This is a genomic window from Amycolatopsis stemonae (assembly GCF_054781455.1).
In genome coordinates, this window is the sequence record NZ_BAAGUJ010000013.1 from 1 (window position 1) to 228,065 (window position 228,065).

Sequence of the window (228,065 nt, forward strand, 5' to 3'; positions counted from 1 at the left end):
GGAGTTGACCAGCTCGATGGCGTCACGACGGAACTGCTCCGGATACTTCGACCTGCGAGACACCAGGACATCCTCCCTCCAGACCACTGTCTGGAATCAAGGTGTCCGGCCCCAGGGGGCAACTCCACGCGTGATTGGAGAGGCATCACGCGTGATTGGAGGGACGACACGGGTGATGCCCTTCGGGGCACGGGGATTAGCGGCGGAGGGGGACCAGGTCGTCGGCGTGGACTACTTCGCGGCGTTGTTCCGGGGGGAGTTCGTGCGTTGAGCGGCCGATCAGGTCCGGGAGCTCCGGTGCGTCGAACGCCACTACGCCGCGGGCTACCGCGCGGTCCTTCGCGTCGACCAGGTCGACCACGTCGCCGGCCTGGAACTCGCCCTCGACGCCCGTGATGCCTGCCGCCAGGAGGGAGCGGCGGCGGCGGACCACCGCCGTCACCGCGCCGTCGTCGAGGCGGAGCTTGCCCGTCGAGTCCGCCGCGTAGCCCAGCCAGAAGCGGCGGGCCGACAGGCGGGTGTCCGCCGGGGCGAATGCCGTGCCCGGCGACGCCGTGGTCAGCGCGGCGGAGGCTTCCGACGCTGCGGCCAGCAGGACCGGGATGCCCGCGCCCGCCGCCGTGCGGGCGGCCGCCAGCTTCGAGACCATGCCGCCCGTGCCGAGGCCGGAGCTCGACATGCCGACCGAGATCCCGTCCACATCGGACTCCGAGAGGACCTCGGTCAGCTTGCGGGTCGCGCCGTCGCGGGGGTCGCCGTCGTAGAGACCGTCCACATCGGACAGCAGCACCAGTGCGTCGGCACCGATCAGGTGGGCCACCAGCGCCGCCAGGCGGTCGTTGTCGCCAAAGCGGATTTCCTCCGTGGCCACCGTGTCGTTCTCGTTGACCACCGGGACCGCGCCGAGCGCCAGCAGCCGCGAGAACGTCCGCTGCGCGTTCCGGTAGTGCGAACGGCGGACGACGTCGTCGGACGTCATGAGCACCTGGCCGACCGTCAGCGAGTACCGCCCGAACGACTCGGCGTACGCGTGCGCGAGCGCCAGCTGGCCGACGCTCGCCGCCGCCTGCTGGGTCGCGAGGTCGCGCGGGCGCTTGCCCAGCGAGAGCGGCGCGAGACCCGCGCCGATCGCCCCGGACGAGACCAGCACGATCTGCGTTTCCCGCGTGACGCGGTCCGCGATCGCGTCGACCAGCGCGTCCAGGCGCGCCGCGTCGAGCCCGCTGCCCGCCGTCGTCAGGGCCGATGAGCCGACCTTGACCACCAGTCGACGCGCGGAAGCGATGGCTTCCCGGGTGCCGCTCACGCGTCCAGGTCCAGGTCGTCGTCCTCGTCCGTCCCGTCGCGCCGGATCCGCCGGGCTTCCTTGCGCTCGGCCGCGCCGACGCGCTCGGTGCGCTCCAGCCGGACGTCCGTACCGCGCCCGGACAGGTGCACCGCCACCGAAGGCGTCGACGGCTCCCACTCGAACTGGACGTCGCCGATCGTGACCGGGCTGCCCGGCGTCGCGCCGAGCTTCGCCAGCTGGTCCTCCACGCCCAGGCGGTTCAGCCGGTCGGCCAGGTAGCCGACGGCCTCGTCGTTGCCGAAGTTCGTCTGGCGGATCCACCGCTCGGGGCGGGCGCCGCGCACGATGAACGCGCCCTCCTCCTCGGGGTCGACCTCGACCGTGAACCCGCTGTCGTCGACCGCGAGCGGCCGCAGCACGATCTTCTCCGGCTCCAGCACCGGCTGCGCCTCGCGGTACTCCTCGACGACCGCCGCGAGCGCGTACGTGAGCTCCCGCAGGCCCTTGCGGGACGCCGTCGAGACCTCGAACACGCGCAGGCCACGGGCTTCCAGCTCGGGCCGGACGAACTCGGCGAGCTCGGCCGCCTCCGGGATGTCGATCTTGTTGAGCACGACCACGCGCGGCCGTTCCTCGAGCTTGCCGCCGAGACCCGGCGTGTACTTGGAAAGTTCCTCTTCGAGTGCGTCCACATCGGACAGCGGGTCGCGGCCCGGCTCCAGCGTGGCGCAGTCGACGACGTGGACCAGCACCGCGCACCGCTCGATGTGGCGCAGGAAGTCCAGGCCCAGGCCCTTGCCCTCGGACGCGCCGGGGATCAGGCCGGGCACGTCGGCCATCGTGAACACCGTCTCGCCGCCGGTGATGACGCCGAGGTTCGGCACCAGCGTGGTGAACGGGTAGTCGGCGATCTTCGGCTTGGCCGCGGACAGCACCGAGATCAGCGACGACTTGCCGGCCGACGGGAAGCCGAGCAGGCCGACGTCGGCGACCGAGCGCAGCTCCAGCGTCAGGTCGCGGCTCTCCCCCGGCTCGCCGAGCAGCGCGAACCCGGGCGCCTTGCGGGCCTTCGACGCCAGCGCGGCGTTGCCGAGGCCGCCGCGGCCGCCCTGCGCCGCGACGAACGTGGTGCCGGGGCCGATCAGGTCGGCGACCAGCTCGCCGTCCTCGGTGAAAACGACGGTGCCCGACGGCACCTTCATCACCAGGGTCTCCCCCGCCGCGCCCGCGCGGTTGCCGCCCTGGCCCATCTTGCCGCTGCCGGCCTTGGCGTGCGGGCGGAAGTGGAAGTCGAGCAGGGTGTGCACGTTCGGGTCGACGACCAGCAGGACGTCGCCGCCGTTGCCGCCGTTGCCGCCGTCCGGGCCGCCGAGCGGCTTGAACTTCTCGCGGTGCACCGAGGCGCAGCCGTTGCCACCGTCACCGGCCGTCAGGTGGATCACCGCGCGGTCCACGAACCGGGACGCCATGACTTGCCTCTTTCACTCGCGAGAAGGGGATATACAAAACAAACGAGGGGTGGCACCGGATATTCCGGTCCCACCCCTCGTCAGAGGTCTAACGACGACCGAAGGCTCAGGCCTCGGCCGGCACGATGTTGACCGTCTTGCGGCCACGCTTCTCGCCGAACTGGACCGCACCGGCGGCCAGGGCGAACAGCGTGTCGTCGCCGCCACGGCCGACGTTCACGCCGGGGTGGAACTTGGTGCCGCGCTGACGGATCAGGATCTCGCCGGCGTTGACTTCCTGGCCGCCGAAGCGCTTGACGCCGAGGCGCTGCGCGTTCGAGTCACGACCGTTGCGGGAGCTGGACGCACCCTTCTTGTGAGCCATAGCTCAGTCCTCTTTCAGTCTTCGAAGATCCGGAGAAAGTTCTTACTTGGAGATGGCGGTGACCTCGACGCGGGTCAGCTTCTGCCGGTGACCCTGGCGCTTGTGGTAGCCCGTCTTGTTCTTGAACTTGTGGATCCGGATCTTCGGACCCTTGGTCTGCTCGACGACCTTGCCGGTGACCGAGACCTTCGCCAACGCGTCGGCGTCCGTGGTGACCTCGCCACCGTCCACGAACAGCACGGCGGGGAGGATGTGCTCGGTGCCCGGCTCGCCCTCGAGCTTCTCGACCTCGACGACGTCGCCGACGGCCACCTTGTACTGCTTGCCGCCGGTCTTGACGATCGCGTACGCCGACACGGAAGTCTCCTGCATTACTCGACAATGGGTGGGGGCCCGCGCGATCGGCCCGCCTCCGGGAAGGCGGTCCTGTTCTCGCGCAGCGACCTACTCTGGTGGCAGGCCGTACTACAGGTTACGTGGGGTGCCCCGGTGCGTTACCACCGGGGTCCCCAAGTCGTTCAGTTGCTCTGGTCCGAGGCGTGCACCGGCGGGCCCGCCGGGCGCGACGCGGCCCGGCGCGGACGGCGCCGGGTGGAGCGCACGGCCGGTTCGGGCACGCTGACCTCGGGTTCCTCGACCGGCTGAGCCGGTTCCGGCGCCTCGGTCACGGACGCTTCCGCCTCCGGGGCCGCCGACTGCTCGACGGCGGGCTCCTCCTGCGGCACCGGGGCCTCGTCCGCCTCGGTCGTCACCGGGACACCGGCGACCTCCTGGGCGGGCTCGGCGGGCGGCTCGGCCGCCACCGGCGTCTCGTCGGCCTCGGTGGTCGCCGGGACGTCCGCGACCTCCTTGCCCGGCTCCGGGGCGGGCCCGTTGCCGTTCAGGGCGCCGTGGTCGTGCTCCTTGGCGGCCTTCGAGGCGTTCGCCATCGCCGCCACCGCGGACGCGATCGACTCGCGCTGCTCCGGCGTCGGGACGGCGTGGACCTCGGCCTTGGCGGCTTCGGGCTCCTTGGCGGGCTCCTCGCCCTTGCCGCGGCCCCGCGACCGGCGGGAGCTCTTCTCCCCGCCGCCGCCGTTGTTGCCGCCGCCGTTGCCGTTCCCGCCGTGGGTGTGCCCACCGCCGCCACCCGAGCGCTGCGGCTCGGTCGAGACGATCACGCCCCGGCCCTTGCAGTGCTCGCACGGCGTCGAGAACGCCTCCAGCAGGCCGGTGCCGATCTTCTTGCGCGTCATCTGCACCAGGCCCAGCGACGTGACCTCGGCGACCTGGTGGCGCGTGCGGTCGCGGCCGAGGCACTCGGTGAGGCGGCGCAGCACCAGCTCGCGGTTGGACTCGAGCACCATGTCGATGAAGTCGATCACGATGATGCCGCCGATGTCCCGCAGCCGGAGCTGGCGGACGATCTCCTCCGCCGACTCCAGGTTGTTGCGGGTCACCGTCTCCTCGAGGTTGCCGCCCGATCCGGTGAACTTGCCGGTGTTGACGTCGATGACCGTCATCGCCTCGGTGCGGTCGATGACCAGGTACCCGCCGCTGGGCAGCCAGACCTTGCGGTCGAGGGCCTTGGTGATCTGCTCGTCGATCCGGTGGTCGGCGAACGCGTCGCCGGTGCCGGTGTAGCGCTTGAGCCGCTCGGTCAGCTCCGGCGCGACGTGCCGGACGTAGTCGTTGATGGTCTCCCAGGACCGGTTGCCCTGGATCTCCAGCTTGCTGAAGTCCTCGGTGAAGAGGTCACGCACGACCTTGACCAGCAGGTCCGGCTCTTCGTAGAGCATGGTCGGCGCGCCGCCCTTCTTGCCGGAACCGGCGGCGGCCTTCTCCTTGATGACGTCCCACTGCGCCTTCAGGCGGTCGACGTCGCGGCCCAGCTCCTCCTCGCCGATGCCCTCGGAGGCGGTGCGGATGATGACGCCCGCGTCCTCCGGGACGATCCGCTTGAGGATGTCCTTGAGCCGGCGGCGCTCGTTCTCCGGCAGCTTGCGGGAGATGCCGGTGGCGCCGCCCGCGGGCACGTAGACGAGGAAGCGGCCGGGCAGCGAGATCTGCGTGGTCAGCCGGGCGCCCTTGTGCCCGACCGGGTCCTTGGTGACCTGGACCAGCACGGAGTCGCCGGTGGACAGCGCTTGCTCGATCTTGCGGGCCTTGCCTTCCAGGCCGGCGGCGTCCCAGTCGACCTCGCCGGCGTAGAGCACGGCGTTGCGGCCGCGGCCGATGTCGATGAACGCGGCCTCCATGGAGGGCAGCACGTTCTGGACGCGGCCGAGGTAGACGTTGCCGACGATCGAGCCGGAGCCCGACTGCGTCACGAAGTGCTCGACCAGCACGCCGTCCTCGAGCACCGCGATCTGCGTGGAGTCGCCGTGCTCGGCGACGACCATCGTGCGCTCGACCGACTCGCGGCGGGCGAGGAACTCGGCCTCGGACAGGATCGGGGCGCGGCGGCGGCCCGCCTCGCGGCCGTCGCGGCGGCGCTGGCGCTTGGCCTCCAGGCGCGTCGAGCCGCGGACGCTGCGGACCTCGTCACGCGCCGGGCGCTCGGCCTGCTCGGCCTTGGCCTGGCGGACGTGCGTGACGGTGTTGGGCGGGTCGTCGGTGCCTTCGGCGTCGTCGCCGTCCGAGCCCTTGCGGCGACGGCGGCGGCGACGGCGCTTGCTGCCGCCTTCGCCCTCGTCGGAGTCGTTTTCGGACTCCGACGACGCACTGGCCTCTTCGGCCTCTTCGGCGTCCGCTTCGGGCTTTTCGTCCCCGTTGGTGCGGGACCTGCGGCGCGGCTCTTCGGCCTGGCCGTCCTCGTTCTCCGTGGACTCGTCGGCGCCGTCGGCGCCCTTGCCCCGGCCCCGGCCGCGACGGCCGCGGCGGCGCCGGCGGCGGCTGCCGCCGTCCTCGCCGTCGTCATCGCCGGTATCGGCGGCCGCGGTGGTGTCCTCGGCCTCCTCTTCGGCCTCGGGCTCCGGGCGGGCCTTCGTCTCCGGGCGGGGCTCCGGCTCCGCGAACGGGTCGACCGGCTTGCGGGCCGGGCGCGCCGCGGGTTCGGCCGGCTCCGGCGGCAGGAAGACCGGCGACGGCGCGGCGAACACCGGCAGGTGCGCGCGGGTCTTCTGCCGCGGACGCGGCTTCTCGGCCGGAGCCTCGGCGGCCGGCTGCGCGGCCTCGGCGGGGGCAGCCTGAGCGGCGGCTTCCCGGCCGGACGCCTGAGCAGCCGCTACCTGGCCGGAAGGCTGAGCAGAAGCTGTCTGGTCAGTAGCCTGAGCAGCCGCTCCACCTTCGGACGGCACCTCAGCTCCACCTTCGGACGGCACCTCAGCGCCACCCTTGGACAGCACCTCGGCGACCTTCAGCGCCACTTCCCTGGTCACGCTCGACTGCGCGCTGCGCACGCTTTCGCCCAGCTCTTCGAGCTTCGCGAGGACGTCCCGGCTGTGCGACTCGAGCAGCTTGGCCAGCGCGTGCACCCGGATCCGGGCGGGCAGGTCGGCCAGCGGGCCGCTCGTGGGTGTGGCGGGGTTCCCGCCGCTGTGCTCGGCGGGTGTTTCCGCGTTCGACATGTGTCTCCTCCGCCCCCGGGCGCGTCTGCCGGTTCGCACCGGCAGGGACGCGGCCGCGCAGGGGCCCCTTTCTGTTCGTTCCGCCGTGGTGGTCACCAGCGACGGGAATCCTTGCCCGACGACCGGGCGCCGCACCCCCGGTTCCCGGAAGCGCGCAACCCCGTCAAAGGTCTGCTCGGCGACGTGCGTGACGCACTCGCGGCCCCCGGGCCGCCCGCCACGTCGTCCAGCCGCCCGGTTTCCTGGGCGGCGACGCGCGTCGCGGGAGTTCATGCACTTCGCCGGGCCGCAACACCGCAGGCAGCACCTCTCACGTGCGCCCCGCGACCCAGCGGCCACCCCGAGTATCCCACACCGGGTGACCGCACACGCGTACTCGGTACCTCCGCCCACGCCGCCGGGCGCGCCGGGCCACCCTCCGGGGCCCACCGGCCGGGCGAACTTGGCCGTACCGCTTGTCCGCCGGGCACGGGGTGGCTACCGTGCGGCTCGGGGTGACCGGGTTCTCGCGCGCCGGCACCCGCGGTTCCTGCATCCGGTGGGAGGTCCGGTGTCCCTGCTGGCGCGGCCCCTGCGGGCGGCCGTGTGCACCGTCCTGGTGCTTTCGGGATGCGTCACCGCCGGTCCTGCGGCGGCCGACGCGCCCGCCTGCGGCCACGCCCGGAACCTGCGTTACGTCGTCACCTTCGACCGGGGTACCCCCGACGCGGCGGCCCGTGCCCAGATCACCGGGGCGTGCGGCGCCACCACTGTCTACTACCCGCAGATCGCCGTCGCGGTCGCCACCTCCGCCGACCCGGACTTCGGCGGGCGGATGGGGCTCGACCGGGCGTTCAGCGCGCAGGCCGAGCGGCTGGCCGCCCAGCGCGTCACCGAACCGGTGAAACCGCAGCCCGCACGGGCGACGCTGCCCGCGACCGACCCGGCGCGCGTTCCCACGGCGGACCTGACCGACCGGCAGTGGGACATGAAGATGATCAACGCGGGCGGGGCGCGCGGCGGCCAGGAAGGCAGCCGTGACGTCGTCGTCGGCGTGCTCGACTCCGGGATCGACCCCGACCACCCCGACCTCGGCGCCGCCCTCGACCGCGACGACTCCGCCGGCTGCCTGTCCGGCGCGCCGGACCAGTCCGAAGCGGCCTGGAAGCCGACCACGTCGGTGCACGGCACGCACGTGGCGGGGATCATCGCGGCGGCCGACGACGGGCGGGGCGTGACGGGTGTGGCGCCCGGGGTGCGCGTGGCGTCGGTGAAGGTGATCGACGACCGCGGCTACGCCGACCCGGAGGCCGCGGTGTGCGGGCTGATGTGGGCCGCGTCACGGCACATGCGGCTGACGAACAGCAGCTACTTCGTGAACCCGTGGACGCTTTCGTGCATCCGCGGCAACGACCGCGGCGTGGTGCACGAGGCGCTGGCGCGCGCGGTGGAATACAGCACGTCGGCGGGCACGCTGAACGTCGCGGCGGCGACGAACGAGGCCGTCGACCTGACACCGTCGGCGCGGTCGGGTTCGCCCGCGGCGGGGTCCGGCTGCGAAGCCCTCCCGGCGGCGCTGCGGGACGTCGTCGCGGTGTCGGCCGTGGGCCCGGACCGGGTGAAGGCGGGCTACAGCTCGTACGGCCTGGGCGTGATCGACGTCACGGCGCCGGGCGGCGAGACCGGCGAGTGCGTGCTCTCGACCGTGCCCGGCGGGTACGCGCCGCTGTGCGGGACGTCGATGGCTGCGCCGCACGCGACCGGCGTGCTGGCCCTGCTGGCGTCCGCGAACCGCTCGGCCGGGCCGCGGCAGCTGCGGCGGACTCTCGACGCCGAGGCGACGCCGATGGCCTGCCCGGCCGACTACGACCTCACCGGCGACGGCACCCAGGACGCCTACTGCGCCGGGTACGAGGGCTACAACGGGTTCTACGGCCACGGGATGGTGGACGCGCTGGCCGCCGTCGCGCCGACGGGACGGCCCGACCCGGCCCGGTGACCGCTCACGTCAGCAGGAGCTTGGCGATCCTCCTCGTCGACGCCCAGAGGCCGACGCCGCCCAGCACCAGCAGGTAGGCCAGGTTGACCAGCATGCTGCCCGACAGGACGCCCGTCGCGAGGCCGCGCATCAGCTCGATCGCGTGGTAGAGCGGGAGGCAGCGGACCACCCACTGCAGCGGCTCCGAGTACACCGACAGCGGGAAGAACGTCGTCGCGAACAGGAACATCGGGGTCAGCACGAGCTGGATGTAGTCGAACTGGGCGGTCGAGCGCAGGAACGTCACCAGCGCCATGCTGATCGCCGAAAACGCCAGCCCGACCAGGAGCGCCGCCGGGACCATCAGCAGCGCCCACCACGACGCCAGCAGGCCCATCGCCGCCGCGATCGCCAGGAACGCCACCGCGTAGACCCCGCCGCGCGTGATCGCCCAGCCGATTTCGCCCAGAGCCACGTCCAGCGGGCCGATGGGTGTCGCCAGCATCGCGTCGTACAGCTTCGCGTAGCGCAGCTTGAAGAACAGGTTGTACGTGGATTCGAACACCGCGCCGTTCATCGCCGACGTGGCCAGCAGGGCCGGCGCCACGAACGCGACGTAGCTCATCGGCCGGCCGTCGGGCCCGGTCACCTCGGTGACCAGCTTGCCGAAGCCCAGCTGGAACGCCAGCAGGTAGAGGAACGGCTCGACCGCGCCGGAGAGGAAGATCAGCCAGCTGTTCCGGTACACCATGGCCGCGCGCTCGACGAGCATGCGCGCGCGGCCCGCGTACAGCCCGGGCGGGAGGATCCGCAGCAGCAGCCCGCGCCGCCGCGGCGGGGCCTGGACGCTCACCATCAGACCACCAGCCTCCGGTAGAAGGCCCGGTGCGCCACGGCCCACCCGGCCGCGAACAACGCCGCGAGCACGGCGAAGTGACCGAGCACCGCCCAGCCGCCGACCCCGCCGATGCTGACGCCGCGGGCCAGCTGCGTGCCGTGCCACAGCGGGGAAAGCCAGGCCAGCCAGCGGATCGCGCCAGGCAGCTGCGAGATCGGGAAGAACGTGCCGGAGAACAACGTCATCGGGATCACGACGAACCGGAAGATGACGCCGAACCGCTGCCCTTCGTCGAAGGTGTGCGCCGCCAGCGCGGCGACCGGTGTGGTGCAGGCGAGCCCGGTGACCGTGCCGGCGAGGATGACCAGCAGCACCCCGGGCCCGGTCCAGGCGCCGAAGAACAGCGCGACGAAGGCGTAGATCGCGCCGGCGAGGGTCAGGCGCAGGGCCGACCAGATCAGGTGGCCGCCGAAGACCTGGCCCGGGGAGACGGGCGTGGCCGTGACCGCCAGGTAGTCCTTCTGCCACTTGAAGCCGGAAAGCACGGGGTAGCTGGACTCGCCGACGGCCTGCTGCGCGGCCCCGGCGGCGAGCAGCGCGGGCGCGATGTACTGCAGGTAGGAGAGCCCGCCGGTGACGGCGCCGGGCCGCACCTGCGAGCCGAAACCGAGCCCCATGGCGGCGAGGAAGAGCACCGGCTGCAGCCCGGTGGAGTACAAAGTGGACAGCCAGTGGCGGCGGTACCAGGTCCAGTACCCCTCGACGCGCAGCCAGGCGCCGTGCCACTTGCCGACCACCCGGCCGGTGGGCTCGATGGTGGTCATGGCCGCCTCCGCTCGCGGTGGGTGGCTGCCGGTGGGAAACCGCCGCGGACGGCCGGGCAGGCGGCCGCGGACGGCCACGAGAGGTGGCCCAGGGCAGCCCGGCCGGTGGCCGCGGGCGGGAAACCGCCGCAGGTGGCCGCAGACGACCCCAAAAGGCCACCCAACGCAGCCCGGCCAGTACCCGCGGCCAGGAAACCGCCGCAGGTGGCCGCAGACGACCCCAAAAGGCCACCCAACGCAGCCCGGCCGATACCCGCGGCCAGGAAACCGCCACAGGCAACCGCAGACGACCCCGAAAGGCCACTCAGGGCAGCCCGGCCGGTATCCGCGGCCGGGCGAGCAGGTGGGCGCGGGCTGTTGTCTGGGCCAGCCGCCGCGAACCGGGGCCGCGGGCAAGCCAGACCGCCCGTCGCAGGCGGAGGCGGAGAGGTGCGGAGACCGGCGGCGAAGCGAATACCCATCAGTCCACCAGCGTCCGGCCGGTCAGCCTCAAGAACACGTCCTCCAGGGAACTCCGGCGCACCAGACTCGACAGGGGGCGCACTCCGCGCTGGTGCGCGTGCTCCAGCGTCGTCTCGCCGTCGTCGCTGTAGAGCAGCACCCGGTCCGGGAGCACCTCGACGCGCTCGGCCAGCCCTTCCACCTGCTGGGCCGCCGCGACCTGCTGTCCCGTCGGGAAGCGCAGCTCGACCACCTCGCGCGTCGAGTACTTCCTGATCAGCTCCGACGGCGAGCCCTCGGCCGCGATCCGGCCGTGGTCCATCACCACCAGGCGGTCACACAGCTGCTCCGCCTCGTCCATGTAGTGCGTCGTGACGATCAGCGTCGTTCCCTGCTCCTTGAGCCGGAACAGGCGGTCCCACAGCAGGTGGCGGGCCTGCGGGTCGAGGCCCGTCGTCGGCTCGTCGAGCAGGAGCAGCTCCGGGTCGTTGACCAGGGACCGCGCGATCGTCAGCCGGCGTTTCATGCCGCCCGAGAGCGGGTCGACCTTGTCGTCGGCCCGGTCGCCCAGCTGCGCGAACTCCAGCAGCTCCCCCGCCTTGCGCCGGGCCGCCGCCCGGGACAGGCCGAAGTAGCGGCCGTAGATCAGCAGGTTCTCCCGGACCGTCAGCTCGACGTCCAGGTTGTCCAGCTGCGGCACCACGCCGAGGCGCGCGCGGATCCGCGGCCCGGCGAGCTCCGGGTCCAGCCCGAGCACGCGAAGATCGCCGTCGGTGCGCGGCGACACGCACGCGATCATGCGCATCGTCGACGACTTGCCCGCGCCGTTCGGGCCGAGGAAGCCGAACGCCTCCCCGCGCCGCACCTCGACGTCGATCCCGCGCACGGCCTCGAACTCGCCGAAGCGCTTCACCAGTGCCTTGGCCTGCACCAGGGCCGGTTCCCGGTCCTCCACATCGTCCACACCCCGACCATACGAGCGGGCACCGACAAAACCGAACGGTTTAGCCGCGCACGGTCACGACCAGCGACTGCGTCACCCCGTTGACCGTGACCGACACCCGCGCGACACCCGGCCGCAGCGCCGTCAGGACCCCGGACGCGGGGTCGAACGCGACGACGCCGCCCCAGGAGGTCGTCCAGTCCGCGCTCACCGGGTACGTCACCGGCACGTCCCGGGTGCCCTGCCGGACCGTGGCCCGGACGACCGCGCGTTCGCCGCGCGCCAGGGAGGACGGCCCGGCCAGGGAAAGCGAGTCGACGTTCGGCCGCGTCTCGAACCGCACCGGCTGGGCGCGGTCGGCCGGGTCGGCGCGCAGCAGCGTCCAGCCGACGAACCCGCCGTCGCCGGGTGCGGCCGCGGGTGCCTTGCCGGAGTTGCCGTTGACCAGGTAGGGCACACCGTCCACCCGGGACAGCGAGAACACCCCGGCGTGCGAAGCCACCGAAGCGGCCGGTTTGCCGGACGCCTGCTCGAACCCGGTGAGCCACCGGGTCAGGAGCGTGGCTTCCTTCCGGTCCCCCAGCTGGGAGTTCCCGGTCGGGCTCGGGTCCTTCACCGGGTGGTGCATCGCGACGACGACCCCGCGGATCGACCGGTCGGCGGCCGCGGAATCCAGTGCCCCGCGCAGCATCCGGATCTGGTCGAACCCGCCCGCCCGCAGCGATCCGCGCGAGGAGTCCATCAGCACCAGCCGGATGCCGTGCACGTCGACGACCTGGTGCGTGACGCCGAAGGCGGCCTGGAAGTTTGCGAGCCCGTTGCCGCCCTCGGCCTCGTGGTTGCCCGGCACGTAGTACCAGGGCACCTTGCCGTCCAGCTCTTCGGTGATGACCTGGCGAGCGAGCACGAAGTCGGGTGCCGTGCCGCGGTCGACGAAGTCGCCGTTGATCAGCACCAGGTCCGGTTTCGCCGCGACGGCTTCGCGGAGGGCCCGCCGGGCCTGCGCCACGAGCGGTCCGGCCGGGTCGTCCGCGGTGAACTGCGCGTCGCTGACGACCGCGACGCGCAGGCCGCCGGTGAGCGTGCCGTCGGTGACCAGCGCCGGGTCGTGCGGCTGCGGGTCGGCGGGCACGGTCGCGGTCGGCGCCACCTCGAACGTCAGGTCGTCGAACACCAGCCGGCCTTCGTACTGCTGGTCCGGCACGTTCTCGACGGCGTAGAAGCGCGCCAGGCGCTGGCCGTCGGGCAGCCCGGCCGGGACCGCGGCGGTGACGTACCGCCAGCCGGTCCAGTCGACGCTCAGCGAAAGGTCCACAATGGACGCGACGTTCGCGGCGTCGCGGAGTTCCGCCCGCAGCCACGTGCCCTTCCCGTCGCCGTTCACCCACAGCCCGATCCTCTGGGTGCCGGACGGCACGGGCAGCGGCGAGGACGGCGTCACGTAGGCGGCGCGCGTCGCGGTCGTGCCGGTCAGCCGGTAGTCGAGCGCGAGGCCCTGGCCGCCGTCCCGCCCGGGGGCCGCGGACAGCGCCGCGCCCACGACCGCCGGGTACACCGTCGCCGTCCAGCCGGCCGGACCGTCCAACGGGGACGCGACCTGCGGCACCGTGCCCACGGACGCGGCCAGGTGGGTGGTCAGCCCGGCGGCCGACGCGGTGATCGCGGAAGCGCCGGACGCCGTCAGCGCAGTCACCCGGTAGCCGTCACCGGACGGCTCGACCCGCACGACGGCGTGGTCGTAGTCCAGCTTGACGTCGTCGGGCTCCAGCCAGGTGCCGTAGCCGTCCGCGTCGTAGCCGTAAACCTTGAACGTGCTCGTGGCGCCCGCGCCGGACAGCGCGACCTGCTCGGTGCTCGTGCCGAGCCGGACCGGCTTGCCCAGCACCGAAAGCGTCGTCTTCCCCGTCGCGCGGCCCGAGCGCGCGAGGACGTCGACGTCTCCCGCGCCGTGCCCGGTGACGACCCCGCGGGTCGCGGTGGCCCGCCGGAGGTCGGACGTCGTCCAGCGCGGGTCTGCGGCGACCGCGGCGCCGGTCTCGTCATGGCCGTCGGCGACCAGGTGGCGGGTCAGGCCGGTCAGCACGCGCTTCGCGTCGTCGGTCGCCACGGCGGGCGCCGGCGCGAAGCCGGTGAGCTTGCCGCTGCCCGGCACGGTCGCGAAGCCGATCCCGTTGGGCACCAGGCGTTCCCCGCCGTCGGACGGTGAGTTCCGGACGCTCGGCGCCGCTTCGCCCTCATTGCGCGCGAGCAGCGTCGAGGAACCACCGCCGTCGAGGTTGATCGCGTCGTCGGCGCCCAGGCTCTTCATGTGCCGGGCCAGCTCCAGCTCGGTCATCCCGCGGCTGTCGGCCTGGCGGCCGTCCACGGTGGCCAACCACATCTTCCGGCCGTCGGCGGAGAAGCCGACCGCGGTCCGCGGGTGCATGGCCACGTTGTCGACGGGCTGCACGACGCCGTCGTGGAGCAGGACTTCGTTGCCGCCCACGGCGACCGCGATCTTGCCCGCGTCCGTGCGCGGCGCGTACGTGACACCCACCGGGTCGCCGGGCTTCAGCGCGGCGAGCGTGTCCGCCCCGGCTTCGCGAGCCAGCAGCAGCGTCGTGCCGGCCGCGATCGGACCGGCCGCGGGCTGGTCGCGCACCGCGGTCACGGCGCCGTCGCGGAGCTCGACTTCGCGCACCCGCGACGCGCCGGCCACCGAGGTCGCGCGACCCGAAGCACCCCACAACGGCGTGTAGACGCCGATCGCGTTCGCGTCGAGGACCGGGCTGTTGAAGTTCGTCGCCTCCACCGCGCCACCGGGGAGCGTCACGGTGGCTTCGAGGAAGATCGACGCGAGCCGCGCCTTGCCTTCGTCGGTGATCGCGGCCGTGTAGTTGTGCCCGGCGGCGGGCGCGGTCTGCAGCTGCCCGCCGTCGATGCCGACGCCGATCGGCGCGCCGGTGGCGTTGATGTCGAAGAAGTCGCCGTTCACGCCGGCGACCGCGCCCGTGCGCGCGACCTGCTGCGAAAGCGGCGTGCGCGCGGAAACCGTGCCGGGGCTGAGGTAGGTCGGCTTCAGGACCTTGCTGCCGAGGTCGACGGCGAGGGTGTCGCCGCGGATCCAGCCGGCCGGGTCGAAGCGGTCGAACTGGGTGAGGTCCAGGCCGGGCGCGACCTCGGTGGTCGCACTGCCGGTGACGAGCCCGTCGTCGGGGTCCGCGGCGGCGAAGGCGGACGGGCCCTCGTGGGCGGACGACGCGGCGGGCGCGGCCTCGACCGGCGGGGTGCCGAGCGGCGCCGCGAGCGGGTCGGCGTGGGCCGGAACGACGAACACCGTCGCGAACAAAGCGGCAAGCGGCAGCGCTGCGCGTGACTTCTTCACCAGATACCCCAGAAGCTAGTGAGAGTGAGCCGGACCAGCACAGCGCAGTGGCACGGCCGGGGGAAGACTTCCCGGTGAACGCCGCCTGAACGGTCTAGAACACCCTCAGGGCGTCAGCGGCGATCGGAGCAACGCGGCCGCGGCGGCGCCTTCGGCGCGCGGGGCCGGGCCGGTGCGCTTCCACAGCCGCAGCAGCAGATCGCGGGCCGGCGCTTCGACGGTCGCGCCGTCGGCGGCCGGGCCGAGCGCGGGCGGCTCGCCGGGGTGGACCGTCCAGACGTCGCCGGTGTCGGTGGCCCGCAGGGAAACCGGCCCGGGCAGTTCGGGGACGGCGTGCCAGCGCGTCACGCGCGGCAGGAGGGTGCCGAGGACCTCGTCGACGCCGTCGGCGGCCACGGCCGCGTCGAGCACGTGGCCGCTGCCCGAATCGGCGAGGTGGACGGCCGTTTCGTGGACCTGGCGGCGGAACCAGAACGCCTTGGTCTTCTCGGTGCCGCCGAAGTGCCAGCACCGGTCTTCGGGGGTGGCCGCTTCGAGCGCGTCGATCAGCAGCCCGGCGCTTTCGGCGTACCAGGACGCCAGGTCGGCGCCGGGACCCTGCGCGAAGTCCTGCTTCTGGACTTCGCCGGTGGCGACGACCGCGGCGGCCCAGCGGTGGACGTTCCCGAGGTGCGTGCCGAGGTCGGCCAGGGTCCAGTCGCCGCAGTCGGGGACCTTCGCGGCCGGGTCGGCCGTCCGCAGCTGCCGGGCGAAGGCACCGGTCAGCTCACGCAGGACCGGCAGGTATTCGCGGGCCGGGAACGGCATCGTCGTCACGGGTGCTCCTGGGGAGAACCGGGGCCACGCGCGGGCGCGGCCCCGGCGCCGGTCACAGGTCGGGGAACCAGAGCTTCAGCTCGCGCTCGGCCGAATCCGGCGAGTCCGAGCCGTGGACCAGGTTGTACTGGGTCTCCAGCGCGAAGTCGCCGCGGATGGTGCCAGGGGTGGCCTTCTCGACCGGGTCGGTGCCGCCGGCGAGCTGGCGGAACGCGGCGATGGCGCGCGGTCCCTCGACGGCGAGCGCGACCAGCGGGCCCGACGTGATGAACTCCAGCAGGTCGCCGAAGAACGAACGCTCCTTGTGCTCGGCGTAGTGCTCCTCGGCCAGCGCCTGCGGAACGGTCCGCAGCTCGAGGGCGGCGAGCTTCAGGCCCTTGCGCTCGATGCGCGAGACGACCTCGCCGACGAGGCCGCGCGCGACGCCATCGGGCTTGACGAGGACCAGCGTGCGTTCAGTCACGACGGTGTTTCTCCTTGGTGCGGTTCGGGGTCGGTGCGCGTGAGCGTAGCCGACCGTGTTCAGCGGGCGTGCGGGTGCAGGTTCTTCGACCACAGGGACGTCCCCGCGGGGCGTGCACGAACACCGCCTTCGGGCCGGCGAGTCCACCGTCACGCGGCAGTGGTACTCGGTGCCGGACGGGAGACGGGCGACGCCCACCTGGCCGGTCCCCCGGTGGCCGGGCCGGCGAGCGGGCCCGGAACGACGGGTCGGCGGGAGTGGGGGGCGGTTCGGTCATGTCCGGTTCCTCTCCCGCCGCGGCCAACGCCGGAGTGCGCGAGACGGACGAATCCCCGGGTTTTCCCCCATGCCCGCGCGCCGTCGCCATCGGTAGCGTGGCGATCACGACCAGGGGGTCAGATGAGACGATTCACGAAGTCACTCGCCGTCTTCACGGCGGCGCTCTCGATCACCACGCTGGGGCCCGGCATCGCGGAAGCCGGCGACTCGAAGGCCGTGCTCCGGTACACCGAACACGGCGTCCCGCACATCGTCGCGAAGGACTTCGCCGGGCTCGGCTACGGGTACGGCTACGCCGCGGCGACCGACAACATCTGCGAGCTCGCGAACATCTACCTCACGGTGAGCGCGCAGCGGGCGGAGTACCTCGGCCCGGACGGCGGCGGCTACCCGTCGCTTTCGGAGGCCGGGAGCAACCTCCACAGCGACCTGTTCTTCCAGCGGATCAACGACTCGGGCGTCGTCGACCGGCTCGCCGCGCAGCCCGCGCCGCAGGGCCCGCGGGCCGAGGTCCGGCAGATCGTTTCGGGCTACGTCAAGGGGTTCAACGCCTACCTGGCCCGCACCGGCCGGTCCGGGATCTCCGACCCGGCCTGCCGCGGCGCCGCCTGGGTCCGGCCGATCACCGAGCAGGACTTCTACCGCCACTTCTACGCCATCGCGATCACCGGCGGCCAGGGCTTGGTGGCCGAAAGCCTGTTCGCCGCGCCGCCGTCCGGCGCGACGCCGGCGCCCGGGACGGCCGGGCAGCTCTCCGGCAAGGTCCGGCAGGCCCTCGGCGGGAGCGGGCTGGGCAGCAACGGCCTCGCGATCGGCGCCGACGGGACCGCGGCGGGTCAGGGCAGCGTGCTGCTCGGCAACCCGCACTACCCGTGGCAGGCCGGGCGCCGGTTCTGGCAGAGCCAGCTGACCATCCCCGGCCGGTTCGACGTCGCGGGCGCGAGCCTGCTCGGGATGCCGTTCGTCCAGATCGGGCACACCGCCGACGCCGCCTGGACGCACACGGTGTCCACACCGGTCACCTTCGGCCTCTTCGAGGTGCCGCTGAAGCCCGGCGACCCGACGACCTACCTGGTCGACGGCAAGCCCGAGAAGATGACCCGGGCCGACGTCACGGTCCGGGTGCGCCAGGCCGACGGCTCGCTGAAGCCGGTCCGCCAGACGTTCTGGTCGACGCGGTACGGCTCGGTGCTCGGCGACTTCCAGGGCATTCCGCTGCCGTGGACGGCGAAATCGGCGTACGCGGTGCGGGACGCCAACGCGACGAACCTGCGCGGGCTGAACACGTGGTTCGAGCTGGACCAGGCGCACAGCACGGGTGACGTCGTCCGCGCGCTGAGCCGCACCCAGGGCGTGCCGTGGGTCAACACGATCGCGACCGACCGCGCCGGCAACGCGCTCTACGCCGACATCCAGGTCGTCCCGAACGTCACCGACGAGCACGCGAAGGCCTGCAGCACTCCCTTGGGACAGCAGACGTTCGCCGTGGTCGGACTGGCCATTTTGGACGGATCGAAGTCGTCGTGCCAGTGGGGTTCCGACCCGGGCGCGCTCGAGCCCGGCATCTTCGCGCCGTCGCGGCTGCCGCGGCAGCAACGCCGGGACTACGAGCTGAACACCAACGACAGCGCCTGGCTGGCGAACGCGAAGGCGCCGATCACGGGGTACCCGCACATCGTCGGCGACCTCGGCACCGAACGCTCGCCGCGCACGCGGGAAGCGTTGCTCACGGCCGAAAAGGGCGGGTTCACCCCGGACTCGATGAAGAAGATGCTGTTCGCCGACCACAGCCTGTTCGCCGATCTGACGGCGGCGGACCTGGCGAAGCTGTGCGCGTCGTTCCCGGGCGGGCAGGCGCCGTCGTCGTCCGGGCCGGTGCCGGTCGGGGCCGCGTGCGCCGCGCTCGCGAGCTGGGACCACACGTACTCCCTCGACACGCGGGGATCGCTGTTGTTCCAGCGGTTCGCCGCGCGGCTGGGCACCGTCGACCGCTTCACGGTGCCGTTCGACCCGAAGGCGCCGCTGACCACGCCGAACACGCTCAACGTGGCGAACCCGGACGTCCGGAAGGCGTTCGGGGACGCGCTGGCCGAACTGCGGACGGCCGGGCTGCCGCCGGACGCTCGCCTGCGGGACGGCCAAGCCGTCACGCGCAACGGCGAGCGCATTCCCCTCCACGGCGGGCAGGGCTTCCTCGGCGTGCTCGACGTGGTGACGCCGGAGTGGGACCCGGCGCGCGGGAACGTCGAGGTCGTGCACGGGTCCAGCTACGTCCAGGTGGTCGGGTTCCGCGGCAGCGCCTGCCCGGACGTCTCGACGGTGCTGACCTACTCGCAGTCGGCGAACCCGGAGTCGCCGTACTTCAGCGACCAGACGAAGCTCTACAGCCGCGGTGAATGGGTGCAGGGCCGCTTCTGCGAAGCCGACATCCTGCGCTCCCCCGCGCTGCGGATCGTCGTGCTGCGCTGAGGTTCCCGGCGGAGGCGGGCGCTCAGCCGCCCGTCTCCGCCGACAGCCCGCGCAGGTCGGCGAAGGCTTCGTCGAGGTGCTCGTCCAGGCTGCGCGCGGACTCCTCGATCCACGCTCCGGCGGCGTGGTGGAAGGTGAGCCAGCCGATGTGGGCGGCCAGCGCGGCGAGCCGGCCCGGGACCCCGCGCTCGCGCAGCGCCGCTGCCAGGGCGTCGGCCATCGCGGCGGCCTTGGCCAGGTCGCGTTCCCGCAGCGCCGGGGTCGCGGCGATGACCGCCAGCCGCGGCTCGGCGAACGACCGGTTGCCTTCGAGGATCCGCCCGGACTTCCGGAAGGCGCCGAGCAGGACCGCGAGCGGCGGCTCGCCGGCGGGCGCGCCGGCCACCGACTTCACCAGCTCCGCGCGCAGGGTGGCTTCGCCGTCGAAGAGCACTTCGCGCTTGTCCGGGAAGTGCCGGAAGAAGGTGCGCTCGGTGACGCCGGCCCGCGCGGCGATCTCGGCCGTGGTGGTCCGGTCGAAGCCACGTTCCTGGTACAGCTCCAAGGCCGCCTGCTGGAGGCGGCGGCGGGCTTCTTCTCCGCTGCGGGGCACCCGGTCAGCCTACCCGTAGCGTCAGTGACTGACACTACGAGGTACAGTTCGTAGCGTCAGTCACTGTCACTACCCTGAAGAGAGACCCATGCACGTCTTCGTCACCGGCGGTTCCGGCCTGACCGGCCCCGCCGTCGTCACCGAGCTGATCGCGGGCGGCCACACCGTCACCGGCCTGGCCCGCTCGGACGCCTCCGCGGCCAAGCTCGAGTCCTTGGGCGCCACGCCGCACCGCGGCTCCCTGGCCGACCTCGACAGCCTGCGCCGCGGCGCCGAAGCCGCCGACGGCGTCCTGCACATGGCCTTCGGGGGCGACTTCGCCGACCCCGACGACATGATGCGGCGCGACACGGCCGCGATCGAGGCGCTCGGGCGGGCCCTGGAAAACACCGGGAAGCCGTTCGTCAGCACGTCGGGCACGCTGGTCATGCCCGCCGGCCGGGAAAGCACCGAGCAGGACGAACCCGACACCGCCGGGTTGGCCCCGTTCCGGATCGCCGGGGAACGCGCCTGCCTGGGGTTCGCCGGCCGCGGTGTGCGCGCGAGTGTCGTCCGGCTCGCCCCGACCGTCCACGGCCCGGGCGACTACGGCTTCATCGCGATGCTCGTCGACACCGCGCGCAAGACCGGGCAGTCGGCCTACGTCGGCGACGGCGGCAACCGCTGGCCCGCGGTGCACCGGCTCGACGCGGCCGTCCTGTTCCGGCTGGCCCTGGAGAAGGCGCCCGCGGGCACCGTGGTCCACGGCGCCGCGGAAAACGTCGTCTTCCGGGACATCGCCGAGACGATCGCCCGCGGCCTCGGCCTGCCCGCGGTCTCCCTGACGCCGGAGGAGGCCGCCGGGCACTACGCCAGCCCGTTCTTCGCGACGGCCTACGGCTTCGACGCGCCCGTCTCCAGCGCCTTCACGCGGGAGCTGCTCGGCTGGTCACCGCTGCACCCGGGCCTGCTCGAGGACGTCGCCGAGGGCGACTACCTCTGAAGTTCAGGGCTGCGGCTGCTGGCTCGCGAGGGTGCCGGCCGCCATCCGGCGGGCGACGTCCTTGCGCAGCCACAGCAGCCACAGCCACAGGGCCAGGAACAGCACCCCCAGGACGGCCATCGCGGGCAGCCAGAACACCATCGCGATCAGCACCACCTGGAGGCCCAGGATCAGCGGCACCGCCCACGGCCGCTTGACGAACCCGCAGGTCACGAGCAGGACGGCGGCGATCCCGATGCACGTCCAGCCGGTGACCGTGCTGATCCCGCCGCCCAGCTTGTTCACGACCGGAAGCGCGAGCGCGACCGTGATCGCCTCCATGATCAGCGTTCCCGACATCACGCCGCGGAAACCCTTCATCGGGTCCTTGGGCTTGGGCTTCTCCGGGGTCTCGCTCACGCCGGCTCCTTCCCGAACAGCGTGCGCGCCTCGCCCGCGGTGACGACCGAGCCGGTGACGAGCACGCCACCGCCGGACAGCGGCTCCTCCGGGTCGTCGCTGGTCTCGACCAGCGCGATCGCCGTCTCGATCGCCGTCTCCAGGTCCGTCTCCGCGACCACGCGTTCCTCGCCGAACACCGAGATGGCCAGCTGGTTCAGCTCGTCGAGCGGCATCGAGCGCGGCGACGAGTTCCGCGTGACGACGACGTCCGAAACCACCGGCTCGAGCGCCTCGAGGATGCCGAGCGCGTCCTTTTCGGCCATCACGCCGACCACCGCGACCAGGCGGCGGAAGGCGAACTCCTCGGCCACGGTCGCCGCGAGCGCGCGGGCGCCGTGCGGGTTGTGGGCCGCGTCGAGCATGACCGCCGGTGCCGCGCGGACCCGCTCCAGGCGGCCGGGCGTCTCGACCTCGGCGAACGCCTCGCGCACGGCCTCGACCACCAGCTGCTTGTCCTTGCCCGCGCCGAAGAACGCCTCCACCGCGGCCAGCGCGAGCGCGGCGTTCGCGGCCTGGTGGGCACCGTGCAGCGGCAGGAAGATGTCGTCGTAGACGCCGCCGAGGCCCTGCAGCTTGAGCAGCTGCCCGCCGACGGCGACCTCCTTCTCGAGCACGCCGAACTCGCTGCCCGCGCGCGCGACCGCGGCGTCGACCTCGACGGCGCGTTCCAGCAGGACCTTCAGCACCTCGGGGTCCTGCTCGCCGATGACCGCGACCGAGCCGGGCTTGATGATGCCCGCCTTTTCGCGCGCCGCGCCGAGGATGTCCGGGCCGAGGTACTCGACGTGGTCGAGGCCGATCGGGGTGATGACCGCGACGTCGGCGTCCGCGACGTTCGTCGCGTCCCAGGCACCGCCCAGGCCCGCTTCGAGCACGGCGGCTTCGACCGGCGCGTCCGCGAACGCGGCGAACGCCATCCCGGTGAGGATCTCGAACTTGCTCATCGCGACGCCGTCCGCGGCGGCACCGTCCACCATGGACACGTACGGCGCGATGTCGTGCCACAGCTCGGCGTAGCGGGCGGCGGAGATCGGGTGACCGTCGAGCGCGATCCGCTCGGTCACCAGCTGCAGGTGCGGGCTGGTGTAGCGGCCGACGCGCAGGCCCATCCGGGTCAGCAGCGCGTCGATCATCCGGGCCGTGGAGCCCTTGCCGTTCGTGCCGGCGACGTGCAGCACCGGGTAGCCCTTGTTCGGCTCGCCCAGCAGCTGCGTCAGCGCCGAAATGCGGGTCAGCGACGGCTCGATCTTCGTCTCCGGCCAGCGCTGGTTCAGCTCGGCCTCGACGGCCATCAGCTCGTGGCGCGCTTCCGGGCCGTCCGGGTCGCCGAACTCCGCCTGCGGGCCCTGGTCGTCGAGCTCGTGCAGCTCGGCGTCCTCGGCGGTGACCAGGTCGGGCACCGGGCCGGTGGCGAGGTTGTCGCCCAGCTGCCCGACACCCCCGATCCCGCCGCGGCTGCCGCCGCCCGCCTCGAACGCCGTGTCGCGGACGTCCAGCTCCGGGTCGTGGTCGTCGGACTCCTCGTAGCCCGACGTCCCCAGTTCGTCGACGCCCGCGAAGCTGTCCAGATCCGACAGGTCCGGCTCGCGACCTGTCTCATCCTGCGGCACTGACTCTCCTCCGGCCTGGGGTTTCGCACTTGCCTTCCGAGTCTACGTGCGTGATGAGTGGCACTCTCGACGCATGCCGTTCAACCACAACGACCATTACCACCCGCTGGTGCTGGACCTGCTCCCGCCGGGGCCGGGGATCGCGCTGGACGTCGGCTGCGGCACCGGCCGGTTCGCGCGCCGGCTGGCCGCGACCGGCATGACGGTGGAGGCGGTCGACGTCTCGGCGGCGATGATCGAGGCGGCGTCGGGGCTCGGTTCGCCGGGGCCGGGCAAGATCGTCTACCGGCAGGCCGACGTCGTCACCGACCCCCTGCCCGAGGCGCACTACGACTTCATCTCGTGCCTGGCGTCCCTGCACCACATGCCGTTCGAGACGGTCACCAAGCTGCGCCGCGCGCTGGTGCCGGGCGGGGTGCTCGCGGTGCTCGGGCCGGCCCGGCCGAGCACCCCCGGGGACTGGGCGCGGGCGGTCGCGGCGGTGCCGGTCAACGCGTTCGCGCGGCTGGTCGTCTACGCCGGCGAGCGGCTGAACGGCGGCCCGGAGGACGGCCCGAAGGCACCGGTCTTCGACGACTACCCGACGCTGGCGGAGATCCGCCGCGAGTCGGCGCGGCTGCTGCCCGGCAGCACGGTCCGGCCGTTGCTGTTCTGGCGCACTCTGATCACTTACCGTGAGCACGACGACGGTGACCCGACTGGCGGGTGAAGTCCGTCCCCTCGGTGTCCGGGGCTCGCTAGATGCGGAAGGAGCGTTTCCGGAAACCAGAACGGGGTCTTCATGCGCATCGCCCGGCTGCTCATCGCCGTCGTCTCGGCAGCCACTCTGCTCACCACCACCGCGGCCGCCGCTTCGGCGACGACCATCGGCAGCTACGTCGCCCTCGGCGACTCCTACACCTCCGGGCCGTTCATCCCGGTCCAGCGGCTCGACCCGCTGGGCTGCGGGCGGTCCACCGCGAACTACCCGTCGGTGCTGGCGGCGGCCTTGCACACCGGCCGGTTCACCGACGTCAGCTGCGCGGGCGCCGACACGGGGTCGATGACGCGGCCGCAGAGCGTGCCCTTCAACGGCACGAACGCCCCGCAGCTGGGCGCCCTGCGGATCGACACCGACCTGGTGACGCTCGGCATCGGCGGCAACGACTACGACGTGTTCGGCAGCCTGACCTCGACGTGCCCGGGCCTGCGCGCGAGCGACCCGACGGGCAACCCGTGCGAGGAGCACTTCGGCGGTTCCGTGCTGTCGGTGATCGACAACATCGGCCCCCGGGTCGAGACGGTGCTCGCGGCGATCCACGAACGGTCACCGAGCGCGCGAGTGCTGGTGGTCGGCTACCCGCGGATCGCCCCGGCATCCGGCTACTGCCCGGACGTCCTCCCCTTCGCCGACGGCGACTACGCGTGGCTGAACAGCGTCGAGGAGGCGCTGAACAAGACCCTGGCCGACGCGGCGGACGCGGACGGCAAAGCGGAGTACGTCGACACGTACGGCCCCTCCCGCGGCCACGACGCTTGCGCCCGCGGCGGCGCGGCGTGGATCAACGGCAAGGACCAGAACGTCTTCGAGGCCGCCGCCTACCACCCGCTGAAGACCGGGATGGCGGGCATCGCGGCGGTGGTGTTGAAGGCACTGCGCTGACCACGTTCGCGCCGGAGGCCGTCCGCGGCCTCCGGCGCGGGCGAGTAACAGCCGGGCCGTTCCGGGCGACCCTTGCCGCGTGCCGGAAACCTTTGAGATGGACCGCGTGGACCGCATCGCCGACATCCTGTACGGCGTCGCGACCGGAGGCGGCGTGATCGAGTACGTTCCGCTCGGCAGGCGCGTCGGTGTGCAGCCGAATCACCTGGGGCGTTTCCTCGAGCAGGTGTCCGCTCGCGCGGCCGACCGCGACGAGCCGCTGTGGAGTGCGCTCGTCGTGTCGAAGGACAGCGGTCTGCCGAGCAGCGGCTTCTACGTTCTCGCGCGTCGGCTGCGCGACGAATATGCGGGGCTCGGCGATCAGGACCTGTGGAAGCAGGAGCGGCAGCGCTGCTACGACGCCGCTCGCTCCTCCTGATTCAAGACGAAGCCCGGCACCTCCGCTTGGAGGTGCCGGGCTTCGCCGTCAAGCCTCAGGAAGCGGGCAACGCAGCCAAGCGGGCCGTGATGCGGTCGATGTCCGCCACCGCGGTTTCCTTGCGCACCTTGATCTTCTCGACCACGTGCTCCGGGGCCTTCGCGATGAACGCCTCGTTGCCCAGCTTGGCTTCGGTCTGGGACAGCTCCTTCTCGGCCGCCGTCAGGTCCTTCTGCAGGCGCTTGCGCTCGGCCGCCACGTCGACCGTGCCCGAGAGGTCCAGCTCCACCGTCACCACGCCGTCGGCCAGGGCCACCTCGAGGGACGCGCTGGCGGCGAAGTCTTCGGCCGCGGGGGTCAGGCGGACCAGGGAACGGATCGCCTCCTCGTGGCCGCCCGCGTAGCCCGCGAGCCGGGCCGCCACCTTCTGGCCCGGCTTCAGGCCCTGGTCGGCGCGGAAGCGGCGGATCTCCGTCACCAGCTTCTGGACGTCCGCGATCCGGGCGTCCGCGACCGGGTCGGCGTACGACGTGGAAGCCGCCGGCCAGGCCGCGATCACCAGCGACTCGCCGCCGGTCAGGGCCGTCCAGAGCTTCTCCGTGATGAACGGGATGAACGGGTGCAGCAGCCGCAGCACCGTGTCCAGCACGTGGCCCAGGACCGCGCGCGTGGCGGCAACCCGCGCGGTGTCTCCTTGGTACAGCTGGACCTTCGCCAGCTCCAGGTACCAGTCGCACAGCTCGTTCCAGGTGAACTGGTAGAGCGCGCCCGCCACCTTCGCGAACTGGAAGTCCTCGAACAGGCCGTCCACTTCGGACACCAGCGCGCCGAGACGGCCGAGGATCCAGCGGTCGGATTCCGTCAAGTCAGCGGCAGCGGGCAACGGCGAAGCGACCGAGGCGCCGTTCATCATCGCGAACTTCGTCGCGTTCCACAGCTTCGTGCAGAAGTTGCGGGAGCCGGCCGCCCACTCGTCGGCCAGGGCCATGTCCGCGCCCGGGTTCGCGCCGCGGGCCAGGGTGAAGCGGGTGGCGTCCGCGCCGTAGGCGTCCATCCACTCCAGCGGGTCGATCACGTTGCCGCGCGACTTCGACATCTTCTTGCCCTGGGCGTCGCGGATCAGGCCGTGCAGGTACACGTGGTCGAACGGCTGCTTGCCGTCCATCTGGTGCACGCCGAACATCATCATCCGGACGACCCAGAAGAACAGGATGTCGTAGCCGGTCGACAGCACGCTGGTCGGGTAGAACTTCGCCAGGTCCTCGGAGCCGGACGGCCAGCCCAGCGTCGACATCGGCCACAGGCCCGACGAGAACCACGTGTCCAGCACGTCCGGGTCCTGCGTCCAGCCCTCACCCGACGGCGGCTGCTCGTCCGGGCCGACGCACACGACTTCGCCGTCCGGGCCGTAGTAGACCGGGATGCGGTGGCCCCACCACAGCTGGCGCGAGATCGTCCAGTCGTGCATGTTGTCGACCCAGTCGAAGTACCGCTTGCCCAGCTCCGCGGGGTGGATCTTGGTGCGGCCGTCGCGGACCGCGTCGCCGGCCAGCTTGGCCAGCTCCTCGACCTTGACCCACCACTGCAGCGACAGCCGCGGCTCGACGACCGTGTCGCAGCGCGAGCAGTGCCCGACCGCGTGCACGTACGGCCGCTTCTCGGCCACGATCCGGCCGGCCTCGCGCAGCGCCGCGACGACCGCCGGACGAGCCTCGAAGCGGTCGAGGCCCTCGAACGGCCCCGGCGCGGTGATCTCGGCGCGCTCGTTCATGATCGTCAGCATCGGCAGGTCGTGCCGGCGGCCGATCTCGAAGTCGTTCGGGTCGTGCGCCGGGGTCACCTTGACCGCGCCGGTGCCGAACTCGGGGTCGACGTGCTTGTCGGCCACGATCGGGATGCGGCGGCCGGTCAGCGGCAGCTCGACCTCGGTGCCGACCAAGTGCGCGTACCGCTCGTCGTCCGGGTGGACGGCGACCGCGGTGTCGCCCAGCATCGTCTCCGCGCGGGTGGTGGCCACGACGATCGCGTTGGCACCGTCGCCGTAGCGGATCGAGACGAGCTCGCCGTCGTCGTCGTTGTGGTCGACCTCGATGTCCGACAGCGCCGTCTGGCAGCGCGGGCACCAGTTGATGATCCGCTCGGCGCGGTAGATCAGGCCCTGGTCGTAGAAGTTCTTGAACACCGTCTGGACGGCCTTGGACAGGTTCTCGTCCATGGTGAAGCGTTCCCGCGACCAGTCGACGCCGTCGCCGAGGCGCTTCATCTGGCCGAGGATCCGGCCGCCGTACTCGGCCTTCCACTCCCAGACCCGCTCGACGAACTTCTCGCGGCCCAGGTCGTGGCGCGAAAGCCCTTCGCCGGCCAGCTGGCGCTCGACGACGTTCTGCGTCGCGATGCCCGCGTGGTCCATGCCCGGCAACCACAGCACCTCGTAGCCCTGCATGCGACGGCGGCGGCTCATCGCGTCCATCAGGGTGTGGTTGAGCGCGTGGCCCATGTGCAGTGAACCGGTGACGTTCGGCGGCGGCAGTACGATCGAGAACGGCGGCTTCCCCGACGAGGCGTCGGCCGTGAAGTACCCGGCCGCTACCCAGCGGTCGTACATCGGTGCTTCCTCGGCGGCCGGGTCCCAGGCACCCGGAAGGTCGGTGGTCTGCTGCGGAGCGTTCTCGGTCACAATGGACAAGTCTACGAACCCGTCACGGCGGGTCACCCAGGGGGAAGGCACTCGGGATGGCACAGCCTCAGCAGCCACAGGATCCGGACGACCGGCGCCTGGAGACGCACCCGGACCTGATGAACCCCGACTGGCAGAAGTACGCCGAGCGGGACGCCTGGCTGGGTGCCAAGAAGGACCTCAAGAAGCGCCGCAAGCGCGAGCGCCGCGCGGGCGGGGTGCAGCGGCCCGGGCAGAGCCGCTGGCCCGGCGTTCTGGCGCTGCTGCTGGTCGCCGCCCTGGTCGCCGCGGCGATCATCGTGCACCAGGTCCAGGGCGTCGGCGTCAACGAGGCCTCGCTCCTGTTCTTCGGTCAGTAACGCTCGTCCGCCCCTGTCGATGATCTGTCGTCGACCTTGGGGGAAAGCACGTGGACGAGGACAACCTGCTCGAATCGCACCCGGACCTGGCGGACCCGGAGTGGCGCAAGCACGCGCGGACGGACGCCTGGCTGGGTTCGAAGAAGGACCGCAAGCAGTTCCGCAAGCAGCAGCGACGCGCCTCGCGGGGCCCGCGGCGCCGCTGGTGGATCTTCGCCGTGCTCGTGGCGATCCTCGCCGTGACGACGGCCGCGATCGTGTACGTCGGCCGCCGGCCCGCGCCGGCGGCCGGGCCGCCGAACCCGACGTCGGTGCCGGAGGTCGCCCCGGTCGACCTGGCCCGGCCGTACGCGCGCACCCCCGCCGACGTCTGGCCGAAGGGCATCGGCGGCATCGCTTCGCCCGCCGCCGCCCCGGTGGGCAAGTTCACGGCCGAAGCGGTCGCGGACGCCTACGCGAAGTCCCGGCAGGCCATCACCGCCGCCCACCTCGACCCGGCGGTGCTGTCCGCGCACGACCCGAAGGCCTACCTCGCGCTCTTCGCCCCGGACCAGCGCGAGCAGATGACGCCGTGGCTGACCGCGAAACCGGCGAAGGACAAGCCCGGCCTCGACTCCTACCTGACCGAGATCGCCGACGGCTACCACCTCCTCGACGCGGGACCGCGCACGTTCGGCACGCTCACCGCGCGGGCCGGCGACAAGCCCGGCGAACTGGCCGTGGACGCCAAGTACGTCGTCGCGTACGCCTTCGACAACGTCCACCCGGAGACGCTGACCAGCCCGAACGAGATCGTCAGCTTCCTGCGCGTCGACGAGACCTACGTCGTCGCCACGAGCGCCGGCCTGGCGAAGAACAGCCGGGGGCTGTGGCTCGACGGCGGGCGGAGCGCGGTCTCGTCGGTCGGCTGCGCGGCGGCGCGGGAGGGCTTCCTGGCCCCCGGCTACGCGAACCCGCCGGCGGCCGCACCGCCCACGGGTGACCGGGAGGCGCCCGGCTACTACGACCCGAAGTACCCCGTGCCGACCCTCGACGACTGCGACGGCTAGGAGTTCGTCACATCGAGATGCACAGGCTGAACTGTACAGTTAACCTGTGTGCATGGGCGAAGTACCAGCGCACGTCGCCGAGAGCGCCGGGTGGATCCGGGCCGTCGTGGGGCAGCTGCACCGCAGGCTGCGCCAGGTCGACAACGCCGGGATCCTGACGCCGTCGCAGTCCGCCGTGCTCAACCGGCTCCACCGCGAAGGCCCCGCCACGCAGGGCGAGCTGGCCGCCGCCGAGCACGTCCGGCAGCAGTCGATGGCCGCCACCCTCGGCGTGCTCGACGAGCTCGGCTACCTCGCCCGCACCCCCGACCCGGCCGACCGGCGCCGCGTGGTGATCAGCCTGTCCGAGGCCGGCACCGACACCGTGCGCGGCATCCAGCAGCACCGCGACGAGTGGCTGGCCCAGGCGCTGGCGGACGAGCTGTCCCCCGCCGAGCTCGACGGCGTCACCCTTGCCCTGCCGCTGCTGCAGCGCGTCGCGCAACACTGACCCCCGTCGGCCTGTAAGAGAAACGGAGTTCTCACGAGCACCGTCACCGCTCCCGCGAAGTTCGGCGCGCGCCTGGTCACCCCGCTGGTGGCCGGCGCCGTGCTCAACCCGATCAACTCCACGCTCATCGCCGTCGCGCTCGTGCCGATCGGGCAGAGCTTCGGTGCCGGACCCGGCCAGACGGCCTGGCTGATCTCCGCGCTCTACCTGGCCACCGCGGTCGGGCAGCCGGTGGTCGGCCTGCTGGTCGACCGCTACGGCGCGCGGCGCGTCCTGCTCGGCGGCGCCACCCTCGTGATCATCGCCGGGGTCGCCGGCATGATCCCGCTCTCGGTCGGCTGGCTGACCGGCGTGCGGGTCGTGCTCGGCCTCGGCACGTGCGCCGGCTTCCCGGCCGCGATGGCCGTGCTGCGCCACCACGCCGAGGCCACCGGCCAGGGCGTGCCCGCCCGTGTGCTGTCCGTGCTGTCGATGTCCGCGCAGACCGTCATGGTGATCGGCCCGACGCTCGGCGGTGTCCTGATCGGCCTCTTCGGCTGGCCGGCGATCTTCGCCGTGAACATCCCGCTCGCCGGCCTGTCGCTGGTGCTGGCGCTGCTGTGGGTGCCGAAGGACGACCGCGGCGCCCGCACCGCCACCCCGATCGACGTCGTGGGCATCGCGTTGTTCTCGGCGACCCTGCTCGCGCTGCTGTTCTTCCTGATGGACCCGGGTGCCGGCGCCTGGCTGCTCGCCGTCGTCGCCGCCCTCGGTGCCGCGTTCACGCTGGTCGAGCTGCGCCGCGCGCACCCGTTCCTCGACCTGCGGATGCTCGCGGCCAACCGCGCGATCCTGCGCACCTACCTGCGGCAGGCGCTGAGCTTCATGGCCATCTACGCGATCATGTTCGGCTACGTCCAGTGGCTGGAGACGACGCGGCAGCTGTCCGAAGAGGCCGCCGGGCTGATGCTGCTGCCGATGTCGGGCACGGCGGTGTGTGCCGCGGCGTTTTCGGGGCGCGCGTCGGGCATCAAGGCGCGGCTGGTCACCGTCGCGGTGGCGCTGCTCGGCGGTTCGGCGCTGCTGCTGCTCGTCCACGACGGCACGTGGGCCGGCGCGCTGCTCGCGCTGGCCGCGTTGTTCGGCCTGGCGCAGGGCCTGACGAGCGTCGCGAACCAGACGACGCTCTACCGCGAGGCCCCGGCCGAGCAGATGGGCACGGCGAGCGGCCTGTTCCGCACCGCCCAGTACCTCGGCGCGATCGTGGCCTCGACGCTCATTGCGCTTTGTTATGGCCCGCACGCGGATTCGGCGGGCCTGCACCGGCTCGCGATCGCGTTGCTGGTGATCAGCGGGGTGCTGCTCGTCGTCACCGTCGTGGACCGGGGGCTGCGCACCGCGGAGGTGTGACGCACCCCCTGTTCGCGCGGACGATCACCAGGGCGCACGATGAACGCATGACCCGTGAAGCGCCGGCGCAGGACGTTGACGAGAGCCGCCTCGAGGTGGGCAAGCCGAAGGGCTGGGCCGCCGGGATACCCGGCGTGGCCGTGTCGCTGATGCGCAGCGTCGAGCAGATGGGCACCGGGCGGACGGTCAAGGCGCTGCGGTTGCTGAACCAGCGCGCGGGGTTCGACTGCCCCGGCTGCGCGTGGCCGGAGCCCCGCGAGGTCGACGGCGAGAAGCGCAAGCTGGCCGAGTTCTGCGAAAACGGCGCCAAGGCCGTCGCCGAGGAAGCCACCAAGCGCCGGATGGACCGGGAGTTCTTCGCGAAGCACCCGATCGAGGACCTCCGCACCAAGACCGACTACTGGCTCGGCCAGCAGGGGCGGATCACCGAGCCGTTCGTGCTGCGCGAGGGCGCGACGCACTACGAGCCGATCACCTGGGACGACGCGTTCGAGCTCGTCGCGGGCGAGCTCAAGGCGCTGACCGACCCGAACGAGGCGATCTTCTACACCTCCGGCCGCACCAGCAACGAGGCCGCGTTCCTCTACCAGCTGCTCGTGCGTTCCTTCGGCACCAACAACCTGCCGGACTGCTCCAACATGTGCCACGAGTCCTCCGGCGCGGCCCTGCAGGCGACCACCGGCATCGGCAAGGGCTCGGTGAGCCTGGCCGACATCCACCAGGCCGACCTGATCGTCGTCGTCGGGCAGAACCCGGGCACCAACCACCCGCGGATGCTTTCGGCGCTCGAGGAGGCCAAGAGCCACGGCGCGAAGGTCATCGCCGTGAACCCGCTGCCCGAGGCCGGGCTGATGCGGTTCAAGAACCCGCAGAACGTCCGCGGCGTCGTCGGCAAGGGCACGCCGCTGGCCGACGAGTTCGCCCAGATCCGCCTCGGCGGCGACCTCGCGCTGTTCCAGGCCGTCGGGCACCTGCTGCTGGCCTGGGACGAGGAGGCGCCCGGCGCGATCGTCGACCGCGAGTTCGTCGAGGCGGCCACCGAAGGCTTCGAGGACTACGCGAAGCACCTGCGGGAGATCGACTGGCCGGAGGTCGAGCTCGCGACCGGCCTGCCCCGCGAGCAGATCGAGCGCGTCGCGCGGATGATCGCGTCGTCGGACCGCACGATCTACTGCTGGGCGATGGGCCTGACGCAGCACAAGCACGCCGTCCCGACGATCTCCGAGATCGCGAACCTCGCCCTGATGCGCGGGATGATCGGCAAGCCGGGCGCGGGCCTGTGCCCGGTGCGCGGGCACTCGAACGTCCAGGGCGACCGGACCATGGGCATCTGGGAGAAGATGCCGGAGTCCTTCATGGACGCGCTCGACGCCGAGTTCGGCATCGAGGTCCCGCGCGAGCACGGCCTGGACACCGTCGACGCGATCCGGGCGATGCGCGACGGCCGCGGCAAGGTCTTCTTCGCCGTCGGCGGCAACTTCGCGTCGGCGACGCCGGACACGGAGCTGACCGAGAAGGCGCTGCGCTCGTGCGCCCTGACCGTGCACGTCTCGACGAAGCTCAACCGGTCGCACGTCGTGCACGGCCGCACCGCCCTGATCCTGCCGACGCTCGGCCGCACCGAGCGCGACGTCCAGGCGAGCGGCGAGCAGTTCGTCACGGTCGAGGACTCGATGTCGCAGGTGCACCCGTCCCGCGGCCGCCTGAAGCCGGCGAGCGAGCACCTGCTGTCCGAGGTCGCGATCGTCTGCCGGCTGGCCGAAGCGCTGTTCGGCGCGGCGCACGCCGTGCCGTGGCGGACGTTCGAGGCCGACTACGACCTGGTCCGCGACCGCATCTCCCGCGTCGTGCCGGGCTGCCAGGACTACAACCGCCGTGTCCGCGAGCCGGACGGGTTCGTGCTGCCGCACGCGCCGCGCGACTCCCGCCAGTTCAGCGGCACCACGAACGGCAAGGGCAACTTCACGGTGTCGGGCCTGGAGTACCCGAAGGCGCCCGAAGGCCGGCTGCTGCTGCAGACGATGCGCAGCCACGACCAGTACAACACCACGATCTACGGGCTGTCCGACCGCTACCGCGGGATCGAGAACGCCCGCCGGGTCGTGCTGGTCAACCCGGCCGACCTCGCGGAGCTGGGCCTGGCCGACGGGGCGATGGTGGACCTCGTCTCGGAGTGGCGGGACGGCGACCGCCGGGCTCCGTCGTTCCGTGTGGTCGCCTACCCGACGGCCCGCGGCTGCGCGGCGGCGTACTTCCCGGAGGCCAACGCGCTGGTGCCGCTGGACTCGGTCGCGGAGAAGTCGAACACGCCGGTGTCGAAGGCGATCGTGGTGCGGCTCGAGGCGCTCGATCAGCCCTTGTAGTCGCGCTGCAGGGTGTTCGTCATGTCGGTGACCACGGCCTGGACGCTGTCGAGGGTCGCCGGCGGGATCAGCGCGGCCTCCGTGCCCCCGTCGGCGATCGCCAGGCCGAGCACGACGTTCCCGCTGCGGACCGCGGCCCACTGCTCGGAAAAGCCGGCCTCGTCGCCGATTCCGGTGGCGAGGCGGACGCCCGAGTGGTCGGCGAGCGCGTCGGTGAGCAACTGGCTCGCTTTGCCCGCGCCCTGTTCGGCGTCGGAGTCGGTGAACCGCACGACGGCGATCGTCACCACCCGGTAGTCCTGCATGTTGGGCTTCCCGCCGCCGAGGTCGCGGGCGAACAGGCGCTTGCAGGTGGTGAGGTCGTTGCCCTCGGCGGAGCGGTCCTGGGGCACGACCGGGGTGTCGGCCGTCTTCACCGCGCCGGAAGGCACTTCGACGGTCCCGGGAGCGAGCTTGTCACGCGTGTTCGCGCCGGGCAGCTTGCAGGCGTCGATCGACTCGGAGTAGTGCGCCGCGGCGGACGAAGATTGGCAGGCCGTGCAGAGAACGGCCGAAGCGAGCACCGGAAGGAGCCACCCTCCGCGGGCAACGCTGCTACGCATAGGTTCCGGACTTTCCGTATTTCTCGAAATTGTTTTTCCGGCTCCCCACCGGTCCGGTGATCTTTTCCGGTCCGCCGCGCGGACTACCGCCCGACGGTTCCCGCACACTGCCTCACCAGGGAGGCAGCGTCAAGACCAGTCACCCGCGTGGTCCGCCGTGGTCCGGTCGGCGGAAACGTTCTTGCGGGACTTTGCGGAAATTACTGGCGCAATTCTGTGGAAACCGGCGAAAAAGCGCTTCGCCACGGCCGGTCAGTTCACGCAGGCGACCCCGCCGGAGGTGATCGGCTCGTCGCCGGCCGCCGGGGCGCCCCCGCCGCCGTTCGCGCCCGGGCCGGAGTACACCGTGCCGAGCACGACCTCGATGTGGCCGGCCGGCACGGCCGGGGACTCCTGCGTCGTCAGCCCGCCGAGCAGCTTCGCGACCTCGGCGCCGCGCTCGGCGAGGCCGGGCCCGAAGCGCACCAGGGACGTCCGGCGCGCGTCGGTGTTCCCGCTCGTGCTCTCGGGGAAGCCGTGCTCGCCGAGGAACCCCGCCACGCGCGCGGCGAGGCCGCTCTTCGGGCTCGCGTTGGAGACGTCGACGGTGACCGGCGCGGCATCCCGCGACGCCGGCGTCGCCGGCGCGGCCGCGCCGACCAGGCCGGCCGCGAACTTCTTCACGGCGGCCGGGTCGACCTGCACGGCCGTGGCACGCGGGTTGGCCGGGTCGTACCGGTAGTCGCGGTTGACGACCGGGATCGTTTCGAACTGGATCCCGCCGCCGGTGACGCCGCGCATCTGCGCCACGAAGTCGAGCAGGTTCCACGAGCTGTCGAGCACGACCGAGTGCTTGACGGCGTCGATCAGGTCGCCCAGTTTCCCGGGGTCGGCCAGCGTCCCGGCCGAGAGCACCTGCCGCGCGAGACTGGCGAGGAACACCTGCTGGCGCCGCACCCGGTCGAAGTCGCCGCCGACGAGGTTGTCGCGCTGACGGACGAAGGCCAGCGCGTCCGCGCCGGAGATCCGCTGCGGGCCGGCCGGGAAGTCCGCGCCGGAGTTGCGGTCCTGGGTGGCCTGCTTGAGGCAGACGTCGACGCCGCCGATGGCTTGGCTGATCTCGTAGAAACTCAGCAGGTTGACCTCGGCGAAGTGGTCGATCTTGACGCCGGTGAGGTCTTCGACGGCCTGCCGCGTCGCGCGCCGCCCTGCGGTGAGGGCGGCTTGGTCGATCTTCGCCTTGTCGGTCTCCCCGGAGTCGCGGCGCCGCTTGGCTTCGGCGGCCTTGGCGCGGCCGAACGCGGCGTTGATCTTGCCCTTCCCGCCGGGCATCGACACGTAGCTGTCGCGCGGGATGGAAAACGCTTTCACCGCCTTCGTGCCGTTCGGGATCCGCAGCACGATGAGGGTGTCGGTGAGGTCGTCGCCGTTGGCGCCGGCGCGCAGCTCGCGCAGGACGTCGGCGGAAAGCGGGTTCCCCTGGTCGTCGGTGCGCGAGTCCCGGCCGACGAACAGGATGTCGAGCGAGCCGTCGGCCGGCTGCTCCCCCGGCGGGGTGCCACCGTCCGCGTCGATCACGCTGTCGCGCGTCACCTCGTCGAGCGACCGGAGGTTCGAGTAGCCGTAGGCGGTCCCGCACAGGACGACGAAGGCGAGCCCGGCGACGGCGATCTTCCCCAGTAGGTGCACGTCCTACCGACGCCGCCGGGCCCGCCTCCGCTGCACGGGTGACTCAGGTCACAGCGCTATCCGAAGAGCTGCACCAGCTTCAGGAACAGCTGGTACACGCCGTAGGCGAAGGGCAGCACGACCCACGCCCAGGCCAGCACGATCAGCGGGACCCGGTTCGTCGTCCCGGCTTCCCGGGGTTGCTCGCTCATCACGCCTCACTCCTCGCCGCCGCGGCGACCGGCTCGTGGAACTTCTCCTTCACCGGCCGCACCAGCTCGTTGGCCACGAAGCCGACCACCAGCAGGCCGATCATGATGTAGAAGGACAGCTGGTAGAGCGCCGGCCCGGACTTGCCCGCCGCCTTCTCGCTGTCCGCGATCCGGTTGACGATCAGCGGGCCGAGCACGCCGGCCACCGACCACGCGGTGAGCAGCCGGCCGTGGATCGCGCCGACCTGGTAGGTGCCGAACAGGTCCTTCAGGTACGCCGGGACCGTCGCGAACCCGCCGCCGTAGAACGACAGGATCACCATCGCGCACAGGATGAACACGAGCTTCGACGAGTTCTGCGTCAGCGCGATCACCAGGTACAGCACGGCTCCGACACCGAGGTAGGTGCGGTAGATGTTCTTGCGCCCCACCAGGTCCGAAGTGGACGACCAGACGAACCGGCCGAGCATGTTGCACAGCGACAGCAGCGCCACGAACCCGGCCGCCGCGGCGGTGCCGACCGGGGTCGAGGTGTTCTTGAAGAAGTCCACGATCATCGGGGAGGCCTTCTCCAGGATCCCGATGCCCGCTGTGACGTTGAAGCACAGCACGACCCACAGGCACCAGAACTGCGGCGTCTTGATGGCGTTGGCCGCCGAGACGTTCGCCGTCGTGATCATCGCGGCGCCGTGGTCGGTCTTGGGCTCCCAGCCGGCCGGCTTCCAGTCGTCGGCGGGCACCCGGACCAGCAGCCAGCCCATGGACATGAACACCGCGTAGACGATGCCGTGCACGAGGAACGCCGTCGCGATCGTGCCGGCGGTCGGCGCGGTGCCGAGCATCGACGACGACCACGGCGAGGCGATCAGCGCGCCGCCACCGAAGCCCATGATCGCGATCCCGGTGGCCATGCCCGGCCGGTCCGGGAACCACTTGATGAGCGTCGACACCGGCGAGATGTAGCCGATGCCGAGCCCGACGCCGCCGATCCCGCCGTAGCCGAGCACGACCAGCCAGAACTGCCCGGTCGCCACGCCCAGCGCGGAAACGAGGAATCCGCTGGCGAAACAGCACATCGACACGAACATCGCCCAGCGCGGGCCGTTGCGCTCGACCAGCGTGCCGCCGAACGCGGCGGACAGGCCGAGCATCACGATGCCGAGCTGGAACGGCAGCGAACTCTGCGTGCCGTTGAGGTCCATCGTCTTCTCGAGCGGGGTCTTGAAGACGCTCCACGCGTACGCCTGCCCGATGGACAGGTGTACCGAAAGGGCCGCCGGCGGCACCAGCCAGCGCGTCCAGCCGGGCGGTGCCACGATCCGGGAACGGTCCAGGAAGCCGAGAGCCATCCGGTTCCCTCCGTACTCTGGGGGATGATGGAGGGAATGTATTACTAAATACCCGGTGTTGCACCATGCGGGTGTCAAACTTACCGGTGCGGCCAAAAGGAGGCCGGTCCCTCGAGCGGCGGGCGACCGTTGCCGGGGAGTCGTCCGGCCGTGACTGTGGCCGCATCGGTGACGACCAGCACAGCCGGGCAGCGAAAGGTGTGGAGGATGGGCAGGGTGACCGTGCGCAGGCCGGTGCGGAAGATCTCCGCGGCCGGTGACCGGCGCCGGCCGGACGCGCTGGCCGCCGAAGAGCCGCTCGAGCTGCGGGTCGGCGGCAAGGCGCTGGCGGTCACCATGCGCACGCCCGGGCACGACGTCGAGCTGGCCCACGGCTTCCTGCTGTCCGAAGGCGTGATCGGCGGCCGCGAGGACGTCGCGGTCGCCCGCTACTGCGACGGCATCGACGACCAGGGCCGCAACACCTACAACGTCCTGGACGTCGCCCTGGCCGACGGCGTCCCGCCCCCCGACACCGGCGTCGAGCGCAACTTCTACACGACGTCGTCCTGCGGTGTCTGCGGCAAGGCCGCGCTCGACGCGGTCAAGCTCCGCACCCGGTTTTCGCCGGCCGGCGCGGCGTTCGCGGTGAAGAGCCGGACGCTCGCCACGCTGCCGGACGCGTTGCGCGAGCGGCAGAAGGTGTTCTCCAGCACGGGCGGCCTGCACGCGGCGGCCCTGTTCACACCCGATGGCGGGCTGGCCGTCGTCCGCGAAGACGTCGGCCGGCACAACGCGGTCGACAAGGTGCTGGGCTGGGCCGTCCTCGAGAACCGGATCCCGGCGCCCGGCCACGGCCTGCTGGTGTCCGGGCGCGCGTCGTTCGAACTGGTCCAGAAGGCGGCGATGGCCGGGATCGGCCTGCTGGCCGCGGTGTCGGCCCCGTCGTCGCTGGCGGTGGAGCTGGCGGAAGAGAACGGGATGACCCTGATCGGCTTCCTGCGCGGCGACTCGATGAACCTCTACACCGGCGACCACCGGGTGCTCACCTAGGCCGACTCGACCCAGTTGCCGTGGAAGCCGTGGGGGACGCGGTCGGGCAGGTGGATCGCCGCGACCGTCTCCAGCGTGCCCGCGTCCAGCAGGGTCAGGTCGCTGCGCCGGGTCGACGGGTCGAAGACGAAGCCCATCAGCACGCCGTCGTCCTCCGCCGCGTCCTCGTGGCACGGCACGAAGACGAACTCGCCCGGCTGCCGCCCGCCGCCGAACGCGCGCTCCTCCCGTGAGCCGGTGTGGAGGTCGTGCTTGAACAGCGAACCGCCCGGTTCCGCGCCGCCCTCGGCCGACATCGCGTAGCCGTAGCGGTGCCTGCGGCCGACCAGGCGCTCGTCGACGCGCGGGAACTCCTGGGCGCGGTCGTCCAGCCGCTCCTCCAGGACCTTGCCCGCGGTGAGGTCGACCGTCCAGCGGTCCAGCGTCGGGCCGCCCTCGTCCGGGCCGTGCAGCTCGCGGTCGAACATCTTCGGGTGGCGCACGACGTCCAGCACGATGCTGTCGCCGTCGTCGTAGGCGTTGAGCGGGTGGAAGACGTAGCACGGCTCGACCTCGAACCACCGGACGTCGCCGTTGCCGCCCTCGCGCGGCATGACGCCGATGCGCGCCGGGTACTTCTCGTCCCAGCGGTAGGGCAGGCCGCCGTTCGCGCCGATCTTGCGCGCCATCATCGCGGTGACCGGGTCCGGCACGCGGACCTTGCCGACCATCGCCGACAGGACCAGCTTCGCGGGCGTCCGCAGCGCGCCCGGCACGGTGGCCGCCACCGCCATCTCGGCGTTGAACGTCACCGGCAGGTCGTAGAACACGACGTGCCGTTCGGTCAGCGAGAAGTCGTGCATCATCGGCGACCCGGTCACCTCGACGTCCACCGTGCGGCGCGCGCGGCCCGCCGCGTCGATCACCGAGTACTGGACCTTGTTGCCGTTGCCGAAGAAGTACGAAACGGCGTGCAGTTCGCCGGTGCGCGGGTCGCGCTTGGGGTGGGCGGTGTAGCCGCCGGGCAGGGTGCCGTCGAAGTCGCACCGGCCGACGGTGTCGAGCTCGTCGGTCAGCTCGTAGATCGGCGCGCCCGCCTCGACCAGGGCGAAGGTCCGGCCGGCGTGGCCGATGACGTTGGTGTTGGCGCCCAGCGCGTCCAGCCCGCAGAAGGGGCTCGCGTCCTCGCCGTTCAAGGTCGCCGTGACGGCCGGGTTGCGCACCCAGCGGTTGCGGTACCACTCGGCCTTCCCGTCGCGCAGGCGCACGCCGTGCACCATGCCGTCGCCCATGAACCAGTGGTAGGCCGCCGGGTCCACTTCGGACAGGGGGTTCGGCCCGTTGCGCAGGTAGCGGCCATCGAGGAAGTCGGGGATCCGCCCCGTGACGGCCAGCTCGGTGATCGTGTGCTCCCGGCTCACCGGGGCGAAGTTGCCTTCGAGGAACTTGTTGCCCATGCCCGACCCCTCTCATCGTGTCATAACGTGGTTATGACACCTTTTATAACAGGGTTATGAGACACTGGCAAGCATGAGCCCGAAGCCCCGCGCGAACGACGTCAAGGACCGGCTCGTCGAGGCCGCCATCCGGCTGCTCGACGACGGCGGACCGGAATCGCTGCAAGCCCGCAAGCTGGCCGCGGAGGTCGGCGTCTCGACGATGGCCGTGTACACCCACTTCGGGGGCATGGCCGCGCTGGTCGACGAGGTGGCGCGGGCCGGGTTCCGCAAGCTCAGCGCGTGGCTGGCCGGGGTCGGCGAGACCGGCGACCCGGTGGCGGACATCTTCAGCATGGCCCGCACCTACCGGCAGGCCGTCGCCGAGCAGCCGCAGCTGTTCGCGGTGACCTTCGGCCAGTCGGCCCCCGGCGGCAAGCGCGCGACGCTGTCGGACCTGACCACCGAGGAGGGCCGCGAGGCCGCGCAGGAGGGCCTGGAGGCCTTCGAGCACATCGTCCGGGCGACCGAGCGGGCCATCGAGTCCGGCCGGTTCCGGCCCGCGGACAAGTACCAGGCCGCCGCGCAGCTGTGGAGCGCCCTGCACGGCTTCGTCACCCTGGAGGCGTCCGGCCACTTCGGGCCCGACGAACAGGGCATCGACCACATTTTGATACCCCTGGGGATCACCCTCGCGGTGGGTCTCGGGGACACTGTGGACAGGGCGGAACGCTCGACGGAGGCCGCGAAGGCCACTTGGCGAGCGAGAACCCGAAACGCCGGGCAGGGTGGGAACGACTAACCCGGCGGAGAGGGACGTGAGGGGAACGCGGAGCGGGTGCGCGGCGTCCTTTGAGAGTGGCAGGCGGGGGACGGAGACAGGTGAACGAGCAAGACGGGGACCGCGAGGAGGTCCGGCCACCGGGGCCGGGCGAGCCCTTGATCCCGGAGACGGTCGGGGCGGCCAAGGTCCGGGACGCGCGGCGCTGGCTGTCGCGCCGGTCCGTGCTGGTCGCGGGCGCCTCCGGGCTGGCCGTGACCGGCCTGGCCGTCGGCACGGCCACCGGCAAGCTGCCCTTCAGCCAGGCCCTGCAGCGCACGCTGGGCGTGACGTCGTCGAACCCGACGACGCAGCTCGGCAGCACCCGCGTCGAACGCGTGTACTCCCAGGCCCGCGGCCGGATGGTCGACCTGGTGTTCATCCTGCCGTCGAAGACCCCGCCCAAGGGGCTCCCGATGTCGCTGATGCTGCACGGCCTGCACGGCAACGCCCGCAACGCGGCCCCGACCGGCACGCTCAAGCAGCTCGCCAGCGACGTCGCCCGCAAGGCGGTCCCGGCGTACGGCCTGGTGGCCGTCGACGGCGGTGACAACTACTGGCACGAGGTCCACCGGGGCGACGACCCGATGGCGATGCTGCTGGAAGAGGTCCCCCAGTGGCTGAAGGCCCGCGGGTTCGCCGGCGACACCGGGCAGCCGTTCGCCTGCACGGGCGTGTCGATGGGCGGGTTCGGGGCGCTGGTGTACACCCGCCGCCGGGTGGAGCGCCGCCAGCCGCCGGCCGCGGTCGCGACCCTGGCCCCGGCGCTGATCCTGTCCTGGCAGGAGATGGCCAAGCGGCACATCTTCACCGGCCTGAACGACTGGACGGCGCTGGACCCGCTGCGCCACATCGACGAGACGAAGAGCGTGGCCAACGCGATCTACTGCGGTACGGAGGACCCGTTCATCACGGGCGTCCGCCGCTACATCGACGCCGCGCACCCGGCGGTCGCCCACACCGCGCACGGCAAGCACGGCGACCCGTTCAACCGGACGGTGGTGCCGAGCCTGGTCAGCTTCCTGGGCAAGCACGTGCCCCGCAAGGACTGACGAGGTCCGGCGCGGGAGCGGCTCAGCAGCTGAAGTGGACCCGGGTCGTGGTGCGGCCCGGGACCCAGTACGTGCGGACCAGGTCCGCCAGCCGGTTCACCAGCAGCAGCCCGCGGCCGCCCAGGGTGGCCGCCGACGGCGGGATCCGGCCGGCCAGCGGCTCCGAGATCGTGCCCGCGTCCGTCACCTCGCCGACCACCTGCCGGTCGTCGGCCCACAGCCGGAGCACACCGGTGCCGCCGCCGTAGAGCACGCTGTTCGTCGTCAGCTCGGCGATCGCCAGCGCGAAGTCGTCACGCCGGGGGCGGCGCAGGCCGTGGCGGGCGGCCCAGATCTCCGCGAACCCGCGCAGCGACGCCAGCTGCGCGATGTCGAACCCCCGCTCGACCGCGGCCGGTGGCGGCACCAGCGGCCGCGTGACGTCCGCGCGGGCGCCTTCCGGGTCGAAGCGGGGGCTGACGAACGGCCCGGCCGGGCCCCACACCTCGGGATGGGTGCGCTCGGCGTCGGCCAGCACGTCCGGGGCGAGCACCGCGACGTCGTAGGGGCAGAGCACCGTCAGGTCGCGGCCCGCGAAAGCGGCGTTGACGAGGGCCTCGTGCAGCACGCACGCCGGGTACTCGGCCTCACTGCGGCCCGCCCAGACCGGCTGGACCACGACCCGCACCGGGCCCTCGTGCTCGCCGGCGAACGCGAACACCGCCGACGGCAGGATCGCTCCGGGGTTGCGGCCCACGCGGGCCATGTCGAACAGCCGGACTTCGCCGGCCCGGTCTTCCAGGGCCTTCTCGACGAGCCGCAGGTCCCGCCCGGGGACGCCGACCGCCACGGGCTGGCCCAGGTCGAGGCCGGCCAGGATGAACGGAATGACACCGTCGAGATACTCGGAGTCACCACTGTAGAACAACGCGGGATGCCGGAACGGACCGAGGGCATTCACCACGGGGTTCTCTTACCCAGGGGCGTCCACGCGCAAACAGGCCGAACGGCGGGTGCTACTCCACCCAGCGCCCGACGACGGAGATCAGCCAGAAGCCGACCATCGTCGCGATGGCGAACAGCAGCACCCAGTTGAACAGCGACCGCCGCTCGGAGACACCGCGGGCCCGCCACAAGGAGTAGCCCGCGAGGAGGAACAGGGGCACCGGGAGCAGCGGCAACGGCGACAACCGGGCCACGACGGCCACGACGCACGTCCCGGTGCACACCGCCAGCACGCCCATCAGCACCCGGTTCAGCCACGGGTACCGGTCGAACACGGACGCGATGACGCGTTCGCTCAGCTCGCGGAACCCGAGGACCGGGCCGACCTGCACCAGCGCCGGTTCCGGTGGCGGCGGAGCCTGCACGCCACCGGCGGGGGCGGCGCCCCCGGAACCCGGGATAGAGTCAGCAGTCATTCAGCTTTCCTGTCGGGTCTCCGGGCCCGGGGTGGCCCGGAGACGACCCGGATCAGGCCGACTTCTCGCCGCGCTCGCTGCGCGTGCGCCGCGTCGGCTGCCGGGCGACGATCGTCGGGTTCACGTTCTCCCGGACCGTCTGCTCGGTGATGACGACCTTCGCCACGTCGTCGCGGCTCGGGATGTCGTACATCACCGGCTGGAGCACTTCTTCCATGATGGCGCGCAGCCCGCGGGCGCCGGTGCCGCGCAGGACCGCCTGGTCCGCGATGGCCTCGAGCGCGGTCTTGGTGAACTCGAGCTCGACGTTGTCCATCTCGAAGAGCTTCTTGTACTGCTTCACCAGGGCGTTGCGGGGCTGGGTCAGGATGTTGACCAGCGAGTCCTTGTCCAGGTGGTTCACCGTCGCCACGACCGGGAGCCGGCCGATGAACTCCGGGATCAGCCCGAACTTGATCAGGTCCTCGGGCATGGTGTCGGAGAAGACGTCGCTCTCCTCGATCTCGGACTTCGTGCGGATCTCCGCGCCGAAGCCGAGGCCGCGCTTGCCGACCCGCTCGTTGATGATCTTCTCCAGCCCGGCGAACGCGCCGGCCACGATGAACAGCACGTTCGTCGTGTCGATCTGGATGAACTCCTGGTGCGGGTGCTTGCGGCCGCCCTGCGGCGGGACCGAAGCGGTGGTGCCCTCGAGGATCTTCAGCAGCGCCTGCTGCACGCCCTCACCCGACACGTCGCGGGTGATCGACGGGTTCTCACTCTTCCGGGCGATCTTGTCGACCTCGTCGATGTAGATGATCCCGGTCTCGGCCCGCTTGACGTCGTAGTCCGCCGCCTGGATGAGCTTGAGCAGGATGTTCTCGACGTCTTCGCCGACGTACCCGGCCTCGGTCAGCGCCGTGGCGTCCGCGATCGCGAAGGGGACGTTCAGCAGCTTCGCCAGCGTCTGCGCGAGGTAGGTCTTGCCGCACCCGGTGGGGCCGAGCATCAGGATGTTCGACTTGGCGAGCTCGACCGACTCCTCCTTGGAGTCCTTCGGCCCGGCCTTGTCGTCCGCCTGGATCCGCTTGTAGTGGTTGTAGACCGCTACCGCGAGGGTCCGCTTGGCGTCGTCCTGGCCGATGATGTACTGCTCGAGGAACTCGTGGATGTCGGCGGGCTTGGGCAGCTCGTCGAGCTTGACGTCGCCGGCCTCGGCCAGCTCCTCCTCGATGATCTCATTGCAGAGGTCGATGCACTCATCGCAGATGTAGACCCCGGGGCCGGCAATGAGCTTCTTCACCTGCTTCTGGCTCTTCCCGCAGAAAGAACACTTCAGCAGGTCTCCGCCGTCACCGATCCGTGCCATGGCCGTTGACCTCGTCCCCTCCGGCGCGGGTTTTCCGCGCCTGACGTGTGTTGCGACGGTGCGACCCCCGGCCGCGGACGGCCGAGCGGAGCCTCACACATTGCCACTGACGGTACCCGTCCGATGCCGTGGGCGGGAACACCCACAGGCGCCGGGAGCACGTCAGAGGACGACCCTAAACCAGAGTGCCGGTGTATGTCGTCTCCTCGACACACACCGGCCTGGCGGATCTAAAGAGCCGATGCCTTCCGGTAGGGCAGCACCTCGTCGATGATGCCGTACGCCTTGGCCTCCTCGGCGGTCAGGATCTTGTCCCGCTCGATGTCGGCCCGGATCTGGTCGGGGTCCTTGTTCGTGTGCTTGGCCAGGATGACCTCCATCTGGCGCCGCACCCGCTGGATCTCGTTGGCCTGGATCTCCAGGTCGGAGACCTGGCCGTAGGTGCCCTCGGTGGCGGGCTGGTGGATCAGCACGCGCGAGTTGGGCAGCGCGTAGCGCTTGCCCGGCGTGCCGGCCGACAGCAGCACCGCGGCGGCCGAGGCGGCCTGGCCGAGGCAGTACGTCTGGATGTCCGGGCGGACGAACTGCATGGTGTCGTAGATCGCCATCAGCGAGGTGAACGAGCCGCCCGGCGAGTTGATGTAGACCAGGATGTCGCGGTCCGGGTCCTCGTGCTCGAGGTGCAGCAGCTGGGCCATCACGTCGTTGGCCGACGCGTCGTCCACCTGCACGCCGAGGAAGATGACCCGCTCTTCGTACAGCTTGTTGTACGGGTTCGACTCCTTGACGCCGTAGCTGGTCCGCTCCACGTACGACGGCAGGATGTACCGCGACTGGGGGGTGCTCGGGGCCTGGAAGTCACCCGGGAGCCTGAAGTTGCTCATGATCGAGTCTCCTGTGTGCTTCGCGCTCAGTTCGAGCCCGGACGGGCGATGTCGGCGGTGAGGACGTGGTCGACGAACCCGTAGTCCTTCGCTTCCTGAGCGGTGAACCAGCGGTCGCGGTCGCCGTCCTTGATGATCTGCTCGACCGTCTGGCCGGTCTGGTCCGCGGTGATCCGGGCCAGCTCCTGCTTCCACTTGTTGAACAGGTCCGCCTGGATCGCGATGTCCGACGCCGTGCCGCCGACACCGGCCGACGGCTGGTGCATCAGGATGCGCGCGTGCGGCAGCGCGTAGCGCTTGCCCGGCGTGCCCGAGGAGAGCAGGAACTGCCCCATCGAGGCCGCCATGCCCATCGCATAGGTCGCGACGTCCGGGCGGATCAGCTGCATGGTGTCGTAGATCGCGAACCCGGCGGTGACCGAGCCACCCGGCGAGTTGATGTAGAAGCGGATGTCGGACTCGGCGTCGTCCGCGTCGAGCAGCAACAGCTGCGCGGTGATCCGGTTGGCGACCTCGTCGTTGACCTCGGAACCGAGGACGACGATGCGCTCCTGGAGCAACCGCTCGAACACCGAGTCGGTGAGGTTGAGCCCTGCGGTGCCGGTCCGCGCCTCGGGCGTGTGCTGCGTCACGTCTGCCTGCCTTTTCGCCGGCGGCGACCCGGTGCTGACGGCCGCCGCTGTCGTTTCAGATGCTTGAGATCTTGTATCCGACCCTAACGAACTCGGGCGGTGCGGAATGCCCGACACCGCCCAAGTTCGCTCACAGCTTCACTCCGCCGGAGTCTTCGCCGTCTCGTCGGTGACCTGCGTCTCCTGGGTTGCGTCGTCGCCGGCCGGCTCGTCGCCGCCGAAGAGCTCGGAGAGGTCGACCTCGGCACCCGAGCCGTCGGTGACGGTGGCCTTGCGGACCACGGAGGCGAGCGCCTTGCCGCGGCGCACGTCGGCGTAGATCGCGGTCAGCTGGCCGGACTGCTGGGCGCGCTGGACGTACTCGTCCGGGCTGATCCCGAAGCGCTGGGCCTGGTAGATGATCCGCTCGGTCAGCTCGCCGTCGTTGACCGACACCTCTTCCTTGTCGGCGATGGTGTCCAGCAGCAGCTGCGTGCGGACGGCCTTCTCCGACTCGGTGCGGGTCTCGGCGTCGAACTCCTCGACCGTGCGGCCTTCGGCCTCGAGGGCCTGCGCGAACTGGGCCTCGTCGTGGTCGAACGGGTGGATCGCGTCGTGCTTGCGGTTCTCGATCTCGGCGTCGAGGACCTTCTCCGGGATCGGCACCTCGGTGCGCTCCAGGAGCTCGTCGAGCACCTTGTCGCGGGCCTGGACACCCTGCTGCATCTTCTTGACGCGGCCGAGGCGCTCGCGAAGGTCGCCCTTCAGCTCTTCGATCGTGTCGAACTCGCTCGCCATCTGGGCGAACTCGTCGTCCGCCTCGGGCAGCTCGCGCTGCTTGACCGACTGGACGGTCACCGTCACCTCGGCGTCCTTGCCGGCGTGCTCACCGGCGACGAGCTGGGTGGTGAACGTCTTGGTCTCGCCCGCGTTCGCGCCGACGATCGCCTCGTCGATGCCGTCGACGAGCTGGCCGGAGCCGATCTCGTAGGACAGCCCGGTGGTGCTCGCCTCCTCGACGGCCTCGCCGTCGACGGTGGCCGAGAGGTCGATCGAGACGAAGTCGCCGGTCTCGGCCGGGCGCTCGACGCCGGTCAGCGTGCCGAACCGGGCGCGCAGCTCGTCGAGCTGCTCGTCGACCTCGGCGTCGGTCAGCTCGACGTCGTCGACCGTGACCGTGAAGCCGTCCAGGTCGGGCAGCTCGATCTCCGGGCGCACGTCCACCTCGGCGGTGAACTCGAGGACGTCGCGGTCTTCGAGCTTCGTGACGTCGAACTCCGGGTTGCCGAGGGTGCGGACCTCGTTCTCGCGGACCGCCTCGATGTACTTGGCCGGGATGGCCTCGTTGACGACCTCGTCGAGCACCGGGCCGCGGCCGATGCGGCTTTCCAGGACGCGAGCGGGCGCCTTGCCGGGCCGGAAGCCCGGGATGCGCACCTGCTGGGCGATCTTGCGGTAGGCGCGGTCGAAGTTCGGCTTGAGCTCGTCGAACGGCACCTCGACATTGATCTTGACTCGCGTCGGGCTCAGCTGCTCGACGGTGCTCTTCAAGGTCTTCTCCTCGAGCGGTAACGATTGTGTAGGACAATCCTGCGGAAATTACCCCTGGTCACCTGCAGACCGGGACGTCCGAGTCTAGGCCAGTGGCCTCCGCCGCCGGGGCGGGGGCCACCTGCGGCGTCACGACCCGAGCATCCGGCCGATCACCCAGCGCATCTGCCCGCTCGCGTGCTCGGCCGAGCCGCTGGGCTGCACCAGGTGCGAGAGCAGCAGGCGCACCCACGCCTCGACCGCCACGGCCCACTCCGACGGGGTCAGCGGGACGGCGGGGTAGCTGCGCGCGAACACCGCCGCGACGGCCTCGACGGCCCGGCCGAGCACGGCTTCGGGCTGCGAGGTCAGCAGCGGGAGGAAGTCCTCGCGGCCGCCCTGCGCACCGCCGAGCGCGAGCTCCACCAGCGGGTTGGCGTGCGCGGCTTCGAGGGTGTGCCGGAACGCGGCGGTGACGCCGTCGACCGGGCTGCCGGGGTGCGCCGCGACGTCCGCGCTCACCCGCTCGACGAAGCGGTCGGTCTCGCGCAGCATCAGGGCCTTGGCCAGCGCGGCCTTGGAGCCCAGTTCGTTGTAGACGGTCTGCCTGCTCACGCCGACCTGCGCGGCCAGCTTGCCCATCGTCACGGCGGCCCAGCCGTCCGCCTGGATGACGTCGGCCGCCGCGGCCAGCAGCTTCTCCCGGGTCCGCGCCGGGACCGGGTGGGTGACGGCCTTCACACCGCGAGCTTACCCGCGGGTTCTGTTCCGCTGGCCGACACCTTTTTTCGAAGCCTGCCGTAACGTTTACAAACCCCGCTGAGTTGTCTACGGTGACTCCCGCTTGGCCAGGAGCTTCTCGACCGAGGAGACCGCTCGATGCCCGTCGTCGATACCCCGCCGCGCGGCTCCGGGAACGCCCCGACGCCCGCGACCGGCGTGCCGACCTCCCGTCCGGTGCCCTCGCCCCGCATCCCGCTCCCCCGCGCGTCGGTGCCGACGCTGCTGCTGTTCACGGGCGGCGTCGCGGTGTGGGGCACCGCGACCTGGCTGCTGCTGGCCGGGATCGCGTCGCCGGTGTTCACCGTGCCGCTGCACGCGCTCGTCACGTTCACGATGTTCACGGTCGTGCACGAGTCGGTGCACCACGCCGCCGGGAAGCTCACCTGGGTCAACGAGGTGCTCGGCCGGCTGGCGATGCCGTTCGTCGCCGCCTACGCGTCCTTCCCGCTGCTGCGGTTCGTCCACAGCGAACACCACCGCCACACCAACGCCGACTCGCACACCGACCCGGACGCCTGGACGTCGCAGGGGTCGTGGTGGCAGCTGCCGTTCCGCTGGCTGACCATCGACTTCTGGTACGCGCGGTTCTACACCGCGCACGTCCGCGGCCGGCCGCCGCAGGAGCGCGCGGAGACGATCCTGGCGCTGTCGCTGGCGTTCGCCGCGGCCGCCGCGCTCGTCGCGAGCGGCCACGGGTGGGAGCTGCTGGTCGGGTACGTGCTTCCGCAGCGGCTCGGGCTGGCCCTGCTGGCTTGGTGGTTCGACTGGCTGCCGCACCACGACCTGCCGGCCGCGCAGCCGCGCGACAAGTACGGCACCACGCGGGTGCGCGTGGGGCTGGAGTGGCTGATGACGCCGATCATGCTGTTCCAGAACTACCACCTGGTCCACCACCTCCACCCCGCCGTGCCGTTCTACCGCTACCTGCGCGCGTGGAAGGACAACCGCGAGGCCTACCTCGCCCGAGACGTCCCGATCATCACGGCGTGGGGTCGCGAGCTGACGGCGAGCGAGTACCGCGCGTGGCGGCGGCTGGCCGACGACCTCGGCGACGCCGAGCCCGCGCCCGAGCCGCCCCCGCTCGGGCCGAGCCGGTTCCACCGCCTGCGGGTGCGGGAGATCCGGCCACTGACCGCGGACGCCGTCGCGATCACCTTCTACGTCCCGCCGCAGCTGACGGCGGAGTTCCGGTTCACGCCGGGCCAGCACGTGGCGGTCCGCGCGGTGCTCGACGGGCAGCCGGTGCGCCGCACGTACTCGATCTGCGCGCCGGCGGACGCGGGCGAACTGCGGATCGCGGTGAAGCGACGGCCGGGCGGCGCGTTCTCCGGCTTCGCGACCACGGCGCTGGCCGAAGGCGACTTCCTCGACGTGCTCCCGCCCTCCGGGGGGTTCACGCTCACACCGGACCCGGCGCGGACGGCCCACTACGTCGCGCTCGCCGCCGGCAGCGGCATCACGCCGGTGCTGTCCATCCTGGTCAGCGCGCTGAACGCGGAACCGCACAGCCGGGCGACGCTGTTGTACGTGAACACCTCCGGCGCGACGACGTTGTTCGCGCGCGAGCTGAGCGCGCTGGCCGAACGGTTCGGCGGCCGGCTGCACGTCGTCCACTACCGGACCGACGAGCGCGACCCGGACCTGCACACCCACCGGCCCCGGCAGTTCGACACGCTCGGCGAGGCGCTCGCGATCTCCCACGAGCGGTACCAGCGCGGCCGGCTCGACGGGACGCGGCTGCGCGCCCTGCTGCAGAACCGCCTGCACCCGGCGAAGGTCGACGAGTGGTTCCTGTGCGGGCCGCGCGGCCTGATGGACCTGGTCCGCCGCACCCTGGCCGACGCGGACGTCCCGGAGGAGAACGTCCACTTCGAACTCTTCCGCGGCGCGGCACCCCTGCGCGACCCGGCGGGCCTGCCGGCGCGGCTGGCCGTGACGCTCGGCGGGACGACGTCGGGCCTGGCGGCACGGGCGGGCGAGACGGTGCTGGACGCGGCCCTGCGCGCGGGGCTCGAGGTGCCCTACTCCTGCACGGGCGGCGCGTGCGGCACCTGCCGGGCGACTTTGCTGCACGGCCAGGTCGACATGGACGTCCGGTACGCGCTCACCGAGGACGACGTGGCGGCGTGCCGCATCCTGACGTGCCGCGCCCGCGCGACGACCCCGGAGGTCGCGGTCGACTACGACCGCCGCTGACCTCCGGGACCGCGCGGGTCAGCCGGTCTGAGCGGGCGCACCCGGCGGCCGGCCCTGTCCCGCGCCGGCCTCGCCGTCCGTCACGGAGGTCGCCGTCGCCGTGGCGCCCGACTCCGTCGCCACCACCGTGACCGTGTCGCCCGTGGCCAGGCCGGTGGCCTGCGCCGAGGTGATCGTGTACGTCTTCGAGAAGCCGTCGTCGCTCTTCGCGGTCAGCGACGTCGCGCTCAGGGCCGTGACCTGGCCCGTCTGCATGATCTTCGTGACGTAGCCGCCGTTCCCGTCGGAGGACACGTACTCGCCGTGCAACGCGGAGGCCGGCGCCGCGCCGCCCTGCCCGCCCGGGCCGCCCTGCATGCCACCCGGCCCGGCCTGGGCACCGGTCGAAGACGAGGACGACGAAGCGGCCCAGACCGCCGCGCCCCCACCGGCCACGATCACCAGCGCGACGGCGCCGGCCGCGATCTTCTTGCCCGGCGACCGGGCCGGCCGCGGCGGCGTGCCCGGGGCGGGCGCCGCACCCCACGTCTGGTCCGGAGTGGACGGTGCCTGCGGTGTGGTCATGGTGGTGCTCCTTAACGAGGTCCTTCGGTGGGATCCACCGTGGAGCCGCCGGCTGTGCGCGGACTGTGCCTGCCGTCAGCCGTTCCTGTGACCCGGAGGAACCGGACATCGGGCGACGGGCCGGTCACCGCACAGCCGCCTCACAGGCAGCACACAACCCGCACACACGGCCGGCACGGACGCTTTGGTCATGGCCGCGCGAACCGTTGCACCGCACCCCCGCCGGGGGCGCCTTTCGCTGCGCGCGAAGCTGACCGGCTCGATGGTCGTCCTGCTCACCGTGGTGTGCCTGATCGTCGGGGTGGTCAGCGAGTTCGCGCTCGATCTGTTCCTCACCCGCCAGGTCGACCAGCAGCTGTCCGCGGCGGCGAGCCGCTCCCAGGCCTTCGCGAGCAACGCCGGCCAGCAGCGCGGCCCGCAGCCGCAACCGGACGGCCAGGCGGGCGAGCACCCGCTCGGGCAGAACGTCGGCACGGTGAGCGGCACCTTCGACGGGCCGGACCTCGTCCACGACGACAGCATCTCCGAGCACGGCGAACGCCTGCAGCTCACCGCGGCCCAGCAGGCCGTCATGCTCTCGGTGCCGGCCGACGGCAAGCCGCACACCGTTTCGTTCGCCGACCTCGGCGAATACCGGCTGATGGCGCTGCCGGTCACCGGGTCGTCCGACGTCGTCGTCACCGGCCTGCCGATGAAGCCGGTCAACGACACCCTCCTCACCGTCGGGCTGATCCTCTTCGGCGTGGCCGCCACGGGCGTGCTGGGCACCGCGTTCCTCGGCGCGTTCGCGGTCCGCCGGACGCTGCGGCCGCTCGACCGCGTCGCGGCCACCGCCGGGCGCGTCACCGAACTGCCGCTCGACCGCGGCCAAGTGGCGCTGTCGATCCGCGTCCCGGAGTCCGACACCGACCCGCGGACCGAGGTCGGCCAGGTCGGCTCGGCCCTGAACCTGATGCTCGGGCACGTCTCGAAGGCGCTGGCCGCGCGGCACGAGAGCGAACTGCGCGTCCGCCAGTTCGTCGCGGACGCCAGCCACGAGCTGCGGACCCCCCTGGCCGCGATCCGCGGGTACGCCGAGCTGGCCGCCCGCGGCAGCGCCCTGGTGCCGCCGGACGTCGCGCACTCGATGGGCCGGATCCAGTCCGAGGCCGTCCGGATGAGCGCGCTCGTCGAAGACCTCCTGCTCCTCGCCCGGCTCGACGCGGGCCGTCCGCTGGACGTGCGCGAAGTCGACCTGACCCGGCTGGTCGCCGACGCCGTCGGCGACGCCCAGGTCGCCGGGCGCGAGCACCGGTGGCTCCTGGAACTGCCCCCGGAACCGGTGCTGGTGCTCGGCGACGTCCAGCGCCTGCACCAGGTGCTGGCGAACCTGCTGGCCAACGCCCGCACGCACACGCCGCCGGGCACCGCGGTGGTGACGTCGCTGGCCCGCTCGGCCGACGGCAGCGCCGTGCTCACGGTGACGGACAACGGTCCCGGCATCGCCCCCGACCTGCTGCCGGACGTCTTCGAGCGGTTCGCCCGCGGCGACTCGTCCCGCTCCCGCACGGCGGGCAGCACCGGGCTCGGGCTGGCGATCGCGTGCGCGGTCGTCGTCGCCCACCACGGCACGATCGAGGTGCACAGCCGGCCCGGCCGCACGGAGTTCGCGGTGCGCCTCCCCGTGGCCGTGCCCGCACAGCGCGTGCACAGCATCGGCACAACCCGGCCCCAGCTCGGCACCGGAAGCTGAGCACATGACCGCTCTCGCGTCCCGCGAAACCGTTGCTCCTCCCGCAGTTCCCGCCCGCCGCACCTGGCACGGTCCCGCGCTCGCCGTCCTGCTGCTCGGGACCGCCGTCCTCTACCTGGGGGACCTCGGCGCGTCCGGCTGGGCGAACGCGTTCTACTCCGCGGCCGCGCAGGCGGGTTCGGAAAGCTGGAAGGCGCTGTTCTTCGGCTCGAGCGACGCGGCCAACGCGATCACGGTGGACAAGACCCCGGCGGCGCTGTGGGTGATGAGCCTTTCGGCGCGGCTGTTCGGCGTCAACGCGTGGAGCATCCTGGTCCCGCAGGCGCTGATGGGCGTCGGCTCGGTGTGGTTGCTGCACGCGACGGTCAAGCGGACGTCCGGCCCGGCCGCCGGGCTCGTCGCGGGCCTGGTGCTGGCCTTGACGCCCGCAGCGGCCCTGATGTTCCGGTTCAACAACCCGGACGCGCTGCTCGTGCTGCTGCTGGTCGCCGGTGCGTACTGCGTGGTCCGGTCGCTGGAGAAGGCGAGCCCGCGCTGGCTCGCGCTGGCCGGCGTCGCCGTCGGGTTCGGCTTCCTGGCCAAGATGCTGCAGGCCTTCCTCGTGCTGCCCGCGTTCGCGCTCGCCTACCTGGTCGCCGCGCCGGTGTCGCTCGGCAAGCGGCTGCTGCACCTGCTCGGCGCGTTGGCGGCGACGGTCGTCGCCGCGGGCTGGTACCTCGTGGTCGTCGCGCTGTGGCCGGTGGCTTCACGCCCCTACATCGGCGGGTCGCAGACGAACTCGTTGTGGGAGCTGGTGTTCGGCTACAACGGCTTCGGCCGCATCACCGGCGACGAGGTCGGCAGCGTGGGCGGCGGCGGTGGCCGCGGCTGGGGTTCGACGGGTCTCACGCGGTTGTTCGGCAGCGAGATGGCGGGCGGCATCGCCTGGCTGCTGCCCGCGGCGTTCCTCGCGCTCTGCGCGGGCCTCTGGTTCACCCGCCGCGCACCGCGCACGGACCGCTCCCGCGCGGCGCTGCTCCTGTGGGGCGGCTGGCTGCTGGTGACGGCGCTGGTGTTCAGCTACATGGGCGGCATCATCCACCCGTACTACACGGTCGCCCTCGCACCGGCAGTAGGTGCGCTGGTCGGCACGGCGGCGGTCCAGCTGTGGCGCCTGCGTTCGCGCCCCTCGGCGTCCGGCTTGCTGAGCGGTGGCGTCGCCCTCACGGCACTGACGACGTACCTGGTGCTCTCGGGCTCGACGTGGCAGCCGTGGCTGGCCCCGACAGTCCTCATCGGCGGCCTCATGGCGGCGGTGGGCCTGTTCTTCGCGTCGCACCTGACCCGCTGGGCGGCCACTTCGATCGCGGCCTTGGCCCTGGTCGCCATGCTGACGGGCACGGGCGCGTACACCCTGGCCACGGCGGCAACGACCCACGAGGGCGCGATCCCGTCGGCGGGGCCCACATCGGGCTTCGGAGGCGGCCGTTTCGGCGGCGGCTTCGGCGGCCGCGGCGGCCCGGGTTCACTGCTTTCGACGACCTTGCCGGGCGCCCAGCTCACTTCGCTGCTTTCACAAGACGCGTCCAAGTACACGTGGACGGCGGCAACGGTCCTGTCGAACGCGGCAGCGGGCTACCAGCTGGCAAGCGGCGCCCCGGTGATGGCGGTGGGCGGATTCAACGGCACGGACCCGTACCCGACGCTGGAGCAGTTCCAGCAGTACGTGGCGGCCGGCAAGATCCACTACTTCCTCGGCGACGGCATGACGATGCAGGGCAGCACGGGCTCGGACGCGGCCCAGCAGATCGCCGACTGGGTGGCCTCGCACCACCGGTCGTCCACAGTGGACGGTGTGACGGTCTACGACCTCACCGCGCCAGCTTGACGCACGCCCGACGAAAGGCGGGAGCGGGCCTGGTTGCCTGGTCAGGCCCGCTCGCCTCAGGCACACTGGAGGTGCCCGCGGCGAACAGGAGTTTCTGCAGATGACCGAGCCAGATGTCCGGCCGGCCCGCTCCGCAGATTTGAAATCGTTCGCCGGAACGCTCGGTGACCACGGTTTCCTCGCCGACCGCCACGCCCGCCAGCTGGATGGCCGCGGTGTGCTGTTCCTGGCCTGGCTGGGCTACCGCCCGGCGGGCGACGTCTACCTGTGGCTCGAAGACGCCGAAGAACGGCCGATCCGCCGTCACCTGCCCGGAGTAGCCCTGATCACCCATCTGGAAGTGGACCGCGACCTGCGGAACCAGGGCATCGGCCAGGCCCTGGTCGACGCGGCCGAACAGTACCTGGCCGAAGAGGGCCACGACCGCGTCGCATTGGCGGTCCGCACGGACAACACGGACGCGGCCCGGCTGTACCGGCGTCTCGGCTACCGGGACTGGGGCCACGGCGACGTCACCTGCTACGCACAGCGAACCCTCCCGGACGGCAGCGTCCTGGAAGAACCGGAACGCTGTCACGTCCTGGTCAAGACCTTGACGCCGACCCCACCTTCACCTCGCGACGAGGCGAGACCGGTCGAGGCCGCGAATTCGTCTTGATGCCGATCCCCGGCTGCGCCAGGTGCTCGATGCCCAGCGTGGTGAGCGCACCGTCGATGCCCAGCCGGCCGCGGTGCTCACGGCGCAGTTCACGGATGTGCTCGCGCCAGACCACGCAGTCGTCCTGCCAGGCCCGCAGGTAGCGGACGCACAGGTCCGGCGCGATGTGGTGGCTGCGCCCGATGGACGCCTTGAGCGCGGCGACCATCCTGGCCCGCAGCGCCGGCTCGCTCACCGACTTCTCCACCTTGGCGATGGTGTCCCGGATGATGTCCCGGCGCGAACGCAGGAAGTCGTGCCAATACCGTTCGTCGGCGTCCGCCAGGCCCTTGCCGTTGTCCAGCAGGCCGAAGACCCCCTCGGCCAGGGTGTCCCCCAGCTCTTCGCCCCGCGCGCGCCGCGGATCGTTGTACGGGTCGTAGTCGTACTGGAACGCGGTCCCCGTGACGGCTGACGGCCGCAGCCGCAGGCCGTCGAGGAGGAAGAACCAGTCCTCGTTGTAGATGTTGGGGAAGAACGAGCCGAACGCGGCGTCGCCGACCACGAGCGCGCCGCCGCCGATGAACACGTCCTGGGCGGCGCCGACGTCGCGCAGCGCGTGGCAGACGACCGAGTTGTCCGGCATCCCCGCGTTCGCGAGCCCCACCACCGAGTGCCCGGCGAGCATGCCCGCCGCCGCGGAGAGGTCCTCCGGGCACGGCAACCCGATGTCGTCGTCGAGGAAGACGATCCGCTTCCAGCCCGCGAGACTCGCGGCCAGGAGGCCGAGATTCCGTTTGAGACTCGTGTCGACGTTCCGGCGGAACCGGGTGAACCGCAGCAGGTTGTCCGTGGCGAACTCCGGCACGACCCGCTCGGGCAAGTCATCCACGTCGATGGCCGTCACGCGGACGCCGGCCTGCTTCGCCGCGAGAGACGCACCCGAAGCCGTGGCCCGCTTGCTGCACAACAGCAGCAAGTGGGCGTCTAGCCGCTTCGCCGCCGAGATGGCCTGCGCCAGGTAAGCCGCCGGGCGCCCGTTGGGCACGATGATCGCGTCCAGGGGCGCCCGGGGGGCCGCTTCGGCGGGGACGTGGGTCAGCAGGTCCTGGTGGGACTCGTGCTGCCGCGCGCTCACGCGGCGGCCTCGGGCCACTCGTGCAACCGGTTCTCCTCGAGCGTCCAGTCGGGGGTCAGTGGCTGTCCACCGACGACAGGCACCCGGCTGATGATGCTGAAGGATTCCACGTCGCCGAACCGCTCCCGGAGGTACTCCCCGTTGCGGTCCAGGAAGCGGGGGTCTGTCAGCGCCCTGACCGCGCCGAGCGTTCCTCGTCCGTACATACCAATGCATACGGTCACAGTGCGTTTTCGGTTGAACGGAGATACCCCGCGGTAGAAGTGCGCGACGTCTTCGACCAGGCGACCGTCTGCGTCGAGTTGCGGCTCGATCAGCTTCGACCGGCCGTCGTTCTGGACGCGGAACCCGCCGTGCTCGACCTCGTCATCCCGCCCCACCTGCGTCACCGGCAGGTCGACGCGCTCGATGACATCCCTCGTCACCGTGTTCCAGTCGACGCCGCCCAGCAAGACCAGATGGCTCGTGTAGTCGTTCGTGGTCAGCTCCTCACTCGTGTGGAAGCTGACCTTGTTGTCCGGGTTGCGCGCACGGATGTGCCCGAACAGCTCGATCAGCGCGTCCGGGTCGGCGTAGGTGTACAGCGAGACGAAGTCGGGGCTTTCCGGGTCCGCGTAGCTCAGGTGCTCCCGGAGGTACTCGGGGAGCTCTGCGCAGACGATGGTGACATCCTGGCCACGAGGAAATGTCCAGATGTCGTCGATCGCGGCCGGTGCCCGCGTGACCGCCTTGCCTTCGCGCAGCCACAGCAGCTCGTCCAGCAGCTCCTTGCGGTTGTGCCGCTCCTCGTCCGTCAGTTCCTCGACGGGGAGGACATTGAGGACATCGCCGTCGAGGGAACGGCGGGTGGCGAACAGCGTCGCGTAGGCCTCCAGCCGCTTGACCGGCGGCCGGACCGGCTTGTCGATGTTCTCCCAAGACGAGATCAGCGAGATGCTGACCCCGCCGAACGCCTCGGCGAGCTGCGCCTGAGTGAGCCCGGCTTCGGGCCAGAGGCCCTCCCGCAACATCTTGAGACGGCGGGCGAGCGCAGGTCTCGGCGTGACTGGGGGCACGACTCCGACCTTTCAGTAAATTTCAGTACCCGGGTCGAGGGCTCCGATACTACTCCACGTGACTGAAGCCGTAACGGGCGACCCGCCGAAGTCAGGACTGAAACGTTACGTCTGGTCGAACTTCCTCGCACCAAACAGGTAACGCCGATTCATCTCTGTTGTTCCAGGGTACTCCAAGCCATACAGTGAACTTGACTGAACTTCAGTTCAAACCTGAAGGCAGGAGCAGGCCATGGACACCACAGCTGACATACCGCGGCACCGGGCCATCGTGGCGGTCGACATCGAGGACTCGACCAGCCGGACGAACTCGGTGCGCTCCCAGCTCCGGAACGTCCTCTTCGAGCTGCTCGACGAAGCCCTGGGCGCCGGCGGGATCGGCAAGAAGCACCGCGACCCGTTCGTCGACCGCGGCGACGGGGCGCTGTGCCTGATCCGGCCGCACGACCAGCTCCCCAAGACGCTCCTGCTGACCACCGTCATCCCCAAGATGGCCGACCTGCTCGTCAAGCACGCCGAGAGCCGGCCCGAGCTGGCCTTCCGGCTGCGCGTCGCCGTGCACGCCGGCGAGGTGCACCGCGACTCCCGCGCCTCCTACGGCGAAGACGTCGACATCGCCTGCCGGCTCGTGGACGCGCCCGAGCTGAAGCGGTGGCTGCGCACCACCGCCGAGCCGCTGGCGCTGGCCGTCTCGCAGGAGATCCACCGGGCGGTCGTGCGGCACGGCTACCCCGGCATCGACCGGACGGCCTTCACCCAGGCCGTCCACATCAAGCTCGGCTCGGAACGGCTTCGCGGCTGGCTCTACACACCCGGCGCCGGCGAGCCGGAGGAGGGGCTGACCGCGTAAGGACCGGAAGCGAGGTGGGGACATGGAACCGACGGGATTCTGGGCCGACCTGGCCCCGGCCGATCGCGCCGAGCTCACGCGGGCGGCCCGCCGCTCGCGGTACCCGCGTGGCGAAACCCTTTGCCGGGAAGGCGAACGCTCCAGCGCCGTGCTCGTCCTCCTGAGCGGGCACGTGCGGATCGTCCACAGCACACCGGACGGGCGCGAAGTCGTCGTGGGCGTGCGCAGCCGCGGAGACGTGATCGGCGAGCTCGCCGCGATCGACGCGCAGCCGCGGTCCGCGACCGTCGAGGCATTGGACGACGTGGAGGTCCTCGAGGTTCCCGGGGACCGCTTCGCCGCCCTGTGCCGCAGCCGGTCGCGGATCTCCTGGGCGCTGCTCGTCGTGCTGTCCACGCGGTTGCGGTCCGTCGGACGGCAGTGGCTGGAGCTCGGCGGTGGCGCCGCGGCGCGGCGGGTGGCCGCGCAGCTGATGCAACTCGCCGTCCAGCACGGGGTTCCGCGGGGGCAGGACATCGACATCGCCGTCCCCGCCACGCAGGCGGAGCTCGCGATGACCGCGGCGCTGTCCCGCGAATCCTGGGCGAGAGCCACGCGGCAACTGCGGGAGGCCGGCGTGATCAGCACCGGCAGAAGGCAGGTCACCATCCACCGCCTGGCTGAACTTCGACGACTGGCGAGCTGAATCCCGGCTTCTGTGTCAGCTGACACAGACGTCGTGGCGAGCCGGAGGTTTGCTGGATCCACCGAGGAGGAGGGCACTCATGGACCCCTATACCACCGCACCGGGCCGCAGCCGCTGGCGCCGGGGCGTCTACGCGGCCGGACTCGTCATCCCCTTCACCGCTTCGCAGGTGTGGGCGCTGCTGGTGCTGCTGCGGCTCGCGCCGCTCGACGGGCTCGTCGGGCAGGCCTTCGTCCTGGTCCTGCTGGGGTCCGTCGTCGCGATCTGGGCGGGGTGGCGCTGGACCTGGCAGCTCGGCAAGGACCGCGACCGCCGGCCCGAGCAGGCCCCCAAGACCCGGATCCCGACATGACCTCCGGGACGGTGATCGTCGCGGCCCTCGTGCTCGGCATCGCCGCCGGACGTCTCTCGCGCCACCTCGGCGGCCTCCTCCGTCGCCGGTTCACCGGAAGGAGCACGGAAATGAGCAGCAGGCAAGCGTCGTTCCCGGTCCGGATCTACCACTGGCGGTGGGAGATCCTGGCGGTGACGCTGCTCCCCTACGCCCTGGTGACGTTCGCGCTGTGGGCCGGCGCGGCCTGGGCGTCGGCGGTCTTCGCGGGCGCACTCGCCCTGGCGGCCCTGCGACGCCGCCAGGTACGGGCGCGGCTCCAGGCGATCCGCCTGCAGCACCGCCTGCGGGCGGCCTTCCCGCTGCTGCGCCTGCCCGGCGGCCGCCGCCCGGCGATCCTGTGGTCCCGCCCCCGCGGCGGCGACATCGTGGTGTCCCTGTTCGGCCGCGAAGCGTTCGATCACCTGCACCGCAACCGCGCGGTCCTGGCGTCGGCGTGCTCGGTCCCGCAGGTGTACGTCGACCGTCACCCGAAGTACGCGAGCCTGGTGACGTTGACGATCAGCCCGACCGAGGCCCCGCGTGAGCGCGCGGTGCTGCCCAGCAACGTCGTGCCGCTGCGGGTGCACAGCTGATCCCGGTTGCCCGGCGTCCACAGGCTGGACGCCGGGCACCGCGCACAGCAACCGCACAGGGCGATCACACGGTCACCAAAGCGGGGGCCGCGACCGTGGTACGCATGACAGCCACCGCCTCCGCCGCACGGCCTGGGACCGTTCCCGTCGATCTGGCCGGTCCGCAGCCCGTTCTCGACGTCGTCATCCCGGTCTACAACGAAGAGGCCGACCTCGAACCGTGCATCCGGCGGCTGCACGCGCACCTGGCCGAACACGTCTCCTACCCGTACCGGATCACCGTCGCCGACAACGCCAGCACCGACGCGACGCTGCGGGTGGCCGAAAGACTCGCCCGGGAGTTCCCGGAGGTGGCCGTCCACCACCTCGACGAGAAGGGCCGCGGCCGCGCGCTCAACGCCGTCTGGCAAGCCTCCGACGCCGCCGTCCTCGCCTACATGGACGTCGACCTCTCCACCGATCTGGCCGCGCTCGGACCGCTCGTCGCCCCGCTCCTGTCGGGGCATTCCGATCTCGCCATCGGCAGCAGGCTCGCCCGGGGGGCGCGAGTGGTGCGGGGCCCGAAGCGCGAGTTCATCTCCCGCGCCTACAACCTGATCCTGCGCTCGACGCTCGCCGCGAAGTTCAGCGACGCGCAGTGCGGCTTCAAGGCCATCCGCGCCGACGTCGCGCGTGAGCTGCTGCCCCACGTGGAGGACACCGGCTGGTTCTTCGACACCGAACTGCTCGTCCTCGCCCAACGCGCCGGGCTGCGGATCCACGAGGTGCCCGTCGACTGGGTCGACGACCCCAACTCGTCGGTCAACATCGTCAAGACCGCCACCGCGGACCTCAAGGGCATCGCCCGCGTCACGAAGGCCACGTTCACCGGCGAGATCCCGATCAGCAGGCTGCGTGAACAGCTCGGCCGGCAGCCGATCGGCGTCGACGCGCCGGGCGTGCCGCCGCGGCTGGTGACCCAGCTCGTGCGGTTCGCCGCCATCGGGGTCAGCAGCACGCTCGCCTACCTAGTGCTGTTCCTGCTGCTTCGCAGCGTCGTCGGCGCGCAGGCCGCGAACTTCAGCGCGCTGCTGGTGACGGCGATCGGCAACACCGCGCTCAACCGGCGGCTCACCTTCGGCATCCGCGGGCGCACCGGCGCCGGGCGCCACCAGTTCGAAGGGCTGATCGTCTTCGGCCTCGGGCTCGCGCTGACGAGCGGTTCGCTGGCCCTGCTCAACGGGTCCACCACCCCCGGCCTCGTCCTGGAGACCACCGTGCTCGTGCTGGCGAACCTCGCCGCCACGGTGCTCCGCTTCCTGCTCCTGCGCGGCTGGGTGTTCAACCCGCGCCGCCAGGCCGCCACCCAGAAGGAGTTCTGATGACCGCCGTCCTGTCCGAGCCGGCGACGCGCGAACCGCGTCACCGCAGGGAATCCGGGGCGCACGCGCCGCCGCGCTGGGTCCGCCCGAGCGTGTTCGGGCTGCTGGCCGCGACCGCCGTGCTGTACTTCTGGAACCTCACCGCCTCCGGCTACGGCAACTCGTTCTACGCCGCCGCCGTGCAGTCCGGGACGCAGGACTGGAAGGCGTGGCTGTTCGGGTCGCTCGACTCGGGCAACGTGATCACCGTCGACAAGCCGCCCGCCGCCCTCTGGGTCGGCACGGCGTTCGCGCGGATCTTCGGGTTCTCCAGCTTCACCGTGCTGGCCCCGCAGGCGCTGATGGGCGTCGCGTCCGTGGGGATCCTGTACCTGGCGGTGAAGCGGACGTCCGGCCCGGTCGCCGGGCTGCTGGCCGGCGCGGTGCTGGCGGTGACACCGGTCGCGGCGCTGATGTTCAAGTTCAACAACCCGGACGCGCTGCTCGTGCTGCTCATGGTCGCGGGTGCGTACTTCGTCGTGCGGGCAACGGAAAAGGCGAGCCCCGGCTGGCTGGCACTCGCGGGCGTCGCGATCGGCTTCGGGTTCCTGACGAAGATGATGCAGGCGTTCCTGGTGCTGCCGGCGTTCGGGCTGGTGTACCTGATCGCGGCACCGACCTCGCTGGGCAAGCGCTTGCTGCACCTCGGCGGCGCGGTCGTCGCGCTGGTCGTCTCGGCGGGCTGGTACATCGCGCTGGTGGACCTGTGGCCGACGGCGTCGCGGCCGTACATCGGCGGGTCCGAAGGGGACAGTCTGCTCGAACTCGCCTTGGGGTACAACGGGTTGTCCCGCATCTTCGGCGGCGAAGGCGGTGGCGGCGGAGGCGGCTTCGGCGGAGGCGGGAACACCGGCTTCGGGGGCGCGTCGGGCCTGTTCCGGATGTTCGGGTCCAGCTTCGGCACGGAGATCTCGTGGCTGCTGCCCGCCGCCCTGATCGGGCTGGTCGCCGGGCTGTGGTTCACCCGCCGCGCGCCGCGCACCGACCGGACGCGCCTCGCGCTGGTGCTGTGGGGCGGCTGGCTGGTCGTCACCGCGCTGGTGTTCAGCTACATGAGCGGCATCGTGCACCCGTACTACTCGGTCGCGCTCGCTCCGGCGATCGCCGCGCTGGTCGCGATTTCGGGCCGCGCGCTCTGGCAGGGCCGGGCGAACCCGGCGCCGCGGGCGGTGCTGGCCGGGATGGTCGTGGTGACCGCGGTGTGGTCGTTCATCCTCCTCGACCGGACGCCGGACTGGTTCCCGGCACTGCGCTGGGTCGTCGCGGTGCTCGGCGTGCTGGTCGGCACCGTGCTGGTGGTGGGCTTGCCGACGGCGCGCCGGCTGGTCGCGGTCGTCGCGGCGGGGGTGGTGCTGACACTGGGCGTCTCGACCGCGGCGTACGGCGTCGAGACGGCTTCGGTGGCGCACAGCGGCTCGATCCCGACCTCGGGACCGACGTCGAGCCGGATGGGCGGGTTCGGCGGCGGTGGCCCGGGTGAGGAGTCGGCCTCGAGCGCGGTCGGCGCGCTGCTGGCGAAGACGACCACCAAGTGGGCCGCGGCGACGACGGGTTCCCAGAGCGCGGCCTCGCTGGAACTGGCGAGCGGCAAGGCGGTGATCGGCATCGGCGGCTGGAGCGGCTCCGACCCGGCCCCCACGCTCGACGAGTTCAAGGCGTACGTCGCGGCCGGCGAAGTGAAGTACTACATCGACGGCGGCCGCGGCGGCGGACCGGGCGGCGGCTCGTCGGAGATCACGTCGTGGGTCACGGCGAACTTCACCGCCACCACGGTCGACGGCCAGACGGTCTACGACCTGCAGAGCTGATTCCGGCGTGCGGCCCGGGCTCCTTCCAGGGGTCCGGGCCTCACGCGATTTCGCGGGCGATGCGGACCGACGTGTCGCGGTGCGCACCTTCGACGACCGTCGTCTCGACGAGTGCCTCGAAGTGCTGGTGGCGGCCGAAGGGCCCGGTCTCGCGCAGGGTCTCGGCGGCAGCGGCGGTGCCGTACCCCCAGCACCCCGCGACGAGCACGACCTCCGCGGTCTCCGGGGCGAACGGGTTCGCCGTGCGGATGACCAGGCCGTAGTCCGTGCGCGGCTCGCCGGACTCGTCGTAGCGAGGCGACGCCACCAGGCCGGACTTCCGGTCGAACACCGCGCAGCCGTTGCCGGGATCGGCGGCGAACCCGATCGAAATCACGCCGTCCAGGCGCGAAAGCACGCCCGCGGTCACGGGATTGCCGTCCGGGCCGCCGATCAGGATGAGGTCCGACCGGACTTCCGGCAGTGTGAGCGCGCCGGCCGCGAGGAGCCGGGCGGGGCTGCCGAGCTGGGCCTGGAGCTCGACGACGGCGAGCATGTCGCCTTTGCCGACCAGCCCCGACCATTCCCAGCCGCGGAGTTGCTCGTGCTCTCCGAAGACGATGAGCGGCCGGGCGCGCCGGAGGTCGTGCAGCACTCCGCCCATGGCCGGCTCCTTCGGTCGTTCGTGCCCCGAAGTCGTCGCCGGCCGGTGGCTCGTTACGGCCGCGGCCGCAGGTGGTGGCGCACGTCGCCGACGAGGTCCACCGTCGCCCGGCGCTCGGTGAAAACCCAACCGCCGGCCGCACGGGTGAAGGTGTCCGCGTACCGTCCCGCGGCGATCGTCTGCAACGGCAGCCCCGGAACCGCTTGCAGCACGGTGAAGTAGGCCGTTCCCGTGGCTTGCGTTCCGTCGGCCGTGAGGGTGATGTTCGTCGTGACGTGCTTGGTGCGCGGGGTTCCGTCCTCGTACACGATCACCGTGTCGCGCAGCATCCGCGTGACCTCGGCCGCACCGCGCGCCGCACCACCGCTTCCGACGAACGCCCCCGAGGCGAACAACGCGCCGACGCCTTCGAAGTCACCCGCGTCGACCAGGGACGCGTAGGAAACGATCAGGTTCTCGAGCGCCCGGTAGTCGTCCACGGAAAACGATCTTACCGATCCACGGCACAGGAAAGTCTCAGACCGCCCACAGGTTGGGCGCGGATCATGGGGTGCAGAGGGGATGAGGAGGCCGCGATGATCACGACACGTCCGGGGTACCCGCGCTGGCACACCGCGAGCGCACAGGGGCCGCGCTCGCTCAACGCCGATGCCGTCGGGGCCTACGCCGCCGCCGGCGGGCCCGGCATCGTGTTCGCGCTCGCCGACGGTGTCGGGGATGATCCCGCCGCCGCGCGGGCCGCCCGCATCGCGGCCGCGGCCGCCGCTCGCACCCCTGTCCACAAAGGACCTGTCGAGGCCGTTCTCGCCGCGCAGCAGGCGGTTCGCGAACAGACGTACGGGGACGCGGTGCTCGTCGTCGCGATGCCGGCGGAGCACGGCGGGTACCGCATCGCCTGGGTGGGCGACACCCGCGCGTACGCCTGGGACGGCGCGACGCTCGCCCGGCTGACCACAGACCACACGCTCGCCGAGTACTTCCGCGCGCGCCACCAGCCGGTGACCCCGCGGATGGAGCACGTGGTCACCACGAGCGTCCGCACGACGAAGCCGCACGAGATCGGCACGGCGGACACGACGAGCACCGGCCTGCTGCTGACCAGCGACGGCGTCCACAAGCCGCTGACCGGCAGCGGGATCCGCGCGGTGCTGGCCCAGCCGGGCACGGGCGCCACGGAACTCGTCGACGCGGCCCTCGCCCGCGGCGGCTCGGACAACGCGACCGCCGTCTACGTCGAACCCCTGGAGGCCGACGTCACGACGGTGCGATTTCCCGTCGCAGCCTGACTAGCCCCGCTTCAACTGCCGGTACTCACGCAGGATGAGCACGATGATCACGACGTCGAGCGCGGCGAAGAACGGCAGCGCGATCGAGTGCGTGTGCACCGCCCGGAAGATCTCGTAGACGACGAAGGCCGCGAGGATCAGCGCGGCGACCGGGTACGCGCGCACGATCTTGCGGGCCAGCGCCCAGACCAGGCCGAGCTTGATGAGGCCGTGCGCGAGCAGGTAGGCGACGGCGAAGGTCTTCGTGTCGCCGTGGAGGAAGTTCTCCGTCGCCGACTCCAGGTGCCGCGCGAGGGTGCCGGACGGATCGCCGAGCAGGTCTCGCGTGATGACGGCGTGGGTGAACCCGCTGACGGTCGACGCGGGGATGAACGCGAGGATCAGGGCCCCGACGACCTGCAGTGCGCCGTCGAGGCCCTTGATCGCGATGGCGACCCGGAAGAACTTCTCGGTCGCGGTCGTCTTCGTCTCCGACATGCCTCCAGCTCAGCACGAACCCGGCGTCAGCGCACGTGGACACCCCTTTTCACACCGTTCGTCCGGGTCGGTGCCGGATGGCACCGGCTCGTCCACACCGCCGCGCACTCCACGCAGGTGGGATCGAACCAATGGCCACCGAGCTGCGGTACGTCACGTACCGCGACCGTCACCTCTTCCCCGCACAAGGTCCGGAACCGTTCATCGGGGCGAGGTGGGAACGGCCCCTCGAGCGCGTGCCGCTTCCCCTCCGCCTGCTGCCACCTCAACATGGTTCCAGTGAAGCCGTCACATCGGGTGAACACCAAGGCGTTGACCGGGTGGTACGACGTCCTCGAGCAGGCCGGCCGTCACACGTCACATCGCCGGTGGCGCCGACTTCGTCCCCCAGCTCGTCGGGGTGTCGCTCAACCGGAACTCGATCTTCCCGGCCCGCAGGAGATCCGCATGGGAAATCCACGAACGGTCGTACGCACGGTGTCCGATCTGGACGTCCTTTGTGTACTGCAGGTTCGACGCGCTCGCGCCCGGGGCGTCGATCTCCAGCCGGTGGCCGCCGGCCGGGTGGATCTCCACCTTTTCGAACATCGGTGTGCTGAGCAGGTACGTTCCGGAGCCGGGCTGGGCTTCGAAGATGCCGGTCATGCCGAAGACCAGCCACGACGAGATCGTGCCCAGGTCGTCGTTGCCCGGCATGCCGTACGGCGTGTCCGTGAAGAGCGTTCGCGCCGCTCGCAGCACCGCCGATGTCTTCCACGGTGCGCCCGTCCAGGTGTACATCCAGGGGGCGTGCAGGTCGGGCTCGTTGTTCGGGTTGAAGGCGAAGTTGTTGTGGTAGTCGTAGGCGCCGTGGACCCAGGAGTCCTTGGCGGCCTTCGCCGGGTCCGTGAGCAGCAGCGGCATGTCGAAGAACGTGTCGAGCCGCTTCTCCGCCTGACCCGCGCCGCCCATCAGGCCGAACAGCTTCGCCGGGTCCTGCTGGGCGAGCCACTGGTACTGCCACGGCGTGCCCTCGTGGAAGCCGGTCGACTGGGCCGGGTCCGGGTCGCCGACGCCCGTGCCGTCCGCCGCGCGGGTGCGCGGGAAGCCCGTGAAGCCGTGGGATTCGACGCTCGTGTCCCACAACTTGGCGAAGTTGCCGCAGCGGGCGGACAGCGTCTTCGCCTTGTCGCGGTACCCCAAGCCGGTCGCCATCGTGGAGAGGGCGCAGTCGGCGAGGGCGTACTCGAGGGTCGCCGAACCGGCCTGGCGGGTGTCGCCGTAGGTGTAGCCGGGCAGGTCCTGGTAGCCGATCCAGCCGTTTTTCATGTACGTCGGGTTGCCGTCGCGGCCGCGGAAGATCGACTGGTCCGCGGGCACTTCGTTGGCGTTGCGCCACAGCGCGTCGAAGAGCTGGCGCGCGGTCTTGTCGTCGAGGAGGCCGCGGCGGTAGTTGTCGACGACCCACGGCGTCACGGGGTCGCCGCTCATCACGTTCGTCTCGCCGCCGGCCAGCGCCCAGCGCGGCACCCAGCCGCCGTCCTGGTAGATCTTGAGGACGGACTTGGTCATGTCCGCCGCCTTGTCCGGGTGCAGCAGCGCGACCAGCTGGTTCTGCGAGCGGTAGGTGTCCCACAGCGAGAACATCTGGTAATAGGTGTCCCGGCTGCGGTGCACGGCGTCGTCGAAGCCGCGGTAGGCACCGTCCACATCGGACCCGACCGACGGGTGCAGCAGCGACCGGTACAGCGCGCTGTAGTACGTCCGCTGGTCGGCGGGCGTCCCGCCGGCGACGCGCATGCGGTTCAGCTCGTCGCGCCAGGTGTCGTGGGCCGCGGTCCGCGCCTTGTCGAAAGACTTCGGCTGCTCGGCGCCGCGGTTCAGCCGGGCGCCGTCGATCGACGTGTACGACAGGCCGACGGACGCGCCGACCTGGCTCTTGTCGGTGCCGAAGCTGAGCCACGCACCGGCGCGCTGGCTGCCGAGGGCGGCGTCGCGCCGGTTCGCCGTGAGCTTGGTGTCGGTCCACGTGCCGAAGCTCGTGAACTTGCGGTCGAACTTGGCGCTGAAGAAGACCTTGTACCGCTCCTTCTGCGTCTCCCAGCAGAAGTTGCCGCCCTGGAGCCAGCCTTCGACGGTGTCGTCGCCGACGACGTGGACGTCCCCGGCGTAGGTGTAGCCGTTGCTCTCGCCGACCTCGATCAGCACGTTCTCGCTCGCGCCGGCGGGGAACGTGTAGCGGTGCTGGCCGGTGCGCTGGGTGGCGGTCAGCTCGGCTTCGATGCCGTTGTCGAGCTTGACGTCGTAGTACCCGGGTTGGCGGGTTTCGCTGGCGTGGCTGAACTTCGCGCCGTACTGCGCGGGGTCGCTGCTGGTGACGGCGCCGGTGGTCGGCATGAACCGGAAGTTGCCCATGGTCTGGCAACCGACGCCGGAGAGGTGCGTGTGGCTGAAGCCGAGGGTGGTGTCCTGCGCGTAGTCGTAGGACGCGTACTTCTTGAGCTGGGTGTCCGGGCTCAGCTGCACCATCCCGAAGGGCGTGGTCGCGCCCGGGAAGGTGGTGCCGTCCCCGTTGTTGCCGATCGAGGTGTCGACGAGGGTCGTGGGGTCGTCGGCGAAGCGGGTTCCGGCTTCGGCGGGGGTCGCGAGGCTGAAGGCGGTGGCCCCGGCGAGCAAGGTGGCAAGGACGCGTGTCCCCGGCTTCATCCGTGTCCTCCTGACAACGTTGTCAACTGCACGGTGGGATCTTTTCCGTTGTCCACCGGACAAATCAACCCCCGGAGGTGGGTCAGATCTGATGCGTGACGTGGCCGCCGAGGATCGTCGCCGTCACCGGGAGCGTGCGCAGGTCCGCGGCCGAGAGCACCGACGGGTCCGCCGCCGTCACCATCAGGTCCGCCACGTCCCCCACCGCGACCCCGCGACGTCCGCCCGAGGCCGCCGCCAGCGCGTCCGGCAGGGTGATCGACTGCTCCGGGTGCCATGGCGGGCGGTCGTCGTCGGTGCGGAAGACCGCCGCGGCGATCCCGTCCCAGGGGTCCAGCGGGGCGACCGGCGCGTCCGACCCGAACTCCAGCCGCGCCCCGGACTCCAGCAGCGAACGGTAGGGGAACGCCCGCGAAGTCCGGCCGTGCCAGTGCCGGTCGGCGACGTCGCGGTCGTCGGGCTGGTGGGCCGGCTGGACCGACGCCACCAGGCCCAGCTCCGCGAACCGCGGGACGTCCGAAGCCGAGAGCAGCTGCGCGTGCTCGATCCGGCCCGGACAGCCGACCTGCGCGAACGCGTCCAGCGCGATCGTGTTGGCCTGGTCGCCGATCGCGTGGACCGCCGGGACCAGGCCGTGCGCGAAAGCCCGGTCCAGCAACGGAACCAGGTCCTCGGGCGGGAGTTCGAGGAGCCCCGGCGAATCGCTGCCCGGGTACGGGTCGTGGCAATAGGCCGTGCGCGTGTTGAGCGAGCCGTCGACGAACAGCTTGAACGGGCCCACCGTCAGCAGCCCGCCGGAGTCCGGCAGGACGTCGCCCGTGCGGTGGCCGCGTTCGATGGTCTGGTCCAGCAGGTACCGCGCGATCACGCAGGAGATCCGCGTCGACGGCGCACCGCGGCGCGTCCAGTCCGCCACGGTGTCCGCGTACTCGTAGTCGGCGATCTGCGTCACGCCGCGCGCGGCCGCCGCGGCGACCGCCTCCAGCACCCACTGGTCCTGGACGTCGATCGCGGCGCTCGGCAGCTGGGCCGTCGCGCTCATGCAGTCGTTCTCCAGCAGCACACCCGTCGGGTGCTCGCGGCCGATCAGCTTCAGCGCCGCCGGGCTCAGCCACAGCGTGTGCAGGTCCGCGCTGAACAACGCCACCGCACGCCCGGGCAGCGCCCGCTGCAGCAGCTCCTTGTGCGGCCTGTCCGGCCAGAGCCCGTCGCGGAAACCCGCGCCCACCACCAGCTCCGACTGCGGCGCCGGCGTCGCCAGCAGGTGCGCCAGCAGCAGTTCGACCGCCTGCCCCGCCGACCGCGCCGCGCCGAGCGGGATCCGGCGGCGGAACGTCGCCCACTGCACGAGGTGGACGTGCGCGTCGACCAGCCCCGGCAGCAGCGTCCCGCCGTGGCCGTCGACGACCCGCGCCGCGAACCCGGGCGAGCCCGGTTCGGTGATCGCCGTGACGCGGCCGTCGTTCACCCGGACGTCCGAGAGCACCCCGCCGAGCCCCGGCCGCACGCGGCGCAGGAGGAGATCATCCATGCGGACCACCATGCCAGGAGGACCCGTCCGGGTGAAGCCGCGCTTCAAAGTGAAATATCCGGGGTATTCCCCCCGTTGTAAGAGATGGCAGCCGTCGCCCGCCGAAGGGTCAGGGCCGGTCCATGGGCGCCGCCTTCACAAGCCGCGCAGGGTTCGACTCCCTCGGTTGCCGCTCGAACGAAGGCCACCTCGCGGTGGCCTTCGTGGCGTTTCACCCCGCTGGGATGTCACGCCGCCGCAACGCCGCCAGGCCGCCGACGCCCGCCACCAGCGCGATCGCGACCAGCCAAGCCACCGGCGCCACCGAGAACGTCCCGCCGGGCAGGCGCGGCAGGTGCCGGAACGGTGAAATGCCCAGCACGACGTCGTTCCACTGCAGCGCCGATCCCACCAGTGACAACAGCAGGAACGCGCCCAGCAGTCCCCATGCCGCCGCCGCGAAGCGGGGGGCCAAGCCGATCAGCAATGCCGACAGGCCCGCCAGTACCCACACCGCCGGCAGCTGGGCCAGTGCCGCCGGGACCAGGGAAGCGCCGTACGCCAGGCTCGTCGCCAGACCGGTGACTGCCAGCAGGACCGCCGAGCCCAGCAGCGCGAACGTCAGGTGTGCCAGAGCCCAGCCGGTTCGGCCGACCGCCGTCGCCAGCACCGGTTCCGCACGGCCCGCCGACTCTTCCGCACGCAGCTTCAGCGTCGCCTGCACCGCGTAGCCCGCCGCCGCGAGGCCGAACAACGTCATCGTGCCGGCCAGGTACGCGTCCAGCACCGCGCCTCCGCCGCCCAGGCGGGAAAACACGTCCGCGACGGCCTTGTTGTCCCGCACCAGGTCCGCGACGTTCTGCGCGACCCCGCCCATCAGCAGCCCGACCAGGGCCAGGCAGACGGTCCAGACCAGCAGCGTTCCCCGCTGCAGCCGCCAGGCCAGCGCCAACGGCGACCGCAGCGACGCCTTCGCCGTCGCTCGCCCCAGCCGGGCCGGCAGCAGCGCCGCGCCGAGGTCGCGACGCGCCGACAGCGCGACGGCCAAGATCACCAGGAGGCCGGTGCAAGCCAAGGCCAGGCCGAGCACCCACCACTGCTCCCCCGCGAACGGCCGCATCCGGTGCGCCCAGCCGATCGGCGACAGCCACGAGAGCCACCCCGCCGGGCCGCTGTCCCCCGCGGCCCGCAGCAGGAACGCCAGCACGAGCACGCCGATCCCGATCCCCCGCGCGCCACCGGCGCCCCACGTGAGCTGCGCGGCGACCGCGCCGACCCCCGCGAAAACCCAGCCCGCCAGCGAGAACTCGAGTCCCAGCGCGAACGCCCCCGCGACCGGAACCCCTTGGGCGGCAACGCCGGCCCCGACCAGGATCCCGAACACCAGACACGCGCCGCAGGCGGCGAGCACCGCGGCCGCCAGCCCGGCGTGCCGCCCGACGACGGTCGCCCCGGTCAGCTCCCGGCGTCCCGCCTCCTCCTCGGTCCGCGTGTGCCGGACGACGGTGAGCAGCGCGATCAGCCCGACGACCACGGGAACGAACCCGCACTGCCAGGCCAGCAGGTTCCCGGCCGACGAGCCGTAGAGAGGCCCGTTGCGGACGACGAAGGTCGCGCTGGAAGCGTTGACGTCGTAGAAGTGCTGCCGCGACGCCGCGTCCGGGTAGGCCGCCTTGATCGACGCCAGGTACCCCATCGGCGCGACCGCCAGGCAGACGATCCACAGCGGCATCAGCAGCCGGTCGCGGCGCAGCACCAGCCGCAGCAACGCCCCGGTCCCGGTCATCGCACCGCTCCGGCCGGCTCGTCGTGCCGGTAGTGGCGCAGGAACAGCTCCTCGAGCGTCGGCGGCCGGCTCACCAGGCTCCGCAGCCCGGCCTCGGCGAGGTGCCGCATGACGTCGTCGAGCGAAGACTGGTCGACGGACAGGTGGACGTGCGAGCCGTACGAGCTCAGGTCGTGGACGCCCGGCAGCGAAGCCAGGCCGGCCGGCACGTGCGCGAGCGACGCGTCGATCGTGATCCGGCCGAGGTGCCGCAGTTCGTCCAGGGTCCCGGACTCGACGGTCCGCCCGGCCCGGATGATCGTGACGCGGTCGCACAGCGCCTCGACCTCGGACAGGATGTGCGAGGACAGCAGCACCGTGCGGTCGCCGCGTTCGCGTTCTTCCGCGACGACCTGCCGGAAGACCTCTTCCATCAGCGGGTCGAGCCCGGACGTCGGCTCGTCGAAGACCAGCAGCTCCACATCGGACGCCAGCGCCGCGACGAGCGCGACCTTCTGCCGGTTGCCCTTCGAGTACGTCCGGCCCTTCTTGCGCGGGTCGAGGTCGAAGCGCTCGATCAGCTCGGCGCGCCGCCCGTGGTCGAGCCCGCCGCGCAGCCGGCCGAGCAGGTCGATGACCTCGCCGCCGGTGAGGTTGGGCCAGAGCGTGACGTCGCCCGGGACGTAGGCGAGCCGCCGGTGCAACCGGGTGGCGTCGGTCCAGGGGTCGCCGCCGAGCAGGGTGGCGCGGCCGCCGTCGGCCCGCATCAGCCCGAGCAGGACGCGGATCGTGGTGGTCTTGCCGGCGCCGTTGGGCCCGAGGAACCCGTGCACCTCGCCGGTGTGGACGGTCAGGTCGAGCCCGTCGAGGGCCTTCGTCCGGCCGAACGCCTTGGTGAGGCCGTCGGCGGTGATCGCTTCGGCCATCGTCATCCCTTCCTCCGGTGGGCGGCCAGCGCTTCGCGGGCCTTGTCGAGGACTTCGGAGTCGCCGAACGGGTTCAGGAACAGGTGCCCGGCGGCCATCGACATCCGCAGCATCGCTTCGTTGGTGCCCGGCTCCTCGCCGAGCGCGCGGGCGACGTGGTCCTGCAGGATCATCAGCCCGCCGGTCATGGCGGCGAGCGCGGCGGCGACGCCCCGCGGGTCGGGCAGGTCCATGCCCTGCTCCCGGAAGTAGGCCTCGGTGCCGTCGACGATCTCGGTGAACTGCGCGGCGGCGGCTTCGGAGCCGTCGACCATCCCGCGGCCCAGGTACCGGCGGTAGAGCAGCTGGCGGGCGTCGAACATCGGGAGGAAACCCGGGTCCGCCGCGCCCTTCGCCAGTACCTCCTCCTTGAACTTCAGCAGCTCGTCGAAGACGTAGGTGTCGCACGCCTCGCGCAGGCCGTCCTTGGAGCCGAAGTGGTGGCGGATCAGGCCACCCGAGACGCCGGCCTCCTCGGCGATGTCGAGGATCGACGTCTTTTCCATGCCGCGCTCGGTGAACAGGCGGATGGCGGCGTCCCGGATCCGGGCCCGTGCGGTGAAGTCTTCGGTGCTCATGACTGGTCCTATACGTACATGTAGTCGACTACACGAGAATATAGTCCGCTACACGCACGTATAGCAAGGCGTCACTTTCACCGGAAAGCGGCGCTTCGGGTTGCCGCCCAACCCGGGCAGCCGGTTGGGCCATTCGGCCCGCAACCAAGTGCGGTCGATGGGCTAACTGTCTGATTGCTGCCGAAGATCTCCCGATGTGTACTTCACGGACGCATCACTTCACGAAGGGTCGTTCTCAGTGACACAGCACAGATCGCGCTGGAGACGGCGGGCCGGGATCACCGTCCTCGCCACCGCACTCGGCGCCTCCGTCCTCGGCGTCGCCGTCCCCGTGGCGGCCGCCCAGCAAGCCCCGCCCACCTCGGGCGCGGCCGACGGCAAGACCCTCGACGAGCACGACCGCGCGCTGGTCGCCGAAGCCGAGAAGGCCGGGAAGCCCGACGTCACGCTGCTGATCGCGGCGGAGAAGGGCCAGACCGGCGCCGCCGTGAACGAGCTCAAGGCCCTCGGCGGAGTCGTCCAGTCCACCGACACCAAGCTCGACTACGTCAAGGTCAGCGTCCCGACGGACAAGGCCGAGAAGGCCGCGAAGCTCAAGTCCGTCAACGCCGTCGACGTCGACGGCCTCATCATGCGCGACGACCCGAAGCCCGACGGCGCGACCACCCCGCTGCCGCAGCCGGCCCCGGGCAAGAACACCCCGCGCGTCAACCCGTACCTCCCCACCGGCGACACCTACGCGGCGCAGTTCGGCCAGGTCCTGCCCAACTGGGACGGCAAGGACACCACCGTCGCCGTGCTCGACTCCGGCGTCGACCTCGACTCCCCCGCGCTGGCCACCACCAGCCACGGCGAACGCAAGATCGTCGACTGGTACAACGCCAACGCCACCAACTCCGGCGACGGCACCTGGGTCAAGCAGTCCACCCAGACCTACACCGGCACCTTCACCGCGAACGGCAGGACCTGGACGGCCCCGGCCGGCGGCCCGTACACGTTCGGCGTGTTCGGCGAGACCGCGGGCGACCTGGGCGCCGCGGACAGCGAGACCGGCGGTGACATCAACCGCGACGGCGACCGCGCCGACTCCTGGGGCGTGCTGCTCGACCCGGCGACCAAGGAGGTCCGGGTCGACCTCAACGGCAACGGCGACTTCACCGACGAAAAGCCGATGACCGACTACAACAAGAAGTTCGACGTCGGCTACTTCGGCACCGACAACCCGGCGACCGACATCGCCGAGCGGATGGCCTTCGTGGTCCAGACCGACAAGCCGGGCTACGTAGGCATCGGCATCGCCGGCGCCGAACACGGCTCGCACGTCGCGGGCATCGCCACCGGCAACGACCTGTTCGGCGGCAAGATGGACGGCGCGGCCCCGGGCGCGAAGGTCCTGGCCGTCAAGGTCTGCCTCACCGGCAGTGCCTGCACGTCGTCCGGCCTGATCGACGGTGTCGTCTACGCGGCCAGCCACGGCGCCGACGTCATCAACATCTCCATCGGCGGCCTGCCCGCGCTCAACGACGGCAACAACGCCCGCGCGGAGCTCTACAACCGCACGATCGCCGAGTACAACGTCCAGATCTTCATCTCGGCCGGCAACAGCGGCGCCGGGGCGAACACCGTCGGCGACCCGTCGGTGGCCACGGACGCGATCTCGGTCGGCTCGTACATCACCAAGGAGACCTGGCTCTCGAACTACGGCTCGAAGACCGCGTCGCCCGAGTCGATGCACCCGTTCTCCTCGCGCGGCCCGCGTGAGGACGGCGGCTTCAAGCCGGACATCATCGCGCCCGGCGCGGCGATCTCGACGGTGCCGCGGTGGGAGCAGCCGAGCCCGGTGCCCGGCACGTACACCCTGCCGGCCGGTTACTCGATGCTGCAGGGCACGTCGATGGCGGCGCCGCAGGCGACCGGCGCGGCGGCGCTGCTGGTGAGCGCGTACAAGGCGACGCACAACGGCCGGCGGCCGCCGGTGGCGCAGCTGCGTTCGGCGATCAAGTCGACCGCGCGGTTCGTGCCGGGCATCGGCGCGTACGCCCAGGGCGCGGGCCTGTTCAACGTCCCCGCCGCGTTCGTCGCGCTTTCGCTCAACCCGAAGCCGGACACCGTTTCGACGTCGGTCGAGGTGCACACCGTCCAATCCGGACAGCTGGCCACCCCGAACACCGGTGTGGGCATCCACGACCGCGAGGGCGTGACCACCGGCAAGGCGTACACCCGCACGTACACGGTCACCCGGACCACGGGTTCGGCGAAGCCGGTGCCGTACTTCGCGCGGTGGGTCGGTGACGACGGGACGTTCTCCTCGGGGTCCACCCTGGTCCTGCCGCTCAACACCCCGGTGAAGTTCGACGTCAAGGTCACCCCGAAGAACGCGGGCGTCCACTCGGCCCTGCTGTACCTGGACAACCCGCTGACCGTCGGCATCGACGTGCAGACCCTCAACACGGTCTTCGCGCCGCAGGAGTTCACCGCCGACAAGGGGTACCGGGTCGACGTCTCCGGCAAGATCGCCCGCAACCAGGCGACCAGCTACTTCGTGCGGGTGCCGCAGGGCGCCAGCGCGCTGAAGGTGGACCTGGACGCCGGCGCCGGCGCCCCGGGCAAGGGCCAGGTGCGGTTCCTGCGCTACGACCCGACCGGCGTGCCGGCCGAGGCGAGCACGTCGACGACGTACTGCTACCTCCCCGACGCGGGTGCGGGCTGCCCCGGCGGCACGCCGACCAGCCGGACCTTCGCCAACCCGCTGCCGGGTGTGTGGGAGATCGTCGTCGAGGCGCGCCGGACGTCCGATGTGGACAACGCGGCGTACAAGCTGAGCGCTTCGGTGCTGGGCACGGCGATCACGCCGAACCCGGACACCATCGCCTCGGCCACGCTGAACACGCCGATCGCGCGATCCTACACGGTGAAGAACTCGCTCGGCGGGTTCACCGGCAAGCTGTCCGGCGCCACGCTGGGCAGCGCGAAGGTCTCGCGGCCGTCGATCGCCGAAGGTGCGCAGCAGCAGTACCAGATCGCGGTGACGGCGGGTTCGACGTCGCTGACCGCCACGATCGGCAACACCTCGGTCGCGGGCACCGACCTCGACCTGGTGTTGTACAACTGCACGACCGGCACGTGCGTGCAGGCCGGGATCAGCGCGGACGGTGACGCCGAGGAGTCGGTGACCATCGCCAACCCGGCCGCCGGGATCTGGGTCGCGCTGGTCGACGGGTTCGCGGTGCCGGGCGGCACCACCGACTACGACTACCTCGACGTGTTCACCAACCCGGCGTTCGGCTCGGTCGCGGTGACCGACGCCAACGCCGAGCGCGCGACGGGCAGCTCGTGGACGGTCCCGGCGACGGTGACGGCCACGGCCGCCCCCGCGGCCGGCCGGAGCCTGCGCGGTCAGCTGACCGTGCAGACCGACACCGGCGTCACGGTCGGCACTTCACTGGTGCAGATCAACGCCGTCAGCTAGTTGTGGTCCGTGAAGGCCGCCCCGGGGAACTCCCCCGGGGCGGCCTTCACGCTTCCTGGGCCCGGGTGAGGAACGGCGCCGGGTCGGCGAGCACGCGGTGCACCACCCGGCCCGCCGCGCCGAGGGTTGCCGCGTCGCCGCCCAGGCGTGATGCCGAGAGCTGCGGTGGCGCGCCGCGGAGGCCGCCGAGGCGGGTGGACAGGACGTCGGACACGGGGCCGGACAACCACGGGTACAGCTGCGTGAACACGCCGCCGAGCACGATGCGGTCCAGGTCGAGGAGGTTGACCGCCGACGTCAGGGCGATGCCGAGGGCTTGCCCGGCGGCCGTGCACGCCTCACGTGCCGCGCGGTCGCCCGCTTCGAGGGCGGTCAGGAACGCCGGGAGCGCGGGTGCGTTTCCGGCCGCCAGCAACGCTTCCTGGCCCGCGAAGGTCTCCAGGCAGCCGCTGCCACCGCAGCGGCAGAGCGGGCCCCGGGGTGCGACGACGACGTGCCCCAGCTCGCCGGCCAGCCCGCGGGCGCCGGCGAACAGCGTGCCGTTCACCACCAGGCCCGCGCCGATGCCGATCTCGCCCGAGACGTAGAGGAAGTCGCGCTCGCCGTCGCCGTACCAGAGCTCGCCGAGGGCCGCGAGGTTCGCTTCGTTGTCCAGCTCGACCGGGATCGGCAGGTGCAGCAGGTCGGCCGGCCGGACGTCCTGCCAGCCGAGGTTGGGGGCGCTGAACAGGACGCCGTCGCCGACCGGGCCGGACACCGCGAGCACCGCGCCCGCCACCTCGAGGCCGAGCCGGTGGGTTTCGGTGAGCGCGTCTTCAGCCAGCTGCTGCAGCTCGGCGAGGACCTTCTTCGGCCGCGAGCCGCGGTTGTCGCGTTGGCGGCGCGCGGCGAACCGGACGTCGCCGGTGAGGTCGAGCACGCGGACCGCGAGGTAGTCGACGTTGATCTCCAGCCCCAGCGACGCCACGCGCGCGCCGCTGAGCACGACCGCCACCCCCGGCCGGCCGCGTTCGCCCGCGCGGGCGGGCCCGGTCTCGGCGAGCAGCCCGGCGTCGACGAGGTCGCCGACGAGCTTGCTGACCGTCGACTTGGTCAGGCCCGTGCGCTCGGCGAGCGCCGCCCGGGTGAGCGGGCCGCCGCGGCTGACGGTGCCCAGCACGACCTCGAGGTTGCGGGCGCGCATCTCCTCGTGCCGCACGGCCTGGGTCATCGTGTCCTCCTGACCAGTACCTTAACCGGCCCCTTGACGCCCGGGACCACCACGGCGCATATTTAGTCTACAACGTGAACTAAATGAAGGGACAGTCATGAGCGACTACGCTCCCCAGCCGGCCGACAAGTTCACCTTCGGCCTCTGGACCGTGGGCTGGCCCGCGAACGACCCGTTCGGAGTCGGGACGCGGCCGCCGCTCGACCCGGTGGAGAGCGTGCACCGGCTGGCCGAGCTGGGCGCGTACGGCGTGACCTTCCACGACGACGACCTGCTCGCCACCGAGCCGGACCGCGACAAGGCGATCGAGGCCTTCCGCAAGGCGCTGGCCGAGACCGGCCTGAAGGTGCCCATGGCGACGACGAACCTGTTCACCCACCCGGTGTTCAAGGACGGCGGCCTGACGAGCAACGACCGCGACGTCCGGCGCTACGCGCTGCGCAAGGTGCGCCGCAACCTCGACCTCGCGGCCGAGCTGGGCGCGGAGACCTACGTCGTCTGGGGCGGCCGCGAAGGCGCCGAGTCCGACGCGGCGAAGGACGTCCGCGCGGCGCTGGCCCGCTACAAGGAGGGCCTGGACCTGCTGGCGGACTACGTCGTCGAGAAGGGCTACTCGCTGCGGTTCGCGCTGGAGCCCAAGCCGAACGAGCCCCGCGGCGACATCCTGCTGCCGACGATCGGGCACGCGCTGGGCTTCATCTCACAGCTGGCACGGCCGGAGCTGTTCGGGCTGAACCCGGAGGTCGGGCACGAGCAGATGGCCGGGCTGAACTTCGTGCACGGCATTTCGCAGGCGCTGTGGCAGGGCAAGCTGTTCCACATCGACCTGAACGGCCAGCACGGCCCCAAGTACGACCAGGACCTGATCTTCGGCCACGGCGACCTGAAGAGCGCGTTCTTCCTCGTCGACCTGCTGGAGAACGGCGGCTACGAGGGCCCGCGCCACTTCGACTACAAGCCGCTGCGCACCGAGGACCCCTCGGACGTCTGGGTCTCGGCGGCGGCGAACATGCGGACCTACCTGATCCTCAAGGAGAAGTCGGCCAGGTTCCGGTCGGACCCGGAGGTCGCGGAGGCCCTGGCGGCTTCGCGGGTGCCGGACCTCGCGACGCCGACGCTGGCGCCGGGCGAGTCGTTCGACGACCTGCTGAAGGACGACTTCGACCTGGACGCGGCGGCCGCCCGCGGCTACCACTTCACCCGCCTCAACCAGCTGGCCCTGGAGCACCTGCTCGGCGTCCGCTGACAAGCCGTGAATGGCACATCGAGGGACTTGAAGTCCCTCGATGTGCCATTCACGGATCTACGAGACGGTGAGAGTGTCGACGTCGAACAGGGAACCCGCGCCGCCCCGGAAGACGAGGTGGAGCGGGCCCGAACCGGACGTCACCGTCGTCGAGACCGTCTGGAACGTCTCCCAGCTTCCGGTGACCGGCACCGTGACGGTGCCCAGGAGGGTACCGGCCGGGGAGCCGTCGCGGATCTCGATCGTGCCGCCCGCGCCCGCCGAGGAGACGACGGCGCTGAACCGCGTGATGCCCGACGTGCTCACCGGCGCGTACCCGGCCCAGTCGCCGTTTTCGATGTAGCCCAGGGTGTTGCCGCCACTCGCCGGGGCGTGCGGGGCCACCTGGACGCCCGAACCCGACGTGAACGACTCACCCTCCACAGTGGACGACGACGAGCCGCACGAGCCCGGGACGACCCCGGCCGCGTACCGAATCGCGCCGACCAGCGAGGTCCGGAACAGCGGGTCGGAGTACGACTCGATCGTGTGGCCGAGGCCGGTGTAGAACGCGCGGCCGCTCCCCTGCGGGTGGCACCACGTGATCGGGTGGTCCGCCCCCATCTCGCCGCCCGTGTAGCTCGACTCGTCGAGCGTCTGCACCACGTGCACCGCGCCGCGCGGGTTCGTCCGGTAGTTGTACAGCTCGTCCGTGCGGGTCCACGTCGAGGGCAGGGAGGACGTCGCCGGGTGAGTGGCGTCCTCCGTCACGAACCGCGCCTGCTGGATCGCCGGGTGGCTCTTGAACCACGCCCCGACGAGCGTGCCGTACCACGGCCAGTCGTACTCGGTGTCGGCCGCCGCGTGGATGCCCAGGTAGCCGCCGCCTCCCTCCACATAGGACCGGAACGCCGCCTGCTGCGTGTCGTCCAGGACGTCGCCGGTGGTCGACAGGAACACCACCGCCCGGAAGCGGGCCAGCGACGCGGCCGTGAACACCGACGCGTCCTCGGTCGCTGTCACGCCGAAGCCGTTGGCCGCGCCCAGCTCCCGGATCGCCTGGATCCCCGCCGGGATCGAGTCGTGCCGGAAGCCGGCCGTCTTGGCGAACACCAGCACGTCGTACGGCGGATCGGCCTGGGTCGGCACACCACTCAGGCCAAAGGTGTCGATGTCGAAGAGGGAACTGGAACCACCGTGGAACACCAGGAACAGCGGCCCGGTCCCACTCGACACCGCGGTCGTCACGGTCCGGAACGTCTCCCAGCTCCCGGTCGAGGGCACGGCGACCGTGCCCAGCAGCGTGCCGGTGGGCGAGCCCGACCGGATCTCGATCGTGCCGCCCGCGCCCGCGGACGACACCGAAGCCGTGAACCGCGTGGCACCCGACGTGCTCACCGACGCGTAGCCGGCCCAGTCGCCGTCCTCGATGTAGCCCAGGGTGTTGCCGCCGCTCGCCGGGGCGTGCGGCGCGATCTGCACGCCCGAACCCGAGGTGAACGACTCGCCCTCGACGAGCGTCGACGCGGTGGTGAACGTGAACGCGTCCAGGTCGAACAGGTTCCCCTGGCCGGTCACGCCCTTGAACACCAGGTACAACGTCGTCGTTCCGGCGGGCTGGGCAGCCAGGTTCGCGGAGACGCTCCGGAACGTCTCCCAGTCCCCGGTGTTCGCCACGGCCACGGACCCGAGCAGCGTGCCGGTCGGTGAGCCCGCGCGGACCTCCAGGGTGCCACCCGGCCCGGCCGAGGACACCCGCGCGCTGATCGACGTCGCGTTGCCCAGGGCGTACGGCGTGAAGGAGATCCAGTCGCCGTCGTCGGTGTAGCCGACCGTCCGGCCGCCCTCCGCCGCGCCGTGGTCGGCGAGCTGGACCCCGGACTGCGCCGAGAAGTGCTCGGCCTGCCGGTGCCGCGGCTGCAGCTTGTGGACGCTGTGCGACGTCAACCCGCCGCTGTCGGTGTACTCCGCGTCGAAGACGCCGAAGATGTTGGCCGCGGCGTCGTGTTCACCGTCGACCGGGACGGCGATCGACCCGCCGCACCCGGTCTGCTGCGTGATCTGGTGCTGGTGGCTGTCGTGGCCCAGCAGGTAGGTGACCTTGACCTTCGAGCAGTCGAGCGCGCCGTCCTCGGGGTCGCTGCCGGTCACCTGGAACGGCACCGTGTCGCCGAAGGAGAACACCTGGCCGTCTCCCGGGACAGCCAGGGAAACCGAAGGCGCGGTGTTCCCGACCGTGACGACCAGGCTCGCCGTGCCGGTCAGGCCCTCCGGATCGGCCACCGTGAGTGTCGGCGAGTAGGTCCCGTTGGTGGTGTAGGTGTGTGCCGGGTTCGCCGATGCCGACGTCGCGCCGTCGCCGAAGTCCCAGCGGTAGCTCAGTGCGCCGCCTTCGGGGTCGTTGCTGCCCGCCGAGGAGAAGTTCACGGTCAACGGATTCGGCCCGGACGTCCTGTCCGAAGCGGCTTTCGCGACCGGGTTGCGGTTCGTGCCCGCGAGGTACTCGATCCGGTACAGCGCCTGGTTGTCGTCGCCGGTGCCGTAGTCGAGGACGTACAACGCGCCGTCCGGGCCGAAGGCCATGTCCATGACCTGCGTGCCGGACCACGGGAAGTCTTCGATGGCGCCCCGGCCGCCGTCGGAGTCGACGGTCACCGCCTTGATCCACTTGCGCCCGTATTCCCCCGCGAAGAACTTGCCGTCCAGGGACTGCGGGAACTTGGTCGTGGACGTCGAGGCGGCGTCGTAGCGGTAGACCGGGCCGCCCATCGGCGACTCCGAGCCGCTGCCGAACTCCGGCGGCGAGCCCTCGTCGCCCGCGTACTTGATCCACGCGGCCTTCGGCACCGGCAGCTTCGCGAGCCCGGTGTTGCGGAACGAGGAGTTCGTCGGCCCGCCCGCGCAGTCGTACTTCGCGCCCGAAGGACCGCTCGGGAACGTGTAGTGGTTGTACGTCTCGGTCGTCGTGTTCGAGCCCGTGCAGTACGGCCAGCCGAAGTTGCCCGGCCCGGTGATCCGGTCGAACTCGACCTGGCCCTGCGGCCCGCGGTTCGGGTCCGTGGTGCCGGCGTCCGGGCCGTAGTCGCCGAGGTAGACGACGCCGGTCGGCTTGTCGACACTCATCCGGAACGGGTTGCGGAAGCCCATCGCGTAGATCTCCGGCCGCGTGCCCGCGGTGCCCGGCGCGAAGAGGTTGCCGGCCGGGATCGTGTACGTCCCGTCGGCCTGCGGGTGGATCCGCAGCAGCTTGCCGCGCAGGTCGTTGGTGTTGCCCGACGACCGCTGCGCGTCGAACTGCGGGTTGCGCGTGGTCCGCTCGTCGATCGGCGAATAGCTGTCGGAGGAGAACGGGTTGGTGTCGTCGCCGGTGGTGAGGTACAGGTTGCCCGCGGCGTCGAAGTCGATGTCACCGCCGACGTGACTGCACTGGCCGCGGTCGTTCGGGACCGCCATGACGACTTCCTCGCTGGCCAGGTCCAGGGTGTTGTCGGTCTTCAGGACGAAGCGCGAGAGGTGCAGCTCGCCCTTGAACGGCGCGAAGTCCGCCTCGGTGCCGTCGGCCGGTGCGTCACCGTCCGGTGTGGACAGTCGCGGTGAGTAGTACAGCCAGATGTGGCGGTTCGTCGCGAAACCGGGATCGGCCGCGACGCCCTGGAGGCCCTCCTCGTCGTGGGTGTAGACGTTCAGCTTCGCCGCGACGGACGTCGCCCCCGCCGCGGTGGTGACGCGCACGGTGCCGTCGCGGGAGGTGTGCACGACCGAGCGGTCGGGCAGCACGGCGAGCGACATCGCTTCGCCGAGTTCGGCCGCGCCCGTGGCGAGCGCGACCTGCTGGTAGTCCGCGGGCGGGATGTCCGCGCGGGCCGGGTTGTCGACGGTGAGCAGGAGGCCGGCGCCGAGTACCGCGGCGCCGAACAGCCTCGCCCACTTCGGTGGGGACGGAGACATGCCGGTTCCTTCCTGATTTTGAGCGTGCTTCGCCCCGGAGTGGCGCGAAGCCGGTTTCGATCACCTTCCGACGGGGCCGGCGGTCACCCGTTGAGCAGCGTCAACGGTCGTGCCATCTCTGACCTCCTACTCGGTTCGGACAGCCGCCAGCAACAGGTCCTTGACCTCGGTGGCGTGGACCTTTTCGCGCGCGAGCGCGGGGTCCGAGCACAGCAGCACCGGCCCGTCCTCGGGCGCGTCGGGCAGCCGCCCGTGGCTTCCGCGGACCGGCGCCGGGTCGAGCGGGACGACCTGCATCGAGTACCGCAGGCCGAGCTTCTTGCGGGCCAGCGCGGACGCCGCCTTCAGCTTCACCGCCGGGTCGTTCGGGTCGAGGAACAGCTCGGCCGGGTCGTAGCCGGGCTTGCGGTGGATCTCGACGGTCTTCGCGAAGTCCGGCGCGCGGTCGTCGCTCAGCCAGTAGTAGTAGGTGAACCAGGCGTCCGGCTCGGCGATCGCGACCAGCTCGCCCGCACGCTCGTGGTCGATCCCGAACCCGGCCTGCGCCGAACGGTCGAGCACGACGTCCACACCGGACAGTCCGGCGACGATGTCCCGCACGCGCGGGACGTCCGCCGGGTCGGCGACGTAGACGTGCGCGACCTGGTGGTCGGCGACCGCGAACGCCCGCGACGTCCACGGGTCCAGGTACTCCATGCCCGCCTGGACGTACACGTTGAGCAGGCCCTCGCGGCGCAGCGCGCGGTTGACGTCGACCGGCCGGCTCGCGTTCGTGATGCCGTACTCCGACAACGCGACGACCGTGTGCCCGCCCGCGGCCGCTTGGTCGAGCAACGGCTTCAGCGCGGTGTCGAGCTCGCGCGCGGCGGCCGCGGCCTGCGGCGCGTCCGGGCCGAAGCGCTGCAGGTCGTAGTCCAGGTGCGGGAGGTAGACGAGCGTGGTGTCCGGCCTGTCCTGGGTCATGATCTGCCGCGCGGCGGCGATGATCCACTTCGACGACGTGATCGACGCCGTCGGGCCCCAGTAGGTGAACAGCGGGAACTCGCCGAGGTTCCCGACCAGCCGGTCGTGCAGCTGCGGCGGGTGGGTGTAGCAGTCCGGGGACTTCTTGCCGTCGGCGTGGTAGATCGGCCTCGGCGTCACGGTCAGGTCGACGTCCATGCCCATCGCGTACCACCAGCAGACGTTCGCGACCTTGTGCCCCGGCTGCGCGCGGCGGGCGGCGTCCCAGAACCTGTCGCCCTGCACGAGCTTGTTGTGCTGGCGCCACAGGAAGATCTCGCCGAGGTCGCGGAAGTACCAGCCGTTGCCGACGATGCCGTGTCCGGCCGGCTGCAGCCCGGTGAGGAACGTCGACTGCACCGAGCAGGTGACGGCCGGGAACACGGTGTCCAGCTGCGCGGTGAAGCCGGGCTCGGCCATCTTGCGCAGGTTCGGCATGTGCGGGAGCAGCCGCGGCGTCAGCCCGACCACGTCGAGAACCAGCAAACTCATCGTGAAACCTCTTCCAAGCCCAGTTCGATCAAGGAACGCCGGGTCCAGTCCAGCTCGGCCGCGATGCCCGCGACCAGCCCGGCGTCGTCGGCGGGTGCGTCCGGGAGCACCTGCCAGGTGTAGGTCTCGACCTCGACGTGGTCGGTGCGCGCCTGCTCGCCGCCGAACAGCTCGGCGAGCGTGCCGGCGAGCACCGGCCGGGTCGACGTCAGCGGCGGCGCCGGGTCGGCGTGCAGTGGCACGTGGAAGTGCACGCGCCACGGCGCCTCCCCCGGCAGGCCCCCGGCGAGTGCTTCGTCGAGGTCGTCGGCACCCGGCGGGGCGCCTTCGGTGCTCTGGTGCAGGAACCGGGGTTCCACAAAGGACTCCAACGCCCGGCGAGTCGCGGGATCCTTCGGCGAAGCCGCCTCCAGCGCCGCCGACGCCTGCAGCTTGACGACGTCCAGACCGGCCGCTTCGAGCCGCCGCAAAGCGGCCGCCGGGTCCTCGAAGCCGACGGCGAGGTGGCACGTGTCGAGGCAGACGCCGAGCCGGTCCTTGTCCACATCGGACAGCAGCGACGCGGCCTGCGCGGTGGTCTCGATGACGCACCCGGGCTCCGGCTCGAACGCCACGCGCACGGGCCGGTCCAGCTCGGCCAGCCCCTTCGCGAGCAGCTCCAGCTGCCCGCGGTCGTCCCGCCATTCGGTGCGCCAGCCGAGCGGCAACGTCGAGACGCTGCCCCGCGCGGCGTCCTCGGGCATGAGTTCGGCGAGCAGCCGGGCCAGGTCGAGGGTGTACCGCGTCCGTTCGGGCGTCGACCAGTCCGGCCGGTACACCCTGTGCTTGACGACCGGGTCATGGAAGCCCTGGTACGGGAAGCCGTTGAAGGTGACGACCTCCAGGCCACGCGCGGCCAGCTCGTCACGCAGGCGAGCCACCGCGGCCGGGTCCGCGGTCAGCTCGGACGCCACCGGCCGGGCCAGCCACAGGCCAAGCCCGAGCCGGTCCGCACCGAGGCGTTCCCGGACCGGCTCGCCGAAGCGGGCCAGCTGGGCGAGCACGCCGTCGAGGTCCTCGGCCTGGTGCACGTTGGTGCAGTAGGCGAGGTGGACGAGCGCGCCGTCGGGGTGCCGGAACCTCACTTGCGCGCACCCCGCAGGATCGAGTTGCCCGCGAACTCGGCGTCCGCCGGCTCCGGCTCCAGGGCCAGCCGCCCGCTCTGGCCGTAGAACTCGACGGGGTTGCGCCACAGCACGCGGTCCACGTCGTCCTCGGTGAACCCGGCGGCCAGCATCGCGTCGCCGGTCTTCCGCGTCTTGAGCGGGTCGCTCTTGCCCCAGTCCGCGGCCGAGTTCACCAGCACCCGTTCGGTGCCGTGTTCACGAAGGATCGCGACCATCCGGTCTTCGTCCATCTTGGTGTCCGGGTAGATCGAAAACCCCATCCAGGAGCCGGACTCCTTGACCATCGCGACGGTCACCTCGTTGAGGTGGTCGAGCACGACGCGCCCGGGCGCGATCCCCGACTCGCGGACGACGGCGATGCTGCGTTCGGTGCCGGCCGCCTTGTCGCGGTGCGGGGTGTGGACCATCGCCGGGAGGTCGTGGGCGATCGCCAGCGCGAGCTGCGCCGCGAACGCCTTGTCCTCCTCGGCGGTCATCGAGTCGTAGCCGATCTCGCCGACCGCGACCACGCCGTCCTTCTCCAGGTAGCGGGGCAGCAGGTCGAGCACCGGGGCGCAGCGCGGGTCGTTGGCCTCCTTGGGGTTCAGCCCGATGGTGCAGTGGTGCGCGATGCCGAACTGGCTCGCGCGGAACGGTTCCCAGCCGACCAGTGCGTCGAAGTAGTCCGTGAAGCTGCCGACGTTCGTGCGCGGCTGGCCCAGCCAGAACGCCGGTTCGACGAGCGCCCGGACGCCGGCGGCGTGCATGGCCGCGTAGTCGTCGGTGGTGCGGGAACTCATGTGGATGTGGGGATCGAAGATGCGCATCAGGCGTCCTGTTCGTCGAGCAGCGGGAGGAGGTCGGCGGGCACGGCGCGGCCCGCGGCGGTGCGCTCGGCGGCGAACGACCGCAGCATGCGCAGCAGCTCCTCGTCGGTCCGGCGGTCCAGGCCGGCCACTTCGGCCAGCGGGATGCCCATGAAGACGCACTTGAGCACGCCGTGGCGGTAGGCGGAGTCGTCCAGGTGCGCGGCGGCGTACTCCCCCATCGCGGCGGTGACGAGCCGGGGGTCGTTGGTGCGCAGGGCGTCCGCGACCAGCTCCAGCCCGGCGGCTCCGATGTCCACAACGGACAGTCCACGGAGGACGGCCCGCTTCTCGGCCGCGTCGCCGTGGCGGTAGAGATCGGGCATCTCACCCGCCGCACCGTGAGCCGCCTTCAGCAGCTCCAGCCGGGCCAGGTCGTCGACCGTCCACCCCGGGACGTCCGACGGACCCCGGCCGACCCGGCGGCCGACGCCCGGGAACACCGTGCGCAACGCCGTCGCGTCGGCGGCCACCTTGGTCACGGCTTCGTCGAGCCAGGCGTTCACGCGGGCACCGCCTTCCGCAGGAACTCCAGGGACTCCCGGGCGATCCGCGGGGCCGCGTGGCTGTCGCGCGGCAGTTCGACGGCGACGAGCCCGGAGTACGGCGACAGCGCTTCCAGGACCGGCGGGAAGTCGATCTCGCCCGTCCCGAACTCCAGGTGCTCGTGCGTGCCGCGGCGCATGTCGTCGATCTGGACGTTCACCAGCCGCGGCAGGGCCCGCCGGACGCAGTCGGGCACCGACGCCGTCTCGTTGCACCGGCAATGCCCGATGTCCAGCGTGAGCCCGAACCGCTCCGGGTCACCCAGGCGCCGGGCCAGCTCGAAGTAGCCGTCGAGGTCTTCGACGAGCATCCCCGGCTCCGGTTCGAAGCCGAGCCGGACGTCGTGCTCGTCGGCGGCCTTGAGCACCTCGGCACAGCCGTCGGACAGATGTGTCCACGCGTCTTCGGCCGCGAGACCGGCCGGCTTGTTCCCGCTCCAGAACGACACCGCCTCGGCGCCGAGATCGGCGGCGATCTCGACGGCCCGTGTCAGGAACTCGACGCGGCGCGCGCGGTCCGGGTCGAGGAACGTCGGCGAGTGCTTGCGCCACGGGTCCAGCAGGAACCGGGCGCCCGTCTCGATCACGACGGCCAGCCCGAGCCGGTCCAGGTCCGCGGCCAGCGAGGCGACGCGGCGGGCGAGGTCCGGCCCGAACGGGTCGAGGTGCTGGTGGTCCAGCGTCAGCGCGACGCCGTCGTAGCCCAGGTCCGCGAGGACGCGCAGGGCGTCGCCGAGGCGGTGGTTGGCGAAGCCGTTGGTGCCGTACCCGAACCTCATGTCGGCGACACCTTCCGGCTCAGCGCCCGCGCGATCGGGAACGCGGCGGCCACGGCCAGCGCCGAGCGCCACGCGCCGGTCCGCGCGATCAGCCCGGCCTGCAGCGGGATCATGCCGTGGATCCCGGCGCCGACCGCGCGGCGGATCTTCGGCGCGGCCGGGTCTCGGACGGCGTCGTACTGCGCCCGCCCGGTCGTCGCCAGGTACGTCCCGAGCAGCGCCGAAGCCAGCGGCCCGACGCGGCCCGCGGCGACGCGCACCCCGGCCGTGGCCGCGAGCGTCGCGGCCGGCAGGGCGGGCTTGGCGCCGTGCACCTCGGACCGCGACAAGGTCGTCACGGCGAAGGTGTGCGCCCCGACGGTCAGCGCGGCCGGTGCCGCGGCCCGCGCGCCCCCGGCGCCGAGCAGGACGTCGAGCGTGCGGGCGGTGGCCATCGTGGCCGGCCCGAACACGGTTTCCTTGAGCAGGAAGTCGTACGCCCAGACCGTCGCGGCCAGCGGCAGTGCCACGCGCAGCGCCCGTTTCCCGCCGGCGGCCGCGGCGATGCCGAGGCCGCCCGCGGTGAGGCCGGTGGCGACCCCGAGCGCGGTGCCCGGCGACACCCGGCCCGACGGGATCGGCCGCTCGGGCCGTTCCATCGCGTCGAGGTGGCGGTCGGCGTAGTCGTTGAGCGCCATGCCCGCCCAGTAGATGCAGACGGACGCGCCGGTCAGCGCCAGCGTGCGGCGCCCGAACGGCCAGCCCGAAGCGGCGGCCCCGGCGACGGCGTCCCCGGGCACGGTCAGCGCGGCGGGCGCGCGGACGAGTTCGACGAGCGCCTTCACCGGTTCGCCCACTCACGCAGGGCCGCGTACTGCGACGCGAGGTCGTGCGGGCCGTCGCCGACAGGATCCTTGAAGAAGAACCCGAACTCGGCCACCGGCCCGGCGACGCCGTCGCGGCACGCCTTGCCGGTCAGCCGGGCCAGGTCGAGCACGAGCGGCGCGGCGAGCGCGGAGTCGCAGCCCTGCCAGGTGAGCTGCAGCGTCATGCGCGCGCCGAGGAACCCTTCGAACAGCACGTGGTCCCAGGCGGTCTTCCAGTCGCCGAGCGCCGGGACGTTGTCGATGTGGACCTCGCCTTCGACGTCCCGGCCGAGGTTCCGCGAGAGCACCTGCTGCTTCGACGCGTTCTTGCTCGACGCCGCGCCGGGGTCGGCGAGCGTGGCGCCGTCGCCGCCGCCGAGCAGGTTCGTGCCCGACCAGGCCAGCACGTTCAGGCCGCGCTGGGCGAACATCGGGGCGAGCACCGACCGCAGCAGCGTCTCGCCGGTCTTGCCGTCGCGGCCCGCGTACGGCTGCCCGCTCGTGCGGGCGAGTCCGTCGAGGGCGGGCAGCCGCGCGCCGGTCGACGGGGTGAAGTCGACAAAGCCACAGCCGGCGCGGAACGCGGCGTAGGCGTACAACGCGCTGGGCGGCAGCACGTCCAGGTCCGCTTCCAGCGCGGCCGGCGACGCGTGGGCCGGGTGCGGCACGCACGGCGGTTCGGTCGAGGCCACGTTGACCACGACGACGTGGTCCAGACCCTCCCGGAACTCCGCCAGATCCGCGATGATCCGGTCGGCGCCGGCTCGTCCACCCTCGGTCGGCGCGGGACGCAGCCGCGCTTCGGCCGTCTCGAGCTCGGCCGTGACCGGGCCGGGCAGCGCGGCCGGCAGCACCCCGGCCGCCGCCAGCTGCTCGGCGCGCTTGACCAGCGGCGTGTCGACGACGTCGTGTCCCCCGAAGACCAGATCCCCCAAGCCGGGCACCGCCGCCCCGGCGAAGTCCGGTAGCTCGGTGACGCACCCGGTGCGCGCGGCGAGTCCGGCCCGCATCGCGGCCGCTCCGGCGATCGCCGTCGTCGCCACCGATCCGCGGGCACCGATCAGCCAGACGCCGATCTTCCCCATGTTTCCTCCCTGGTTCAGCCCAACCCCACCCGATCTCTATCGCCCGAGTGGATCAAGCGTTTCCCGCGCGTCATCCGCTGTCCCTTTCCGCACGCGGCGGCACGAGTGCCGGATCGTCGAACACCGCCTGCAGCGCGACGTGCGCGCCCCCGCGCGAAGCCGCGGAGAACCCGAGCCACGACAGCTCGACGCGGCAGCCCCCGATGGCCGGGGCGATCACCCGCGCCGTCAGCTCGGTCATCATCGGGGTGAGGAGGTACGGCCCCAGCTGCGCGAAGTAGCCGCCCAGCAGGACCACGCGCGGGTTGAAGACGTTGACCAGCACGGCCGCGCCGACACCGAGCCCGGTGCCGACCTGCGCGAGCGCGTCGAGCGTGCGCCGGTCCTTGAGCTCGGCGCGGCGGCGGATCATGTCGAGCCGCTGTTCGAGGTCGAGCGACGGGTCGTGCACCGGGTCGCCCGGCGACGCGGCGAGCCGCAGCATCCCGGCCAGCCCGACGAGCGTCTCCCAGCAGCCGCGGCGCCCGCAGCCGCAGAGCCGGCCCGCCGGGTCGAGCTGGATGTGCCCGATCTCACCGGAAAACCCCTCCGCGCCCCCGAGCAGCCGGCCCCCGGAGATCACCCCGCCGCCGACGCCGATCTCGCCGGTCAGGTACACGAGGTCGGCGGTGCCGGCGACGCTGCCCATCGCGTACTCGCCGAGCGCGCCGAGGTTCGCGTCGTTGGCCGTGCGGACCGGGAACGCCAGGGGGCCGAACCGCCGGGTCAGCCGGTCGGTGACGCCGGCCGCGACCGGGACGTCGGTCCAGTGCAGGTTCGGCGCGAAGGCGACGGTGCCGCTCGCGACGTCGACCAGCGCCGGGATCCCGACGGTCACCCCGGCCGGCAGCACGCCGAGCCGGCGGCACTCGCGCAGGGCCCGTGCGGTCAGCTCGGCGCCGGCGTCGAGCACCTTCGCCACGGGCAGGGCTTGGACGTCGAGCGCCACGCGCTGCTCGAAGAGGACGGCACCGGTGAGGTCGAGGGCGAGCGCCGTCACGTAGTCGACGTTGATCTCGACGCCGATCCCGCCGACGCCCCGCCCGTCCAGCTCGACGATCGTGCCCGGCCGCCCGACGGCACCGGCGCGTTCCCGCTCGCCTTCGCGGACGAGCCCGCGCGCGGCGAGCTCCGCGACGAGGCTCGACACGGTTCCCTTGTTCAGCCCGGTGTCCGCGGCGATCCCCGCCCGCGACCGCGACCCCGCGTCGCGCAGGTGCCGCAACACCAGCGAAAGGTTGCTCCGGCGGACGGCGGCCTGGTCGGCCGGGCGCACCGGTCTGAGCGAAAAGGAGGAGTCCACGCCGACACCGCCCCGGTTCGTCTGGTGGACCAACAAATTAGGGCGGGCGAAACGATCCGGTCAACGCGCACTTCTGCGGACAAAAGCCGGACAACCGGTGCTGACCAGCGCAACTATCGAACGATGGATGCGAAAGTGTCCCACGGATGGAGCACAGGTTCGGGAAATCGCCGACCTAATCCTCCCGCCGAACGGGCCGTACCGCTCAGCGGGAGTGCCGGGCCGGCTTGCGCAAGGTTTCGTCAGGCGGACGGCACGGCCGGGAAGGAAAGCGTGCCCAGCGCGGCGACCAGCGGCGAAAGTTCCGGCAACCGCCCGGCGTCGGCGAGGGCCTCCGCCAGCGCGGCGTCGTGGGTCGGACGGGCCGCCGTCAGCAGGGCCTGGCCCGCCGGCGTGACCTCCGTGTAAATGCCGCGGCGGTCGTCCGCGCAGAGGTAACGGGCCAGCAGGCCGCGGCCCTCGAGCCGCGTGACGAGCCTCGTCGTCGCCGACTGGCTGAGCACCACCGCGTTGGCGAGTTGGTTCATCCGGAGGTGGAAGCCGTCCTGGCGGGCCAGGGCGTCGAGCACGCTGTACTCGCTCACCGAAAGCTCGTGGTCACGCTCGAGCGCGCGCTGCAGCCTGTCCTCGATCCGCGCGTGCAGCGCGGCCAGCGTGCGCCAGCCCTGCGCTCTCGCTTCCACGGCGTCGTCGTCCAGTGACACGGTTCACCTCTCCCCGGCTTGCGCGTGCTCCCTTGCACGCTGCACTATCAAGCCTGTGCAATATACGGCGTGTGCAACTATCTCGGACGCTCGTAGTTGCCGACGCCAGTAACCACTCTACCTCCGGAAGAAGGAAGTCCATGCCCGCCGCTCTGCTCGCACTGGCGATCAGCGCTTTCGGGATCGGCACCACCGAGTTCGTGATCATGGGCCTGCTGCCCGAGGTCGCGGGCGACTTCGGCGTCTCGATCCCGTCCGCAGGCCTGCTCATCTCGGGCTACGCGCTCGGCGTCGTCGTCGGTGCCCCGCTGCTCACCGCCCTCGCTTCGCGGGTGCCCCGCAAGACCGTGCTGGTCGCCCTGATGGGCCTGTTCATCGCGGGCAACGTGCTCTCGGCGCTCGCCCCGGGCTACGGCCTGCTGATGACCGGCCGGGTCGTCGCCGCGCTGAGCCACGGCGCGTTCTTCGGTGTCGGCTCGGTCGTCGCCGCGTCCTTGGTCGCCCCGGCCAAGCAGGCCAGCGCGATCGCGCTGATGTTCACCGGGCTGACCGTCGCGAACGTGCTCGGCGTGCCCGCCGGCACCGCGCTCGGCCAGGCCTTCGGCTGGCGGTCGACGTTCTGGGTGGTCAGCGCCCTCGGCGTGGTCGGCGCGATCGGCATCCTCGCGCTCGTGCCGCACCAGGAACCCGGCCCGGACGCGGGCCTGCGCGGCGAACTCGCCGTGTTCCGCCGCCCGCAGGTGTGGCTCGCGCTGGCCATGACGGCGCTCGGCTTCGCCGGCGTGTTCGCGTCCTTCACCTACATCGCGCCGATGATGACCGAGGTCGCCGGGTTCTCGAGCGGGGCCGTCACCTGGCTGCTCGTGCTCTTCGGTGCCGGCCTGTTCGCCGGCAACCTGCTGGGCGGGCGCGCCGCGGACCGCAGGCTGATGCCCAGCCTGTACGTCATCCTCGCCGCGCTGGCCCTCGTGCTGGTGGCGTTCGTCTTCACCGCGCACGCGAAGGTGCCGGCGGCGATCACGATCGCGCTGTTCGGCGCGGCCGGGTTCGCGACCGTTCCGCCGCTGCAGGCCCGCGTGATGGCCAAGGCCGAAGGCGCCCCGGCGCTGGCTTCGGCGGCGAACATCGCCGCGTTCAACCTCGGCAACGCCGGCGGCGCGTGGCTCGGCGGCCAGGCCATCGGCGCCGGGCTCGGCTACACCGCGCCCAACTGGATCGGCGCGCTCCTCGCCGCGGCGGGCCTCGCCGTGGCCCTCGTCTCCGGCCTGCTCGACCGCCGGACTCCGGTTAGTTTCGTGCCGGAGGAACGGGTACTCACCCGATGAACCACCCAGTGAAAGGAAATCCCGTGACCAGCGTGCCTGCGATCGAACTCACCAACGGCGTGCGCATGCCGCAGCTCGGCTACGGCGTGTTCCAGGTCCCCGACGCGGAGACCACCGCCGCCGTCAAGGCCGCTCTCGAAGCGGGCTACCGCAGCATCGACACCGCCGCCGTCTACGGCAACGAAAAGGGCGTCGGCCAGGCGATCGCCGAATCCGGCCTCGCCCGCGACGAACTGTTCGTCACCACCAAGCTGTGGAACTCCGCCCAGGGCTACGACTCGACGCTCAAGGCGTTCGACGAGAGCATGGCGAAGCTCGGCCTGGAACAGCTGGACCTCTACCTGATCCACTGGCCGACGCCGAAGCGCGACAAGTACCTCGACACCTGGAAGGCGTTCGAGAAGCTGTACAAGGACGGCCGGATCCGCGCGATCGGCGTGTCCAACTTCCAGCCCGCGCACCTGGAGCGCCTGCTCGACGCCGCCGAGATCGCCCCGGCGGTCAACCAGATCGAGCTCCACCCGTACCTGCAGCAGCTGGAAGTCCGCGAGTTCGACGCGAAGAACGGGATCGCGACCGAAGCGTGGAGCCCGCTGGCCAAGGGCGGCAGCCTGCTCGGCGACCCGGTGATCGCGGAGCTGGCGGTGAAGCACAGCCGGACGCCGGCGCAGATCGTGCTGCGCTGGCACCTCCAGCTGGGCAACGTGGTGATCCCGAAGTCCGTGACGCCGTCGCGGATCGCGGAAAACTTCGACCTGTTCGGGTTCACCCTTTCGGAGGAGGAAATGGAGTCGCTCACGCCGCTCGACCGCGGTGAGCGCACCGGCCCCGACCCCGACAGCTTCAACGCCGCCTGACCCCTCGTGAGTGTTCAGGGCGGCGGGACCCGCCCTGAACACTCACGACGAGTTGCGGCAGACCCTCACTGTTTGCGGGCGACTCCGCCCAGCGTGAGGAAGTTCAGCTCGCTCAGCGGGTGCAGCCGCGGGCCGTCCGGCCACCATTCGTGCAGGTAGACCAGCCCCGGCCGCAACAGCTCGGTGCCCTCGAAGAACGCCGCGATCTGCTCGCGCGTGCGGTACACGCTGCCCAGCCCGGTGCCCTGGAAGCTCGTCTCCAGCAGCCGCGCCAGTTCCTGGCGCGGGGAGTCCTCTTCCGGGTCGAAGTGGTGCGTGAGCAGCAGGTACGAGCCGGGCGCGAGCGCGGCCACGTACTCCGAGACGACCGATTTCGCGCGCTCGTAGTCGTCGATGTGGTGGATGATCGACGTCAGGATCAGCGCCACCGGCCGGGTGAAGTCCAGGTATTCCTTGACGACGTCGTCGGCGAGCGTCTCCGCCGGACGGGTCAGGTCGGCGCCCGTCACGTGCGTCAGGTAGTTCTCTTCCAGCAACGCCCGGCCGTGCACCTGCACGACCGGGTCGTTGTCGACGTACACCACCTGCGCGTCCGGGTTGTACCGCTGGGCCACCTCGTGGGTGTTCTCCGCCGTCGGCATGCCCGAGCCCAGGTCCAGGAACTGGTCGATGTCGCGTTTCCCGGCGAGGAACCGGACCGCGCGCACCAGCCAGTCGCGGTGTTCCTTGGCCATCGTGCGCGCCCCGGGGGCGATCGCCAGCAGCCGCCGCATCGCTTCGCGGTCGACCTCGTAGTGGTCGTGCCCGCCGAGCAGCGCGTCGGACAGCCGGGCCAGGCTCGCCTTGGAGAAATCGAGGGAAGCCGAGCCGCCCTCGGTTCCGGACCGCAGGTCGCCAGGCGTCATCGGCTGTTCTCCCTCGTCATCCGGCGCCGGCCCCTGCCCCGGGCCCGGCCACCTGTGTCCGGCAACGGACGGTGCTCAGACTACGACATGGCGTTCACCAAGTGAACCGGGCCGAAGGGCCTTGGCTGCCAGGGACTATGACCCGAACCGCACTTCACGCCAGATGTGTCCGCCGTCCGTGGTCCGGTACACGGCGGAGCCGTCTGCGGCATCCGGCTGACCGTCGACGACCACCCCGGTGCCGCCGCCGGGGAAGTCGAGATCGGACAGCTCGAGCCCGCGGTCGGAAAGGACGGTCGTCGTCCAGGTGCGGCCGCCGTCGGCGGTGCTGTGCAGGAACCCCGTGCCGCCGCCCATCGCCGCGACCGTCGCGGACGCGGGCGTCGCGGCGGCGAAGCCCTGGGTGATGCCCGCGAACGGCGCGGCGTCGTCGCCGCTGAACGTGCCGCCGAGCTCCGGCGCGTGCCGCAGCTCCCGCTCGGTCGAACCGGGCTGTGGCGTACCGGGGCTGCTGCTGCACAACGCCACGACCCGCCGGTCGCGCACCCCGGCGAGCGAAGCGACCGAACCCGGCGGGCACGGCGGCGCGGCCGGGGTGAAGCGGACGCCGTCGCGCGACGTCCAGTACTTCTCCGTGCCGTAGTCCGAGCCGAGCGCGACCTGCAGGCCGCCGCCGACGGCCAGGTCGCCGTAGGTGATGCCGCCGGTGACCGCGAAGCCGGGCATGGGAACCAGCACCGGCGAACCGGCGACGCCCGAGTACAGCCGGGTCGAGCCGCGGCCGCTGAGGATCGCGAAGACCCGGCCGGCGGTTTCGGTGATCTTCGAGACGTAGTAAGGCTCCCGCGCGCCGGCGAGGCCGACCGGGTGCCAGCTCGCCCCGCCGTCCCGGGTCGCGCGCACGTGGACGCCGTCGCTGACGTACGCGACGCGATCGCTCGTGACGGTCAGGGCGACGTGGTTGTGGTTGTCCGGCAGCGGCAGCGCCGGCGCGCCCAGCCGCCGCCAGTGGGTCCCGCCGTCGGTGGTGCCCAGCAGCGCGGGGCACCACGTCTTCCCGCAGGGCGAGTACCCCAGGACGTACCCGCGATCGGCGCTGGTCCAGCTGGTCGAGGCGGGACGGAACCCCTGCGGGACAACGGTTTCCGCCACCGCGGGCGGGGCCAGCCCGGCCAGGAGGGCGAGCAGGGCCACCAGCAGCGCGCTTCTCATGATCACCTGGACGTGCCGCGCGGGACGGGGTTGCCCGTCCCGCGCCAGGTTCCGCCGCGCGGCTCAGCGCGCCGCGGCCAGCCGCGCGTCGAGCTCCGCCAAGTCGGCCACGAACCAGACGTCCTTGCCGCGGTTCGACTCCCGCACGACGTCCCGGAAGGCGCCGCTCGCCTCGAGGTGCGGCCGGACGTCGCCGAGCAGCACCAGCCGGAAGCCGTACTGGACGACCTTCGAGAAGAAGTGCCCGATGAGCTTGGCGTGCATGTCGAAGAACCGGGCGGGGAACCGCTCGACCGGGACGACGAGGACTTCGGCGCCGAGGCCGTAGGTGGCCCCGACGAGGTCGACGGCGTCCTGCTCGGTGCTCAGCGGCGGGCCGTCGGACGGCGCGTGCCACACCGCGACGCCGTGCCGCGTGTCGATCATTTCGTTGCTCCGTTCAGGAATTCGGTGACGGCTTCGGCCCAACCGGGCAGGAAGTGCCCGGCGTCCTCGGCCAACCGGACGTCGGCGCCGGGCAGGGCTTCCCGCAGCTTCGCCGCCGCGTCGCGCTGGTCCAGGAGGACGTCACGGGCGCCGAAGTGGGCCTGCACCGGCACGGCCAGCTCGCGCAGCCGCTCGGCCGGGATCACCGGGATCGCCTCCAGCCGCGGTTTGAAGTGCTCGAACGTCGCGAGCGTGAACTCGCCGACCGCACGCCGGCGCGGATCGGCGGGACCTCCTCGGGCGACCATCGCCAGCGAGCGGCGCCGGCCCCAGTCGCCGAACAGGCTGTACGCGCCGAACTTCAGCAGCGGCGCGATCCGGCGGCGGCCGATCCCGGCCGGGTTCACCAGGGCCAGCGCCGACACTCTCCCGGGCTGCCGCACCGCGTGGTCGAGCGCCCAGAAACCACCCAGGGACGTGCCGAGGAAGGCGGCGCGGGACAGGCCGAGCGCGTCGAGGACGTCGTCGAGCCACTCCGCGTAGGCGGCCGACCCGAGCGGCGGCCGGGCTTCGACGGTCCGCCCCGGCTCCCCGGGTGCGTCCACCGCGTACACCCGCAGCCGCGCGGCGAGCGTGGCGATGTCGGGCAGCCAGTGCGCGGCCGTGCCGCCGGAGCCCTGCAGGGCCACGACCGGCGGCGCGTCCACCGGACCGGACACGACGGCGAAGGTCTCGCCGAGCCGCGTCCCGAGGGTGCGCGGCTCGTGCGGCACCGGCCAGCCGCCGAGGAGGGCGTCGTAGCGCTCCCGGACCGCCCGGCCGCCTTCGGCCGAGCGGTAGATCGTGCTCACGTCAGGTTCTCGGTGATCGACGCGACCCAGCGCAGCAGGTCGGCACCGGCGGCGAGGTCGCCGAACACGAGGATCTTCATGGTGGCGCGCTCCTTGTCGTAGATGGTCTCGACGCGCAGGGGCCGCTCACCCTCCTCCCGCGGTCCGTTCACCGAGGCCATGACCATGGTGGCGATGCGGTCGGCCCCCGCCCGGTCGACGCCGTCGATCTCGGCGACGCCCGACAGCTCGGCGACGGGCCGGTCCGGCTTCGCGCCGGCCACCGGCAGCCCGGTGAAGGCTTCCAGGTCCGCCGCGGTGATCCGGTACTGCTTGCCGATCCGGACCGCCTTCAGCCGCCCGTCCCGCACGTAGTTCCGGACCGTCCGGACGTGCAGGCCGAGCTTCGCGGCGACCTGTTCGACGGAGAAGACCTCCTGCGACATGGTCTCCTTCATGGTCCAGCCCTCCTCATGTTCCGTAAACAACCCTATCATGTCAACACTCAGGGAAGTTTAGGGAAGGCATGATTCGCTCACCCAGGTGACGGGTACTCCACGAACCTGCGAGCACACGCCCAGATACGTCCACATCGGACAGTCGAAAGGACGGCGCCGACGATGCCGTATCCCCCGCCCCCGGAGCCGTACGAACCGCGGTACGAGCCCGAGCCCGCCGAAGAAGTCGTGGAGCGCACGCACCCGCGCATCCGGGTCGTGCGCACGGTCAACGCGCTGATCCACCTCGTGTGCGCGGTGTTCGCGCTGGTCCTCGCCGTGCACATCGTGCTGGTGCTGGGCGAGGCCAACTCGGCGAACGGCTTCGCGCACCTGATCAACGAGTGGTCGTCGAGCGTCTCGCTCGGCTTGCGCAACCTCTTCACCCCGGACTCCGAGAAGCTGCGGACCTTCCTCAACGACGGTCTCGCGGCGGTGATCTGGCTGGTCATCGGCGCGATCCTGACCGACGTCATCGCCCGCATCGGTGTGCCCGGCCCCCGGCGGGTCTGGTACCGCCGCGGCTACCGCTACCACTGACGGACCCACGAAGAAGGCCTCCCCGGAGCCGGGGAGGCCTTCTTCGTGGGTCGGGTCAGAGCCGCGGCGGCTCGGCACCGGGCTGGAGAGGCTCCGGTTCGGACTCGGGCCGGGCTTCGCGCTCGGCCGGCTCGCCGGCGCGGGGTGCCGGAACGCCCTCGGCGGCGATCGCGTCGAAGTGCTCACGGCACCAGCGGCCGTAGCGTCTGGCGTGCACAGTCATCGCGTCCACCTCCTCTCCACGGGCGATCCAGGTCACACGTCCAGCGTGCTCCGCCGCGATGCCGAATGCCAACACATTTAAGCGGGACTTAACACACGGCCGGGTGAACGTCCACAAAGGACGTCAGCTCGCGAACTCCCGCACGACCGCACGGGAGAACGCCGGAAGGTCGTCCGGGTTGCGGCTGGACACCAGGCCGTTGTCGACCACGACCTCTTCGTCGAGGACGGTGGCGCCGGCGTTGCGCAGGTCGGTGCGGACGCTCGGGTACGACGTCAGCGTGCGGCCACGCACGACATCGGCTTCGACGAGCGTCCACGGACCGTGGCAGATGACGCCGACCGGCTTGCCGGAGCGCACGAAGTCGCCCGCGAAGCGGACGGCGTCCGGGTTCGTGCGCAGGTTGTCGGGGTTCATCGTGCCGCCCGGCAGCAGCAGCGCGTCGTAGTCGCCGACCTGGACGTCGGCCACCTTCCGGTCGACCGCGAACCGGTCGCCCTTGTCGATATCGCCGTTCATGGCCTGGATCTCGCCGGTGTCGAGCGAGACCAGCTCGACCGTCGCACCTTCGTCGAGAACGGCCTGGCGCGGCTGCTCCAGCTCGACCTGTTCGACACCGTCGGCGGCCAGGATCGCGACCCGGCGCCCCTGCAGTGAGTTCACCATGAGACTCCCTTCGTCGAGATCAATGCACGAAGGAATTACCCCCTGCGGGAGGGGCCAAACACGGTCTACAAAGGACTGCGCGGTCCGGGGCTCCGCCCCGAGCCGGGGGCTCCGCCACCCGGACCCCCGAAAGACGTCAGTCCGAACACTCGACAGCCAAGACAGCGATGTCATCGTGGGCGGAACTGCCGAGCCAGTCACGCACGGCCTGGCGCAGCCGCCGCACCACCTCGCGGGCCGGTTCGCCCGCCGCGGCCGCCAGTACCCCGCGCAGCCGGTCGTCGCCGAAGAGCTCCGACTGGTCGTGGCGGTTGCGGGCCTCGGTGATGCCGTCGGTGTAGAGCAGCAGGACGTCGCCGCGCTCCAGGCGGACCTCCGCCTCGGCGAAGCGCGCCTGCGGCGAGATGCCCACCAGCGTGCCGGGGACCGTGACCTCTTCGACCTCGCCCGCCCCGCGCACGATGAGCGGCGCCGGATGCCCGCCGGAGGCCAGCGTCAGGCCGACGCCACCGTCCGACGGCCGCGCCGTGCCGAGCACCAGCGTCGCGAACCGGCTGCTGCCGCCCGCGATGAGCAGCTCGTTGAGCAGCCGCAGCAGCGTCCGGCCGTCGCGCTCGACCATGGCGAGCGCGGTCAGCGCGTGCCGGACCCGCCCGGTCAGCGCCGCGGCCTCGGCGCCCTTGCCGCAGATGTCGCCGAGCACCAGGAACGCGCTGCCGTCGTCGTGGGCGAGGACGTCGAAGAAGTCGCCGCCGACGGCGAGCACCCCGGCGGCCGGCTCGTACCAGGTCTCGAAGCGGGCGCCGTCCAGCTCGGGCGGGTCGACCGGGCGCAGGGTGGTCTCCAGGCCGCGCGTGGCCTCCTCTTGGCGGGCGTAGCGCTGCGCGTTGGCCAGCGCGGTCCCGGCCGCCTTCGCGAACTCGACGACCGCGCGGTCCTGCTCGGTGCCGAACTCCGGGTCCGCGCGGCGGCCCAGCAGCAGGGCCCCGGTGACACCGGCGCCGGCGCTCGGGCCCAGCGAGACGACCGTCACCTCCGCGTGCCCGGCGAACCGGTCGGCGACGACCGAAGGCAGCGTGGCGACCTCGGGCGCGGGAACGGGGGCCGGCTGCGGCGTCCCGACCGCGGCGAACGTCGCCGCCAGCACCGGCGCGACCTGCGGCGGGACCCGCCGGATCCGGCCGTGGCCGTGCGCCTGCGGGCGCTCGCAGCTCCACCACTCCCACCGGCCGCGGGTGGTCGGCAGCAGCACGAAGACCGTCTCGGCCAGCGCGGACGCGGCGAGCTCGGCGATCACCCGCGCGGTCCCGTGGCGCCCGCGGGCCCCGGCCAGCCGCGGCCCGGCCTCCGCCAGGAAGTCCCCGACGTGCCACTGGGCGACGTCTTCCGCGGGCACGGTCCAGGAGTGCCAGCCGCCGGGCAGCGCGCGGACCCGTGCCGGACGCCGGTGGCCCGCTACTTCGACGTGACCGAACACCTGGCTCGCGGGGGTCCGGGTGGCGGAGCCCCCGGCCAGGGGCGGAGCCCCTGTTGTCGGAGTTTCGGCGACCGGGAGCAGGCGCGGCTCGGCGCCGTCGGCCAGCGCCCGCGCCGACGGGTTCGCCCAGCGCAACGCCCCTTCGGCGTCCTGCAGGAAGACCGCGTCACGCACGTCCTCGAGGACCGCTCGCCCGAAGGCGTCGAAGCCCGGCGGCGCGTCCTCCGCGGTCATCGGCGGCAGGGCCGCCGACGCCGGAGCCGGACGTGACACCATGCACGGACCTCCTGCCTCCGGACTGCTGTCGCACGGTTACCGCGTGAGCGGGCGGACTGGCTCGAAGTGTAGGGCGAATCATGACACGCTGGGTCGGAGACCATGGCTGGCGCATGCGTGGTGGAGAGGGTCGGCACACATGACAACGGAATCCCAGAGCGAGGCGGCGGCGCTGGAGCGGCTGCTCGTGGCGGTGCGGGATCTCGGGGACGGCAACTTCCGCCGGCGGCTCGTCCCGCACGGCGACGGCATCTCGGCCCAGCTCGCGGTCGCGTTCAACGACATCGCCGAGCGCAACCAGCGGCTGGTCAGCGAGCTGCTACGGGTCCGCGCGGCCGTCGGCCAGGACGGCAGGCTGAGCGAGCGGCTGGAGGCCGAGGTCGGCCCCGGCGGCTGGAACACCGCAGTCGAGGCCGTCAACGGCCTGGTCGAGGACCTCACCCGGCCCACCATCGAGCTGGACCGGGTGCTCGGCGCGGTCGCCGAGGGCGACCTCTCCCAGCCGATGACCATGACGCTGGACGGCCGTCCCCTGCAGGGCGCGTACGCGGCCCTGGCGAAGACGGTCAACGGCCTCATCGCGCAGCTGTCCCGCTTCGCCGCCGAAGTGACGAGGCTCTCCGGCGAGATCGCGGGTGAGGGACGTCTCGGCGGCCAAGCGGTCGTGCCGGGCGTGTCCGGCACCTGGCGCGACCTGACCGACTCCGTCAACGGGATGGCCGACAACCTCACCGACCAGGTCCGCAACATCGCGCAGGTCACCACGGCCGTCGCGCGCGGGGACCTGACCCAGAAGATCACCGTCGACGCCCGCGGCGAGATCCTCGAGCTCAAGAACACGATCAACACCATGGTCGACCAGCTGTCGTCGTTCGCCGACGAGGTCACCCGGGTTTCGCGCGAGGTCGGCTCCGACGGCAAGCTCGGCGGCCAGGCCCAGGTCGCCGGCGTCGCCGGGACCTGGCGCGACCTCACCGACTCGGTCAACCAGATGGCCGACAACCTCACCGACCAGGTCCGCGCGATCTCGCTGGTGGCGACCGCGGTGGCCAACGGCGACCTGACGAAGAAGATCGACGTCGACGCCCGCGGCGAGATCCTGCAGCTGAAGAACACCCTCAACACCATGGTCGACCAGCTCTCCGCCTTCGCCGGCGAAGTCACGCGCGTGGCGCGCGAGGTCGGCTCGGAGGGCAAGCTGGGCGGCCAGGCCGAGGTGGCGGGCGCGGCCGGGACGTGGCGCAGCCTCACCGACTCGGTCAACGGCATGGCCGACAACCTCACCGACCAGGTCCGCAACATCTCGCACGTGACCACGGCCGTGGCGAAGGGCGACCTGACCCAGAAGATCACGGTCGACGCGCGCGGCGAGATCCTCGAGCTCAAGACGACCATGAACACGATGGTCGACCAGCTCTCGGCGTTCGCCGACGAGGTCACCCGCGTCGCCCGCGAGGTCGGCACCGAAGGTCAGCTGGGCGGGCAGGCGCAGGTCCCGGGCGTCGCCGGCACGTGGCGCGACCTCACCGGGTCCGTGAACTTCATGGCGAACAACCTGACCACCCAGGTCCGCAACATCGCCCAGGTCGCGACGGCCGTCGCGCGCGGCGACCTGACGCAGAAGATCGCGGTCGACGCGCGCGGCGAGATCCTCGAGCTCAAGACCACCCTCAACACCATGGTCGACCAGCTCTCCGCCTTCGCCGACGAAGTCACCCGCGTCGCCCGCGAAGTCGGCACCGAAGGCAAGCTCGGCGGCCAGGCCACCGTGCCCGGCGTCGCCGGGACCTGGAAGGACCTCACCGACAACGTCAACTTCATGGCGAACAACCTGACCGAGCAGGTCCGGAACATCGCCACGGTGACGTCGGCGGTCGCGAAGGGCGACCTGACGCAGAAGATCTCCGTCGACGCCCGCGGCGAGATCCTCGAGCTCAAGACCACCCTCAACACCATGGTCGACCAGCTCTCCGCCTTCGCCGACGAAGTCACCCGCGTCGCCCGCGAAGTCGGCACCGAAGGCAAGCTCGGCGGCCAGGCCACCGTCCGCGGCGTCGCGGGCACGTGGAAGGACCTGACCGACAACGTCAACGTCATGGCGACGAACCTGACCGACCAGGTCCGCAGCATCGCCACGGTCGCGACCGGCGTCGCGAACGGCGACCTGTCGAAGAAGATCTCGATCGACGCCCAGGGCGAGGTCGCGGCGCTGGCCGAGACGCTGAACGGCATGGTCGAGACGCTGCGCGCGTTCGCCGACGAGGTCACCCGCGTCGCGCGCGAGGTCGGCACCGAAGGCATCCTCGGCGGCCAGGCCCGCGTCCCGGGCGTCGCCGGGACCTGGAAGGACCTGACCGAGAACGTCAATTTCATGGCGCACAACCTGACCAGCCAGGTGCGCAACATCTCGCAGGTGACCACCGCGGTCGCGAAGGGCGACCTGACGAAGAAGATCGACGTCGACGCGCGCGGCGAGATCCTCGAGCTCAAGACCACGATGAACACGATGGTCGACCAGCTCTCGGCGTTCGCCTCGGAGGTCACGCGCGTGGCGCGCGAGGTCGGTACCGAGGGCAAGCTGGGCGGCCAGGCCGAGGTCGGCGGCGTGTCCGGTACCTGGCAGCGGCTCACCGAGAGCGTCAACCAGCTGGCCGGGAACCTGACCACGCAGGTCCGGGCGATCGCGCAGGTCGCCACCGCCGTGACGGCGGGCGACCTGACCCGGCACATCACGGTCGACGCGTCCGGCGAGGTCGCCGACCTCAAGGACAACATCAACCAGATGATCGCGAACCTCAAGGAGACGACGAGGACCAACCGCGAGCAGGACTGGCTGAAGACGAACCTCGCGCAGCTGTCGGGCCGGATGCAGGGGCACCGCGACCTGGCGTCGGTCGCCGCGCTGATCCTGTCCGAGCTGGCGCCGCTGGTCCGGGCGCAGCAGGGCGCGTTCTTCCTGGCCCGCGACGACGACCGCGACGGCACGGTGCTGGAGTGCATCGCCGCGTACGGGCTCGCCCAGTCCCGCGCCGGCCTGCGGTTCGCGCTCGGCGAGTCGCTGATCGGGCAGGCCGCGGTCGACCACCGCACGATCCTGGTCCACAACGCACCGCCGGAGTACGCGCTGGTGTCGTCCGGGCTCGGCTCGGCCGCGCCGGTCAACCTGATCGTGCTGCCGGTGCTGTTCCAGGGCGAGGTGCTCGGCGTGCTGGAACTGGCCTCGGTCAACGAGTTCAGCACCGTGCACCAGGACCTGCTGGAGCAGCTGCGGCACACGATCGGCGTCAACGTGAACACGATCCTGTCGAACTCGCGCACCGAGGCGCTGCTGACCGAGTCGCAGCGCCTGGCGCAGGAGCTGCGGGCGCGCTCGGAGCAGCTGCAGGCCCAGCAGGGCGAGCTGCGGCGGTCCAACACCGAACTGGCCGAGAAGGCGGCGCTGCTGGCCCAGCAGAACCGCGACATCGAGGTCAAGAACAGCGAGATCGAGCAGGCGCGCCAGGAGCTGGAGGAGCGCGCCGGGCAGCTGACGGTGGCGTCGCAGTACAAGACCGAGTTCATGGCGAACATGTCGCACGAGCTGCGGACGCCGTTGAACAGCGCGTTGATCCTCGCGAAGCTGCTGTCGGAGAACCCGGAAGGGAACCTGACGGAGAAGCAGATCCAGTTCGCGAAGACGATCTACGCGGCCGGCTCGGACCTGCAGCAGCTGATCAACGACATCCTCGACCTGGCGAAGGTCGAAGCGGGCCGGCTCGACCTGCAGATGACCGACATCACGCTGCCGGAGCTCGTGGACTACGTCGAGTCGCTGTGCCGCCCGCTGACCGCGGACAAGGGCCTGGAGTTCGCCGTCCACATCGACCCGCCGGTGCCGGGCAGCGTCCACACCGACGAGCACCGGCTGCAGCAGATCCTCCGGAACCTGCTGTCCAACGCGGCGAAGTTCACCGACGAGGGCGGCGTCCGGCTCCACATCCGCGCGGCCGACCCGGCGGAGGTCGAGCAGGAGAGCCTCAAGGGCGCGCCCGGCATCATCGCGTTCGCGGTGGAGGACACCGGGATCGGCATCCCGGAGGAGAAGCTGGCGGTCATCTTCGAGGCGTTCCGCCAGGCGGACGGCACGACCAGCCGCAAGTACGGCGGCACCGGGCTGGGCCTGAACATCAGCCAGCAGCTGACCGAGCTGCTGGGCGGCGAGCTGCGGGTCGTGAGCGAGCCGAACGTCGGTTCGACGTTCACGCTGTACCTCCCGGTGGCCGCGGCCAACCTGGTCGACCCGGCCGTGACGGCGCTGTCCTCGCCCCGGCTGCCCCCGGTCCCGAGCACGGTCCTGGTGGCGGCCCCCGACGTCACGCCGAAGCGCTTCCACGGCGAGAAGGTCCTGATCGTCGACGACGACCTCCGCAACGTCTTCGCGCTGGCGGCCGTCCTGGAGCAGGCGGGCCTGGAGGTGGTCTACGCGGAAACGGGCGTCGACGGCATCCGCGCCCTGGAGCGCAACGAGGACACGGCCCTGGTGCTGATGGACGTGATGATGCCGGAGCTGGACGGGAACGCGACGATCGCGGCGATCCGCGCCGAGGCGGCCAACGCCGACCTCCCGGTGATCGCGGTCACCGCCAAGGCCACCCCGGAGGACCGCGCCAGGACCTTGGCGAGCGGCGCGGACGAATACATCACGAAGCCGGTCGACACGGACAAGCTGCTGGACGTGATCGCGACCAAACTGGAGGCGGACGCGGCATCGGCTCGCGACGCCGCATCCCTGAACGGAGCGGGTGACGGGAATCGAACCCGCGTAGCTAGTTTGGAAGACTAGGGCTCTACCATTGAGCTACACCCGCGTGCCCCCGAGGGACCCGGGTGCGTGGCCAGGATAGCGTGACCCGCTAGTCTGATCACACACCCCCCTGGGGGTGTCACGGGATGTGGCGCAGCTTGGTAGCGCATTCGCTTTGGGAGCGAAGGGTCGCAGGTTCAAATCCTGTCATCCCGACCACTTGTCCACCCGGTTCAGGCTGCTTGCTTCTCGCGGGCGAGGTCCAGGCCCGGCCCCGTCAGGCGGGCGTAGGCCGCCGGGCGGTTGGTCAGCAGGAGCAGGAACGCCGAGGCCTTGCCCCGGACTTCGGGCCCGGTTCCGACCGCCCAGTCCGCGTCTTCGGCCACCAGGCGCAGGCCGGCCAGCTGCTTGCGCGGGTTGAACGGGAAGCGCAGCTTCCACAGGCTGCCCAGGCCCGCCACCGCGTCCTCCGGCGGGATCTCCGGCTCGCGGCCCAGCGCCAGGGCGACGTCCTGGGTGTGCGTCAGGACGTCCATGATCGTCGAGTCCGCGCCCGCGCCGGGGGCCGGCGGGACCTTGCGGGACGCGGCGAACTCGCGCAGCCGGGCGACGGTCTCGCTCGTCGGCTCCGCGCCCAGGCGGCGGCCCGAGTCCAGGATCATGCGGTTGAAGCTGCCCCGCGCCCGCACCGCCTCGCGCAGCCAGTCCCCCACGCCGAACCGCGCGTTGCCGGCCACGTGCGCCACGACGTCGCGGACCCGCCACCCCTCGCACAGCGAAGGCCGTTCCCAGTCCTCCGCGGGAAGCCCGTCGACGAGATCCGCCAGCCGCAACCGGGCCTGCTCGATCCCTGCCCACATCCGTGCTTCGTCCATGCGGAGTCCTTGCCTCGGAGGAACCGGCCGACGTCGAGGATACGAGCGCGCCCGGCCGCGGAGTTGTCCCAGATTGCGCGCCGGGGCCGCGCTCAGGCGGACAGCCACTTCGCCAGCGTCTCCGCGAGCAGGTGCGGCTGTTCCTCCGGGGTGTGGTGGCCCGCCACCACCGGGTGGTGGACGACCTCCAGCGCCGCGAACGTCTCCGCGCACCAGTCGAGCATCGGCCGCGTCAGCATCGTGTCGAAGCCGGGCTCGAACGTGATGAGCAGCTTCGGGATTTCCGGCGTCGACGCGAGCCAGGCGTCGAACGCCTCGATCCGGGCCACCACGTCGGCCGGCTCGCCACCCAGCGGCATCGAACGGGCCCAGCGCACCAACGGGACGCGGGACTCCGGGGTCGGATACATGCGCGCGTACTCGCGCGGGAGCGAGGCGAGGAAGTCCGCGATCACCGGCTCGGGCGCCGCTCCCTTGACCGCGCGGAACACCTCCGCGCCCACGGGCGGGAACTCTTCCCACGTCATCGGTTTCAAAACGGCTTCGGTGAACGCCAGGGCCCGGGCCCGCCCGGGGTGGCGCGCCGCCCAGTCCGCCGCCAGCGCGCCACCCCAGTCGTGGCCGACCAGGACCACGTCCGTCAGGTCCAGGGCGTCGAACCAGGCGTCGAGGTGCCGCGCGTGGTCGTCGAACGTGTACTCGATGGCCGGCCTGGGCGAGTCACCCATGCCGATCAGGTCCGGCGCCAGGCGGCGCCCGGGCACGCCGGGCAGCACGTCGCGCCACAGGTGCGACGACGTCGGGTTGCCGTGCAGGAAAACCACCGGCGCGCCGGAGCCTTCTTCGCGGTGGGCCAGGACGTTCACTTGAACGCCGCCGCGTTGCGCGCCGCCCAGTCGGCGAACGGCCGCGGTGGCCGGCCCAGCACCCGTTCGACGTCCGGGCTCACCCGCTGTTCCGCTTCCGTGGGCGACCCCAGGATGTCCAGGGTCGCCTCGGCGACTTCGGCGGGCATGAAGCCCAGCATCACGGAACGCGCTTCCTCCCGCGTCCGCGGGACGAACCGCACCGGCTCGCCCAGTGCCGTGCCGATCGCCGCCGCCTGCTCGCGCGGGGTCACCGCCGCCGGGCCCGTCAGTTCGTACGTGCGCCCGTGGTGCGAAGGGTCCCGCAGCGCGGCGGCCGCCACCTCCGCGATGTCCGCGGGGTCGATCACCGGGAGGGCCACGTCCGCGAACGGGGCCGCCACCTCACGGGACGCGCGGACGCTTTCCGCCCACTGGAGGGCGTTCGAGGCGAACCCGCTCGGGCGCAGTACCGTCCACTCCGGACTCGAACCGCGCACGGCGTCTTCGAAGAACGAAGGGTGCCGGCCCGTTCCGACGCCCTGCGAAGACAGCAACACCACCCGCGCCCCGGCGGCGTGTTCCAGCACCGGCTCCAGGTCACCCCGGAAATCGGGCGGCAGCAACAGAAACACTGCCGACGCACCCTCGAAGGCCGGGCGCAACGACGCCGCGTCCGCCAAGTCACCCGTTGTCGGTCCGCGGCGGGACACCGCCCTTACTTCTTCCCCCGCCGCCGTCAAAGCCTGCACCAGCGGTCGTCCGACGTTTCCCGTCGCTCCGGTCACCACGATCATGCGGACGACGCTACATTCCGACGTATAGTAGGTACCTAGAGGAAAGTATTGGCTGGAGGCCCTGAACGTGACCGGAACCACACCCGAGCTGGCCTGCCCGATCGCGCCGGTGGTCGACATCGTGTTCAGCCGCTGGACGACGCCGATCCTGTGGACGCTCAACGAGTACGGGCGCCAGCGGTTCGTCGAGCTGGCGCGCCGCATCACCACGATCACGCCGAAGGTGCTCACCCAGCGGCTGCGGCAGCTGGAGCGCGACGGCCTCGTCGAGCGGACCTACCACGCCGAGGTCCCGCCGCGGGTCGAGTACGAGATCAGCGAGCTGGGCCGGAGCCTGGCGCCGCTGTTCGCCAGCCTCGCCGAGTGGTCCCCGAACCTCGGCAAGGTCGAGGCGGCCCGCGCGGCGTACGACGCCCGGCCCCCGGCCCGCCGCGGCTGAGGTCGTGCCGGGCGTCAGCCGGAGGTGTCCAGGTAGTCCAGGTTCGCCGGGCCGTCGGCCGTGGTCGCGGTGAGGCGCACCGTGTGCTGTCCCGCGCCGAGCGCGTACGGCCGCGTCACCGTGCTCCACGTCGTCCACGCGCCCGTCGGCGGGAACGGCACGGCGGTCGCGATCACCGTGCCGTCGACCGCGATGTCCACCGGGCGCGCGGGCGCCGTGCCGTTCGCGTAGCCGAACGTCAGCGCCGACGCCGGTCCGGTCACCTGCCACTCGACGTAGCTGCCGACCGCGTTGGCGCCGTTCGCGAAGCCCGTCCCCGAGAAGCCCGCGTGGTTCGAATCCACCGTGCCGCCCGCGGACAGCACCGCCGACTCGGCTTCGTAGCGGGCGCCGCCGGCCCGGGACACGCGGTACAGCACCGTCGCGTGCGCCGGCACGGACGCGCTGATCGCCCCCGTCGAAACCCGGGAAGCCTTGCTCCACAGGTCTTTCAGCGTGTACGACGACGCGGCGCCGATGCCGGTCGCGGCCGCCGTCGTGCTGATCGTCGCCGTCGCGGCGGTTTCGTTGGACAGCGCCACCGCGCGGTCGCCGTCGGCCAGCACCTTGCTGTAGACGACCAGGCCGCCGTTCGAGCCGAGCACCGTCGCCTGCTTGCCCAGCGGGTCCTGGTCGAGCGCGATGACGTCGGTGTTCTTCAGGATCGAGAAGTCGTCGTCGGAGACCTTCCGCAGGTCGCTGCCGATCAGCAGCGGTGCGGCCATCATCGCCCAGAGGCTGAAGTGCGTGCGGTACTCCGTCGCGGTCATGCCGCCGTTGCCGACCTCGAGCATGTCCGGGTCGTTCCAGTGCCCCGGCCCGGCGTACTGCGCCAGCCCGCGGTTGGCCTGCGCCTTCGAGATCATGCTCGACCACTTGTCGGAGATGTCGCCGGTGGTGCGCCACAGGTTCCCGACGGGCGCGGCCCAGGTCCACGGCTTGCTCTGGCCCCACTCGCAGATGGAGTACGCGATCGGGCGGCCCGACTTCGCGAGCGCGTCCCGCATCGCCTTGTAGCGCTGCTGCGCGTCGACGCCCTGGTTGTTGCAGTTGTCGTACTTCAGGTAGTCGACACCCCAGGAGGCGAAGGTGTTCGCGTCCTGCTGCTCGTGGCCGAGGCCGCCGGGGAAGCCCGCCTTGTTGCACGTGTGCGTGCCGGCGCTGGTGTAGATGCCGAACTTCAGGCCCTTGCCGTGGACGTAGTCGGCGAGCGCCTTGATGCCGTGCGGGAAGCGCACCGGATCCGGGACGAGATTGCCCTTCGCGTCGCGGTCCGGCAGCGCCCAGCAGTCGTCGATGTTGACGTAGGTGTATCCGACGTCTTTGAGGCCCTTCGTCACGAAGATGTCGGCGATCCCCTTGATCATCGTCTCGGTGAAGTCGGCCTTGCACTGGGTGGAGTTCCAGTTGTTGAAGCCCATCGGCGGCGTGCGGAGGAGCCCGTTCTCCAGCGCGGAAGCCGGGGACTGGCTCAGGACGGTGCCGCTGGCCGCGAGCGCGAACGCGGCGGCCGCGACCGCCGTGCGTCGGAGGAAGGACATGCTTGCTCCCTGGTGGAGACATCGGAGGTCTACACCAGTTAGTAAAGGGACCTGCCTAACCGGGCGTCAAGAGATCATGTATCAGATATGAAATTGGGTTTCCGCTGGCCGGGACGCTATTCGGTCACCTGCCGCGCGGTCGCCATCGCGCGCTCGGTCTCCCAGAACGCCCGCATCGACCGGATCAGCCCGTCCTCGCCGACGCGGTAGACGAACACCCCGTCGGTGTCGACGCGGTAGCCGCCCGGCAGGTACGTCGTGATCGTGCCGACGTTGGCGCACTCGTCGCCCGCCGCGTGCGAGTCGCGGATGGTGAACTCGAAGCGCTCGACGGTGCCGATCGTCTTGTCCCAGAACGCGCTGATGCCCTCGGGGCCGTGGTGGCCCTTGCCCTCCTCGTCGAAGAACGACGGCCCGACGGGGTCCTCCACGACCGCGTCGGGCGCGAACAGCGCCAGCCACGCGTCCTTGTCCCCCGCCGTCACCGCGGTCATCGACGCGAACGCCGCGCGCCGCGCCGGCGGCTGCTCCGCCGCGGTGTCCCAGCTGACCCGCACGCCCATGCCCGTCACTCCTCGAACTTGTCGATGATCTCGGCCCCGAACTTGCGGATCGCCTCGAGCTTCGGCTCGACGGGCGCGTCGAAGCCGACGCCGTCGAACACCCACGGCATGGTGATGATGTCGGTGACGCCGACCTCGGCCTGCTCGCGGTAGCCGTCGAGACCGAAGCGGTCGATGCAGACCGCCTGGTACTCGAACGGGTCGTCGGCGCGGCCGCGCTCGGCGAGCAGCTCCTTCAGGCGCGCGATGGTGTCGCGCAGCTCGTCGAGCTTCATCATCGCCGAGGACCAGCCGTCGGCGACCCGGGCGGCGCGCTTCAGCGCGACCTCGGTGTGGCCGCCGATGTAGAACGGCACGCGCGACGGCGGCGCCGGGCTCATCTGCAGCTTGTCGAAGTCGTAGAACTCGCCGTGGTACTCGACCATGCCGCCGTCGAGGATCAGCCTGAGCACGTCGATGGCCTCGTCGACGCGCTTGCCGCGCCGCTCGAACGGCACGCCGCAGTACTCGAACTCCTGCGGCAGCCAGCCGACGCCGAGGCCGAGCCCGAACCGGCCGCCGGTGAGCACCGACGCCGAGCCGACCTGGCGGGCCAGCAGCACGGGGTTGCGCGAGCCGAGCTTCAGCACGGACGTGTAGAACTGGATGCGGCTGGTGACCGCGCCCATCGACGCGGTCGCGACCAGCGGGTCCACCCAGGGGGTCTCCGCGGTCCAGAAGCGGCTGCCGTCGGGGGTGTACGGGTAGTCCGTGTCCACGGTTTCGGAGTAGAAGAGCGAGTCCGGCAGGGCGATGGACGCAAAGCCGGCCTCTTCGGCAGCACGGGCGAGCTCGCCCAGCTGATCGAGGGGGTTCATCGCGATCGACAGGGTGAACTTCATGGCCGAACTATAACGTGTTCTAGTTCGGTCGGCCAGCGCGTGCGGTGTGCCGGATCACTCGCCGGGAACCCTCCGCGTAACGTCCGCGTTGTCCGAATCAAAGGTGACTTCCGGTCACCGAGCCCCGAACATCTGGGAGTGGTCCATGGGCACCGCGATCTTCCTGATCGTGCTCGTCGTCGTGATCGTCGGTGGCGGCCTCTACTTTTCGCGGCAGCGGGCCGCGGCGCGCCAGCGCGAGCTGGACGACGCCAAGGCCGACGCCCGGCGCCTGGTCGAGCGGCTCGGCGGCCAGGTCCTCAACCTCAACGGCAACGACACCGCGTCGATGCAGGCGATGGCGGACGCGAGCGAGCGCTACAACGCGGCCGGCTCGCAGCTGGAGCAGGCCCGCACCATCGAGCAGGCCCGGCTGGTGAAGGACACCGCCGTCGAAGGTCTCTACTACGTCCGCGCCGCGCGCACCGCGATGGGCATGGACCCCGGCCCGCAGCTGCCGGAGGAAGCCGAGCGCGAGCGCGCCGGCAAGGTCACCGAGCGCCGCGAGGTGGACGTCGAGGGCCAGCACTACGCCGCGTCCCCCGATGCCGGCCAGGACACGCCGTACTACTACCCCGGCGGCCGCGTCGCGGGCCGTCCGGTGCCGCAGGGCTGGTACAGCGAGCCGTGGTGGAAGCCCGCGCTCGTCGCCGGTGCCTGGGGCCTCGGCTCGATGTTCCTCTTCAGCGCGATGTTCTCCGGCATGAGCGGCATCGCCAGCGCCTCGGCCTGGGAGTCGGGCTACGACGCGGGCCAGCAGGACGCGCTCGAGTCCGGTGACATGGGCGGCGGCGACGGCTTCGACGGCGGCGGCGACATGGGCGGCGGCGACTGGGGCGGCGGCGGGTTCGACGGCGGCGGCTTCGACGGCGGTGGCTTCGACGGGGGCGGCTTCGACTTCTGAGGTCGCGCTGGCATTGTCTGGCGCATGGCGACAGTCCTGATCCCGGTCCCGGCGCGCGACTCGGACCCGTCCGAGGTGGCGGTGAGCCACGCGGTGCTCACCGCCGCCGGGCACACCGTGCGGTTCGCGACGCCGGACGGCACGCAGGCCGCCTGCGACGAGCTGATGGTAACCGGCCGGGGCCTCGACCCGTGGGGCCGCGTGCCGGGCCTGGAGAAGCTGGTCGCGGTCGGGCGGGTCCTGCGCGCCGACAGCGCCGCGCGGGACGCCCACCGCGCCCTGCTCGCCGATCCCGCGTGGCGGTCGCCGTCCCGCTGGGACGAGGCCGGAGTCGAAGACGGCCTGCTGCTGCCGGGCGGGCACCGCGCCCGCGGCATGCGCGCGTACCTCGAAAGCCCGGTGCTGCAGAAGACGGTCGTCGACGCGTTCCGCCGCGACCTGCCGGTCGGCGCGATCTGCCACGGCGTCCTGCTCGCCGCGCGCAGCGTGGACCCCGGGACCGGCCGCTCGGTCCTGCACGGCCGCCGCACGACGGCGCTGACCTGGCCGCTGGAACGCACGGCGTGGCGGATCGCGCGGCGCACGCGCTTCTGGGACCCGGACTACTACCGCACCTACCGCGAAGAACCCGGTCAGCCCGACGGGTACATGTCGGTGCAGCAGGAGGTCACGCGCGCCCTGGCGCGTCCGGAGGACTTCCTCGACACCACCGACCGCGTCCGGGCGAGCGGCCGGGCCCGCGACCGGCTCGACGACGCCCGGCCCGCGTTCGTCGTCGAGGACGGCAACTACGTCTCGGCGCGCTGGCCCGGCGACGTCCACACGTTCGCGAAGACCTTCGCCGCCCGGCTCTGAGTCAGGCCGGCTGGCAGGACGGGCACCAGTAGAGGTTGCGCCCCACCAGCTCCGAGTTCGCCACCGGCGTCCCGCACACCAGGCAGGGCTCACCGGCCCGCCGGTAGACGTACACCTCGCCGCCGTGGCGGTCGACGCGCGCCGCGCGGCCCATCGCCTCCGGCAGGTGCTCGGGCCGGACCGTGTCGATGCGCCCGGCGCGGACGCCGGCGCGCATCAGGGTCACCAGGTCGGCCCACATGTCGTCCCACAGCGCCCGGTCCAGGGCCCGGCCCGGCGTCAGCGGCGCGACGCCGTGGCGGAACAGCACCTCGGCGCGGTAGACGTTGCCGACGCCGGCGAGCACCGCCTGGTCCATCAGCAGCGCGGCGATCGACGTCTTCGAGCGCGAGATGCGTTCCCAGGCCCGCTCGGGTTTCGCGTCGCGGCGCAGCGGGTCCGGGCCGAGCCGCGCCTTGATCGCGTCCGCCTGGTCGGGGGAAAGCAGCTCGCAGCGGTTGGGCCCGCGCAGGTCCGTCAGGTGCGTCCGGCCGGCCAGGCGCAGCCGCACCTGCCCCACCGGTTCCGTCGCGGGCAGCGGCGACTCGCCGAACGTGCCGTACAACCCGAGGTGGATGTGCACGACCCCGTGGGAACCGTAGTCGTGGAACAGGTGCTTGCCGTACGCCTCGGCGCCGACGAGCACCTGACCGTCCAAACGGGACGCTTCGGCGGCGAACCGGCCCTGCGGGCTGCTCACCTCGACCGGGGCGCCGGCGTACCGGCGCTTGTGCAGCCGCGCGAGCCGGTGGAGCGTGTGCCCTTCGGGCATCAGGCCCCCGGCAGCGCCGGCGGGATTCCGGTGCGCTCGTAGTCGAGCAGCTGCTGCACGCGGCGCGCGTGCCGCTCCTCCGGCGAAACTTCGGTCGCCAGGAAGGCTTCGACGATCTCGGTGGCCTGCTCGACGGTGTGCATCCGGGCGCCGACGCCGATCAGCTGGGCGTGGTTGTGCTCGCGGCACAGCTGGGCGGTCTCGACGCTCCAGGCGAGGCCGGCGCGCGCGCCGGGGACCTTGTTCGCGGCGATCTGCTCGCCGTTGCCCGAGCCGCCGACGACGATGCCGCGGCTGCCTTCGTCGGCCACCACGCGCAGCGCAGTCTCGACGCAGAAGGCCGGGTAGTCGTCGGCCGCGTCGTAGACGTGCGGACCGATGTCGGTGACCTCGTGGCCCTGCTTCTCCAGGTGAGCCACCAGGTGGTTCTTCAGCTCGTAACCGGCATGGTCGGATCCCAAGTAGACACGCACGGCTGGGAGTCTGCCACCACGCCCGGCGTCCGGCATGCTCCGGGGGTGGGCATCTGGGAGCAATCCGGCTACGACGTCCGGCTCGACTGGGGCGGCGAAGGGGTGAGCGCGCTCGGCCGGGAATGCGCCGTACTGGTCGTCGTCGACGTGCTTTCCTTCGGCACCACCACGGATCTCGTGGTCGGCCGCGGCGGGCGCGTGCTGCCCGTGCGGTTTCGCGACGAACGCGGTGTCGCGCAGGCGCGGGCCGCGGGAGCCGTCGTCGCGGGTGAGAGCGAGTTCACCCTGAGGCCGTCTTCTGTGACGGAAATCCCGCCGGGGACCCTGCTCGCGCTCCCCTCGCCCAACGGCGCGACGCTCTGCGCCGCCGCGTCGGCGACCGGCGCGCACGTGCTGGCCGGCTGCCTGCGCAACGCGTCCGCGATCGCGGCGAAGGCCCGCGAGCTGGGCGGGCCGGTCGGTGTCATCGCCGCCGGGGAACGCTGGGGCGTCGACATCTTCGGCCACGGCGAGGAACTCGGCCCGCTGCGGCCCTGCGTCGAAGACCAGGTGGGCGCGGGCGCGATCGCCGGGGCGCTGGCCGGGCTGGGGCTGTCGCTCTCGCCCGAAGCCACCTTCGCCGCGCGGTGCGTCGACGTCGACGCGCTGGCAAGCTGCGTCTCCGGGCGTGAGCTGACCGAAGCCGGGCACGGCGGCGACGTCGCGCTGGCCGCCCGGCTCGACGTGAGCGATGCTGCTCCGATGCTGACGGAAGGAGTGCTCGCATGACCGGGCGCTGGATCGAGGTCGCCGAGGGCGTGCACGCGCGCCGCTACGAGGAGCTGGACCTGACCGTCGGGCTGGTGGTCGGCGCCGAACGCTGCCTGGTCGTCGACACCCGCGGCGACCTCGAGCAGGGCGCCGAACTCGCCGCGGCGGTCCGCGAACTGACGCCGCTGCCCTGGTCGGTGGTCTACACGCACGCCCACTTCGACCACGCCTGGGGCACCGAGCAGTTCCTGCCCTGCGCGGTCTGGGCGCACGAAGGCTGCCGCGCCGAGCTGGCCGAGTCCGCGGAGGACGACCGGGCCAAGTGGATCGCCTACTACCGCGAACAGGGCAAGACGGACACCGCCGACGCGATCGCGCGCACCACGTTCGCCGTGCCCGACCACCTGTTCACCGACCGCGCCGAACTCGACCTGGGCGGCCGGACGGCGGTCCTGCTGCACCCCGGCCGCGCCCACACCGACCACGACGCCGTCGTGCACGTGCCGGACGTCGACGTGCTCTTCGCGGGCGACGTCGTCGAGAACGCCGAACACGGCTTCAGCGCGTTCTCCTTCAGCGCCGGCTCGGACCTGACGGCCTGGCCGGACACCTTCGACCGGCTCCTCGAGCTGAAGCCGCGGGTGATCGTCCCCGGGCACGGCGAACCGGTCGACGCCGACTTCCTCCGCTACCACCGCCACGGCCTGCACGAGCTGATCGCGCTGAAGGCGGCGATGGGCCGCGGCGAAACGACCGAGGTCGCCGCCGTGGCCGCGTCCCGCTACCCCAGCGACGTCACCTTGGCCGCCCTGAACACGCCTTAGTCGAAGTTCAGCTCGCCCGTCCGGGTGCGCTTCAGCTCGAAGAAGTCCGGGTAGCTCGCCAGCGCGACGGCGCCGTCGAACACCTTCAGCGCGTCTTCGCCGCGCGGGATCGAGCTGAGCACCGGACCAAAGAACGCCACGCCGTCGATGTGGATCGTCGGGGTGCCGACGTCCTGGCCGACCGGGTCCATCCCCTCGTGGTGGCTCTTCTTCAGCGCCTCGTCGTACTCCGTGGAGTGCGCGGCCTCGGCCAGCTCTGCCGGCGCGCCGATCGCCGCCAGGGCCTCCTTGATGACCGTGTCGTAGTCCTTGACGCCCTGGTTGTGGTAGCGGGTGCCGAACTCGGTGTAGTACTCGCGCAGCATCTCCTCACCCTTGAGCTGCGACAGCGCCACGGCCACGCGCACCGGGCCCCAGCCCTTCGCCAGCAGCTCCTTGTACTGCTCGGGCAGCTCGTCCCGGCCCTCGTTGAGCACCGACAGGCTCATGATCCGGAAGCGCAGGTCGAGGTTGCGGTGCTTCTCCACCTCCAGGATCCAGCGGGAGGTGATCCACGCGAACGGGCAGATCGGGTCGAAGTAGAAATCGACCTTCGTGGGCTGCTCGGCAGCGGTCATCGGGGTACTCCTGAGTGACGTCTCGATGTGGGCGGACCCCCACACGACGGGCCAACACCGCGGGGTGCGGGCTTGTTCCCTTATCGCCCGCCACCCCGTCCCCATGATTGGATGCGGGGAGTTGAAAACCGATACCAACGACCAGAGGTGCCTGTGCCCGCCCCCAACCTGACCCGCGACCAAGCCAAGCTGCGCGCGGACCTGCTCGACGTCACCGGATACGACATCGAGCTGGATCTCACCGACGGCCACGGCGGTCCCGGGGAGAAGACCTTCGCGTCGAAGACGACCGTCCGGTTCTCCAGTGCCCGGGCCGGTGCCGACACGTGGGTCGACATCGTCGCCGACCGCGTGCACTCGGCGACCCTGAACGGCGCGGACGTCGACACCAGCACGTACGTCGAGGACAAGGGCATCGCGCTCGCCGGCCTGGCCGAGGCGAACGAGCTCACGGTGACCGCCGACTGCCGCTACATGAACACCGGCGAAGGCCTGCACCGGTTCGTCGACCCGGTCGACGACGGCGTCTACCTGTACTCGCAGTTCGAGACGGCGGACGCGAAGCGGATGTTCGCCTGCTTCGACCAGCCCGACCTGAAGTCCGTCTACCGGCTGACCGTCGTCGCGCCGAAGGACTGGAAGGTCGTCTCGAACACGATGGCCGAGTCCACCGAGGAGACGCCGGAAGGCGCCGTCCGAACGGTGTTCAAGGAGTCCGAGCGGCTCTCGACGTACCTGGTCGCGCTGATCGCCGGCCCGTACGCCGAGTGGCGCGACGAGTACACCGACGAGCACAAGACGATCCCGCTGGGCGTCTACTGCCGCGCGTCGCTGGCCGAGCACATGGACGCGGACAAGCTGTTCACCGAGACCAAGCAGGGTTTCGGCTTCTACCACGAGAAGTTCGGCACGCCCTACCCGTTCTCCAAGTACGACCAGCTGTTCGTGCCGGAGTTCAACGCGGGCGCGATGGAGAACGCCGGCGCCGTGACGTTCCTGGAGGACTACGTCTTCCGCAGCCGCGTCACCCGCTACGCCTACGAGCGGCGCGCCGAGACGCTGCTGCACGAGATGGCGCACATGTGGTTCGGCGACCTGGTCACCATGCGCTGGTGGGACGACCTGTGGCTGAACGAGTCGTTCGCGACCTTCGCGAGCGTGCTGGCCCAGGCCGAGGCCACCGAGTACAAGAACGCGTGGACCAGCTTCGCGAACATCGAGAAGTCGTGGGCCTACCGGCAGGACCAGCTGCCCTCGACGCACCCGATCGCGGCCGACATCGTCGACCTGCACGCGGTCGAGGTGAACTTCGACGGCATCACCTACGCCAAGGGCGCGAGCGTCCTCAAGCAGCTCGTCGCGTACGTCGGGCTCGAGCACTTCCTCGACGGCCTGAAGGTGTACTTCGGCAAGCACGCGTGGGGCAACGCCACCCTGGCCGACCTGCTGGGCGCGCTGGAAGAGGCGTCCGGGCGCGACCTGTCGTGGTGGAGCGCGCAGTGGCTGGAGACGACCGGGCTGAACTCGCTGAGCCCGCGCTACGAGGTCGGCGCGGACGGCACGTTCACGTCGTTCGCGGTCGTGCAGACGGGCGCGAAGCCGGGCGCCGGTGAGCTGCGCACGCACCGCGTCGCCGTCGGGATCTACGACGAGGACGGCTCCGGCAAGATCGTCCGCACCCAGCGCGTCGAGCTGGACGTGGACGGCGAGCGCACCGAGGTCCCCGACCTGGTCGGCCGGCCCGCGGGCAAGCTCGTGCTGGTCAACGACGACGACCTGACGTACTGCACGATGCGGCTCGACCCGGCGTCGCTGACGACGCTGATCGACCGCGTCGCCGACATCACCGAGCCGCTGCCGCGGACGCTCTGCTGGTCGGCGGCGTGGGAGATGACGCGCGAGGCCGAGCTGAAGGCCCGCGACTTCGTCACGCTGGTGCAGCGCGGCATCCACACCGAGAGCGAGGTCGGTGTCGTCCAGCGGCTGCTGCTGCAGGCCCAGACGGCGCTGAACTCCTACGCCGAGCAGGAGTGGGCGGCCGCCCGCGGCTGGCCGGCGTTCACGGCGCGGCTGCTGGAGCTGGCCCGCGGCGCCGAGCCGGGCTCGGACCACCAGCTGGCGTTCGTCAACTCGCTGGCCGGGTCGGTGCTGGACGACGCCACGTTGTCGGTGCTGTCCGGCTGGCTCGACGGCTCGGCGCCCCTCCCGGGCCTCACGGTGGACACCGACCTGCGCTGGCGCCTGCTGCACGCCCTGGTGGCGCACGGCAAGGCGGACTCGGCGGAGATCGACGCCGAGCTGGCCCGCGACAACACGGCGACGGGCCGCCGCCAGGCGGAGCGCAGCCGCGCCCTGCGCCCGACGCCGGAGGCCAAGGCCGACGCGTGGCAGCGGGCGGTGTACGACGACGAGCTGCCCAACGCGGTCAGCGACTCGCTCATCTCCGGCTTCTCGCACCCGGGCCAGAAGGCGCTGCTGGGCTCGTACGTGGGCCGGTACTTCGAGGTCATCGACGAGGTGTGGCAGCGCCGCTCGAGCGAGCGTGCCCAGCCGATCGCGATCGGGCTGTACCCGTCGTGGGCGGTGGCCCCGGAGACGGTGACGGCGTCCGACGAGTGGCTGGCGGGCGAGCACTCCCACGCTCTGCGCCGGCTGGTTTCGGAAGGCCGGGCCGGGATCGTGCGGGCGCTGGCCGCCCGGGACTTCGACGCCCAGGCCTGACCGGTCGTGAGTGTTCAGGGCGGTTCCAACCGCCCTGAACACGCACGAGAGCCGCGGTAGACAGGAAAAGAGCCCCGCACCTCGGCCGAGGTGCGGGGCTCTTCTGTGTCTCCGTCAGCGGGGCGCGGGCCCAGCCTGGTCGGAAAGCATGCGCAGGGCGTTCGCGAGGCCGTTGACCAGCCCGCGGACCAGGTCGCCCTCCTTGAAGGACGCCACCATGCTCGCCACCGCCAGCTTGGCGCCGCGGTCGGGCAGGCGGACGTGGGCCGTCTTGCCGGTGACGATCTCGATCAGGCGCTCGCCCGGGGAGACCGCGATCAGGACCGCGTTCGCCGGGTCCGTCGTCGTCGCGTGCAGCTTCTCCGCCGTCGAGCGGCTGTCCTCGCCCAGCTCGCCGAGGTACAGGCTGAAGTCGAGGCCGGTCTCCCGGCTCGCGAACGTCAGCGCCTCGTCGAGGCGGGCCAGCTGCCGCGTCGTGAACGGGCTCGTCGGCGCCGCCGGCTCGTACATCTTCGCGGCCGACACGCGGCCGCTGGACGTCAGGCCCTCGCCGTAGCCCAGCTCGGACTCGTCGACGCGCTTCGTCAGCTCACCAGTTGCCACGAGCGCCTCCCGCCGCGGTCGGGGCGCCCTCGGGCGCACTGTTCTCGGCTCCGGCGTGCCGGTGCCCCGCGCCCACCCCGTCGGGGTTGGCGCTCCACCACATGGCCGGGTAGTCCCAGGCCTGGCCGGACCGGTACCGCGGGGCACCGCCGGACCTGCGCCGGAGCGTCAGCAGCCCGGCGAGACCGTAGATGGCCAGCGGGATCACGGCGAAGACCACGATCGTCTCGACAACGTTCACGGCGCTGAGCGTATCGGATGACCCCGGCGGCCACCGCGCGCGCCGCACTCGACCGTTCGTCGTAAGCCGAGTGCCGTCCGCCGCTTGGCTCGCGGCCACTGGAACGTTGGGGCGAAGACCTTCGGGCCGAAAGGTTGCAACTCAACGTACAGGCGGCCGCACCCGCCGCTGTCGTCTTGTCGCAGCCTTGAAATCCTCGTAGCTTTTTCACCTGTACGGGCCTTGCGCCCCGCTCCCCAGCCCCAGCAGGTAACGCACCGGTCCCAGGAGGCCTTGCCATGAACAGCGCCCACACCCCCGCACAGGCGATCACCGAGACCTTCTCGTCACCGAGCGGCATCGAATTCGTGCCCGGAACGCGTGTGACGGCGGGCACAAGGGTTACCCGCGGTACACGAGTCACTCGCGGTACACGTGTGACGTCGGGCACCCGCGTCACCATGGGCACCCGGGTGACGAACGGCACGCGCGTCACCCGCGGTACCCGGGTCACCCGAGGCACGCGCGTCACGATGGGCACGCGGGTCACGGCCGGCACGCGCGTCACCTGCGGCACCCGCGTCACGCGAGGCACCCGCGTCACCCGCGGCACGCGCGTCACCATGGGGACCCGCGTCACCTGCCAGGCCGACTACGCGCTGGCCGCCTGACCGCGCACCCCAGGGCCGCTCGCACTACCTGAACACGCGCAAGCACCCGGCTCGCCCCGGCCGCCGCAAGGCAGCCGGGGCGCCGTTATGTCCGGGGCTCCGTCAGCCGGGCCGGATCACGCCGCGGAGCCGAGGTACGGCCGCCAGAGCGGATCGGCCTCCTTGGAGTGCGCGAGCAGCCGCCAGTGCGGGCCGTGCGGGGCCCGCGGGACGACCCGCAGCTTCCAGCCGATCTCGGCGAGCATCCGGTCCGCTTTGCGGTGGTTGCACTTGGCGCAGCAGGCGACGCAGTTGGTCCAGCTGTGGGGGCCGCCCCGGCTGCGCGGGACGACGTGGTCGATCGTCTCGGCCCGCCCGCCGCAGTAGGCGCAGCGGTAGCGGTCGCGGTGCATCAGCCCGGCGCGGGTGAGCGGCACCTGCGCCCGGTAGGGCACCCGCACGTACGTGCTGAGCCGGATCACCGAGGGCACCGGCAGCGACACCTTGGCCGAATGCAGCTCGATGCCGCCCGGGTCGCCGTGCACCACCTCGGCCTTGCCGCACATCACCAGGACCACGGCCCGCCGCAGCGGCAACGCGGTCAGCGGCTCGAAGGTGGCGTTGAGCAGGAGCACCCGGCGCCGGCCCCAGGCCGGGGCAGCCGGATCCCGGCCTCTACTACGCTGTCCGGGCGGGCGGGTAATTCCCCCTGGGCGGCTCCCCGGCCCGACCTGGGCGGCTCCGCCGGATGCGGAACCCCCCGGATAGGCGCGCAGGACCACCTCTGGCGTCTCGTCGGCCGTGGCTCGGCCGGAGGCGCCGCGGGGGCTGGGTTGTCGGTCTGGCACTCGACCACCTCCAGGGGCGTAGGCATAGTCGACCACAGAACAGGCCCCCAGCGCACGTGTGTTACATGACGTGTCACATCCGCGCGACCCAACATCCACTCGAAGTTGGCGAAACCGACCGGATCGGAAAGGTTGATCGATCTCCGTGATCCCCTTGCTGACTGCCACCATGCCGCCATGCGCCACCGACCCGAGCACCTTCTGCGGTCAGGTGTACGAGGCCACCAAGAACGCGTGGCTGGCCGGCTCGGCGAACTGGCTGCTGACCAAGCCGTTGAAGATCCTGATGATCATCGTGATCGCGTTCGTGGTGCGGTTGCTGATCAGACGGGTGATCAACCGGGTCACGACGCTCCCGAAGTCGAACGGGAAGCTGCCGGCGCTGCTGCGCCCCCTGCGTGAGCGCGCCCCCGAAGTGCTCGGCTCCGCCGTGATCGAACGGCGCCGCCAGCGCGCGCAGACCATCGGCTCGGTGCTGAAGTCGATGACCACGTTCCTGATCTACGGCCTCGCCTTTATCCTCGTGCTGGGCGAACTCGGCCTGAACCTCGGCCCGATCATCGCGTCGGCCGGCATCATTGGCGTCGCGATCGGGTTCGGCGCGCAGAACCTGGTCAAGGACTTCCTGTCCGGCATCTTCATGATGGTCGAGGACCAGTACGGCGTCGGCGACGTCATCGACATCGGCGAGGCGACCGGCACCGTCGAGGCCGTCGGCCTGCGGATCACCACGCTGCGCGACCTCAAGGGCACGGTCTGGTACGTCCGCAACGGCGAGGTGCTGCGCGTCGGCAACTCGAGCCAGGGCTTCGCCGTGGCGGTCGTCGACGTCCCGCTCGGCTACACCGCCGACGTCGAGCGCGCGTCCACCGTGCTGGCCGGGGCCGCCTCGGCCGCGGCCGAAAGCGAGACGCTCAAGGCGAACGTCCTGGAACCGCCGGAGATGCTCGGTGTGGAGAGCGTCACCCCGGAGGGCATCCAGCTCCGCCTGACCGTGAAGGTGCGGCCGGGCAAGCAGTGGGCCGTCCAGCGGGCCCTGCGCGCGCAGCTGCTGGCGGCGCTCGAGGAGGCCGGCTTCGAGCCGCCGCTGGGCCGGTTGTTCCCGACCTCGACCGTGACGGTCGAGAAGTAGCCCCGCGGCCCGGGACGTGAGCCGCCTCACGTCCCGGGCCGCGTCGTTACGCTGGGGAACGGGGCAGCGACCTTCCGGCAGAGGCGGGACCGGGCGTCGGGAACCCGTACCCGGAAGGGCAAAATGAGAGGCGTGTCTGCAGTGAGCGAACCGGCGAACCTCTACGAAGCGGTGGGCGGCGAACCCACGTTCCGCCGGATCGTCGCGCGCTTCTACGAGGAAGTCGCGCGAGACGAGATCCTGCGCCCGCTCTACCCCGAGGAGGACCTCGGGCCGGCCGAGGAGCGGTTCCGGCTGTTCCTCATGCAGTACTGGGGTGGCCCGCACACCTACTCCGACCGGCGCGGGCACCCGCGGCTGCGGATGCGGCACGCGCCGTTCAAGATCGGGCCCATCGAACGCGACGCCTGGCTGCGCTGCATCCGGATCGCCGTCGACGAGGAGAACCTCGAGGAGCCGTACCGCGGGCAGCTCTGGGCCTACCTGGAGATGGCCGCGCACAGCATGATGAACAGCTTCGTCTGATGGGCGAGGGAGCCTGGTGGCGAGATGCCGTCTTCTACCAGGTCTACGTGCGCTCGTTCGCCGATTCGGACGGTGACGGCGTCGGAGACCTGGAAGGCATCCGCTCCCGGCTCGGTTACCTGGAGCTGCTGGGCGTCGACGCGCTGTGGCTGACGCCGTTCTACCGCTCCCCGATGGCCGACCACGGCTACGACATCGCCGACCCGCGCGACGTCGACCCGATGTTCGGCACCCTCGGCGACTTCGACGTCCTGCTGACCGAGGCGCACAAGCGCGGCATCAAGGTCACCGTCGACGTCGTCCCGAACCACACCAGCAACCAGCACGCCTGGTTCAAGTCCGCGATGGCGGCCGCGCCCGGCAGCCCGGAGCGGGAGCGCTACGTCTTCCGCGACGGCGTCGGCCCCCAGGGCGAGGACCCGCCGAACAACTGGGTCAGCGCGTTCGGCGGCCCGGCCTGGACCCGGGTGCCCGACGGCCAGTGGTACCTGCACCTGTTCGCGCCCCAGCAGCCGGACCTCAACTGGGCCAACCCCGAGGTCGCCGCCGACCTGGAGCGGACACTGCGGTTCTGGCTCGAGCGCGGGGTGGACGGCTTCCGCATCGACGTCGCGCACGGCATGGCCAAGCCACCCGGCCTGCCGGACATGGACCCGCGCGCGGACGCGCTCGGGCCGAGCCACTACTACGACCCGCGCTGGGACTACGACGGCGTCCACGAGATCCACCAGATGATCCGCAAGGTGCTCGACGAGTTCCCGGAGTCGATGGCGGTCGGCGAGATCTGGGTGACCGACGAGGAGCGCCTGTCCCGCTACCTGCGGCCGGACGAGCTGCACCTGGCGTTCAACTTCCGCCTGGTGCTGACCCACTTCGACGCGGACGCGATGCGCACGGCGATCGAGCGGTCCCTGGCGGTCCCGGCGCGCACGGGGGCGCCGGCGACGTGGACGCTCGGCAACCACGACGTCTGGCGGCAGGTGAGCCGCTACGGCGGGGGCGCGGTGGGCGTCCGGCGGGCCCGGGCGATGGCGCTGGTGGAGCTGGCGCTGCCGGGCACGGTGTACCTGTACAACGGCGAAGAGCTCGGCCTGGCCAACGTCGACATCCCGGTGGCGGAGATGGCGGACCCGCGCGCCAAGACGAGCGGCGCGGAGTTCGGCCGGGACGTCTCGCGCGTCCCGCTGCCGTGGGAGGGCGACCTGCCGCCGTTCGGGTTCTCGCGCAACCCGCGGACGTGGCTGCCGATGCCCGCCGAGTGGGCCGGGTCGACGGTGGAGAAGCAGATCGAGGACGAGGACTCGACGCTTTCCCTGTACCGCCAGGCGATCGAGCTGCGGAAGACGCACCCGGCGTTCGGCGGCGACGAGCTGGAGTGGTACGGCGCGCCGGCGGGGTGCTTCGCGTTCCGCCGCAAGGGCGGCGGGCTCGTGTGCGCGTTGAACACCTCGGCCAGCCCGATCGCGCTGCCGCCGGGCGAGGTGCTGCTCTCGAGCAGCCCGCTGGTGGACGGCAAACTGCCGGCCGACGCCGCCGCCTGGCTGCTTTAGAGCGGCACCCAGCGGCCGGGCTTGACCACCTCGGCCGCCTCCGGCACGGGCTCGTGCGCGATCTGGTTGACGCGCTGGTGCGACAGCCCCAGCAGATCGGCGATCGCGCGCTGCGAGATCTGGCCGTTCAGCGCGGAAACCAGGCGGGCGCGGACCCCTTCGCGCCACTCCGCGACGTCTTCGGCGATCCGGTGCGCCTCCTGGTACTGCAGGACGAGGTCGGTCGCGTCCTCGTCCTCGAACTCGTAGCGCCACCGGAGGTAGAACCGCGTGGCCGGGACGCCGGTCCGGTCCGCGATGAGCTCGCGCATGCCGGGGTCGATGTCGGTGAACCGCTTGAACTCGCCCGCGATCGCGGCTTCGGAGCCGCCGGTCACCCTGGCCGTCCACAAGCCGGCCTCGCGGGTCACAGTCACGGTGAACGCCGGGAACCTCATCGCTTGCCTCTCGCCGTCCCCACCCCGAGAAGGCACGGACGGTAATCAATCAGGTCCGGCGCTGTCAACCACGCTGGACGCGTCAGCCGCTCTGGTTCCCCGAGCCGTCGTCGAAGGCACCACTGGCCAGCCAGGCCACCAGCGCCGCGGCCTGGAGGTACGGCGCCGCCTGGGCGGCCGCCGCCCGGGTGCGTCCCCACCGCTCGGGCCGCTCGGCGCGCTCCGGCGCCGGCTCCCCCGGCGGCCGGTCGCGCCGCCACGGCGTTTCCTCCGCGCGGACCTCGTCGAGGAAGTCCGCGGTCGGATCGTCGTCCGGGCTCATCCGCCCAGCGTGCCACCGAATCCCGGCGCGCGCCGCCGTCGTAAGGAATCCGTCAGAACAGCAGCGGCAGGAGCGCGTGCCGGCGCCGGACGATCGCGCCGTACCGGGCGTCCAGGCGCAGCCACGAATCCGTCGCCGTCACGCGCACGACGTCGCCTTCGACGTCCGAATCCACGAAGCCCATGCCGGACATCGCGAACAGGCAGCGCATCTGGACCTTGACCTCCTGCGAACCGCCGCTCACCGTCAGCACCGCCTGGTCCATCAGCGACGCCGGCGGCGTGCCGTGCGGGCCGACGTTGTCGCGGGCCAGCGTGACGCCCCGGTCCGCCAGGTCGGCCACCACGTTCGCCGGCAGCTCGTCGACCAGCGGCCAGCGGCCGGGCGGCGGGAGCTCGCCGTGCCACAGCAGGTCGCGCGCGGGTCCCGGGTCCATCCGGGTCCCGCCCGCCACGGTCAGCGCTGCGAGCAGCTCGTTGCCGGACACGGTGACGTCGCCGGGCGTGACGTCGCCGGCCACCGCGCGCGTCGCCAGGCACTCGAACGGCGTCGCCGTCCAGGCTTCGACCACGCCGTCGCCGCGCTGCCGGAGCCGGACGGCTGTCTGGCCGTCCAACCGGACCGCGCGGGCGACGAACGCACCGAGGGTCTCCCGGTCCGCCGCGTCCGGCACGAACAACTCAGGCATCCGCGAACCCCTGCTTCAGAAACTCCGACTCGGCCGCGCTGAGCCTACGCGGCCGCAGCGCGACCGTGTCGTACGGCGCCAGCACGGTCTCGGCGGTGACCGCCACCGGGTCCGTCTCTCCCGGTCCGGTGTGGACGCGGTAGGCGAGCGTGAAGCTCGCCGCCTTCAGGTCGGTCAGGTCGATCTCGACGCGGAGCTGCTGCCCGGACACCACGACCGGCGCCTTGTAGGCGATCGCCAGCCGGACGACGACGATGCCCTTCGGCAGCTCCTCGAGCCCGGCCTCGACGGCCCCCGCGAACAGCAGCGGGATGCGGGCCTCTTCGAGCAGCGTCACCATCTTCGCGTGGTTGATGTGCCCGTAGACGTCCATGTCCGTCCAGCGGGGACGGACCAGCGAAACGTAGGTCACCGCACCGTGCTCCGGATCTGCCGGGCCGCCACGGAAAGCGTCGCGAGGTCGAGCCGGCCGGACTTGGTGATCTCGTCCAGCGCGACGCGCGCCCGCTGCAGCCGGGAGGCGTTCGTCTTTTCCCACTGGGCGATCTTGGCGTCCGCCGAGGACCCGGGATCGCTGTGCCGCAACGCGTCCAGCGTGATCGCCCGCAGCGAGCCGTAGACGTCGTCGCGCAGCGAAAGCCGGGCGAGGGCGTGCCAGCGGTTGCCGCGTTCGAGCGCGCTGATCTCGGTGAGCATCTTGTCGACGTCCAGGTGCGCCGAGAGGGCGTAGTACAGGTCCGCCGTCTCCGCCGGGCTGTGCGTCGCGTCGACGCCGATCTGCTGCTCGGCCAGCTCGGCGACCTCGGTGACGTCCAGCAGGCCGTAGGTGTGCAGCAGCAGCGAGACGCGGCGGGCGAGCTCCTCGGGCACGTTCGCCGCGATCAGCTCGTCCACGTGCTTCTGCACCGACTCCGCTTCGCGGCCGCGCAGCAGGTCGTGGATCTTCGGGACCAGCTCACCGAGCACCCGGCCGAAGCGGTTGATCTCCGCCAGCGGCGCGAGCGGCTGCGGCCGGTTGGTGAGGAACCAGCGCGCGGCCCGGTCGAGCAGCCGCCGCGTCTCCAGCACCATGGTGTCGGCGACGTCGGTGGACACGACGTTGTCCAGCGCGTCGATCTCCGCCCACAGGGCCGGGAGGTCGAACACCCGGGTCACCACGGCGTACGCGCGCACCGCGTCGGTCGCGGTCGCGTTCATCTCCTCCATCAGCCGGTAGACGAAGGAGATGCCGCCGCCGTCGACGACCTCGTTGGCGATCATCGTGGTGATGATCTGCCGGCGCAGCGGGTGCTCGCCGATCGCGGGGGCGAACCGCTCGCGCAGCGGCTTCGGGAAGTACTGCGACAGCCGGCCGGCGAACACCTGCGAGTCGGGCAGGTCGCTGGCCAGCAGCTCGTCCTTCAGCTCCAGCTTGACGTGCGCGAGCAGGGTCGCGAGCTCGGGCGAGGTGAGGCCCTTGCCCGCCTTCTCCAGCTCCCGGAACTCGGAGTTGCTCGGCAGCGCTTCGAGCTTGCGGTCGAAGGCACCCGCGGACACCAGCGCCTGCACCTGGCGCGCGTGCACCGACACCATCGGCGCGGCGTGCGCCCGGCTGACGCCGAGGACCGCGTTCTGCCGGTAGTTGTCGTCGAGCACCAGCGCGCCGACCTCGTCGGTCATCTCCACCAGCAGCTCGTTGCGCTGCGCCTCCTCGAGCTTCCCGGTCTGCACCAGGTGGTCGAGCAGGATCTTGATGTTGACCTCGTGGTCGGAGCAGTCGACCCCGGCCGAGTTGTCCAGCGCGTCGGTGTTGATCTTGCCGCCGTTGCGGGCGAACTCGATCCGGCCCAGCTGCGTCAGGCCCAGGTTGCCGCCTTCGCCGAACACCTTGACCCGCAGCTGCTTGCCGTCGACGCGGATGGCGTCGTTGGCCTTGTCGCCGGCGGCAGCGTGGGACTCGGTCTCGGCCTTGACGTACGTGCCGATGCCGCCGTTCCACAGCAGCTCGACCGGCGCCAGCAGGATCGCCTGGATCAGGTCCATCGGCGCCAGCGCGGTGACCCCCTCGTCCAGGCCGAGGGCCACGCGGACCTGCGGGCTGATCGGGATCGACTTCGCGGTGCGCGGGTAGATCCCGCCGCCCTCGCTGATCAGGGAGCGGTCGTAGTCGTCCCACGAGCTGCGCGGCAGGTCGAACAGCCGGCGGCGCTCGGCGAACGAGCTCGCCGCGTCCGGGTTCGGGTCGAGGAAGACGTGCATGTGGTTGAACGCCGCGACCAGCCGGATGTGCTCCGAGAGCAGCATGCCGTTGCCGAAGACGTCGCCCATCATGTCGCCGATGCCGACGACCGTGAAGTCCTCGGTTTGGGTGTCCTTGCCCAGCTCGCGGAAGTGCCGCTTGACGCTCTCCCAGGCGCCCTTCGCCGTGATGCCCATGGCCTTGTGGTCGTAGCCGACCGAGCCACCGGAGGCGAAGGCGTCCCCGAGCCAGAAGCCGTACTTCGCCGACATTTCGTTGGCGATGTCGGAGAACTTCGCGGTGCCCTTGTCCGCCGCGACGACCAGGTACGAGTCGTCGGCGTCGTGCCGGACGACACCCGGCGCGGGCACCGTCTTGCCCTCGATCCGGTTGTCGGTCAGGTCGAGCAGGCCGGAGATGAACATGCGGTAGCAGGCGATGCCCTCGTTGAGCTGGGCGTCGCGGTCGATGCTCGCGTCCCCGGTCGGGATGGGCGGGCGCTTCACGACGAAGCCGCCCTTCGCGCCGACCGGCACGATCACCGCGTTCTTCACCGCCTGCGCCTTGACCAGGCCGAGGATCTCGGTTCGGAAGTCCTCCCGGCGGTCCGACCAGCGCAGGCCACCGCGCGCGACCTCGCCGAAGCGCAGGTGCACGCCCTCGACGCGCGGCGAGTACACGAAGATCTCGAACCGCGGCCGCGGCTCGGGCAGGTCCGGCACGCCGCTCGGGTCGAGCTTGATCGCCAGGTACGTCTTCGGGTTCCCGTCGGCGTCGGTGACGTGGTAGTTCGTCCGCAGCGTCGCCTGGATGACGGCCATCAGCCGGCGCAGGATCCGGTCTTCGTCGAGGCTGGTGACCTCGTCGATCATCGCGCTCAGCTCGCCGGCCAGCGCCTCGGTGGCCGCCTCGCGGTCGGTGTCGCCCAGCTGCGGGTCGAAGCGGGCTTCGAACAGCCGCAGCAGCTTCGTCGCGACCTGGGTGTGCTTGAGCAGCGTGTTCTGGATGTAGTCCTGGGAGAACGCGCTGCCGGCCTGGCGCAGGTAGCGCGAGTACGCGCGCAGCACGGCCGCCTGGCGCCAGGTCAGCCCGGCCCGCAGGACCAGGCCGTTGAGCCCGTCCACCTCGGCGTCACCGCGCCAGGCGGCCTCGAAGGCGTCCTGGAACCGCTGGCGCAGCTGGGAAATCGCGTGCTCGTCGGCCTCGTCGAGCATCTTCTGCGCGATGCGCAGGCCGAAGTCGTAGATCCAGCAGGCACCGCCGTCCTCGCGGTGCAGCTCGTACGGGCGCTCGTCGACCACCTCGACGCCCATGGCCTGCAGCACCGGGAGCACCTTCGACAGCGTGACGCCCTCACCGCGCAGGTACAGCTTGAAGCGGCGCTCGCCCGGCTCGGCGCCGGCGGGCAGGTAGAACGACAGCGCGAGGTCGCCCTCGTCGGTCAGCGAGTCGAGCGCGCGGAGGTCGGCCAGCGCCTCTTCGGCCGAGAAGTCCTCCTTGTAGCCCTCGGGGAAGACACTCGCGAAGCGCTGCCCCTGCTCGGTCGCCGACTCCTCGCCGAGGACACCCACGGCGACGCCGCCGTCGGACCGCTCCCGGCGCTCGTCCAGCACCGCTTCGACCATCCGGTCGTCCCAGCTGCGGACGGCGCTGTTGAGCCGTTCCTGGATCCGCTGGGTGTCCGGCTCCAGCCGCCGCGACGGGTCGGTGTGCACCATGAAGTGCACCTGCGCCAGCACGGTTTCGCCGATCCGGGCGCTGTATTCGAGCTGGGTGCCTTCGAGCTCTTCGAGCAGCACCTCCTGCATCGCCAGCCGCGAGCGCGTCGTGTAGCGGTCCTGCGGGAGGTAGACGAGGCAGGAGTAGAAGCGGCCGTACGGGTCGCGGCGCAGGAACAGGCGCAGCCGCCGCCGGTCGGACAGCGTGATCGCGCCCGTCGTCGTCGAGTACAGCGAATCGGTGTCGGCGGAGAACAGGTCGGCGCGCGGCCAGTTCTGCAGCACCTCGAGCATCCGCTGGCCGGAGAAGGACTCCATGGGGAAGCCGGCGCGGTGGATGACCTCGCGGACCCGGTTGCACACCACCGGGATGTCGAGCACGTTCTCGTGCAGCGCGGTCGTGGTGAACATGCCGAGGAAGCGGTGCTCGCCGGTGACCTTGCCGTCGGCGTCGAAGGTCTTCACGCCGACGTAGTACGGGTAGACCGGCCGGTGCACGGTCGAGGGCGCGCTCGCCTGCGTCAGCACCAGCAGCGACGGCGCGAGCGCGGTGGCGGCGGTGTCCGGGCCGGCGGTGAGGCCGCGGGCGGCGAGGCTGTCCTGGCGCAGCACGCCCAGGCCGGACGCGAGGACCGCGCGCAGCGCCGGCTCGTCCGAGTCCGGGTGCGGGTTGTCGATCAGCTCGTAGCGTCGGTAGCCGAGGAAGGTGAAGTGGCCGTCGGCCAGCCAGCGCAGCAGCCGCGCGCCCTCGGCGACCTCGGCTTCGGGCAGCTTCGGCGGGTCGGTCTCCAGCTCGCTCGCGAGCTGGCACGCCGTCTGGGCCATCTTCTCGGCGTCTTCGACGACCTCGCGGACGTCGCCCAGCACGCTGGACAGCCGGTTGTCGAGCTCGCGCGCGCGGTTCGGGTCGGTGACGAAGTCGATCTCGATGTACATCCACGACTCGGCGGCCGAGTTCGCGGGCGGGTCGGCCGGGTCGGCGTCCGGGTGGACCTCCTGGAGCTCCCCGGTCAGGTCGCGGCTGACCACGACGATCGGGTGGACGATCCGCTGCACCTGCACGCCGTCGCGGGCGAACTCGGCGGCGATCGAGTCGACCAGGTACGGCATGTCGTCGGTGACGACCTGCACGACGGTGGCTTCGCGGGCCCAGCCGTCTTCGGCGACGGTGGGGTTCAGCAGCCGCACAGCCGGGCGGCCGGGCATGCGGGACTTGGCGAGCTGCAGGTGCGAGCGCACCGCGCCCACCAGGTTGACGGGCTCGTCGCCGACGATCTCCTCGGCCGGGATGTGCCGGTAGTAGAGCCGGATGAGCTCCCCGATCTCCGGCGCCAGGCCGGCGGCGGCGTCGATCAGGTCGTCCCTGATCTGCTCCGGGCTGGCCGGGGAACGCTGGCCGAATTCGGGTTCGGCGTCGGCTCCGGTTCCGGGTAGGGACGAGACTCCGGTCGAGCTCATTTGAGGCAACTCTCCAGTATGCGTGAGGTGGCACCGTGCCGGTTCGGCGATGAACCGGACCACCCCACACTAATGCGCCGCGGTCGGGGAACACATGAAGACCCGGAGGTTCACTAAAGCCCGAAAACCCTTCCGGGCCAGCGGATTCGCGTGATCGGTCAAGCTACTGACGGGTTGTGTTCGAGCCGCCCGCACGGCGCTGACCAGCCTCCCGCCGCGGGCGTTGTGCGACGTGAGGCCAACATGATCGGTTCAGTTGATCGCCGGTCGAGCCGCTCGGCGAAGCCTGTCGGCCGGTCGGCGACACCAGACTGCGACGGATCCCACTGCGGCCGGGCGCCCGGCAGGTCGGCGACGGCGCCCGACGTCTCGGCGATCGGGTGCCGGGTGGAGTGAACTGGGCGGCCGGTGGGGCGTCTCGAACGGGCACCACGCGGCGTGGACCGCACCGCAGGCGAAGCGTCGCGAACGGGCACCGCGCGGCGTGGACCGCACCGCGGGCGAGGCGTCGCGAACGGGCACCGCGCGGGGGCGAACTACGCGGCCAGCCGAGCGTCGCGTTCGGGCGGCGGCCGGACCGGGTCGGTACGCGTCAGTCGCCTGAGCCGTGGCGGCGGGAGTCCGAAACTTCGGCGCCGTGGCCGTTGCGGCCGTGGCCGTTGCGGTGGCCGGTGTCCTGTGAACCCAGCTGCTTGACCAGCGCGGCCGCGCTCGCGGTGCCGGCCTGGTGCTCGGCGAGCGCGCGGGCGAGGAGGTCGGCGAGCCCCGCGTCCGGCGGGGGCTCGTCCTCGGCGATGGCGCGGGCGTAGCTCTCGGGGAAGGGCGCCGTCGCGGGCGTCCAGTGCCCGAAGTCCTCCATCGGCTCCAGCGACGGCGGCATCCGCAGCCGCGGCAGCCAGGGTTCGGCTTCGTCGCGGTAGTCCGGCGGCTCGTCCTCCGGCCGCGGCGGCGGGGCCAGCTCGGGCTCGGGACGGTCACGGCGCGGGCTTTCGGCGGCGGGGCCCTCCGCGTCGGTGTCCTCCGCGCGGCGACGGCCACCGCCCCCGCTGCCCCCGGACGATGAAATCCCGAGCCGGTCGAGCACCGACCGCGCGGCCACCGAGCCGTGCTCGGAGTCGTGCCGGGTCGACGGCTGCGGCCGGTCGTCCCGCTCGGCGGCGGGCTCGGGCGCGAGCGGCAAAGCGGGCGTGACGCGCGTGGGCGCCGACTCCCGTTCGGCGGCGGTCTCCTTCAGCCGCGCTTCGGCGAGCGCCGCCCAGGAGAACTTGGTCTTCCCGCTTTCGCCGGGCACCGGCGCACTCGCCACGGGCTGCTCCGGCTCGCCAGACCGCCCCGAACGCACCTCTGGCTCGCGCCGTTCCGCGGGTTCGGAGCGCACCTCGACCGGCTCCGGCCGGAAATCCGGCTCGGCAGGCCGCCCCGACCGCACCTCGATCGGCTCAGCCGCCGCACGCCGCTTCCCCACCGGCTCCGCGCGCCGTTCCGACCGCACCTCGATCGGTTCGAGCGCAGCGTTCCGACGCTCCTCGGCAGGCTCAGGCGCCGCACGCCGTCGGCCCCCGGGCTCCGGCTCCGCAAGCCGTTCCGCCGACTCCGGCCGAAACTCGGGCTCCGCACGCCCCCCGACCGACTCCGACCGAAACTCCGGCTCCGCACGCCGCCCAACCGACTCCGGCCGAAACTCCGGCTCTGCGCGCCGCCTGCCCGACTCGGCCCGGAACTCCGGCTCCGCACGCCGCTCGACCGAGTCCGCCGCACGCCGCTGCACCGACTCCGGCTGGTACTCAGGTTCAGAACGCCGCCCAACCGACTCGGCGCGATACTCCGGCTCCGCACGCCGCTCCGAGCGCACCTCGATCGGCTCCGGTCGCGCCGCGGGGCGCTCGGGGCGGCGCTCCACCACCACCGGTTCCGAGCGCGGCTGCCGGGGCGGCGCGGGCTCGTCGCGCACCGCCGGCATCACCGTGGTCTCGGCGACGTCCGCCGTCGCCCGCGGCCGTTCGAACGACCACGCGGGGGCCGCCGGCTGCGGAGCTTCCTCGCGGCCGAACGACCAAGCCGGCGAAGCCGGTGGCGAGGGCGGCGGCGCGACCGGCTCGGCCGCGACGACCGGGACCGGCCGTGACGGCACCGCCTTCAGCACCTCGTCCAGATCGACCGACGCCGGTTCTCCGGTGCCGAACTCGCCGGCCAGGACGCTGCACGCCTGCCGCCGGGCCCGCGCGTGCAGCTGCTCGGCCGCCCGCGAGCGGTACAGGCACGCGATCGCTTCCTCGGCCTGCCCGAACCGCTCCTGCAGCTGCGCCAGCTCCAGCCACAGCCGGGCGGTGACGGCCGACATGCCGTGCCGGTCCGTGCTCGCGACGGCTTCGCGGACCAGCTCGATCGCCGCTTCACCGGAGCCGGCGGGCAGGTGGATCCGCGTCGCGACGGCCAGTCGCAGCCAGCCCGCCGGGGCGATGCCCGCCGCCCGCACGGGCTCGGCCAGCACCGGCTCGGCGATCTCGTACGCCATTTCGGTGTCGCCGCGGTCGAGCAGGGTGCTGACCAGCAGCAGGACCAGCCGGATCCGGACGAGGCCGCCGTCGTCGGCCGGGTTGTCGAGCTTCTCCAGGAAGCCCAGGCCGGTCCGGGCGGCGTCGGCCGCCGCCGTCAGATCGCCGTGGCGGCGCCGGTGCGCGGCCGTGCCGACGCGCAGCAGCGCCCGCACCAGAAGCTGGGTGTCGGCGCCCAGGGACTCGTCGCCGAGCACGAGCTTGTCCGCCTCGACGAGCACGCGGTCCAGTTCGGCCTTGCGCCCGAGCAGGCCGAGGCAGCCGACCAGGTGCGTCAACGCGGCGGCTCGGTGCACCGGCGAAACGACCGGGTCCGTGAGGACCGGCCGCAGCGCGGCGAGCCCGGTCAGCGGCACGCCCAAGCTGCGTGCGCAGACGGCTAGGTCGATGCGCAGCCGGGCGGCGATGTCGCCGTAGCCCGCGTGTTCGGCCGCACGCAACGCCGCGACGGCGCGCCCGACCGTGCCCGGCCGCTCGCCGAGCCGGACGCGCGCGGACACGACCAGGCTCTCGGCGCGGATCCACTGTTCGTCGGCGCCCGCGGCTTCGGACAGCGCGGCGGCGCGCTCGCCGAGGACCAGGGCGAGCTCAGGCGCGCGCAGGTGCAGGGCGTCCGCCCGCTCGATCAGCCGGCCGACTGCGGAGAGGGTTCCCCCGGCATTGACGGAGCGCCCGCTCTCGTGCGAGAGCGGGCCCGTCCGGTGCTGCTTGCTGGCTTCCACGGGGAAACCCGCCCCCTCAGTCGCGGGTCAGCTTGCGGTGGGTGACACGGTGCGGGCGGGCCGCTTCGGCGCCCATCCGCTCCACCTTGTTCTTCTCGTACCCCTCGAAGTTGCCCTCGAACCAGAACCACTTGGCCGGGTCTTCGTCGGTGCCTTCCCAGGCCAGGATGTGCGTCGCGACCCGGTCGAGGAACCACCGGTCGTGGGAGATCACGACGGCGCAGCCGGGGAACTGCTCCAGCGCGTTCTCCAGCGAGCCCAGGGTCTCGACGTCCAGGTCGTTCGTCGGCTCGTCGAGCAGGATCAGGTTCCCGCCCTGCTTGAGCGTCAGCGCGAGGTTGAGCCGGTTGCGCTCACCACCGGAGAGCACGCCCGCCGGCTTCTGCTGGTCCGGGCCCTTGAAGCCGAACGCGCTGACGTACGCGCGCGACGGCATCTCGGTCTGACCGACGTGGATGTAGTCCAGCTCGTCGGAGACGACCTGCCAGACGGTCTTCTTCGGGTCGATCCCGCCGCGGTTCTGGTCCACATAGGACAGTTTGACCGTCTCGCCGATCTTGACCACGCCGTCGTCCGGCTCTTCGAGCCCGACGATCGTCTTGAACAGCGTGGTCTTGCCGACGCCGTTCGGGCCGATCACGCCGACGATGCCGTTGCGCGGGAGGTCGAACGACAGGCCGTCGATGAGGACGCGGTCGTCGAAGCCCTTCTTGAGCTTCTCGACCTCGACCACGACGTTGCCCAGCCGCGGGCCCGGCGGGATCTGGATCTCTTCGAAGTCGAGCTTGCGGTGCTTGTCCGCCTCCGCCGCCATCTCCTCGTAGCGGTCGAGGCGGGAACGCGACTTGGTCTGGCGCGCCTTGGCGTTGGACCGGACCCAGTCGAGCTCGGTCTTCAGGCGCTTCGCGAGCTTCGCGTCCTTCTTGCCCTGGACCTCGAGGCGCTCGCGCTTCTTCTCCAGGTACGTCGAGTAGTTGCCTTCGTAGCCGACGACGCGGCCGCGGTCCAGCTCCATGATCCACTGGGCCACGTTGTCGAGGAAGTACCGGTCGTGGGTGACGGCGAGGACGGCGCCGGCGTAGCGGGCCAGGAACTGCTCCAGCCACAGGACACTCTCGGCGTCCAGGTGGTTGGTGGGCTCGTCGAGCAGCAGCAGGTCGGGCGCGGACAGCAGCAGCTTGCACAGCGCGACGCGGCGGCGCTCACCCCCGGAGAGGTGCGTGACGCCTTCGTCCGGCGGCGGGCAGCGCAGCGCGTCCATGGCCTGCTCGACGGTCGAGTCGAGCTCCCAGGCGTCGGCGTGGTCCAGCTCCTCCTGGAGCTGCCCCATCTCCTCCATCAGCTCTTCGGTGTACTCGGTCTCCATGAGCTTGAGGACCTCGTTGTACCGGTCGAGCTTGACCTTGACCTCGCCGAGGCCCTCTTCGACGTTCTCGCGGACCGTCTTCTCCTCGTTGAGCTCCGGCTCCTGCATGAGGATGCCCACGCTCGCGCCCGGCTGGAGGAACGCTTCGCCGTTGCTGGCCTGCTCGATCCCCGCCATGATCTTCAGCACGGTGGACTTACCGGCACCGTTCGGCCCCACCACGCCGATCTTGGCGCCGGGGTAGAACGCGGTGCTGACGTCGTCGAGGATGACCTTGTCCCCGACGGTCTTGCGCACCTTCTTCATGGTGTAGATGAACTCGGCCATACCGACGATCGTAGAGCGCTCCTGATCGCGGCCTGACGCCGGTCACCGTCGGACTACCGAAAGTCAGCCCGAGATCACCGCGGGAACACCGAAACCGCGGTTTTCCCGGCATCCGGGACGGGGTCAACCTCTACCGGAAGTCGAGACTCAGTCGGCGCGCTTGCCCTCGGCGAGGTTCTTCAGCATCGCGTTGTAGGCGTTCAGCTCTTCGTCGCCGGTCACCGCCTCGCGCCGGTCCCGCCGCTTCGCCTCGCGCTCGTCCTGGCGCGACCACTGCACCAGCAGCGCGATCAGCACCAGCAGCACCGGGATCTCGCCGGACGCCCACGCGATGCCGCCGCCGAGCCGCTGGTCGGCCAGCAGGTCGGTGACCCACGGCAGGTGCAGCTGGCTGTAGAACGCCTGCCCGATCACGGTCTGCTTGCTCATCAGGATCACGCCGAAGAAGGCGTGGAACGGCATCGCGGCGAACATCATGCCGAGCCGGCCGAGGTACGGGATCCGCCGCGGCGCCGGGTCGACGCCGATCACCGGCCAGTAGAAGACGTACCCGGCGAGCAGGAAGTGCGCGTTCATCGCCAGGTGCGCCCAGTGGTAGTTCAGCGCGTTGTCGAACAGGCCCGAGAAGTACAGCGCGTAGAACGAGCCGACGAACAGCAGCAGCGCGACCACCGGGTGCGTGAGGAACCGCGACACCGGGGAGTGCACGGCGGCGACGAGCCACTCGCGCGGTCCCGGCGGGGCCTCCTTGCCCGCGGCCGGCAGGGCGCGCAGCGCGAGCGTCACCGGGCCGCCGAGCACGAACAGCACCGGCGCCACCATCGACAGGAGCATGTGGTTGCCCATGTGCACGCTGAACATCGCGGGCGCGTACCGGCCGATGCCCGACGACGTCGCGATCAGCAGCACGACGCAACCGACGATCCAGGAGATCGTCCGGCCGACGGGCCAGGTGTCGCCGCGGCGCAGCAGCCGCCGGACCCCGGCGAGGTACAGCCCGCCGAGGACGAGCGCGAGCGTGCCGTAGACGAGGTCGAAGCGGGTGTCGAAGAGCAGCCGCCAGACCGTCGGCGGCCCGTCGAGGTTGTAGCCGATCAGCAGCTCGGTCGTGGACGGCTGGGTGACCGCGTCCGCCGGTGGCGGCGTCCGGGCCAGGCCGGACGCGATCCCGATGGTGACGAACATGATCAGGATCTCGACCGCGGCCAGGCGCAGCAGCTGCGCGCCGCCCCGGCCGTCGACGAGGTCCTTGACGCCCTTCTGCCGCTGCTGGTGGCCGAAGACCCCGAGCAGGAGCAGCGCGACCGTCTTGGCGACGACCAGGAGGCCGTAGTCGGTCGTGAAGAGGTCGTTCAGGCCGATCCGGACCAGCGCGTTGATCACGCCGGAGATCGCCATCACGATCCAGCAGACCAGGGCCAGCCTCGAGAACCGCTGCGCGGCCAGGCTCAGGTGGCCGCCGCGCCGGTAGCCCAGTGCCAGCACGGCGATCAGGCCGCCGACCCAGAGCGACGCGGCGACCAGGTGGAACAGGAGGCTGTTCGTCGCGACGTCGTGCGAGCCGCCGCTGGCCGAGTGCCCGGTGACCGCGACCGGCACCAGCCCGCCGACGGCCAGGAAGAACAGCACCGCCGTCCAGCCCCAGGTCAGCGCGAGCCGGCAGCCGAGCGCGACGAGGATCGCGATCAGCGCCGTCCACAGCCAGGCCTTCGGCTGTTCGATGGCGCCGACGAGGTCGAGCAGCGTCTGCGGGTCCAGCACCTCGCCGAACGGCTTCCCGGCGGTGTCGGCGGCGGTGAAGGCGACCGAGAGCAGGGCCGCGCCGAACCACACCCAGGCGGCGACGCCGGCCGCGCGAAGGGCGCCGTAGCCCTCGGGGCCGAGCGTGCCCGACTTCTGCGGCGGCACCAGGAACGCGGCCAGCAGCAGCGAGCCGACGCAGATCACGGACGCGGCTTCGGAGAGCACGCGCATGACGGTGATGCCGTACTTGGTCACCAGCCCCGGGTCCGGCAGGCCGGCGATGACGTACCCGGCGCCGCCGGTGAGCGCGATCAGCCCGATCGCGACGACCGCGGCCAGCAGCACGCCGACCGAGATCAGGGGCAGCACGCTGGCCCGGCGCTGCGAAGGGACGTCGGTTCTGGTCACGGACTGCTCGGACACGCCCCTGAGCGTATGCCCCGGCCGGGTTACACCCGCGTGACGGGCAGGATGGGAGCGTGAAGATGATCCTGCTGCGGCACGCCGAGTCGCTCGGCAACGTCGACGAGCTCGCCTACACGCGGATCCCGGATCACGCCCTGCCGCTCACCGAGAAGGGCCGCCGGGAGGCCCTCGCGGTGGCGCCCGAAATCGCCACGCTGCTCGACGGCGCGCGGCCGGCCGTGTACGTCAGCCCGTACCTGCGCACGCGGGAGACGTTGCGGCTGCTGGGCATCGAGGCCTCCTGCGAGCGGCTGCTGCAGGAGCCGCGGCTGCGCGAACAGGACTGGGGCAACCTCCAGGACCCGGCCGACCAGGAGATCCAGAAGGCGCGGCGCAACGAGTTCGGGCACTTTTTCTACCGGCTGCCCTTCGGTGAGTCGGGCGCGGACGTCGACGACCGCGTCGCCGCGTTCCTCTCGGACCTGAGGCTGCGCGACGAAAGTCACCCCGAGACGGTGCTGATCGTCTCGCACGGGCTCACGCTGCGGCTGCTGTGCCGCCGGCTCTTCGGCTGGAGCATCGAGCTGTTCGAATCCCTGTCCAACCCGGCGACCTGCGAATACCGGGTCCTGTCCGAGTCCGACGGCAAGTGGTCGCTGGACCGCCCGTTCGCGCAGTGGCGGGACTCACCCGACGGGGAAACGCAGCTCTGACGGCACGGTCAGCACGACGCGGGTGCCCTGGCCGGGCGCCGAGTCGATCCTCGCCCCGCCCCCGATCTCGGCCATCCGCGCGTGGATCGAGTTCTCGATGCCGAACCCCTTGGCGTGCGCGGCGACGTCGAAGCCGGTCCCGTGGTCGCGCACGGAGACCGTGACGACGCCTTCGCGCTCTTCGAGACACACAACGGCTCTCGACGTCTTCGCGTGCTTCAGCGTGTTTCGCAGCGCTTCGCGGGCTGCGTCGTGCAGGGCGTTTACGAGGCTTTCGGGGACTTCGCTGGGCTTCGCAAGCGTCACGAGGTCGACGCGAAGGCCCTCCGCTGTCATCTCGACGGCCAACGCGCCGAGGCGGTGTTCGAGGCCGCCCGGCTCGGCGGGCGCGTCCCCGTCGAGGCTCAGCCGCAGGCGCAGAGCGTGCGCACGGGCGATGCGGCGAACCTGGTCGAGGCTGCCGACCGGGTCGAGCGCGTCCCGCGGCGCCGGGAGGGCGAGCGACTCCATCACCTGCAGCACCGTGTCGTGGACGTCGCGGCGGTGCCGTTCCCGTTCCGCGGCCCGGCCGCGCTGCTCCCCCAGCCCGAGCGCGAACCGCATCGAACCGGCGACCAGCAGCACGATCGCCAGGGCCGTCACGGCCGCCGCGACCAGGGCGAGCACGATCCACGTCGCGGGCGCCGCGGTGCCCGACACCGCCGCGACGCCGTAGCGCAGGAGCACGGCGCCGACGATCGCCACCGCCCCGGCCGGGGCGCCGCGCAGCAGCGTCCAGACCATGACCGTGCCCATGATGTTCGGCCAGGTCAGCGCGAGCAGGCCGGGCACGTGCGCCGCGAACGCCGCCGCGGCGAGGCTCGTGGCGACCGTGTACGCGGTGTCGGCGGCGAGCACCGCGCGGATGCCGGTGGTGCGGCAGAAGACCCAGGCGACCTCGAGGAGGTTCGGCACGAGGTAGAACGCCACCGCGATCCCGAGGGCCGGCGCGCCGAGCGCGTCCGACGCCCAGACCGCCTGCAGGAACAGCGCGAGCCGGAACGCGACCGGAACGAGCACGAGCCGGGGCACGGCACCCTGGACCAGCGAGAGGCCCGGCCCGAACCGCCCGCTTCCGCCGGCGAGCGCCCCCGCGCCGCCGAGCAGCACAACCCTCACGACGTCCTCCCCGGGTCAAGGCCCCTACCCTGACCAGCCCACCTGAAACCGTAACGTCGGCGTATTCATTTCAGCTAACGACGTGCTCAGCTTGCCCCGCGTGCTTCCGCACTGTCAATCGGGGCTTCGGCTGTAGGGGCCGCACAGGAAGAGACGCGTACCCCGGGGTTCGGATCCCTGGGGTTCGTCACGATTCGACTGTCAACGCGGCTTCCTCGCGGAGCCGGGCGCGGCGGGCGCCGAGGGGGGCGGGCAGGATCAGCGCGGCCACGCACGCGACGAAGCCGAACGCGACGCCGTAGTCCGTCACCTGCGCGATGCCGCCGATGATCGGCGGGCCGCCCAGGAACCCGGTGTAGGCGATGGCCGTGACGAAGCCGATCTCGCGCTCGCCGCCGGTGCCGTCGCCGCGTTTGCCGGCGTCGCCGGCGAGGCTGAGGGCGAGCGGGAACGACGCGGCGAGACCGGCGCCGGCGAGCGCGAAACCGGCGTAACCGACGGCGGCGACCGGGATCGCGGCCGCGGCGAGCAACCCGGCCGAGGCCAGCACCGAACCCGCGGCCAGGCAGCGGGTGGGGCCGAAGCGGCGTTGCGCCCACGAGCCCGCGAGCCGGGTCAGGGCCATGACCAGCTGGAAACCGGCGAAGGCCAGGGCCGCGTAGCCCTCGCCGACGCCGCGCTCGGCCGTCATCAGCAGCGCGGACCAGTCCGAGGACGCGCCCTCGGCGATCGCCGAGCAGAGCGCGACCGCGGCGAGCAGCCACAGCACCGGCCGGCGGATCGGCGCCCGGCTCGGCGCGGCCTCTTCGGTGTGCTCGGGACGGCTGCCGGGGACCGCGCGGACGACGAGCAGCAGCACCACGACCGCGACGACGGCGGCCACGGTCAGGTGGCGCCCCGGCGACCAGCCGTGGCCGGCGGCGAGCCCCGCGGCCAGCGAACCGGCGAGGGCGCCGAAGCTGAACCCCGCGTGGAACTCCGGCATGATCGGCCGGGCCACCCGGCGTTCGACGGCCACCGCGGCGACGTTCATGGCGACGTCGAGCATCCCGACGCTCACGCCGATCACGAACAGCGCACCGGCCAGCAGCGGCACGGTCGGCGCGAAGCCGATCAGGATCAGGGAAACCGCGGCGAGCAGGGTGCTCCCGGCGACGACCGCGCGGGCACCGGCCCGCTCGATGAGCCGCCCGGACACCGATGCGGCGGCGAGCATCCCGACGCTGGCGCCCAGCAGAGCGAGGCCGAAGACGCCGGGTGAGGCGTGCACCTGGGCGGCGAGCGCGGGCGTGCGTGAAGCCCAGGAGCCCAGCGCGAGGCCGTTGAGGGCGAACACCGTGAACACCGCGAGCCGCATTGTTTCCCCCTTTCGTGGTCACCAGGGTGACTGAAGCGCTTCAGAAAGTCCACCGGGTCGTGGCTAGACTGCGCGGATGACCCGGCGCCGCCGTCCCACGCTCGACGACGTGGCCGGAGCCGTCGGCGTCTCCCGGGCCACCGTCTCGAACGCGTACAACCGGCCTGACCAGCTCTCCGCCCAGCTGCGCGAAGAGGTCCTGCGAGTGGCCTCCGAACTCGGCTACGCGGGCCCGGACCCGACCGCGCGGAGCCTCGCCACCAGCCGGACCGGGGCGATCGCGGTCCTGCTGGACACGTCGCTGTCGACGGCGTTCTCCGACCCGGCGTTGTCCCTGACGCTGGACGCGCTGGCCCGGGTCGTCGACCCGCACGGGCACGCGTTGCTGCTCCTGCCGGGCGGTCCTTCGGGTGGGCCGCCCGCGGCGCGCGTGCTGGCCGCGCAGGCCGACATCGCGGTCGCGTATTCGCTGGCCGACGGCGCTCCGGCACTGGACGCGGTACGCGCGCGGGGATTGCCGCTCGTGGTCGTCGACCAGCCGCTGCTGCCCGGCGCGGCGCGGATCGGGTGCCAGGACCGGCTCGGAGCGGCGCTGGCCGCCCGGCACCTCGTTTCGCTCGGCCACCGGCGGTTCGGGATCTTCGCCGCGTGCAGCCGGGTCACGCCTGGTGGGGGCAGTCTTTCGGCCACCTCGGCGGCGCAGGCCGCGTTCCACGACACCCGGGAGCGGCTGGCCGGGTACGTCTCGGCGCTGGGCTCGGCGCCGGTGGCGGTCGAGGAGGCGGCCGGGCTCAGCGCGGAGAGCGCGATGGCGGGGGCGTTCGCGCTGCTCGGGCGGTCCCCGCGGCCGACGGCGGTGCTGTGCATGTCCGACCAGCTCGCCCTGGCGGTCCTCGCCGCGGCGGCACAGCTCGGGGTCGGCGTGCCGGACGAGCTTTCGGTGGTCGGCTTCGACGACAGCCCGCCCGCCGCGTGGTCGTCGCCGCCGTTGACCACGGTTCGCCAGGACCTCGCGGCCAAGGGCCGGATCGCGGGCGAACTGGTGCTGGGCCTGCTGAACGGCGACCCGGTGCCGGAGCCGGCCGAGGTGCCGGTCTCCCTGGTGGTGCGGGGCAGCACCGGGCCCGCCTAGCACCGCGTCCGCCGACCCGCAAGACCGTTCGCGGATCTGTGGACAACCAGTTCCCGGGCGGCCACCTGTCCACAGATCCGAAATTGCCCGCTGACAAATCCCCCACCGCCCGCCAATCTGGAATCACCAGTTCACCGCGGCCCGAACGCCGCGATTCCAGAGGGGAAATCCACGATGTCTTCACGCCGTCTCCCGTACCTGCTGATCCTGGCCACCCTGGGCCTCCTGACCAGCGCCGGAACCGCGAACGCCCAGGCCGACCCAGGCTGCCAGAAGGGCGAGTTCTGCGTTTGGGCGGCGAACGACTACGGCGGCGAGGTCCAGCGGTTCGACCTGCGCACCGCGAATCCGGGGGAATGCATTCCCCTGTCCGAGGGATTCGCCGGTTCGTCATTCGAGAATCTGATGACCCGCGACGTCACGGTGTACCAGGACGACGAATGCTCGACCGAGGGAGATTTCGTCACCTACCCGGGTGGCGGCACTTTCGTCCCGAACGCACCGTTCCTGGTCCGCGGGATCCAGATCTGGGAGTAACGCCACGAGCTGGGCCCGAACCCGCCGACCGCTCCCCAGGGGAAGAGCCGGCTCGCGGCGGCGGCCGGGCCCGTCAGGGGCCGCTACCCCGACAGCGGCCCCACCCGTGGGCGCGCCTCTGCGGCGTGGCGCGCCCACGGGCCCTTCACGGGCTCCGTGAGCTGCGTGGCCGCATGACTCCGTCGCTGCGTGGCTGGGCGGCCGCGTGGCTGGGCGGCTCCGTGGCTGCGTGGCTGCGTGGCTGCGTGGCTGCGTGGGCCAGGCTTCCGGGCTGGGCATCGAGGGCTGGACTTCGTCGGCCTGGCTCCGTCGGCACTGAACACGCCGGGCCGCCGCGCTCCTGGGGCGCAGGCCTCGTCACTGGTCCTCCTGCCCGGGCAGTCGACACCGAGGCTTACGGCGCGTCTTGGGCCGGGCTCCAGCCAGGGCGTCCCAAATCTCGAGAGCCTTCCGTCACCAGGTCGCAGGTCCAAGCGGCTTACCCCGGCTCGCCCGCGGCCAGCACACCCGTCCCACGCGGCGGGGCTCAGCCACCTCGTCCGTCCACCACGGAACCCAGCCGAGCGAGGGTCAGGCCGGCGGGAGAGATCCACACCACCCTCCCCCGCCGGGGTTGACGATCAAGGCAGTCGGCGGTCGGGGACGTGGTCAGCACCTCGTCGCCGAATTCCTCGGACGAGACCTGAAACGATTCGCCGGTGTCGAACGATCGAGAGGTTGGTGACGACTAAGCTGCCGATGCCGGGCGACCGGCTCGATCGGCAGCAGGCCGTCGGCGCGGGCCCTCGTAGCTCAGCTGGACAGAGCAAGAGCCTTCTAATCTCTAGGTCGCAGGTTCGAGTCCTGCCGGGGGCGCCACCAGGGGAGACGCCGTGCGCAGCTGCGCACGGCTCATCCCGGCCACGTGATCGACCCCACGCTCCGACGTCCTTTCCGCCTCCACCTCGCCCCACAGTGGACGGTCTCCGTCCACGACTCTCTGCGGCGCCGGAGCCCGGAAGCCGTGCCCCGCAAGCGGCCGAGTGGCGCAACCACACCTTGTCCGGACCTTTTCCGAGACAATCTTGTTACCCGGACGGTGAATCCGCCCATCGTGCTCCCCCGCAACCGAGCCGTCACACCGAGCAATGATCCCGTCAACCCGACACGCCGACCCGTCCGGCGTACCCCGCGCGGAGGACCCACCATGCCGGAGCCCGAACCCCCGTCCCGCCACCACCGCCGGCGAACGAACAAGGCCGCCCGGGCAATCTTCACCGAAGCCCGACGCGCCGGCCTCGTCCAGCGCCACCTCAGGAAGCTCCACTATCTGGCCACGCACGCCGGACCACCACCCGTGCCCGGTCCACCGGAGCCCACCCCACCGACCCCCAGCGCCCCACCGTCCACATCGGAGGCACAACCCGCGAGCGACACTCCGCAACCGTCCACACCGGAGGCCGCCTGACGCGACACGATCCTCTTTGGATGGTGCTCCCCCGGACGGCCTGGCGACCACTTTCGGGGGGACGCGGCTTGTCCGCCCGAGGCGTCGGTCTGGCGTGTCTGTGTCGCGAGCCTCGTACGTCGGCCAACACAGCTCGCACGGCTCCCTGGAAGGGACCGCCCGTCGGCGCTTTGAGCGGTGCGGGCAGTAGCTCGCAGGCGGCAAGCACACCACCGAAGGCACCCGCGCGCCGATGATCTCGGCATCCCATGCAACGCACCCTGGGTTGGCCCCGGGCCCACCGGAACGACGCACTCGATGCGACGCGAGCCGGAGCCCCGCGTGCGCCAGTGATCTCAGCGCCGCGTCACGGGTCGGCGAACACGGCGCTTGAGTGCCGTGAGCCTGTCGCGTACGCGGCAGCGTCGGGGCCGCAGCGTGGCGGTGCGGCAAGCGCGCCAGGACCAACCGCAGCCAGGCCACCACGCCCGCCGAGCGCGGCTTGTACCTAACATCCGGCACGCGTGCATCTTCCAGCTTGCTCCCTTCCGCCCACAGGCCGAAGAAACCTGCTCGGACCACCCCAAGGTGGTATTCCCCGCCCGGAAACAGCATCATGGAAGAACACGGCCCGCCCGGGCCGGTGAAGGTGGAGGAACTTTCCGTGTCGGATTCGATGGGGAAGAGGCTGCTGCACGCCGTCGAGCGGACGGCCGGCTTCAGCCACAGCGGCTACCTGCTGAACGGGCTCACCGGGCCCGGGCCGTTCGCGGCTCCCCGGTTCCTTGCGCCCGTGCGGCATCCTGATCTGCGGCTTTCGCCGCCGCTCAGCCGGCATGAACGCGAGGCCTTCGAGCGCATCACCGCCTGGCTTCGCTGAAGCCTCACCCGCCTCGGCCACCAACGCACCCTCGGGCCTCGGCCACCAACGCACCCTCGCGCGCCGCGGCAGCGCCCTCGGCCGCCAAGGCACCCTCGCGCCGCTTCGGCAACTCCTCGGCCACCGATGTGCCCTCAAGCCGCAGCCCTCGGCCACGAATGCGCCCTCAGGCCGCGTCAAGCAGGTCCTTGGCCGCCAAAGCGCCGTTACGCCGCCTCGGCAGCGCGCCGGGCCAAGTACCGCACCCTCAAGCCGCCTCGGCAGCGCCCCGGGCCGCCAGAGCCCTCACACCGCCTCGGCAGCGCCCCAGGCCGGCACCGCACCCTCAAGCCGCCTCCGCGGCTCCCTCGGCCACCAACGCGGCCAGACCCTCCGCCACCTCAGCGGGGGTCGGCTGGGCCGCCAGCTCCGCTGCCAGCGTCGCCGCCGCGTGGCGGTAGCCCGGGCGGTCCAGGATTCGCGCGCAGCGGTCCGCGATCGCCGATGGGGCGATCTCGTCCGGCAGGAGCCTGATGCCCGCTCCGGCGCGGGCCACCGACTCGCCGTTGTCGAACTGGTCGTCGAACACCGGGAGGACTACCTGGGGCAATGCCGCCTCGATCGCCGTCAGCGCTGTTCCCTGGCCGCCGTGGTGGATTACCGCGTCGCAGGTTGCGAATACCGGGGACAGTGGCATGCGGCCCACGTGGCGGACCGCCGCCGGCAACGGGGGCCAGCCCGCCGCGATCCGGTCGTCCACCGCCACCACCAGCTCCACTTCCAGGTCCGACAGCGCGCCCACGATGTCGGCCACGCTCTCCGCCACCTGGCTGCGGCCCGTGCGGGGCACCACCGTGCCCAGCGTCAGGCACACCCTCGGCTTGCGCCGGCGCCGCAGGACCCAGTCCGGCACCCGGGCCTCGCCGTTGTACGCCAGCGGGCGGATGCCCGTGTGGGCCGCCGCGTGCGGGAGGCGCAGCGAGGGGGGCCACGGGTTGAGCGTCGCCGTCGGTCTCGGGAGCACGTCCAGGCCGCGGGCGGCCAACTGGACCGACAGCTCCGTCGCCGCGCCCCAGCGGTACTCCGGCAGCGCCGCCACCCCCCAGTGCAGCTCCACCTGCGGGATGCCCAGGCTCCACGCCGCGACCGGGCCGGCGAACTCCGCGCGCTCGCAGACCACCACGTCCGGGCGCCACGCGCGCATCGCCACCGACGTGCCCGGCAGGGCGCGGGCCGCCATGCGGCCGAACACCCGGCCGTGCGCCGTGCGCTGCTCCGCCAGGCCTTCGCTCGGCCGGTCGTCGGCGACCAGGTCGGCGAACCGCTCCGCCGGGCCCGACGACGTGCCCGGCAGGCCCGAGCCCAGCACCGTCGGGACGAAGTGCTCGGCGCTCAGCACCAGCACCTCGTGCCCCGCCGCGCGGCAGGCCCAGGCCAGCGGGACCAGCGGGAAGAAGTGACCCGGCAGGGCCACCGTCGTGAACAGGATCCGCACAACAGCCCCCGGGCGCCGTTTCAGTAGGTGACGACGGCGCGGAACCGCACCTCGCCCTTGCCGACCTTCCGGACGGCTTCGGCGACGTCTTCGGCCGCGAACGTCTCCACCAGCGGCTTCACCTTGCCCGCCGCCACCAGGTCCAGCGCCTCGCGCAGGTACTCGGTCCCGTTGTGGGTCGCGCCGAGGATCTGCTGGCCCAGCCCGAAGAACGGCAGCATCGGCGGCAGCGTGAACGGCTCGGTGACGTCGATGCCGGCCAGCACCAGGCGGCCGTTGACGTTCAGGCCCGTCATCGCGTCCGCGGCCGCGCGGTACGACGTGCCCGTCACGAGCACCACGTCGGCGCCGCCCGCCGCGCGCAGCTCCTCGCCGTTCGAGACGACCGTGCCCGCACCCAGCTCGCGGGCGAGGTCGTGCTTCTCCGGCGAGCTCGTCACCGCGATCGTGTCGAAGCCGCACGCCCGGGCGTACTGGACCGCGAGGTGCCCCAGGCCGCCGATGCCCACCACCGCGACGCGCTCGCCCGGCTTCGGGTCGGCCGTCCGCAGCGCGCTCCAGCTCGTGTACCCCGCGCACAGCACCGGGACGGCGAGCTCCGGGGACAGGTGGTCGGGGATGACCACGGTCTGGTCGGCGGCGACGACGATGTACTCCGCCTGTCCACCTTGGACGGTGAACCCGGTCGAAACCGGCGCCGCGCAGGCGAAGGCGGCGCGGGCCGACAGCGGCAGGCCGAGGCGGCAGTAGTCGCAGCTGCCGCAGGTGCCGCGGATCCAGGTGGTGCCGACGACGTCGCCGACCTGGCGGCTGGTGACCGCGTCGCCGACGGCCACCACCTCACCGACCGGCTCGTGCCCGGGGATCGCCGGGTCGAACGACGGGAACGGCAGCATCCCCTTCGTCACCAGGACGTCGTTCGAGCAGATGCCGGACGCGCGAACGCGGATCAGCACGTCGGCCGGGCCGGGCTCGGGGGTCGGCACCTCCCGCAGCTCCCACTCCTCGTTGACCCCGGGAATCACCGCAGCCTTCATCACCATCATCCTCACTGGACGCCGGACGCTTACCGACAACGGTGCCAGGCCGGCGCCGCCCCGCCGTCTTCCCCGCTGCGGGCTTTCGGGAAACGGTCAGGCCGCGCGCGCGACGCGGATGCGCCGGCCCGTGCACTGCCGCACGGCCGAGATCACGCGGTCGACGTCCGCGTCGGACAGCGACTGGTGCATCGGCAGCAGCAGGGTCTTCGCCGACGCCGCTTCGGCGCCTGGGAGGACCGCGGACGAGCCGTACGCCGGCACCTGGTGCAGCAGCGGGTAGCGGAACGTCGTGTAGACGCCGAGCTCGTACAGGTCGCGGGCCACCTGGTCGCGGATGCCGCCCTCGAACTGGAGCCAGTACATGTAGTACGACGACGTGTGGCCCGCCGGGAGGGGCGGGGGCACGCGCAGGCCGGGCACGTCCGCCAACCCGGCATCGTAGGCGAGCGCGACTTCGCGGCGGCGGTCGATGAACTCGCCCAGCCGGCTCAGCTGGACGGTGCCGATCGCGGCGAGCACGTCGTTCGTCGTGGAGCGGCGGGAAAAGGACGTCACGTCGAAGTCCCACCAGCGGGTCTGGGCGCGCATCGCCTGGTCGTACCCGCTGCGCTGCTCCATCCCGAGGTAGGCGATCTTGGGCGCGCGGGCGGCCAGCTCCGGGTCGCGCACGCACAGCATCCCGCCGTCGACGGTGACCACGATCTTGCCGTGGTCGAAACTCCACACGCCGATGTCGCCGAAGGTGCCGCAGCTCTGTCCGTCCACAGTGGAGGCGATGGCGACGGCGGCGTCCTCGATCAGGGGGATGCCGCGGTCCCGGCACAGCTGCGCGATCCGCGCCACCTCACCGGGGTAGCCGCCGTAGTGCAGGATCAGCACGGCTTTCGTGCGCGCGGTCAGGACCGCCTCGACGTCCTCCACGCGCGGGTTCAGCGTGGCTTCGTCGACGTCGCAGAACACCGGGACGGCGCCGCGCGAGGCGATCGCGTTGCCCGCGCCGACAAAGCTCGGCGTCGGCAGCACCACTTCGTCGCCCGGCCCGATGCCGAGGAGCTCCATCGCGATGAACGTCGCCTCGGTGCAGGAGTTCGTCGACGTCACGTGCTCGGGGTCGACGCCGATGTGCCGCGCGAAAGCCGACTCGAACTGCTGCGTGCGGGCGCCGCGGCCGATCCAGTTGCTCTCGAACACCTCCCGCACCGCCGCGAGCTCCTGCTCGCCCAGTGCCGGCTGCATGACGTTGATCATGGGCTCCATCGGGACTCCTCCGCACGACTCGTTCACGGGACGATCCGGCCGGACCGCTCGCGCGATCCGGCCGGATCAAGGGTTTTCCAGACCGTCAGGCCTGGGCCGCCTCCGCGGAGGTTTCGCCCTCCGCGGCACCTTCCGGCGCGGCCTCCGGCGGCGGGCCCGTGGGGGGCGCCGGCGGGACCGGGATGTGCCGGAGGGTGACGAAGGCCAGCGCGGCCAGGGCCACGAACACGACCGCGCAGATGCCGGCGGTGGTGTTCAGGGCACTGGTGAACGCGTTGCCCGCCGCGGAAAGCAGGTCCTGCGCGACGTTCGGCGGCTGCGTACCCGCCGCCTGGACCGCGCTGGTGATGCTCTCGCGGGTGGCGTCCGCGGCGGAGCCGGTGACGCCGGCCGGCACGGTCAGGTGGCTGTGGTAGGCCGCCGTCGCGATGCTGCCCAGCGCGGCGATGCCGAGCGCGACGCCCAGCTCGCCACCGGTCGACTGCAGCGAAGCCGCCGACCCCATCTTCTCCGGCGGGGCCGAGCCCATGACGACCTTGTTGACCAGGACGCCGATCGGGCTGCCGCCGAGGAAGATGATGCTCGAGCCGAGGATCAGCACGGCCACACCCGACGTCGTGTCGTACAGGCTCAGCACCAGCATGCCGACCGCGGCGATGAGCATGCCGACGATCAGGATGACGCCGGGCTTGACCTTCATCGACAGCGGGTTGGTCGCCTGGATGCCGATCACCATGATCACGGCCGGGATCAGCAGCAGGAGCGCGGACTTCAGGGCCGAGAAGCCCTCCACCTCCTGCAGGTGCTGGGTCACCAGCAGGCCCGTGCCGCCCTGGATCGCGGCGAACAGCAGGCCGAGGACCAGACCGCCGGAGACGGCCTTGATCGCGAACAGCCGCACGTCGAGCAGCGGGTTCGCCAGCTTGCGCTGCCGAACCACGAACACGATGCCGAACACGATGCCGGCGACGGCCACCAGGACCGGGGCGACCGCCCAGCCGGAGCGGACGACCTCCTTGAGGCCCCAGATGAACGGCAGGATCGCCAGCAGCGACAGCGCCACGCTCACCAGGTCGAGCTTGCCCGCGTTCGGGTTCTTGAACTCGGGCAGCAGGATCGGCCCGAACACCAGCACCAGCACCATGATCGGCACCGCGAGCAGGAACACCGAGCCCCACCAGAACGAGGCCAGCAGCAGGCCGCCGACCACCGGGCCGAGGGCGATACCGGCCATCATCGAGGTGGCCCAGACACCGATCGCGGCACCCATCTGCTTGGGGTGCTGGAACATGCCCATGATCAACGCGAGCGTCGACGGCATGATCGTCGCACCCGCGATGCCGAGCAGGGCCCGGATGATGATCAGCATTTCGGGGTTGGTCGAGAAGGCCGCGACCGCCGAAAGGATGCCGAAGGCCGTGGCGCCGGTCACCAGGACCTTCCGCCTGCCGATCCGGTCACCGAGCGTACCCATGGTCACCAGGAACCCGGCGATCAGGAAGCCGTAGATGTCGGTGATCCACAGCTGCTCGGTGCTGCTCGCGCCCAGGTCAGCGCTCAGGTGCGGGAGCGCGAGGAACAGGACGTTGATGTCCATCATCGTCAACATCGTGGGGAGGGCGAGCACCGCCAGCCCCCACCACTCCCGCCGCCCGGCCAAGGGCGGCGCGCCGTTACCGGTCACTATTCATCATCCTCTCTCCATCAAAGCCGCCGGCCAACCGAGGGATCACAAAGGCCAGACGCACAAGGCGTTGTGACTTCGAGGTCGGTTCGTACGGTGAGTAACTGTCCCAGAGTCCGCTCGTCACGAGCATCTTCCGAAATGCGGTGCGACCCCGGCCGGGAACCGCTCGGTGGGACCGTGCGTTCTCACTGTTTTTCCCCGGGCGTTCCACGCCCTGACCTGCGGCAGCGAATTCCTGACGCAGATCAGGGCGGGACGGCGAAATCGTCGGCTCAGATGTATGCGGTGTCCGGTTCCAAACCGCACAGAATACGACCGTACAATTCCGCGGCCGTCGTCGGGTTGATCAGCGCGTGCAGGCTCGCGGCCTGCAGGTCGTGCAGGATGCCCTGGATCGGCACGTGCTGGTAGATCGACGCGCCGCCCGCGCCGGCGGCGAGGATGTCGACGGCTTCCTTGGCCAGCTTGCAGACCTCACCGACGTCGGCGCGGTTGCGGGCCCGCTCCTCGAGGGTCCACGGCACGCCTTCGAGCGCTTTCGTGTCCACAGTGGAGGTGATCCGTCGCGAGTGGAACTCGGCCTGGTCGATCTTCTGCGCCGCCTCCGCCACCTGCAGGTGGGTGACCGCCGCGTCCGACTGCTTCGTGTACGCGGTGTAGGCGATCCGGCGGCCGGGCAGCCACTCCAGGAAGTTCTCCATGGCGGCGCGCGCCAGGCCCAGCAGGGTGCCGACGCTGCTCGCGCCGGCCACCGGCACCAGCGGCGCGCGGTAGATCGGGATCCGCGCGTTGCGCTCGGACACCGTGTTGCCCTGCACGACCGTCGGCATCGGCAGCGCCCGCTCGGCCGGGACGAACACGTCCTGCGCGATGGTCGTGAGGCTGCCCGAGCCCTTGAGCCCGGTGGCGTACCAGTCGTCGACGACCTGCAGGTCGGCCATCGGGACGAGCGCCATCAGCGGGTACGGCTCGCTGCCGTCGCCCGGGTCGAGGATGGCGATGATCTCCTGCCAGTGCGCGTGCGGCGCACCGCTGATGAAGCTCCACTTGCCGTTGACGATGTAGCCGCCGGCGACGGTCTTGGCGAACGCGGTGGGGCTGAGCGTCCCGCACACCCGGACGTCCGGGGTCGAGAACACCTCCTCCTGCACCTGCTCGGGGAACATGCAGACCATCCAGCCCGGGATGGAGTAGACCGACGCGACCCACGACGCCGAACCGTCGCCGCGGCCGAGCTGGGTGGCCACCTCCATCAGGGTGGTCGTGTCCGCCTCGTACCCGCCGAACCGGGCGGGGACGCGGAGCTTGAAGACCCCGGCGTCGGCGAGCGCGTCGATCGTCTCCTCGGTGAGCCGGCGGTCCTGGGCGGCCTTGCCGGCGTTCGCGCGCAGCATCGGGACCAGCCCGGCAGCGCGTTCGACGAGCTGGGCCCGGGTCGGAAGTGGGGTGCTCGGCACCTGGACCTCCACGGTGTGACGGGTCTACGGAGGGGCCCGGCCGGGCGGCTCCGGGCGCAACAGGACGCCGCGCGTGCTCCCGACGGTGGCACCCGGCCGAGGCCGCGCGCACCTCGCGGAGTGCGCCCGCCCGCGGCCGCGCAATCCGGAAGAGCCCCCGGACGCCAACCGGAAAGACGCGCGCGCGGCCGGGCGCGGACCACACTGGCGCCAAACCGTCCGCGACCGGAGGATGCGCATGCGAGTCACCATCGACCGGCTGGCCGTACCCGGCGCGAGCCTGTACTACGAGGTCCGCGGCGCCGGCCCGGCCCTGCTGATCATCCCCAGCGGCAACGGCGACGCCGCGCCGTTCGTGCCGCTGGCCGAGACGCTGGCCGACCAGTACACGGTGATCACCTACGACCGGCGCGGGTTCTCGCGCAGTCCGCTCGACGGCCCGGTCGGCGACGACCGGCTCGCCGACGACGCGCACGACATCGGGGCCCTGCTGCGGCACCTCGCCCCCGGCGCGGCGGCCGTGTTCGGGTCGAGCTCCGGCGCCATCGTCGCGCTCGCCACCCTCGAACGGCACCCGGACCTGGTGCACACCGTCGTCGCGCACGAGCCGCCGCTGGCGTCCGTGCTGCCGGACGCCGAGCACTGGCTCGGTTTCTACTCCGAGCTGTACGAGACCTACCAGCGCGAGGGCGTCGACGCCGCGCGCAAGGCGTTCCGCTCCGGGATGGGCATGGAAACCACGACCAAGCCGCCGCGGCGCACCGAGCTGCCGCCGGACGAGCTGGCCGAGATGCTCGGGCGCATCCGGCGCAACCACGTGTTCTGGTTCGAGCACGAGCTGAAGCCGTACCCGGCGTACCGCCCGAACATGCGGCTGCTGAAGTCCTTTTCGGACAAGCTGGTGCTGGCGGGCGGCGACGCGCGCGACACCTTCCCGTACCGGCCGAACACCGTGCTGGCCGAGCACACCGGCAACGCGATCGTGCACCTGCCGGGCGGCCACGTCGGGTACGTCACGCACCCCGAGGAGTTCGCCGCGGCCCTGCGGGAGATCGTCCGCCCCTGACGCCCGGGCGGCACTTTCACGGGAAGGTGCCGCCCTCCTCCTCGTGCAGGCGCAGCAGGGTGTACGCCGAGACCGTGGTGTTGTCGCGGATGCCGCCCGAGCGGATCAGGGCCTCGAACTCCGCGCGCGAGCACCACCGGTGCCGCATGTCCTGCTCTTCGTGCTCGCGGTCCGGCTCGCCCTGCACCAGGTCCGTCGCCAGGAACACCGTGCACATCTGGCCGCTCGCGCCGTGCCACGCGGCCAGCCGGCCGATCGGGACCATCGAGCCCGCGCGCAGGCCCGTCTCCTCGGCCAGCTCGCGGTGCGCCAGCTCGAGCTGGTCGCCGTCGCGGCGGCCGGGGAAGCAGCCCTGCGGGAACTCCCAGTAGCGGCCCAGCAAGGGGTACCGGAACTGATCCACGAGGTGGAAGCCGCCGTTTTCGGCCGCGATCACGGTGGCGAAGTCGGGGCGGTCGATCACGGAGTAGATGCCGTGCGAACCGTCGGGGCGCTCGATGCCGTCTTCGCGCACGCTGAGCCACGCGTTCTCGTACACCAGGCGGGAAGAGATCTGCCGGATCACGGGGAGGTCGGCGTCGGCCATGGCCACCACCCTAACCGCGGCGGCCCGGCCTGGGCTTCTCTGGCGGTGCGGCGCAAGCAACAGAGGAGACGCGACCGGCGCCGCGCCGCGCGGACCATGGTCGGCGGGGAGCTCCGCATTCGGCGCGCGTTCGCCCCCGACGAGTTCGTGCAGGACCCGGCCGCGAGCCGGCCCCGGAGGCAGTATCACCCGATTGGAGACGCGGATGCGTTTTCTGCCCGACCAAGACCAGTTCCGAGTGGCGGTGATCGGTTTCGGCTACGTCGGTTCGTGCATCGCCGCGACGCTGGCCGGCCGGGGGTTCGACGTCGTCGGCGTCGACACCGACCCACGCCTGGTCGACGAGCTGGCGCGCGGCCACTGCCGGTTCGCCGAAGAGGGGCTCGCCGAGCTGGTCTTCCGGAGTCTCGCCGCCGGGAACCTGCGCGTCACCACCGACATCGCCGAGGCGGCCGACGCCGACGTCATCCTGATCTCCGTCGGCACGCCGGTGCGCGAAGACGGTTCCCTCGCCGAGGAGCAGCTGCGCGGGGCCTGCCGGGCCCTGAGCGCGCACCTGCGTCCCGGCCAGCTGATCGTCCTCAAGAGCACGGTGCCGCCGGGCACCACGCGCGGCATCGTGCTGCCGATCCTGGAGGAGAGCGGGCTGACCGGCGGCGTCGACTTCGGCCTGGCGTTCACCCCCGAGCGGCTCGCCGAAGGCACGGCTTTGCGCGAGCTGCGGACCTTCCCGATCGTGGCCGGCGGCCTCGGCGCGGACAGCGAAGCCGCGGCGGAAGCCTTCTGGCGGCGCGCGCTCGGCGTCGAGGTGATCCCGCGCGACTCCCTGGAGGCGGCCGAGATCGTCAAGCTGGCCAGCAACTGGTGGATCGACCTGAACATCGCCCTGGCCAACGAGCTCGCGATGTTCTGCGCGCTCTACGGCGTCGACGTGCTCGACGTGATCTCCGCGGCGAACACGATCCCCAAGGGCGCGGGCAACGTGAACATCCTCCTGCCCAGCGTCGGCGTCGGCGGCTCGTGCCTGACCAAGGACCCGTGGATGGTGTGGCGCTCGGCCGAGCGCCACGGCCTGCCGATCCGGACCGCGCCCGCCGGCCGCGAGGTCAACGCCGGGATGCCGGAGTACACCGCGCAGCTGGCGATCGACGAGCTGGTGCGCCGGGGCAAGAACCCGACCGGCAGCAAGGTGGCCGTGCTCGGGCTGGCGTTCAAGAACGACACCGGCGACCTGCGGGCCACCCCGACCGTCGGCGCGGTGAAGACGCTCGCCAAGGCGGGGCTCACCGTGTCCGTGTACGACCCGCTGGTCGACCCGGACGCCGCCGAGGAGCTGTTCGGCATCCGGCCGGCGGCGAGCCTCGAAGAGGCCGTGCGCGACGCGGACTGCCTCGCGGTCCTGGCCCTGCACCGCGACTTCCACGACATCGACTTCGCCGCGCTGCCCGTCGCCCGGGACTGCCTGGTCCTCGACGGCCGCGCCTACTACCCCAAGGAAAAGATCGCCGAGCTGCGCGCCGCCGGGTACGTCTACCGCGGCATCGGCCGCGGTGACGCGATCCCGGGCACGCCGAACGAGACGGAGACGGCTCGATGAGCACCCCCCAGCACGCCGTGGTCACCGGTGGCTCCGGCTTCGTCGGCTCCCACCTGGTCGAGCGCCTCGTCGACCGCGGTGACGAGGTGACCGTCCTGGACGTCGCGCCGCCGCGGTTCCCGGTCGAGGGCGTCCGGTACATCACCGGAGACCTGCGGGACACCGCGAAGCTGGCCGAGGCGATCCGGCCGGGCGTCGGCGTCGTGTACCACCTCGCCGCCGTCGTCGGCGTCGACCAGTACCTGGCGCGCCCGCTCGACGTCATCGACATCAACTACGCCGCGACGCGGGCCGTGCTCGACCTCGCGCTCGAAGCGGGCGCGAAGGTCGTCCTCGCCAGCACCAGCGAGGTGTTCGGCAAGAACCCGGCGGTGCCGTGGGACGAGGACGGCGACCGCGTGCTCGGCGGCACCTCGCACGACCGGTGGTCCTACTCCTCCAGCAAGGCGCTGGCCGAGCACCTGACCTTCGCCTTCGCCCGCCAGCACGGGCTCGAGGCGACCATCGTGCGCTACTTCAACGTCTACGGTCCGCGCCAGCGGCCCGCCTACATCGTGAGCCGGTCGGTCCACCGGGCGCTCAACCGGCGTTCGCTCGTGGTCTACGACAAGGGCGTCATGACCCGCTGCTTCACCTACGTCGACGACGCGATCGAGGGCACCCTGCGCGCGGCCGACCACCCCGGCGCGGTCGGGCAGGCGTTCAACATCGGCAGCATGGTCGAGACCACCATCGGCGAGGTCGTCCGGCTGGTCGGTGAGCTCACCGGCGCGAACGGCGTCGTCGACGTCGACACCGGCGTCAAGCTCGGCGCGTCCTACCAGGACCTCCCCCGGCGCGTGCCGAACAACGCCAAGGCGGCCGGGATCCTCGGCTGGCGCCCGGAAACGGCGCTGCGCGACGGGCTGATCAAGACCATCGAGTGGGCGCGCGGCGCGGACTGGTGGCTGGCGCAGGACGACAAGGGCGCGGAGTGAGGATTCGATGACCACCAACAGTGAGGGCCAGTCCATGGGTACGAAGTGTCGGGTGTGCGACGGCCGCGTCGTCGAGTTCGTCGACCTGGGCGACCAGCCGACGGCGAACGGTTTCCTGCTCCCCCACGAGGTCGAGGGCGAGTTCCGCTTCCGGCTCGCGGTCGGCTCGTGCGAGGACTGCACGATGGTGCAGCTGATGGAGGAGGTGCCTCAGGAGCTGCGCTACCACGCCGGCTACCGGTACCAGGCCTCCGGTTCGGCCGGGCACCGCAAGCACTTCCGGGCCGACGCGGAGTGGTTCCTGGCGAACGAGCTGACCGGGCCGGACCCGTTCATCGTCGAGATCGGCTGCAACGACGGCGTGATGCTGTCGACGATCGCCGAGGCCGGCGTCCGTCACCTCGGGGTCGAGCCGTCCGGGAACGTCGCCGACCTGGCGCGCGCCAAGGGGGTCCAGGTCCTGTCGGCGTTCTTCGACGCTCAGACCGCGGCCGCCGTCCGCGGGGCGCACGGCGCGGCCGACGTCATCTTCGGCGCCAACACGATCTGCCACATCGCCCACGTGGAGTCGCTGTTCCGCGGCATCGACGCGCTGCTGTCGGACAACGGCATCTTCGTGTTCGAGGAGCCCTACCTCGCCACGATCATCGAGGGCATGGCGTTCGACCAGATCTACGACGAGCACGTGTTCTACTTCAGCGCCGGCTCGGTCCGCGCGATGGCGGAGCGCTTCGGCTTCGAGCTGGTGCACGCGGAGCACATCGCCATGCACGGCGGCGAGGTCCGCTACACGATCGCCCGTCCGGGCGCGCGCACGCCGTCGGCCTCGCTCGACGCCCTGCTGGCCGAGGAGGAGGCGGGCAAGCTCTCGGAGCCGCTGACGTTCGCGCGGTTCGGCCGCAACGTCGAGCGGATCCGCGACGACCTCGTCGGGCTGCTGACGGACCTGCGCGCCCAGGGCAAGACCGTCGTCGGGTACGGCGCGCCGGGCAAGAGCTCGACGGTGACGACGTACTGCGGCATCACGACGGACCTGATCCCGTTCGTCGTCGACTCGACGCCGGGCAAGCAGGGCCACCTGCTGCCGGGCTCGCACCTGCCGGTGAAGCCGCCGGCGGCGTTCTCGGACGCCTACCCGGACTACGCCGTGCTGTTCGCGTGGAACCACGCCGAGGAGATCATGGCCAAGGAGGAGGCGTTCCGCGCCGCCGGCGGGCAGTGGATCCGGTTCGTCCCCGAGGTCGAAGTGCTCTGACGCGCACAGGAAAGGCCCCGCCGGGTTCGCCCGGCGGGGCCTTTCTCTTGCACAGCAAAAGAAAGCCGCCGTCCCGCGGGTGCGGGACGGCGGCTTCCGGGGGGCGGGGCGGGGAGGCTCAGCGCCGGCGGTGCTGGACGACCAGCTTCTCCAGGTCCGGGATGATGTCGCTCGGGCTCGGCATCGCCAGCCAGTCGTCGTGGAGGGCGTGGGCCGCGTGCTGGTAGCGCTGGTCGGTGGCGACCGACCAGACGAGGTCGCGGATCTCCTCGACGGTGTTGGCACGGTGGTCCAGGCGGACGCCCGCGCCGGTCGAGATGACGAAGTCCGAGACCACCGTGGACTCGACCTTCTTCGCCGGCAGCTCCCAGTGCGCGGTCGACGCCTCGGGGGCACCCTCTTCGCGCTCGTCGAACTCCCAGCCGAGACGGTAGGTGCCCGTGGTGTTGATGTCGCCGCCGTCCTCGACCAGGCGCATCAGCAACGAGATGCCCTCGACGTCGCAGACCAGCTGCGGGACCTTGTGCGCCACCGCGGAGGAGTACGTGCCGATGCCGCCGTGGTGGATCAGCGCCGAGCAGGTCGGCAGCAGGTGCGGCAGGTTGACCCAGTCGATCACCTTGACGTTCGGCGGGATCTCCTCGACGTCGGCCAGCTGCGCCTTGTCCAGCGTCGCGACGATCTCGAGGTCGTCGAGCTGCCCGAGGGCCTTGAGGATCTTCGGCGCGCGGTCCCAGTCGCCCTTGATGAACCGGCGCGTCGACTCGCCCAGCGACAGCGCGACGCGGCGGCGGTTCTTGCGGCCGCAGCACTCACAGCGCGTCAGCTCGGGACGCTGGTACAGCCACTTCGGCAGGACCTCGGGGTCGACGTAGGGCACGTGCCGCATCGGCAGCTTCTTCGTGCTCGTGGGCAAGCGCAGGCCCTCCAGCATCGTCTCGATGCTGAAGTTGCCGACGAGCAGCTCGTCGTCGACCTCGAAGCCGTACTTCTCGGCCAGCGGCCGGATCAGCGTCGCGAGCGGGTTCGGGTCCAGCCCGGCGGCCACCAGGGCGCTCTTGTTCTCGGCGAGGCGGTCGAGCGACCAGCCGAACATGTCGTGCCCGATCAGCAGCCGCGTGTGCGCCGCGCCGCAGACCTTCGCCGCGACGGCGCCGGCCGGGATCGTCGCGTCCCACGAGATCAGGTCCGGCTGCCAGACCTTGGCGAAGTCGATCAGGTCCTCCGCCTCGCGGCGGTCGAGCCGCACGTAGTCCGACGTCGGCTGCATCAGCCACTGGTAGAACACGATCCAGTGCTCGCGGCCCTCCGGCGACAGGCCCATCACGTCGGCGTAGCGGTTGACGATGTCCTGGTGGTGCGGCGGGGCGCAGTCGTCGGTGAGCCGCACCGGCGGCTGGTCGGGGTCGCCGAGCTGGACCGGCGTGAGGCCCGTCTTGATGATCATCTCCGCCGCGCTGTGGTGCGCGGCCACGCGGACTTCGTGCCCCGCGCTCTGCAGCGCCCACGCCAGCGGCACCACCGGGTAGAGGTGCGCCAGTGAGTTCGGGTAGACGGTGAACAGGACTCGCATCGAATCTCCTCGACTCCGGAGGTGGTGTCGTCGTCGGCAAAGGTCAGGATCGTCGCCACGGCCGAACCGGCGCATCTCCCGCAGTGCTGAGGGCCGCTGCGCAGTGCAAACGAGGAGACGCAACGGCTTTCGCGCCCGGCCGATACTGGCCTTTGCCCACCGGAACCCGGCCGGATCGCGCGCCGTCGTGGAGGACGCATGAGTACGTTCAGTTTCCTGGACGAGAAGACGATCGCCTACGTGGTCAGTTCGTGCACGCAACCGGACCCGGTGGTGAGCAGCCTGATCGAGGACACCGCCAAGGTCGGTGAACTCTCGGAGATGCTGACCCCGGTCGAGCAGGCCGGTTTCCTGCACCTGATCGCGAAGCTGGTCGCGCCCAAGACGGTCATCGACGTCGGGACGTTCACCGGACTGTCCTCTTTGGCCTTCGCCCGCGGGCTCGCGCCCGGCGGCAAGGTGATCACGTGCGACGTCACCGAGGACTGGGTCGGCATCGCCCGCAAGCACTGGGAGCTCGCCGGCGTCGCCGACAAGATCGAGTTCAAGCTCGGCCCCGGCCGCAAGACCCTGCCCGGCCTGGTCGGCGAGGGCGAGGCGGACCTGGTGTTCATCGACGCCGACAAGACGTCGTACCCGTACTACGTGGACGCCGTCGCGCCGATGCTGCGCTCGGGCGGCCTGCTGATCCTCGACAACGTGCTGCTGCACGGGACCGTCGCGGCCCCCGAGGACGTCGAAGAGGACCTCCCCCGCTACGCCGCCGAGGTCGTCGCCGGCGTCAACGCGAAGCTCGCCGTCGACGAGCGGTTCGACACCGTGATGCTGCCGATCGCGGACGGCGTCACGCTCGCCCGCAAGAAGTGAACCGACAAGGGGAGGTGGCCATGAGCGAGAGCCGTCCGGCCCGGCCGCTGACCGGCGCCGAGTACATCGAAAGCCTGCGTGACGACCGCGAGGTCTACATCAACGGCGAGCGCGTCAAGGACGTCACCGAGCACGCGGCGTTCCGCAACCCGATCCGGATGACCGCGCGGCTGTACGACGCCCTGCACGACCCGCAGTACAAGGACGTGCTGACCGCGCCGACCGACACCGGCAACGGCGGCTACACCCACCGGTTCTTCCGCACGCCGCACAGCGTCGAGGACCTCGTGGCCGACCAGAAGGCGATCGCCGCGTGGGCGCGGATGAGCTACGGCTGGATGGGCCGCAGCCCCGACTACAAGGCGTCGTTCCTCGGCACGCTCGGCGCGAACTCGGAGTTCTACGCGCCGTTCGAGGAGAACGCCAAGCGCTGGTACCGGGAGTCGCAGGAGAAGGTGCTCTACTGGAACCACGCGCTGGTCCACCCGCCGGTGGACCGCAAGCGGCCGCCGGACGAGGTCCGCGACGTGTTCGTCCACGTGGAGAAGGAAACCGACGCCGGCCTGGTGGTCAGCGGCGCCAAGGTCGTCGCGACCGGGTCCGCGCTGACGCACTACAACTTCATCGCGCACTACGGGCTGCCGATCAAGAAGCGCGAGTTCGCGCTCGTGGCGACCATCCCCATGGACGCCAAGGGGATGAAGCTGATCTGCCGTCCGTCGTACACGTCGATGGCCAACACGGTCGGCTCGCCGTTCGACTACCCGCTCTCGTCGCGGCTGGACGAGAACGACACGATCCTGGTGCTGGACAAGGTCCTGATCCCGTGGGAGAACGTCTTCATCTACGGCGACCTCGGCAAGGTCCAGACGTTCACCGGGCAGTCGGGGTTCATCGAGCGATCGACGTTCCAGGGCTGCACCCGGCTGGCCGTGAAGCTGGAGTTCATCGCGGGCCTGATCGCCAAGGCCCTCGAGATCACCGGCACCGAGGACTTCCGCGGCGTGCAGACGCGCCTCGGCGAGGTCCTGGCGTGGCGCAACCTGTTCTGGGGCCTCTCGGACGCCGCGGCGCGCAACCCGGTGCCGTGGCGCGACGGCGCGCTGCTGCCGAACCCGGCGTACGGCCAGGCCTACCGCTGGTTCACGCAGGTCGGCTACGCCCGCATCCGCGAGATCGTGCTCCAGGACGTCGCGAGCGCGCTGATCTACATCAACTCCAGCGCCGAGGACTTCAAGAACCCGGAGATCCGGTCCTATTTGGACACCTACGTCCGCGGCTCGAACGGCATCGACGCCGAGACGCGCGTCAAGGTGATGAAGCTGCTCTGGGACGCCGTCGGCACGGAGTTCGGCGGCCGGCACGAGCTCTACGAGCGCAACTACGCCGGCAGCCACGAGAACACCCGCATCGAGCTGCTCTTCGGCCAGGTCGCCTCGGGCCAGGTCGACGACTACAAGCGGTTCGTCGACACCTGCCTGAACGAGTACGACCTCGACGGGTGGACCGTTCCCGACATGACCCGGTGAAGGATTTTCGCCGGGGCACTGGGCAAGACGCGAGGTGTGACCGGGCGGGGCCGCGGCGAAGATGAAGCCGGGGAACGAGCAACGGCGACCGCGGCCGTCCTGGGGTGCCGCGGGGTTCGGCCGAAGACCTTTGAGGAGTGACTGATGTCCGCAGAAGACGCCCCGCGCGTGCCGCTCGAGGCCACGGAGCTGACCAACCCGCCGCAGCTGCTGGCCAAGCTCGGCACCGACAGCCCGATCCACAAGGTGTCGATGCCCGACGGCATGCCGGCCTGGCTGGTCACGGGCTACCGCGAGGCGCGGCGGGCGCTGTCCGACCCGCGCCTGGCCCGCAGCGACAAGGTCGCCGACCCGACCCTGAAGCCGTACCTGGCGCTCTACAACGACGACTTCTTCCGCCACTCCATGGTCTTCAACGACCGGCCGGACCACACCCGGATGAAGAAGCTCGTCTCGCAGGCGTTCACCCCGCGGTACATGGAGAACCTGCGCCCGCGGGTGCAGGAGATCACCGACCGGCTGCTGGCGGCGGTCGCCGGCACCGGCACCGCGGAGGTCGTCGAGGACCTCGCCATCCCGCTGCCCAACGAGGTCATCTGCGAGTGGTTCGGCGTCCCGATGTCCGACCGCGCCGAGTTCCGCGAGTACTGCGGGATCGTCACGGGCCTCGGCGAGGTCACCGACCAGAACGACATCTTCCAGGCCGGCCGCTGGTTCGACGAGTACCTGACGAAGCTCATCGCGCAGCGCAAGGAGACCTCGGGCGAGGACATGATCTCGGCGATCCTGTCCGGCCAGGAGGGCAACTCGACGCTGTCGGACATCGAGCTGCGGTCCAACATCTTCCTGATGCTGATCGGCTCGGTCGAGACGGCGGTCAACATGATCGCCAACGGCATCCTCGCCCTGCTGCGCAACCCGGAGCAGCTCGCCGCGCTGCGGGCGAACCCGGACCTGGTGCCCAAGGCGATCGAAGAGATCCTGCGCGTCGACCCGCCGGTCGTCACGGTGACCTACCACTTCGCCAAGGCGGAGGTCACGATCGGCGACGTCACGGTCCAGCCGGGCGAGCACGTGGCGATCTCCCTGACCGCGACGAACTACGACGCCCGCGACTTCCCGGACCCGGGCAAGTTCGACCTCGAGCGGCAGACCCCGCACCTGGCGTTCAGCCACGGCATCCACTTCTGCCTGGGCGCCCCGCTGGCCCGGCTCGAGGGCGAGATCTTCTTCAAGAGCCTCCTGGCGAAGTTCTCCGACATCCAGCTGGCCATCCCGGAGTCGGACCTCGGCTGGAAGCCCAGCTACTTCGTGCACCGCCTCAACGAGCTGCCCATCCGCCTGACGGAGTCCTCCGCCGCGGCGGCCGCGTAGGTCGAGCAGCGTCGAGCCCCGGGCCCGGTCCGCCGGCCCGGGGCTCTTTCGCGTGCTTGGACGGCCGACACGCGTGATCGAGGGGGCGACACGCGGTCCGCCGGCCGCGCCGAAGGCTCTCAACCGCGGGACTCGCGTGATTGAACGGGCATCACGCGTGATTGAAGGGGCATCACGCGTGATTGGAGAGGCATCACGCGTGATTGGAGAGGCATCACGGAAAAGCCGCCTCGCACCCGTCGGTGCGAGGCGGCTCGGGAGGCCCCCAGGTCAGGCTGCCGCGCGGCGTTCGCGCTCGGTGACCGCCGCGTAGTAGCGGGCGATCGCCTTGTACGACTCCTTCGGCTCGATCCGGTAGGTCGAGAAGTGGTCGAAGTAGTCGTCGCGGATGGACTTCGTGATCGTCATGCTCGCCGTGTCGAGGTCCCACTGCGGGTCGTCGGAGTGCGGGTGGGTCGGGTGGACGAACTCCGTCACCGCGACGCTGTAGATCCCGAACTCGTCGTACAGGCGCAGGCGGTCCAGGTGGAAGTCGGCCTGGGCCTGCTCGTCGCGGACGAAGCCGTCGAAGACCCGCGGCGGCTCGACCGTGCGGTCCACGATGTCGAAGCCCAGCAGGCCCTTCGCCGACGCGCCGGCGTAGGTGAACGTGCCGTACTCGGCGATCATGATCGGCTTGTTCCACTTCCGGTACGCGTCGAGCTCGGCGATGTACGCCTCGCGGCTCGGCTTCGCGTGGTAGTAGTCCGTGATGCCGATGTAGTCGAACGGCGTCCAGTCGACCCGCTCGAACGAGCCGGCCGAGTAGGTGATGCCGCCGGTGAAGTTCGCCCGCGCGACCTCGACCGCCTTGCCCAGGAACGCGTTGAGCTTCCGCTCGACGTCGTCGTGGTCGATCGGGCCGACCGGGCGCAGGAAGTGGTGGTCGGAGTCGGGGAAGGCGTTGCCCATCCGGTTGTGGTAGAACTCGCCCGGCATGATCCCCATGGTCTGGATCGCGTGCGTGCACCCGACGCTGACGTGGATGTCCGCGCCCTGCTTGCGGAACTTCTCGCCGAGGCGCGCGGTCTCGGCGATGTGCTCCAGCACGTCCGGCTGCTCGCCGTCCATCAGCCGCGGCTGCAGCCACACGTGCAGGCCGCGCTCGACCGCGTGCGCCGTCGTGGCCTCGAGGCGGTCGAAGAGGGTGCCGTAGATCGTCACCGAGTTGGCCTTGAGGCCGTCGGCGATCGAGTCGATCTCGGTGCGCATGATGTCGTCGTTCCACACCATGCGCGAGTTGTGGCCCTGGCCGGTCTCGTGGTTGGACCCGCAGTCGTAGGCCACGCCGCGGTAGGTGAGACCTCTCCCCCGCGGCGCGAGGATCTCGTGTTCGGTCATTTCGTGCTCTCCTAAGCCGCTACGCCGCGCGCCGGCGCTGCTGGAAGATGTCGTTGATCCCGGTCAGGCCCGAGAGCATGGTCGCGAAGTCCGTCTCACGCGGCCGCAGCTTGTTCGGGTCGATCTGCTCCTGGGCCTTGTCCCAGTAGTCCTCCTTGTTCTTCGTGCGGTCGTAGAAGAACCGCACGAAGTCCAGCACGGAGTCGAGGAAGGTCCGGTAGCTCTCCTCGTACAGCCCGAGCAGCTCGTTCTCGCTCGACGGGTCCTGCAGGACGCCGTCGAGCGCGTCGGCCAGGGCCCGCGCCCCGCGCAGCGCCAGCGTGACACCGGTGGACAGCAGCGGGTCGACGAACGCGGCCGCGTCGCCGACCAGCGCCCAGCCGGGGCCGTGGAACCGCTCGGCGGTGTAGGACCAGTCGCGGATGTTGCGGAACCCGCTCGCCCGCGTCGCGCCCTTGACCAGGGTGCTGACCTCTTCGGTCTTGCCGAGCTCCTCGAAGTACAGCTCCTCCAGCGACTTGCCGGACTTCTGGTACTCCTCCAGCGGCGTCACGTACCCGACGCTGACCGTGCCGTCGTGGAGCGGGATGAACCAGAACCAGCCGGTGGGGCGGTTCTCCGAGATGATGTCGCCGGCCTTGGTGCCGCTGTAGCGGTTGCAGCCCTGCCAGTACGTCCAGGTGGCGATGTTGCGCAGGTCGTCGTGCCAGACGACGGTGTCGAAGTGCTTGGCCAGCACGTGGTTCTGGCCCGAGGCGTCGATGACGAACTTCGCGCGCGCCTCGGTCGTCTCCTTGCTGCCCTTCTCCGCGTACGTGACGCCGACCATGCGCTCGCCGTCGAAGATCGGCTCGCGGACGGTGACCTCTTCGAGCACCTTCGCGCCCAGCTCGCGCGCCCGGCCCAGCACCAGCGCGTCGAAGTCGGCGCGGCGGACCTGGTAGGCGTAGTCGTAGAGCGCCGACTCGGTGAACCGGAAGCCCCAGGTGCCCTGGTTCTTGCCCCACAGCAGCGTGCCGCCGTACTTCTTGGTGAAGCCCATGTCGTCCAGGCGCTTGAGCAGGCCCAGGTCGTCCAACGTGGGCAGGGCACCGGTGATCAGGGACTCGCCGATGTGGTAGCGCGGGAACTTCTCGCGCTCCAGCACCAGCACCCGGTGGCCCATGCCGGCCAGCAGCCCGGCCGTCGCCGCGCCACCGGGTCCCCCGCCGATGACCACGACGTCGTATGCCTCATCGCTTGCGCTCATGTGCGCCCTTCCTCCTCGAGATCGCCGCTGCTGCCGGTGTACGTCAGAGTGCCCACAGTGGACGGTTGGGGTCGGCCAGGCCGGAGGCGAGGATGCCGCGGTAGTCCTCGATCATCCGGACCATCGTCTCCCGGTCGAACTGCTCGGTGTTGTAGCGCGCGGTACCGGCGATCTCGCCGTCGGCGAGGATGTCGAGCGCCCACAGCACGCCGTTCGGGATGTCCGACGTGTCCTGGCACGACTTGGTGCGCTTGCGGACCTCGGCGTACTCGACGTCGCCGACGGTCTCGGCCTCGGTCATGCCCGGGAACTGCAGCACCTGGATGGCGCAGACGGCGTTGTCGTCCCGCTCGTAGGTCTTGTTGATCTCCGGAGCCTGCGCGACGACCTCGCTGAAGGGCAGCTCGTGCGCGTAGGCCTCCAGGCAGGTGGCCCGGATCCGCAGCACCAGCTCGGAGAAGGTGCGGCAGCCGTCGATGTCGGTCCGCAGCGGGACCAGGTTGAAGAACGGGCCGATCGTCTCGTAGTGCGCCTGGTCGGCGCGGCCGGAGGTGATGATCGGCACCACCAGGTCGGTGGCCCCCGACATCCGCGCCAGCAGGGCGTTGTACGCGGCCAGCAGCACCATGAACGGCGAGCAGTGCATGCCCCGCGCGAGCTGCGTGGTGGCCCGGGCCAGCTCGGCGTCGAGCAGGAACCGCTCCACGGCGTAGACGGCCGGGGTGTCCGGGGCGAGCGTGCGGTCGGCCTTGATGTCGAGCATGCGGCCGCCGCGCAGCTTGCCGCCCCAGTACCCGCGCGACGCCTCGGACTGCTCGCTGGCGAGGTCGTCGATCTGCCAGACGGAGAACTCCCCGTACTGCAGCGGCTTCCCCAGGGCCGGCAGGTCGAACCCGCGGCGCCGCGCGTAGCTGACGGCCAGCTCGTGGATCAGGACGTGCAGCGACCAGCCGTCGCCGGCGGTGTGGTGCACGATGAGCACCAGCACGCCGTCCCGGTCGTCGAAGCGGCCCAGCTCGGCCCGCAGGTGCGGCAGCTCGTCGGCGCCCAGCCGGCCCGCCTCGACGGAGTTGACGAACTCGTCGATCTGCTCGTCGCGCGGGCGGCCGTCGTCGGTCAGGTCGTGCAGGACGAGCTCCGGCGAGCACGGCGGGTGGACGCGCTGGAACTGCTCGCCGCCTTCGCGGACGATCTCCGTGCGGAGGATCTCGTGCCGCTCGACGACGTCGTCCAGCGCGCCGCGCAGCGCGCCGAGGTCCAGCTCGCCGCGCACCCGCCAGCCGTGGATCACCAGGTGCCGGGGCCCGAACGCGCCGTCCGTCTCGCCCTTGTCGAAGATGCACAGCAGACCGAGGTTGGCCGACAGCGGGTAGCGGCCGGCCGTGTCGGAGACGCTCATCGGGGTTCCCTTTCCCTGCCCGGGCTTCAGTGGTGGTCGCGCTGGCGCTCGGCGGCCTGGTACAGCGCGGTGATGTTGCCGCTGCCGAAGCCCCGCGCGCCGAGCCGTTCGATCAGCTCGAGGAAGATCGTGTTCCGCGGGTGCACCGAGGCGGCGAAGATCTGGTACAGCTGGCCGTCGTGGTCCTCGTCGACGAGCACCTGCTGCTCGCGCAGGTTCGCCACCGAGTACTGCTCCGGCACCACGCGCTGCAGCAGGTCCGCGTAGTAGGAGGCGGGGGTGCCCATGAACTCGACGCCCCGGTCGCGCAGCACGTCGACCGCCTCGATGATCCCGTTGGTGGTGAAGGCGATGTGCTGCACGCCCGCGCCGCCGTGGTCCTTGAGGAAGTCGTCGATGTGGCCCGGCTCCTTGGACGTGTCCGGCTCGATCAGCGTGAAGGTGACGGTGCCGGACTTGCTCTGCACGACCTTCGTGGTCATCGCCTGGGCGCCGACCGCGATCGTCTCGGCGAAGATCAGCTCGAAGCCCAGCACGTCCCGGTAGAAGTCGACCGTGGCGTCGAGGTGCCCGTTCTCCACGCACACCGCGAAGTGGTCGATCTCCAGCAGCGCACCGGGTTCCTCGGCGTTGACCGCGATCGGCGCGGGGACGCCGTCCGGGTATTCGACGAAGGTGTGCAGGGTGTCGCCGAAGCCCATGATGCTGGCCGTGACGACGTTGCCGGCGCGAGAGGGCCCGGCGACCGGCCGCGCCCCGCGGGCGACGGCCGCCTCGAACGCCGCCTTGGCGTCGGTGACGCGCAGGGCGATGTCCGAGACGCCGTCGCCGTGGTGGTCGACGTAGGCGGTGCCGGGGTGGTCCTCGACGAGCGGTTCACTGAAGATGAACCGGACGTCGTTGGCGCCGATCTCGATCGAGCGCACGGTGGCCCAGTCCGGGCCGGAGTCACCCAGCGGCCGCTCGCCGAGGCCGTACCCGCGCACCAGCCAGTCCCGTGCCGTGTCGAGGCTGCCGACGTAGAAACGGACGTAGTCCAGCTCGAGACCGTCGAGGGCCGACGGATTCGGGGTGGCCATGGGGAACCTTCTTTCCTCTGTGCCGGGATGAGCGCGGTGGGCGGCGTCCGGGAGTCAGGCGGCGCGGCGGGCGGCCGGGTTCGGCCGCAGGTCGCGCCAGTTCTCGGCGATGTAGTCCAGGCAGGACGTGCGCCCGCGCGGACCGTGCGCGACCTCCCAGCCGGCGGGCACCGGGATGCCCGAGACCCACAGGGAGTGCTCGCCCGCGGCGTTCACCAGGACGGTGTAGTTCTTGTCCGGGTCGTCGAAGGGGTTCGTCATCTCGGTTTCTCCCTCAGAGCACCTGGGCCAGGCCGGCCACGGTCGGAGTGTCGAAGAGCGTGTTGATCTTCAGTTCCACGCCCAGCTCGGCGCGGATCCGGTTGAGCAGGCGCATCGCCAGCAGCGAGTGGCCGCCCAGGTCGAAGAAGCTGTCGTCGACGCCGACCTCTTCGATGCCGAGCACCTCGGAGAACGCGCGGCAGAGCGCCTCTTCCTTGGGGCCGCTCGGCGCACGGGAGGCGCCCGTGGTCTCGAACTCCGGCTGCGGCAGCGCGGCCCGGTCGAGCTTGCCGTTCGCCGTCAGCGGCAGCCGCTCGACGACGACGAACGCGGCGGGCAGCATGTACTCCGGCAGGCGGGCGCGGACGCGCTCGCGGATCGCGCCGGTGTCCGGCTCGCCGGACTCGGCGACCAGGTAGGCGACCAGGCGGACGTCGCCGGCCTTGACTTCGCGGGCGACGACGGCGACGTCGGCGAGGCCGGGGTGCCCGGCGATCGCGGCCTCGATCTCGGCGAGCTCGACCCGGAAGCCGAGGATCTTCACCTGGTCGGTGGCGCGGCTGACGAACTCGATCTCCCCGGCCGGGGTGCGGCGCACGAGGTCGCCGGTGCGGTACATCCGGGAACCCGGCTCGCCGAACGGGCTGGCGACGAAGCGCTCGCCGGTCAGGTCCGGGCGACCGGCGTAGCCGAGGGCGACCCCGACGCCGCCGAAGTACAGCTCGCCGACGGTGCCGTCGGGCACCGGGTCGAGCCGCTCGTCCAGGACGTGCAGCTCGACACCGTCCATCGCGCGCCCGACCGGGACCACCGGGCCCGGGGTGTAGGGCGCGGTGATCGCGGAGGTGGTGCTGAAGACGGTGCCCTCGGTCGCGCCGTACATCGCCCGCACGGTCAGGCCCGGGTTGACCTCCAGCACGCGGGCGACCGCGGTCGGCGCGATCACGTCGCCACCGGTGAGGACCTCGCGGACGCCCGCCAGGCTCTCCGGGGCCTCCTCGGCCACGACGCGGAACAGCCCCGCCGTCAGGTGCACGCCGGTGATCCGGTTCTCGGCCAGCAGCGTGCCCAGCGTCGGGATGTCGAGCTTGCCCTCGGGCGCGACGACCACGGTGCCGCCGTGCAGCAACGGCACCCAGATCTCGTAGGTGGACACGTTGAAGGCGTGCGGCGCGATGAGCAGGACCCGCTCGTGGTGACCGGTGTCCCAGGTGGAGTCCAGGGCCAGCGCGAGGGCGTCGGTGTGGCGCACGGCCACGCCCTTCGGCTCGCCCGTGGAGCCCGAGGTGTACATGACGTAGGCCGGGGCGTTCTCGTCCAGCGCCACCGCGGGGGCCGTCACCGGCTGGTCCGCGAGGTCCTCCGACGCCAGCACGACGTCGGCGACCGACGGGATGCCCAGGCCCTTCGAGGCTTCGTCGGTGACCAGGATGGTCGTCTTCGAGTGGTCGACGATCCACTGCCGCCGGTCGGCCGGGTAGGCCGAGTGGATCGGCTGGTAGAACGAGCCGGCCTTGAGCGCGGCCAGGAACGTGACGACGACGTCGGTGCTGCGCTCCAGCAGCACGGCGACCGGGACGTCCGGGCCGGCACCCAGCCCGGCGAGCCGGTGGGCGAGCCGGTTGGCGCGCTCGTCGAGCTCCCGGTACGTCAGCGTCCGGTCCGAGCCGGAGACCGCCACCGCGTCGGGGGTTCGCGCGGCCTGCGCGGAGAACGCCTCATGAACGGACCGGGACATGATCACACTCCAATTCCTCGAATCCTGCAGCGCCGGTTCCGACGCTAACCACGGGCGCGGGTGACCCACGTCTCCGCGTTTGCGGGGGTTGTTCTTGCCGGGCAAGGAGAATCAGGCGGCCTGGCCTTCGGCGGGCTGGTGCGAGAGGACGCGCTGGACCAGCGCCTCGTCCATCAGCGCGGTCGGCGGGTCGATGAGCCCGGCCACGCGCATGAACGCCTTGACGATCTCCTGGTCCTTCGACGCCGCGTACTGCAGCAGGCCCATGAAGGCGTTGCCCTGCTCGATCTCCGGGGTGCGCTCGCCTTCGACGCCGGGGAAGGCGAGGTCACCGCTCGCGGAGACCGCCCACGGCGCGTCGACGACCTGGCCGATGTCGCGGAAGTAGGCGTACTGGTCGACTTCGCCGCCGCGCAGGTGCTCGCGGAGGGTGAAGGCCTCCCACGCCGCGACGCTCATGCCCTGGCCGTAGACCGGGTTGAAGCTGCAGATCGCGTCGCCGAGCACGAGCAGGCCGGCCGGGAAGCGGTCGAGGTGCTCGTAGCGGCGGCGGACGCTGGCCGGGAAGCCGAACGAGGTCGCGTCGTCGAGCGGCTCGGCGTCCTTGATGCCGTCGTAGACGTCCGGCACCGGCAGCGACTTCGCGAACTCGACGAAGCCGTCGTGGTCGGTCGGCGGGTGGTCGCCGAGGATCCCGGTGAGGGAGACGATGCAGGTGTCCTCATCGGACAGTCCGAAGAAGGCGCCGCGCGGGTGCGCCGGCGACGCGACCGGGTTGATCGACCAGGTGTCGGTGAACGAGCCGGGCGGGCGGCGGTAGAACCGGGTGGTGTAGGCGAGGCCGATCTTGACGCGGTCTTCGGTGGGCCGCGCGTAGCCGAGCTGCTCCAGCCAGGCGGGCGTCCGCGAGCCGCGGCCGGTGGCGTCGAGCACGAGGTCGGCGCGCAGCACCTTCTCGACGCCGGCGTCGTCGCGGACGCGCACGCCGATGACGCGCTCGTTGTCCGAAGTGGACACCAGGCCCAGGATGTCGTGGCGCTCCAGGTAGGTCACGTTCGGCAGCGCGTCGACGCGGGTGCGGACGTGGTTCTCCAGCACCGGGCGCGTCGGCGTCACGGAGACGAGACCGGTGTGGGTGTAGGGCAGGCGCAGGCCGTTGAAGTACCAGCGCATCTCGCCCAGGTCGCCGACCGGCGCGCCGGTGGCGCGCAGGTCCTCGGTGAACCCGGGGAAGAAGTCCTCGAGGATCCGCTGGCCCCGGGCGTGCAGCCCGTGCGCGTGCCGGGTGTGCGGCGTGCCCTTGCGCGGCTTCGTCACCCCGAGGACGGTGTCGCGGTCGAGGACCAGGACGTTCTCGTAGGACTCGGACAGCACCCGGGCCGCCAGGCTACCGGCCATGCTGCCACCGAGGACGACGGCGACGCTTCCGACCTGTCCGGCCATCTGCCGGCCTCCTTGGCGTGAGAGGTACGTGGAGGGCCGTCGCGCAGTGCCTTTCGACGTGCTGCGGAGCGGCCTGCTGCCAGCCTCACACCCGGGTCGGGCGGTGGACGTCTCATGGTTTGCCCCGCGGGCGAGCGGGGGAACGTTCGAAGAAATCCGCCGGGTCCGGGAACGCCGAAGGGGATCCCCGCGGTCGCGAGGATCCCCTTCCGCCCGGAACCCGGGTCAGCTCGGGAAGGTACCGCTCGTGACGTTCACGAACGTGCCCGTGATGGCGCCGGCCCGGTCGGAGGCGAGGAACGTCGCCGTCGCGGCCACCTCGGCCAGCGTCGGGGACTTCTTCGTCATCCGCATCCCGTCCAGGTGCTGCAGCAGCCCGGCGAACGCCTCGTCGTCCATCTTCGGCGCGCCGCTGAACGCCGCCAGCTTCTCCGGCGACAGCGTCTCCGGCAGGCCCGCCGTCCAGATGCCGAGCACGCGGACGCCCGCGGGACCGATCTCGTTCGCGAGGTTGCGGAACAGCGTGTCCAGTGCCGCGTCGGCCGGGCCCGTGCCGCCCATCATCGGGCTGCCGTTGGCCGACCCGCTGTTCAGGCCGAGGATCACCCCCGACCCCTGCTCCACCATGTGCCGCGCGGCCGCCCGCGCGGTCAGGAAGTTCGTGGTCAGCCCGGTGAGCACCGGTCCGGTCACGTCTTCGGCGATCATCTCGACCAGGGGCGTGCCCTGCACGTCGCCGCGGGTGATCAGGTTGATCGAGATGTCCAGGCTGCCGCTCTCGGCCACCACCGCCTTGGCGTGCCGCTCGACCGCGGCCTCGTTGAGGGCGTTGACCACGTTGGCCTTCGCCCAGCCGCCGGCGTTCGTGATCTCCTTGACCACCGGCGTGAGGTTCTTGCGGGTGCGCCCCGCGCAGTAGACGCGTGCGCCCGCCGCGGCGAACGCCTTGGCCACCTCGCGGCCGATCGAACCGCCGGCCCCGTAGACGATGGCGTTCTTGTTCTCCAGGGACATCAGCTTTCCTTTCCTGTTCGACGTGTGCCCGGTGCACACGGACGTGGCCTGGCCCCCCAGCCATCGCGCCGACCCGGGCCGCCCCCGAACGGCGGAAACGGGTCGACAATCCGAGCACATCGTTGTGCCTTCGCGAGGCGGGCCGCATCTTCCGAAGTGCGCTCACCGACTGCGTTCGGCCGTACCGAAGTTCGGCCCAACGGGTTATTCAGTACCGCTGAACGGCGGAACTCAGCTCGGGAAGATGCCGCTGGTGACGTTCACGAAGGTGCCCGTGATGGCCCCGGCCTCCGGGGAGGCGAGGAACGCCGCGGTCTGCGCGACCTGGGCGAGCGTGGGCGACTTCTTGGTCATGCGCATGCCGTCCAGGTGCTGCAGCAGGCCCTGGAACGCCGCGTCGTCCATCTTCGGCGCGCCGCTGAACGCGGCCAGCTTCTCCGGCGACAGCGTCTCCGGCAGGCCCGCCGTCCAGATGCCGGCGACGCGCACGCCGCTCGGGCCGATCTCGGCGGCCAGGTTCCGGACGAGGGTGTCGATCGCGCCGTCGGCCGACCCGGTGCCGCCCATCATCGGGCTGCCGTGCGCGGACCCGCTGTCCAGCGCGAGGATCACGCCGGACCCCTGCTCGACCATGTGCCGGGCGGCGGCGCGCATGGTGATGAAGTTCGTGGTGACGCCGGTGATGATCGGGCTGGTGAAGTCCGCGGTCTTCATGTCGACCAGCGGGACGCCCTGCACGTCACCGCGGGTGATCAGGTTGATCGAGACGTCCAGGCTGCCGCCCTCGACCACCACGGTCTTGGCGTGCTCCTCGACGGCCGACTCGTCGAGCGCGTCGAGGACGTCCACCGACGCCGAGCCGCCCGCGGCCTCGATCTCGTCGGCCACGGCCTGCAGCGGCTCGAGGGTGCGGCCCACGAGGAACACGTGCGCGCCGTCGGCGGCGAACGCCTTGGCCACCGCCGCGCCGATCGAACCGCTGGCGCCGTAGACGATCGCGTTCTTCTTCTCGAGCGACATCGCTCTCTCCTTCGCGTCTCTTCGCGTGCTGTGTGCCCGCGTTTGTCGGACATTGAGACGCACGACCGCCGGAGAACTCATCGCCCGGATCGGGCTAAAGGGTGAGCGGCAGGCCGAAGGCCGGGAAGAGGTGGGGCTCGAAGGAGGTGATCTCGACGATCCGCCCGGCTTCGATGCGCAGGACGTCGAGCACCTGCGCCCGGTACACGGTGGTGCCCGGCCGCCGCAGGTAGCCCGCCGCGGCCGGCAGGCGGTTCGCGAAGGTCGGCAGGTGCTTCCACGTGCCCTGGAAGTGCGGCGACGCCGGGTCGATCGAGGGTTTGATGAACGCCATCATCGCGTCGCGGCCGACGAACCAGAACGGGTTCGGCGGCATCGTCAGCACGACGTCCTCGCTGAGCAGTTCGGCGACGACCGCGGCGTCGGCCTGGTCGGCCGCGTCCATGTAGCGCTGCAGGATCTCGCGCTCTTCGGCCGTCGGGCGGGCCGGCACGGTCCAGTCGCTGCGCCGTTCGGGCAGGTGGCGGCGCAGGGCGGGCCGGGCCCGCTGCAGGGCGCTGTTGACCGAAGCGACGCTCATGTCCAGCTGCTCGGCGGTGTCGGCGGCGGGCCAGCCGAGCACGTCACGCAGGATCAGCACGGCCCGCTGGCGCGGCGGCAGGTGCTGGATCGCGGCCAGGAAGACCAGCTCCATCGTCTCCCGGGAGACCGCGGCGCGCTCCGGCTCGACGTCGGTGGACGCGACGTCCTCGAGCATCGCGTCCGGGTAGGGCTGCAGCCAGGTCACCCGCGCGGGGGGCTCGGCGGCGCCGTTGTCCATCCCCGGCACCGGCTCGTACCGCTGCGGACGGCGCTGGTTGCGGCGCAGGAAGTCGAGGCAGGCGTTGGTGGCGATGCGGTACAGCCAGGCGCGGAAGGTCGACCGGCCTTCGAAGGCGTCCCGGCGGTTCCAGGCCCGCAGGAAGGTCTCCTGGACCATGTCCTCGGCGTCGTCGTAGGAGCCGACCATCCGGTAGCAGTGCACCTGCAGCTCGTGCCGGTACGGCTCGACGAGCCCGGCGAAGTCCCATTCGTCCCCGGCCCGCACGGCGGCGGTGACCTCGTCGTTCTCGCCGGCCCCGGGTTCCGTCACGGGGTCGTCCGTGACGTTTTCCGCGCCGTTCTCTTCCGTCACGGCCACGGCCGTGACGCTTTCCGGCGGGTTCTCCGTCACGCGGGCCGGCGTGACGTTTTCGGTCACGGCGGCGTCGCGGGCGAGCTGGGCGATGCGCCGGAGCCGGCCCACGGTCGAGGCCAGGTCGGTGACGTCGGTGTAGAACACCTCGGGCAGCTGCGGCGCCAGCCGGCGCACCCGCTGCTCGATGTCGGCGATCAGGTCCGGCACGGCGGCGCCGGCGGGCTGCTGCCGCTCGCGGTAGGCCTTCTGCCGGCAGGCGGGCGAGCAGTACTTGGACACGCGCCCGCGGCCACCCGCCCGCGCGGGGAGGGGCTTGCCGCAGCTGGGACACCGGCCGTCCGTCACGGCCCCGAATCTACGCACGACGGACCCGGCCCGCCACGGCGCCCTCGCGCGGGACCCGCGTCTCCCGTCGTGCGCTCCCCCCGGTCCACCCGGGCCGCACCGCAGAAATGGAGGCGCCGCCGGGTTTTCGCCCCGATCATCCTCGTATGCGGGCGAGCCGGGCGGCCGACCCATCCCCTGCGAAGGAGCACAAGCCATGGCGACGAGCGTCCCGATCTCGGATGCGGACTACCTCCGGATCCTCATCCACGGCCACACCGCGTTCGAACTGCTGCGCACGGGTCTCGAGTTCGACCTGTTCCAGAAGCTCGAGGACAGCGGCGGTCTGGACGTCACCGAGACCGCGGCGGCGCTCGGCGTCGAGGAGTACCCGGCGCGCGTCCTGCTGCTCGGCCTGGCGTCGCTGCTGCTCGTCGAGAAGAAGGACGGCAAGTTCGTCAACGCCCCGATCGTGCGCCGGAAGCTGCTGAAGGACGGCGAGCGGTTCCTCGGCCCGCTCATCGACATCCAGGACAAGATCATCAACAAGACCCTCGTCGACTTCGCCGAGTCGATGCGGCAGAGCACCAACGTCGGCCTGCGCCACCTCGATGGCCCCGGCGACACGCTGTACTCGAAGCTCACCGCGACGCCGGACCTGCAGAAGGTCTTCTACGACAACATGGGCGACGCCTCGAACCGCGCGTTCGCGCAGTTCCTGGAGTACTACGACTTCAGCGGGATCAAGCACGCGATCGACATCGGCGGCGGCGACGGCACCAACTCGGTCAAGCTGGCCGAGCGCTACCCCGAGCTCGAGATGACCGTGTTCGACCAGGAGAGCGTCACGCGGCTCGCGGCCGACAAGATCGAGGACCCGTCGGTGCGCAAGCGCGTGCACTTCCACCCGGGCGACATGCTCACCGACCGGCTGCCCGAGGGCGCGGACGCGATCCTGTACTTCCACATCTACGAGATCTGGTCGCTGGAGCGGAACACCGAAATGCTCCGCAAGTGCTACGACGCGCTGCCCGAGGGCGGCACGGTGCTGGTCTACAACTTCGTCTCCAACGACGAGGGCACCGGCTCGCTGTCCGGCGGGCTCGTCTCGCCGTACTTCCTCGCACTCGCTTCGGGCGAGGGCATGACCTGGTCGGCGGCCGACATGGAGAAGTCCGTGCGCGACGCCGGGTTCTCGCGGGTCGAGCGGTTCGCCGACCTCGGCTTCAGCCACGCCCTGGTGGTGGGCCACAAGTAGCCCGGTTCCCCCGATCCGGGCGGGCCGGAACCGGCTCGCCCGGATCTTCGGTGTCCTTGCCCGGCGCCCGCCGGTCGCCCGACGATCGAAAGAAGGCCGATGAACTTCCCCGAACCCGTCGCCATCATCGGGATGGCTTGCCGTTTCGCCGCGGGAATCGAGTCACCAGAGTCCTTCTGGGCGCTCCTGCGCGACGGTGGCGACACCGTCGGCGAGCTGCCCGCGGATCGCTGGGAGTGGCACGCCGGCCAGAGCCGCGAACACGCCGCGGTCGTGCGGGACGTGACCAAACGCGGCGCGTTCCTCGACAACGTCAAGGAGTTCGACGCGGACTTCTTCGACGTCACCCCGCGCGAAGCCGCCCTGATGGACCCGCAGCAGCGGATCACCCTGGAGCTGGCGTGGGAGGCGCTGGAGCACGCCGGGATCCCGCCGCGGTCGCTCGGCGGCACGGACGCCGGGGTCTTCATGGGCGTCGGCGCCGACGACTACGGGCGGCGGCTGCTGGAGGACCTGCCGCGGATCGAGGCGTGGACCGGGATCGGCAGCTCCTTCTGCGCGGTGGCGAACCGGGTGTCCTATTCGCTCGACCTGCGCGGGCCGAGCATGGTGGTGGACACCGCGTGCTCGTCGTCGCTGGTCTCGATCCACCTGGCGGCCCAGGCGCTGCGCTCCGGCGAGTGCCCGGTCGCGCTCGCCGGCGGCATCCTCGTGATGGCCGGGCCCGGGCTGTCGGTCGTGCTCGACGCCGCCGGCGCCACCTCGCGCGACGGGCGCAGCAAGTCCTTCGACGCCTCGGCCGACGGCTACGGCCGCGGCGAGGGCGGCGGCATCGTCGTGCTCAAGCTGCTCAAGGACGCCCGTCGCGACGGCGACCGCGTGCTCGCGGTGATCCGCGGCAGCGCGGTGCAGCAGGACGGCAAGACCAACGGCATCATGGCGCCCAACGGCGAGGCGCAGGCCCACCTGATGCGCCGCGCCTACCAGGCGTCCGGCATCGACCCGGCGACCGTCGGCTACGTCGAGGCCCACGGCACGGGCACCAGCGTCGGCGACCCGCTCGAAGCGGGCGCGATGACGGCCGTGTTCGGCGCCGGGCGCCCGGCCGGCGCGCCCTGCCTGATCGGCTCGGTGAAGCCGAACGTCGGGCACCTCGAAGCGGGCGCCGGCGTCGCCGGGGTGATCAAGACCGTGCTGGCCCTGCAGCACGGCGAGATCCCCGCCAGCCTGAACTTCACCACGCCGAACCCCAAGATCCCTTGGGACACTTCGGGTCTGCGCGTGGTCACCGAGAACACGCCGTGGCCGCAGAGCAGCGCGCCGCGCCGCGCCGGGGTTTCCGGGTACGGCTACGGCGGCACGATCGCGCACGTCATCCTCGAGGCGGCCCCGGAGTCCGACGCCGAGACGACCACCACCGCGGCGGCGGGCGGCCGGCCGAACGTCCTGCCGCTGTCCGGCGCGACCGAGGCGGCCGTCGCGAAGTACGCCGGACGGCTGGCGAACTGGCTGTCCCGCCACCCCGGCACCGAGCTCGCCGACATCGGGCACACGCTGGCCCGGCGGCGCCAGCACCTGCCGTTCCGGGCCGCGGTTTCCGCCGACAGCACCGCTGCGCTCGGCGCGAAGCTCGCCGAGTTCGCCGCTTCGGGCACCGGCGGTGTCTCCGGGCGCGCCCTGCCGGAGACCTCACGCCAGGAGCTCGTCTGGGTCTTCTCCGGGCACGGCTCGCAGTGGACCGGGATGGCCCGCGAGCTGCTGGCCACCGAACCCGCCTTCGCGGCCGTGATCGACGCGATCGAGCCCGTCTTCCTGGCCGAGATGGGGGTCTCGCCGCGTGCGACCATCGGCTCGGACGAGCCGCAGCCCGTCGACGTCATCCAGCCGATGATCTTCGCCGTCCAGGTCGCGCTGGCCGCGCTGTGGCGCGACCGCGGGGTCCACCCCGACGCCGTCATCGGGCACTCGGTCGGCGAGATCGCCGCGGCCGTCACGTCCGGCATGCTCACCCTCGAGCGGGGCGCCCGGCTGGTCTGCCGCCGGTCCGTGCTGCTGCGGCGGGTGGCGGGCCAGGGCGCGATGGCGATGGTGAACCTGCCGCCGGAGGAGGCGCGGCGCCGGCTCGCCGGCCGCACCGACGTCGCCGTCGCGGTCGCCGCCGCCACCGGCTCGACCGTGTTCTCCGGCGACGTCGAAGCCGTGCAGGAGACGAGCGAGCTGTTCGCCGCCGAGGGCCTGGCCGTGCGCAAGGTCGACTCCGACGTCGCCTTCCACAGCCCGCACATGGACCCGCTGCTGGAATCGCTGGCCGCGGCCGCCGCGGACCTGCCGCCCACCCCGGCCGAGATCCCGGTGTACAGCACCGCGCTGGCCGACCCGCGGTCGGAAGCGCCGCGCGACGGCGCCTACTGGGCCACGAACCTGCGCGGCACGGTGCGGTTCGCCGAAGCCGTCGCGGCCGCGGCGGCCGACGGCTACCGGCTGTTCGTCGAGGTCTCGCCGCACCCGGTGGTCGAGCACTCGATCAACGAAACCCTCGACGAGCTGGGCGTCACCGACGCCGTCGTCACGCACTCCCTGCGGCGCAACCGGCCCGAGCGGGAAACCCTGCTGGCCAACCTCGGCGTGCTGTACTGCGGCGGCGCCGACGTCGACTGGGCGGCGCACTGGCCGGAGGGCTCCCTGGTGGACCTGCCGACCACGGCGTGGCAGCGCAAGGAGCACTGGGTCGACGACTCGGTCGGCCGCTCGTTCCTCACCCAGCAGCACGACCTCGACAGCCACACGCTGCTCGGCGGCCGGATCAACGTGCACGGCGCGAACCCGGCCCAGGCCTGGCTGACCTACCTCGACCACGACTCGCGGCCGTACCCGGGCGACCACCCGGTGCGGAAGGTCGAGATCATCCCCGCCGCGGTACTGCTCAACAGCTTCCTGACCGCCGCGGCCTCGGCGAAGGGCACCTGGCACGAGCTCTCCGACGTCGCCCTGCGCGTCCCCGTGAGCGTCACGCGCCCGCGGCACCTCCAGATCGTGTTGCAGGACGGCGCTTTCCGGCTGTCTTCGCGGATCATCGAGGACGTCAGCGCCGAGGACGGCGACGACAAGGGCTGGGTCACCCACACCACGGCGGCGGTCAGCGCGTTCGGCGGCTCGATCCGCGGCCAGCGCTCGGAAGCGCGGACCAGCGAGGACCTGCCGACCGGGTACGTCATCGACCGGCTCGCCACCCTCGGCGTCGCCGCGATGGGCTTCCCGTGGGCGGTCCGGGAGATCCGGCGCGGCGAGGGCACGCTCGTCGTCACGGTCGACACCGACCCGGGCTCCGACGAACTGCCCACCACCTGGGCACCGCTGCTCGACGGCGCGCTGTCGGCGGCGTCGGTCGCCTTCGGCGGGCCGCCGATCCTGCGGATGCCCGCGCACATTCACCGGGTCACCCTCGCCGAGCAGTCGCCGTCGCGGGCGACCGTGACCGTGCGCGTGGTCGCCGACGACACCGTGGACGTCGAAATCGCCGACCTCGACGGCACCGTCGTCGGCCGGCTGACGCGGCTCAAGTACGGCGTGCTGGACAGCGAAGCCGGCGCGGTCACCAGCCCGCGCCAGGTCGTGCACGAGCTGGCCTGGCGCCCGGCCGAAGGCGTCGCCGGCGGGCCGTCCGGGAGCCTCGTGCTCGTCGGGCCGGACTCGCCGGTGCTGCGGCGGGTCACCGCCGGGCTCGACGCCCTGGGTGTCGCGCACCTGGTCGCGGCCACGCCCGAGGGCCTGCCCGAAGGGGTGCTCGGCCCGGACCACACGCTGCTCGTGGTGCCCGCCGCCGGGGCGACCGGCGACGCCGCGGCGGAGGGCTCGTGGCTGCTCGCCCGCACCGCGCAGCGCGTCGCCGCCACCGGGCAGGCGAAGACCGCCCGGGTCTGGTGCCTCACCGAAGGCGTCCGCGAAAGCGCCGAGGCGGCCGCGCTCGGCCACGGCCCGCTGTGGGGCGTCGGCCGGGTCATCGGCGGGGAGCACCCCGACCTCTGGGGCGGCACTGTCGACATCGGACAGTCCGAAGCGGACATCGCCGGCCTGGTCGAGGTGCTGCGGACCATCCGCGGCGAGGACGTGGTCGTCGTCCGCGACGGCGAGGCCTCGGTCGGGCGCCTGCACCGGCTCGCGGGCGACCCGGCCCGGCCGCGGCTCGCCGCCCGGCCGCACGCGACCTACCTGGTCACCGGCGGCCTCGGCGTGCTGGGCCTCGAGGTCGCGCACTGGCTGGCCGACCGCGGTGCCCGGCGCATCGTGCTCGCCGGCCGGCGCGGGCTGCCGCCGCGCAGCCGGTGGGCGGAGCTGACCGACGAGGCCGAGATCGACGCCGTCGAGTCGGTGATCGCACTGGAACGCCTCGGCGTCACCGTCGTCCCGGTCGCCGTGGACGTCGCCGACGCCGACGAGGTCGCGGCGAAGCTCTCACCGGACGCGCTCGGCCTGCCGCCCTTCCGCGGCGTGGTGCACGCCGCGGGCGTGCTCGACGACCGCACCCTCGGCAAGCTCGACGAAGCCTCGCTGCGCCGCGTCATGCGGCCGAAGGTCGAGGGCGCGCTGAACCTGCACCACCTGTTCCCGCCGGGCTCGCTCGACTTCTTCGTGCTGTTCTCCTCGTGCGGGCAGCTGCTCGGCCTGCCCGGGCAGACCAGCTACGCGGCGGGCAACGCGTTCCTCGACGCGCTCGCCGCCCACCGCCGCACGGCGGGCGACCAGGGTGCCGCCAGCTACGCGTGGACGTCGTGGCGCGGCCTGGGCATGTCGACCTCCACCGCGGTGATCGACGCCGAGCTCGCCGCCCGCGGCACGGCCGACATCAGCGTCACCGAGGCGTTCGGGGCGTGGGACCTCGCGGCCCGGCACGACCTCGGGTACGCGGTCATGCTGCGGACCCTGCCCGCCGAGCCCGGCGTGCGGAAGCTGGCCCTGCTCTCGGAACTGCCCGAAGAAGCCGCGGCCGGCGCCGTCGCCGCGGACCTGGTCGACGTGCCGTGGGCCGGGCTCACCGGCGCCGAGCTGTCGGCCGCGGTCACCGAGGAGATCCGCAAGCACGTCGCGGCCGAGACCGGCCTCGCGGCGTCCGAAGTGGACTCCCGGCGGCCGCTGATCGAGATGGGCCTGGACTCGGTGATGACCGTGCGGATCCGGCGCGGCCTCGAGCGGCGCTTCCGGTTCGCGCTGCCCGCGACGCTGTTCTGGGACCGCCCGACGATCGAAGCGGTCACCGCGCTGCTCACCGAGCGGATGGCCGAGGAGACGGGGGAGCCTGAATGAGTTTCGACGGTTTCGTGCCCTGGCCCGCGGACCTGGCCCACGCCTACCGCGCGGCCGGGGTCTGGCCGGGCCGGACGATGGGGTCGTACCTGTGGGAGTGGGCGGAGACCCGCGGTGACCGGGTCGCCGTCGTCGACGGCGGCACCCGGCTGACCTACCGCGACCTCGCCGTCCGCGCGGACGCCCTCGCCGTGCGGCTGGGCGAACAGGGGCTTTCGCGCGGCGACACCGTGCTGGTGCAGCTGCCGAACACCTGGGAGTTCGCCGTCGTGACGGCCGCGCTGCTGCGGCTGGGCGTCGTCCCGACGATGATGCTGCCGCCCCACCGCGACCACGAGCTGACGGCCATCGGCGCGCACGTGCGGGCGAAGGGCCTGGTCGTGCCGGACACCTGGCGCGGCTTCGACCACCAGGAGCTCGCGTTCCGTGTGACGGCGGCCCTGCCGGATCCGGCCTCCGTGCTCGTGGTCGGCGACGCGGTCGTTCCCGGCGCGGTCGACGTCCGGGCCCTGATGGACCCGGACGGCGACGTCGCCGGGCGGCGGGCGTGGCTGGACGCGCACGGGCCCGCGCCGTCGGACATCGCCGTGTTCCTGCTCTCGGGTGGCACCACGGGCGTGCCGAAGGTGATCAGCCGCACGCACGACGACTACCTGTTCAACATCACCCACTGCGCGCGGGCGTGCGCCTTCGACGAGGACACGGTGTACCTGGCGGTGCTGCCGGCCGGGCACAACTTCCCGCTGGCCAGCCCCGGCATCTTCGGCGCGCTGCACGCGGGCGGCCGGGTGGTGTTCTCGGCGTCGCCGCGGCCGGAGCCGGTGTTCGCGGCGATCGAAGCCGAGCGGGTGACGGTGACGTCGGCGGTGCCCGCGGTCGTCCTGAAGTGGGTCGACGCGGCGGCGACGGCGAAACCGGACCTGGCGAGCCTGCGGTACGTGCACGTCGGCGGGTCGATGCTGGCGCCGGAGATCGCGGAGCGGATGGCGCGGGCGCTCGGCTGCCGGCTGCAGCAGGTCTACGGCATGGCCGAAGGGCTGGTCTGCTACACGCCCCCGGACGCGCCCGACGAGCTGGCGTTCGGCACGCAGGGGCCGCCGATGAGCGCGTTCGACGAGCTGCTGGTCGTCGACGAGGACGGCCTGCCGGTGCCCCCGGGCGGCGAGGGCGAGCTGCTGACCCGCGGCCCGGGAACCCCGCGCGGCTACTACGGCGTTCCGGAGCAGAACAAGCTGTCGTTCACCGAAGACGGCTGGTTCCGCACGGGCGACCTGGTCCGCATCACCCCGGAGGGCTACGCGGTGGTGTGCGGCCGCGTCAAGGACCTGATCAACCGCGGCGGCGAGAAGATCTCGGCGGGCGAGGTCGAGACGCTGATCCAGGAGCTGCCGGAGGTGGCCGAGGTGGCGGCGGTGCCGGCCCCGGACCCGTTGTACGGCGAGCGGGTCTGCGTGTTCGTCCGCTTCCACGGCGGGTGTTCCCTGTCCCTGGCGGAGATAACCCGGTTCCTGACCGAGCGCGGCCTGGCGGCCTTCAAGATCCCGGAGCGGCTCGAGGTGCTGGCCGCCTTCCCGCACACGGCGGTCGGCAAGGCGGACAAGAAGGCCCTGAAGGTCCGCCTGGCGGAGATCGACGCCTTGCCGCGGGCTGCTTGAGTTCTCGACGTCGTGAAGGCCACCTTGGGTCCCAAGGTGGCCTTCACGCTTTGCGGGTGGTCCCGGGCACGGCAAAAGCGAAGGCCGCCGCCCGGGTGCAGGGGAACCCGGACGGCGGCCTTCGCGGGCGACCGTCCCGAAAGGACGGTCAGGCGGCGCGGCCGTCGGAACGGCGCGCGGTCTCGGCTCCCTGGGCCGCCACGATCGCGGCGTCGAAGTTCGGCTCCTGGCCGATTTCCGGGACGTACTCGGCGTGGACCACCGTGCCGGCCGCGTCCACCACGAACACCGCGCGGGACAGCAGCCGGAACTCCTTGATCACCACGCCGTACGCCAGGCCGAACGACAGGTCGCGGTGGTCGGACAGGGTGCGGACGCCCGAGACGCCCGCCGCGCCGCACCAGCGGGCCTGGGCGAACGGGAGGTCCACCGAGACCGTCAGCACCGACGCGTCGCCGAGCTGGGACACGCTTTCGTTGAACCGGCGCGTCTGCAGGTCGCAGACCGGCGTCTCCAGCGACGGGACGACCGAGATCACCCGCGTCCCGCCCAGCTCCGCGAACCGGACCGGGGCCAGGTCGGTGCCCAGCGCGGTGAAGTCCGGTGCCCGGTCGCCGACGGCGATCTCCGGGCCGAGCAGGGTCACCGGGTTCCCGCGGAACGTCACGACACCCGTGCGTTCGGTCATGCCGGCCCCCTCAGCCCTTGACCGGGCTGGTCTGCTGCGACACCAGCCGCCACTCGCCGTCGGTCTGGGCGACCACCCAGGTGCCGCGGACCGTGCGCTCGACCGGCACCGCCGTCTCGCCCTCGTAGAGCACGCCGCCGTCGGTGATGACCACCGCGACGCCCGGCTCGAGCACCTTGACGTCGATCGGCTCGGTGACGAGCTTGGTGCCCGACAGCGTCGCGCCGAAGGCGTCGCTGAAGAACGCCCGGATCGCGTCCCGGCCGTTGATCTGCTCGTCGTCGACGAGGATGCTGCCGTTCTCGGCGAACGACTCCGCGAACGCGCCGGCGTCGTTCGCGTCCCACGCGGCGCGGGCGCGCAGTTGCGCGGTCACGGCGGCGCTTTCCTCGCCCTGGGTGAACTTCCCGTAGTAGGTGGCCCACTGTTTGGCCCCCGCGACGAGGGACGAAGCCTTCTCGGACATCCGGCTCTCCTTGGCTGACGATGTGGCTCGAATCTCCGTGGCCAGGATTCCGGGAACCGGGGTGTCCCGGCATCTCCTCCCCTGCGGGAAAGACCGGCAACTCAGGAGAGGTTTTCGCGCCGGGGCCCGTGTGACCATGAACTCCGTCTGGGCCGATCGTATCCCCGCCGTTGGTTGGCCGACCGATCGAAGGAGAAGCAACAGTGTCCGCACCCACTTCTGACGAGCAGGCCAGGCTGGACGACTACTACGGGCCCTTCACCGCAGAAAAGGAAAAGGAAGCCCTCGACGTCCCGCTGCGCCTGATCGCCGCCTGGAGCAAGAACGACGGCTACGGCGTCGCCAAGGCCTTCACCGAGGACGGCATCCTCATCCTCCCCGGTGACGTGCTGAAGAAGGGCCGCGACGAGATCGGCGCGTTCATGGCCGCCGCGTACGCCGGCCCGTTCAAGGGCACCGGCGTCACGGGCAAGCCGGTCAACCTCCGGTTCGTTTCGGACACCGTCGCGCTGATCCGCACGCACGGCGGCATCCTCGCCCCGGGCGAGACCGAAATCGACGAAGAGCTCGCGGTCCGCTCGACCTGGGTCGTCGTCAAGCGCGACAACGAATGGCAGCTGGCCGTCTACCAGAACAGCCCGCGTGGCGCCGGCGCCACCCTCCGCTGGTAACCGAACCGATCCGGGAGATCATTGTGCCGACCACTTCGTGGGGCGACGCCACCGCGATCCTCGCCGCGCACGGCGTCGAGGAGGACACCTCTTTCTACCGCGAATTCACCAGCGCGGACGAAAAGGCCGTCCTCACCGTCCCGCAGCGCATCCAGGACGCCTGGCTGCTGAACGACGCGGACAAGTTCGCGGACGTCTTCACCGCCGAGGGCAGCCTGCTGCTTCAGGACAACCAGCTCACCAGCCGCGACGAGATCCGCGACTACATGCGTGCCGGGTTCTCGGGTCCGCTGAAGGGAGCACACGTCTACGGCTGGCCGCTGGAGGTCAAGTTCCTCGAGCCGGGCATCGCGATCGCGATCACCGAGGGCGGGATCATCCGCCCCGGTGAGTCCGAGATCGCGCCGGAGAACCAGATCCGGGCCGTCTGGGTCGTCGTCCGCAACGGCGAAGGCGACCTGAGCCTGTTCTCGCACCAGAGCAGCCCGGTCAAGGGCTGAAGCTCCGTTGAAGGCCGCCTCGATGGACTCCGAGTCCGTCGAGGCGGCCTTCACGGCATTTTGGGAGATGGCGGGCGGCGGCGCCGGGACTAGCGTCCCCGGTGGGCCCGTCCGACGGCCGAGGAGCGAGGGATCCCGATGACCACGGAACTTCCGGCGCCCGCCGACCCGGCGAAGGCGAAGCCGTTCCCGTCCGTCGCGCAGTACGAAAAGGCGCTCGCCGAGATCCGCGCCGCCGCGGCCGCCTACTACGCCGGCCCGGACGTCCGCATGGACGACGACACCTACGACGCCCTGCTGGCCCGCGCGATCGCGACCGAGGCCGCGCACCCGGCGTGGAAGCCCGCCGACACCCCGACCGAAGCCGTCGGCGCGGGGGTGGCGCCGGGCACCGAAATCCCGCACAGCACACCGATGCTGGGCCTGGACAACGTCTTCGACACCGAGTCGCTGCGGAAGTGGTCCGCGCGCCTCGAGCGCGTGCTCGACCACCCGGTGACGGCCTACACGGTGGAGCCGAAGCTGGACGGCCTCGCGGTGGCCGCGCGCTACTCCCGCGGCCGGCTCACGCTGGTCCTCACGCGGGGCACCGGCACGATGGGCGAGGACGTCACGACCCGCGCGATCCTGGCGAAAGGCCTGCCCGCCAGGCTTTCCGCACAACGGACGCTCGAAGTCCGCGGCGAAGTGTTCATGACCGACGAAGACTTCCGCACCGCCAACGAGCTCCGCACCGGGCACGGCGAGCCCGCGTTCGCGCACCCGCGCAGCGCGGCGGCCGGCACGCTGCGCGCGGTCGACCGCGCCTATTCCGCGCCGCTGTCGTTCGTCGCCTACGCCGTGCAGGGCCTCGCCGACGACGGGACGCACTCGGAAGCCATGGCGGAGCTGGAAAAGCTCGGCGTCGCGACGACGTCCGGCTGCAAGCCGGCGCTGAAGGTCTGCCGGGGTGCCGAAGAGATCGAAGCGGCCGTCGCCGAGATCCGGGACCTGCGCGGCTCCCTCGGCTTCGGCGTGGACGGCGCGGTCATCAAGGCCGACCGCCCCGAAGACCGGGCCGGAGCCGGGGCGTCGACGAAGGCGCCGCGCTGGGGCGTGGCCGTGAAGTTCCCCGCCGACACCCGCAGCACGCGGCTGCTGGCGATCGACGTCCAGGTCGGCCGGACCGGCGTGATCACCCCGGTCGCCACGCTCGAGCCGGTGTTCATCGACGGCGTGAAGGTCGTTTCCGCGACCCTGCACAACTTCGACGACCTCGAGCGGCGCAACGTCCGCGTCGGCGACACCGTGTTCGTCCGCCGGGCGGGCGACGTGATCCCCGAGATCACCGGCGCGAAGCTCGACGAACGGCCGAAGAACGCCAAGCCGTTCACCCCGCCCGAGGTCTGCCCGGACTGCGGCTCGGAGATCGACCGCTCGCAGACGCGCTGGCGCTGCACCGGCGGCCGCGCGTGCGGCGCCCGGAAGATCCTGGCCCACTACGCCACGCGCGAGGCGATGGACATCGAGGGCCTCGGCGGCAAGATCATCGACCTGCTGGTGGCCGAAGGCCTGGTCGCCGACCCGGCCGACCTGTACGACCTCGACGTGCCGAAGCTCGCGGCGCTCGACGGCCTCGGCGAGATCTCCGGCGGCAAGCTGGTCGCGGCGATCGAGGGCACCAAGCGGCGGCCGCTGTCGAGCCTGCTGACCGGGCTCGGCATCCGGATGGCCGGGCGCGCGGTGTCCCGGCGGCTGGCCCGGCACTTCGGCTCGATGGACGCGCTGCTCGCGGCCACGCCCGACCAGCTGCAGGAGGTCGAGGGCGTCGGCCTCGAACGCGCCGAGACGATCGCGGGCGAGCTGGCCGAGCTGGCCGGCGTCATCGCGAAGCTCGAAGCCCGCGGGCTCACCATGACCGAGCCGGACGCCGCGCCGCCGGCCGCGGCCACCGTGCTCCCGCTGCGCAAGGCCGACGGTTCGCCGATGCGGGTCGTGGTCACCGGGGCGGTCCCGGGGCTGAAGAACCGCGACGAGGGCAACCAAGCCGTCGAACGGCTCGGCGGCACCGCGTCCGGGTCAGTGTCGGCGAAGACGGACTTGGTCGTCGTCGGCGAGGGGTCCGGGAGCAAGGCGGACAAGGCGGCCGAGCTCGGCGTCCGGATCCTGCCCGCGGACCGGTTCGCCGACCTGCTGTCCGCGCACGACGGCGGCGACGACGGCCGGGCCGCGGCGATCCTCGCCTCCTGAACGACGTGAAAAAGGCCGCCGCCGGAAATTCCGGCGGTGGCCTTTCCGGGTGTCAGCGGAAACGGATGTCGACGCGGTCGAGGGCCGTCACGGAAACGTCGTAGACCCCCAGGGTGCACTGCACGGCCGCGCAGTCGACCGTCACGTCGATCCCGTCGCCGATATTGCCGACGTACTTTTTCTGCGCCACGATCGTGGTGACCGCGGTGCCGTGCGCGTCGCTGTGGATTTCGACCACCGTCGCCGGGTTGCCGGCGCAGCCGGTCGGCACCCAGCCGCATTCGCCGACCCAGAACGTGCCGTTCGCGGGCAGGCCGGTGACCACGGCCGCGACGGTGGCGTTGGCGGACAGGGCGAAGGTCGGCGCCGCGAACAGGCGGACCGGGGCGGCGGCGGACGCGGCGGGCGCGACCGCCGTCACCAGCCCGGCCGCCACCGCCGCGACGGCGGCGATTCTTCGGATTGTCGTGCGCATGGTGAAACTCCCCTCATTCGGTGCGATTCGGAAAACAGAATGCGGACCCCCGCGGCGAATCGTAGGGCACCCCGGAGGTGACCCGCACGTTTCCGGAACATCACAGGACCGGGTCGTGAGATCCGCATGGTTCGAGACGCCCGCGCTCCCGGACCGCCGGAACAATTCTTCGCACGAGCACTCGTGGAGGTCCGCTATGCACCTTGCCGCACCCGTGGCGCCGATCGCGCCACACCCGTTGCTGTTGTTCCTGCTGGGCCTGCTGGTCCTGCTGACGCTGGCCAAGCTGCTCGGCCGCCTCGGCGAGCGCTTCGGGCTGCCGTCCGTCGTCGGCGAGCTCGTCACCGGCATGCTGCTGGGCCCGACCCTGCTCGGCCACCTCGCGCCGGGCATCTCGAACTGGCTGCTGCCCGCGCAGCCGCCCGAGCAGATCCACCTGATCGACGCCGTCGGCCAGTTCGCCGTGCTGCTGCTGGTCGGCATCACCGGCACCCACCTCGACACGCGCATCCTGCGCCGCCAGGGCCGGGTCGCCGTGACGGTCTCCCTCTTCGGTCTGCTGCTGCCGCTGGGGCTGGGCATCGCGCTCGGGTTCGTGCTGCCCGGTTCGCTGCTCGGCGGCGGCCACTCCAGCCGCTGGGTGTTCGCGTTGTTCATCGGCGTCGCGATGTGCGTCACGGCGATCCCGGTGATCGCGAAGACGCTCACCGACATGCGCCTGCTGCACCGCACCATCGGCCAGCTGACCCTGGCGGCCGGCATGGTCGACGACGCGGTCGGCTGGCTGCTGCTGTCGGTCGTCTCGGCGGCGGCGACCGTCGGGGTCACCGTCGGCGTCGTCTCGCTGTCCGTCGGCTACCTGCTCGGCTTCGTCGCGCTGGCCGGGACCGTGGGCCGCGTGGTGGTGCGGAAGCTGATGGACCTGGCGGCCCGCCGGCCGGAGCCGGGCCCGGCGGTTGCCATGGCGGTGATCATCCTGCTCGCGTTCGGCGCGGCCACGCAGAGCCTCGGCATGGAGCCGGTGTTCGGCGCGTTCGTCGGCGGCATCCTGATCGCGCAGTCGCGCTCGGCGCAGCCGAAGCTCGCGCCGCTGCGCACGGTCGTGCTTTCCGTGCTGGCGCCGCTGTTCCTGGCCACGGCCGGGCTCCGGATGGACCTGACCGCCCTGTGGCACCCGACGACGGCGCTGGCCGCGATCGCCTTGCTGGCGCTGGCCATCGTCGGCAAGTTCGTCGGTGCCTACACCGGCGCGCGGGTCAGCAGGCTCAGCCGCTGGGAAGGGCTGGCGCTCGGCGCGGGGATGAACTCCCGCGGCGTGATCGAGGTGATCGTGGCGCTGACCGGCCTGCGGCTCGGCGTGCTCACCACGGCCACCTACACGATGGTGGTCCTGGTCGCGATCGTCACGTCGGTGATGGCGCCGCCGCTGCTGCGGCTGTCGATGGGCCGGGTGGCCCGCACCGAAGACGAACGGCTCCGGTTGCTCGACCACGAAGACTGGCTGGGCCACCGGCTGTCCACAGAGGACGCTGTGCGGCGCGAAGCGGCCTGAGTAGAGGAGGCCACCGCCCGGGCGGTGGCCTCCCTCAGCCGGCCAGGTGACCCGAAAGCCCGGCGTAGCCGCCTTCGGCCAGCCGCTCGCCGGAGGTCGCCGTGTACGCCGCGTCGGCCTCGATCCCGAGGCCTTCGACCATCCGGTTCATGAAGTTGAACAACGCGCAGACGAGCACGGCGTCGTGCAGTGCCTGCTCGTCCCAGCCCGCCGCGAACACCGCCTCGGCGTCGGCGTCGGTCATCCTCGACGGCGAGCGCGTCAGCTTGCCCACGTAGGCCAGCACCGGCTTCAGCTTGTCGTCCACGGGCGCCGTTTCCAGGTCCGCCACCGCCGCCGTCAGCACGCCTGCCGGCACGCCGAACGCCTCGGCTGTCACGGTGTGGATGCCGTGGCAGTAGTCGCAGCTGTTCACGCCCGAAACGTAGGCGGCGATCATTTCCCGCTCCCCCACGGTGAACGGCGATTCGCCGCGCAACAGCGTTTCGTGGAAGGCGAGCAGGTGCCGCGCCGGTTCGGGATAGGCCTGGAACACCTGGAGCAGCGTCGTTTCAGCCGGGAGCGACTTCAGGTAGGACATCGGGTTCCTTTCGGTCGGCGAGCCGGTCGATTTCGTCGCGGCGGATCCAGCAGGCCGTCAGGTACGCCAGCGCGGCGGGCCCGGTGCCCGGCACCGCGACCGCCACGAGGTCGGCCGAGTTCGCCCACTCCTGCCGCAACGCGCCCGCGGCCGGGCGCCCCGGCACGGCCTCGAGCGCCGGCCGCAGCGTCCGCCACCGGGCCAGGCCCGCCTCGGTCAGGCCGGCCAGATCGGCGGCGAAGACGCCGTGCCGGGCCTGGTCGACGGCCTGGGTGACCAGCGCCGGGTCGTCCGCGAGGGTGGCGAACCCGAGCCCGGCGACCAGCCGGGCCGGCTCCAGGCCCAGCAGGATCACCCCGACCTCGGTCTCGGGCCACGCGTCGACGTCGGGCAGGGTGAAGCGCGAGTCGTACGGCTCCTGCTCAGACACCCGCACCCACCTCGGCCCGGACCGGCGCGGTGGCGAGCGTCCCGCCGCGCACCCCCCGGGCGATCGCGTCGGCGACGCGGGCGGTGGCGACGCGGTGGCCGTCGATGTTGCGGGACGCCGGGCCGAGCACCATGCCCGCGGCCGCGCCGACCACCGACACCCGCGGCGCGTGGGTGTAGGCGAGCGTGCGCTCGTCGAGCGACGGCCAGCCGTCGCGTTCGCCGACGACCTCCTCGGGCAGCAGCCCACGGCCGGTCTCCGGCGTCGTGCCCAGCGCGAGCACCACGCAGTCGCCGCCCACCCGCTGCCCGCCGGCCAGCCGCACCACGGCCGTGCCCCCGGTCGCGGCGCCCACCCCGGTGACCGCCTCGCCGCGGTGCACCACCAGGCGGCCCTCGGCTTCGGCGCGCTCCAGCAGCGGCCGGAACTCGAACATGATCGACGCCCGCCGGAACTGCGCCAGCAGCCCCAGGCGGTCGTCCCAGCCGACGTGGCCGATCCGGGCCCGGCCCTCGGGCCGGAAGAACTTCGAGTTGACGTCCGCGCACTGGTAGCGCTCGCCCGGCTCCCGGATCACCCAGTGCACCTCTCGGCCGGCCGCCAGGGCGTTCGAGATCAGGTGCGCCGAGGTCAGCCCCGCACCCACGACCACCTGGCGCTCGCCCGCCGACGGCAGCCGCTCGTCCCAGTACGCCACCCCCGGGGGCGCGGCGCCGCCGCCCCACCACTCGCGCGGCGCCTCGCGGCGCTCCTCACCGGGGCACAGGACGACGTGCCGCGCGGTGACGCTGCCCCGGTCGGTCCGCACGGTGACCTCGGACGTCCCCGGCAGGACGTCGCGGACCGTGGCCCGCCAGGTCCGCCCGCCCACGTCGTGGGTGGCGACGAGGTGGTCGCAGTAGGCCTCGAAGACGTCCACCGGCACGACCGAGCGGTGCCCGGCCTGCGCCATCCGGACCTCCCGGCGCTCGACGGGCGTCAGCCGCGACCAGTGCAGCCGGGCGAAGTCCAGCAACTCGCAGTCGCGGTAGCCCTCGACGCCGGGGTGGTGCTCGTACGGCGAGCGCAGCACGCGCTGGCCGAGCAGGTCGATCCGGTCGAAGAAGCGGCGGCACGGCACGCCGGCGCGGTCGAGCACGACGACGTCGTGCACGCCGTGGTGCCACAGGGCCGACGCCACGGCCAGCCCGGCCGGGCCCGCGCCCACGACGACGACGTCGGCCCGCGACGGCGGCACCGGGTCCCGCCCCGGCGCGGGCGCGGCGGGCAGCCGCGGCCAGTCCCGGCCCCGGGGCGACTCCAGCAGGTGCGGCCCCGGGACGAAGGTGGTCACCGGGTCCCCCGGCGTCCGGTCGCCACCGGGTCAGCCGATCACGGTGACCGGGACGATGAGCTCGACCATCGGCCGCCGCGCCATCCCGTTCTGGACGAGCTCCTCCAGCGTCTGCTGGGACTGCTCCATGCTGTCGGTCGCGATCGGGCTGTACCGCGAGTAGGAGTACGCCGGCTTGCGCGCGCTGGTCTCCATCTCGTACACCTTGAGCACGGCCTCGCCCGGGCGGACCTCGCCGCCGTAGAAGGTCAGCCGCCGCTGGTCGGGCGTCATGAACGACTTCGAGAACTGCCGGGACATGACGAGGGTTTCCGGGTCGTTGACGAAGGTCGACTCGTCGTCCATCACGACCTGCATCGCGACCCAGGTCTGGTCGGTCAGGTTCGTCTCGGACTTGATGATCTGCCAGCGCCCCGGCTCCGGCAGGTTGACCGTGACCGAGACGTCGTGGTCGGACGTGTCGATCGCGCCGGAGATCATCAGCACGCGGCGCCGGACGTCGGCGACCCCCGCCATCTGGATGTCCCGGGCCCGCACCCGGCCGGAAACATCCAATCCCGCGAATTCCGGTGACGACATCGCGCAGCCTCCTTTATTTACCCCCGAGAGCCCCCATGAACTGCGAACACGCCAGAGAATTCCACACGGCCGGAGAGACTGTCAAGATGACGAATGCACATCTCAGCGGCCATACGTACACGCGGGCACGGCCGCACGCGCACGGCGAATTCGGCCGTTCGGGGCAACGGGGACTGCGCGACGCGGCGGAGTCAGGCCTCTTCGACGTCGGCTTCGACCACGGCGTCGGCGGCGAGCTCGGCCGCGATCTCGGCCGCGTTCGCCGTCGCGTCGTCGGCGAGGGTGCCGACGTAGAGGACGTCGAACGACGATTCGGCCCGCTGGACGTTGATCTTCACCATCAGGTCGGCTTTCACCATGACGATGAAATTGGAAATGTCATCAGGGTCGCCGAAAACGTCGTAAATGAGGAATACGGAACCGTCGCCGATGGCGAACAAGGCCTCGTAAAGAACATTCCGCTCGGCTTGGGTCGCGGACTCGGCCCATTCGTCGAGCAGCTCGACACCTTCCGCGAGCCGGAGGTGCATAGCCATCCGCTGGCCTCCCTACCGAGCGCGACGAACCGAGAGCGAAACAGCTTCCAGTCTGGCTGTTCGCGGCCCGTCGTGGCATCTCGGATCTTGCGGCCTCACGGCCGGAATCAGTTGTAGCCCAGGACGATCGTTTCGGTGAGGTACTCGCGCTGGGCGGGCGCCTCGGCCGGCGCGGCGGGCACCGCCTCGGGAGCGGTGCGGGGTGCGGGGACGCCCAGCGCCTCTTCGATCAGCTCGCGGTCATTCCGGGTGATGGGAACGGTCATCGCGCTACCTCCGTCTCGCTCGTGCCCGCTGTCCATGGTGCGCCCGGGCGGTCGAGGTCCCGTCGCGCCCGGCTGACGGCCCGATCGAAGCACCCGGTCCGCAGCGGGCGAGACGCACGACGGCGACCCACCGCGGTGCACTGGACGGGCAGGAGCCCGCCACGACCACCGAGGTGCACGATGACCGAGCGCTCTCAGGAGATCTTCACCGAAGCCACGCCCGGATTCGCCGGCCCCGCCCCGATCCGGACCGATCGGGTGAGCGAGAGGACCCGTCCGGTGGACGGCCGCCGGCTCCCGGCCTGGGACAGCGAGGAGTTCGACGCCTACGACGCCTTCGAGCTGGGCGAAGCCGCCTGACGAACAGCGCGCAAAAAAGCCGTGAAGGCCCCTTGAGGCCTTCACGGCTTTGCGTTGCGCGACGTCAGAGCGGCAGACCGGACAGCCGCCAGGCGTCCGGGCCCGCCGTCCGCGGGGCGTCCCGGCGCGCCGCCGGGGCGGCCCACGCCGAGCGGGCCGGCGCCGGCGACGCCGGACCCGCCGCGGCGGAGACGGCCAGCAACGCCGTGACCACCGCCGCCAGGTCGGCGTCGTCCGGCCGGCCTCGGACCACCCTCAGGTGGGGGTGGGCGGGTTCGGGTGCGGCCATCGGGTCCTCCCGGTTCCTCAGACGGGGTGGTTGCCGTGCTTGCGCTGGGGGCCGGGCTTGCGCTTGTCCTGCAGCATGGCCAGCCCGCGGGCGATCGCCGCACGGGTGTCCGCGGGGTCGATCACGTCGTCGACCAGGCCGCGCTCCGCCGCGTACTGGGGGTTCAGGTACTCCGCCACGTACTCGGCGACCAGCCGGGCGCGCAACGCCGCCGGGTCCGGGGCCGCCGCCAGCTCGCGGCGGAACAGCACGTTCACCGCCCCTTCGGCGCCCATCACCGCGATCTGGTTCGTCGGCCAGGCCAGCGAAAGGTCGCAGCCGATGGACCGGGAGTCCATCACGATGTACGCGCCGCCGTAGGCCTTGCGCAGGATGACCTGGATCCGGGGCACCGTCGCTTCGCAGTAGGCGTGCAGCAGCTGCGCGCCCTGCCGGATGATCCCGCTGCGCTCCTCGTCCACGCCGGGCAGGAACCCCGGCACGTCGACGAGCGTCACCAGCGGGATGCCGAACGCGTCGCAGAACCGGACGAACCGCGCCGCCTTCTGGGACGCCGGCCCGTCCAGCACGCCGGCCAGCACGCACGGCTGGTTGCCGACGAGCCCGACCACGCGGCCGTCGACCCGGGCCAGCGCGCACAGCACGTTCGGCGCCCAGGCTTCGTGCAGGGCGAAGAACTCGCCGTCGTCGGCGACCTCTGTGAACACGTCCCGCATGTCGTAAGGCCGGTTGGGCTCCGCCGGGACGAGCTCGGCCAGCCGCGGCCGCCAGTCCGCCGTCGCCCCGGTCTCGCGGGTCGCCGGGGGCTGCTCGAGGTAGTTGCGCGGCAGCAGCGACACCAGGTACCGGACGTCGGCGAGGCAGCTCTCCTCGTCGTCGTGCACCACCGTGGCGACGCCGGAGTGGCGGCCGTGGGTGTCCGCGCCGCCCAGCTCGTCGTGGCTCACGCGCCGCCCGGTCACCGCCTCGACGACGTCCGGGCCGGTCAGGAACATCCAGCCGGTGTCGCGCACCATGAACGTGAAGTCGGCCAGGGCCGGCGAATACGCCGCACCGCCGGCGCACGGCCCCAGGATGACGCTGATCTGCGGGATCACCCCGGACGCCTCGACCTGGCGGCGGAAGATGCCGCCGTAGCCGTTGAGCGCCATCACGCCTTCCTGGATGCGCGCGCCGCCGCTGTCGTTGAGGGCGATCACCGGGGACCCGGTGGCCACCGCCAGGTCCAGCACCTTGTGGATCTTCGCCGCGTGCGCCTCGCCCAGCGACCCGCCGAACACGGTGAAGTCCTGGGCGTAGACGAACACCCGGCGCCCGTCGATCGTGCCGGAGCCCGCCACCACACCGTCGGTGTAGGGGCGGTTCTCCTCGAGCCCGAGCCCGCGGGCCTGGTGCCGCCGGTAGGGCTCGATCTCGGTGAAGGAGTCGTCGTCGAGCAGCAGCGCGAGCCGCTCGCGCGCGGTGAACTTGCCGAGGGAGTGCTGCCGCCGCACGGCGTCCATCCGGCCCTCGGCCACGTGCGCCGCCAGCTCGTCGCGGCGCTTGCGCAGCAACGGCATCCCCGGCTCCGGCTCAGTGGCCGGGTGCAGGGAGATGACCTGGGCGTCGCCGGTGGGCACCGACCGCCGGTGGTGCCCCTGCCCGCGGCGTTCACCGTCGGGCAGGGGCACCACTTCGGCGTCGTCGAGCGGCTGGGCGCCGGCGTCGGACGGACCGCTCACGCGGCGTCCCGCAGCCGGCCGAGACGCTCGAGGTTCTCCTGCTCGATCTCGGCGACGATGGTGCTCCACACGATCCCGCGGCCCAGCCGGGGCATCGGCCGGGTGATCGCCGGCACCGGCTCGGGTGCCGCGGCGATCGGGTCCGGGACGGCCCGGACCGGGCGCGTGGTGTCGTCGGTCTCCTCGTGCGCGGTCATGGCAGTGCCTTTCCGGTCGCGCCGGACCCGGCGGGGCCGGCTGGTGGGGCTGTCGTGAGAACGGCTCGCCGGGCGCGGCTCGCGGGGAGCCGGCCGGTCTCGGCCAGCCAGCGCACGGTGTCCGCGACCGTGTCCGCCAGCGGCCGCGCGGGCACGCCCGCGTCCGGGACGCCCGCCGCGACGGGCACGGCGACCGCGCAGACGTGGATCGCGCCGTACTGGACCGGGAGGCGCCCCGGCCAGCACCGCTGGAGGACGTCGGCGGCGCGGCCGGCGAAGGTCAGCGCACGGGCCGGGAGGAACGCCGCGGGGAGCCGGCGGCCGGTCACCGCGCGCACGGTGGCCAGGTAGTCGCGAGTGGACACGAACGTGCCGGGGCCGAAGAAGCCCGGGCCGGGCGCGGCCGGGCCGTCGAACAGCCGCGCGTGCAGTTCCGCGTTGTCGCGGACGTCGCCGAGCGGCAGCCCGCCCGCCGGCCACAGCGGCATCAGCCCGCGCAGCAGGTCCCGCAACCGGGCGTTCTGGTCGCCCAGGTGCGGGTCGTGCGGGCCCAGCAGCCCCGGGGGCCGGGTGAGCACCGCGCCGTACCGGCGGGCGATCCGCTCGGCGGCCGTTTTCGAGGCCAGGTAGGGCTCACGCGACGCGCCGGGCGGCGAGTCCGGCCCGATGCTGGCGGTCGCGGCCGGGTACAGCGTCCCCACCGTCGACACGTGCACGATCCGGCCGGTCCCGGCGTCGCGGGCCGCCGCGAGCACGACTTCGGTGCCGTGCTCGTTCACCCGCCGCAGTTCGGCGCGGCGGCGGGGGTCGAAGGTGTAGACGCCCGCCGCGTGCAGCAGACCGTCCACACCGGACACGAGCCGGGCGGCCGCGGCCGGGTCGGTGACGTCGCCCGCGACGACGTCGACCGCGTCCGGCGCCACCCCGAGCGGGCCCAGCGCGGCCGCCACCCGGTCCGGCCGCCGGGCCAGCAGCCGGACCCGGTGGCCGTGCCGCAGCAGCGCCTGCACGGTGTGCGCACCGAGGAACCCGGTGCCCCCGGTCACCGCGACGAGCATCGCTCTCCCCTTGCCTGGTCGGGTGGTCAGGCCGCGCGGGCGCGACCGTCGACTTCGTGGTAGCCGCCGCCGTAGAACACGAGCGAGTTGTCGCCGGTGCCACGGCTGGAGGTGACCACGCGACCGAGGAAGATCGTGTGGTCACCGCCTTCGTAGGCCTCGGCGAGCTCGCACTCGAGCCACGCCAGCGCGCCGGTCAGCAGCGGCGCCCCGGTCTTCGCGCCCGGGGCCCAGCCCACGGAGTCGAACTGGGCCATCCCGGCGGGCCGGCGCCAGTCGGCGAAGTACTTCGACAGGTCCTGCTGGTCGGCCGCGAGGATGTTCACGGCGTACGAGCCGGCGCTGGTGATGGCGGCGTGCATCCGGGCGGCCCGGGACACGCAGCACAGCACCATCGGCGGCTCGAGCGAGACCGACGAGAACGCGTTGGCCGTCATGCCGTGGCCCTGCTCGCCGGCCGCGGTGAGCACCGTGACCCCGGTCGCGAACTGCGCCATCACCTCGCGCAGCCCGGTCTGGGTGGACAGGTGCCGCCGCCCCGACGCGGTGGGCAGGCGCTTCAGGACCGCCCGTTCGGTGGTTTCCCCGGCGTCGGCCACGTCACGCTCCCCTGCCGTTCACCGAGGTGGTCGTGTACGGCGCCAGCGCTTCGCGCAGCTGCTCCGGCACCCGCGACGGCACGGTGGCCGTGTTCGGGCCGCGCATGCAGGCGATCCGCTGCCGGCCGCGGGCGACCAGCCGCTCGCCGTCCGGGTGCAGGTGCACGTAGTCGAAGGCGAACTGGACCTGCGTCGAGGTGAGCTCCTCCAGCCGCAGCCGGATGGACAGCTCGTCGAACGCGGTGATCTCGGCGAAGAACTCGCACTCCACCTTGAGGGTGAAGAGCTTGAGGTCGTCGCGGACCTCCTCGAGCACCGCCGGGGCCTTCTCCTTCAGGAACATCTCGCGGCACCGGCCCTGCCAGCGCACGTAGTTCACGTAGTAGACGTTGCCCACCAGGTTCGTCTCTTCGAAACCGACCGTGTGGCGGATCTCGTAGTAGTCGGACATGCTCAGTTCTCCTCTGCCTGCAGCACCGCGAAGACCACCGGCTCGGTCCGGTCGTTGACGGTCGTGGCCCAGGTCGCGATCCGCGCCGGCCCGCAGGCCAGCAGGGCCCAGCCGTCGGCCTCGACGCGGCGCACGGTCAGGGACTCGGTCATGGCGCCCGTCTTGCGGACGCATTCCAGGGCGCTCCACACCCGGGTGTTGGCCACGGCGACCGGCTCGCCCGCGTCGGCGGCCAGCAGCCGGCCGACCGAGAGCAGCTCCTCGCCGAGCAGCCCGGCCCAGTCCTCCTCGGTCCGCTCGAGCACCGTCTCGACGTCGCAGGTCACCTGTCCGGTGCCGGCCACGACGAGGGTCAGCCGGGAGCTGTGCGACGCCGTGATCGCGCCGCCGCCGTCGACCTCCGGCTTGCCGTCCGGGCGGTAGCGGATCTCGACCGGCTTGTCGAACGCCCGGCTCGCGGCCAGCGCGGTCTGGGCGCGGCGTTCGGCGATGCCGCCCGCCTCGGCCCCGGCGGGGTCGGGCTCCAGCACCACCGACCGCGTGCCGCCGAGCATCCGCTCGCACGCCCGCTCCAGGTAGGAGCTGAGCATCGAGGGCACCCACGGCCCGGCCCCGTCGGTCTTGCGGACCGCCCGCAGCATCAGGCCTTCCCAGCGCTCCACCAGCTCGCCGTCCGGGTTGCGGACGTCGAGGTCGTAGACGTAGCTGTCGCCGTCCTGGAGCCGTTCCTTTGCGTCCAGCAGCACGTACTCCGGGTGCTGGGCGCCGGGCTCGGCCAGGTGCAGCTTCTCGATGCCCTGCGGCAGCAGCGTCGCGTCGGGGACGCAGCACTGGATCGCGTGCATCATCGCGTCCCGCGTGCCGGGGTCGGCCAGCAGCCGCTGCTGCGGCAGGAACGGGGCGAACCAGTCGTGGTCGGCCGTGGTCGCGATCTCGGCCACCGCGTGCCGGGCGCTCGCCCGCCGGTAGCCCACGACCCGCTGGAAACGCTTGCCCTGGAACAGCACCGTGCCGTAGAGCTCGGACAGCGGTTCCACCGGCACCGACGGCACGTCCGTGTCGCGGACCTGCTTCGGGCCGATCTCGGCCGGCCGCGCGAAGCTGAGGCTGGCCTTGAAGTGGTCGGCGCTGAACCCGGTTTCGTCGCTGCGCAGCACCACGTCGACGGTGTCGGCGTCGCGGGCGACGGCGGCCAGCCGGATCGTGGTGGACCCGCCCGGCGAGACGATGATCGGGCGCAGGAACTCGACGTCCGAGAGCACCGGCGCGCCGGTCCGGTCGAGGGTGGCGGCGGCGACCTGGGTCATCGCCTCCATCCCGAGCACCGCCGGGAACAGCAGCTGCCCGTCGAGCAGGTGGTCGGCCAGGTACGGGTCCGAGCCGGCGGACAGGTCCGCCTCGGTGATCAGCTCGACCCCCGGGTAGTGCACGACCGCGCGGTCGACGAACCGGGTCAGCGGCAGCTCCTTGCGCTGGATCGGCAGCGTGGCCAGCCCGCCGGTGCGCCCGCAGACGACCAGCACCGGCGGCACCGCCGGGTCGGCCAGTGCCTGCTTGAGGATGGCGATGCCGTCCTCGGTCGGGATCGGCGTGATGCCGTCGCGCTTGAGGGCGCTGACCACGCCGAGCTTCTCGCCCATGCCGGTGCCGGACCAGACCGACCACTCCAGCGCGACCGCCCGTGCCTGCGGGTACTCGCGGCCGAAGCGCAGGGTCAGCTCGGTCATCCAGTCGTTGGCCGTGGCGTAGTGCGCCTCGCCGCGCAGGCCGGCCCGGCCGATGATGCTGCCGAAGGTGACCAGCAGCTTGATCTTGCTCTTGTCGACCGCGTCCAGCACCGCGTTGAGACCGCCGATCTTCGGGGCGAGCGTCTTGCGGAAGGTGTCCTCGGTGAGGCTGAACAACGCGGCGGGCTCGTTGCGCCCCGCGCCGTGCAGCACCGCGGTGACCGGGCCGAGCTCGGCCTGCATCCGGGCGATCGCGTCGCCCACCTGCGTGCCCGAGGTGACGTCGGCGCGCTCGTAGCGGTAGTCGATGCCCGCGGCCTTCATCCGGCCGAGGTTCTCGGCCAGCTCGCTGTCGTCGGCCGGGTCGCTCCGGCCGAGCAGGGCGAGCTTCGCGCCGGAGTCCTTGGCCAGCGCCAGCGCGCTTTCCGCGGTGATGCCCTTGCCGCCACCGGTGACGAGCAGGACGTCGCCCGCGTCGAGGGACTCGGGGATCGGGCCGGTGGGCGCCGGGGCGACCGCGACCAGGCGCGGCACCGTCCGGCCGCCGTCGGCGCCGTAGCGGACTTCGGCGAAGTCCGTGGTCCCGGCGACCTCGGCGACGACGATCTTGACCGCCTCGCTGACCGCGGCCGGGTCCGACGGCGCCGGGTCGGCCAGGTCGACGATCGTGGTGCGGGCCGACGGGTCCTCGAGCCGCAGGGTCTTCGCGAGCCCGGAGGCGCCGAGACCGTGCTGCACGACGACGAAGCGCGTGCCGTTGGGCGCGGCCATGACGGCGCGGCCGGCCTCGAGGAACAGCCCGGCGTGGCTCGCGTCGCAGTCGGCGGGCAGGCAGAGCAGCACGCCGTCGCCGGCGCCCGCGCGGGCCAGTGCCGCGCGCAGCGGCGCGGCCAGCGGGTGACCGGGCGTCGAGAAGACCTCCCAGCGCGCCTGGCCGAGGCCCGGCGTCAGGTCGGCCGCCGGCCGCGGGGCCGGCACGTACTCGACCGCGAACGGCCGGACCCACGGGCCGGCGCCCGGGACCTCGCCGCCGCCGGTGTCGGCCGGCTTCGCGGTCTGGGCCAGCTCGTCGATCATCTCGGCGAGCTCACCGAGGCAGACCGTCGCGAAGTTCGGCATGCCCTCCAGCGCGGGCCGGCCCAGTGCCCGGGTGACGTCGTTGACCAGCTGGCCGACCGTGATGGACGACAGGTGCAGGTCGTCGAGCGGGTGGGTGTCCGCGGTGACGGTCTCCAGCGGCAGCTCGACGCGCTCGGCGGCGAGCTTGCGCAGCAGGTCGAGCGTCGCGTTGGCACCGCCGGCGACCTCGACCGCGGCTTCCGACGCCGCCTGCTCCTTCTCGGCCGCCAGTTCCGCGGCGAGTTCGCTGTCGATCTCCGGCGCCGCCTCGCAGGGGCTGGCGAGGAAGTTGAACACGCCGTCCTCGGGCAGGCCGCGCACCGCGCGGCCCTCGAACAGCGGGCCGGTCGTCAGCTGGGCACCGGCCGCGAACGCCGCGCCCGCCACCCGGAGCACGGCGCTCAGCGTCGTGCTGTCGGTGTCGACGGCCAGCACCGGCGTGCCGGGGGCGATCTCCTCGAACAGGCCCGAGAGCACCCGGCCGGGGCCGACCTCGATCACCAGGTCGCTGCGCTCGGCCACCTTGGCGGCCGCCTCGCGGAAGCGCACCGGGAGCACGATCTGGTCGCGCAGCAGCTCGGGCAGGTTCTCCGCCGCGTGCAGGACGTCACCGGTGACCGTGGAGACGACGGCGTGCTCCAGGCGGGCGAACGGGATCTCCGCCAGGGGTGCGGTCATCGCCGTCGCGGCCGGCTCGACCAGCGGCGAGTGGAACGCGTGCGACACCTTGAGCCGGGTCGCGGTGACGCCGGCGGCGTGGGCGCGGGCGATCACCCGGTCCACGGCCGCGGCCGGGCCGGAGATCACCGTCTGCTCGGGGGCGTTGTAGCCCGCGATGACGACGTCGGCGCCCAGGCCAAGCTCCTCCGCGCGGCTCGGCGACGCGGCGATGCCCGCCATGGCGCCTTCGTCCGCGGTGGTCGCGGCCATCACCTTGCCGCGGACCTTGGCCAGCTGCAGCACCGCGCGCTCGTCCAGGGCACCGCCCCAGTGCAGGGCGGTCAGCTCGCCGAGGCTGTGCCCGGCGGCCGTCTGCGCCTCGATGCCGAGCGAGCGGAGCACGCGCAGCGCGGCCAGCGAGCCGGCGACGATCCGCGGCTGGGCGACCTCGGTGGCGACGTGGTCGGCGCCGGTGGGCAGGCCCGCGGCGCGGAAGACGTCGTCGGCACCGGTGAACCGGCGGCGCAGCACGCCGTCGGCCGCGCGCCCCGAACCCTGGCCCGGGAACAGGAAGCCGATGCGCGGTTCGGTGACGCGGTGGCCGGCGAAGATGCCGTCGGTGGCGGCGAACACGGACCCGTCGGTGCCCAGCAGCTCGAGCAGGCGGGTCAGCTTGCGCTCCGCCTCCTCCGGGCCGGTCGCGACGACCGCGGCGCGCGCGGGCCGGTGGGCGAGCTCGCCCGCCAGCTGCCCGGCGAGGTCGGTGAGCTCGGCCATCGACAGCTTCGGCACGAACTCCAGCAGGCCGGTGATCCGGGCTCGCAGCCCCTCGACGTCGTCGGCGTCGAGCAGCAGCAGCTCGGCGTCCTGGCGGCCGGAGACCAGCGCCCGCGTCCGCTCGTCGAGCTCGGTCTTGCGCGCGGCGTTGGGCGCCTCGGTGACCGTGACGTGCGAGTTGATCCCGCCGAAGCCCATCGCCGAGACACCGGCGCGGACCGGGGCGTCGGCCGGCCACAGCTGCGCCTCGCGCGGCACGTACATCCGCGCGGAGTCACCGGTGAGCTTCTCGTGCGGCTCGAAGTGGCCGGTCGCGGGCGGGATCACCTGGTGGTACACGGCGAGCGTCGCCTTGATCAACCCGGCGACGCCCGCCGCGGCCTTGGTGTGCCCGATGTTGCCCTTGATGGTCGACAGCGCGGCCGGCGCGGCCAGCGGGTCGGCGTCGTGGCGGGCGGTGGACAGGGCCTCGATCTCGGTGGCGTCGCCGAGCGCGGTGCCGGTGCCGTGGCCTTCGAAGTAGGACACGGTCTCGACGCCGTAGCCGGCGCGGTCGTAGGCGCGCTTGAGGGCCAGCCGGTGCCCGGCCGCCTCCGGCCGGGTGATGCCGCCCTTGCCGTCCGAGGACACGCCCCAGCCGCCGATCGAGGCGTAGATGCGCTTGCCCTGCTCGATCGCGTCGCTTTCGCGCATCAGGACGAGCATGCCCGAGCCTTCGCCCGGCCAGAAGCCGTTGGAGTCGGCGTCGTAGACCTTCATCTCGCGCTTGGCGAGGGCGCCGGTCTTGGCGAAGCCGATCACCTCGAAGGGGTCGATCGAGAGGTCGACGCCGCCGGCGATGGCGACGTCGAGGTCGCCCTGCGCCAGCGAGTTCGCGGCGCTCACCACGGAAAGCAGCGAGGACGAGCAGGCTCCGTCGACCGTGAAGCCGCCGCCGGCGAAGTCGAAGTGGTTGCAGACGCGCCCGGCGATGGTGTTCGCCAGGCCGCCGGCGAGGGTGTCCTCGTTGATCTCCGGGAACGGCTCCTTGTACTGGACCTCGAGCTCCCGCAGGAAGGTCGCCGTCTCCTCGTCGCCCCAGCCGCGCTCGCCGAGCGCCGCGGCGACGGTCCGGCGGACGTACGGCCAGCGCAGCCGCATGATGTTCGCCCGCGAGAACTCGCCGGTGAGGCTGTTGCCGATGACGACGCCGGTGGCCTCCCTCGGCGCGCCGTCGCCCTCGGGGAACCCGGCGTCGGCCAGCGCCTGGGCGGCGACGTCCAGCGCCAGCCAGTGCGTGGTGTCCGTGGCCCGGAAGGTGCTGCCGGCGACCTTGTACGCGACCCGGTCGAACTCGAAGTCGCGGAGCACCGCGGCCTTCTGCGCGTAGAACCGGTCCGGTGCCGCCGGGTCCGGGGAATAGTAGTCCGCCCGGTTCATCCGTTCGTCGGGCAGCCGTCGGAACGCGCGGCGGCCGGCCAGCACGTTCTCCCAGAGCTCGTCCAGCGAACGGGCGTCCGGATACCGCAGTCCGATCCCGACGATCGCTATCCGCTCACCGCTCATGCCACCGCACTCCCAAATAGCTCTCGAGCCCGTCCGTCGCGAGGGCGACGGTTCCCGGTTCTGTCCGGCGCACGGGTCCGCACCCGCCGCCGAGGTCGTTCGTCGTTCCCGCCGGGATCTCTCCCGTGGTCACCCCAGCCCGCTCAGCATGGGCTTCCGCACTCCCGGCTTCTTCTTTCTCCCTGCCCCGGCCGCGGGAAGCGCAACGGCGAACAAATCCGCCGCACTCCCCTCGACCATCCACAGTGGACGGATCAGGCCGGGAACTGACCCGGGCGGCGGCCGTCACCGGCCGGGCCCCGGTACGCCTGGGCCACCTCCAGCCACTGCCGGGCCAGCCCGCCTTCGGCGCGCACGCCGAGGTCGTCGGGGTGGCGCCGCCGGGTGACCAGCAGGCAGAAGTCCTCGGCACCGCCGGTGATCCGCTCCGCCGAGTCCTCGGGCCCGAAGGTCAGCAGCCGCCCGGACGGCGTCGTGATCTCGAAGCGGAACTCCTCCTCGGGCGGCGTCAGCCCGCGCGCCTGGTACCCGAAGTCGCGCACGCGCACGGCGAACCCGACGAGGTGGGCGAGGCGGTCGGTGCGCACCGGCCGGACGCCGAGGGCGTCGGCGATGTCCTGGCCGTGCGCGAAGACCTCCATCATGCCCGCGCAGGCCAGCACGTACGGCGGCAGCGGGTTGACCAGCCACGGCACGACATCGGTGCCGGGGACCGCGGCGAGCGCCTTGATGCCCTGGTCGCGCTCGGCGCGCCAGCGGCTCAGCAGGACCTCCGCCGGACCGCCCAGGTACTCCTGGAGCGCGCCGTTGACGGCGGCGTCGAGGTCGCCGCCGATCGCCTTCGTCATGGCGACGAAGGCCTCGGGCTGCGCCGCGGCGAGGCCCGCGATGCGGAAGATGAAGGCGAGGTGCCCGACCTGGTGGCGCACGGTCCAGCCGGGCGCCGGCGTCGGGGTGTCCCATTCGGTTTCGGAAAGGCCGGCGACGAGCGCGTCCACGCTCTCGGCCTCGGTCGTCAGGTCGGCGATCACGGCCGTCGTGTCAGTCACCGGTTGTCCTTTCCCTGCTCGTTCTGGGGACGTCGGTTTCGGCGGCCGCCGTGCTCGTGGCGGGGGTGGGTGGGCCACGGTGCGGCGGCCGCCGGGGAGAGATCGAGGGAATCCGGCCGGTCGATCAGCTCCTCTTCGAATCATCACCCGCGCCCGCGTGACGCGTCTTCTCCTCGTGGGCGCAGGGAAAGGCGGCTGCCGAGCTCCTCGGCGGCGGCGTGAGCGGCCCACGAGACGAGCTCGATCAGCCCCCGGTCGTCGGCGCGGTCGCCGCGGACGGCGGTGACGACGAGGTCGTCGACCTGGTAGGCGGCCTTGGCCACCAGCAGGGCCAGCCGGGCGGCCGGGCGCTCCGCGGGCGGCAGCTCGGCGACCGGGCCGTCGGCCCACGACCGGCCGAGGCCGGGCGGGCGACCGTCCCACGCCTTCAGCTCGCGCCGCACGAGGTCACGCACCCGCGGCGGCAGCACCCGCGCCCCGGCGTCTTCGACGGCCACGCGGGCCCGCGCGAAGGCGTCGGCGAGCGTGCTGCCCGGCTCGGCCCAGTCCGGGCCGTCGGCGCCGGTGGCGGGCAGGAACGCCAGGGCCCGCCCGGCCGGCGGGGCCTGGCCCGGCCGCAGGAAGCGGCCGAGCACCGCCTTCGCCTTCCCGCGGGCGGGCGCCGGCACCCGGTCGGGCAGCGGCGAGTCGCCGAGGAACACCGCGACCATCCGGTTGAGGTAGTGGAAGGCGGTGGCCACGGCGGCGAACTCGGCGGCCGCCCCGGCCGGGACACCCGGCGGCAGCGGGCCCGCGCCCCGCGCCCACTCCGCGAGCTCGCGGGCGCCGGGGTCGGTGATCTCGTCCGGGGTGCCCGCTTCCAGCGCGGCCGCCGTGCCCGGGTCGCCCAGGGAGCCCACCGCCATCGCGTGCACCTCGACGCAGTACGGGCAGGCGTTGCCGGCGGAAACCGCGGCCGCGACCACCTCCCGGTCCGCGCGGCCCGAGACGCCCGCCGCGACCAGCGACTCGCGCAGCAGGAGCCACGCGGCCGCCAGCGCCGGCGGCGACGGCGAGTGCAGCGCGATCGGCGGCGCCAGCATCCCGAAGTCCCGTTCGACCTGCCGGTACACCTCCCGCACCAGGCCCCGCGCCCGCCGCGGCCGCACGGCCTCGACGTGCTTGACGTCCTTCACGGTCCGCCGCAACGCGAACCGCACCAGTCCCGGCGCCATCGTTCCTCCTCGAGAACCGGCGAACTCGCGCTCCCAGATCCCCAGGAGCGCGAGTTCGGTGTACCCGTGCATCAGTTGCCGGCGACGAGGTCCAGTTTGGACACCGCGCGCCGGCCGGTGATCGACCCGTCGGGGGCCGGTGCGCCGTACTTGACGTCGACCCCCCGCGCCTGCGCGGCCCGGACGATGCTCGGCACCGACCGCTCGGCGAGCGCGGCGATGGTCATCGCCGGGTTCACCGTGAGCGCGCCCGGCACCGACGCGCTGTCGGTGACGAAGATGCCGGGGTGGTTGCGCAGCTCGTGGTTCGGGTGCAGGGCGGACGTCGCCGGGTCGTCCCCGATCCGGCAGGACGCCAGCGGGTGCACGGTGTAGGCCCCGACGACGTCGTTGGTCCACGGCGCGACCTTGCCGATGCCGTCCTTCTCGATGATCTCCTTGCAGTCGGCGTCCGCGAGCGCCCACCCGCGCCGGGTGTTCGGCGTCGGGTCGTAGCGCAGCGGGCCGCGGCCGAGCATCTGCTGCGAGATCCGGTAGGCGTTGCCGGTGGGTGGCGGCGTGCCGAAGACGCCTTCGTTGTCGTCCTCGGTCATCAGGAAGATCGTCAGCCAGTTGGCCCACTGGTTGAGGATCTCCTTCTTCTGCGCCCCGTACCAGCGCGGCTCCTCGCCGCCGGGCACCTGGGCGAGGATGGTGCCCAGGCCCGGCGGGAAGTACAGCTGCTCCAGCGAGTACCGCTCGTACTCCGGCAGCGACCCGTCGAGCTTGTCCCAGTTCGCCACGGTCGGGCCCTTGCCGATGTGGTTGGCCGAGTACACCGGACCGTCCTCACGGGACAGTCCGAGCACCTCGCGCACGCGGTCCTCGTCGATGATCGCGGTGTTGAGCCGCTCGCCGTTGCCGGAGAAGTACCGGCCGACGCCGTGCGGCATCGCGCCGAGCGCGGCCTCCGAACGCTGCAGGATCACCGGGGTCGCACCCGCGCCGGCGGCGATGATGACGATCTTCGCCTCGATCACGCCACTGCCGGTGTGGACCCGGTAGTCCTCTTCGTCGATCAAGTCGTAGTAGACGCGGTAGCCGTCGTCCTCGGTGCGCTCGAGGCGCTGGACCTCGTGCAGCGGCCGGATTTCCGCGCCGTGCGACAGGGCCGCGGGCAGGTAGTTGGTCAGCATCGACCGCTTGGCGTCGAACTTGCAGCCGGCCATCATGAAGTTGCAGTTGACGCAGGTGCCGTTGTCGACCGCGACCGGTGCCGGGTTGGCCGTGCGGCCCGAGTGGTTGCAGGCCGCGGCCCACAGCCCGCCGGCGTAGGAGACGTCGTTCCAGTCCTGTTTGGACACCGGGATCGACTCGTCGACCCGGTCGTACCACGGCTCGAGCGAGTCGCGCGTGATGACCGAAGGCCACATCCGGCGCCCGATGCTGCCGTGCCGCTCGAAGACGAACTTCGGCGCCCGCGGCATCGCGGCGAAGTACACCACGCTGCCGCCGCCGACGCAGTTGCCGCCGAGCACGCTCATCCCGTCGCCGACGACGAAGTCGAACGCCCGGGTGTAGGACGAGCCGAGCAGGTAGTCGTGCTCGAAGTCGGCCGCGGCCAGCCACGGGCCGCGCTCCAGCACCGTGACCTTGGCCCCGCCGGCGGCGAGGTGGTACGCGGGGATGGAGCCGCCGAAGCCGCTGCCGACGATGACGACGTCGGTCTTGTCGATGGCGCTCATGCGGGGCTCCCGGAGGGCGTGGTGTCGGGGTGGAGTTCGGCCAGCTTGCGGCCGTAGCCGTACTTCGGGAACCGCCAGAACCCGTCCGCGTCCGGGGGCCGGTAGCCCAGCGCCAGCAGGCCGGGGTGCCCTTCGCGGATGGCTTCGGCGGTGTGCTTGTGCGCGGCGCTGTCGTAGGCCATGTTGCAGAACAGGGCCAGGCTGACCCAGCCGTCCTTCTCCGGGTGCCCGGGCGTGGTCAGCCGCCGCACCAGCTCGCGGCGGTGTTCGTAGGGCAGCGCGACGAACGGCGGGACGTCGTGGTCGAGCTCCAGATCCACCTCGCCCGCGTAGGACTTCGCGTGGTCGTTGAGCGACTGCGCGAGGTAGGGCAGGCCGGCCGTGACGCCGGTCGCGTCGAAGTTGAGCAGCTCGAGCGCACCGGCGACGACCGAGCCGGGACCGGGCGCGGCCCCGGCGATCGCCCGGTCCTCCGGGAACCGCTTCTCCCCCGGCACGATCGTGTCGGCGTAGGCCTCGAGAGTCATGTTCTTGACGCGTTCTTCTTCGGTGGCCTCGGGTTGCACCGGCCTACCTCCTCATCAGTGTGGATCAAGCGGCCCGGCGGGTCTCGGCGGCCCGCGGGTGCACGGTCATCGGCAGCCCGCCGCGCACCCGCAGCGAGAGCATCGCCTCGGGTTCGACGACCTTGCCCGGCACCTTGCGCAGCTCCAGGTCCCGCGCGGCCATCGCGAGCACGAACACGGCCTCCATCACCCCGAGGCTGTTGCCGATGCAGAACCTCGGCCCGGCGCCGAACGGGATGTAGGCGTAGCGCGGCGGCCGCTCGTCCGCGGTGAACCGGCCCGGGTCGAAGCGCTCGGCGTCGGCCCAGAACTCCGGGTGCCGGTGCAGCGTGTAGGGCACCACGACGACGTCCGACCCGGCCGGCACGTGGTACCCGCCGATCTCGTCGTCGGCCTGGGCGATCCGCGGCAGCAGCCACACCGGCGGGTAGAGCCGCATGACCTCTTCGACCACCGCCACGGTGTAGGTCAGGCGGCGCAGGTCTTCGTGCTCGGGCAGCCGGTCGCCGAGCACCTCGACGGCCTCGGCGTGCAGCCGCTCGGCGACCTCGGGGTGCTCGTCGATCAGGTGGAACGCCCAGCCGAGCGTGCTCGCCGTCGTTTCGTGCCCGGCCAGCAGCAGGGTGATCAGCTCGTCGCGCATGCGCTCGCGCGTCGCACCCTGCTCGGACCCGGACGCGATCAGCCGCGACAGCACGTCTTCGCCGTTCTCCACCGGGTTCGCCAGCCGCTGCTCGACGAGCTCGTCGGCGATCCGGCGCAGGTCGTCGCGCGCGGTCCGGAACTGCACCTGCTTCTTCAGCGGCACCCACTGCGGGACCATGCTCAGCGTGACCGCCTCGAACATGGCCTGGTCCTGCACGGCCTCGAACGAGTGGCCCAGCGTCTCGTAGCCGCCGAGCTCGGCGTCCAGCAGCGTCTTGCCGAGCACGCCCAGCGTCAGGCCGGTCATCTCGTGCAGGATCTCGACCGGGCCGTCGTGCGCGGCGAGCCGCCGGATCAGTCCGTCCACTTCGGACGCCACGACGGCGGCCTGCCGCGAGATCCGCTTGGGCTGGAACACCGGCTGGATGGTCCGGCGTTGTTTCTTCCAGATCTCGCCGTCGCTGGTGAGCAGGCCGTCGCCGAGGGCGCGGCGCGCCTCCTGCAGGCCGATGCCCTTGTGGTAGTTGGCCGCGTTGTCCGCGAGGACGTGCTTGGCCAGGTCGGGGTGGTTCACCAGGTACATCGCCTTGGGGCCGATGGCGATGCGGACGACGTCGCCGTAGGTGTCGGCGTTGTCGCCCATGAGCGCGAGCCGGTCGGTGAAGAGCTGCTTCAGCAACCGGAACGTCGCCCGGCGCGGCGGCCCGGGCGGCGCGGTGCGCGCCGCCCGGGCGTCGTCCGAAGGACCGGTCATGCCGCGACGGCTCCCGGCTTCTCGTCGTCCGCTTCGGGAGCGGGCGGCGCGAGCTCGAGCTTCGCCTTCTGCGCGGCCTGGTCGGCCTCGAACCGGATCCGCGCCTTGTTCGAGAAGTGCAGGCCCCACAGGAACATCCCGCGGATCAGGCACACGGTCGCGGTGGCCAGGAACAGGCCGTAGGAGACGTGCACGGCGGTGAAGAAGCCGTACGCGAGCGCCACGCCCGCGCCGAAGGCGAACTGCGAGCCCTTCTTCGACGGCGACGTGCCCGGGTCGGTCACCATGTAGTTGGTGTAGAGCACGAACGCGATCCCGGTGCCCATCGCCAGCGCGCCGGGGATCGACGTGCCGAACAGCCAGCCGCGGACGAAGGCCTGGATGACGAAGAAGCTCAGCCAGCCCGCGATCAGGAACATCCGGTTGGTCAGCAGCGCGTTGAGCACGGTGCCCGAGACCAGGATGATCGCGACGATCAGCCAGCCGCCCCAGGTCGCGATCTGCTCGCTGAAGTGGTACGGCGGGGCGATGCTGGCCCACGGGAACACCAGCAGGATGATCGTGATGCCGAAGTTCGACGGGTTCATGTAGTGCCGCATCCGGCCGTACACCGGCGCCTGCAGCACCCACTTCGCGCCGACGGCCACGACGACCCCGAAGACCATCACGAGGATCTGGTCGTTGACGTAGGTCAGCATGTTCAGCGCGAGACCGGTGATGTGCGCCGGCAGCAGGAACTCCATGAGCCCCTTGAAGCCGTTGCCCTTGAACCGGACTTCCCGCTTGGTCACCTTGGCGTTGATGATCTCGAGCAGGATCTCCGTGGTGTACGCGGTCGCCAGCGCGACGAACGGGTACAGGTACGGCTGCTCGAAGCCGAGGATCGTGTAGCCGAGGATGTTGAAGATCGTGATCGACATCGCGAACCGCTTGAGCGCGGTGACGACCTTGTTCGTCCGTTTCGGTGGCGCGGTGTCCACCTTGGTCAGCGTCGGGGTGGTCATGCCGTCACATCTCTTCCATCGCCGTGGTGCCGAGCTGGTACGCGTGGCAGCCGGGTTGCAGCTTCAGGTCCTGCGTGCGCAGCTGCCCGGTCCGGTCGCGCCACTGCAGGTGCACGTCGAGCGGTCCGGTGACGTCGTGCCCGAGGCCGATCTGGACGTCGAAGCTGCGCCGGCCGGCCTCGCCGCTGCTGCCGTCGACCCGGCCGAGGTACTTCTTGCCGTCCGAGGTCGTGACGGTGACCTGGGCACCGATCGCCGGGTTGCCGGCCGCGGGCAGCGGGCCGGGCGCGACGGGGGCGTCCGTGGTCAGCTTCAGCTGCAGGTACTTGCCCGGGTTCGGGCTGTCGTTGTGGTAGAAGATCGGCGCTTCCCACTGCCGCGCCACCGCGAACTCGGGCAGGCCGTCGCCGTTGGTGTCGCCGACCCCGATGCCGCGGGTCGGCACCGGCACCGCCAGGCCCAGCCGCGGGCCGAGGTCGGTGTAGCGGCCGTCCGGGCTCTTCACGAAGAAGTGGAACGTCTGGTCGCCACCGATGTCGTCACCGGCGCGGGCGTTGGGCCACCAGAACGGGTTGGACAGCAGTCCGTCGTTGGCCGTGGCCAGCTCCTGCAGGTTCGGCCAGCGGTTGACCTGGCCCTTGACGAACCCGGTCGCCTGGGCGATCTGGTTCTCCCCGCTGTTGTTGAAGTCCTGGATCTTGACGTCCCAGCCCCAGCCGGACCACGCCGTGCCGGTCTGGCCGCTCTCGTCGTGGAACGGGGCGACGCCGTTCTGCAGCTGGCTGCGCAGGTCCTGGATGCTGCGCGAGGTGTTCATGAACTGGAAGTTCGACTCCTCGATGCCCCACGAGGTCGTGATGTTGCTGACGAACAGGTCGTAGAGGCCGTCGTGGTTCAGGTCGCCGAAGTCGACGCCCATCCCCTTGAAGGAGTCGTGGCCGAGCACCTTCGACTTCGGGTCGGCGATCCCGCGGACCCCGGTGACCTCGGCGAGCTCGATGTGTCCCGGCGTGGACTTGTTGTACAGCAGGTGGTCGTGCCCGAAGTCGTTGGCGATGTAGAGCTCCGGCAGGTTGTCGCCGTCGATGTCGGTCGCGCTGGAGGCCAGCGTCCAGCCCTGGCGCGCGCTCTCCGGGATGCCTTGGGAGGCGTCGACGTACTTCGCCGTCGGGTTCGCCCCGGACGTGGCGCCGGTCCAGCGGTAGATGTACTTGCCGCCCGAGTTCGTCGCGTGCGACATCGACTGGTTCAGCGTGATGCCGCCGTCGGCGTTCGGGTCCAGCACCCGGCTGTCCGGGAAGTAGTTCCCGATGAAGATGTCGACGTGCCCGTCACCGTCGAAGTCGCCGATCGTGGCGGAGTCGGTGTTCCACAGTGGACCGGTGTACTTGCCGTCCGGGCCGCGGTTGTTGCCCGGCACCAGCTCGGTCGGCTGGAACGCCGAGGCGTCGAACTTGGTGGCGTTCGCCTTCTGCAGGAACAGCACCGGCGTCCGGCCCCAGTAGTAGACGAGGACGTCGGTGCGGCCGTCTTCGTTGTAGTCGCCGGGGACGCAGCCCATCGGGGCCATGTAGTCCCACGTCGGCAGCGTCGGCGCCGGGTCGAGCGCGAAGGGCGCGTAGCGCGGGCCCGAGTCCGGCGCCGGCGTGATGACGACCTGGTCGCTGCGCGGGTCGACCAGGCAGATGTCGTTGGCCTTGCCGCTGCCGCTGATGTCGTTGATCGCGATCGCGGCGCCGACCGAGGAGATCCAGGCGGCGATGTGCTCGTACTCCTTGTTCACCGTCCGGATCGACTGCGACTTCTTCGCCGCGGGCAGCGCGATCGTCATCGGGGTGAAGTGGAACTGGTTCGCCATCTGGTCCTGTTCGGCGGCGGAGACGCTGGGCAGCCGGGCGACCAGGAACAGGCCGAGGATCAGCACCAGCGCCACGATGCCCGCCAGCTGCTTGCGCAGCCAGCCGAAGGTCGCGGTCATTTCTTCTTACCTCCGTGGGTCAGCACTTCTTCGGCGATCCGCTGCCGCCAGGTTTCGAAGGCCGGGACGTCGTCGCCGTCGACGACGACGGCCGGGCGGACCTCCTGCGTGATCGCGGCGGCCCGCTCGGCGGACAGGCCGCAGATCGCCTGGGCCGCCATCTCGGTTTCCGGGATCATCAGGCCCGAGCGCACCCGGCACTCGGCGGCGAAGGCGCTCCCCTGCGCCAGTTGCCCGTGGTGGATCCCGGCCCGGTCGACCAGTTCCGCCAGCTCGTCGGCGGTGACGCCGCACGCGTAGGTCGAGGCCAGCCCGACCCCCGCGTACAGGTCGCCGTGGCGCGACTCGGGGAACTCCTCGATCGTCTTGGTCACCAGGGAGACGTCGGTGCCGCAGATGAACCACAGCGCGCGGCCGATGCCCTGGTCGATGGCCCGCAGCGCGTACCCGTCGTAGCGCCGGTCCGGCCAGGAGAAGCCCGGCTCCTGGTACTGCTGCCCGATGTACTTGGCGGTCTTGAAGTACGCCTGGTGGAAGCCGTAGCCGTCGAGCACGAGCCAGCGCAGCAGCGGGTCGAACGCCGACGCCTTCGGCCACGCGAACCGCGGCAGCCGGCACATCGCCCAGCCGACCCCGACGTAGATGATGTAGTCGTGCTTCTCGCCGGGGCCGGCCAGGAAATCGGCGATGTTCGTGCTCTTGCCGAACGGCAGCCCGTCGAGGACGCCGTACCCCATTCCCGCGCCTTCGTAGGCGAAGCCGCGGAACTGCGTCGGAATCTGCTCGAGCCATTCCTCGGCCTGCTCCACCGACCGCGCTTCGACCGCGTGCGCGTACCCGAGGAGGAACCTTTCCCCGATCGTCTCGAGTCGTTCTTGAGCGGCTGGGCTCTTGCGGTGGAAGCCCCGCTTCTCCAGCGAGGTCTCCGAAACGTCCGGTGTCAGGATGCGACGCCTGAGCGTGCGCCAACCATTGCCCAACGCACTCTCCCCCTTACGGGTAGAAGGAAATGTGGTAAAGCTCGTTCCGCTCCACGGTCACTTATCCGCTGGTCAGCGGTCTACTCCACGGTTGCCCGCGAGCGGCGGCGTCAGGCGGCGCGCTCTCGGGAGCCCGCGCGGAACTCCGCCCGGATCCGCTCGCGCCACAGCTCGTACGGCGGTTCCGGCCCCTCGTCGACGAAGGGCACCTCGGTGCGGTCGGCGATCGTCTCGGCGGCCTCGACCGTGAGGTCCGCCAGCACCTCCGCGGCAAGGCGGCTGTGCTCCGGCACGTACGTCGAGTAGGTGCGCGCCTTGATCGCGAACACCACGCCCAGCGCCAGTTCCGCGTGGTGCGGCCCGGCGAGCCGGCGCAGCGTCTCCAGCCCGGCCCGGTCCGCGCCGCCGGCGAAGGTGGCCGCCAGCCCGATCCCGCTCCAGAGGTCGGGGCGGCGGCTTTCGGCGAAGGCGTCCGCCGCGGCCGCGGCGGCCTCGGGCACGCCGCCGTTGATGAACCACAGCGCGCGGCCGACGCCTTGGTCGAAGGCACGCGAGAAGTAGTCCGGGCGCCCCGCCCAGGGGTACGGTGCCGGCTCGGCCTGTTCGCCGACCCACTTGCCGGTGTCGAAGTACGCCCGGTCGAACCCGAAGCCGTCCACCGCCAGCCAGCTCATGACCGGGTGGTGGTGCACCCCCTCCAGCGACGGCAGGATGTTCTTCCACAGTGGACGCGGCAGCCGGGCCATCGCGAACCCGATCCCGATGTAGGTGAGGAAGATGTGCGGCTCCCCCGGGCCCTCCAGCAGTGCCTTCGTGCGGTCGCGGCCGCCGCCCGGCATCGCGTCGAGGATCGTGTACCCCATCGTCGCGCCTTCGTACGCGAAGCCGCGCTGCTCCGGTTCGACGAGCGCGAGCCGCCGTTCCAGCTCCCACAGCGAAGCGCCCTCGATCGCCCACTCGAACCCGCACACCACGGCCTGCGGCACCGCCTCCAGCCGGGCCGTCGCCGCGGTGGGGGTGACCGGGAAGCCACGCTCCTCGAACCCCACCGAAGCCAGGGAGGGCGCCAGCGCGCGCTTGCGCAGGACGCCGAAGAATGTCGCCATTGCTCGTTTCCTCTTCTCGGGACGCGGGTTCAGGCCACGGCGCGCAGGTGCGCGCGCGAGGCGGCGAGCATCTGCTGGCTGCCCGGCGTCTGCCGCGACGCCAGGGTGATCGCGATCGGCGGGTCGGTCAGCGCCGGCGGCCGCAGCCGGATCGACACCTCCGCCGGCTCGAACGGGGTGACCGTCGTCGTCGCCGTGCCGATGGTGAAGGCCGGCCCGCCCGCGGGCGGCCGTCCCGCACCGTGGTCGGCGACCGCGATCACCGTCCAGGTGCCCTCGGGCACCCCGTGGATCGTCAGCGCGCCCGCCTCGGAGTCGGCCAGCCCGCCGAAGGCCACCGGGCCGCTCTGCGGTACGGCGTCGGCGAACACGCCGACGAGCACGGTGGCCGGCGCGGCGCCGTTCGGGAACCGCAGCCGCACCCCCAGCCGTTCGTTGCCCCCTTGCAGGGACGCGCAGGTGCTGCCCGCCTCCCGCAGCGACCGCAGCGCGGGCAGCCGCTGGAAGTACGCCGAGTGCGCCACGAGCAGCTCACCCACCTCCGGTTCGCGGTACTCGGTCGGGGTCATCCCGACCGCGCGGGCGAACCGGCTCGTGAACGTGCCGACGCTGCTGTAGCCGACGCTGCAGACGATGTCCGAAACGGTCAGCGAAGTGGTCAGCAGCAACCGCTTCGCTTCGAACAGCCGCACCGCGGTGAGGAAGCGCCCCGGCGTCACACCGGTCGCCTTGGCGAAGATGCGTGAGAAGTGGAACGGGCTCACGAACACCTCGGAAGCCAGGGCCGACAACGTGATCGGCTCGAAGTACCGCTCCAGGATCATTTCGATCGCGCGCAGGACGGCGGGCTGGACGGCCTGTTCCGGCGCTTGGACCTGCCTGTACCGCTCTGCACCCGCGGACGGGTCTTCGCCGTCGGCGCCCCCGGACGCCACCGATCGCAAGATCATCAGTCCAACCTCGAATTCCCTACCGACGTCAAGTTCCCTGTTCGCCAGGTAAGACGTCACCCCTCGCGGGCCGGTGGACCCCCGATCGAGAGCCGGGCGAGCACGGCGCACCACCGGAGCGACGACCGTGCGGACGGCAGGGTTCCCGGGTGACGAACGCACACCCGCGTCGTGCGCGGCACACCGGGCCCGGCTGGCAGAAAGGCCGGATCGAGGAGCCCCGGGGCCCGCGGTTCCCCGATTCCCGGCCGCCACGCCGTCCGGGACCTGCGGTTTGCCCGCCCCACGCCGGCTGCGACGGGTGGGCAGCACCCGAGCGAGACGTGCGGAACGCACGGGCCCGGCGGGGAAAACACATCTCGAGTCTGGTGGACCGCTCACTGGCTGGGGTGGCGCCGCTCTGTCACATTCGACGATGGACAGCCCGCGGTCGGCCGTGCCCGGCTCGGCGAGGCGTACTGGGGAGCTAGAGACATCGCGGCAGAACACCTGGAGGCGCGCGACATGTACTCCGAGAAGAGGCTATCGGACGGGCTGGTCGACGTGTCCCAACGGCCCGTCCGACCACCCGAAAGTGTCGTCCAGTTCACGGTTCTCGGCACGCTCGGCGTGCTGCGCGACGGCGTCGACCACACCCCGACCGCTCCGAAGCTCCTGCAACTGCTGGCCCTGCTCGTCACGCGCCCGGGCAAGATGGTGCACGTCGACTCGATCACGCAGGAGCTGTGGCCGAGCGGTCCACCCCGGACGGTGCGGACCACGCTGCACACCTACGTCTACCACCTGCGCCGGTGCTTCGAGCAGAACAGCCTGGCCGACGGGGCCGAGGACCTGCTGACCACCAAGGCGCCCGGGTACGTCTTCCGGATCGACCCGAGCCAGGTCGACGTCCACCGGTTCGGGCAGCTGCAGCAGGAGGCGCAGGACCTGCTGCGCCAGGACCAGCACGCGGCCGCGGCCCTGCGGTTCCGCGCGGCGCTGGACCTGTGGACCGGGCCGCCACTGGCCAACGTCCACTGTGGACCGATTCTGCTCCCGTACACGGTGGAGCTGCTGGAACAGCGGCGCAACGCGCTGCACATGCTCATCGAGGCCGAGATCACCAGCGGCAACCACCGCGAGCTGATCGGGGAACTGCGCTCGCTGACCGCGGGCAACCCGCTCGACGAGGCGTTGCACGGGCAGCTGATGCGGGCGCTGGGCCGCAGCGGCCGCCGGTCCGACGCGATGGCCGTCTACCGCACCCTCCGCAAGCGGCTCAGCGAGGAGCTCGGCGTCGAGCCGTGCGACGAGCTGCAGCTGCTGCACCACGACCTGATCTCGGAGGGCGACCACTTCTGAGCCACCGCGCCACCGACCCACCCCGCACGAACGAAGTGAGGATCAATGACCGCACGCAACCGCACCTACGGACAGTACTGCGGACTGGCCCGCGCCATGGAGCTCGTCGGTGAACGCTGGGCCCTGCTCATCGTGCGCGACCTGGTGCTCGGCCCGAAGCGCTACAACGAGCTCCGGACCGGCCTGCCGAAGATTCCGCCGAGCATCCTTTCGGCGCGGCTCAACGAGCTGGAGGAGTCCGGCGTGATCCGCCGCCGGATCCGGCCCGACCTCGACGCCGGCCTGGTCTACGAGCTCACCCAGTACGGCAGCGAGCTCGACCAGATCCTGCTGGACCTCGGCCTGTGGGGCGCCCGGTCGCTGAGCCACCCGGGCCCGGACGACATCTTCACCCTGGACGCGGCGATCCTGTCGCTGTACACGACGTTCCAGGCGGAAGCGGCGGCCGGCGTCCAGATCACGTTCGCGATCCACTACCACAACACGATGATCCTCCACGCGATGGTCGACGACGGCGACCTGAAGGTCTCCGAAGGCCGCTACCCGGACGCCGACCTGATCATCCGGTCCAGCCAGGGTTCGGCCCTGCTGGACGTCATCGGCGGTCACGTCACCCCGGCCCAGGCGTTGGAGAACGGCTCGGTCTCCATCGAGGGCGACGTGCGCGACCTCGAACTGTTCACCCGCCTGTTCCGCCTGACCTCGGCTCCCGAGGCGAAGAACGACGTCGCCGTCCACTGAGGACGATCACCTGACGAGCCGGAGGGCCTTCCGCCCTCCGGCTCGCAGTCGTCAGCCCAACCGGTCCGCCCGCTCCTCCAGGTACCGCCGCTCCGGCAGACTCGCCGTCCGCCCGGCCGCGCGCCGGTAGTGCTCCCGCGCGCCCGCGAGATCGCCGACCTGCAACGCAGCTTCCCACCCCGGCCACAAGCCCCACTCAGCCCAACCGGTCCGCCCGCTCCTCCAGGTACCGCCGCTCGGGCAGACTCGCGGTCCGCCCGGCCGCGCGCCGGTAGTGCTCCCGCGCGCCCGCGAGGTCGCCCGCGCGCTCCAGCAGGTGCGCGCGGACCGCGTCCAGCCGGTGGCTCTGCCGCATCCGGCTGTCCTCCGCCAGGGACGCCAGCAGCTCGAGCCCGCGTGCCGGGCCGTCGACCATCGACACCGCGATCGCCTGGTTCAGCGTCACCACCGGGCTCGGGGCCAGCTCCTGCAGCACTTCGTACAGCTGCGCGATCTGCGTCCAGTCCGTGGTCTCCGCGCTGGGTGCCTCGTCGTGCAGTGCCGCGATCGCCGCCTGGACCTGGTAGACGCCCACCGGGCCGCGGCCCAGCACCGCGCCGACCAGGGCGCGGCCCTCCGCGATCGCCGTCCGGTCCCAGCGGTCGCGGTCCTGCTCGGCCAGCGGCACCAGGGTCCCGTCGGCGCCGGTGCGCGCGGGCCGGCGCGCGTCCGTGAGCAGCATCAACGCCAGCAGCCCCGCGACTTCGCCGTCGTCCGGCCGCAGCGCCCGCACCGCCCTCGTCAGCCGGATCGCCTCGCGCGCCAGCTCGGGCACGTGCAGGTCCGTCCCCGACGTCGCCGTGTACCCCTCGTTGAAGATCAGGTAAAGAACCTGCAGCACGACGCTCAGCCGCCCGGCGTAGTCGGCCTCCGCGGGCTCGCCGAACGTCGACCCCGCCGCCGCGATGCTCTCCTTGGCGCGGGTGATGCGGCGGGTCATCGTCGCTTCGGGGACGAGGAACGCCTTCGCGATCTGCGCGGTCGTCAGGCCGCCCACCGCGCGCAGCGTCAGCGCCACCTGCGACGGCGGGGACACCGCCGGGTGGCAGCACAGGAACAGCAACGTCAGCGTGTCGTCTTCGCCCGGCGTCTCGACGGGCTCCGGGAGCTCGCGGGCCGCGACGGACTCCTCCCGGCGACGGCGCGCGCTCTCGCTGCGCCACTGGTCGGTGAGCCGGCGCGTGGCCACGGTGACCAGCCAGGCGAGCGGGTTGTCCGGCACCCCGCCGTCCCGCCACTGCTCCGACGCGGCGAGCAGGGCCTCCTGCACGGCGTCCTCGCACGCGTCGAACTGCCCGTACCGGCGCACGAGCGTGCCCAGCACCCGCGGCACGAGCGGGCGGAGCAGCTCGCCGACGTCCTCGCTCACCCGCCCGTGTACTCGGATTCGCCCGTCGCGTCGGCGAAGAACACCACCGGCCGGACCTCGATGCCGAGCCCCTCGATCTTCGCGTCGGGGATCATCGCGGCCACTTCGTACGCGCGCTCCTGACTGGCGCACTCGACGAGGTAGTAGCCGGCGAGGAACTCCTTCGACTCGACGAACGGCCCGTCGGTGACCGCCGGCATGCCGTCCTTCACCCGCACCACCGCGCTCTTCGCGGGCGCGTCGAGGGCCTGGGTGCCGATCATCTCGCCGGACTCCCGGATCCGGCGGATGAACTCGCCGTGGCCGGTCATCACCTCGTCCTTTTCCCCGTCGGACAGCCCGTCCCAGACGTCCGGGTTCATGTACATCGCCAGCAGGTACTTCATCGCTTCTCCCCGCGTTCGGTCCCCGCGAACATAGCCGATCCGGCACCGCAACCTGTGAGTGGTCGGCGGCCTCGCCGCAGGAGCAGCATCGACGCCTCACCACCCACCGCCTTAAGGATTCCCCCATGCAAGACGTGCACGCCGACCTCGCCGCCGAAGCGGACGCCCTCGCGGACCTGATCCGCGACCACGAGACGTCGGTGATGCTGCCCGCCGGCCGCGCGATCACCGGGCACCTCGCCGAGCTGACGGTCGTCGCCCGCCGGGTCGTGCTGAGCGTCGAAGGCGACGAAAGCGCTTCCGCTCCCCGCATCACGAACTCCGGGATGCTCGGCGACGCCGTGCTCGCGTGGCTGTCGGAGCACCGCAAGGCCACCGACCTGCTGGCCAGCGCGGAAGAAGACGTGCACTGGCCCGGCGGGCCGCTGCGCCCGGCGGCGGTGGCGGCCGCGCTGCTCACCGCGTTGTTCGCCCGCGGCCAGGACATCGCCGACGTGCTGGGGGTCCGCCTGCCCCGCAACGACAGCGTCGGGCACGTCGCCTACTACGGCGTCCGCACCCGCGACGAGGTCTACGCCGGGCACGGCGAGCCACCCGCCGGGCGGTTCCGCTACGAGCTCACCGCGCCTTCGGGCGAGCGGTGGGAGTTCGGCCCCGCCGGCGTGGCGGACCGGATCACCGGTCCCGCCGTGGACTTCTGCCTGCTGTTCACCGGCCGCCGCGCGGCGGCCGACCTGGCCGTCGAGGCCGTCGGCGACGAAGCCGTCCGCTGGACGGAGCTGGTGCCCTCGCGGCGGAACCCGCTGTGGACGTCCGAAGTGGACTGACCCCCGCTCACTCGAACGGGGCCGGATCCCCGGCGCCGCGGCGGACCACCTCGGCCTCGCCCGAGGAGAAGTCGACCACCGTGGTCGGCTCCACCCCGCACTCGCCGGAGTCGACGACCGCGTCGAGGACGTGGTCGAGCTCCTCCTTGATCTCCCAGCCCTGGGTGAGCGGCTCGGCCACGTCCGGCAGCAGCAGCGTGCTCGACACCAGCGGCTCGCCCAGCTCCGCGACCAGCGCCTGGGTGACCACGTGGTCGGGGATGCGCACGCCGACGGTCTTCTTCTTTTCGTGCATCAGCCGCCGCGGCACCTCCTTGGTGGCGGGCAGGATGAACGTGTAGCTGCCCGGCGTCGCCGCCTTGATCGCGCGGAAGACGGCGTTGTCCACGTGCACGAACTGGCCGAGCTGGGCGAAGTCCTGGCAGACCAGCGTGAAGTGGTGGCGGCGGTCGAGCCGCCGGATCGAGCGGATCCGGTCGAGGCCGGCCGGGTTGTCCAGCCGGCACCCCAGCGCGTAGCACGAGTCCGTCGGGTAGGCGATCAGGCCGTCCTGGCGCACGAGGTCGGCGATCTGGCCGATGGCCCGCCGCTGGGGGTTGTCCGGGTGGACGTCGAAGTACCGAGCCATGGCGCGAGCCTAGGCGGTAACCGCCGGAGCTGCGCCCTGAGGCCGGGGCTCCGCCACCCGGCCCCCGAAGCGCCCGGGCACGCGACGCGCCGGGCGGCGTCTCCCACCTTGCCGTGATCGCCGCGCAACCGGTGACCGCGGCCCGTCCCCCGGCGGAGAATCCGCGGGTGCGACAGGAGCTGCCACCCAGGAGGCGATCATGACCCAGCTGGTGCTGCCCGATCCCACCCCGACCCGGGCGAAGCCACCCCGGCCCCGGACCGTGTCCGCCACGGCCCACGAGTTCGTCGGCCCGGCCGGCCGCGTGACCCTGGCCGGGCTGTTCGGCGGGCACCGGTGGCTCGCCGTGCACCACCGGATGCCGGACGTCAGCGACCCCGGCGCCGCCGTGCCCGCCGGCGAGGTCGCCGCCGTCCTGCACGCCGCGGACACCCGGCTCGTGGTCGTTTCGCACACACCGTATGCGAAATTCGCGCAGTACGGGCGCCACTTCGGCCGCGAGCTGCCCGGCTATTCCGCCGTGGACAACGGGTTCGGCGCCGACTTCCCGGCCACCCGGTACCTGGCGGGCACCGCCCGCGGTGAGGCCGACACCCCCGGCTTGAGCTTTTTCCGCCTGGACGGGCGGTTCGTGCGGCACCTCGGCTCGATCGCCGTGCCGTACCTGGATTTCCTCGACCTCGTCGGCGTCCCCGGCACCCAACTGGGCTGAACCAGTATCCGGACCCGGCAGCCCGGCACGGGCCGAAATCCCCAGGCAGAGCCACTCTTCGCCGTAACGACGGGGAGCCGTCATGAGATAGGATTCCCCGGAGCATGCACACCGAGTTCCGCCCGGACCGAGCCGCAGGCTCCGGGCACCGCCGACCCGCCGGAGGACCGCAGCCGATGTCTCCGGGAACCGTGACGAGCCTGCCGGAAGCGCTGAACGCCGGGTCCGAGGCCCGGGGCACCAGCGTCGTCGACCAGCGGCCGAAGCTGGCGGCCTACCTGGCGGCGGCGATGATCACGGTCGTCGTCGCGGGCTTCGGGTTCGTCCTGCTCGCCTCCCTGTTCCCGCTGCCGATCAGCCCGTTGCAGGTCGGCTACGCGGTCGCCGCGGTCGCCGTGCTGCTGGCGATCCAGCTGCTGCACTACAGCAGGCCGTCGGTCCGCCTCGACTCGACGCTGAGCAAGGTGCTGCTGGTCGTGCTGGCCGTGCTCGGGTACGTGCCGGTCCTGACGTTCGACGCGGTCTGGTCGGCGATGCCGGTGTTCTTCGGCGGCGCCGTGCTGCTCGTCCTGCAGCCGCGGCTCGCGTGGCCGCTGTTCGTCCTCAACCTGGGCGGCGTGCTCTGGGTCGAGCTGCTCTACGACCCGCCGCTCCTGGCCGTCTACACGGTCGCCAGCGTGGGGTTCTACTGCCTGTCCTTCTACCTGCTCACCCGGCTCGCCCGGACGATCCGCGAGCTGCACCGGGCCCGGACCGAGCTGGCCCAGCGCGCGGTCGCCGAACAGCGGCTGGCGTTCGCCAGGGACCTGCACGACCTGCTCGGCATCAGCCTCTCCGCCATCGCCCTCAAGGGTGAGCTGGTGCACCGCCTGCTGCGGAAGTCGAGCGAGCAGGCGAAGGCCGAGCTGGCCGAGATGACCGCCATCGCCCAGCGCACGCTGGCCGACGTCCGCGCGGTGTCCCACGGCTACCGCGAGCTGTCGCTGGAGAAGGAGTTCCGCACCGCCCAGTCGCTGCTCACCGCGTCCGACATCGCCGTGCGGGTCCACCTCGACCAGGCCGAGCTGCCGGTCCAGGCCCGCACGCTGCTGGCGAAGGTGCTGCGGGAGGGCGTCACCAACGTGCTGCGCCACAGCGACGTCGAGCACTGCGAGATCGACGTCCGCCGCCAGCGCGGCGGGGTCAGCCTGGTGATCGTCAACGACGGCGTCGACGCCGAGCGGCTGCCCGCCGAGTCCGACCTGCTGGCCCGGCTCCCCGGCGAGGTCGCCGCGCTGGGCGGTTCGGTGACCACCGGCACCGGCGACGACGGCCGGTTCCGCCTGCGGGTCGAGCTGCCGCTCCCCGACCAGGCAGAACCGGTCGCCCCGGCGGGCGACGACAACCGGACGGCCAACGCCGAGTCGCGGCGCATCCGCGTGCTCCAGCCGGTCGTCTTCGGCCTGCTCGGCATCGCGGCGGTGCTCCACGAGCTGCTCCTGACCACGAACGCCTGGCACATCGCGCTGGTCGCCGGCTCCGTGGCGGCCCTGCTCACCCTGCAGTTCGCCTACTTCAACCGGCCGACCACGCGGCTGCGCTCCGGGCAGAGCATCGCGATGCTGTTCGTCCAGGCCTGCCTGATCTACCTCCCGCTGCTGCCCCTGCAGCACGACTGGGTGAGCATGCCGTCCCTGCTGATGGGCTGCGGGCTGCTGGTGCTGCCCCCGGTCGCGGGGTGGCTGCTGTTCGCCGCGAACACCGGCGTCTACCTGTGGCTGCAGTACGTCGCCGGGCAGGCGGGGCAGGACACGTGGTTCGCGATCCTGTTCTCGGCCGGCACCGTGATGACCGGCCTGATCGTGTTCGGCATGCTCTGGCTCGACCGGCTGGCCGCCGAACTGGACCACAGCAGGCGCCGGCTGGCCGAGATGGCCGTCGCCGAGGAGCGGCTCCGGTTCGCCCGGGACCTGCACGACCTGCTCGGCATGAGCCTGTCGGCGATCGCGCTGAAGAGCGAGCTGACGGCCAGGGTGCTGCCGCTCGACCGCGCCCGGGCCACCGAAGAGCTCCTCGAGATCCTGGGACTGACCAGGCAGGCGCTCACCGACGTCCGCTCGGTCGCCAGCGGCTACCGCGAGCTGTCCCTGGACAGCGAGTCCAAGTCGGCCCGGTCCGTGCTGGCCGCGGCCGACGTCCGGGTGCGGATGGAGATGCTGCAGGACGACCTGCCGGCCCCGGTCCGCACCGCGCTGGCGGTGGTGCTGCGAGAGGGCGTCACGAACGTCCTCCGGCACAGCAGCGTCGAGACGTGCGAAATCGCGTTGCGCCGCACGGAAGACGGCGTGACGCTCGAGATCGTCAACGACGGGGTCGACGGCCCGGCCCGCCCCGCGGCGAAGCCCGCCACCAACGGCAACGGCTCCCCGGGCGGCGGCAACTCGGGCAGCGGGATCGGCAACCTGGCCCACCGGGTATCCGACCTGGGCGGCGAGCTGACCGCCGAGGTAGTGGACGACGGCCGCTTCCGGCTCCGCGCGGTGGTCCCGGTCCCGGCCGCCTAGCCCGGCCCGGCTGTGCCCGCAGCTTCGGCCGAGGCCGGATCCACCCGGCAACCACGGCAACGCCCCGGCGCCCGGCCGCGGTCCTCGCCCGCGGCATCCAGCCGGATCCGCCCGGCAACCACGCCAGCACGGCAACGCCCCCGCCCCCAGCCGCCTAGCCCGGCCAAGCCGCCGCCCGCGGCCCCGATCAAGGCATCCAGCCGCATCCACCCGGCAACCACGGCAACGCCCCGGCGCCCGGCCGCGGTCCTCGCCCGCGGCATCCAGCCGGATCCACCCGGCAACCACGCCAGCACGGCAACGCCCCCGCCCCCAGCCGCCTGGCCCGGCCGGGCCCTCGCCCGCGGCTTCGGCCGAGGCCCGATCCACCCGGCAACCGCCAGCACGGCAGCGCCCCGGCACCCGGCCGGCCGGGCCCGCCGGGCGTCAGATCCAGCCGGACTCGCGGGCTATCCGGATCGCGTCCACGCGGTTGCGGGCCCCCAGCTTGGCCACCACCGTCGTCAGGTAGTTCCGGACCGTGCCCGCCGAGAGGTAGAGCCGCGCGGCCACCTCGACCGTCCCGTACCCCTGGGACGTCATCCTCAGCACGTCCAGCTCGCGGGCCGTCAGCGGGCAGTCCACGCTGTCCCACGCCGCCAGGGCGAGGTCGCCGTCGACCATCCGGCGGCCCGCCATCACCCCGCGCACCGCGTTGGCCAGCTTGTCCGGCGGCGCGTCCTTCAGCAGGAACCCGCTCACCTTGGCGTCCAGCGCCCGCCTGAGCGTCCCGGGACGCCCCAGGCTGGTCAGGATCAGGGTCCGGCACCCCGGCAGCTGCTCGTGCAGCTCACCGGCCGCGGTGAGGCCGTCCTTGCCCGGCAGGTCGATGTCGATGATCGCCACGTCGGCGGCCGCCGACCGGGCCGCGGGCAGGATCTCCGGACCGGACGCCACCTCGGCGACGACCTCGATGTCGGGCTCCAGCCGGAGCAACGCCACCAGCGCGCCGCGGACGATGTGCATGTCTTCGGCAACGAGCACTTTGATCACGAGGGCGCCTCCGCCTCAGGAACTCCCCAGTTCTCCCCAGAAGCACAGTTAAACATTCCGGCCGAGTTCCGGGTTGGTCCGTTCGGGGCCTCCAGAGCGCAATACTCGGTGCGGCGGGCACTAAGTCGCGAAAAACACGCAATACGCGTCCGGACCACTACCACACGTAACGCAAACTTGCGTTTGCCATTCGCGTTGAAAATTTTCCAGGTCGAGTCGCCAGTGGACGCACGACATACGAGAGAGCCGGCCACCCGAGTGCACAAGCACTCCGATGACCGGCTCGCAACGGCGCGGACCAGCACCGATACTGGTCCAAACCAGTCAGGCGGCCAACCCGACCTCTTCGACCGCGACGGCGACGGAGACGCACGCCGTCGCCCGGACCGCGCCGCCACCGGACGGGCGGTCGAACCGGTCGATGACCAGGCCGGATTTGATCGAGCGGACCTTTTCGACCTCGATACCCAGGTCTTCGAAAAGCGCGTGGACGTCAGCGGAAAACTGAACGGACATTGTGTACTCCCCAGTGGCGAAGATGAATGCTTCACGTGTCATAAATGGTGCGCCGACGGCCTCTCGGGAGCCAGTGCCCGCATCACCGGGCCACCGTGCTTTATGACTGCTCCGGGTAGTCCCGTTCACGGGGCCGGATGGAGTAACAGGGCGCGCTTGATCGACCGACCGGGTGCATTTTCGTCACGGTGCGGGGTCGGCTCGACGCGTTGAGCGACCAAAACCGCTCGTCGTCACACCGGTGCATGCCCGTTCACGGCCCGCACGACACCTCCGCCGGCGTCCCGTGCGAAACACCTTCCCGCGCATATGCAAAACGCATGTCGGGACCCGGTGAAATCCATTCGGAACGGTGCACTGAGCACTTAAGAAGTAGACGGGTTCCGACCTACAGTTCTGCCATACCAATTTTCCGGCGCCGAACACGTCCGCAGGGGGCGTGGATCGGTGGGTACCGGCGACGGGAGGGACGGCCACCATGGACGAAATCGTGCGGCAGGCCGTGGCACGCGCCATCATGACCATGCGGGACAACCTGGGCGAGCGCCTCACCATCGACGACCTCGCCCAGGCCGCGATGTTCAGCAAGTTCCACTTCACCCGGGTCTTCCTCCGGGCGACCGGGCTGTCCCCCGGACGGTTCCTGTCGGCACTGCGGCTGGCCGAAGCGAAGCGGCTGCTCGCGACCACCACCATCTCGGTGGCCGACATCAGCCACCAGGTCGGCTACAACAGCGTCGGCACGTTCAGCGCGCGGTTCAGCGGCAGCGTCGGCTTCTCGCCCACCGGGTACCGGCAGCTGCGCGGCACCTCGCCGCGGATCGCCGAACGCACCGGTCAGCCGGGGTCCGAGGCGACCGTGCGCGGCCACGTCTGGCGCGTTCCGGGCGCGGAGACCGGCCCGGTGTTCGTCGGGCTCTTCCCGGCGAAGATCGCCGAGGGCGCCCCGGCGCGGCACGTGATCCTGCCGGGCGCCGGCCAGTACACGCTCAGCGACGTGCCGCTGGGCTCGTGGTACGTCATCACGCACGCGTTCGGCGTCTGCCCGAACGACGACCGCGGGCTGCGGCCCATGACCGGGCTGACCGGCCCGGTGACCGTGCACCGGGGCGTGGCCGCCAGCCTGGCCGACGTCCGGTTGCGGCCGCGGCACGGCTTCGACCCGCCGGTCCTGCTGGCGCTGCCCGACCTGCGGCACGCCCCGGCCAGGC

At 71.8% G+C, this 228,065-nt stretch carries 194 protein-coding genes and 3 tRNA genes (1 of these 197 running past the window's edge); 68 read left to right on the top strand and 129 right to left on the bottom strand.

Annotated elements, in window-relative coordinates:
* Window positions 1-196 precede the first annotated feature (196 nt).
* From proB to ACYVLJ_RS35800, 5 genes are all read right to left on the bottom strand, one after another.
* On the bottom strand, window positions 197-1,306 hold the full coding sequence (gene proB / locus ACYVLJ_RS35780) for a glutamate 5-kinase (protein ID WP_460442020.1): 1,110 nt from the start codon (window positions 1,304-1,306) through the stop codon (window positions 197-199).
* Entirely contained in the window at window positions 1,303-2,757 is a 1,455-nt protein-coding gene (gene obgE / locus ACYVLJ_RS35785; RefSeq protein ID WP_451978537.1) for a GTPase ObgE, read from the bottom strand. The genes proB and obgE overlap by 4 nt, the downstream gene beginning before the upstream one ends.
* Before the next feature lie 106 nt (window positions 2,758-2,863).
* The gene (gene rpmA / locus ACYVLJ_RS35790; protein WP_160696238.1) at window positions 2,864-3,121 is read right to left on the bottom strand and encodes a 50S ribosomal protein L27; all 258 of its coding nucleotides are present in this window, start codon (window positions 3,119-3,121) and stop codon (window positions 2,864-2,866) included.
* Window positions 3,122-3,163: 42 nt separating this feature from the next.
* Window positions 3,164-3,478 (bottom strand): 50S ribosomal protein L21, encoded by a 315-nt coding sequence (rplU, locus tag ACYVLJ_RS35795; protein WP_086858022.1) that lies wholly within the window; start codon window positions 3,476-3,478, stop codon window positions 3,164-3,166.
* 161 nt (window positions 3,479-3,639) lie between these two features.
* On the bottom strand, window positions 3,640-6,669 hold the full coding sequence (locus ACYVLJ_RS35800; protein WP_460442021.1) for a translation initiation factor IF-2 N-terminal domain-containing protein: 3,030 nt from the start codon (window positions 6,667-6,669) through the stop codon (window positions 3,640-3,642).
* 550 nt (window positions 6,670-7,219) lie between these two features.
* Between ACYVLJ_RS35800 and ACYVLJ_RS35805 the strand changes: the two genes are divergently transcribed.
* Window positions 7,220-8,647, top strand: coding sequence for a S8 family peptidase (locus tag ACYVLJ_RS35805; protein ID WP_460442022.1), 1,428 nt, complete (start codon window positions 7,220-7,222; stop codon window positions 8,645-8,647).
* 4 nt (window positions 8,648-8,651) lie between these two features.
* On the opposite strand, the gene ACYVLJ_RS35810 is transcribed toward ACYVLJ_RS35805, so the two are convergent.
* The 6 genes from ACYVLJ_RS35810 to ndk form a co-directional block, all read right to left on the bottom strand.
* Window positions 8,652-9,482 (bottom strand): ABC transporter permease, encoded by an 831-nt coding sequence (locus ACYVLJ_RS35810; RefSeq protein WP_451978528.1) that lies wholly within the window; start codon window positions 9,480-9,482, stop codon window positions 8,652-8,654.
* A complete protein-coding gene (locus ACYVLJ_RS35815; protein WP_451978525.1) occupies window positions 9,482-10,288 on the bottom strand; it encodes an ABC transporter permease in 807 nt (268 codons plus the stop codon). Before ACYVLJ_RS35815 ends, ACYVLJ_RS35810 begins: the two co-directional genes overlap by 1 nt.
* A 460-nt stretch (window positions 10,289-10,748) precedes the next feature.
* Window positions 10,749-11,693: an ABC transporter ATP-binding protein gene (locus tag ACYVLJ_RS35820; protein ID WP_451978522.1), complete on the bottom strand. Its 945-nt coding sequence runs from the start codon at window positions 11,691-11,693 to the stop codon at window positions 10,749-10,751.
* Window positions 11,694-11,733: 40 nt separating this feature from the next.
* The gene (locus ACYVLJ_RS35825; protein WP_460442136.1) at window positions 11,734-15,015 is read right to left on the bottom strand and encodes a phosphodiester glycosidase family protein; all 3,282 of its coding nucleotides are present in this window, start codon (window positions 15,013-15,015) and stop codon (window positions 11,734-11,736) included.
* A gap of 126 nt (window positions 15,016-15,141) precedes the next feature.
* Window positions 15,142-15,852: a maleylpyruvate isomerase family mycothiol-dependent enzyme gene (locus ACYVLJ_RS35830; RefSeq protein WP_460442023.1), complete on the bottom strand. Its 711-nt coding sequence runs from the start codon at window positions 15,850-15,852 to the stop codon at window positions 15,142-15,144.
* A gap of 52 nt (window positions 15,853-15,904) precedes the next feature.
* Window positions 15,905-16,315, bottom strand: a complete 411-nt coding sequence (gene ndk, locus ACYVLJ_RS35835; protein WP_460442024.1) for a nucleoside-diphosphate kinase — start codon at window positions 16,313-16,315, stop codon at window positions 15,905-15,907.
* A 399-nt stretch (window positions 16,316-16,714) separates the two neighbouring features.
* Here ndk and ACYVLJ_RS35840 point away from each other — a divergent pair, with 399 nt between their 5' ends.
* Window positions 16,715-19,063 carry a penicillin acylase family protein gene (locus tag ACYVLJ_RS35840; RefSeq protein ID WP_460442025.1) on the top strand — a complete coding sequence of 783 codons (2,349 nt, stop codon included), beginning with the start codon at window positions 16,715-16,717 and terminating at the stop codon, window positions 19,061-19,063.
* Between the two features lie 22 nt (window positions 19,064-19,085).
* On the opposite strand, the gene ACYVLJ_RS35845 is transcribed toward ACYVLJ_RS35840, so the two are convergent.
* Complete coding sequence (locus ACYVLJ_RS35845) at window positions 19,086-19,655, bottom strand: TetR/AcrR family transcriptional regulator (protein WP_460442026.1); 570 nt, start codon at window positions 19,653-19,655, stop codon at window positions 19,086-19,088.
* A gap of 88 nt (window positions 19,656-19,743) precedes the next feature.
* Here ACYVLJ_RS35845 and ACYVLJ_RS35850 point away from each other — a divergent pair, with 88 nt between their 5' ends.
* The gene (locus ACYVLJ_RS35850; protein WP_460442027.1) at window positions 19,744-20,637 is read left to right on the top strand and encodes an SDR family oxidoreductase; all 894 of its coding nucleotides are present in this window, start codon (window positions 19,744-19,746) and stop codon (window positions 20,635-20,637) included.
* Between the two features lie 3 nt (window positions 20,638-20,640).
* Here ACYVLJ_RS35850 and ACYVLJ_RS35855 read toward each other — a convergent pair whose 3' ends face one another.
* Window positions 20,641-20,997, bottom strand: a complete 357-nt coding sequence (locus tag ACYVLJ_RS35855; protein ID WP_451979034.1) for a DUF4233 domain-containing protein — start codon at window positions 20,995-20,997, stop codon at window positions 20,641-20,643.
* 35 nt (window positions 20,998-21,032) lie between these two features.
* On the bottom strand, window positions 21,033-22,688 hold the full coding sequence (gene folC, locus ACYVLJ_RS35860; protein ID WP_451978508.1) for a bifunctional tetrahydrofolate synthase/dihydrofolate synthase: 1,656 nt from the start codon (window positions 22,686-22,688) through the stop codon (window positions 21,033-21,035).
* Between the two features lie 73 nt (window positions 22,689-22,761).
* Here folC and ACYVLJ_RS35865 point away from each other — a divergent pair, with 73 nt between their 5' ends.
* From ACYVLJ_RS35865 to ACYVLJ_RS35875, 3 genes are all read left to right on the top strand, one after another.
* Window positions 22,762-23,397 carry a class I SAM-dependent methyltransferase gene (locus ACYVLJ_RS35865; RefSeq protein ID WP_460442028.1) on the top strand — a complete coding sequence of 212 codons (636 nt, stop codon included), beginning with the start codon at window positions 22,762-22,764 and terminating at the stop codon, window positions 23,395-23,397.
* 72 nt (window positions 23,398-23,469) lie between these two features.
* Complete coding sequence (locus ACYVLJ_RS35870; protein WP_460442029.1) at window positions 23,470-24,330, top strand: SGNH/GDSL hydrolase family protein; 861 nt, start codon at window positions 23,470-23,472, stop codon at window positions 24,328-24,330.
* A gap of 79 nt (window positions 24,331-24,409) precedes the next feature.
* Entirely contained in the window at window positions 24,410-24,748 is a 339-nt protein-coding gene (locus tag ACYVLJ_RS35875; protein ID WP_460442030.1) for a hypothetical protein, read from the top strand.
* A gap of 55 nt (window positions 24,749-24,803) precedes the next feature.
* Here ACYVLJ_RS35875 and ACYVLJ_RS35880 read toward each other — a convergent pair whose 3' ends face one another.
* Window positions 24,804-27,425, bottom strand: coding sequence for a valine--tRNA ligase (locus ACYVLJ_RS35880; protein ID WP_451978499.1), 2,622 nt, complete (start codon window positions 27,423-27,425; stop codon window positions 24,804-24,806).
* A 56-nt stretch (window positions 27,426-27,481) separates the two neighbouring features.
* On the opposite strand from ACYVLJ_RS35880, the gene ACYVLJ_RS35885 reads away from it, so the two are divergent.
* The 5 genes from ACYVLJ_RS35885 (at window position 27,482) to ACYVLJ_RS35905 (ending at window position 33,075) form a co-directional block, all read left to right on the top strand.
* Window positions 27,482-27,784, top strand: coding sequence for a hypothetical protein (locus ACYVLJ_RS35885; protein WP_451978496.1), 303 nt, complete (start codon window positions 27,482-27,484; stop codon window positions 27,782-27,784).
* Between the two features lie 50 nt (window positions 27,785-27,834).
* Window positions 27,835-28,833: a hypothetical protein gene (locus ACYVLJ_RS35890; RefSeq protein ID WP_460442031.1), complete on the top strand. Its 999-nt coding sequence runs from the start codon at window positions 27,835-27,837 to the stop codon at window positions 28,831-28,833.
* A 52-nt stretch (window positions 28,834-28,885) separates the two neighbouring features.
* Complete coding sequence (locus ACYVLJ_RS35895) at window positions 28,886-29,323, top strand: MarR family winged helix-turn-helix transcriptional regulator (RefSeq protein ID WP_460442032.1); 438 nt, start codon at window positions 28,886-28,888, stop codon at window positions 29,321-29,323.
* Between the two features lie 87 nt (window positions 29,324-29,410).
* Window positions 29,411-30,712 carry an MFS transporter gene (locus ACYVLJ_RS35900; protein WP_460442033.1) on the top strand — a complete coding sequence of 434 codons (1,302 nt, stop codon included), beginning with the start codon at window positions 29,411-29,413 and terminating at the stop codon, window positions 30,710-30,712.
* 47 nt (window positions 30,713-30,759) lie between these two features.
* A complete protein-coding gene (locus ACYVLJ_RS35905) occupies window positions 30,760-33,075 on the top strand; it encodes an FdhF/YdeP family oxidoreductase (RefSeq protein ID WP_460442034.1) in 2,316 nt (771 codons plus the stop codon).
* Here the strand turns inward: ACYVLJ_RS35905 and ACYVLJ_RS35910 are convergent.
* The 4 genes from ACYVLJ_RS35910 to ACYVLJ_RS35925 form a co-directional block, all read right to left on the bottom strand.
* Entirely contained in the window at window positions 33,063-33,638 is a 576-nt protein-coding gene (locus ACYVLJ_RS35910; protein WP_451978484.1) for a hypothetical protein, read from the bottom strand. The genes ACYVLJ_RS35905 and ACYVLJ_RS35910 overlap by 13 nt on opposite strands.
* Window positions 33,639-33,929: 291 nt before the next feature.
* Window positions 33,930-35,345, bottom strand: coding sequence for an LCP family protein (locus ACYVLJ_RS35915; RefSeq protein WP_460442035.1), 1,416 nt, complete (start codon window positions 35,343-35,345; stop codon window positions 33,930-33,932).
* A gap of 56 nt (window positions 35,346-35,401) precedes the next feature.
* The gene (locus tag ACYVLJ_RS35920) at window positions 35,402-35,536 is read right to left on the bottom strand and encodes an MFS transporter small subunit (RefSeq protein WP_451978478.1); all 135 of its coding nucleotides are present in this window, start codon (window positions 35,534-35,536) and stop codon (window positions 35,402-35,404) included.
* The gene (locus ACYVLJ_RS35925; RefSeq protein ID WP_460442036.1) at window positions 35,536-36,885 is read right to left on the bottom strand and encodes an OFA family MFS transporter; all 1,350 of its coding nucleotides are present in this window, start codon (window positions 36,883-36,885) and stop codon (window positions 35,536-35,538) included. The genes ACYVLJ_RS35920 and ACYVLJ_RS35925 overlap by 1 nt, the downstream gene beginning before the upstream one ends.
* A gap of 207 nt (window positions 36,886-37,092) precedes the next feature.
* On the opposite strand from ACYVLJ_RS35925, the gene fdhD reads away from it, so the two are divergent.
* The gene (gene fdhD, locus ACYVLJ_RS35930; protein WP_460442037.1) at window positions 37,093-37,917 is read left to right on the top strand and encodes a formate dehydrogenase accessory sulfurtransferase FdhD; all 825 of its coding nucleotides are present in this window, start codon (window positions 37,093-37,095) and stop codon (window positions 37,915-37,917) included.
* Here the strand turns inward: fdhD and ACYVLJ_RS35935 are convergent.
* Complete coding sequence (locus ACYVLJ_RS35935; protein ID WP_460442038.1) at window positions 37,914-39,353, bottom strand: carotenoid oxygenase family protein; 1,440 nt, start codon at window positions 39,351-39,353, stop codon at window positions 37,914-37,916. The genes fdhD and ACYVLJ_RS35935 overlap by 4 nt on opposite strands.
* Before the next feature lie 73 nt (window positions 39,354-39,426).
* Here ACYVLJ_RS35935 and ACYVLJ_RS35940 point away from each other — a divergent pair, with 73 nt between their 5' ends.
* Window positions 39,427-40,134 (top strand): TetR/AcrR family transcriptional regulator, encoded by a 708-nt coding sequence (locus tag ACYVLJ_RS35940; RefSeq protein ID WP_460442039.1) that lies wholly within the window; start codon window positions 39,427-39,429, stop codon window positions 40,132-40,134.
* 137 nt (window positions 40,135-40,271) lie between these two features.
* Window positions 40,272-41,204, top strand: coding sequence for an alpha/beta hydrolase (locus ACYVLJ_RS35945; RefSeq protein ID WP_451979028.1), 933 nt, complete (start codon window positions 40,272-40,274; stop codon window positions 41,202-41,204).
* Between the two features lie 22 nt (window positions 41,205-41,226).
* Here the strand turns inward: ACYVLJ_RS35945 and ACYVLJ_RS35950 are convergent, their stop codons facing one another.
* The 7 genes from ACYVLJ_RS35950 to ACYVLJ_RS35980 all read right to left on the bottom strand — a co-directional run bounded on the left by ACYVLJ_RS35950 (window position 41,227) and on the right by ACYVLJ_RS35980 (window position 47,718).
* On the bottom strand, window positions 41,227-42,147 hold the full coding sequence (locus tag ACYVLJ_RS35950; protein WP_460442040.1) for an anti-sigma factor RsbA family regulatory protein: 921 nt from the start codon (window positions 42,145-42,147) through the stop codon (window positions 41,227-41,229).
* 52 nt (window positions 42,148-42,199) lie between these two features.
* Window positions 42,200-42,604, bottom strand: a complete 405-nt coding sequence (locus ACYVLJ_RS35955) for a hypothetical protein (RefSeq protein WP_460442041.1) — start codon at window positions 42,602-42,604, stop codon at window positions 42,200-42,202.
* 52 nt (window positions 42,605-42,656) lie between these two features.
* On the bottom strand, window positions 42,657-43,952 hold the full coding sequence (gene clpX / locus ACYVLJ_RS35960) for an ATP-dependent Clp protease ATP-binding subunit ClpX (protein WP_364455901.1): 1,296 nt from the start codon (window positions 43,950-43,952) through the stop codon (window positions 42,657-42,659).
* A gap of 230 nt (window positions 43,953-44,182) precedes the next feature.
* Window positions 44,183-44,836: an ATP-dependent Clp protease proteolytic subunit gene (locus tag ACYVLJ_RS35965; RefSeq protein WP_364455899.1), complete on the bottom strand. Its 654-nt coding sequence runs from the start codon at window positions 44,834-44,836 to the stop codon at window positions 44,183-44,185.
* 26 nt (window positions 44,837-44,862) lie between these two features.
* Window positions 44,863-45,468: a ClpP family protease gene (locus ACYVLJ_RS35970; RefSeq protein WP_364455898.1), complete on the bottom strand. Its 606-nt coding sequence runs from the start codon at window positions 45,466-45,468 to the stop codon at window positions 44,863-44,865.
* A 138-nt stretch (window positions 45,469-45,606) separates the two neighbouring features.
* Entirely contained in the window at window positions 45,607-46,998 is a 1,392-nt protein-coding gene (gene tig / locus ACYVLJ_RS35975; protein ID WP_451978457.1) for a trigger factor, read from the bottom strand.
* A gap of 129 nt (window positions 46,999-47,127) precedes the next feature.
* Window positions 47,128-47,718: a TetR family transcriptional regulator gene (locus ACYVLJ_RS35980; protein ID WP_451978455.1), complete on the bottom strand. Its 591-nt coding sequence runs from the start codon at window positions 47,716-47,718 to the stop codon at window positions 47,128-47,130.
* Window positions 47,719-47,856: 138 nt separating this feature from the next.
* Here ACYVLJ_RS35980 and ACYVLJ_RS35985 point away from each other — a divergent pair, with 138 nt between their 5' ends.
* Window positions 47,857-49,956 carry a fatty acid desaturase gene (locus ACYVLJ_RS35985; RefSeq protein WP_460442042.1) on the top strand — a complete coding sequence of 700 codons (2,100 nt, stop codon included), beginning with the start codon at window positions 47,857-47,859 and terminating at the stop codon, window positions 49,954-49,956.
* 18 nt (window positions 49,957-49,974) lie between these two features.
* On the opposite strand, the gene ACYVLJ_RS35990 is transcribed toward ACYVLJ_RS35985, so the two are convergent.
* Complete coding sequence (locus tag ACYVLJ_RS35990; RefSeq protein ID WP_460442043.1) at window positions 49,975-50,520, bottom strand: hypothetical protein; 546 nt, start codon at window positions 50,518-50,520, stop codon at window positions 49,975-49,977.
* Between the two features lie 190 nt (window positions 50,521-50,710).
* Between ACYVLJ_RS35990 and ACYVLJ_RS35995 the strand changes: the two genes are divergently transcribed.
* The 3 genes from ACYVLJ_RS35995 to ACYVLJ_RS36005 all read left to right on the top strand — a co-directional run bounded on the left by ACYVLJ_RS35995 (window position 50,711) and on the right by ACYVLJ_RS36005 (window position 54,777).
* Window positions 50,711-52,252, top strand: a complete 1,542-nt coding sequence (locus ACYVLJ_RS35995; RefSeq protein WP_460442044.1) for a sensor histidine kinase — start codon at window positions 50,711-50,713, stop codon at window positions 52,250-52,252.
* A gap of 4 nt (window positions 52,253-52,256) precedes the next feature.
* The gene (locus ACYVLJ_RS36000; protein ID WP_460442045.1) at window positions 52,257-54,119 is read left to right on the top strand and encodes an ArnT family glycosyltransferase; all 1,863 of its coding nucleotides are present in this window, start codon (window positions 52,257-52,259) and stop codon (window positions 54,117-54,119) included.
* A 100-nt stretch (window positions 54,120-54,219) separates the two neighbouring features.
* Window positions 54,220-54,777, top strand: a complete 558-nt coding sequence (locus ACYVLJ_RS36005; protein WP_451978440.1) for a GNAT family N-acetyltransferase — start codon at window positions 54,220-54,222, stop codon at window positions 54,775-54,777.
* Here ACYVLJ_RS36005 and ACYVLJ_RS36010 read toward each other — a convergent pair.
* Both ACYVLJ_RS36010 and ACYVLJ_RS36015 read right to left on the bottom strand, forming a co-directional pair.
* The gene (locus tag ACYVLJ_RS36010) at window positions 54,704-55,894 is read right to left on the bottom strand and encodes a hypothetical protein (RefSeq protein WP_460442046.1); all 1,191 of its coding nucleotides are present in this window, start codon (window positions 55,892-55,894) and stop codon (window positions 54,704-54,706) included. The genes ACYVLJ_RS36005 and ACYVLJ_RS36010 overlap by 74 nt on opposite strands.
* On the bottom strand, window positions 55,891-56,949 hold the full coding sequence (locus ACYVLJ_RS36015) for a helix-turn-helix domain-containing protein (RefSeq protein ID WP_460442047.1): 1,059 nt from the start codon (window positions 56,947-56,949) through the stop codon (window positions 55,891-55,893). Before ACYVLJ_RS36015 ends, ACYVLJ_RS36010 begins: the two co-directional genes overlap by 4 nt.
* Window positions 56,950-57,181: 232 nt before the next feature.
* Between ACYVLJ_RS36015 and ACYVLJ_RS36020 the strand changes: the two genes are divergently transcribed.
* The 6 genes from ACYVLJ_RS36020 to ACYVLJ_RS36045 all read left to right on the top strand — a co-directional run bounded on the left by ACYVLJ_RS36020 (window position 57,182) and on the right by ACYVLJ_RS36045 (window position 62,658).
* Window positions 57,182-57,799 (top strand): hypothetical protein, encoded by a 618-nt coding sequence (locus tag ACYVLJ_RS36020; RefSeq protein WP_460442048.1) that lies wholly within the window; start codon window positions 57,182-57,184, stop codon window positions 57,797-57,799.
* Window positions 57,800-57,821: 22 nt separating this feature from the next.
* The gene (locus tag ACYVLJ_RS36025) at window positions 57,822-58,484 is read left to right on the top strand and encodes a Crp/Fnr family transcriptional regulator (RefSeq protein ID WP_451978428.1); all 663 of its coding nucleotides are present in this window, start codon (window positions 57,822-57,824) and stop codon (window positions 58,482-58,484) included.
* A gap of 79 nt (window positions 58,485-58,563) precedes the next feature.
* A complete protein-coding gene (locus ACYVLJ_RS36030) occupies window positions 58,564-58,836 on the top strand; it encodes a hypothetical protein (protein WP_451978425.1) in 273 nt (90 codons plus the stop codon).
* Window positions 58,833-59,450 carry a hypothetical protein gene (locus ACYVLJ_RS36035; RefSeq protein ID WP_451978422.1) on the top strand — a complete coding sequence of 206 codons (618 nt, stop codon included), beginning with the start codon at window positions 58,833-58,835 and terminating at the stop codon, window positions 59,448-59,450. Before ACYVLJ_RS36030 ends, ACYVLJ_RS36035 begins: the two co-directional genes overlap by 4 nt.
* Window positions 59,451-59,554: 104 nt before the next feature.
* Window positions 59,555-60,811: a bifunctional glycosyltransferase family 2/GtrA family protein gene (locus tag ACYVLJ_RS36040; RefSeq protein WP_460442049.1), complete on the top strand. Its 1,257-nt coding sequence runs from the start codon at window positions 59,555-59,557 to the stop codon at window positions 60,809-60,811.
* Complete coding sequence (locus ACYVLJ_RS36045) at window positions 60,811-62,658, top strand: glycosyltransferase family 39 protein (protein WP_460442050.1); 1,848 nt, start codon at window positions 60,811-60,813, stop codon at window positions 62,656-62,658. Before ACYVLJ_RS36040 ends, ACYVLJ_RS36045 begins: the two co-directional genes overlap by 1 nt.
* Window positions 62,659-62,698: 40 nt before the next feature.
* Here the strand turns inward: ACYVLJ_RS36045 and ACYVLJ_RS36050 are convergent, their stop codons facing one another.
* Together ACYVLJ_RS36050 and ACYVLJ_RS36055 are read right to left on the bottom strand one after the other, a co-directional pair.
* On the bottom strand, window positions 62,699-63,301 hold the full coding sequence (locus tag ACYVLJ_RS36050; protein WP_460442051.1) for a hypothetical protein: 603 nt from the start codon (window positions 63,299-63,301) through the stop codon (window positions 62,699-62,701).
* Window positions 63,302-63,354: 53 nt separating this feature from the next.
* The gene (locus ACYVLJ_RS36055) at window positions 63,355-63,780 is read right to left on the bottom strand and encodes a nuclear transport factor 2 family protein (protein WP_460442052.1); all 426 of its coding nucleotides are present in this window, start codon (window positions 63,778-63,780) and stop codon (window positions 63,355-63,357) included.
* A 96-nt stretch (window positions 63,781-63,876) separates the two neighbouring features.
* On the opposite strand from ACYVLJ_RS36055, the gene ACYVLJ_RS36060 reads away from it, so the two are divergent.
* A complete protein-coding gene (locus ACYVLJ_RS36060) occupies window positions 63,877-64,587 on the top strand; it encodes a PP2C family protein-serine/threonine phosphatase (RefSeq protein WP_460442053.1) in 711 nt (236 codons plus the stop codon).
* Here the strand turns inward: ACYVLJ_RS36060 and ACYVLJ_RS36065 are convergent, their stop codons facing one another.
* The 7 genes from ACYVLJ_RS36065 to ACYVLJ_RS36095 form a co-directional block, all read right to left on the bottom strand.
* A complete protein-coding gene (locus tag ACYVLJ_RS36065) occupies window positions 64,588-65,064 on the bottom strand; it encodes a DUF2127 domain-containing protein (RefSeq protein ID WP_451978404.1) in 477 nt (158 codons plus the stop codon).
* 26 nt (window positions 65,065-65,090) lie between these two features.
* Window positions 65,091-65,336 (bottom strand): zinc finger protein, encoded by a 246-nt coding sequence (locus ACYVLJ_RS36070; RefSeq protein ID WP_451978402.1) that lies wholly within the window; start codon window positions 65,334-65,336, stop codon window positions 65,091-65,093.
* Window positions 65,337-65,421: 85 nt separating this feature from the next.
* Window positions 65,422-67,749, bottom strand: coding sequence for a GH92 family glycosyl hydrolase (locus ACYVLJ_RS36075; RefSeq protein ID WP_460442054.1), 2,328 nt, complete (start codon window positions 67,747-67,749; stop codon window positions 65,422-65,424).
* Window positions 67,750-67,831: 82 nt separating this feature from the next.
* Window positions 67,832-69,280 (bottom strand): amidohydrolase, encoded by a 1,449-nt coding sequence (locus ACYVLJ_RS36080; RefSeq protein ID WP_460442055.1) that lies wholly within the window; start codon window positions 69,278-69,280, stop codon window positions 67,832-67,834.
* Between the two features lie 211 nt (window positions 69,281-69,491).
* Window positions 69,492-71,045, bottom strand: coding sequence for an ABC transporter permease (locus ACYVLJ_RS36085; protein WP_460442056.1), 1,554 nt, complete (start codon window positions 71,043-71,045; stop codon window positions 69,492-69,494).
* Window positions 71,042-71,950 carry an ABC transporter ATP-binding protein gene (locus ACYVLJ_RS36090; RefSeq protein WP_451978391.1) on the bottom strand — a complete coding sequence of 303 codons (909 nt, stop codon included), beginning with the start codon at window positions 71,948-71,950 and terminating at the stop codon, window positions 71,042-71,044. Before ACYVLJ_RS36090 ends, ACYVLJ_RS36085 begins: the two co-directional genes overlap by 4 nt.
* 2 nt (window positions 71,951-71,952) lie before the next feature.
* Window positions 71,953-72,567, bottom strand: a complete 615-nt coding sequence (locus tag ACYVLJ_RS36095; RefSeq protein WP_451978389.1) for a TetR/AcrR family transcriptional regulator — start codon at window positions 72,565-72,567, stop codon at window positions 71,953-71,955.
* Between the two features lie 238 nt (window positions 72,568-72,805).
* On the opposite strand from ACYVLJ_RS36095, the gene ACYVLJ_RS36100 reads away from it, so the two are divergent.
* Window positions 72,806-76,036 (top strand): S8/S53 family peptidase, encoded by a 3,231-nt coding sequence (locus tag ACYVLJ_RS36100; RefSeq protein ID WP_460442057.1) that lies wholly within the window; start codon window positions 72,806-72,808, stop codon window positions 76,034-76,036.
* 46 nt (window positions 76,037-76,082) lie between these two features.
* On the opposite strand, the gene ACYVLJ_RS36105 is transcribed toward ACYVLJ_RS36100, so the two are convergent.
* Window positions 76,083-77,246: an ROK family protein gene (locus tag ACYVLJ_RS36105; protein ID WP_460442058.1), complete on the bottom strand. Its 1,164-nt coding sequence runs from the start codon at window positions 77,244-77,246 to the stop codon at window positions 76,083-76,085.
* Between the two features lie 97 nt (window positions 77,247-77,343).
* Between ACYVLJ_RS36105 and xylA the strand changes: the two genes are divergently transcribed.
* A complete protein-coding gene (gene xylA / locus ACYVLJ_RS36110; protein ID WP_451978380.1) occupies window positions 77,344-78,492 on the top strand; it encodes a xylose isomerase in 1,149 nt (382 codons plus the stop codon).
* Window positions 78,493-78,549: 57 nt separating this feature from the next.
* Here the strand turns inward: xylA and ACYVLJ_RS36115 are convergent, their stop codons facing one another.
* The 10 genes from ACYVLJ_RS36115 to ACYVLJ_RS36160 form a co-directional block, all read right to left on the bottom strand.
* Window positions 78,550-82,419 carry a carbohydrate-binding protein gene (locus tag ACYVLJ_RS36115; RefSeq protein WP_460442059.1) on the bottom strand — a complete coding sequence of 1,290 codons (3,870 nt, stop codon included), beginning with the start codon at window positions 82,417-82,419 and terminating at the stop codon, window positions 78,550-78,552.
* A 126-nt stretch (window positions 82,420-82,545) separates the two neighbouring features.
* Window positions 82,546-83,913 (bottom strand): alkaline phosphatase family protein, encoded by a 1,368-nt coding sequence (locus ACYVLJ_RS36120; protein ID WP_460442060.1) that lies wholly within the window; start codon window positions 83,911-83,913, stop codon window positions 82,546-82,548.
* Window positions 83,910-85,037 (bottom strand): metabolite traffic protein EboE, encoded by a 1,128-nt coding sequence (gene eboE, locus ACYVLJ_RS36125; protein ID WP_451978371.1) that lies wholly within the window; start codon window positions 85,035-85,037, stop codon window positions 83,910-83,912. Before eboE ends, ACYVLJ_RS36120 begins: the two co-directional genes overlap by 4 nt.
* Window positions 85,034-85,885, bottom strand: coding sequence for a TatD family hydrolase (locus ACYVLJ_RS36130; protein ID WP_460442061.1), 852 nt, complete (start codon window positions 85,883-85,885; stop codon window positions 85,034-85,036). Before ACYVLJ_RS36130 ends, eboE begins: the two co-directional genes overlap by 4 nt.
* Window positions 85,885-86,430: an EboA domain-containing protein gene (locus tag ACYVLJ_RS36135; protein WP_460442062.1), complete on the bottom strand. Its 546-nt coding sequence runs from the start codon at window positions 86,428-86,430 to the stop codon at window positions 85,885-85,887. Before ACYVLJ_RS36135 ends, ACYVLJ_RS36130 begins: the two co-directional genes overlap by 1 nt.
* A complete protein-coding gene (locus ACYVLJ_RS36140) occupies window positions 86,427-87,248 on the bottom strand; it encodes a sugar phosphate isomerase/epimerase family protein (RefSeq protein ID WP_460442063.1) in 822 nt (273 codons plus the stop codon). The genes ACYVLJ_RS36135 and ACYVLJ_RS36140 overlap by 4 nt, the downstream gene beginning before the upstream one ends.
* Window positions 87,245-88,072 (bottom strand): UbiA family prenyltransferase, encoded by an 828-nt coding sequence (locus tag ACYVLJ_RS36145; protein ID WP_460442137.1) that lies wholly within the window; start codon window positions 88,070-88,072, stop codon window positions 87,245-87,247. The genes ACYVLJ_RS36140 and ACYVLJ_RS36145 overlap by 4 nt, the downstream gene beginning before the upstream one ends.
* A complete protein-coding gene (locus ACYVLJ_RS36150; protein WP_460442064.1) occupies window positions 88,069-89,178 on the bottom strand; it encodes an inositol-3-phosphate synthase in 1,110 nt (369 codons plus the stop codon). Before ACYVLJ_RS36150 ends, ACYVLJ_RS36145 begins: the two co-directional genes overlap by 4 nt.
* Before the next feature lie 70 nt (window positions 89,179-89,248).
* Window positions 89,249-90,493: an ROK family protein gene (locus ACYVLJ_RS36155; protein WP_460442065.1), complete on the bottom strand. Its 1,245-nt coding sequence runs from the start codon at window positions 90,491-90,493 to the stop codon at window positions 89,249-89,251.
* A gap of 269 nt (window positions 90,494-90,762) precedes the next feature.
* Window positions 90,763-91,224 (bottom strand): MarR family winged helix-turn-helix transcriptional regulator, encoded by a 462-nt coding sequence (locus tag ACYVLJ_RS36160; protein WP_451978351.1) that lies wholly within the window; start codon window positions 91,222-91,224, stop codon window positions 90,763-90,765.
* 140 nt (window positions 91,225-91,364) lie between these two features.
* On the opposite strand from ACYVLJ_RS36160, the gene ACYVLJ_RS36165 reads away from it, so the two are divergent.
* Window positions 91,365-92,549, top strand: a complete 1,185-nt coding sequence (locus ACYVLJ_RS36165) for an MFS transporter (protein ID WP_451978348.1) — start codon at window positions 91,365-91,367, stop codon at window positions 92,547-92,549.
* A gap of 23 nt (window positions 92,550-92,572) precedes the next feature.
* A complete protein-coding gene (locus ACYVLJ_RS36170) occupies window positions 92,573-93,406 on the top strand; it encodes an aldo/keto reductase (protein ID WP_460442066.1) in 834 nt (277 codons plus the stop codon).
* A 65-nt stretch (window positions 93,407-93,471) separates the two neighbouring features.
* Here ACYVLJ_RS36170 and ACYVLJ_RS36175 read toward each other — a convergent pair whose 3' ends face one another.
* The 5 genes from ACYVLJ_RS36175 to ACYVLJ_RS36195 all read right to left on the bottom strand — a co-directional run bounded on the left by ACYVLJ_RS36175 (window position 93,472) and on the right by ACYVLJ_RS36195 (window position 97,225).
* Window positions 93,472-94,311: a class I SAM-dependent methyltransferase gene (locus tag ACYVLJ_RS36175; RefSeq protein ID WP_460442067.1), complete on the bottom strand. Its 840-nt coding sequence runs from the start codon at window positions 94,309-94,311 to the stop codon at window positions 93,472-93,474.
* 135 nt (window positions 94,312-94,446) lie between these two features.
* Window positions 94,447-95,523 (bottom strand): beta propeller repeat protein, encoded by a 1,077-nt coding sequence (locus tag ACYVLJ_RS36180; RefSeq protein ID WP_460442068.1) that lies wholly within the window; start codon window positions 95,521-95,523, stop codon window positions 94,447-94,449.
* Window positions 95,524-95,586: 63 nt separating this feature from the next.
* Window positions 95,587-95,949 carry a DUF4180 domain-containing protein gene (locus ACYVLJ_RS36185; protein WP_451978336.1) on the bottom strand — a complete coding sequence of 121 codons (363 nt, stop codon included), beginning with the start codon at window positions 95,947-95,949 and terminating at the stop codon, window positions 95,587-95,589.
* Entirely contained in the window at window positions 95,946-96,800 is an 855-nt protein-coding gene (locus ACYVLJ_RS36190) for an alpha/beta fold hydrolase (protein ID WP_460442069.1), read from the bottom strand. Before ACYVLJ_RS36190 ends, ACYVLJ_RS36185 begins: the two co-directional genes overlap by 4 nt.
* On the bottom strand, window positions 96,797-97,225 hold the full coding sequence (locus ACYVLJ_RS36195) for a helix-turn-helix domain-containing protein (RefSeq protein ID WP_451979025.1): 429 nt from the start codon (window positions 97,223-97,225) through the stop codon (window positions 96,797-96,799). Before ACYVLJ_RS36195 ends, ACYVLJ_RS36190 begins: the two co-directional genes overlap by 4 nt.
* Before the next feature lie 174 nt (window positions 97,226-97,399).
* Between ACYVLJ_RS36195 and ACYVLJ_RS36200 the strand changes: the two genes are divergently transcribed.
* A complete protein-coding gene (locus ACYVLJ_RS36200) occupies window positions 97,400-97,816 on the top strand; it encodes a hypothetical protein (protein WP_451978331.1) in 417 nt (138 codons plus the stop codon).
* A 55-nt stretch (window positions 97,817-97,871) separates the two neighbouring features.
* Here the strand turns inward: ACYVLJ_RS36200 and ACYVLJ_RS36205 are convergent, their stop codons facing one another.
* The 3 genes from ACYVLJ_RS36205 to ACYVLJ_RS36215 form a co-directional block, all read right to left on the bottom strand.
* Window positions 97,872-98,039: a hypothetical protein gene (locus ACYVLJ_RS36205; RefSeq protein WP_460442070.1), complete on the bottom strand. Its 168-nt coding sequence runs from the start codon at window positions 98,037-98,039 to the stop codon at window positions 97,872-97,874.
* A 123-nt stretch (window positions 98,040-98,162) separates the two neighbouring features.
* Entirely contained in the window at window positions 98,163-98,705 is a 543-nt protein-coding gene (locus tag ACYVLJ_RS36210; protein WP_460442071.1) for a type 1 glutamine amidotransferase domain-containing protein, read from the bottom strand.
* 136 nt (window positions 98,706-98,841) lie between these two features.
* On the bottom strand, window positions 98,842-100,458 hold the full coding sequence (locus ACYVLJ_RS36215; protein WP_460442072.1) for a PP2C family protein-serine/threonine phosphatase: 1,617 nt from the start codon (window positions 100,456-100,458) through the stop codon (window positions 98,842-98,844).
* A gap of 139 nt (window positions 100,459-100,597) precedes the next feature.
* Here ACYVLJ_RS36215 and ACYVLJ_RS36220 point away from each other — a divergent pair, with 139 nt between their 5' ends.
* Complete coding sequence (locus tag ACYVLJ_RS36220; RefSeq protein WP_451979022.1) at window positions 100,598-105,280, top strand: HAMP domain-containing protein; 4,683 nt, start codon at window positions 100,598-100,600, stop codon at window positions 105,278-105,280.
* On the opposite strand, the gene ACYVLJ_RS36225 is transcribed toward ACYVLJ_RS36220, so the two are convergent.
* Window positions 105,235-105,305 (bottom strand) — tRNA-Gly (locus ACYVLJ_RS36225). The two genes, ACYVLJ_RS36220 and ACYVLJ_RS36225, sit on opposite strands and share 46 nt — an antisense overlap.
* A gap of 78 nt (window positions 105,306-105,383) precedes the next feature.
* Between ACYVLJ_RS36225 and ACYVLJ_RS36230 the strand changes: the two genes are divergently transcribed.
* Window positions 105,384-105,460 (top strand) — tRNA-Pro (locus ACYVLJ_RS36230).
* A gap of 14 nt (window positions 105,461-105,474) precedes the next feature.
* Here ACYVLJ_RS36230 and ACYVLJ_RS36235 read toward each other — a convergent pair.
* The 3 genes from ACYVLJ_RS36235 to ACYVLJ_RS36245 form a co-directional block, all read right to left on the bottom strand.
* Window positions 105,475-106,116 carry a maleylpyruvate isomerase family mycothiol-dependent enzyme gene (locus ACYVLJ_RS36235; protein WP_460442073.1) on the bottom strand — a complete coding sequence of 214 codons (642 nt, stop codon included), beginning with the start codon at window positions 106,114-106,116 and terminating at the stop codon, window positions 105,475-105,477.
* A 92-nt stretch (window positions 106,117-106,208) separates the two neighbouring features.
* Window positions 106,209-106,982, bottom strand: coding sequence for a haloalkane dehalogenase (locus ACYVLJ_RS36240; protein WP_460442074.1), 774 nt, complete (start codon window positions 106,980-106,982; stop codon window positions 106,209-106,211).
* Window positions 106,979-107,758, bottom strand: a complete 780-nt coding sequence (locus ACYVLJ_RS36245) for an NAD(P)H-binding protein (protein ID WP_460442075.1) — start codon at window positions 107,756-107,758, stop codon at window positions 106,979-106,981. The genes ACYVLJ_RS36240 and ACYVLJ_RS36245 overlap by 4 nt, the downstream gene beginning before the upstream one ends.
* Before the next feature lie 67 nt (window positions 107,759-107,825).
* Here ACYVLJ_RS36245 and ACYVLJ_RS36250 point away from each other — a divergent pair, with 67 nt between their 5' ends.
* A complete protein-coding gene (locus tag ACYVLJ_RS36250; RefSeq protein WP_460442076.1) occupies window positions 107,826-108,197 on the top strand; it encodes a winged helix-turn-helix transcriptional regulator in 372 nt (123 codons plus the stop codon).
* 14 nt (window positions 108,198-108,211) lie between these two features.
* Here ACYVLJ_RS36250 and ACYVLJ_RS36255 read toward each other — a convergent pair whose 3' ends face one another.
* The 3 genes from ACYVLJ_RS36255 to ACYVLJ_RS36265 all read right to left on the bottom strand — a co-directional run bounded on the left by ACYVLJ_RS36255 (window position 108,212) and on the right by ACYVLJ_RS36265 (window position 111,221).
* Complete coding sequence (locus ACYVLJ_RS36255) at window positions 108,212-109,777, bottom strand: carbohydrate-binding protein (RefSeq protein ID WP_460442077.1); 1,566 nt, start codon at window positions 109,775-109,777, stop codon at window positions 108,212-108,214.
* A 116-nt stretch (window positions 109,778-109,893) separates the two neighbouring features.
* Window positions 109,894-110,340: a nuclear transport factor 2 family protein gene (locus ACYVLJ_RS36260; protein ID WP_451978306.1), complete on the bottom strand. Its 447-nt coding sequence runs from the start codon at window positions 110,338-110,340 to the stop codon at window positions 109,894-109,896.
* A gap of 5 nt (window positions 110,341-110,345) precedes the next feature.
* A complete protein-coding gene (locus ACYVLJ_RS36265) occupies window positions 110,346-111,221 on the bottom strand; it encodes a TIGR03619 family F420-dependent LLM class oxidoreductase (protein ID WP_451978303.1) in 876 nt (291 codons plus the stop codon).
* A 145-nt stretch (window positions 111,222-111,366) separates the two neighbouring features.
* On the opposite strand from ACYVLJ_RS36265, the gene ACYVLJ_RS36270 reads away from it, so the two are divergent.
* Both ACYVLJ_RS36270 and ACYVLJ_RS36275 read left to right on the top strand, forming a co-directional pair.
* Entirely contained in the window at window positions 111,367-112,164 is a 798-nt protein-coding gene (locus ACYVLJ_RS36270) for a hypothetical protein (protein ID WP_460442078.1), read from the top strand.
* Window positions 112,165-112,188: 24 nt separating this feature from the next.
* Window positions 112,189-113,019, top strand: a complete 831-nt coding sequence (locus tag ACYVLJ_RS36275) for a type 1 glutamine amidotransferase family protein (protein ID WP_460442079.1) — start codon at window positions 112,189-112,191, stop codon at window positions 113,017-113,019.
* A gap of 1 nt (window position 113,020) precedes the next feature.
* Here the strand turns inward: ACYVLJ_RS36275 and ACYVLJ_RS36280 are convergent, their stop codons facing one another.
* Together ACYVLJ_RS36280 and ACYVLJ_RS36285 are read right to left on the bottom strand one after the other, a co-directional pair.
* Window positions 113,021-113,830, bottom strand: coding sequence for an Fpg/Nei family DNA glycosylase (locus ACYVLJ_RS36280; protein ID WP_460442080.1), 810 nt, complete (start codon window positions 113,828-113,830; stop codon window positions 113,021-113,023).
* Window positions 113,830-114,303: a ribose-5-phosphate isomerase gene (locus ACYVLJ_RS36285; protein WP_451978291.1), complete on the bottom strand. Its 474-nt coding sequence runs from the start codon at window positions 114,301-114,303 to the stop codon at window positions 113,830-113,832. Before ACYVLJ_RS36285 ends, ACYVLJ_RS36280 begins: the two co-directional genes overlap by 1 nt.
* 45 nt (window positions 114,304-114,348) lie before the next feature.
* On the opposite strand from ACYVLJ_RS36285, the gene ACYVLJ_RS36290 reads away from it, so the two are divergent.
* A complete protein-coding gene (locus tag ACYVLJ_RS36290) occupies window positions 114,349-115,071 on the top strand; it encodes a 2-phosphosulfolactate phosphatase (RefSeq protein WP_460442081.1) in 723 nt (240 codons plus the stop codon).
* A complete protein-coding gene (locus ACYVLJ_RS36295; RefSeq protein ID WP_460442082.1) occupies window positions 115,068-115,877 on the top strand; it encodes an MBL fold metallo-hydrolase in 810 nt (269 codons plus the stop codon). Before ACYVLJ_RS36290 ends, ACYVLJ_RS36295 begins: the two co-directional genes overlap by 4 nt.
* Here ACYVLJ_RS36295 and ACYVLJ_RS36300 read toward each other — a convergent pair.
* Window positions 115,874-116,494, bottom strand: coding sequence for a mycothiol-dependent nitroreductase Rv2466c family protein (locus ACYVLJ_RS36300; protein WP_449689489.1), 621 nt, complete (start codon window positions 116,492-116,494; stop codon window positions 115,874-115,876). The genes ACYVLJ_RS36295 and ACYVLJ_RS36300 overlap by 4 nt on opposite strands.
* 153 nt (window positions 116,495-116,647) lie before the next feature.
* On the opposite strand from ACYVLJ_RS36300, the gene pepN reads away from it, so the two are divergent.
* A complete protein-coding gene (pepN, locus tag ACYVLJ_RS36305) occupies window positions 116,648-119,215 on the top strand; it encodes a M1 family aminopeptidase (protein ID WP_460442138.1) in 2,568 nt (855 codons plus the stop codon).
* Window positions 119,216-119,329: 114 nt separating this feature from the next.
* On the opposite strand, the gene ACYVLJ_RS36310 is transcribed toward pepN, so the two are convergent.
* Both ACYVLJ_RS36310 and ctaJ read right to left on the bottom strand, forming a co-directional pair.
* Entirely contained in the window at window positions 119,330-119,818 is a 489-nt protein-coding gene (locus ACYVLJ_RS36310; protein ID WP_451978282.1) for a DUF5130 family protein, read from the bottom strand.
* A complete protein-coding gene (gene ctaJ, locus ACYVLJ_RS36315; protein ID WP_451978280.1) occupies window positions 119,805-120,059 on the bottom strand; it encodes an aa3-type cytochrome oxidase subunit CtaJ in 255 nt (84 codons plus the stop codon). The genes ACYVLJ_RS36310 and ctaJ overlap by 14 nt, the downstream gene beginning before the upstream one ends.
* A gap of 278 nt (window positions 120,060-120,337) precedes the next feature.
* On the opposite strand from ctaJ, the gene ACYVLJ_RS36320 reads away from it, so the two are divergent.
* Window positions 120,338-120,709 (top strand): hypothetical protein, encoded by a 372-nt coding sequence (locus ACYVLJ_RS36320; protein WP_460442083.1) that lies wholly within the window; start codon window positions 120,338-120,340, stop codon window positions 120,707-120,709.
* Window positions 120,710-120,825: 116 nt separating this feature from the next.
* On the opposite strand, the gene ACYVLJ_RS36325 is transcribed toward ACYVLJ_RS36320, so the two are convergent.
* On the bottom strand, window positions 120,826-121,323 hold the full coding sequence (locus ACYVLJ_RS36325; RefSeq protein ID WP_451978274.1) for an HNH endonuclease: 498 nt from the start codon (window positions 121,321-121,323) through the stop codon (window positions 120,826-120,828).
* 382 nt (window positions 121,324-121,705) lie between these two features.
* Here ACYVLJ_RS36325 and ACYVLJ_RS36330 point away from each other — a divergent pair, with 382 nt between their 5' ends.
* The 3 genes from ACYVLJ_RS36330 (at window position 121,706) to ACYVLJ_RS36340 (ending at window position 124,743) form a co-directional block, all read left to right on the top strand.
* Window positions 121,706-122,668: a mechanosensitive ion channel family protein gene (locus ACYVLJ_RS36330; protein ID WP_451979016.1), complete on the top strand. Its 963-nt coding sequence runs from the start codon at window positions 121,706-121,708 to the stop codon at window positions 122,666-122,668.
* A 141-nt stretch (window positions 122,669-122,809) separates the two neighbouring features.
* The gene (locus tag ACYVLJ_RS36335) at window positions 122,810-123,193 is read left to right on the top strand and encodes a globin (protein WP_072477289.1); all 384 of its coding nucleotides are present in this window, start codon (window positions 122,810-122,812) and stop codon (window positions 123,191-123,193) included.
* Window positions 123,193-124,743, top strand: coding sequence for a glycoside hydrolase family 13 protein (locus ACYVLJ_RS36340; protein WP_460442084.1), 1,551 nt, complete (start codon window positions 123,193-123,195; stop codon window positions 124,741-124,743). Before ACYVLJ_RS36335 ends, ACYVLJ_RS36340 begins: the two co-directional genes overlap by 1 nt.
* Here ACYVLJ_RS36340 and ACYVLJ_RS36345 read toward each other — a convergent pair.
* The 8 genes from ACYVLJ_RS36345 to ACYVLJ_RS36380 all read right to left on the bottom strand — a co-directional run bounded on the left by ACYVLJ_RS36345 (window position 124,740) and on the right by ACYVLJ_RS36380 (window position 138,720).
* Complete coding sequence (locus tag ACYVLJ_RS36345) at window positions 124,740-125,159, bottom strand: hypothetical protein (protein ID WP_451978268.1); 420 nt, start codon at window positions 125,157-125,159, stop codon at window positions 124,740-124,742. The two genes, ACYVLJ_RS36340 and ACYVLJ_RS36345, sit on opposite strands and share 4 nt — an antisense overlap.
* Window positions 125,160-125,262: 103 nt before the next feature.
* A complete protein-coding gene (locus tag ACYVLJ_RS36350; protein WP_451978265.1) occupies window positions 125,263-125,502 on the bottom strand; it encodes a hypothetical protein in 240 nt (79 codons plus the stop codon).
* Window positions 125,503-125,554: 52 nt separating this feature from the next.
* Window positions 125,555-126,190, bottom strand: a complete 636-nt coding sequence (locus ACYVLJ_RS36355) for a hypothetical protein (RefSeq protein WP_451978262.1) — start codon at window positions 126,188-126,190, stop codon at window positions 125,555-125,557.
* Complete coding sequence (locus ACYVLJ_RS36360; RefSeq protein WP_460442085.1) at window positions 126,183-126,602, bottom strand: acyl-CoA thioesterase; 420 nt, start codon at window positions 126,600-126,602, stop codon at window positions 126,183-126,185. The genes ACYVLJ_RS36355 and ACYVLJ_RS36360 overlap by 8 nt, the downstream gene beginning before the upstream one ends.
* Entirely contained in the window at window positions 126,599-131,584 is a 4,986-nt protein-coding gene (locus ACYVLJ_RS36365; RefSeq protein ID WP_460442086.1) for an NAD-glutamate dehydrogenase, read from the bottom strand. Before ACYVLJ_RS36365 ends, ACYVLJ_RS36360 begins: the two co-directional genes overlap by 4 nt.
* Before the next feature lie 592 nt (window positions 131,585-132,176).
* The gene (locus ACYVLJ_RS36370) at window positions 132,177-134,861 is read right to left on the bottom strand and encodes an ATP-binding protein (RefSeq protein WP_460442087.1); all 2,685 of its coding nucleotides are present in this window, start codon (window positions 134,859-134,861) and stop codon (window positions 132,177-132,179) included.
* Window positions 134,862-134,877: 16 nt separating this feature from the next.
* A complete protein-coding gene (gene ettA / locus ACYVLJ_RS36375; RefSeq protein ID WP_451978250.1) occupies window positions 134,878-136,554 on the bottom strand; it encodes an energy-dependent translational throttle protein EttA in 1,677 nt (558 codons plus the stop codon).
* Between the two features lie 147 nt (window positions 136,555-136,701).
* A complete protein-coding gene (locus ACYVLJ_RS36380; protein WP_460442088.1) occupies window positions 136,702-138,720 on the bottom strand; it encodes a cytochrome c oxidase assembly protein in 2,019 nt (672 codons plus the stop codon).
* A 56-nt stretch (window positions 138,721-138,776) separates the two neighbouring features.
* On the opposite strand from ACYVLJ_RS36380, the gene ACYVLJ_RS36385 reads away from it, so the two are divergent.
* Window positions 138,777-139,415: a phosphoglycerate mutase family protein gene (locus tag ACYVLJ_RS36385; RefSeq protein WP_460442089.1), complete on the top strand. Its 639-nt coding sequence runs from the start codon at window positions 138,777-138,779 to the stop codon at window positions 139,413-139,415.
* On the opposite strand, the gene ACYVLJ_RS36390 is transcribed toward ACYVLJ_RS36385, so the two are convergent.
* Both ACYVLJ_RS36390 and ACYVLJ_RS36395 read right to left on the bottom strand, forming a co-directional pair.
* Window positions 139,389-140,564, bottom strand: coding sequence for a sensor histidine kinase (locus ACYVLJ_RS36390; RefSeq protein ID WP_460442139.1), 1,176 nt, complete (start codon window positions 140,562-140,564; stop codon window positions 139,389-139,391). The two genes, ACYVLJ_RS36385 and ACYVLJ_RS36390, sit on opposite strands and share 27 nt — an antisense overlap.
* A gap of 196 nt (window positions 140,565-140,760) precedes the next feature.
* Window positions 140,761-141,930, bottom strand: a complete 1,170-nt coding sequence (locus tag ACYVLJ_RS36395) for an MFS transporter (RefSeq protein WP_460442090.1) — start codon at window positions 141,928-141,930, stop codon at window positions 140,761-140,763.
* A gap of 76 nt (window positions 141,931-142,006) precedes the next feature.
* Here ACYVLJ_RS36395 and ACYVLJ_RS36400 point away from each other — a divergent pair, with 76 nt between their 5' ends.
* The 4 genes from ACYVLJ_RS36400 to ACYVLJ_RS36415 all read left to right on the top strand — a co-directional run bounded on the left by ACYVLJ_RS36400 (window position 142,007) and on the right by ACYVLJ_RS36415 (window position 145,905).
* Window positions 142,007-143,062, top strand: coding sequence for a LacI family DNA-binding transcriptional regulator (locus tag ACYVLJ_RS36400; protein WP_460442091.1), 1,056 nt, complete (start codon window positions 142,007-142,009; stop codon window positions 143,060-143,062).
* A gap of 174 nt (window positions 143,063-143,236) precedes the next feature.
* Window positions 143,237-143,599 carry a peptidase inhibitor family I36 protein gene (locus ACYVLJ_RS36405; RefSeq protein WP_460442092.1) on the top strand — a complete coding sequence of 121 codons (363 nt, stop codon included), beginning with the start codon at window positions 143,237-143,239 and terminating at the stop codon, window positions 143,597-143,599.
* Between the two features lie 781 nt (window positions 143,600-144,380).
* Window positions 144,381-144,457 (top strand) — tRNA-Arg (locus ACYVLJ_RS36410).
* A gap of 1,232 nt (window positions 144,458-145,689) precedes the next feature.
* Window positions 145,690-145,905 carry a hypothetical protein gene (locus tag ACYVLJ_RS36415; RefSeq protein WP_451978233.1) on the top strand — a complete coding sequence of 72 codons (216 nt, stop codon included), beginning with the start codon at window positions 145,690-145,692 and terminating at the stop codon, window positions 145,903-145,905.
* 325 nt (window positions 145,906-146,230) lie between these two features.
* Here ACYVLJ_RS36415 and ACYVLJ_RS36420 read toward each other — a convergent pair whose 3' ends face one another.
* The 5 genes from ACYVLJ_RS36420 to ACYVLJ_RS36440 all read right to left on the bottom strand — a co-directional run bounded on the left by ACYVLJ_RS36420 (window position 146,231) and on the right by ACYVLJ_RS36440 (window position 152,820).
* Window positions 146,231-147,379 (bottom strand): glycosyltransferase family protein, encoded by a 1,149-nt coding sequence (locus ACYVLJ_RS36420; protein WP_460442093.1) that lies wholly within the window; start codon window positions 147,377-147,379, stop codon window positions 146,231-146,233.
* A 20-nt stretch (window positions 147,380-147,399) separates the two neighbouring features.
* Window positions 147,400-148,416 carry an MDR/zinc-dependent alcohol dehydrogenase-like family protein gene (locus ACYVLJ_RS36425; protein WP_460442094.1) on the bottom strand — a complete coding sequence of 339 codons (1,017 nt, stop codon included), beginning with the start codon at window positions 148,414-148,416 and terminating at the stop codon, window positions 147,400-147,402.
* A gap of 96 nt (window positions 148,417-148,512) precedes the next feature.
* Complete coding sequence (locus ACYVLJ_RS36430; protein WP_451978224.1) at window positions 148,513-149,676, bottom strand: DegT/DnrJ/EryC1/StrS family aminotransferase; 1,164 nt, start codon at window positions 149,674-149,676, stop codon at window positions 148,513-148,515.
* 85 nt (window positions 149,677-149,761) lie between these two features.
* Window positions 149,762-151,360 carry an MFS transporter gene (locus tag ACYVLJ_RS36435; RefSeq protein WP_451978221.1) on the bottom strand — a complete coding sequence of 533 codons (1,599 nt, stop codon included), beginning with the start codon at window positions 151,358-151,360 and terminating at the stop codon, window positions 149,762-149,764.
* Between the two features lie 275 nt (window positions 151,361-151,635).
* Window positions 151,636-152,820: an acyl-CoA dehydrogenase family protein gene (locus ACYVLJ_RS36440; RefSeq protein ID WP_451978218.1), complete on the bottom strand. Its 1,185-nt coding sequence runs from the start codon at window positions 152,818-152,820 to the stop codon at window positions 151,636-151,638.
* Between the two features lie 238 nt (window positions 152,821-153,058).
* Here ACYVLJ_RS36440 and ACYVLJ_RS36445 point away from each other — a divergent pair, with 238 nt between their 5' ends.
* A complete protein-coding gene (locus ACYVLJ_RS36445) occupies window positions 153,059-153,886 on the top strand; it encodes an alpha/beta fold hydrolase (protein WP_460442095.1) in 828 nt (275 codons plus the stop codon).
* Between the two features lie 16 nt (window positions 153,887-153,902).
* On the opposite strand, the gene ACYVLJ_RS36450 is transcribed toward ACYVLJ_RS36445, so the two are convergent.
* On the bottom strand, window positions 153,903-154,472 hold the full coding sequence (locus ACYVLJ_RS36450; RefSeq protein WP_460442096.1) for an NUDIX hydrolase: 570 nt from the start codon (window positions 154,470-154,472) through the stop codon (window positions 153,903-153,905).
* A 205-nt stretch (window positions 154,473-154,677) separates the two neighbouring features.
* Between ACYVLJ_RS36450 and ACYVLJ_RS36455 the strand changes: the two genes are divergently transcribed.
* From ACYVLJ_RS36455 to ACYVLJ_RS36465, 3 genes are read left to right on the top strand one after another with little or no spacing between them, the layout of a single operon-like run.
* A complete protein-coding gene (locus ACYVLJ_RS36455; protein ID WP_460442097.1) occupies window positions 154,678-156,069 on the top strand; it encodes a nucleotide sugar dehydrogenase in 1,392 nt (463 codons plus the stop codon).
* Window positions 156,066-157,046, top strand: coding sequence for an NAD-dependent epimerase/dehydratase family protein (locus ACYVLJ_RS36460; RefSeq protein WP_451978206.1), 981 nt, complete (start codon window positions 156,066-156,068; stop codon window positions 157,044-157,046). The genes ACYVLJ_RS36455 and ACYVLJ_RS36460 overlap by 4 nt, the downstream gene beginning before the upstream one ends.
* Before the next feature lie 34 nt (window positions 157,047-157,080).
* Window positions 157,081-158,301, top strand: a complete 1,221-nt coding sequence (locus ACYVLJ_RS36465) for a methyltransferase domain-containing protein (protein ID WP_460442098.1) — start codon at window positions 157,081-157,083, stop codon at window positions 158,299-158,301.
* 118 nt (window positions 158,302-158,419) lie between these two features.
* On the opposite strand, the gene ACYVLJ_RS36470 is transcribed toward ACYVLJ_RS36465, so the two are convergent.
* On the bottom strand, window positions 158,420-159,874 hold the full coding sequence (locus ACYVLJ_RS36470) for a nucleotide disphospho-sugar-binding domain-containing protein (protein ID WP_451978201.1): 1,455 nt from the start codon (window positions 159,872-159,874) through the stop codon (window positions 158,420-158,422).
* A 198-nt stretch (window positions 159,875-160,072) separates the two neighbouring features.
* Here ACYVLJ_RS36470 and ACYVLJ_RS36475 point away from each other — a divergent pair, with 198 nt between their 5' ends.
* The 3 genes from ACYVLJ_RS36475 to ACYVLJ_RS36485 all read left to right on the top strand — a co-directional run bounded on the left by ACYVLJ_RS36475 (window position 160,073) and on the right by ACYVLJ_RS36485 (window position 163,644).
* Window positions 160,073-160,741, top strand: coding sequence for an O-methyltransferase (locus tag ACYVLJ_RS36475; protein ID WP_460442099.1), 669 nt, complete (start codon window positions 160,073-160,075; stop codon window positions 160,739-160,741).
* Window positions 160,742-160,761: 20 nt separating this feature from the next.
* Complete coding sequence (locus ACYVLJ_RS36480) at window positions 160,762-162,270, top strand: 4-hydroxyphenylacetate 3-hydroxylase family protein (protein ID WP_451978195.1); 1,509 nt, start codon at window positions 160,762-160,764, stop codon at window positions 162,268-162,270.
* Between the two features lie 144 nt (window positions 162,271-162,414).
* Window positions 162,415-163,644: a cytochrome P450 family protein gene (locus ACYVLJ_RS36485; RefSeq protein WP_451978192.1), complete on the top strand. Its 1,230-nt coding sequence runs from the start codon at window positions 162,415-162,417 to the stop codon at window positions 163,642-163,644.
* Between the two features lie 270 nt (window positions 163,645-163,914).
* Here the strand turns inward: ACYVLJ_RS36485 and ACYVLJ_RS36490 are convergent, their stop codons facing one another.
* From ACYVLJ_RS36490 to ACYVLJ_RS36535, 10 genes are all read right to left on the bottom strand, one after another.
* A complete protein-coding gene (locus ACYVLJ_RS36490) occupies window positions 163,915-165,024 on the bottom strand; it encodes a hypothetical protein (protein ID WP_451987716.1) in 1,110 nt (369 codons plus the stop codon).
* 19 nt (window positions 165,025-165,043) lie between these two features.
* Window positions 165,044-166,273 (bottom strand): NAD(P)/FAD-dependent oxidoreductase, encoded by a 1,230-nt coding sequence (locus ACYVLJ_RS36495; protein ID WP_451987714.1) that lies wholly within the window; start codon window positions 166,271-166,273, stop codon window positions 165,044-165,046.
* A 43-nt stretch (window positions 166,274-166,316) separates the two neighbouring features.
* On the bottom strand, window positions 166,317-167,672 hold the full coding sequence (locus ACYVLJ_RS36500; RefSeq protein WP_460442100.1) for a condensation domain-containing protein: 1,356 nt from the start codon (window positions 167,670-167,672) through the stop codon (window positions 166,317-166,319).
* A gap of 26 nt (window positions 167,673-167,698) precedes the next feature.
* Window positions 167,699-168,751: a 4-hydroxyphenylpyruvate dioxygenase gene (gene hppD, locus ACYVLJ_RS36505; RefSeq protein WP_451987710.1), complete on the bottom strand. Its 1,053-nt coding sequence runs from the start codon at window positions 168,749-168,751 to the stop codon at window positions 167,699-167,701.
* A gap of 54 nt (window positions 168,752-168,805) precedes the next feature.
* Window positions 168,806-169,012 carry an MbtH family protein gene (locus tag ACYVLJ_RS36510; protein WP_451987708.1) on the bottom strand — a complete coding sequence of 69 codons (207 nt, stop codon included), beginning with the start codon at window positions 169,010-169,012 and terminating at the stop codon, window positions 168,806-168,808.
* 13 nt (window positions 169,013-169,025) lie between these two features.
* Window positions 169,026-170,750, bottom strand: coding sequence for an amino acid adenylation domain-containing protein (locus tag ACYVLJ_RS36515; protein ID WP_451987706.1), 1,725 nt, complete (start codon window positions 170,748-170,750; stop codon window positions 169,026-169,028).
* A gap of 111 nt (window positions 170,751-170,861) precedes the next feature.
* Window positions 170,862-172,193 (bottom strand): FAD-dependent oxidoreductase, encoded by a 1,332-nt coding sequence (locus ACYVLJ_RS36520; protein WP_451987704.1) that lies wholly within the window; start codon window positions 172,191-172,193, stop codon window positions 170,862-170,864.
* Window positions 172,194-172,418: 225 nt separating this feature from the next.
* The gene (locus tag ACYVLJ_RS36525; RefSeq protein ID WP_451987702.1) at window positions 172,419-173,207 is read right to left on the bottom strand and encodes an SDR family NAD(P)-dependent oxidoreductase; all 789 of its coding nucleotides are present in this window, start codon (window positions 173,205-173,207) and stop codon (window positions 172,419-172,421) included.
* A 231-nt stretch (window positions 173,208-173,438) separates the two neighbouring features.
* Window positions 173,439-174,227 carry an SDR family NAD(P)-dependent oxidoreductase gene (locus ACYVLJ_RS36530; protein ID WP_460442101.1) on the bottom strand — a complete coding sequence of 263 codons (789 nt, stop codon included), beginning with the start codon at window positions 174,225-174,227 and terminating at the stop codon, window positions 173,439-173,441.
* Window positions 174,228-174,321: 94 nt separating this feature from the next.
* On the bottom strand, window positions 174,322-175,749 hold the full coding sequence (locus tag ACYVLJ_RS36535) for a sigma-70 family RNA polymerase sigma factor (protein WP_460442102.1): 1,428 nt from the start codon (window positions 175,747-175,749) through the stop codon (window positions 174,322-174,324).
* 196 nt (window positions 175,750-175,945) lie between these two features.
* Between ACYVLJ_RS36535 and ACYVLJ_RS36540 the strand changes: the two genes are divergently transcribed.
* From ACYVLJ_RS36540 to ACYVLJ_RS36550, 3 genes are all read left to right on the top strand, one after another.
* Window positions 175,946-176,986, top strand: coding sequence for a class I SAM-dependent methyltransferase (locus ACYVLJ_RS36540; RefSeq protein ID WP_460442103.1), 1,041 nt, complete (start codon window positions 175,946-175,948; stop codon window positions 176,984-176,986).
* Window positions 176,987-177,085: 99 nt separating this feature from the next.
* The gene (locus ACYVLJ_RS36545; protein WP_460442104.1) at window positions 177,086-182,287 is read left to right on the top strand and encodes a type I polyketide synthase; all 5,202 of its coding nucleotides are present in this window, start codon (window positions 177,086-177,088) and stop codon (window positions 182,285-182,287) included.
* Complete coding sequence (locus ACYVLJ_RS36550; RefSeq protein WP_451987692.1) at window positions 182,284-183,942, top strand: (2,3-dihydroxybenzoyl)adenylate synthase; 1,659 nt, start codon at window positions 182,284-182,286, stop codon at window positions 183,940-183,942. The genes ACYVLJ_RS36545 and ACYVLJ_RS36550 overlap by 4 nt, the downstream gene beginning before the upstream one ends.
* A 148-nt stretch (window positions 183,943-184,090) precedes the next feature.
* Here the strand turns inward: ACYVLJ_RS36550 and tpx are convergent, their stop codons facing one another.
* Window positions 184,091-184,630, bottom strand: coding sequence for a thiol peroxidase (gene tpx, locus ACYVLJ_RS36555; protein WP_460442105.1), 540 nt, complete (start codon window positions 184,628-184,630; stop codon window positions 184,091-184,093).
* Between the two features lie 10 nt (window positions 184,631-184,640).
* The gene (locus tag ACYVLJ_RS36560) at window positions 184,641-185,096 is read right to left on the bottom strand and encodes a nuclear transport factor 2 family protein (RefSeq protein ID WP_460442106.1); all 456 of its coding nucleotides are present in this window, start codon (window positions 185,094-185,096) and stop codon (window positions 184,641-184,643) included.
* Between the two features lie 203 nt (window positions 185,097-185,299).
* On the opposite strand from ACYVLJ_RS36560, the gene ACYVLJ_RS36565 reads away from it, so the two are divergent.
* The 3 genes from ACYVLJ_RS36565 (at window position 185,300) to ligA (ending at window position 188,496) form a co-directional block, all read left to right on the top strand.
* The gene (locus ACYVLJ_RS36565; protein ID WP_451987686.1) at window positions 185,300-185,767 is read left to right on the top strand and encodes an SgcJ/EcaC family oxidoreductase; all 468 of its coding nucleotides are present in this window, start codon (window positions 185,300-185,302) and stop codon (window positions 185,765-185,767) included.
* Window positions 185,768-185,790: 23 nt separating this feature from the next.
* A complete protein-coding gene (locus tag ACYVLJ_RS36570) occupies window positions 185,791-186,267 on the top strand; it encodes an SgcJ/EcaC family oxidoreductase (protein ID WP_451987684.1) in 477 nt (158 codons plus the stop codon).
* Between the two features lie 138 nt (window positions 186,268-186,405).
* Window positions 186,406-188,496, top strand: a complete 2,091-nt coding sequence (gene ligA / locus ACYVLJ_RS36575) for an NAD-dependent DNA ligase LigA (RefSeq protein ID WP_460442107.1) — start codon at window positions 186,406-186,408, stop codon at window positions 188,494-188,496.
* Between the two features lie 52 nt (window positions 188,497-188,548).
* Here the strand turns inward: ligA and ACYVLJ_RS36580 are convergent, their stop codons facing one another.
* Window positions 188,549-188,971 (bottom strand): neocarzinostatin apoprotein domain-containing protein, encoded by a 423-nt coding sequence (locus ACYVLJ_RS36580; protein ID WP_460442108.1) that lies wholly within the window; start codon window positions 188,969-188,971, stop codon window positions 188,549-188,551.
* A 196-nt stretch (window positions 188,972-189,167) separates the two neighbouring features.
* Between ACYVLJ_RS36580 and ACYVLJ_RS36585 the strand changes: the two genes are divergently transcribed.
* Complete coding sequence (locus tag ACYVLJ_RS36585; protein WP_460442109.1) at window positions 189,168-190,523, top strand: cation:proton antiporter; 1,356 nt, start codon at window positions 189,168-189,170, stop codon at window positions 190,521-190,523.
* 34 nt (window positions 190,524-190,557) lie between these two features.
* On the opposite strand, the gene ACYVLJ_RS36590 is transcribed toward ACYVLJ_RS36585, so the two are convergent.
* The 6 genes from ACYVLJ_RS36590 to ACYVLJ_RS36615 form a co-directional block, all read right to left on the bottom strand.
* Complete coding sequence (locus ACYVLJ_RS36590) at window positions 190,558-191,103, bottom strand: carboxymuconolactone decarboxylase family protein (protein ID WP_460442110.1); 546 nt, start codon at window positions 191,101-191,103, stop codon at window positions 190,558-190,560.
* The gene (locus tag ACYVLJ_RS36595) at window positions 191,075-191,533 is read right to left on the bottom strand and encodes a DUF6187 family protein (protein ID WP_451987674.1); all 459 of its coding nucleotides are present in this window, start codon (window positions 191,531-191,533) and stop codon (window positions 191,075-191,077) included. The genes ACYVLJ_RS36590 and ACYVLJ_RS36595 overlap by 29 nt, the downstream gene beginning before the upstream one ends.
* On the bottom strand, window positions 191,526-192,866 hold the full coding sequence (locus ACYVLJ_RS36600) for an NAD(P)/FAD-dependent oxidoreductase (RefSeq protein ID WP_460442111.1): 1,341 nt from the start codon (window positions 192,864-192,866) through the stop codon (window positions 191,526-191,528). Before ACYVLJ_RS36600 ends, ACYVLJ_RS36595 begins: the two co-directional genes overlap by 8 nt.
* 30 nt (window positions 192,867-192,896) lie before the next feature.
* A complete protein-coding gene (locus ACYVLJ_RS36605; protein ID WP_352252739.1) occupies window positions 192,897-193,382 on the bottom strand; it encodes a DUF6423 family protein in 486 nt (161 codons plus the stop codon).
* 254 nt (window positions 193,383-193,636) lie between these two features.
* Window positions 193,637-193,981, bottom strand: coding sequence for a DUF6235 family protein (locus tag ACYVLJ_RS36610; protein WP_451987670.1), 345 nt, complete (start codon window positions 193,979-193,981; stop codon window positions 193,637-193,639).
* 107 nt (window positions 193,982-194,088) lie between these two features.
* Window positions 194,089-194,247: a hypothetical protein gene (locus ACYVLJ_RS36615; protein WP_460442112.1), complete on the bottom strand. Its 159-nt coding sequence runs from the start codon at window positions 194,245-194,247 to the stop codon at window positions 194,089-194,091.
* A gap of 180 nt (window positions 194,248-194,427) precedes the next feature.
* Between ACYVLJ_RS36615 and ACYVLJ_RS36620 the strand changes: the two genes are divergently transcribed.
* Window positions 194,428-194,607 (top strand): hypothetical protein, encoded by a 180-nt coding sequence (locus ACYVLJ_RS36620; protein WP_451987666.1) that lies wholly within the window; start codon window positions 194,428-194,430, stop codon window positions 194,605-194,607.
* A gap of 64 nt (window positions 194,608-194,671) precedes the next feature.
* Here the strand turns inward: ACYVLJ_RS36620 and ACYVLJ_RS36625 are convergent, their stop codons facing one another.
* From ACYVLJ_RS36625 to ACYVLJ_RS36705, 17 genes are all read right to left on the bottom strand, one after another.
* Window positions 194,672-194,896, bottom strand: a complete 225-nt coding sequence (locus tag ACYVLJ_RS36625; protein ID WP_460442113.1) for an acyl-CoA carboxylase epsilon subunit — start codon at window positions 194,894-194,896, stop codon at window positions 194,672-194,674.
* Window positions 194,897-194,913: 17 nt separating this feature from the next.
* Window positions 194,914-196,455, bottom strand: a complete 1,542-nt coding sequence (locus ACYVLJ_RS36630) for an acyl-CoA carboxylase subunit beta (RefSeq protein ID WP_460442140.1) — start codon at window positions 196,453-196,455, stop codon at window positions 194,914-194,916.
* A gap of 158 nt (window positions 196,456-196,613) precedes the next feature.
* On the bottom strand, window positions 196,614-196,814 hold the full coding sequence (locus ACYVLJ_RS36635) for a DUF6222 family protein (protein WP_451987662.1): 201 nt from the start codon (window positions 196,812-196,814) through the stop codon (window positions 196,614-196,616).
* A complete protein-coding gene (locus ACYVLJ_RS36640; RefSeq protein ID WP_460442114.1) occupies window positions 196,811-197,872 on the bottom strand; it encodes a Rossmann-fold NAD(P)-binding domain-containing protein in 1,062 nt (353 codons plus the stop codon). The genes ACYVLJ_RS36635 and ACYVLJ_RS36640 overlap by 4 nt, the downstream gene beginning before the upstream one ends.
* 26 nt (window positions 197,873-197,898) lie before the next feature.
* A complete protein-coding gene (locus ACYVLJ_RS36645) occupies window positions 197,899-198,471 on the bottom strand; it encodes a flavin reductase family protein (RefSeq protein WP_451987658.1) in 573 nt (190 codons plus the stop codon).
* Between the two features lies 1 nt (window position 198,472).
* Window positions 198,473-198,922, bottom strand: a complete 450-nt coding sequence (locus ACYVLJ_RS36650; protein WP_451987656.1) for an acyl-CoA thioesterase — start codon at window positions 198,920-198,922, stop codon at window positions 198,473-198,475.
* Between the two features lie 2 nt (window positions 198,923-198,924).
* Window positions 198,925-204,750: a type I polyketide synthase gene (locus ACYVLJ_RS36655; RefSeq protein ID WP_460442115.1), complete on the bottom strand. Its 5,826-nt coding sequence runs from the start codon at window positions 204,748-204,750 to the stop codon at window positions 198,925-198,927.
* Between the two features lie 254 nt (window positions 204,751-205,004).
* A complete protein-coding gene (locus ACYVLJ_RS36660; RefSeq protein ID WP_460442116.1) occupies window positions 205,005-205,799 on the bottom strand; it encodes a TIGR03084 family metal-binding protein in 795 nt (264 codons plus the stop codon).
* 143 nt (window positions 205,800-205,942) lie between these two features.
* A complete protein-coding gene (locus tag ACYVLJ_RS36665) occupies window positions 205,943-207,013 on the bottom strand; it encodes a carboxymuconolactone decarboxylase family protein (protein WP_460442117.1) in 1,071 nt (356 codons plus the stop codon).
* A gap of 71 nt (window positions 207,014-207,084) precedes the next feature.
* Window positions 207,085-208,737, bottom strand: a complete 1,653-nt coding sequence (locus ACYVLJ_RS36670; RefSeq protein ID WP_460442118.1) for a GMC family oxidoreductase — start codon at window positions 208,735-208,737, stop codon at window positions 207,085-207,087.
* A complete protein-coding gene (locus tag ACYVLJ_RS36675; protein ID WP_451987646.1) occupies window positions 208,734-209,303 on the bottom strand; it encodes a DUF5987 family protein in 570 nt (189 codons plus the stop codon). Before ACYVLJ_RS36675 ends, ACYVLJ_RS36670 begins: the two co-directional genes overlap by 4 nt.
* A gap of 25 nt (window positions 209,304-209,328) precedes the next feature.
* Window positions 209,329-210,702: a cytochrome P450 gene (locus ACYVLJ_RS36680; protein WP_451987644.1), complete on the bottom strand. Its 1,374-nt coding sequence runs from the start codon at window positions 210,700-210,702 to the stop codon at window positions 209,329-209,331.
* Window positions 210,699-211,706, bottom strand: a complete 1,008-nt coding sequence (locus tag ACYVLJ_RS36685) for an enediyne biosynthesis protein (RefSeq protein ID WP_460442119.1) — start codon at window positions 211,704-211,706, stop codon at window positions 210,699-210,701. The genes ACYVLJ_RS36680 and ACYVLJ_RS36685 overlap by 4 nt, the downstream gene beginning before the upstream one ends.
* A 4-nt stretch (window positions 211,707-211,710) precedes the next feature.
* On the bottom strand, window positions 211,711-213,684 hold the full coding sequence (locus ACYVLJ_RS36690; RefSeq protein WP_451987640.1) for a CRTAC1 family protein: 1,974 nt from the start codon (window positions 213,682-213,684) through the stop codon (window positions 211,711-211,713).
* Window positions 213,681-214,664: a DUF1702 family protein gene (locus ACYVLJ_RS36695; RefSeq protein ID WP_460442120.1), complete on the bottom strand. Its 984-nt coding sequence runs from the start codon at window positions 214,662-214,664 to the stop codon at window positions 213,681-213,683. The genes ACYVLJ_RS36690 and ACYVLJ_RS36695 overlap by 4 nt, the downstream gene beginning before the upstream one ends.
* A 110-nt stretch (window positions 214,665-214,774) precedes the next feature.
* Entirely contained in the window at window positions 214,775-215,770 is a 996-nt protein-coding gene (locus ACYVLJ_RS36700; RefSeq protein WP_460442121.1) for a DUF1702 family protein, read from the bottom strand.
* A gap of 29 nt (window positions 215,771-215,799) precedes the next feature.
* On the bottom strand, window positions 215,800-216,720 hold the full coding sequence (locus ACYVLJ_RS36705; RefSeq protein ID WP_451987634.1) for a helix-turn-helix transcriptional regulator: 921 nt from the start codon (window positions 216,718-216,720) through the stop codon (window positions 215,800-215,802).
* A gap of 504 nt (window positions 216,721-217,224) precedes the next feature.
* Between ACYVLJ_RS36705 and ACYVLJ_RS36710 the strand changes: the two genes are divergently transcribed.
* Complete coding sequence (locus ACYVLJ_RS36710; RefSeq protein ID WP_451987632.1) at window positions 217,225-218,061, top strand: AfsR/SARP family transcriptional regulator; 837 nt, start codon at window positions 217,225-217,227, stop codon at window positions 218,059-218,061.
* Window positions 218,062-218,106: 45 nt separating this feature from the next.
* Window positions 218,107-218,802: a winged helix-turn-helix transcriptional regulator gene (locus ACYVLJ_RS36715; protein WP_451987630.1), complete on the top strand. Its 696-nt coding sequence runs from the start codon at window positions 218,107-218,109 to the stop codon at window positions 218,800-218,802.
* Window positions 218,803-218,998: 196 nt separating this feature from the next.
* On the opposite strand, the gene ACYVLJ_RS36720 is transcribed toward ACYVLJ_RS36715, so the two are convergent.
* Together ACYVLJ_RS36720 and ACYVLJ_RS36725 are read right to left on the bottom strand one after the other, a co-directional pair.
* On the bottom strand, window positions 218,999-220,210 hold the full coding sequence (locus ACYVLJ_RS36720; protein ID WP_451987628.1) for an RNA polymerase sigma factor: 1,212 nt from the start codon (window positions 220,208-220,210) through the stop codon (window positions 218,999-219,001).
* Entirely contained in the window at window positions 220,207-220,596 is a 390-nt protein-coding gene (locus ACYVLJ_RS36725) for a YciI family protein (RefSeq protein ID WP_451987626.1), read from the bottom strand. Before ACYVLJ_RS36725 ends, ACYVLJ_RS36720 begins: the two co-directional genes overlap by 4 nt.
* Window positions 220,597-220,721: 125 nt before the next feature.
* Between ACYVLJ_RS36725 and ACYVLJ_RS36730 the strand changes: the two genes are divergently transcribed.
* The gene (locus ACYVLJ_RS36730; protein WP_460442122.1) at window positions 220,722-221,423 is read left to right on the top strand and encodes a maleylpyruvate isomerase family mycothiol-dependent enzyme; all 702 of its coding nucleotides are present in this window, start codon (window positions 220,722-220,724) and stop codon (window positions 221,421-221,423) included.
* 7 nt (window positions 221,424-221,430) lie between these two features.
* Here ACYVLJ_RS36730 and ACYVLJ_RS36735 read toward each other — a convergent pair whose 3' ends face one another.
* Window positions 221,431-222,051 carry an L-threonylcarbamoyladenylate synthase gene (locus ACYVLJ_RS36735; RefSeq protein ID WP_451987622.1) on the bottom strand — a complete coding sequence of 207 codons (621 nt, stop codon included), beginning with the start codon at window positions 222,049-222,051 and terminating at the stop codon, window positions 221,431-221,433.
* Window positions 222,052-222,250: 199 nt separating this feature from the next.
* On the opposite strand from ACYVLJ_RS36735, the gene ACYVLJ_RS36740 reads away from it, so the two are divergent.
* Both ACYVLJ_RS36740 and ACYVLJ_RS36745 read left to right on the top strand, forming a co-directional pair.
* A complete protein-coding gene (locus tag ACYVLJ_RS36740) occupies window positions 222,251-222,763 on the top strand; it encodes a thioredoxin domain-containing protein (RefSeq protein ID WP_460442123.1) in 513 nt (170 codons plus the stop codon).
* A gap of 176 nt (window positions 222,764-222,939) precedes the next feature.
* Window positions 222,940-225,306: a sensor histidine kinase gene (locus tag ACYVLJ_RS36745; protein WP_460442124.1), complete on the top strand. Its 2,367-nt coding sequence runs from the start codon at window positions 222,940-222,942 to the stop codon at window positions 225,304-225,306.
* A gap of 426 nt (window positions 225,307-225,732) precedes the next feature.
* Here ACYVLJ_RS36745 and ACYVLJ_RS36750 read toward each other — a convergent pair whose 3' ends face one another.
* A complete protein-coding gene (locus ACYVLJ_RS36750) occupies window positions 225,733-226,338 on the bottom strand; it encodes a response regulator transcription factor (RefSeq protein WP_451987616.1) in 606 nt (201 codons plus the stop codon).
* Window positions 226,339-226,662: 324 nt separating this feature from the next.
* Window positions 226,663-226,854, bottom strand: a complete 192-nt coding sequence (locus ACYVLJ_RS36755) for a hypothetical protein (protein ID WP_451987614.1) — start codon at window positions 226,852-226,854, stop codon at window positions 226,663-226,665.
* Window positions 226,855-227,332: 478 nt separating this feature from the next.
* On the opposite strand from ACYVLJ_RS36755, the gene ACYVLJ_RS36760 reads away from it, so the two are divergent.
* Window positions 227,333-228,065: the 5' portion of a helix-turn-helix domain-containing protein gene (locus ACYVLJ_RS36760; RefSeq protein WP_451987612.1), read on the top strand. Its footprint extends 17 nt past the window's final position; only the first 733 of its 750 coding nucleotides appear in the window; its start codon is at window positions 227,333-227,335; its stop codon lies beyond the right edge, outside the window.

What these genes read in the sequence shown, in the direction of transcription:
- obgE (WP_451978537.1), bottom strand. Translation starts at nt 2,757, where the DNA reads ATGGCGTCCCGGTTCGTGGACCGCGCGGTGATCCACCTGACGGCCGGT.
- rpmA (WP_160696238.1), bottom strand. Translation starts at nt 3,121, where the DNA reads ATGGCTCACAAGAAGGGTGCGTCCAGCTCCCGCAACGGTCGTGACTCG.
- ACYVLJ_RS35800 (WP_460442021.1), bottom strand. Translation starts at nt 6,669, where the DNA reads ATGTCGAACGCGGAAACACCCGCCGAGCACAGCGGCGGGAACCCCGCC.
- ACYVLJ_RS35810 (WP_451978528.1), bottom strand. Translation starts at nt 9,482, where the DNA reads ATGGTGAGCGTCCAGGCCCCGCCGCGGCGGCGCGGGCTGCTGCTGCGG.
- ACYVLJ_RS35815 (WP_451978525.1), bottom strand. Translation starts at nt 10,288, where the DNA reads ATGACCACCATCGAGCCCACCGGCCGGGTGGTCGGCAAGTGGCACGGC.
- ACYVLJ_RS35840 (WP_460442025.1), top strand. Translation starts at nt 16,715, where the DNA reads ATGAGACGATTCACGAAGTCACTCGCCGTCTTCACGGCGGCGCTCTCG.
- ACYVLJ_RS35850 (WP_460442027.1), top strand. Translation starts at nt 19,744, where the DNA reads ATGCACGTCTTCGTCACCGGCGGTTCCGGCCTGACCGGCCCCGCCGTC.
- ACYVLJ_RS35855 (WP_451979034.1), bottom strand. Translation starts at nt 20,997, where the DNA reads ATGAAGGGTTTCCGCGGCGTGATGTCGGGAACGCTGATCATGGAGGCG.
- ACYVLJ_RS35865 (WP_460442028.1), top strand. Translation starts at nt 22,762, where the DNA reads ATGCCGTTCAACCACAACGACCATTACCACCCGCTGGTGCTGGACCTG.
- ACYVLJ_RS35870 (WP_460442029.1), top strand. Translation starts at nt 23,470, where the DNA reads ATGCGCATCGCCCGGCTGCTCATCGCCGTCGTCTCGGCAGCCACTCTG.
- ACYVLJ_RS35885 (WP_451978496.1), top strand. Translation starts at nt 27,482, where the DNA reads ATGGCACAGCCTCAGCAGCCACAGGATCCGGACGACCGGCGCCTGGAG.
- ACYVLJ_RS35895 (WP_460442032.1), top strand. Translation starts at nt 28,886, where the DNA reads ATGGGCGAAGTACCAGCGCACGTCGCCGAGAGCGCCGGGTGGATCCGG.
- ACYVLJ_RS35905 (WP_460442034.1), top strand. Translation starts at nt 30,760, where the DNA reads ATGACCCGTGAAGCGCCGGCGCAGGACGTTGACGAGAGCCGCCTCGAG.
- ACYVLJ_RS35920 (WP_451978478.1), bottom strand. Translation starts at nt 35,536, where the DNA reads ATGAGCGAGCAACCCCGGGAAGCCGGGACGACGAACCGGGTCCCGCTG.
- ACYVLJ_RS35925 (WP_460442036.1), bottom strand. Translation starts at nt 36,885, where the DNA reads ATGGCTCTCGGCTTCCTGGACCGTTCCCGGATCGTGGCACCGCCCGGC.
- fdhD (WP_460442037.1), top strand. Translation starts at nt 37,093, where the DNA reads ATGGGCAGGGTGACCGTGCGCAGGCCGGTGCGGAAGATCTCCGCGGCC.
- ACYVLJ_RS35935 (WP_460442038.1), bottom strand. Translation starts at nt 39,353, where the DNA reads ATGGGCAACAAGTTCCTCGAAGGCAACTTCGCCCCGGTGAGCCGGGAG.
- ACYVLJ_RS35940 (WP_460442039.1), top strand. Translation starts at nt 39,427, where the DNA reads ATGAGCCCGAAGCCCCGCGCGAACGACGTCAAGGACCGGCTCGTCGAG.
- ACYVLJ_RS35955 (WP_460442041.1), bottom strand. Translation starts at nt 42,604, where the DNA reads ATGACTGCTGACTCTATCCCGGGTTCCGGGGGCGCCGCCCCCGCCGGT.
- clpX (WP_364455901.1), bottom strand. Translation starts at nt 43,952, where the DNA reads ATGGCACGGATCGGTGACGGCGGAGACCTGCTGAAGTGTTCTTTCTGC.
- ACYVLJ_RS35965 (WP_364455899.1), bottom strand. Translation starts at nt 44,836, where the DNA reads ATGAGCAACTTCAGGCTCCCGGGTGACTTCCAGGCCCCGAGCACCCCC.
- ACYVLJ_RS35985 (WP_460442042.1), top strand. Translation starts at nt 47,857, where the DNA reads ATGCCCGTCGTCGATACCCCGCCGCGCGGCTCCGGGAACGCCCCGACG.
- ACYVLJ_RS35990 (WP_460442043.1), bottom strand. Translation starts at nt 50,520, where the DNA reads ATGACCACACCGCAGGCACCGTCCACTCCGGACCAGACGTGGGGTGCG.
- ACYVLJ_RS35995 (WP_460442044.1), top strand. Translation starts at nt 50,711, where the DNA reads ATGGCCGCGCGAACCGTTGCACCGCACCCCCGCCGGGGGCGCCTTTCG.
- ACYVLJ_RS36000 (WP_460442045.1), top strand. Translation starts at nt 52,257, where the DNA reads ATGACCGCTCTCGCGTCCCGCGAAACCGTTGCTCCTCCCGCAGTTCCC.
- ACYVLJ_RS36005 (WP_451978440.1), top strand. Translation starts at nt 54,220, where the DNA reads ATGACCGAGCCAGATGTCCGGCCGGCCCGCTCCGCAGATTTGAAATCG.
- ACYVLJ_RS36020 (WP_460442048.1), top strand. Translation starts at nt 57,182, where the DNA reads ATGGACACCACAGCTGACATACCGCGGCACCGGGCCATCGTGGCGGTC.
- ACYVLJ_RS36025 (WP_451978428.1), top strand. Translation starts at nt 57,822, where the DNA reads ATGGAACCGACGGGATTCTGGGCCGACCTGGCCCCGGCCGATCGCGCC.
- ACYVLJ_RS36030 (WP_451978425.1), top strand. Translation starts at nt 58,564, where the DNA reads ATGGACCCCTATACCACCGCACCGGGCCGCAGCCGCTGGCGCCGGGGC.
- ACYVLJ_RS36035 (WP_451978422.1), top strand. Translation starts at nt 58,833, where the DNA reads ATGACCTCCGGGACGGTGATCGTCGCGGCCCTCGTGCTCGGCATCGCC.
- ACYVLJ_RS36040 (WP_460442049.1), top strand. Translation starts at nt 59,555, where the DNA reads ATGACAGCCACCGCCTCCGCCGCACGGCCTGGGACCGTTCCCGTCGAT.
- ACYVLJ_RS36045 (WP_460442050.1), top strand. Translation starts at nt 60,811, where the DNA reads ATGACCGCCGTCCTGTCCGAGCCGGCGACGCGCGAACCGCGTCACCGC.
- ACYVLJ_RS36050 (WP_460442051.1), bottom strand. Translation starts at nt 63,301, where the DNA reads ATGGGCGGAGTGCTGCACGACCTCCGGCGCGCCCGGCCGCTCATCGTC.
- ACYVLJ_RS36060 (WP_460442053.1), top strand. Translation starts at nt 63,877, where the DNA reads ATGATCACGACACGTCCGGGGTACCCGCGCTGGCACACCGCGAGCGCA.
- ACYVLJ_RS36065 (WP_451978404.1), bottom strand. Translation starts at nt 65,064, where the DNA reads ATGTCGGAGACGAAGACGACCGCGACCGAGAAGTTCTTCCGGGTCGCC.
- ACYVLJ_RS36070 (WP_451978402.1), bottom strand. Translation starts at nt 65,336, where the DNA reads ATGTTGAGGTGGCAGCAGGCGGAGGGGAAGCGGCACGCGCTCGAGGGG.
- ACYVLJ_RS36075 (WP_460442054.1), bottom strand. Translation starts at nt 67,749, where the DNA reads ATGAAGCCGGGGACACGCGTCCTTGCCACCTTGCTCGCCGGGGCCACC.
- ACYVLJ_RS36080 (WP_460442055.1), bottom strand. Translation starts at nt 69,280, where the DNA reads ATGGATGATCTCCTCCTGCGCCGCGTGCGGCCGGGGCTCGGCGGGGTG.
- ACYVLJ_RS36085 (WP_460442056.1), bottom strand. Translation starts at nt 71,045, where the DNA reads ATGACCGGGACCGGGGCGTTGCTGCGGCTGGTGCTGCGCCGCGACCGG.
- ACYVLJ_RS36090 (WP_451978391.1), bottom strand. Translation starts at nt 71,950, where the DNA reads ATGGCCGAAGCGATCACCGCCGACGGCCTCACCAAGGCGTTCGGCCGG.
- ACYVLJ_RS36095 (WP_451978389.1), bottom strand. Translation starts at nt 72,567, where the DNA reads ATGAGCACCGAAGACTTCACCGCACGGGCCCGGATCCGGGACGCCGCC.
- ACYVLJ_RS36105 (WP_460442058.1), bottom strand. Translation starts at nt 77,246, where the DNA reads ATGACCCAGGCCGTGCGGCACGAGGAGATGCGCGCCCGCAACCTCGAG.
- xylA (WP_451978380.1), top strand. Translation starts at nt 77,344, where the DNA reads ATGAGCGACTACGCTCCCCAGCCGGCCGACAAGTTCACCTTCGGCCTC.
- ACYVLJ_RS36115 (WP_460442059.1), bottom strand. Translation starts at nt 82,419, where the DNA reads ATGTCTCCGTCCCCACCGAAGTGGGCGAGGCTGTTCGGCGCCGCGGTA.
- ACYVLJ_RS36120 (WP_460442060.1), bottom strand. Translation starts at nt 83,913, where the DNA reads ATGAGTTTGCTGGTTCTCGACGTGGTCGGGCTGACGCCGCGGCTGCTC.
- ACYVLJ_RS36130 (WP_460442061.1), bottom strand. Translation starts at nt 85,885, where the DNA reads ATGCGCATCTTCGATCCCCACATCCACATGAGTTCCCGCACCACCGAC.
- ACYVLJ_RS36140 (WP_460442063.1), bottom strand. Translation starts at nt 87,248, where the DNA reads ATGAGGTTCGGGTACGGCACCAACGGCTTCGCCAACCACCGCCTCGGC.
- ACYVLJ_RS36150 (WP_460442064.1), bottom strand. Translation starts at nt 89,178, where the DNA reads ATGGGGAAGATCGGCGTCTGGCTGATCGGTGCCCGCGGATCGGTGGCG.
- ACYVLJ_RS36165 (WP_451978348.1), top strand. Translation starts at nt 91,365, where the DNA reads ATGCCCGCCGCTCTGCTCGCACTGGCGATCAGCGCTTTCGGGATCGGC.
- ACYVLJ_RS36175 (WP_460442067.1), bottom strand. Translation starts at nt 94,311, where the DNA reads ATGACGCCTGGCGACCTGCGGTCCGGAACCGAGGGCGGCTCGGCTTCC.
- ACYVLJ_RS36180 (WP_460442068.1), bottom strand. Translation starts at nt 95,523, where the DNA reads ATGAGAAGCGCGCTGCTGGTGGCCCTGCTCGCCCTCCTGGCCGGGCTG.
- ACYVLJ_RS36185 (WP_451978336.1), bottom strand. Translation starts at nt 95,949, where the DNA reads ATGATCGACACGCGGCACGGCGTCGCGGTGTGGCACGCGCCGTCCGAC.
- ACYVLJ_RS36195 (WP_451979025.1), bottom strand. Translation starts at nt 97,225, where the DNA reads ATGTCGCAGGAGGTCTTCTCCGTCGAACAGGTCGCCGCGAAGCTCGGC.
- ACYVLJ_RS36200 (WP_451978331.1), top strand. Translation starts at nt 97,400, where the DNA reads ATGCCGTATCCCCCGCCCCCGGAGCCGTACGAACCGCGGTACGAGCCC.
- ACYVLJ_RS36205 (WP_460442070.1), bottom strand. Translation starts at nt 98,039, where the DNA reads ATGACTGTGCACGCCAGACGCTACGGCCGCTGGTGCCGTGAGCACTTC.
- ACYVLJ_RS36210 (WP_460442071.1), bottom strand. Translation starts at nt 98,705, where the DNA reads ATGGTGAACTCACTGCAGGGGCGCCGGGTCGCGATCCTGGCCGCCGAC.
- ACYVLJ_RS36215 (WP_460442072.1), bottom strand. Translation starts at nt 100,458, where the DNA reads ATGGTGTCACGTCCGGCTCCGGCGTCGGCGGCCCTGCCGCCGATGACC.
- ACYVLJ_RS36220 (WP_451979022.1), top strand. Translation starts at nt 100,598, where the DNA reads ATGACAACGGAATCCCAGAGCGAGGCGGCGGCGCTGGAGCGGCTGCTC.
- ACYVLJ_RS36235 (WP_460442073.1), bottom strand. Translation starts at nt 106,116, where the DNA reads ATGGACGAAGCACGGATGTGGGCAGGGATCGAGCAGGCCCGGTTGCGG.
- ACYVLJ_RS36245 (WP_460442075.1), bottom strand. Translation starts at nt 107,758, where the DNA reads ATGATCGTGGTGACCGGAGCGACGGGAAACGTCGGACGACCGCTGGTG.
- ACYVLJ_RS36255 (WP_460442077.1), bottom strand. Translation starts at nt 109,777, where the DNA reads ATGTCCTTCCTCCGACGCACGGCGGTCGCGGCCGCCGCGTTCGCGCTC.
- ACYVLJ_RS36260 (WP_451978306.1), bottom strand. Translation starts at nt 110,340, where the DNA reads ATGGGCGTGCGGGTCAGCTGGGACACCGCGGCGGAGCAGCCGCCGGCG.
- ACYVLJ_RS36265 (WP_451978303.1), bottom strand. Translation starts at nt 111,221, where the DNA reads ATGAAGTTCACCCTGTCGATCGCGATGAACCCCCTCGATCAGCTGGGC.
- ACYVLJ_RS36270 (WP_460442078.1), top strand. Translation starts at nt 111,367, where the DNA reads ATGGGCACCGCGATCTTCCTGATCGTGCTCGTCGTCGTGATCGTCGGT.
- ACYVLJ_RS36275 (WP_460442079.1), top strand. Translation starts at nt 112,189, where the DNA reads ATGGCGACAGTCCTGATCCCGGTCCCGGCGCGCGACTCGGACCCGTCC.
- ACYVLJ_RS36280 (WP_460442080.1), bottom strand. Translation starts at nt 113,830, where the DNA reads ATGCCCGAAGGGCACACGCTCCACCGGCTCGCGCGGCTGCACAAGCGC.
- ACYVLJ_RS36295 (WP_460442082.1), top strand. Translation starts at nt 115,068, where the DNA reads ATGACCGGGCGCTGGATCGAGGTCGCCGAGGGCGTGCACGCGCGCCGC.
- ACYVLJ_RS36300 (WP_449689489.1), bottom strand. Translation starts at nt 116,494, where the DNA reads ATGACCGCTGCCGAGCAGCCCACGAAGGTCGATTTCTACTTCGACCCG.
- ACYVLJ_RS36320 (WP_460442083.1), top strand. Translation starts at nt 120,338, where the DNA reads ATGAACAGCGCCCACACCCCCGCACAGGCGATCACCGAGACCTTCTCG.
- ACYVLJ_RS36330 (WP_451979016.1), top strand. Translation starts at nt 121,706, where the DNA reads ATGCCGCCATGCGCCACCGACCCGAGCACCTTCTGCGGTCAGGTGTAC.
- ACYVLJ_RS36340 (WP_460442084.1), top strand. Translation starts at nt 123,193, where the DNA reads ATGGGCGAGGGAGCCTGGTGGCGAGATGCCGTCTTCTACCAGGTCTAC.
- ACYVLJ_RS36350 (WP_451978265.1), bottom strand. Translation starts at nt 125,502, where the DNA reads ATGAGCCCGGACGACGATCCGACCGCGGACTTCCTCGACGAGGTCCGC.
- ACYVLJ_RS36355 (WP_451978262.1), bottom strand. Translation starts at nt 126,190, where the DNA reads ATGCCTGAGTTGTTCGTGCCGGACGCGGCGGACCGGGAGACCCTCGGT.
- ACYVLJ_RS36365 (WP_460442086.1), bottom strand. Translation starts at nt 131,584, where the DNA reads ATGAGCTCGACCGGAGTCTCGTCCCTACCCGGAACCGGAGCCGACGCC.
- ettA (WP_451978250.1), bottom strand. Translation starts at nt 136,554, where the DNA reads ATGGCCGAGTTCATCTACACCATGAAGAAGGTGCGCAAGACCGTCGGG.
- ACYVLJ_RS36395 (WP_460442090.1), bottom strand. Translation starts at nt 141,930, where the DNA reads ATGCGGCTCGCGGTGTTCACGGTGTTCGCCCTCAACGGCCTCGCGCTG.
- ACYVLJ_RS36400 (WP_460442091.1), top strand. Translation starts at nt 142,007, where the DNA reads ATGACCCGGCGCCGCCGTCCCACGCTCGACGACGTGGCCGGAGCCGTC.
- ACYVLJ_RS36405 (WP_460442092.1), top strand. Translation starts at nt 143,237, where the DNA reads ATGTCTTCACGCCGTCTCCCGTACCTGCTGATCCTGGCCACCCTGGGC.
- ACYVLJ_RS36425 (WP_460442094.1), bottom strand. Translation starts at nt 148,416, where the DNA reads ATGAAGGCTGCGGTGATTCCCGGGGTCAACGAGGAGTGGGAGCTGCGG.
- ACYVLJ_RS36430 (WP_451978224.1), bottom strand. Translation starts at nt 149,676, where the DNA reads ATGGAGCCCATGATCAACGTCATGCAGCCGGCACTGGGCGAGCAGGAG.
- ACYVLJ_RS36445 (WP_460442095.1), top strand. Translation starts at nt 153,059, where the DNA reads ATGCGAGTCACCATCGACCGGCTGGCCGTACCCGGCGCGAGCCTGTAC.
- ACYVLJ_RS36450 (WP_460442096.1), bottom strand. Translation starts at nt 154,472, where the DNA reads ATGGCCGACGCCGACCTCCCCGTGATCCGGCAGATCTCTTCCCGCCTG.
- ACYVLJ_RS36455 (WP_460442097.1), top strand. Translation starts at nt 154,678, where the DNA reads ATGCGTTTTCTGCCCGACCAAGACCAGTTCCGAGTGGCGGTGATCGGT.
- ACYVLJ_RS36460 (WP_451978206.1), top strand. Translation starts at nt 156,066, where the DNA reads ATGAGCACCCCCCAGCACGCCGTGGTCACCGGTGGCTCCGGCTTCGTC.
- ACYVLJ_RS36465 (WP_460442098.1), top strand. Translation starts at nt 157,081, where the DNA reads ATGGGTACGAAGTGTCGGGTGTGCGACGGCCGCGTCGTCGAGTTCGTC.
- ACYVLJ_RS36470 (WP_451978201.1), bottom strand. Translation starts at nt 159,874, where the DNA reads ATGCGAGTCCTGTTCACCGTCTACCCGAACTCACTGGCGCACCTCTAC.
- ACYVLJ_RS36475 (WP_460442099.1), top strand. Translation starts at nt 160,073, where the DNA reads ATGAGTACGTTCAGTTTCCTGGACGAGAAGACGATCGCCTACGTGGTC.
- ACYVLJ_RS36480 (WP_451978195.1), top strand. Translation starts at nt 160,762, where the DNA reads ATGAGCGAGAGCCGTCCGGCCCGGCCGCTGACCGGCGCCGAGTACATC.
- ACYVLJ_RS36485 (WP_451978192.1), top strand. Translation starts at nt 162,415, where the DNA reads ATGTCCGCAGAAGACGCCCCGCGCGTGCCGCTCGAGGCCACGGAGCTG.
- ACYVLJ_RS36490 (WP_451987716.1), bottom strand. Translation starts at nt 165,024, where the DNA reads ATGACCGAACACGAGATCCTCGCGCCGCGGGGGAGAGGTCTCACCTAC.
- ACYVLJ_RS36495 (WP_451987714.1), bottom strand. Translation starts at nt 166,273, where the DNA reads ATGAGCGCAAGCGATGAGGCATACGACGTCGTGGTCATCGGCGGGGGA.
- ACYVLJ_RS36500 (WP_460442100.1), bottom strand. Translation starts at nt 167,672, where the DNA reads ATGAGCGTCTCCGACACGGCCGGCCGCTACCCGCTGTCGGCCAACCTC.
- hppD (WP_451987710.1), bottom strand. Translation starts at nt 168,751, where the DNA reads ATGGCCACCCCGAATCCGTCGGCCCTCGACGGTCTCGAGCTGGACTAC.
- ACYVLJ_RS36510 (WP_451987708.1), bottom strand. Translation starts at nt 169,012, where the DNA reads ATGACGAACCCCTTCGACGACCCGGACAAGAACTACACCGTCCTGGTG.
- ACYVLJ_RS36515 (WP_451987706.1), bottom strand. Translation starts at nt 170,750, where the DNA reads ATGTCCCGGTCCGTTCATGAGGCGTTCTCCGCGCAGGCCGCGCGAACC.
- ACYVLJ_RS36520 (WP_451987704.1), bottom strand. Translation starts at nt 172,193, where the DNA reads ATGGCCGGACAGGTCGGAAGCGTCGCCGTCGTCCTCGGTGGCAGCATG.
- ACYVLJ_RS36525 (WP_451987702.1), bottom strand. Translation starts at nt 173,207, where the DNA reads ATGTCCCTGGAGAACAAGAACGCCATCGTCTACGGGGCCGGCGGTTCG.
- ACYVLJ_RS36530 (WP_460442101.1), bottom strand. Translation starts at nt 174,227, where the DNA reads ATGTCGCTCGAGAAGAAGAACGCGATCGTCTACGGCGCCAGCGGTTCG.
- ACYVLJ_RS36540 (WP_460442103.1), top strand. Translation starts at nt 175,946, where the DNA reads ATGGCGACGAGCGTCCCGATCTCGGATGCGGACTACCTCCGGATCCTC.
- ACYVLJ_RS36545 (WP_460442104.1), top strand. Translation starts at nt 177,086, where the DNA reads ATGAACTTCCCCGAACCCGTCGCCATCATCGGGATGGCTTGCCGTTTC.
- ACYVLJ_RS36550 (WP_451987692.1), top strand. Translation starts at nt 182,284, where the DNA reads ATGAGTTTCGACGGTTTCGTGCCCTGGCCCGCGGACCTGGCCCACGCC.
- tpx (WP_460442105.1), bottom strand. Translation starts at nt 184,630, where the DNA reads ATGACCGAACGCACGGGTGTCGTGACGTTCCGCGGGAACCCGGTGACC.
- ACYVLJ_RS36560 (WP_460442106.1), bottom strand. Translation starts at nt 185,096, where the DNA reads ATGTCCGAGAAGGCTTCGTCCCTCGTCGCGGGGGCCAAACAGTGGGCC.
- ligA (WP_460442107.1), top strand. Translation starts at nt 186,406, where the DNA reads ATGACCACGGAACTTCCGGCGCCCGCCGACCCGGCGAAGGCGAAGCCG.
- ACYVLJ_RS36580 (WP_460442108.1), bottom strand. Translation starts at nt 188,971, where the DNA reads ATGCGCACGACAATCCGAAGAATCGCCGCCGTCGCGGCGGTGGCGGCC.
- ACYVLJ_RS36585 (WP_460442109.1), top strand. Translation starts at nt 189,168, where the DNA reads ATGCACCTTGCCGCACCCGTGGCGCCGATCGCGCCACACCCGTTGCTG.
- ACYVLJ_RS36590 (WP_460442110.1), bottom strand. Translation starts at nt 191,103, where the DNA reads ATGTCCTACCTGAAGTCGCTCCCGGCTGAAACGACGCTGCTCCAGGTG.
- ACYVLJ_RS36605 (WP_352252739.1), bottom strand. Translation starts at nt 193,382, where the DNA reads ATGGCGGGGGTCGCCGACGTCCGGCGCCGCGTGCTGATGATCTCCGGC.
- ACYVLJ_RS36610 (WP_451987670.1), bottom strand. Translation starts at nt 193,981, where the DNA reads ATGGCTATGCACCTCCGGCTCGCGGAAGGTGTCGAGCTGCTCGACGAA.
- ACYVLJ_RS36615 (WP_460442112.1), bottom strand. Translation starts at nt 194,247, where the DNA reads ATGACCGTTCCCATCACCCGGAATGACCGCGAGCTGATCGAAGAGGCG.
- ACYVLJ_RS36620 (WP_451987666.1), top strand. Translation starts at nt 194,428, where the DNA reads ATGACCGAGCGCTCTCAGGAGATCTTCACCGAAGCCACGCCCGGATTC.
- ACYVLJ_RS36625 (WP_460442113.1), bottom strand. Translation starts at nt 194,896, where the DNA reads ATGGCCGCACCCGAACCCGCCCACCCCCACCTGAGGGTGGTCCGAGGC.
- ACYVLJ_RS36630 (WP_460442140.1), bottom strand. Translation starts at nt 196,455, where the DNA reads ATGCCGTTGCTGCGCAAGCGCCGCGACGAGCTGGCGGCGCACGTGGCC.
- ACYVLJ_RS36635 (WP_451987662.1), bottom strand. Translation starts at nt 196,814, where the DNA reads ATGACCGCGCACGAGGAGACCGACGACACCACGCGCCCGGTCCGGGCC.
- ACYVLJ_RS36640 (WP_460442114.1), bottom strand. Translation starts at nt 197,872, where the DNA reads ATGCTCGTCGCGGTGACCGGGGGCACCGGGTTCCTCGGTGCGCACACC.
- ACYVLJ_RS36650 (WP_451987656.1), bottom strand. Translation starts at nt 198,922, where the DNA reads ATGTCCGACTACTACGAGATCCGCCACACGGTCGGTTTCGAAGAGACG.
- ACYVLJ_RS36655 (WP_460442115.1), bottom strand. Translation starts at nt 204,750, where the DNA reads ATGAGCGGTGAGCGGATAGCGATCGTCGGGATCGGACTGCGGTATCCG.
- ACYVLJ_RS36665 (WP_460442117.1), bottom strand. Translation starts at nt 207,013, where the DNA reads ATGGCGCCGGGACTGGTGCGGTTCGCGTTGCGGCGGACCGTGAAGGAC.
- ACYVLJ_RS36670 (WP_460442118.1), bottom strand. Translation starts at nt 208,737, where the DNA reads ATGAGCGCCATCGACAAGACCGACGTCGTCATCGTCGGCAGCGGCTTC.
- ACYVLJ_RS36680 (WP_451987644.1), bottom strand. Translation starts at nt 210,702, where the DNA reads ATGACCGGTCCTTCGGACGACGCCCGGGCGGCGCGCACCGCGCCGCCC.
- ACYVLJ_RS36685 (WP_460442119.1), bottom strand. Translation starts at nt 211,706, where the DNA reads ATGACCACCCCGACGCTGACCAAGGTGGACACCGCGCCACCGAAACGG.
- ACYVLJ_RS36690 (WP_451987640.1), bottom strand. Translation starts at nt 213,684, where the DNA reads ATGACCGCGACCTTCGGCTGGCTGCGCAAGCAGCTGGCGGGCATCGTG.
- ACYVLJ_RS36700 (WP_460442121.1), bottom strand. Translation starts at nt 215,770, where the DNA reads ATGGCGACATTCTTCGGCGTCCTGCGCAAGCGCGCGCTGGCGCCCTCC.
- ACYVLJ_RS36705 (WP_451987634.1), bottom strand. Translation starts at nt 216,720, where the DNA reads ATGATCTTGCGATCGGTGGCGTCCGGGGGCGCCGACGGCGAAGACCCG.
- ACYVLJ_RS36710 (WP_451987632.1), top strand. Translation starts at nt 217,225, where the DNA reads ATGTACTCCGAGAAGAGGCTATCGGACGGGCTGGTCGACGTGTCCCAA.
- ACYVLJ_RS36715 (WP_451987630.1), top strand. Translation starts at nt 218,107, where the DNA reads ATGACCGCACGCAACCGCACCTACGGACAGTACTGCGGACTGGCCCGC.
- ACYVLJ_RS36725 (WP_451987626.1), bottom strand. Translation starts at nt 220,596, where the DNA reads ATGAAGTACCTGCTGGCGATGTACATGAACCCGGACGTCTGGGACGGG.
- ACYVLJ_RS36730 (WP_460442122.1), top strand. Translation starts at nt 220,722, where the DNA reads ATGCAAGACGTGCACGCCGACCTCGCCGCCGAAGCGGACGCCCTCGCG.
- ACYVLJ_RS36735 (WP_451987622.1), bottom strand. Translation starts at nt 222,051, where the DNA reads ATGGCTCGGTACTTCGACGTCCACCCGGACAACCCCCAGCGGCGGGCC.
- ACYVLJ_RS36740 (WP_460442123.1), top strand. Translation starts at nt 222,251, where the DNA reads ATGACCCAGCTGGTGCTGCCCGATCCCACCCCGACCCGGGCGAAGCCA.
- ACYVLJ_RS36745 (WP_460442124.1), top strand. Translation starts at nt 222,940, where the DNA reads ATGTCTCCGGGAACCGTGACGAGCCTGCCGGAAGCGCTGAACGCCGGG.
- ACYVLJ_RS36755 (WP_451987614.1), bottom strand. Translation starts at nt 226,854, where the DNA reads ATGTCCGTTCAGTTTTCCGCTGACGTCCACGCGCTTTTCGAAGACCTG.